Annotated in this window: 218 protein-coding genes and 2 pseudogenes (2 of these 220 cut by a window edge); 110 read left to right on the top strand and 110 right to left on the bottom strand. The window is 64.9% G+C overall.

All coding sequences use genetic code 11. The features are described 5' to 3' along the window. The 4 genes from ABL843_RS33295 to ABL843_RS33280 all read right to left on the bottom strand — a co-directional run. On the bottom strand, positions 1–762 hold the start of the coding sequence (locus ABL843_RS33295; protein ID WP_418120625.1) for an RHS repeat-associated core domain-containing protein. It extends 3675 nt beyond the left edge of the window; only the first 762 of its 4437 coding nucleotides appear in the window; it begins with the start codon at positions 760–762; its stop codon lies beyond the left edge, outside the window. A gap of 486 nt (positions 763–1248) precedes the next feature. Further along, positions 1249–2835, bottom strand: a complete 1587-nt coding sequence (locus tag ABL843_RS33290) for an ATP-binding protein (RefSeq protein ID WP_418120624.1) — start codon at positions 2833–2835, stop codon at positions 1249–1251. Between the two features lie 195 nt (positions 2836–3030). Beyond that, the gene (locus ABL843_RS33285; protein WP_418120623.1) at positions 3031–3429 is read right to left on the bottom strand and encodes a hypothetical protein; all 399 of its coding nucleotides are present in this window, start codon (positions 3427–3429) and stop codon (positions 3031–3033) included. A 47-nt stretch (positions 3430–3476) separates the two neighbouring features. Beyond that, positions 3477–3716, bottom strand: coding sequence for a hypothetical protein (locus ABL843_RS33280; RefSeq protein WP_418120622.1), 240 nt, complete (start codon positions 3714–3716; stop codon positions 3477–3479). A 97-nt stretch (positions 3717–3813) separates the two neighbouring features. Here ABL843_RS33280 and ABL843_RS33275 point away from each other — a divergent pair, with 97 nt between their 5' ends. Together ABL843_RS33275 and ABL843_RS33270 are read left to right on the top strand one after the other, a co-directional pair. Continuing rightward, on the top strand, positions 3814–4206 hold the full coding sequence (locus ABL843_RS33275) for a hypothetical protein (RefSeq protein WP_418120621.1): 393 nt from the start codon (positions 3814–3816) through the stop codon (positions 4204–4206). Continuing rightward, positions 4181–4411 (top strand): helix-turn-helix domain-containing protein, encoded by a 231-nt coding sequence (locus tag ABL843_RS33270; RefSeq protein ID WP_418120620.1) that lies wholly within the window; start codon positions 4181–4183, stop codon positions 4409–4411. Before ABL843_RS33275 ends, ABL843_RS33270 begins: the two co-directional genes overlap by 26 nt. Positions 4412–4483: 72 nt before the next feature. On the opposite strand, the gene ABL843_RS33265 is transcribed toward ABL843_RS33270, so the two are convergent. Both ABL843_RS33265 and ABL843_RS33260 read right to left on the bottom strand, forming a co-directional pair. Beyond that, positions 4484–4939, bottom strand: coding sequence for a macro domain-containing protein (locus tag ABL843_RS33265; protein WP_418120619.1), 456 nt, complete (start codon positions 4937–4939; stop codon positions 4484–4486). Positions 4940–5076: 137 nt separating this feature from the next. Next, positions 5077–6309 carry a hypothetical protein gene (locus tag ABL843_RS33260; protein ID WP_418120618.1) on the bottom strand — a complete coding sequence of 411 codons (1233 nt, stop codon included), beginning with the start codon at positions 6307–6309 and terminating at the stop codon, positions 5077–5079. Positions 6310–6642: 333 nt separating this feature from the next. Here ABL843_RS33260 and ABL843_RS33255 point away from each other — a divergent pair, with 333 nt between their 5' ends. The 6 genes from ABL843_RS33255 (at position 6643) to tnpC (ending at position 13623) form a co-directional block, all read left to right on the top strand. Beyond that, the gene (locus ABL843_RS33255) at positions 6643–6906 is read left to right on the top strand and encodes a hypothetical protein (protein ID WP_418120617.1); all 264 of its coding nucleotides are present in this window, start codon (positions 6643–6645) and stop codon (positions 6904–6906) included. Positions 6907–7956: 1050 nt separating this feature from the next. Continuing rightward, positions 7957–9636, top strand: a complete 1680-nt coding sequence (locus ABL843_RS33250) for a pentapeptide repeat-containing protein (protein WP_418120616.1) — start codon at positions 7957–7959, stop codon at positions 9634–9636. 145 nt (positions 9637–9781) lie between these two features. Beyond that, on the top strand, positions 9782–10942 hold the full coding sequence (locus ABL843_RS33245) for an IS30 family transposase (protein WP_418120615.1): 1161 nt from the start codon (positions 9782–9784) through the stop codon (positions 10940–10942). A 309-nt stretch (positions 10943–11251) separates the two neighbouring features. Continuing rightward, entirely contained in the window at positions 11252–11662 is a 411-nt protein-coding gene (locus tag ABL843_RS33240; RefSeq protein WP_418120614.1) for a transposase, read from the top strand. After that, entirely contained in the window at positions 11659–11991 is a 333-nt protein-coding gene (tnpB, locus tag ABL843_RS33235) for an IS66 family insertion sequence element accessory protein TnpB (RefSeq protein ID WP_418120613.1), read from the top strand. The genes ABL843_RS33240 and tnpB overlap by 4 nt, the downstream gene beginning before the upstream one ends. Positions 11992–12117: 126 nt before the next feature. Further along, positions 12118–13623, top strand: a complete 1506-nt coding sequence (tnpC, locus tag ABL843_RS33230; RefSeq protein ID WP_418120867.1) for an IS66 family transposase — start codon at positions 12118–12120, stop codon at positions 13621–13623. 371 nt (positions 13624–13994) lie between these two features. Here the strand turns inward: tnpC and ABL843_RS33225 are convergent. The 3 genes from ABL843_RS33225 to ABL843_RS33215 all read right to left on the bottom strand — a co-directional run bounded on the left by ABL843_RS33225 (position 13995) and on the right by ABL843_RS33215 (position 16237). Next, a protein-coding gene (locus ABL843_RS33225) for an IS3 family transposase (RefSeq protein ID WP_418116623.1) occupies positions 13995–15130 on the bottom strand; the annotation gives its coding sequence in 2 pieces (ribosomal slippage) (positions 13995–14869 and positions 14869–15130; 1137 coding nt in all). Between the two features lie 376 nt (positions 15131–15506). Beyond that, positions 15507–15659 (bottom strand): hypothetical protein, encoded by a 153-nt coding sequence (locus ABL843_RS33220; RefSeq protein WP_418120612.1) that lies wholly within the window; start codon positions 15657–15659, stop codon positions 15507–15509. 179 nt (positions 15660–15838) lie between these two features. Then, positions 15839–16237, bottom strand: coding sequence for a hypothetical protein (locus tag ABL843_RS33215; RefSeq protein WP_418120611.1), 399 nt, complete (start codon positions 16235–16237; stop codon positions 15839–15841). Positions 16238–17568: 1331 nt separating this feature from the next. Between ABL843_RS33215 and ABL843_RS33210 the strand changes: the two genes are divergently transcribed. From ABL843_RS33210 to ABL843_RS33195, 4 genes and pseudogenes are all read left to right on the top strand, one after another. After that, positions 17569–18006, top strand: coding sequence for a helix-turn-helix domain-containing protein (locus ABL843_RS33210; protein WP_418120610.1), 438 nt, complete (start codon positions 17569–17571; stop codon positions 18004–18006). A gap of 100 nt (positions 18007–18106) precedes the next feature. Then, positions 18107–18832 (top strand): annotated as a pseudogene (locus ABL843_RS33205) (CoA-binding protein); the annotation flags it as partial. A gap of 440 nt (positions 18833–19272) precedes the next feature. Beyond that, complete coding sequence (locus tag ABL843_RS33200) at positions 19273–20142, top strand: prephenate dehydratase (protein WP_418120609.1); 870 nt, start codon at positions 19273–19275, stop codon at positions 20140–20142. 214 nt (positions 20143–20356) lie between these two features. After that, the gene (locus ABL843_RS33195) at positions 20357–21523 is read left to right on the top strand and encodes an acyl-CoA dehydrogenase family protein (RefSeq protein ID WP_418120608.1); all 1167 of its coding nucleotides are present in this window, start codon (positions 20357–20359) and stop codon (positions 21521–21523) included. A gap of 63 nt (positions 21524–21586) precedes the next feature. Here ABL843_RS33195 and ABL843_RS33190 read toward each other — a convergent pair whose 3' ends face one another. Together ABL843_RS33190 and ABL843_RS33185 are read right to left on the bottom strand one after the other, a co-directional pair. Then, complete coding sequence (locus tag ABL843_RS33190) at positions 21587–22795, bottom strand: CaiB/BaiF CoA transferase family protein (protein WP_418120607.1); 1209 nt, start codon at positions 22793–22795, stop codon at positions 21587–21589. 20 nt (positions 22796–22815) lie between these two features. Then, positions 22816–23772 (bottom strand): Bug family tripartite tricarboxylate transporter substrate binding protein, encoded by a 957-nt coding sequence (locus tag ABL843_RS33185; RefSeq protein ID WP_418120606.1) that lies wholly within the window; start codon positions 23770–23772, stop codon positions 22816–22818. 138 nt (positions 23773–23910) lie between these two features. Between ABL843_RS33185 and ABL843_RS33180 the strand changes: the two genes are divergently transcribed. Further along, positions 23911–24792 (top strand): SMP-30/gluconolactonase/LRE family protein, encoded by an 882-nt coding sequence (locus ABL843_RS33180; RefSeq protein WP_418120605.1) that lies wholly within the window; start codon positions 23911–23913, stop codon positions 24790–24792. A gap of 18 nt (positions 24793–24810) precedes the next feature. On the opposite strand, the gene ABL843_RS33175 is transcribed toward ABL843_RS33180, so the two are convergent. Continuing rightward, positions 24811–25722, bottom strand: coding sequence for a LysR family transcriptional regulator (locus tag ABL843_RS33175; protein WP_418120604.1), 912 nt, complete (start codon positions 25720–25722; stop codon positions 24811–24813). Between the two features lie 102 nt (positions 25723–25824). On the opposite strand from ABL843_RS33175, the gene ABL843_RS33170 reads away from it, so the two are divergent. The 10 genes from ABL843_RS33170 to ABL843_RS33125 all read left to right on the top strand — a co-directional run bounded on the left by ABL843_RS33170 (position 25825) and on the right by ABL843_RS33125 (position 36229). Next, a complete protein-coding gene (locus tag ABL843_RS33170; RefSeq protein ID WP_418120603.1) occupies positions 25825–26916 on the top strand; it encodes an LLM class flavin-dependent oxidoreductase in 1092 nt (363 codons plus the stop codon). Between the two features lie 25 nt (positions 26917–26941). Then, positions 26942–27880 carry a flavin reductase gene (locus tag ABL843_RS33165; RefSeq protein WP_418120602.1) on the top strand — a complete coding sequence of 313 codons (939 nt, stop codon included), beginning with the start codon at positions 26942–26944 and terminating at the stop codon, positions 27878–27880. Between the two features lie 38 nt (positions 27881–27918). After that, entirely contained in the window at positions 27919–29079 is a 1161-nt protein-coding gene (locus tag ABL843_RS33160; RefSeq protein ID WP_418120601.1) for an acyl-CoA dehydrogenase family protein, read from the top strand. Positions 29080–29084: 5 nt separating this feature from the next. Continuing rightward, a complete protein-coding gene (locus ABL843_RS33155; protein WP_418120600.1) occupies positions 29085–30197 on the top strand; it encodes an acyl-CoA dehydrogenase family protein in 1113 nt (370 codons plus the stop codon). Next, on the top strand, positions 30194–30955 hold the full coding sequence (locus ABL843_RS33150) for an enoyl-CoA hydratase/isomerase family protein (protein ID WP_184642370.1): 762 nt from the start codon (positions 30194–30196) through the stop codon (positions 30953–30955). The genes ABL843_RS33155 and ABL843_RS33150 overlap by 4 nt, the downstream gene beginning before the upstream one ends. A 1-nt stretch (position 30956) precedes the next feature. After that, positions 30957–33089, top strand: a complete 2133-nt coding sequence (locus ABL843_RS33145; protein ID WP_418120599.1) for an acetate--CoA ligase family protein — start codon at positions 30957–30959, stop codon at positions 33087–33089. After that, positions 33086–33844 carry an SDR family NAD(P)-dependent oxidoreductase gene (locus ABL843_RS33140; RefSeq protein WP_418120598.1) on the top strand — a complete coding sequence of 253 codons (759 nt, stop codon included), beginning with the start codon at positions 33086–33088 and terminating at the stop codon, positions 33842–33844. Before ABL843_RS33145 ends, ABL843_RS33140 begins: the two co-directional genes overlap by 4 nt. Then, a complete protein-coding gene (locus tag ABL843_RS33135; protein ID WP_418120597.1) occupies positions 33841–34224 on the top strand; it encodes a VOC family protein in 384 nt (127 codons plus the stop codon). Before ABL843_RS33140 ends, ABL843_RS33135 begins: the two co-directional genes overlap by 4 nt. Next, positions 34221–34775: a nuclear transport factor 2 family protein gene (locus ABL843_RS33130; RefSeq protein WP_418120596.1), complete on the top strand. Its 555-nt coding sequence runs from the start codon at positions 34221–34223 to the stop codon at positions 34773–34775. Before ABL843_RS33135 ends, ABL843_RS33130 begins: the two co-directional genes overlap by 4 nt. Positions 34776–34873: 98 nt before the next feature. Continuing rightward, on the top strand, positions 34874–36229 hold the full coding sequence (locus ABL843_RS33125; RefSeq protein ID WP_418120595.1) for a M20 metallopeptidase family protein: 1356 nt from the start codon (positions 34874–34876) through the stop codon (positions 36227–36229). A 184-nt stretch (positions 36230–36413) separates the two neighbouring features. Here ABL843_RS33125 and pilQ read toward each other — a convergent pair whose 3' ends face one another. Then, positions 36414–38465, bottom strand: a complete 2052-nt coding sequence (gene pilQ / locus ABL843_RS33120) for a type IV pilus secretin PilQ (protein WP_418120866.1) — start codon at positions 38463–38465, stop codon at positions 36414–36416. Between the two features lie 264 nt (positions 38466–38729). Then, positions 38730–39359: a hypothetical protein gene (locus tag ABL843_RS33115; protein WP_418120594.1), complete on the bottom strand. Its 630-nt coding sequence runs from the start codon at positions 39357–39359 to the stop codon at positions 38730–38732. Positions 39360–40158: 799 nt separating this feature from the next. Between ABL843_RS33115 and ABL843_RS33110 the strand changes: the two genes are divergently transcribed. The 3 genes from ABL843_RS33110 to ABL843_RS33100 all read left to right on the top strand — a co-directional run bounded on the left by ABL843_RS33110 (position 40159) and on the right by ABL843_RS33100 (position 43901). Continuing rightward, on the top strand, positions 40159–41718 hold the full coding sequence (locus ABL843_RS33110; RefSeq protein ID WP_418120593.1) for an ArnT family glycosyltransferase: 1560 nt from the start codon (positions 40159–40161) through the stop codon (positions 41716–41718). A gap of 49 nt (positions 41719–41767) precedes the next feature. After that, a complete protein-coding gene (locus tag ABL843_RS33105; protein WP_418120592.1) occupies positions 41768–42790 on the top strand; it encodes a glycosyltransferase family 2 protein in 1023 nt (340 codons plus the stop codon). Positions 42791–43073: 283 nt separating this feature from the next. Further along, positions 43074–43901, top strand: a complete 828-nt coding sequence (locus tag ABL843_RS33100; RefSeq protein WP_418120591.1) for a ChbG/HpnK family deacetylase — start codon at positions 43074–43076, stop codon at positions 43899–43901. Between the two features lie 442 nt (positions 43902–44343). Here ABL843_RS33100 and ABL843_RS33095 read toward each other — a convergent pair whose 3' ends face one another. The 4 genes from ABL843_RS33095 to ABL843_RS33080 form a co-directional block, all read right to left on the bottom strand. After that, positions 44344–45768: an efflux transporter outer membrane subunit gene (locus ABL843_RS33095; protein ID WP_418120590.1), complete on the bottom strand. Its 1425-nt coding sequence runs from the start codon at positions 45766–45768 to the stop codon at positions 44344–44346. A 35-nt stretch (positions 45769–45803) separates the two neighbouring features. Continuing rightward, positions 45804–47753, bottom strand: a complete 1950-nt coding sequence (locus ABL843_RS33090) for a MacB family efflux pump subunit (protein WP_418120589.1) — start codon at positions 47751–47753, stop codon at positions 45804–45806. Between the two features lie 2 nt (positions 47754–47755). Continuing rightward, positions 47756–48943: an efflux RND transporter periplasmic adaptor subunit gene (locus ABL843_RS33085; RefSeq protein ID WP_418120588.1), complete on the bottom strand. Its 1188-nt coding sequence runs from the start codon at positions 48941–48943 to the stop codon at positions 47756–47758. Positions 48944–49287: 344 nt separating this feature from the next. Next, entirely contained in the window at positions 49288–50325 is a 1038-nt protein-coding gene (locus ABL843_RS33080; RefSeq protein ID WP_418120587.1) for a tyrosine-type recombinase/integrase, read from the bottom strand. 585 nt (positions 50326–50910) lie between these two features. On the opposite strand from ABL843_RS33080, the gene ABL843_RS33075 reads away from it, so the two are divergent. Continuing rightward, entirely contained in the window at positions 50911–51561 is a 651-nt protein-coding gene (locus tag ABL843_RS33075; protein WP_418120586.1) for a YkgJ family cysteine cluster protein, read from the top strand. Between the two features lie 123 nt (positions 51562–51684). Here the strand turns inward: ABL843_RS33075 and norR are convergent, their stop codons facing one another. After that, complete coding sequence (norR, locus tag ABL843_RS33070) at positions 51685–53289, bottom strand: nitric oxide reductase transcriptional regulator NorR (protein WP_418120585.1); 1605 nt, start codon at positions 53287–53289, stop codon at positions 51685–51687. 132 nt (positions 53290–53421) lie between these two features. On the opposite strand from norR, the gene hmpA reads away from it, so the two are divergent. Beyond that, on the top strand, positions 53422–54606 hold the full coding sequence (hmpA, locus tag ABL843_RS33065) for an NO-inducible flavohemoprotein (protein WP_418120584.1): 1185 nt from the start codon (positions 53422–53424) through the stop codon (positions 54604–54606). Between the two features lie 31 nt (positions 54607–54637). Here the strand turns inward: hmpA and ABL843_RS33060 are convergent, their stop codons facing one another. The 3 genes from ABL843_RS33060 to ABL843_RS33050 all read right to left on the bottom strand — a co-directional run bounded on the left by ABL843_RS33060 (position 54638) and on the right by ABL843_RS33050 (position 57318). Continuing rightward, complete coding sequence (locus ABL843_RS33060) at positions 54638–55132, bottom strand: hypothetical protein (protein WP_418120583.1); 495 nt, start codon at positions 55130–55132, stop codon at positions 54638–54640. A 297-nt stretch (positions 55133–55429) separates the two neighbouring features. Further along, the gene (locus ABL843_RS33055) at positions 55430–56575 is read right to left on the bottom strand and encodes an ATP-binding protein (RefSeq protein WP_418120582.1); all 1146 of its coding nucleotides are present in this window, start codon (positions 56573–56575) and stop codon (positions 55430–55432) included. 53 nt (positions 56576–56628) lie between these two features. Next, complete coding sequence (locus tag ABL843_RS33050) at positions 56629–57318, bottom strand: response regulator (RefSeq protein WP_369662653.1); 690 nt, start codon at positions 57316–57318, stop codon at positions 56629–56631. Positions 57319–57445: 127 nt separating this feature from the next. Between ABL843_RS33050 and ABL843_RS33045 the strand changes: the two genes are divergently transcribed. Both ABL843_RS33045 and ABL843_RS33040 read left to right on the top strand, forming a co-directional pair. Continuing rightward, positions 57446–57646 carry a hypothetical protein gene (locus ABL843_RS33045; protein ID WP_369662652.1) on the top strand — a complete coding sequence of 67 codons (201 nt, stop codon included), beginning with the start codon at positions 57446–57448 and terminating at the stop codon, positions 57644–57646. Between the two features lie 164 nt (positions 57647–57810). After that, positions 57811–58950, top strand: a complete 1140-nt coding sequence (locus ABL843_RS33040) for an ABC transporter substrate-binding protein (RefSeq protein WP_418120581.1) — start codon at positions 57811–57813, stop codon at positions 58948–58950. A 46-nt stretch (positions 58951–58996) separates the two neighbouring features. On the opposite strand, the gene ABL843_RS33035 is transcribed toward ABL843_RS33040, so the two are convergent. After that, positions 58997–59413 carry a MarR family winged helix-turn-helix transcriptional regulator gene (locus tag ABL843_RS33035; protein WP_418120580.1) on the bottom strand — a complete coding sequence of 139 codons (417 nt, stop codon included), beginning with the start codon at positions 59411–59413 and terminating at the stop codon, positions 58997–58999. Between the two features lie 163 nt (positions 59414–59576). Between ABL843_RS33035 and ABL843_RS33030 the strand changes: the two genes are divergently transcribed. The 4 genes from ABL843_RS33030 to ABL843_RS33015 all read left to right on the top strand — a co-directional run bounded on the left by ABL843_RS33030 (position 59577) and on the right by ABL843_RS33015 (position 63474). Continuing rightward, entirely contained in the window at positions 59577–60911 is a 1335-nt protein-coding gene (locus tag ABL843_RS33030) for a S41 family peptidase (protein WP_418120579.1), read from the top strand. 260 nt (positions 60912–61171) lie between these two features. Continuing rightward, positions 61172–61492: a helix-turn-helix domain-containing protein gene (locus ABL843_RS33025; protein WP_418120578.1), complete on the top strand. Its 321-nt coding sequence runs from the start codon at positions 61172–61174 to the stop codon at positions 61490–61492. Continuing rightward, the gene (locus tag ABL843_RS33020) at positions 61479–62843 is read left to right on the top strand and encodes a HipA domain-containing protein (RefSeq protein ID WP_418120577.1); all 1365 of its coding nucleotides are present in this window, start codon (positions 61479–61481) and stop codon (positions 62841–62843) included. Before ABL843_RS33025 ends, ABL843_RS33020 begins: the two co-directional genes overlap by 14 nt. Before the next feature lie 124 nt (positions 62844–62967). Beyond that, the gene (locus tag ABL843_RS33015; protein ID WP_418120576.1) at positions 62968–63474 is read left to right on the top strand and encodes a helix-turn-helix domain-containing protein; all 507 of its coding nucleotides are present in this window, start codon (positions 62968–62970) and stop codon (positions 63472–63474) included. Positions 63475–63668: 194 nt separating this feature from the next. Here the strand turns inward: ABL843_RS33015 and ABL843_RS33010 are convergent, their stop codons facing one another. The 12 genes from ABL843_RS33010 to ABL843_RS32955 form a co-directional block, all read right to left on the bottom strand. After that, the gene (locus tag ABL843_RS33010) at positions 63669–63953 is read right to left on the bottom strand and encodes an autotransporter outer membrane beta-barrel domain-containing protein (protein ID WP_418120575.1); all 285 of its coding nucleotides are present in this window, start codon (positions 63951–63953) and stop codon (positions 63669–63671) included. A gap of 111 nt (positions 63954–64064) precedes the next feature. After that, complete coding sequence (locus tag ABL843_RS33005) at positions 64065–64517, bottom strand: DUF5990 family protein (protein WP_418120574.1); 453 nt, start codon at positions 64515–64517, stop codon at positions 64065–64067. A 240-nt stretch (positions 64518–64757) separates the two neighbouring features. Beyond that, positions 64758–65327 carry a hypothetical protein gene (locus ABL843_RS33000; RefSeq protein WP_418120573.1) on the bottom strand — a complete coding sequence of 190 codons (570 nt, stop codon included), beginning with the start codon at positions 65325–65327 and terminating at the stop codon, positions 64758–64760. A gap of 254 nt (positions 65328–65581) precedes the next feature. Next, complete coding sequence (locus ABL843_RS32995) at positions 65582–65740, bottom strand: DUF3309 family protein (protein ID WP_418120572.1); 159 nt, start codon at positions 65738–65740, stop codon at positions 65582–65584. Positions 65741–65816: 76 nt separating this feature from the next. Next, positions 65817–67106: an NRAMP family divalent metal transporter gene (locus ABL843_RS32990; protein ID WP_418120571.1), complete on the bottom strand. Its 1290-nt coding sequence runs from the start codon at positions 67104–67106 to the stop codon at positions 65817–65819. A 35-nt stretch (positions 67107–67141) separates the two neighbouring features. Next, positions 67142–67750, bottom strand: coding sequence for a Crp/Fnr family transcriptional regulator (locus ABL843_RS32985; protein ID WP_418120570.1), 609 nt, complete (start codon positions 67748–67750; stop codon positions 67142–67144). 205 nt (positions 67751–67955) lie between these two features. Beyond that, positions 67956–68672 (bottom strand): Crp/Fnr family transcriptional regulator, encoded by a 717-nt coding sequence (locus tag ABL843_RS32980; RefSeq protein WP_418120569.1) that lies wholly within the window; start codon positions 68670–68672, stop codon positions 67956–67958. A 142-nt stretch (positions 68673–68814) separates the two neighbouring features. Beyond that, on the bottom strand, positions 68815–69066 hold the full coding sequence (locus ABL843_RS32975; protein WP_418120568.1) for a hypothetical protein: 252 nt from the start codon (positions 69064–69066) through the stop codon (positions 68815–68817). A gap of 39 nt (positions 69067–69105) precedes the next feature. Next, positions 69106–70230 carry a sensor histidine kinase gene (locus tag ABL843_RS32970; RefSeq protein ID WP_418120567.1) on the bottom strand — a complete coding sequence of 375 codons (1125 nt, stop codon included), beginning with the start codon at positions 70228–70230 and terminating at the stop codon, positions 69106–69108. A 398-nt stretch (positions 70231–70628) separates the two neighbouring features. After that, on the bottom strand, positions 70629–71369 hold the full coding sequence (locus tag ABL843_RS32965; protein ID WP_418120566.1) for a LuxR C-terminal-related transcriptional regulator: 741 nt from the start codon (positions 71367–71369) through the stop codon (positions 70629–70631). A gap of 25 nt (positions 71370–71394) precedes the next feature. Continuing rightward, a protein-coding gene (locus ABL843_RS32960; protein ID WP_418116623.1) for an IS3 family transposase occupies positions 71395–72530 on the bottom strand; the annotation gives its coding sequence in 2 pieces (ribosomal slippage) (positions 71395–72269 and positions 72269–72530; 1137 coding nt in all). Between the two features lie 363 nt (positions 72531–72893). Next, on the bottom strand, positions 72894–73115 hold the full coding sequence (locus ABL843_RS32955) for a hypothetical protein (protein ID WP_418120565.1): 222 nt from the start codon (positions 73113–73115) through the stop codon (positions 72894–72896). A 501-nt stretch (positions 73116–73616) separates the two neighbouring features. Between ABL843_RS32955 and ABL843_RS32950 the strand changes: the two genes are divergently transcribed. The 5 genes from ABL843_RS32950 (at position 73617) to ABL843_RS32930 (ending at position 79119) form a co-directional block, all read left to right on the top strand. Then, on the top strand, positions 73617–74024 hold the full coding sequence (locus ABL843_RS32950) for a hypothetical protein (RefSeq protein WP_418120564.1): 408 nt from the start codon (positions 73617–73619) through the stop codon (positions 74022–74024). A 63-nt stretch (positions 74025–74087) separates the two neighbouring features. Then, positions 74088–75146, top strand: a complete 1059-nt coding sequence (locus tag ABL843_RS32945) for a glycosyltransferase family 4 protein (RefSeq protein ID WP_418120563.1) — start codon at positions 74088–74090, stop codon at positions 75144–75146. After that, a complete protein-coding gene (locus ABL843_RS32940) occupies positions 75143–77305 on the top strand; it encodes a glycogen debranching N-terminal domain-containing protein (RefSeq protein ID WP_418120562.1) in 2163 nt (720 codons plus the stop codon). The genes ABL843_RS32945 and ABL843_RS32940 overlap by 4 nt, the downstream gene beginning before the upstream one ends. Positions 77306–77484: 179 nt before the next feature. Further along, entirely contained in the window at positions 77485–77832 is a 348-nt protein-coding gene (locus ABL843_RS32935; RefSeq protein WP_418120561.1) for a hypothetical protein, read from the top strand. Between the two features lie 225 nt (positions 77833–78057). Continuing rightward, complete coding sequence (locus ABL843_RS32930) at positions 78058–79119, top strand: zinc-binding metallopeptidase family protein (protein ID WP_369662915.1); 1062 nt, start codon at positions 78058–78060, stop codon at positions 79117–79119. 148 nt (positions 79120–79267) lie between these two features. Here the strand turns inward: ABL843_RS32930 and ABL843_RS32925 are convergent, their stop codons facing one another. After that, positions 79268–79486, bottom strand: a complete 219-nt coding sequence (locus ABL843_RS32925) for a TetR/AcrR family transcriptional regulator C-terminal domain-containing protein (protein WP_369662637.1) — start codon at positions 79484–79486, stop codon at positions 79268–79270. 93 nt (positions 79487–79579) lie between these two features. On the opposite strand from ABL843_RS32925, the gene ABL843_RS32920 reads away from it, so the two are divergent. Then, positions 79580–79717: a hypothetical protein gene (locus ABL843_RS32920; protein ID WP_369662636.1), complete on the top strand. Its 138-nt coding sequence runs from the start codon at positions 79580–79582 to the stop codon at positions 79715–79717. A gap of 956 nt (positions 79718–80673) precedes the next feature. Here the strand turns inward: ABL843_RS32920 and ABL843_RS32915 are convergent. Then, on the bottom strand, positions 80674–82377 hold the full coding sequence (locus tag ABL843_RS32915) for a phage integrase family protein (protein WP_418120560.1): 1704 nt from the start codon (positions 82375–82377) through the stop codon (positions 80674–80676). A 238-nt stretch (positions 82378–82615) separates the two neighbouring features. Here ABL843_RS32915 and ABL843_RS32910 point away from each other — a divergent pair, with 238 nt between their 5' ends. The 3 genes from ABL843_RS32910 to ABL843_RS32900 all read left to right on the top strand — a co-directional run bounded on the left by ABL843_RS32910 (position 82616) and on the right by ABL843_RS32900 (position 87705). Then, positions 82616–84325 (top strand): tannase/feruloyl esterase family alpha/beta hydrolase, encoded by a 1710-nt coding sequence (locus ABL843_RS32910; protein ID WP_418120559.1) that lies wholly within the window; start codon positions 82616–82618, stop codon positions 84323–84325. Between the two features lie 382 nt (positions 84326–84707). Next, the gene (gene pabB, locus ABL843_RS32905) at positions 84708–86849 is read left to right on the top strand and encodes an aminodeoxychorismate synthase component I (protein WP_418120558.1); all 2142 of its coding nucleotides are present in this window, start codon (positions 84708–84710) and stop codon (positions 86847–86849) included. A 31-nt stretch (positions 86850–86880) separates the two neighbouring features. Then, a complete protein-coding gene (locus tag ABL843_RS32900) occupies positions 86881–87705 on the top strand; it encodes a DMT family transporter (RefSeq protein WP_418120557.1) in 825 nt (274 codons plus the stop codon). A gap of 79 nt (positions 87706–87784) precedes the next feature. On the opposite strand, the gene ABL843_RS32895 is transcribed toward ABL843_RS32900, so the two are convergent. Next, positions 87785–88357, bottom strand: a complete 573-nt coding sequence (locus ABL843_RS32895) for a helix-turn-helix domain-containing protein (protein ID WP_369662914.1) — start codon at positions 88355–88357, stop codon at positions 87785–87787. 477 nt (positions 88358–88834) lie between these two features. On the opposite strand from ABL843_RS32895, the gene ABL843_RS32890 reads away from it, so the two are divergent. Further along, positions 88835–89419: an acyl-homoserine-lactone synthase gene (locus ABL843_RS32890; RefSeq protein WP_369662631.1), complete on the top strand. Its 585-nt coding sequence runs from the start codon at positions 88835–88837 to the stop codon at positions 89417–89419. A 51-nt stretch (positions 89420–89470) separates the two neighbouring features. Here the strand turns inward: ABL843_RS32890 and ABL843_RS32885 are convergent, their stop codons facing one another. Then, a complete protein-coding gene (locus ABL843_RS32885; protein ID WP_369662630.1) occupies positions 89471–90223 on the bottom strand; it encodes an autoinducer binding domain-containing protein in 753 nt (250 codons plus the stop codon). Between the two features lie 261 nt (positions 90224–90484). Here ABL843_RS32885 and ABL843_RS32880 point away from each other — a divergent pair, with 261 nt between their 5' ends. Continuing rightward, on the top strand, positions 90485–91420 hold the full coding sequence (locus tag ABL843_RS32880; RefSeq protein ID WP_369662629.1) for a GlxA family transcriptional regulator: 936 nt from the start codon (positions 90485–90487) through the stop codon (positions 91418–91420). A 31-nt stretch (positions 91421–91451) separates the two neighbouring features. On the opposite strand, the gene ABL843_RS32875 is transcribed toward ABL843_RS32880, so the two are convergent. Together ABL843_RS32875 and ABL843_RS32870 are read right to left on the bottom strand one after the other, a co-directional pair. Then, complete coding sequence (locus ABL843_RS32875; protein ID WP_418120556.1) at positions 91452–92366, bottom strand: ParB/RepB/Spo0J family partition protein; 915 nt, start codon at positions 92364–92366, stop codon at positions 91452–91454. Next, entirely contained in the window at positions 92356–93162 is an 807-nt protein-coding gene (locus ABL843_RS32870) for a ParA family protein (protein WP_418120555.1), read from the bottom strand. Before ABL843_RS32870 ends, ABL843_RS32875 begins: the two co-directional genes overlap by 11 nt. 157 nt (positions 93163–93319) lie before the next feature. Between ABL843_RS32870 and ABL843_RS32865 the strand changes: the two genes are divergently transcribed. The 16 genes from ABL843_RS32865 (at position 93320) to ABL843_RS32790 (ending at position 109187) form a co-directional block, all read left to right on the top strand. Then, positions 93320–93865, top strand: coding sequence for a hypothetical protein (locus ABL843_RS32865; protein ID WP_418120554.1), 546 nt, complete (start codon positions 93320–93322; stop codon positions 93863–93865). Further along, positions 93862–94239 (top strand): TrbC/VirB2 family protein, encoded by a 378-nt coding sequence (locus tag ABL843_RS32860; RefSeq protein ID WP_418120553.1) that lies wholly within the window; start codon positions 93862–93864, stop codon positions 94237–94239. The genes ABL843_RS32865 and ABL843_RS32860 overlap by 4 nt, the downstream gene beginning before the upstream one ends. A gap of 11 nt (positions 94240–94250) precedes the next feature. Further along, positions 94251–94613 (top strand): type IV secretion system protein VirB3, encoded by a 363-nt coding sequence (locus tag ABL843_RS32855; RefSeq protein WP_418120552.1) that lies wholly within the window; start codon positions 94251–94253, stop codon positions 94611–94613. Between the two features lie 23 nt (positions 94614–94636). Beyond that, the gene (locus ABL843_RS32850; RefSeq protein ID WP_418120551.1) at positions 94637–97144 is read left to right on the top strand and encodes a VirB4 family type IV secretion/conjugal transfer ATPase; all 2508 of its coding nucleotides are present in this window, start codon (positions 94637–94639) and stop codon (positions 97142–97144) included. Positions 97145–97217: 73 nt separating this feature from the next. Beyond that, a complete protein-coding gene (locus ABL843_RS32845; RefSeq protein ID WP_418120550.1) occupies positions 97218–97874 on the top strand; it encodes a type IV secretion system protein in 657 nt (218 codons plus the stop codon). A 271-nt stretch (positions 97875–98145) separates the two neighbouring features. After that, positions 98146–99198 (top strand): type IV secretion system protein, encoded by a 1053-nt coding sequence (locus ABL843_RS32840; RefSeq protein WP_418120549.1) that lies wholly within the window; start codon positions 98146–98148, stop codon positions 99196–99198. Positions 99199–99351: 153 nt separating this feature from the next. Continuing rightward, the gene (locus ABL843_RS32835; RefSeq protein WP_418120548.1) at positions 99352–100074 is read left to right on the top strand and encodes a virB8 family protein; all 723 of its coding nucleotides are present in this window, start codon (positions 99352–99354) and stop codon (positions 100072–100074) included. Continuing rightward, complete coding sequence (locus tag ABL843_RS32830; protein ID WP_418120547.1) at positions 100071–100898, top strand: TrbG/VirB9 family P-type conjugative transfer protein; 828 nt, start codon at positions 100071–100073, stop codon at positions 100896–100898. Before ABL843_RS32835 ends, ABL843_RS32830 begins: the two co-directional genes overlap by 4 nt. Continuing rightward, positions 100895–102220: a type IV secretion system protein VirB10 gene (gene virB10, locus ABL843_RS32825; protein WP_418120546.1), complete on the top strand. Its 1326-nt coding sequence runs from the start codon at positions 100895–100897 to the stop codon at positions 102218–102220. Before ABL843_RS32830 ends, virB10 begins: the two co-directional genes overlap by 4 nt. Further along, a complete protein-coding gene (gene virB11 / locus ABL843_RS32820; protein ID WP_369662617.1) occupies positions 102189–103337 on the top strand; it encodes a P-type DNA transfer ATPase VirB11 in 1149 nt (382 codons plus the stop codon). Before virB10 ends, virB11 begins: the two co-directional genes overlap by 32 nt. Further along, positions 103303–105207 (top strand): type IV secretory system conjugative DNA transfer family protein, encoded by a 1905-nt coding sequence (locus tag ABL843_RS32815; RefSeq protein ID WP_369662616.1) that lies wholly within the window; start codon positions 103303–103305, stop codon positions 105205–105207. The genes virB11 and ABL843_RS32815 overlap by 35 nt, the downstream gene beginning before the upstream one ends. Before the next feature lie 46 nt (positions 105208–105253). Beyond that, the gene (locus tag ABL843_RS32810) at positions 105254–106366 is read left to right on the top strand and encodes an LPD7 domain-containing protein (RefSeq protein ID WP_369662615.1); all 1113 of its coding nucleotides are present in this window, start codon (positions 105254–105256) and stop codon (positions 106364–106366) included. After that, complete coding sequence (locus tag ABL843_RS32805; RefSeq protein ID WP_418120545.1) at positions 106353–106739, top strand: phospholipase D-like domain-containing protein; 387 nt, start codon at positions 106353–106355, stop codon at positions 106737–106739. The genes ABL843_RS32810 and ABL843_RS32805 overlap by 14 nt, the downstream gene beginning before the upstream one ends. A 142-nt stretch (positions 106740–106881) precedes the next feature. After that, positions 106882–107481: a TraX family protein gene (locus ABL843_RS32800; protein ID WP_369662614.1), complete on the top strand. Its 600-nt coding sequence runs from the start codon at positions 106882–106884 to the stop codon at positions 107479–107481. 252 nt (positions 107482–107733) lie between these two features. Beyond that, positions 107734–108345 carry a type IV toxin-antitoxin system AbiEi family antitoxin domain-containing protein gene (locus ABL843_RS32795; RefSeq protein ID WP_369662613.1) on the top strand — a complete coding sequence of 204 codons (612 nt, stop codon included), beginning with the start codon at positions 107734–107736 and terminating at the stop codon, positions 108343–108345. Continuing rightward, positions 108342–109187, top strand: coding sequence for a nucleotidyl transferase AbiEii/AbiGii toxin family protein (locus ABL843_RS32790; protein ID WP_369662612.1), 846 nt, complete (start codon positions 108342–108344; stop codon positions 109185–109187). Before ABL843_RS32795 ends, ABL843_RS32790 begins: the two co-directional genes overlap by 4 nt. A 113-nt stretch (positions 109188–109300) precedes the next feature. On the opposite strand, the pseudogene ABL843_RS32785 reads toward ABL843_RS32790, so the two are convergent. The 4 genes and pseudogenes from ABL843_RS32785 to ABL843_RS32770 form a co-directional block, all read right to left on the bottom strand. After that, positions 109301–109675 (bottom strand): annotated as a pseudogene (locus tag ABL843_RS32785) (LysR substrate-binding domain-containing protein); the annotation flags it as partial. Between the two features lie 85 nt (positions 109676–109760). Continuing rightward, a complete protein-coding gene (locus tag ABL843_RS32780; RefSeq protein ID WP_369662611.1) occupies positions 109761–110867 on the bottom strand; it encodes a relaxase/mobilization nuclease domain-containing protein in 1107 nt (368 codons plus the stop codon). After that, positions 110860–111441: a hypothetical protein gene (locus ABL843_RS32775; protein ID WP_369662610.1), complete on the bottom strand. Its 582-nt coding sequence runs from the start codon at positions 111439–111441 to the stop codon at positions 110860–110862. The genes ABL843_RS32780 and ABL843_RS32775 overlap by 8 nt, the downstream gene beginning before the upstream one ends. A gap of 409 nt (positions 111442–111850) precedes the next feature. Further along, positions 111851–112153: a LysR substrate-binding domain-containing protein gene (locus ABL843_RS32770; RefSeq protein ID WP_369662609.1), complete on the bottom strand. Its 303-nt coding sequence runs from the start codon at positions 112151–112153 to the stop codon at positions 111851–111853. Positions 112154–112675: 522 nt separating this feature from the next. Between ABL843_RS32770 and ABL843_RS32765 the strand changes: the two genes are divergently transcribed. The 3 genes from ABL843_RS32765 to ABL843_RS32755 all read left to right on the top strand — a co-directional run bounded on the left by ABL843_RS32765 (position 112676) and on the right by ABL843_RS32755 (position 114079). Beyond that, positions 112676–112987, top strand: coding sequence for a type II toxin-antitoxin system Phd/YefM family antitoxin (locus tag ABL843_RS32765; protein ID WP_369662608.1), 312 nt, complete (start codon positions 112676–112678; stop codon positions 112985–112987). 185 nt (positions 112988–113172) lie between these two features. Then, positions 113173–113391, top strand: coding sequence for a hypothetical protein (locus ABL843_RS32760; protein WP_369662607.1), 219 nt, complete (start codon positions 113173–113175; stop codon positions 113389–113391). A gap of 313 nt (positions 113392–113704) precedes the next feature. Then, entirely contained in the window at positions 113705–114079 is a 375-nt protein-coding gene (locus ABL843_RS32755) for a helix-turn-helix domain-containing protein (protein WP_369662606.1), read from the top strand. On the opposite strand, the gene ABL843_RS32750 is transcribed toward ABL843_RS32755, so the two are convergent. Both ABL843_RS32750 and ABL843_RS32745 read right to left on the bottom strand, forming a co-directional pair. Next, on the bottom strand, positions 114058–114684 hold the full coding sequence (locus tag ABL843_RS32750) for a type IV toxin-antitoxin system AbiEi family antitoxin domain-containing protein (protein ID WP_369662605.1): 627 nt from the start codon (positions 114682–114684) through the stop codon (positions 114058–114060). The genes ABL843_RS32755 and ABL843_RS32750 overlap by 22 nt on opposite strands. 396 nt (positions 114685–115080) lie before the next feature. Beyond that, on the bottom strand, positions 115081–115917 hold the full coding sequence (locus ABL843_RS32745) for a DUF932 domain-containing protein (RefSeq protein WP_369662604.1): 837 nt from the start codon (positions 115915–115917) through the stop codon (positions 115081–115083). A gap of 239 nt (positions 115918–116156) precedes the next feature. Here ABL843_RS32745 and ABL843_RS32740 point away from each other — a divergent pair, with 239 nt between their 5' ends. Further along, complete coding sequence (locus ABL843_RS32740) at positions 116157–116672, top strand: DUF6283 family protein (protein WP_369662603.1); 516 nt, start codon at positions 116157–116159, stop codon at positions 116670–116672. Positions 116673–116872: 200 nt separating this feature from the next. Here the strand turns inward: ABL843_RS32740 and ABL843_RS32735 are convergent, their stop codons facing one another. From ABL843_RS32735 to ABL843_RS32700, 8 genes are all read right to left on the bottom strand, one after another. Next, positions 116873–117265, bottom strand: a complete 393-nt coding sequence (locus ABL843_RS32735; RefSeq protein ID WP_369662602.1) for a hypothetical protein — start codon at positions 117263–117265, stop codon at positions 116873–116875. Beyond that, complete coding sequence (locus ABL843_RS32730; protein WP_369662601.1) at positions 117262–117555, bottom strand: type II toxin-antitoxin system Phd/YefM family antitoxin; 294 nt, start codon at positions 117553–117555, stop codon at positions 117262–117264. The genes ABL843_RS32735 and ABL843_RS32730 overlap by 4 nt, the downstream gene beginning before the upstream one ends. Before the next feature lie 260 nt (positions 117556–117815). Next, entirely contained in the window at positions 117816–118094 is a 279-nt protein-coding gene (locus ABL843_RS32725; RefSeq protein WP_369662600.1) for a type II toxin-antitoxin system RelB/DinJ family antitoxin, read from the bottom strand. A 173-nt stretch (positions 118095–118267) separates the two neighbouring features. Next, positions 118268–118627 (bottom strand): DUF2958 domain-containing protein, encoded by a 360-nt coding sequence (locus tag ABL843_RS32720; protein WP_369662599.1) that lies wholly within the window; start codon positions 118625–118627, stop codon positions 118268–118270. A 738-nt stretch (positions 118628–119365) separates the two neighbouring features. After that, entirely contained in the window at positions 119366–120265 is a 900-nt protein-coding gene (locus tag ABL843_RS32715) for an ArdC family protein (protein ID WP_418120858.1), read from the bottom strand. Positions 120266–120929: 664 nt separating this feature from the next. Then, positions 120930–121325: an ATPase gene (locus tag ABL843_RS32710; protein ID WP_369662597.1), complete on the bottom strand. Its 396-nt coding sequence runs from the start codon at positions 121323–121325 to the stop codon at positions 120930–120932. A 308-nt stretch (positions 121326–121633) separates the two neighbouring features. Further along, a complete protein-coding gene (radC, locus tag ABL843_RS32705) occupies positions 121634–122260 on the bottom strand; it encodes a RadC family protein (RefSeq protein WP_369662596.1) in 627 nt (208 codons plus the stop codon). Between the two features lie 660 nt (positions 122261–122920). After that, positions 122921–123859: a type IV toxin-antitoxin system AbiEi family antitoxin domain-containing protein gene (locus tag ABL843_RS32700; protein WP_418120857.1), complete on the bottom strand. Its 939-nt coding sequence runs from the start codon at positions 123857–123859 to the stop codon at positions 122921–122923. A 291-nt stretch (positions 123860–124150) separates the two neighbouring features. Here ABL843_RS32700 and ABL843_RS32695 point away from each other — a divergent pair, with 291 nt between their 5' ends. The 3 genes from ABL843_RS32695 (at position 124151) to ABL843_RS32685 (ending at position 126471) form a co-directional block, all read left to right on the top strand. Beyond that, on the top strand, positions 124151–125290 hold the full coding sequence (locus ABL843_RS32695; RefSeq protein WP_369662594.1) for a hypothetical protein: 1140 nt from the start codon (positions 124151–124153) through the stop codon (positions 125288–125290). After that, positions 125287–126108, top strand: a complete 822-nt coding sequence (locus ABL843_RS32690) for a GSU2403 family nucleotidyltransferase fold protein (protein WP_418120856.1) — start codon at positions 125287–125289, stop codon at positions 126106–126108. Before ABL843_RS32695 ends, ABL843_RS32690 begins: the two co-directional genes overlap by 4 nt. Before the next feature lie 126 nt (positions 126109–126234). Beyond that, positions 126235–126471, top strand: coding sequence for a hypothetical protein (locus ABL843_RS32685; protein ID WP_418120855.1), 237 nt, complete (start codon positions 126235–126237; stop codon positions 126469–126471). A 25-nt stretch (positions 126472–126496) separates the two neighbouring features. Here ABL843_RS32685 and ABL843_RS32680 read toward each other — a convergent pair whose 3' ends face one another. Both ABL843_RS32680 and ABL843_RS32675 read right to left on the bottom strand, forming a co-directional pair. Beyond that, positions 126497–127513 (bottom strand): TRAP transporter substrate-binding protein, encoded by a 1017-nt coding sequence (locus ABL843_RS32680; RefSeq protein ID WP_369662591.1) that lies wholly within the window; start codon positions 127511–127513, stop codon positions 126497–126499. Between the two features lie 26 nt (positions 127514–127539). Further along, a complete protein-coding gene (locus ABL843_RS32675) occupies positions 127540–128322 on the bottom strand; it encodes an IclR family transcriptional regulator (protein ID WP_418120854.1) in 783 nt (260 codons plus the stop codon). A 150-nt stretch (positions 128323–128472) separates the two neighbouring features. On the opposite strand from ABL843_RS32675, the gene ABL843_RS32670 reads away from it, so the two are divergent. The 5 genes from ABL843_RS32670 to ABL843_RS32650 all read left to right on the top strand — a co-directional run bounded on the left by ABL843_RS32670 (position 128473) and on the right by ABL843_RS32650 (position 133227). Then, positions 128473–129474, top strand: a complete 1002-nt coding sequence (locus ABL843_RS32670) for a TRAP transporter substrate-binding protein (RefSeq protein WP_418120853.1) — start codon at positions 128473–128475, stop codon at positions 129472–129474. A 20-nt stretch (positions 129475–129494) separates the two neighbouring features. Continuing rightward, complete coding sequence (locus tag ABL843_RS32665) at positions 129495–129950, top strand: type II 3-dehydroquinate dehydratase (RefSeq protein WP_184642287.1); 456 nt, start codon at positions 129495–129497, stop codon at positions 129948–129950. After that, positions 129947–130510: a TRAP transporter small permease gene (locus ABL843_RS32660; RefSeq protein ID WP_418120852.1), complete on the top strand. Its 564-nt coding sequence runs from the start codon at positions 129947–129949 to the stop codon at positions 130508–130510. Before ABL843_RS32665 ends, ABL843_RS32660 begins: the two co-directional genes overlap by 4 nt. Then, positions 130507–131787 carry a TRAP transporter large permease gene (locus ABL843_RS32655; protein ID WP_418120851.1) on the top strand — a complete coding sequence of 427 codons (1281 nt, stop codon included), beginning with the start codon at positions 130507–130509 and terminating at the stop codon, positions 131785–131787. Before ABL843_RS32660 ends, ABL843_RS32655 begins: the two co-directional genes overlap by 4 nt. Positions 131788–131856: 69 nt before the next feature. Beyond that, positions 131857–133227, top strand: coding sequence for an ELWxxDGT repeat protein (locus ABL843_RS32650; RefSeq protein WP_418120850.1), 1371 nt, complete (start codon positions 131857–131859; stop codon positions 133225–133227). Here ABL843_RS32650 and ABL843_RS32645 read toward each other — a convergent pair. From ABL843_RS32645 to ABL843_RS32605, 9 genes are all read right to left on the bottom strand, one after another. After that, positions 133208–134191, bottom strand: a complete 984-nt coding sequence (locus tag ABL843_RS32645) for an alpha/beta fold hydrolase (protein WP_418120849.1) — start codon at positions 134189–134191, stop codon at positions 133208–133210. The genes ABL843_RS32650 and ABL843_RS32645 overlap by 20 nt on opposite strands. A gap of 12 nt (positions 134192–134203) precedes the next feature. After that, positions 134204–135388, bottom strand: a complete 1185-nt coding sequence (gene pqqE, locus ABL843_RS32640; RefSeq protein WP_418120848.1) for a pyrroloquinoline quinone biosynthesis protein PqqE — start codon at positions 135386–135388, stop codon at positions 134204–134206. Continuing rightward, positions 135366–135635 (bottom strand): pyrroloquinoline quinone biosynthesis peptide chaperone PqqD, encoded by a 270-nt coding sequence (pqqD, locus tag ABL843_RS32635; protein ID WP_184642283.1) that lies wholly within the window; start codon positions 135633–135635, stop codon positions 135366–135368. The genes pqqE and pqqD overlap by 23 nt, the downstream gene beginning before the upstream one ends. Further along, positions 135632–136366, bottom strand: a complete 735-nt coding sequence (pqqC, locus tag ABL843_RS32630; RefSeq protein WP_418120865.1) for a pyrroloquinoline-quinone synthase PqqC — start codon at positions 136364–136366, stop codon at positions 135632–135634. Before pqqC ends, pqqD begins: the two co-directional genes overlap by 4 nt. A gap of 36 nt (positions 136367–136402) precedes the next feature. After that, complete coding sequence (gene pqqB, locus ABL843_RS32625; RefSeq protein WP_418120847.1) at positions 136403–137323, bottom strand: pyrroloquinoline quinone biosynthesis protein PqqB; 921 nt, start codon at positions 137321–137323, stop codon at positions 136403–136405. A 54-nt stretch (positions 137324–137377) separates the two neighbouring features. Then, complete coding sequence (gene pqqA / locus ABL843_RS32620; RefSeq protein ID WP_080898329.1) at positions 137378–137452, bottom strand: pyrroloquinoline quinone precursor peptide PqqA; 75 nt, start codon at positions 137450–137452, stop codon at positions 137378–137380. 39 nt (positions 137453–137491) lie between these two features. Then, positions 137492–139714, bottom strand: coding sequence for a PQQ-binding-like beta-propeller repeat protein (locus tag ABL843_RS32615; protein ID WP_418120846.1), 2223 nt, complete (start codon positions 139712–139714; stop codon positions 137492–137494). A 106-nt stretch (positions 139715–139820) separates the two neighbouring features. Continuing rightward, positions 139821–140882 (bottom strand): ThuA domain-containing protein, encoded by a 1062-nt coding sequence (locus ABL843_RS32610; protein WP_418120845.1) that lies wholly within the window; start codon positions 140880–140882, stop codon positions 139821–139823. An 847-nt stretch (positions 140883–141729) separates the two neighbouring features. Further along, the gene (locus tag ABL843_RS32605) at positions 141730–142821 is read right to left on the bottom strand and encodes an acyltransferase family protein (RefSeq protein WP_418120844.1); all 1092 of its coding nucleotides are present in this window, start codon (positions 142819–142821) and stop codon (positions 141730–141732) included. An 86-nt stretch (positions 142822–142907) separates the two neighbouring features. Between ABL843_RS32605 and ABL843_RS32600 the strand changes: the two genes are divergently transcribed. Continuing rightward, entirely contained in the window at positions 142908–144782 is a 1875-nt protein-coding gene (locus tag ABL843_RS32600) for a CocE/NonD family hydrolase (protein ID WP_418120843.1), read from the top strand. A gap of 2 nt (positions 144783–144784) precedes the next feature. Here ABL843_RS32600 and ABL843_RS32595 read toward each other — a convergent pair whose 3' ends face one another. After that, the gene (locus ABL843_RS32595; protein WP_418120842.1) at positions 144785–145672 is read right to left on the bottom strand and encodes a LysR family transcriptional regulator; all 888 of its coding nucleotides are present in this window, start codon (positions 145670–145672) and stop codon (positions 144785–144787) included. A 97-nt stretch (positions 145673–145769) separates the two neighbouring features. Here ABL843_RS32595 and ABL843_RS32590 point away from each other — a divergent pair, with 97 nt between their 5' ends. Beyond that, positions 145770–146519, top strand: a complete 750-nt coding sequence (locus ABL843_RS32590) for an SDR family NAD(P)-dependent oxidoreductase (protein WP_418120841.1) — start codon at positions 145770–145772, stop codon at positions 146517–146519. 7 nt (positions 146520–146526) lie between these two features. Here ABL843_RS32590 and ABL843_RS32585 read toward each other — a convergent pair whose 3' ends face one another. The 12 genes from ABL843_RS32585 to ABL843_RS32530 form a co-directional block, all read right to left on the bottom strand. Next, positions 146527–149277: an ATP-binding protein gene (locus ABL843_RS32585; protein ID WP_418120840.1), complete on the bottom strand. Its 2751-nt coding sequence runs from the start codon at positions 149275–149277 to the stop codon at positions 146527–146529. After that, a complete protein-coding gene (locus tag ABL843_RS32580; RefSeq protein ID WP_418120839.1) occupies positions 149270–149896 on the bottom strand; it encodes a LuxR C-terminal-related transcriptional regulator in 627 nt (208 codons plus the stop codon). Before ABL843_RS32580 ends, ABL843_RS32585 begins: the two co-directional genes overlap by 8 nt. A 32-nt stretch (positions 149897–149928) precedes the next feature. After that, entirely contained in the window at positions 149929–150558 is a 630-nt protein-coding gene (locus tag ABL843_RS32575; RefSeq protein ID WP_418120838.1) for a DNA-binding response regulator, read from the bottom strand. Between the two features lie 95 nt (positions 150559–150653). Beyond that, the gene (locus tag ABL843_RS32570) at positions 150654–151148 is read right to left on the bottom strand and encodes an Ohr family peroxiredoxin (RefSeq protein WP_418120837.1); all 495 of its coding nucleotides are present in this window, start codon (positions 151146–151148) and stop codon (positions 150654–150656) included. A gap of 50 nt (positions 151149–151198) precedes the next feature. Continuing rightward, on the bottom strand, positions 151199–151570 hold the full coding sequence (locus tag ABL843_RS32565) for a c-type cytochrome (RefSeq protein WP_369658960.1): 372 nt from the start codon (positions 151568–151570) through the stop codon (positions 151199–151201). A 10-nt stretch (positions 151571–151580) separates the two neighbouring features. Then, positions 151581–152156, bottom strand: coding sequence for a YceI family protein (locus ABL843_RS32560; protein WP_418120836.1), 576 nt, complete (start codon positions 152154–152156; stop codon positions 151581–151583). A gap of 178 nt (positions 152157–152334) precedes the next feature. Beyond that, a complete protein-coding gene (locus ABL843_RS32555; protein WP_418120835.1) occupies positions 152335–153090 on the bottom strand; it encodes an SDR family oxidoreductase in 756 nt (251 codons plus the stop codon). A gap of 23 nt (positions 153091–153113) precedes the next feature. Next, positions 153114–153593 (bottom strand): carboxymuconolactone decarboxylase family protein, encoded by a 480-nt coding sequence (locus ABL843_RS32550; RefSeq protein ID WP_145760058.1) that lies wholly within the window; start codon positions 153591–153593, stop codon positions 153114–153116. A gap of 177 nt (positions 153594–153770) precedes the next feature. Further along, the gene (locus tag ABL843_RS32545; RefSeq protein ID WP_418120834.1) at positions 153771–154784 is read right to left on the bottom strand and encodes a bestrophin family protein; all 1014 of its coding nucleotides are present in this window, start codon (positions 154782–154784) and stop codon (positions 153771–153773) included. Between the two features lie 102 nt (positions 154785–154886). Continuing rightward, positions 154887–155486 carry a peroxiredoxin-like family protein gene (locus tag ABL843_RS32540; RefSeq protein ID WP_418120833.1) on the bottom strand — a complete coding sequence of 200 codons (600 nt, stop codon included), beginning with the start codon at positions 155484–155486 and terminating at the stop codon, positions 154887–154889. Further along, the gene (locus ABL843_RS32535) at positions 155483–155689 is read right to left on the bottom strand and encodes a hypothetical protein (protein WP_418120832.1); all 207 of its coding nucleotides are present in this window, start codon (positions 155687–155689) and stop codon (positions 155483–155485) included. The genes ABL843_RS32540 and ABL843_RS32535 overlap by 4 nt, the downstream gene beginning before the upstream one ends. Positions 155690–155861: 172 nt before the next feature. Beyond that, the gene (locus tag ABL843_RS32530; protein ID WP_418120831.1) at positions 155862–156680 is read right to left on the bottom strand and encodes an alpha/beta fold hydrolase; all 819 of its coding nucleotides are present in this window, start codon (positions 156678–156680) and stop codon (positions 155862–155864) included. A gap of 105 nt (positions 156681–156785) precedes the next feature. Between ABL843_RS32530 and ABL843_RS32525 the strand changes: the two genes are divergently transcribed. Beyond that, positions 156786–156908: a hypothetical protein gene (locus tag ABL843_RS32525; RefSeq protein ID WP_369658967.1), complete on the top strand. Its 123-nt coding sequence runs from the start codon at positions 156786–156788 to the stop codon at positions 156906–156908. A 365-nt stretch (positions 156909–157273) separates the two neighbouring features. On the opposite strand, the gene ABL843_RS32520 is transcribed toward ABL843_RS32525, so the two are convergent. The 8 genes from ABL843_RS32520 to ABL843_RS32485 form a co-directional block, all read right to left on the bottom strand. Then, a complete protein-coding gene (locus tag ABL843_RS32520) occupies positions 157274–157537 on the bottom strand; it encodes a ubiquitin carboxyl-terminal hydrolase 14 (RefSeq protein ID WP_369658968.1) in 264 nt (87 codons plus the stop codon). A gap of 329 nt (positions 157538–157866) precedes the next feature. Then, positions 157867–158391: an Ohr family peroxiredoxin gene (locus ABL843_RS32515; RefSeq protein WP_369658969.1), complete on the bottom strand. Its 525-nt coding sequence runs from the start codon at positions 158389–158391 to the stop codon at positions 157867–157869. Further along, positions 158388–158828, bottom strand: a complete 441-nt coding sequence (locus tag ABL843_RS32510) for a carboxymuconolactone decarboxylase family protein (RefSeq protein ID WP_369658970.1) — start codon at positions 158826–158828, stop codon at positions 158388–158390. Before ABL843_RS32510 ends, ABL843_RS32515 begins: the two co-directional genes overlap by 4 nt. A 6-nt stretch (positions 158829–158834) precedes the next feature. Next, positions 158835–160028, bottom strand: coding sequence for an alpha/beta fold hydrolase (locus tag ABL843_RS32505; protein WP_418120830.1), 1194 nt, complete (start codon positions 160026–160028; stop codon positions 158835–158837). Between the two features lie 11 nt (positions 160029–160039). Further along, positions 160040–160426, bottom strand: coding sequence for an OsmC family protein (locus ABL843_RS32500; RefSeq protein ID WP_418120829.1), 387 nt, complete (start codon positions 160424–160426; stop codon positions 160040–160042). Positions 160427–160453: 27 nt separating this feature from the next. Continuing rightward, a complete protein-coding gene (wrbA, locus tag ABL843_RS32495) occupies positions 160454–161056 on the bottom strand; it encodes an NAD(P)H:quinone oxidoreductase (protein ID WP_418120828.1) in 603 nt (200 codons plus the stop codon). Between the two features lie 130 nt (positions 161057–161186). Continuing rightward, the gene (locus ABL843_RS32490; RefSeq protein ID WP_369658974.1) at positions 161187–161555 is read right to left on the bottom strand and encodes a hypothetical protein; all 369 of its coding nucleotides are present in this window, start codon (positions 161553–161555) and stop codon (positions 161187–161189) included. A 50-nt stretch (positions 161556–161605) separates the two neighbouring features. After that, on the bottom strand, positions 161606–162385 hold the full coding sequence (locus ABL843_RS32485) for a sensor histidine kinase (RefSeq protein WP_369658975.1): 780 nt from the start codon (positions 162383–162385) through the stop codon (positions 161606–161608). A gap of 558 nt (positions 162386–162943) precedes the next feature. Here ABL843_RS32485 and ABL843_RS32480 point away from each other — a divergent pair. From ABL843_RS32480 to ABL843_RS32455, 6 genes are all read left to right on the top strand, one after another. Then, positions 162944–164884 (top strand): ATP-binding protein, encoded by a 1941-nt coding sequence (locus ABL843_RS32480; protein WP_418120827.1) that lies wholly within the window; start codon positions 162944–162946, stop codon positions 164882–164884. Positions 164885–165052: 168 nt separating this feature from the next. After that, positions 165053–165946, top strand: coding sequence for an RNA polymerase sigma-70 factor (locus tag ABL843_RS32475; protein ID WP_418120826.1), 894 nt, complete (start codon positions 165053–165055; stop codon positions 165944–165946). A 157-nt stretch (positions 165947–166103) separates the two neighbouring features. Next, the gene (locus tag ABL843_RS32470) at positions 166104–167108 is read left to right on the top strand and encodes a LysR family transcriptional regulator (RefSeq protein WP_418120825.1); all 1005 of its coding nucleotides are present in this window, start codon (positions 166104–166106) and stop codon (positions 167106–167108) included. Positions 167109–167285: 177 nt separating this feature from the next. After that, positions 167286–168245, top strand: coding sequence for an alpha/beta fold hydrolase (locus tag ABL843_RS32465; protein WP_418120824.1), 960 nt, complete (start codon positions 167286–167288; stop codon positions 168243–168245). A 24-nt stretch (positions 168246–168269) separates the two neighbouring features. Next, the gene (locus ABL843_RS32460) at positions 168270–169133 is read left to right on the top strand and encodes a hypothetical protein (RefSeq protein ID WP_369658979.1); all 864 of its coding nucleotides are present in this window, start codon (positions 168270–168272) and stop codon (positions 169131–169133) included. A 7-nt stretch (positions 169134–169140) separates the two neighbouring features. Further along, positions 169141–169854: a dienelactone hydrolase family protein gene (locus tag ABL843_RS32455; RefSeq protein ID WP_369658980.1), complete on the top strand. Its 714-nt coding sequence runs from the start codon at positions 169141–169143 to the stop codon at positions 169852–169854. 110 nt (positions 169855–169964) lie between these two features. Here ABL843_RS32455 and ABL843_RS32450 read toward each other — a convergent pair whose 3' ends face one another. Then, a complete protein-coding gene (locus ABL843_RS32450; RefSeq protein ID WP_369658981.1) occupies positions 169965–170423 on the bottom strand; it encodes a carboxymuconolactone decarboxylase family protein in 459 nt (152 codons plus the stop codon). A gap of 231 nt (positions 170424–170654) precedes the next feature. Here ABL843_RS32450 and ABL843_RS32445 point away from each other — a divergent pair, with 231 nt between their 5' ends. The 13 genes from ABL843_RS32445 (at position 170655) to ABL843_RS32385 (ending at position 183278) form a co-directional block, all read left to right on the top strand. Next, the gene (locus tag ABL843_RS32445) at positions 170655–171278 is read left to right on the top strand and encodes a glutathione S-transferase family protein (protein WP_369658982.1); all 624 of its coding nucleotides are present in this window, start codon (positions 170655–170657) and stop codon (positions 171276–171278) included. Between the two features lie 164 nt (positions 171279–171442). Further along, positions 171443–172492, top strand: a complete 1050-nt coding sequence (locus ABL843_RS32440) for a glutathione S-transferase family protein (RefSeq protein WP_418120823.1) — start codon at positions 171443–171445, stop codon at positions 172490–172492. Between the two features lie 142 nt (positions 172493–172634). After that, entirely contained in the window at positions 172635–174029 is a 1395-nt protein-coding gene (locus tag ABL843_RS32435; RefSeq protein ID WP_418120822.1) for an amidase, read from the top strand. 28 nt (positions 174030–174057) lie between these two features. After that, positions 174058–174954 carry a tryptophan 2,3-dioxygenase gene (locus tag ABL843_RS32430; RefSeq protein WP_369658985.1) on the top strand — a complete coding sequence of 299 codons (897 nt, stop codon included), beginning with the start codon at positions 174058–174060 and terminating at the stop codon, positions 174952–174954. A gap of 160 nt (positions 174955–175114) precedes the next feature. Continuing rightward, entirely contained in the window at positions 175115–175798 is a 684-nt protein-coding gene (locus ABL843_RS32425; RefSeq protein WP_369662465.1) for a nitroreductase, read from the top strand. A gap of 64 nt (positions 175799–175862) precedes the next feature. Then, the gene (locus ABL843_RS32420) at positions 175863–176813 is read left to right on the top strand and encodes a ring-cleaving dioxygenase (RefSeq protein ID WP_418120821.1); all 951 of its coding nucleotides are present in this window, start codon (positions 175863–175865) and stop codon (positions 176811–176813) included. A gap of 93 nt (positions 176814–176906) precedes the next feature. Beyond that, the gene (gene wrbA / locus ABL843_RS32415; protein WP_418120820.1) at positions 176907–177536 is read left to right on the top strand and encodes an NAD(P)H:quinone oxidoreductase; all 630 of its coding nucleotides are present in this window, start codon (positions 176907–176909) and stop codon (positions 177534–177536) included. A gap of 135 nt (positions 177537–177671) precedes the next feature. Then, entirely contained in the window at positions 177672–178595 is a 924-nt protein-coding gene (locus ABL843_RS32410) for a LysR substrate-binding domain-containing protein (RefSeq protein ID WP_369658988.1), read from the top strand. A gap of 120 nt (positions 178596–178715) precedes the next feature. After that, a complete protein-coding gene (locus ABL843_RS32405) occupies positions 178716–179846 on the top strand; it encodes an iron-containing alcohol dehydrogenase (RefSeq protein ID WP_418120819.1) in 1131 nt (376 codons plus the stop codon). A 116-nt stretch (positions 179847–179962) separates the two neighbouring features. Further along, entirely contained in the window at positions 179963–181198 is a 1236-nt protein-coding gene (locus ABL843_RS32400) for a hypothetical protein (protein WP_418120818.1), read from the top strand. Between the two features lie 30 nt (positions 181199–181228). Next, positions 181229–182035, top strand: coding sequence for a hypothetical protein (locus ABL843_RS32395; protein WP_418120817.1), 807 nt, complete (start codon positions 181229–181231; stop codon positions 182033–182035). A gap of 312 nt (positions 182036–182347) precedes the next feature. Next, positions 182348–182713: an acyloxyacyl hydrolase gene (locus tag ABL843_RS32390; RefSeq protein ID WP_418120816.1), complete on the top strand. Its 366-nt coding sequence runs from the start codon at positions 182348–182350 to the stop codon at positions 182711–182713. A 157-nt stretch (positions 182714–182870) separates the two neighbouring features. Then, entirely contained in the window at positions 182871–183278 is a 408-nt protein-coding gene (locus tag ABL843_RS32385; RefSeq protein WP_418120815.1) for a cupin domain-containing protein, read from the top strand. A gap of 14 nt (positions 183279–183292) precedes the next feature. Here the strand turns inward: ABL843_RS32385 and ABL843_RS32380 are convergent, their stop codons facing one another. Then, complete coding sequence (locus ABL843_RS32380) at positions 183293–184102, bottom strand: AraC family transcriptional regulator (RefSeq protein WP_418120814.1); 810 nt, start codon at positions 184100–184102, stop codon at positions 183293–183295. A gap of 96 nt (positions 184103–184198) precedes the next feature. Between ABL843_RS32380 and ABL843_RS32375 the strand changes: the two genes are divergently transcribed. Further along, the gene (locus tag ABL843_RS32375; RefSeq protein ID WP_418120813.1) at positions 184199–185392 is read left to right on the top strand and encodes an MFS transporter; all 1194 of its coding nucleotides are present in this window, start codon (positions 184199–184201) and stop codon (positions 185390–185392) included. 16 nt (positions 185393–185408) lie between these two features. On the opposite strand, the gene ABL843_RS32370 is transcribed toward ABL843_RS32375, so the two are convergent. Both ABL843_RS32370 and ABL843_RS32365 read right to left on the bottom strand, forming a co-directional pair. Further along, on the bottom strand, positions 185409–187172 hold the full coding sequence (locus ABL843_RS32370; RefSeq protein ID WP_418120812.1) for a GMC family oxidoreductase: 1764 nt from the start codon (positions 187170–187172) through the stop codon (positions 185409–185411). 11 nt (positions 187173–187183) lie between these two features. Next, positions 187184–187930, bottom strand: coding sequence for a gluconate 2-dehydrogenase subunit 3 family protein (locus ABL843_RS32365; protein ID WP_418120811.1), 747 nt, complete (start codon positions 187928–187930; stop codon positions 187184–187186). A gap of 330 nt (positions 187931–188260) precedes the next feature. Between ABL843_RS32365 and ABL843_RS32360 the strand changes: the two genes are divergently transcribed. Then, entirely contained in the window at positions 188261–188596 is a 336-nt protein-coding gene (locus ABL843_RS32360) for a hypothetical protein (RefSeq protein ID WP_369658997.1), read from the top strand. Here the strand turns inward: ABL843_RS32360 and ABL843_RS32355 are convergent. Continuing rightward, complete coding sequence (locus tag ABL843_RS32355; RefSeq protein ID WP_418120810.1) at positions 188505–191363, bottom strand: ATP-binding protein; 2859 nt, start codon at positions 191361–191363, stop codon at positions 188505–188507. The two genes, ABL843_RS32360 and ABL843_RS32355, sit on opposite strands and share 92 nt — an antisense overlap. Positions 191364–191605: 242 nt before the next feature. On the opposite strand from ABL843_RS32355, the gene ABL843_RS32350 reads away from it, so the two are divergent. After that, positions 191606–193093 (top strand): catalase, encoded by a 1488-nt coding sequence (locus tag ABL843_RS32350; RefSeq protein WP_418120809.1) that lies wholly within the window; start codon positions 191606–191608, stop codon positions 193091–193093. Between the two features lie 203 nt (positions 193094–193296). After that, entirely contained in the window at positions 193297–194214 is a 918-nt protein-coding gene (locus ABL843_RS32345) for an MBL fold metallo-hydrolase (RefSeq protein ID WP_418120808.1), read from the top strand. Between the two features lie 129 nt (positions 194215–194343). Here the strand turns inward: ABL843_RS32345 and ABL843_RS32340 are convergent, their stop codons facing one another. The 4 genes from ABL843_RS32340 to ABL843_RS32325 all read right to left on the bottom strand — a co-directional run bounded on the left by ABL843_RS32340 (position 194344) and on the right by ABL843_RS32325 (position 198427). Next, on the bottom strand, positions 194344–194559 hold the full coding sequence (locus tag ABL843_RS32340) for a hypothetical protein (RefSeq protein WP_418120807.1): 216 nt from the start codon (positions 194557–194559) through the stop codon (positions 194344–194346). A gap of 400 nt (positions 194560–194959) precedes the next feature. Beyond that, positions 194960–196840 carry a RecQ family ATP-dependent DNA helicase gene (locus ABL843_RS32335; RefSeq protein ID WP_418120806.1) on the bottom strand — a complete coding sequence of 627 codons (1881 nt, stop codon included), beginning with the start codon at positions 196838–196840 and terminating at the stop codon, positions 194960–194962. Then, complete coding sequence (locus tag ABL843_RS32330) at positions 196840–197307, bottom strand: hypothetical protein (RefSeq protein WP_418120805.1); 468 nt, start codon at positions 197305–197307, stop codon at positions 196840–196842. Before ABL843_RS32330 ends, ABL843_RS32335 begins: the two co-directional genes overlap by 1 nt. Positions 197308–197560: 253 nt before the next feature. Further along, positions 197561–198427, bottom strand: a complete 867-nt coding sequence (locus ABL843_RS32325; protein WP_369662573.1) for a LysR substrate-binding domain-containing protein — start codon at positions 198425–198427, stop codon at positions 197561–197563. Positions 198428–198710: 283 nt separating this feature from the next. Between ABL843_RS32325 and psrA (ABL843_RS32320) the strand changes: the two genes are divergently transcribed. From psrA (ABL843_RS32320) to ABL843_RS32305, 4 genes are all read left to right on the top strand, one after another. Beyond that, positions 198711–199805, top strand: a complete 1095-nt coding sequence (gene psrA, locus ABL843_RS32320; RefSeq protein WP_369662572.1) for an iron-containing alcohol dehydrogenase PsrA — start codon at positions 198711–198713, stop codon at positions 199803–199805. A 79-nt stretch (positions 199806–199884) separates the two neighbouring features. Then, a complete protein-coding gene (locus ABL843_RS32315; protein WP_418120804.1) occupies positions 199885–201198 on the top strand; it encodes an MFS transporter in 1314 nt (437 codons plus the stop codon). A 149-nt stretch (positions 201199–201347) separates the two neighbouring features. After that, positions 201348–201554, top strand: a complete 207-nt coding sequence (locus tag ABL843_RS32310; protein ID WP_369662570.1) for a hypothetical protein — start codon at positions 201348–201350, stop codon at positions 201552–201554. A gap of 242 nt (positions 201555–201796) precedes the next feature. After that, positions 201797–203230, top strand: a complete 1434-nt coding sequence (locus ABL843_RS32305) for a PAN domain-containing protein (RefSeq protein WP_418120803.1) — start codon at positions 201797–201799, stop codon at positions 203228–203230. An 85-nt stretch (positions 203231–203315) separates the two neighbouring features. Here ABL843_RS32305 and psrA (ABL843_RS32300) read toward each other — a convergent pair whose 3' ends face one another. From psrA (ABL843_RS32300) to phnD, 4 genes are all read right to left on the bottom strand, one after another. After that, a complete protein-coding gene (gene psrA, locus ABL843_RS32300) occupies positions 203316–204404 on the bottom strand; it encodes an iron-containing alcohol dehydrogenase PsrA (protein ID WP_418120802.1) in 1089 nt (362 codons plus the stop codon). 82 nt (positions 204405–204486) lie between these two features. After that, a complete protein-coding gene (gene phnE / locus ABL843_RS32295) occupies positions 204487–205314 on the bottom strand; it encodes a phosphonate ABC transporter, permease protein PhnE (RefSeq protein WP_418120801.1) in 828 nt (275 codons plus the stop codon). A 2-nt stretch (positions 205315–205316) separates the two neighbouring features. Continuing rightward, the gene (phnC, locus tag ABL843_RS32290; protein ID WP_418120800.1) at positions 205317–206111 is read right to left on the bottom strand and encodes a phosphonate ABC transporter ATP-binding protein; all 795 of its coding nucleotides are present in this window, start codon (positions 206109–206111) and stop codon (positions 205317–205319) included. After that, on the bottom strand, positions 206108–206980 hold the full coding sequence (phnD, locus tag ABL843_RS32285; protein ID WP_369662567.1) for a phosphonate ABC transporter substrate-binding protein: 873 nt from the start codon (positions 206978–206980) through the stop codon (positions 206108–206110). The genes phnC and phnD overlap by 4 nt, the downstream gene beginning before the upstream one ends. 111 nt (positions 206981–207091) lie before the next feature. Between phnD and ABL843_RS32280 the strand changes: the two genes are divergently transcribed. Then, positions 207092–208021, top strand: coding sequence for a LysR substrate-binding domain-containing protein (locus tag ABL843_RS32280; protein WP_418120864.1), 930 nt, complete (start codon positions 207092–207094; stop codon positions 208019–208021). A gap of 182 nt (positions 208022–208203) precedes the next feature. Here the strand turns inward: ABL843_RS32280 and ABL843_RS32275 are convergent, their stop codons facing one another. From ABL843_RS32275 to ABL843_RS32255, 5 genes are read right to left on the bottom strand one after another with little or no spacing between them, the layout of a single operon-like run. Further along, positions 208204–209592 (bottom strand): FAD-dependent oxidoreductase, encoded by a 1389-nt coding sequence (locus ABL843_RS32275; RefSeq protein WP_418120799.1) that lies wholly within the window; start codon positions 209590–209592, stop codon positions 208204–208206. A gap of 9 nt (positions 209593–209601) precedes the next feature. Beyond that, the gene (locus ABL843_RS32270) at positions 209602–210174 is read right to left on the bottom strand and encodes a phosphonate degradation HD-domain oxygenase (RefSeq protein WP_418120798.1); all 573 of its coding nucleotides are present in this window, start codon (positions 210172–210174) and stop codon (positions 209602–209604) included. A gap of 6 nt (positions 210175–210180) precedes the next feature. Next, on the bottom strand, positions 210181–211629 hold the full coding sequence (gene phnY, locus ABL843_RS32265) for a phosphonoacetaldehyde dehydrogenase (protein WP_418120797.1): 1449 nt from the start codon (positions 211627–211629) through the stop codon (positions 210181–210183). 27 nt (positions 211630–211656) lie between these two features. Then, positions 211657–212883 carry a phosphonoacetate hydrolase gene (phnA, locus tag ABL843_RS32260; protein WP_418120796.1) on the bottom strand — a complete coding sequence of 409 codons (1227 nt, stop codon included), beginning with the start codon at positions 212881–212883 and terminating at the stop codon, positions 211657–211659. A gap of 1 nt (position 212884) precedes the next feature. Next, positions 212885–213613 carry a phosphonate utilization associated transcriptional regulator gene (locus ABL843_RS32255; RefSeq protein WP_418120795.1) on the bottom strand — a complete coding sequence of 243 codons (729 nt, stop codon included), beginning with the start codon at positions 213611–213613 and terminating at the stop codon, positions 212885–212887. A 163-nt stretch (positions 213614–213776) separates the two neighbouring features. Between ABL843_RS32255 and ABL843_RS32250 the strand changes: the two genes are divergently transcribed. From ABL843_RS32250 to ABL843_RS32235, 4 genes are all read left to right on the top strand, one after another. Beyond that, entirely contained in the window at positions 213777–214814 is a 1038-nt protein-coding gene (locus tag ABL843_RS32250) for a putative 2-aminoethylphosphonate ABC transporter substrate-binding protein (protein ID WP_418120794.1), read from the top strand. A 191-nt stretch (positions 214815–215005) separates the two neighbouring features. Next, on the top strand, positions 215006–216148 hold the full coding sequence (locus tag ABL843_RS32245; RefSeq protein WP_369662561.1) for a putative 2-aminoethylphosphonate ABC transporter ATP-binding protein: 1143 nt from the start codon (positions 215006–215008) through the stop codon (positions 216146–216148). Next, a complete protein-coding gene (locus ABL843_RS32240) occupies positions 216145–217878 on the top strand; it encodes a putative 2-aminoethylphosphonate ABC transporter permease subunit (RefSeq protein ID WP_369662560.1) in 1734 nt (577 codons plus the stop codon). Before ABL843_RS32245 ends, ABL843_RS32240 begins: the two co-directional genes overlap by 4 nt. 61 nt (positions 217879–217939) lie before the next feature. Further along, complete coding sequence (locus ABL843_RS32235) at positions 217940–219067, top strand: 2-aminoethylphosphonate--pyruvate transaminase (RefSeq protein ID WP_369662559.1); 1128 nt, start codon at positions 217940–217942, stop codon at positions 219065–219067. Between the two features lie 439 nt (positions 219068–219506). On the opposite strand, the gene ABL843_RS32230 is transcribed toward ABL843_RS32235, so the two are convergent. Genes ABL843_RS32230 through ABL843_RS32220 form a run of 3 tightly spaced genes read right to left on the bottom strand, consistent with a single transcriptional unit; the run spans position 219507 to position 221821 of the window. After that, entirely contained in the window at positions 219507–220376 is an 870-nt protein-coding gene (locus tag ABL843_RS32230; RefSeq protein ID WP_418120793.1) for a nucleotidyl transferase AbiEii/AbiGii toxin family protein, read from the bottom strand. Beyond that, positions 220364–221446: a type IV toxin-antitoxin system AbiEi family antitoxin gene (locus ABL843_RS32225; protein ID WP_369662558.1), complete on the bottom strand. Its 1083-nt coding sequence runs from the start codon at positions 221444–221446 to the stop codon at positions 220364–220366. Before ABL843_RS32225 ends, ABL843_RS32230 begins: the two co-directional genes overlap by 13 nt. Before the next feature lie 51 nt (positions 221447–221497). Then, positions 221498–221821, bottom strand: a complete 324-nt coding sequence (locus ABL843_RS32220; protein WP_369662557.1) for a hypothetical protein — start codon at positions 221819–221821, stop codon at positions 221498–221500. 51 nt (positions 221822–221872) lie between these two features. Between ABL843_RS32220 and ABL843_RS32215 the strand changes: the two genes are divergently transcribed. Both ABL843_RS32215 and ABL843_RS32210 read left to right on the top strand, forming a co-directional pair. Then, positions 221873–222142 (top strand): type II toxin-antitoxin system prevent-host-death family antitoxin, encoded by a 270-nt coding sequence (locus ABL843_RS32215; protein ID WP_369662556.1) that lies wholly within the window; start codon positions 221873–221875, stop codon positions 222140–222142. A gap of 7 nt (positions 222143–222149) precedes the next feature. Beyond that, the gene (locus ABL843_RS32210) at positions 222150–222467 is read left to right on the top strand and encodes a CcdB family protein (protein WP_184642815.1); all 318 of its coding nucleotides are present in this window, start codon (positions 222150–222152) and stop codon (positions 222465–222467) included. A 216-nt stretch (positions 222468–222683) separates the two neighbouring features. Here the strand turns inward: ABL843_RS32210 and ABL843_RS32205 are convergent, their stop codons facing one another. Further along, entirely contained in the window at positions 222684–223013 is a 330-nt protein-coding gene (locus ABL843_RS32205; protein ID WP_418120792.1) for a hypothetical protein, read from the bottom strand. A gap of 433 nt (positions 223014–223446) precedes the next feature. Next, positions 223447–223576: the 3' end of a hypothetical protein gene (locus ABL843_RS32200; RefSeq protein WP_369662554.1), read on the bottom strand. It continues 137 nt past the right edge of the window; only the last 130 of its 267 coding nucleotides appear in the window; its start codon lies beyond the right edge, outside the window; the stop codon is at positions 223447–223449.

The raw sequence follows: 223576 nt of genomic DNA, 5'->3' as shown, positions 1-223576 counted from the left end.
ATCGACATAGAGCCAGCCCGTACTGGTCTGAGTGAGCGCGCCGAGTTCGTCCGCATCGGCCGTGATGGTGGAGCCGCTGCGCGCAAACGGAGACTCACGGCCATTGGCATGCAGCAGCACCACCTCGGCGGTGCTGATCCTCAGGCGCATGGCGTAGGAATAGCGCCAGTAGCCGTCGGCGCTGTTGAAGATGCGCGAGAACTTCAGCGGATAGTGCGCAGAGGCGCTGCGGTAGTCCTCTTCTTCCTGCACCTTGTTGCCCATCGCGAAGTTGATGGGGTTGCCGGTGCATGACTGCGGACCGTTGCGCTCGGTGCCATCGCCCTTGTTCTTGCGGGGGATGACGTCGGAGGTGTCGTAGTACACCGTCATGTAGTCCGACGCACTGCATCCGCCGACACTGCCCGAGACGGCCAGGTAGTTCGGACCCGGGCGCAGCGTGACGGGAACACCGCGTCCCTCGAGGAACGAGACGACCGCGGTGAACGAGCCCGAGTAGTTGAAGAACGGCGATCCGTTGAGGGTGGCGGTCACCGTGCCGGCGTCACCGGTGTTGGCATCGCCGCCGCCGGTGCCGTACACCGTGATGTTGGGTGAGGTGACCTTCGCACCCTTGCTCGGCGATGTGAAGTTCAGCGAGCAGGCGGCTTGGACGCCGGCAGAGATGCCCAGCAGCGTGAGTGCCATGGCGCCCTGCAGGGCGAGTCGCTTCATCAGGCGATAGCTGGAGCAGCCATGCCCGGTGGTTGCGTCGGAATGCATGTGTGACCCTCGTTCGTTCTTTTGCCTCGGATGCATTGCATTAAAAGCAATGCTCGGAATGAGCGTAACGACATGTTCGAAGAAGCAATCCAATGGCCTTTTCTGGTTTCTGTGATTGCTCATCGAAAGGATTACTTTGATGGCGCGAGAGTCCCGGCCAGGACTTGGAGGTCGCATTCCGCGGGACGGTGGGTATCGCTTCGCGCGACTCCCGCACAGACTTCACCTGGGCTTCGATCACATCGAGCACACTGCATTCCGACAGCGGTTCGGCGGTGGTAGAGGCCAGGGAGAAGAATGCTTGGGGGAATCGCCTCGATGCCGGCCGCTGTCGCTTTTTCGGGTTCGAGACGGCCTTGAGCAACAGCGGTATCAGGTGACAAAACTGCCTCGACGAACGCGTCGAGATCACATGGCCTTGATGATCACCGTATGCCCGCTGCGGCAAGCGCTCGCACTCTTGTGCATCAGGCCCATACCTCGACCTCAGGCATCGGTGGCCGGCGAGAGTTCGGCCAGGGTGTGCAGCAGCGTCTGCGCACGCACGGGCTTGAACAGCACAGGCACGCCTGAGGCGCGCACACGTTGCAGGCGCTCAGGAGAGGTTTCGCCTGTAACGATCAGCAATTGAGCCGCGGGCGCAAAACGTTCGCGCAGCCGTTGTCCTACATCCAGGCCATCTTCTCCAGCCAGTCGATAGTCACACATGAGCAGGACGACAGGATCCCGTGCCCGGCGCCGTACGAGCGCAGCGCGAGCCTCGGCCTCGCTGGCCACCGCTTCCACCACGATGCCGTGCGCACCGAGCAGTTGCACTACACCGTTGCGTACTTCGGCTTCGTCATCAACCAGCAGCACCCCACCGTGCAGTACTGGCGCCGAACGCAATTCCGGTGGCGTTTCCAGCTTCGGCGGCTCGCTAGCCCCCGCGGGCTCCGCTCGTTGCAGTACCAATCGAAAAAAAGTACCGCGTCCTAGACGTGAATGCACGTGCACTGTGTGTCCTAGCAGCCTCGCCAACCGCTGCACGATCGAAAGTCCGATGCCCAGCCCGCGCGCACGGTCGCGCCCCGGATTGTCGATCTGATAGAACTCCTCGAAGATGTGTTGGAACTGCTGGGACGCAATGCCGATGCCCGTGTCGCGCACCTCCAGCCAGACCTGCTCACCACGTGGGCGCGCGATGATCGTGACGCCGCCTTGTCTGGTGTACTTCAGCGCGTTGTCCAGCAAGTTCGATAGCATTCGGTACAGCAGACTGGGGTCGCTGTGTACCCACAGGCTGCTGGCGCGCACGCGCAGCTGCAGGGACTTTTGCTCCGCCTGGGGCAGGAATACCTGGTTGAGAGAAAGCAGCAGGGTGTCAAGTTGCACGGCGTGCGGCGATGCACTGACCGCGCCGGCATCCAGGCGTGATACATCGAGCATGGCGTCGAGCGAGGCACCCAAAGCGTCGACTGCGCGCATCAACCGCTCGGCGTTGCGGCCTTCCGGGTGATCGCGAAGGGTGCGTTCCATCGCAGCACTGAACAGAGCGATGGCATGCATCGGCTGGCGCAGGTCGTGGCTGGCGGTGGCAAGGAAGCGCGTCTTCTCGGCACTGGCCTGTTCAATGACGGCGATCCGCTGGTCGAGTGCCTCTGCATTGCCGCGACTGAAAAAGAAGTACGAGATGGCCACTGTCGCGATGAGCGAGACGCAGATCAGCGAAGTGAACCGTATTGGGGACGATGACCACAGGTTCCAGATGGATTTCTCGCCAAGGTACACATCGCCGATTGCATATCCGACGACAAAGCCCACACCGCTGCCTACAAGCACCAGCGCACAGATTCGCCAACGGTGCGTCCAGAACTTGCTGTCGCGTCGTGCAAGCAGCGACCAGACACCACTGATAAACGCAAAGCTCGTCCACCCGATCGCCAGCGAATAGACGAGTTGCGCCGTCCATGCACCTCGACCACTGAGCGCGAGAGCCGTCGCGATCAGGCAACAGAATGCCGTCACAGTCACCGTGTCGCGAGCCTGGCGCAGAAGGTCAGAGCGAAGCGGGGAAGCATTCAATGAAATCATGACTTCAGTGGTCCTTCGTTGAGATGCAGGGCTCCGGCGATGAGCCAGATGCTGGACGTTACGACGACTCCAAATCCCTTCTTCTCTCACGTCCGCCGCTTGGCGCCGCGCCCCCTCATTGCGATAGATCGGGCTTCTTCGAACTGACGGAGCGGTTCTTCGATGTCTGTAGCCACCCGTGGCATTTGGGCGGCCCTACGGAATTTCACCCTTGACGGGGCATGGATAGCGTTGGCGCATGTGCAGACGAAATGCCTTGTCCATCGACATCGAGCGCTGCTCGGGCGGCAGGCGCAGCAGAAAGGGAATCAGCGTATCGGTGGTCATCTTCACGCCACCGACCGGGCAGCTGTCGAGCGTCTTGCCCGCATTCTTGGCGCTCTCGTAGTCCACCCGATAGGACTCACCGATACGGGTCAAGCCGTGAAGGGCCGAGACATAGTCCGGGTCTTGCTCCGCACGCACGGGCCCGATCCTGCTCAGCACCTCCATGCTGCGCAGGAAGTCCGCTACCGTCAGGGTCGCGCTCTTGTCCGGCGCGATGGCCTGCGGTAGGTCCCGCGAAGCAGCAAGAACTGGTGTGGTTGCGAGCACAGAGCCAAGAAGCGCCGATCCGAGAAAGGGCCGAAGCAAGACCCGCCTCACGATTGCGAGCCTCGCCAGAACCGCCACCACCGGCGCTGCGTTGCCGCACGCAGATCGAGCGGGCGCAGGTCCAGGATGTCGTAGTTCGTGCTGGGGCCACCGTAGCGCCGGCGCATCTCCCTTTCCAGCTCGTGCGCGATACCGCGCGCGTGGAGCTCACCTTGCAGCGCTCTCCTGCGCCATTGATTCGCCTGAGCCTCCAGTTCCTCGTCGGACAACATCTCCTTCATGGTCATGCGAGTGATTGTGCCGTGTTCGGTGCGCCGTTTTCGACAGCAGTGACGACCGTCTCTCGATCGACTCTGGCAGCAATCCTTGACAGAGAATCCGCTCATGAGCATCAAACATCAATTTGCCGCAGCCATCTTCGCCGCAGCCGCCTTCGCGACCTCGACGGCGGCGAACGCGATCAATCCTGGAGACGAGGTCGTGGTGGGCGTCGGGACGTATGACGATAGCTGCGAATCGTGGATCGCCGCGAGAGTCGCGCCGCAAGGCCATGCGCACAAGGCCGATCAATACCTGATCACCAGCTGGGTACAAGGCTACCTGTCAGGTGCGAACATGGAAAGCATGTTCATTGACCTGAAGAAGGCGACAGCGTTGCCATCGGTGGCCGGGATTTCAGCTTGGCTGGACAAGACGTGCCAGAGCGAACCTCATATCCCGATCGTCTTGCTCATGGACAAATTGCTGAAGGATGTTCGGAGCGCTGCTGTACGGTGACTTGTGCCGCTGGAGCCTTATGGCGCACCGCTCGAAGCTCGGCCTGTCCGCAGCAAGCTATGGACAGCTGCTGGGTGTCTCCGGGCAGACGATCTACCACTGGGAAGAACAAGGCAAGGCTCGCCCGCGATCGGCGCAACTCGAAAGCCTTGCAGCGGTGCGAGGTCTTGGTGCGCGTGAGATTCCGGAGCGCCTCGCTGCATAGAGCTGCTTTTCCGCATTTTCTGGCCATCGCTTTGGGGAGGTGGTTCCGACTCAACCGCGAGTGTTCGGGGATTTACGCGCTGAACTCGACGTATGTGTGGTCCTCACCAGCCAGTTCCTCATCGAGGATGGGGTGAATGATCTCCCAGTCACCGCCGGCCAGGCCAGCTCCGATCTTCGGGTAGCCGATCCGCTTCCCAGAAAAACGGGACTTCACCGCACGCATGACCTTGCGGATCGCGTCGTAGTCAGCTTTGATGCCGGCTCCCCGCCAGTGGAACTGGGTGTATGCATTGACGACGTGGAAAGACCTCGGTCCACGGATGATCTCCGCTTCGGAAAACGTTCCGAGCTTCTTCTCGTCACCTTTCACGGTCAGGCAATCCGCCGCGTAGGCCTCCGGGAACTGTTGCTTGATCGAAAGGGCAATGCCCTTGCCCATCTGGCATTGGCAATTGCACCCGTGAATGATGACGTCGAATTCCCCATTCAGGGCAAGCTGCAGCAGATCTCCGGTAACGGTTCTCATGGGGTATCGGTGTTCTCTGGGATTCGGAAGAATATTGTTCACCAAGCCAGCACGATATCGATGAACAGGTCACTCACCAAGAGAGGACATCGGTGATCGCACCCAAGGCGCTGGTGGCTGCGCGGCAATCATGGTGATCATTGGAGTTGAACGGTCTCCACAGTCGTAGCCAGATCGCGCAGTTGTTGCAGGCAGGCGCCCTCTGGGTAGCCCAGGACTTTCCATCGAGGTACGATCAGCGGCAGCCGTTCGAGCAGATGGCCCGCATGCTGCATGAGGTCAGCCCATCGGACAATGATTGGTGTCGCGCCCTCGGCTTCGAGCAGAAACACGAGGTCGGCCTCCGGCAGCCAGGTGTCCAGGCCCTTGGGCAGCACGGCGAAGCTGACCAGCGAGCCGTCGAAGCCTCGCTGGAGCAGGTTGTGCTTGGCGACGAAGACGTCGATGCCCGCCTGCTCATGGGCCTTGATCAAGGCCTCCTGCTGGTCGTTGTAATCGACCGCCTTCTCTTCGCGCTGCAATGTCGCCAGCAGCGCCCCGGCCTGCCCAGGCGGCGTCCACAGCGCCCACGCCTTGTCGTGCAGCCTGAACATGTCGGCGCTGAGCGGGCGCGACTGCTCGCGCAGCACCCGGCGCGCCGTGGTGATCATCTGCTCAAGCGCGGCAACATCGCTAGCGCCGCAAACCAACAGCGAGGTGCGATTGGGAACCATGGCGACTGGATCGCCACTCAATGGCAATTGCCAGGCGAGTTCGGGCAGGAAGATGCGGCTGGCATCGTAGAAATCTCGGTAGTTGGAGACGTAGAGTCCGGGGCTGAACTCAAAGAAGGTCGGTGCCGCCTTGTGACGCAAGTTGTCCGTCGCGATCTCAAAAGCCTGCTCGAAGCCAATACCCCAGCGCTCCAGATCACCGGGGGCCACCTGCGCGATGGCATGGTCGCTGTCGATGGCGACGGCCGCACCCAGGGTAGGAGAGAAAGGAGTCCACACCATGGTGTCTTCGAGCTTTTTCGAGAGATCACCGCGCTCAATTCGCGCCAGGTCGACGCCTCCGAGGCGGCGCAGGATCGGCAGCAACCGCGGCTGGATCTCGTCAACGGTTGCGGGTTTATCCCCGCCGGTACTTGCGACCGCGAGGGCGAAACGCGTGATCTCCTCTTTTCGCTTCGCAGGCAATGCCTGGCAACAGTCGGTGTAGAGGTTGTTCAGATAGATCACGCCGCCATCAGCACGGCGAATCAGGAACTTATCGAGATCGAGGACGAGCTGCTCGCCAGGAAGCAGTTTCTGGAGCTCCTGCAGGAGCAGCTTGGCGACCTGTTCGTTGCCAGGTTTGCGGTCGAAAAGGCCGCGAATGAATGACAGCATGTCCCCTCCTGCGAGCAGTATAGGCAGCGGCTGTGAAACGCAGGAATGTCTTGTCGAACCATCATCACTCTTTCGAACGAGCGATAGGCGGTGATAGGCTCCTGGCTCAAACTCAAGAGCAGGGAGCGGCTCGGCTCAGTGCCATTCATCTTCTTATGCGACCAACGGAAAATTGATCCACCTATGGAACGTGGATCATTTGAAGAGCAGGACACCTGAATGATTCCGAGCTACTACGTTTACCGCTGAAGCCAACATCTGAGATGCTTGCATCGAGACTGCCAGGCGACCGGCCAATGTCGGCCAGAGTCAGACATACACACCCTGAGTCCAATGAATACCGTCTTTATCGTTCAGCACGTCCACCTGCTTATGCCGCAGGAAGAGGAGGACGTAAAACTGATCGGAGTCTATAGGTCGCTCCAAAGCGCACATGCGGCCGTTAAGCGGATGGCGAGTGCCCCCGGATTCCGAGATCATCCCAACGTCGTCGATCCATCCTATGCCGGCGTAGGCACAGACCAAGGTTTCCACATCAGCGAGTACCGCCTTGATAAGGACAACTGGACCTCAGGCTATGTGACTCAGATCAATTGAGCCATCAGGGGCCAACAACCATTCATTTTTTGCCGGCACGATTCGGCCAAGTGCAGTCGTTGGCCATGAACGCCCCTCTTCCCGTCTAGCTCATGAGTGATATCAGCCGCGTCTATCAAGCTCTTCTGCGTGCATCTGAGCCTCCTCCATCCGATAGAACGCACTCGGTGGAAGTGACTTTAGTAGACACGTCTTCCACTTTCGTCCCCATCGGCTTTGTGCGCGTCGGGCACGAAAAGTTTTCATCCGAGAGTGAAGCCAACCACTATTGGGAGTCCTGTATTCGGGACGATACTTTCATTGAGCCATTGCAGGGAAGGATTGAGCCTACCGATCCGTCCCGATGGCCCGAAATTCTCAACGTCATCCGAAAAGACTTGAAGCGCGTGGGACGCCTGAATGCAGTCACTTTTCCGGAGCAAATTGATGCATGCTTCTCCGTCGAGAATGCTTGCGATTCGTGCACAGGACATGTGCTTCTCATAACTTCCGCGGCGAGCATCCTTTATGTTCATTGGCACAGAGAGTCCTAACAGGATTTGCCCTCGATGCAGAGTGAAATCGGGAGAGGTTCCTTGTTTTGAGTAGCTGCATGAAAGGGAACTCAGCGACAGGTATGGCCCTTTCGCGAAGGCAGGGGCCATCGGCTACAGTCGGCCAGTTGAAGTCATTCGCACGCTATTGACCGGATGACCGCTATGGCGGCAACGCTAATGTCAGCGGTTCAAGAACCGGCAACTCCGGGCTTTACGGAGCGTGTGCACACCGCGGGCCGGGCGGCAACAATGCGGCCACGACCATTCTGGCGACGTTAGCGTCCATCACATGCGAAACCTCCGAGCCATTTACGTTGCGCTGCTCGCAATGCTGGCGCTTCTGCCTCTTCAGGTGCTCGCTTGTAGCTGCTGGCATCCAGACCCGGACGAGTACCTTTCTTCCGCGAGGCTTGTGTTCAAGGGCAGGGTCCTCAGCGTGGACGCTGGCGATGCGGCTCAACGAGCGCTCCCGGCGGGTGCCGCCGGGGTATCCATCCGTGGTCCTCAGTCCAGCATGCAAGCGAGATTCCACATCGAAAAGCTTTGGAAGGGCTCTGCGCCTGACGAGGTTGACGTCTCATACGTTGAGAGCGACGGCGCCAACTGTGGCTGGAGCTTCAAGGTGGGCCAAGAGGTCACCGTCTTTGCGAGCAGTTCGGTGTCCGGTGTCTATAGCACCAGCATGTGCATGATGATCCCATTCGCCTCTTACACGAGGCAGGGCGACACGCGCTATACGGACGCGCTGACGGCATATCGCGCGAGACTGGATGGTCTGGATCAGCGACTTCTCAAGAATCCCGTCGATCGCGAGGCACTGGCAGAGAGGGCGCAGCTATTCGTTCGGTATAGGGACTTCGCGGATGCCGATGAGGCCTTCGGCAAACTCATGGCAATCGTCCCTCGCGACGTGTCGGCGATCGTGGGCCGGGCCAATGCGCGCTACCAGAATGAGCAGTTCGAGGGGGCGCTGGCTGACTTCGATCTCGCACTCTCGCTCAAGCCGGGCGATGCGCAGGCGCAGCGTGGTCGCACGCTGACTCTGGTCAAGATGGGCAAGCCGCAGCAACTGGGCTCGAAGGATAGGGACTTCACGGGTTTTGATAGCGGCTACGCAAAGCGCTACTCCTTTGCCGGGTTGGATTTGCGAGGCGCGTCCTTCAAGGGGGCCAAACTCAACAGCGTCGACTTCACCGGCGCCGATTTGCGCGGCGCCGATTTCAGCGATGCCAATTTTCACACCGTCAACTTCAACGACGCCAAATTGGAGCGCGCAAAGTTCGACGGCTTGAAAGGCTCCTACAAATCTACTTTCAGAGGTGCGACAGCACAATTGGCGAGCTTCAGGAAAGCAAACCTCTTTCACGTGAGTTTCGAGGACGCCGTGCTCGTCAAGGCCGACTTCGAGGGCGCCAAGCTTGAGAGCACATCCATGAGGGGTGCTGCAATTCGAGGGGCCAACTTCAAGGGAGCGTCGATGCTTCTTTCCGACCTCACAGAAGTGAATTTCCACGGCGAAGACCTGTCTGGAGTCGACCTACGCAGCGCGAAGCTGAACGGCGCGGCGCTGCGGCGGGTATCGCTCAGGAGCGCTCAAGTAGGCTTCTATCCAATGTCTGAAATCGGAGACTGGCGGGGAGTGGACCTCTCGACGGCGGATCTGACGAACGTCAAGTGGAGCGCGATCATGATCGATTGCCGCACGAAGTTTCCATCACACCTCAAGGTCGAGACACTCCCCTTGCTGCCGCTGTGGCACGATTGCGACGGTGAGCCGCCCGTGACGGCTTTGCCGGCGGGCTATGAGCGCCAGCGTGGGCCGAGGCTGCAAAGCGTGGACGCGAAGGGCTCGCAGCTCGCAAAGCGGGATTTATCTGGATTTGGCTTCTGGAGGACCAACCTCGACGGAAGCGATCTTCGAGGTGCAAACCTTACGAACGCCGACATCCAGGGTGGCACTTACGGTGGCACCCGATTCGATGGAGCAATCCTGAAGAATGCTCTGGTGATCGGCGTCGACTTCAAGGGCGCCTCCCTTGCCGGAGCTGATCTCAGCGGTGCCCGTCTTGACCGCGCCGATATGAGTCAGGCAAACCTTGAGGGTGTCATTGTTCGGGACACCTGCTTCTTGGCAAATACGAAGTGGCCCGATGGCTTCGATGCCATCGGTGCTGGCGCGAAGCTCTGCAAGTAGGCTCGGTTGTCCTTGACGTGCAGGCTGTCGAGCGAATGTCTCAGAACGTCTTCTTACCATCGTTGGCGAACGACTCAAATGGGCGGCGGATTCAACCGGTCGATGCAACACACTAAAAACTGCGTGAGCAGAAGGAGTGTTGCAGATGAAGTACCGGACGCGAACTTACTACACGGATGCCCAGAAGGCATTGATGTGGGAGCGATGGAAGCAAGGCTGGACGCTCCATCAGATTGCCCAGTTGTTCAATCGATCTCACACTTCAGTGCAGGGAATTCTGTCCCGAACTGGCGGCTTTCGGCCCCCGGCACGTAGCCGCTGCGCCACGGTGCTGACGCTGGCCGAGCAGGAAGAGATCTCGCGCGCTGTGATGGCCGGCTTCTCGATCCGTTCAATTGTTGCTCTGCTGGGGCGCGCGCCTTCAACAATCTGCCGGGAGATCAAGCGCAATGGTGGGCGCTCGGACTACCGGGCCGCTGAAGCAGACGGCGCCGCCTGGGTCCGTGCGTTGCGTCCCAAGCAATGCAAGCTGGTCGAGAACAAAGCGTTGGCGCGTGTCGTGACAAACAAGCTTCGCGCCCTGTGGTCACCCGAACAGATCGCCGGATGGCTCAAGCATACTTATCCGTGCGACCAGAGCCACCACGTGTCACACGAGACCATCTACCGCAGCCTCTTCATTCAAGCGCGTGGCGCCTTGAAGAAGGAACTACTGCAGCATCTACGACGGACACGCGGCATGCGTCGATCCCGGCATCACACGCAGAAGACGGATATCCATGGGCAGATCGTTGGCGCCGTCTCGATTAGCGAGCGGCCCGCATCGGTAGAGAATCGCGCAGTGCCAGGTCACTGGGAGGGAGATCTGGTCTTCGGTAGCAGCAACAGCCAGATCGCCACCCTGGTTGAGCGGCAGATGCGGTACGTCATGCTCGTGAAGGTAGACGGCAAGGACACCGAAACGGTCGTCAACGCCCTGATCAAGAATGCTCGAAAACTCCCTCAAGAGCTCTACAAATCGCTGACGTGGGATAGAGGAAAAGAGATGGCTGGCCACAAGCGCTTCACGCTCGCCACCGACATTCAGGTCTACTTCTGTGATCCACGAAGCCCATGGCAACGCGGCAGCAACGAGAACACGAACGGCTTGCTCAGGCAGTACCTGCCAAAGGGCATCGACATCTCGACCTACTCACAAGCCAAGCTCAACGCGTTGGCGAGACAATTGAACGAGAGGCCGAGAAAGACCCTTGGCTTCCACACGCCGGCTGAGATGTTCAGCCAGACCGTTGCATCGACCGGTTGAATCCGCCGCCCGAAGCAGACGGTCGCGACGCTCCAAGGCAGACATAACCCCGCCTGTTCAAACGTAGCTACTAAGCCGCTAACCGCCTAGTCAGGCCGCTCCCGCAGCATTGCTAAAAACGACGTGAACGTGCTGGCGACGCACACGTACTCGGACGACACGTGGGGACACCGGTAGAAGATGCCGGGCCGCTCCTGAGCAAGCGAGAGATACACGAATCCGCCGGACAAATGTAAGCGTCCCGTGAACCCATCTTGAATCGGCGTTAGGAGCAAAGGATGCTCGTGTCCACTAAGACTGGGTGGACACGTGAACACTATCTCTCCTCAACACACAGGCGATCGGCGGCGCCGCCGCCTGCACAGCGACGAGTTCAAGGCCAACGCCGTTGCGTTGGCTGCGCAACCCGGTATGTCGATGGCGGCGATGGCGATGTCTCTCGGTATCAATGCGAACCTGTTGCGTCGCTGGGTGCGTGACGCGGAGATTCAGCCGCGTAGGCCCGAGCCAATTGATGTACCGAAGGCATTGCCTGGTGCCACCCCAAGCCCGTCAGTCAGCGGATTCGTGCCTGTGCAGTTGCCCGCGCCGGCTGAGGCGCCTGCGCCTGCCGGAGACATCCGCATGGAGGTGCGCCGCGGCGCAGTGCACGTCGTGGTGACCTGGCCAGCCGCGCTGGCCAGCGAGTGCGGTGGCTGGCTGCGAGATCTGCTGCGGTGATCAAGGTCGAGGCCGTCTGGTTGGCCGTCGAGCCGCTGGACATGCGATCGGGCACCGAAGCTGCGCTGGCGCGGGTCGTGCACGTCTTCGGCGCCGCCAGACCGCACCACGCCTATCTGTTCGCCAACCGCCGCGCCAACCGGATGAAGGTGCTGGTGCACGACGGCATCGGGATCTGGCTGGCAGCCAGACGGCTGCATCAGGGCAAGTTCCTCTGGCCTCATGACGCCGCTCCCACGCTCAGCCTGAGTCGTTCCCAGTTCGACGCCCTGGTGCTGGGCCTGCCGTGGCAGCGCGTCGGCGAGGCCGGCGTGATCCGCGTGATCTAGCGCAATTGCCGAAGTTGCTGATGCTCTCCCGGGTGTCCTGGGGCATCATCACCTTCCGTGAGCGACACGGCCACCAACCTCGACCACCTGGACGCGCAGCAACTGCGTGAACTGGTGCAGTCGCTCATGGGCCGAGTGGAGGCCGGTGAACTGGAGATCGATCGGCGCGACCGCGAGATCGCGTTCAAGCAGGCCACCATCGACAAGCTCACGCACGAGATGGCCGTGCTCAAGCGGTTGAAGTTCGCCTCGAAGTCGGAATCCTTCTCCACTGAGCAGAGGAGTCTGCTGGAGGACACTCTCGACGCGGACCTTGCGGCGATGGAGCTGGAGTTGGAGCAGCTCGCACCGGCCAAGGCTGCACCCCATGGCAAGCAGCAGCCCAAGCGCCAGGTGCTTCCTTCACATCTACCGCGTCGCGAGATCCACCACGAGCCTCGCAACGTAGCCTGCGTGTGTGGCTGCGTGCTCAAACGCATCGGTGAGGACGTCGCCGAGAAGCTCGACTACCAGCCCGGCGTGTTCACGGTGGAGCGCCACGTCCGCGGCAAATGGGTGTGTGCCCGATGCGAGACACTGATCCAGGCGCCGGTGGTGCCCCACATCATCGACAAGGGCATCCCGACAGCCGGGCTGCTCGCGCAGGTGCTGGTGGCGAAGTACCTTGATCACCTGCCGCTGTACAGGCAGGAAGCCATCTTCGGCCGAGCGGGCCTCGCGATCCCTCGCTCGACGCTGGCCGCTTGGGTGGGCCAGTGCGGCGTTCACCTGCAGCCGCTGGTGGATGCGCTCAGGAGCGAGATGCTTCGCAGTCAGGTGCTCCATGCGGACGAGACCCCCGTGGCCATGCTCAAGCCTGGCCACGGCAAGACGCACCGGGCGTACCTCTGGAGCTACTGCACGACGGCCTACGACGCACTGCCCGCAGTGGTGTTCGACTTCGCCGACAGCCGCGGCGGGCAGCACGCCCGGGCCTTCCTTGGGCTTGGCGGCGAGAACGGCTGGCGCGGCACCCTGGTGTGCGATGACTTCTCGGGCTACAAGGCCTGCTTCGAGCTCGGTGTCACCGAGGCCGGCTGCTTGGCGCACGCCAGGCGTAAGTTCCATGAGCTGTGGGTCAACCACGGCAGCCCGATCGGCGAGCAGGCCTTGAAGTTCTTCGGCGAGCTCTACGAGGTTGAACGGGTCGTGGCCGAGCTGGGACCAGAAGACCGCCGGCGCGTGCGCCAGGAACATTCACGGAAGGTGGCCGATGCGCTGCACCAATGGCTCACCGCGCAGCGGCAGAAGGTGCCCGAGGGCTCGGCGACCGCCAAGGCCATCGACTACAGCCTGAAGCGCTGGCTGGCGCTCACACGCTACATCGACGATGCGAATCTGCCGGCCGACAACAACCGAGTGGAGAACCAGATCCGGCCGATTGCGCTTGGAAGACAGAACTGGCTGTTCGCCGGCAGCTTGCGCGCCGGCCGGCGCGCTGCGGCCGTCATGAGCCTGGTGCACTCGGCGCGTCTGAACGGCCATGAGCCGCATGCATACCTGAAGGATGTCCTTGAGCGGCTGCCTACACACCCGGCCAGCCACATTGCAGAGCTGCTGCCGCATCGCTGGTTGCCAACCACGGTTTCCTGATCCACGCCGTCGTCAAGGCGGGTTCACCGTGCGCTTACGGACAAATCCCAGCCAACGATGAGCATTTTCGCGACGTCATCCCAACTCGCGTTATTCGCATCGTTCTCGAGTATTTCCTCCGCCGTGTGCATTCCGTCCACGATACCGAGCCGGCCGAAGGAAGTGCCGGTCGGCAAAGGGAACTCGTAGCTGTCGTGACCTGCCCCCTCTTGCCATGCCATTCATAACGAGGAAGTCCGGGGTTGCAAGATTAATTGATCTCGGTGGTGTTTGAGCTGGGCCGAGCTGCATCGCCAGCGCGCTGGCGATGCAGCTCTGACCTGCCCCCTCTTGCCATGCCATTCATAACGAGGAAGTCCGGGGTTGCAAGATTAATTGATCTCGGTGGTGTTTGAGCTGGGCCGAGCTGCATCGCCAGCGCGCTGGCGATGCAGCTCGGCGAACTTGGCTGGCGGCATGCGATTGCAACTGCTGTGCGGCCTGACCTCGTTGTAGTCCTGCCGCCAGGCGGTGATGGCCGACCTGGCCTGCACCAGCGTCTCGAACCACTGCTCGTTCAGGCACTCGTCCCTGAATTTGCCGTTGAAGCTCTCGATGTAGCCGTTCTGCATGGGTCGCCCGGGCTCGATAAGGATGTGGCGGATGCCATGGGTCTGGGCCCAACCCATGAAGGCGCGACTGGTGAACTCGGGGCCGTTGTCCGTGCGCACGGCCAGCGGATAGCCTCTGAAGACCGCCGCCTGGTCCAGCAGCCGCGTCACGTACTGCCCAGAGATGCCCCAGTCCACCGAGATGCTCACGCACTCGCGGCTGAAGTCGTCGGCCACCGTCAGGCACTTGATGCGCCGCCCGGTGCTCAGGCTGTCGCTGACGAAGTCCATGCTCCAGACCTCATTGACCGTCCTGGCCAGTTGCAGCGGCACGCGCTCGCTGACGGGCCGCTTGGCCTTCTTGCGCTTGCGCACGGCCAGGTTGGCCGCGCTGTAGAGCCGGTAGACCTTCTTGTGGTTCACGCCGGGGAAATGCGGGCGCAGCATGTCGTGGATGCGCCGATAGCCGAAGCGCCGGCGCACATGCGCGATCTCGACGATCTTGCTGCTGAGCTCCTGGGTCATGGCATCGATCTCAGGTGGGTTGCGCCAACTGTCGCGTGAGAGCCCCACAAGCCTGCACGCCCGTCGCTCGCTCAGATCGCATTGCTCGATCATGGTGGCGATGGCGGCACGCTTGGCCTGTGGGGCTAACGCTTTACCCCGAAGGCGGTGTTCAGCGCGTGGATGTCCAGGTGGGCTTCGGCCAACAGCTTTTTGAGCTTGTTGTTCTCCGCCTCCAGTTCACGCAGTCGCCTCGCATCGGGCACCTCCATGCCACCGTACTTGGCTCGCCACTTGTAGAAGGTGGCGTCGCTGAAGCCGCCCTTGCGGCACAGCTCCTTGATCGGCAGGCCGGCCTCGGCCTGCTTGATGAAACCGATGATCTGCTCCTCGGTGTATCTGCTCTTTCTCATGTCCGTCATTCTCCAAGTTGACGGACTTCGCTGCCATTACGCTGGTACGGCCGGGAGGGGGCAGGTCACCAGTGGTAGAGGCATCCTAGTTCAGGTTACCAGCGCTCTTGGCGATGTAGTCGACCGACATGAATGGTTCCGCGAGAAACGAAATTTGGTGAAAGGCGCATTTGCACCAGGATTCTTCCGTACTGAGTGACATCCAGTTTCGCCTGAGCTGGCTCCGTATCGCGCAGCACAAATGAGATGCCAACCACCTGCTTGTCGAAGACCGCTCTTGAGGTCATGGCAGCACTCCCCCCAAAGGATCGCATTTGGCCGACTGTGGCCGGTCGCACTGCCGTCGCGAAGAGGCCCCCAAAAGACGTTGGGCTGATCATCCAGCGCCCCGGCGGAGCGACACTTGGCCACCGATGCTCTCAAGGGAATGACACATCCCACTCGCATGGCTGTCATCAGCAAGAAACACCTCAAAGATTTCCCGGTCGGCGATTTTCTTCGACACGTTCTTCGCTTCTGCGCGGGACATGGGAGTGCTTAACTGTAGTGACCGCATGAACAGTCTTTCCACGTAGCCTCCCATGCCCGGAAACCATGCAGTGGGTTCGTCTCAGCCCGTGACCATCAACGTGCATGATTTTGAACGTATCCGCTTGGAAGTGGTCATTTGAAAGTCTGGTTGTGGCCGACTGTAGCCGGCCTGCGCGACTACAAGTCTCCTGCATCCTCTTCGAGTGCCCACTCCTTCATGTCCGGGACTACGCACTGGGCCACAAAGTCGAACACATCAGGATACGTCGCGACAACGATGTTCCAGGTTCTCGGGGAGTCCGTTGAGCCGTTGCTAAATACAGGGTGAAAGTACACAACCTTGTCGGTAGGCGCCCCGTTCTCAAGCTCCAATCCCGCAAAATCTTCGCGATCTTGACGTCGCGCGAACACAAAAACTTCGCCACGTTGGAGGTCTTCGCGGCGAAATGCGTTGGCAGCGAATTCCATCTCATCCGCATCTTGAATGAAATGCCACGGCGTGAAGTGAGTCAGATCGAGAGAAAGGAACCAACGAAGCGCGTTTGGCCAAGCAGATTCAATTTTTGAGCGTTCCATCGAGAGTCAACTTGCCTTGATTGTGGTGACTGACCGGTCTTGGCCGTGGGCGGCTATCGGCAGCTACATTCAGTAGGCCCATCGCGGGAGCCTGTCGTAGTCTTGGGATACACCGGCACCATCTGACCTTGCTTTGCTCGCGCCGCGCAATAGGTCTGACATTGCTCCTCTAAGCGCGAGCCAAGCCAGCCAACGCCATACGTGATCAGCACGCCCGCCACGCCAAAGACCACGCTAACGCCAAGCGCGATCCGTCCAGGCGAAATCGGGCGCTTCATTTGGACAAGGCTCATTTTGGCCGACGAGGTGAATGTCTGGTCGTGGCCGCACCCTGGCGTAGCGGTTGCATGGTACGGCGCCCGATGCAGTCCCCGGCATTGGTCGTAGGGCCTACTCGCTAGTGCAGGTCGGCGCCGGGGCCATTCCGTGCCGGTGCGCCCCAGCCATTGAGCCACGGTCGTGGACCGTGCTCATGCCCGTCGCACCTCAACCGACTCTGACACACCGTCGACGTGAAGCATGTACCGACCACCCTCCTGAACAACCTTTGCTTGGGGCATGTATGCGTAGTGATACAGGTACTTGTACTCAGCCTGAATCCACTTCTTTGGGGCTCCGCTAAAGAACTCGAAAACGGTGTCTCGGTTCTTGTAGCCGGTAAAGCTGCCTCTCAATTGACCTTCAATAATGACCATGTTGAAGTCCAAAGTGACGTCGGGTCCATTGTCAGCGAATTCTGGGCTTAGAGAGGCTGGCAATGCGCGCAGAGCCGATTCCGGCAGGACTGCGCCCCAACCCGACGTTTGACGAGCCCTATCAAGGGTCTACTTTGCGACAATCGCCGTAATAACAACAGCTCCGCTAACGTCGGGCAAAGCTCAAGAAATCACTATGGTCAACCGGTCAAGAATTGAAAAACGAAAGCCCAAGCCTGGCTCTGTGGATGTGAACGGTTTCGTCATTCCAAGATACATCGTTCACGGGGGGCCGGATGTTGCCCGGGCCAAGGGGCTCGACTTAAGCCAATGCCAATACATCGAGGACCCAGTTACCTCTGAGGAGCACCGCAGGAATCGCGAAGCAATGTTCGCGCGGTGGGAACAGGCCGGCGCCGAGCACATCTATCCATAGCCGCATGCTCACCTTGGACAGCCTCGGCCAATGACCACCCATGGCCGAATGTAGCCTCTCTCGGTTTGTCATGAGTACGTCACCCCCAACCTACTGGTCGTACTGCATTGATGCCCAGAAACCTATCATTTTTCAGAGGTTCTCCGACCCCCTGCCATCAATCGGCGCCATATACCTCTCCCAGAAGGCACAATGCGGCCATGCCAAATATCACATCAGCCCTGAAGGAAGAGATCGCACGCGTAGCCCGCAAGGAGGTGCGCGTGGAGATCGAAACGTTGAAGAAGCAAAGCGTTCAACACCGCAGCGCAATTGCGGCCCTTAGGCGTGAAATCGCTGCTTTGCAAAAAGCAGTGCGGCAACTGTCCAAGCTCGATTCGCGCAAGATGTCGACGGCCGAAGCGACGCCGTCCGACGAAGGCGGTCCACGTCGACGTTTCAGCGCGTCGCGTGTAGCGGCGCACCGCGCCAAACTGGGCTTGTCCGCCGCCGATTACGGGACGCTCGTCGGTGTCTCGGGTCAGACGATCTACCACTGGGAGCAAGGCAAAGCTCGCCCCCGGGCTGCCCAGCTCGAAAACCTCGCTGCCGTGCGAAGCCTTGGCCGTCCGGAAATTGCCGAGCGACTAGGCCACTAGCGCGACCGCGCGCATGGGTGATGGTGCAGAAGCCGCAACTGAGCCTTTCTTCCTGCTGGTTGAGGCGCGGCCTCAGTCTCGCTGAACTCGTTGACTCGCCGATCCGGTGACGCGGGTCATCGCGCAGACATCGAAGCGATCCGGCGTCCCGAGAAATTCCGGGCTGCTGCGCTCAGGGTGGCGATGGCAGGCAAGCCCGCCGTTGCCTTCAAGGTCGGGTGCTCAGAGGCGGGCGCTAAGGTGGCCGTCTCGCACGCCGGTGCGATGGCCGGCACGGACCGCATGTACGACGACCTGTTCCGCCAGACAGGTGTGATCCGCGCCCCGGCTTTTGGCGACCTTCTGGACTTCTCGGCCGCGCTCGCAACAAGGCGCGTTCTGCGGGGCCGGCGGATCGCCATCTTCACGTCGACGGCGGGGACGCGGGCACGCTTGTGTCCGACAGCCTGGGGATCCGAGGCCCCGGCGCCGACGAGCTCGCGGCAGTCGTGCTGCGCGCCTCGCAAAGCGGCGACCATACCTCGCTCGATCGCAATCCGATCGACGTTACCCTGGCGGGCGTGCGGCCCGATTTGCTGCGTGGGGTGATCCGGGCACTCCTGACAAGCGCAACCTACGATGTCCTGGTCATCGTAGGTTCGTCAGGCGTCAGTCGGCCCAAACTGATGGCCGGCGCGATCGAAGACTGCCTGCGGCTGTCCCACAAGCCGGTCTTGGCCTATTTTTGGCCTATGTCAGCTCGCATGCGCCTGAGGCCGCAACTCTGCTCAGGCAGCTTGGCGTGCCAGCCCTCGTTGCAGCGGAGAGCTGTACGGCCGCCATGGCCCTTGCTCGATGGGGTTCGCGGCCAGCCCAAGGCCGATGCAGGGGCAGGTCGACGCGATCGCCGCCTTCTCGCGCATGGCCGCGCAATGGGGTGACGACTGATCAAGGCCGAGATCAATTCGATCTTCGTGTTGGCGCAAGGGCAAGGGGGTTGCGCGGTGGATGGAGGCGCCGCGTTGCGCTGAGAAGCCCCGGGAGTGGCTATGCAGAACTGGAAGACAAAGGTCCGGATGCTCCGGTGCGCGTGCCGTGCTGGTACGGCCTGCCATTGCATGTCACGCAACAGCGGCATGCCGCCCCGGTCGGGGTGTGGGCATACGCGAGGGTCCTTGGATTGCACACGACGAAGGTGTTGCGGCAGCCCCTTGACATGCGAAACACTTTCACAGCCCGAGCACATCAACGAACCACGTTGCATCCGCCAACTTTCTGTCTGCCGCCATGCTGAAGTTCAGAGCCATCAATGCTATTGCCTGCGTTCTGGCGCTCTCTGGAAATCCCCTGGGCCTTGCCGTTGCCGGCTCCATCGGCTACCTGGGGCCGGCAGGGAGCTGGACGCACCAGGCTTGCCTGGACCTGTTCGGCGCCAGGGATCTCGTACCGTTGTCACGCGACGAGTTGTTCAGGGCCTATGCCGACGGAAAGATCGAGCGCGCCTGCGTCCCCGCCACGACCTCCGCGGTTGGCGCGACGCCTTACCTCGACGCGGTGATCGACTTGCCCGACGTGCGCATCGTCGCCGAGTACCCGAAGATGCTTGGATACAGCCTGTTGGCCAAGCCGGGGACGAAGCGAGGAGACATCGTGGCGGTCCATGCGCATCCGGTGGCCTTCGAAGAGGTGCGGCCGTGGCTCGAGCGGGAGATGCCCCGCGTGCGTCGCATCGACGCAGCCAGCGCGGGCGCGGCCGCACAGGCGGTCGCGCGCAGCGTGACGCCCGATGCGGCGTCGTTCGGGCCGAAGGTCGGGGCAGACATCTATCCACTCGTGTCGCTGGTCGACGGCATCGAGGAAGGCCCGTACAACGTCACCCGCTGGTGGGTGCTCGGCCGGCAGATGCCGGCGCCCACCGGCGACGACAAGACATCCTTGCTGGTCGCTGTCTCGGATGCCACCCTGTCGAGCACCTTGGCCGAGTTCGGCGCGGCAGGCGTGCGGATCCTGACGATCTACGAGCGCCCGAGCAAGAAGACATTGGACACGCATCGCTATCTGGTGGAAGTCGAAGGACATGCCAAGCAGGGAGCCTTGGCCGCCTTTCTGAAGGAGCATCGCGAACTGCGCGTCCTCGGCTCCTATCCGCGCCGATGATTTGATCCTGTGCTCGCAGCTTTGATGGAGCGCCACAACGCGAGCGGTCCCGTGGGAAACCCGAGGGTCGAAGTCCGACCAGCGACCATCCGCCGCATCCGCCGCATCCGCCGCATCCGCCGCATCCGCAGCCGGTGCAAACCGCACGGAATACAAAGCACCTTTGCACGCCCTGGGCGGAGCGCCTCGTGTCTTCCCACCTAGACTGGCCGCGATGATCCGAGACCCTTCCTCCTTCCCGCAGACCCTGGCCGACCTGCGGCGCCATGTGCGCGAATGCCTGATCCCGCGCGAGGCCGAGGTCGAGCGCGACGACGAGGTGCCCGCCGACCTGGTCGAGGACATGGCCGCCCGGGGCTTTTTCGGCTGGTCCATCCCCGAAGCCTGGGGCGGCGCCGGGATGAGCACCGAGGAACTGGTGCTGGCGGCCATGGAACTGTCGCAGGCTTCGGTGGCTTTTCGTGCGCGCGTCGGCACCAACACCGGCATCGGCTCGGAAGCGCTGGTGGCCGACGGGACGCCGCAGCAGAAGGAGCGCTTCCTGCCGCGGCTGGCGCGCGGCGAACTGACCGGCGCCTTCGCACTGACCGAGCCGCAGGCCGGCTCCGACGCCACCGCCTTGCAGACCCGGGCGGTGCGCGACGGCGACCATTACGTCCTGGACGGCACCAAGTGCTTCATCACCAACGCGCCCATCGCCGGCCTGTTCACCGTGATGGCGCGCACCGATCCCGCCGACCCCACCGCGCGCGGCATCAGCGCCTTCCTGGTCAAGCGCGGCACGCCGGGGCTGTCCACCGGCGAGCCCTACCGCAAGATGGGGCAGTCCGGCTCGCCGGTGTCGGAAGTGCACCTGCGGAACTGCCGCGTGCCGGCCGACAACCTCATCGGCGGACGCGAGGGCATGGGCTTCAAGACCGCGATGAAGGTGCTGAACAAGCAGCGCATCCATCTGGCGGCGCTGTGCACCGGCCCGGCCATCCGCATGCTGGACGAAGCCGTCGCATGGACCTGCCAGCGGCGCCAGTTCGGTCAGCCGGTGGCCGGCTTCCAGCTGGTGCAGGCGCTGATCGCCGATTGCCAGACCGAGATCCAGGCCGCCCGCGCGCTGATTCTGCAGACCGCCCGCCAGCGCGACGACGGCGAGGACGTGGCGATGCAGGCTTCGATTTGCAAGTACTTCGCCTCCGAGATGTGCGGACGCGTCGCCGATCGCTGCGTGCAGATGCTGGGCGGCACGGGGTTCATCCAGGGCCATGCGATCGAGCGCTTCTACCGGGACGTCCGGTTGTTCCGCCTCTACGAGGGCACCAGCCAGATCCACCAGCTCAACATCGCCAAGCGCACCATCGCCGCGGCGGGCTACCGGCTGGACGACTGAGGCGGGTATCGCAAGCCTGCGTTCGTTCGCGTGTGCCGGTGCGCGGGACGATGCGGTACCGCGCTACCGGATGACGTGCTTCTCGCCGAGGGCCTGCAGCCGTTCCTGCGGCAGCCCGAGCAGCTCGCCCAGCACCTCGGCCGTGTGCTCGCCCAGGTGCGGCGGCGGGTGGCGCACGCCCGTGCGCGTGCCATCGATGACATAGGGCGGTGCATGCACGGCCTGCGGGCCGGCCTCGGCATCCTCGAAGCGGTGCCATACCTGCGCCTGCTGCGTGCGCTGCGACTGCAGTGCTTCGTACAGCCCCAGCACCTCGCCGCAGGGAATGCCCGCGCGGTCCATGCGTTCGATGAGCTCGGCCCGCGTGTGCTGCCGGATCTGCGCCAGCAGGATGGGCAGCAGCTCGCCGCGGTTCTTCGAGCGCTCGGTGTTCTTCTCGAAGCGCGGATTGCGCGCAAGCTCGGGGCAGAAGATGACTTCCTCGCAGAACTTGCGGAACTGGCTGTTGTTGCCCACCGCGATCACCACCGGTCCGTCCGCGGCGTCGAACACGCCGTAGGGGACGATCGAGGGATGCGAGTTGCCGAACTTGGCGGGATCGCCCTTGTTCAGCCAGGCGGTCAGGCCATAGTAGGAGGTGATCATCATCCCGCTGTCGTACAGCGACATCTGGACATGGCGTCCCTCGCCGGTGCGCGTGCGCGCGTACAGCACGGCCAGGATTGCCTGCGCTGCGTACATGCCGGTGAACATGTCGACCGCGGCGACGCCGAACTTCAGCGGCCCCTGAGCTTCCTCGCCGTTCATCGCCATCAGCCCGGTCTCGCCCTGGACCACGAGGTCGTAGCCGGGGCGGGCCTTCTCGGGCCCGAGCACCGGATAGCCGGAGATCGAGCAGTACACGATACCGGGGTTGAGCTTCTTCAGGTCCTCGTAGCCCAGGCCCATCTTCTGCGCACCGCCGTACTTGAAGTTCTGGATCACCACGTCGCAGCGCGTGGCCAGATCGCGCACGAGGTCGCGGCCTTCCTCGGCCTGCAGGTCCACGCAGATGGAGCGCTTGTTGCGGTTGCAGCTGTTGAAGTAGGAGGTGTTGTGGCTGCCGATGCGAACGCCCCAGTCCCGCGTGTCGTCGCCGCGCTCGGGATGCTCCACCTTGATGACCTCGGCGCCGAGGTCCGCCAGCGCCATCGCGCACAACGGCCCTGCCATGACCCGGGACAGGTCCAGGACGCGAACACCGGACAGGGGCAGCGGGTTGGGATGGTTCATGCGCGGGGCCGGGCCTTCTTTCATTGCGACTGCTTGGGCAGGTTCAGGCTTTGCAGCACCGGCAGCCAGCGGTCCGACTCGGCCTTGATGAACCTGTCGAGGTCCTCGGGGCTACCGCCGCGCGGCTCCATGCCGATGGCGCGGGCCCGCGCCACGAAGTCGGGATCGGCGATCACTTGGTTGACGGCCTTGTTGAGGCGCTCGATCGCGGGCTTGGGGGTGCCGGCCGGCACCGACAGCGAATACCACAGCGTGGCTTCCATGTCGAAGCCCTGCTCCTTGAAGGTCGGCGCGTCGGGCACTTGCGGCAGTCGCCGCGAATCCATCACGCCCAGCACGCGCAGCTTGCCTGCCTTGACGTAGGGCAGCGCCCCGGTGATGGATGTGCCGTGGACATCGATCTGGCTGCCGAGCAACGCCTGCAGGGCCGGCGCGTCACCGTTGAACGGGATGTGGGTGGTGCTGAAACCCTGGGCCTTCTCGAAGGCGATCGGTGCCAGGTTGGTGAGGATCGCCGCGCCCGGCGAGGCCCGGTTGATCTTGCCCGGATGCTGCTTGGCGTAGGCGACCATCTCCTTGATGTTCTTGTACGGCAAGTCGGTGCGTCCCACGATGATGGCCGGCTGGTAGGCGATCTGCGTGACCGGCGCGAAATCCTTCGCCGCGTCGTAGGGCAATTTATCGTAGAGCACGCTGTTGTTCGCCAGCGTGCCCAGAGAGGACACGAGCACGGTCTGCCCATCGGGCTTCGCGCGGGCGACGTGGTCGGCCGCGAGGATGCCGCTGGCGCCGGGCTTGTTCTCGATGATGACGTTCAGCCCGTGCTTGTTCAGCTCCTGCGCGAGGATGCGGCAGTACTGGTCGGTGCCGCCGCCGGCGGCGAACGGCACGACGATGCGTGTGACCTGCTGCGCGAAGGCGCTGCCGAGGGCGCACGCGCCGATCACCAGCCCGACGATGGTGTTGCGAAAGCTCACGTTGTCTCCTTGTTCTGATCCGGAATCGGATTCGCGAATCAGTCTAGATGTCCGCCGCCGGGGCGGTGCTGCAGGGAGTGAAAAGATGCTTTGCACGCCGCGTCGCGACCGGCTGCGACCGGTCGGCACACTGCATCCATGGACGCACGGATTCGCCGGATCGGAAAAACCAGGGACCGGCTTGGAGAAAGCCCCTGCTGGGATGCCGATGCACAGGCCGTATGCTGGATCGACGCGCTGGCAGGCATTCTCTGGCGCCTGCGTCCGCAGTCCGGCGTGCTCGAGCAGCACAGCCTCCCGGCGCCCGTGGGGGCCATCGCGCCATGCCGCGGTGACGCCGTCGTGGTCGCGCTGCGCAACAGCTTCGCCGTCTACGACTTCGCCACGCGCGCACTGGAGATCCTGGCGCACATCACGGTGGATCATCCCCGCGTGCGCTTCAACGACGGCAAGTGCGATCCGGCCGGCAACTTCATTGCCGGGACGATGCACATGGAGCGCCAACCCGGCGAGGCTGTCCTGGGCGGGCTGTACCGGCTGCGACCCGACGCCCGGGTGGAGCAACTGGCCGACGACATCGGCTTCGCCAACGGCCCCTGCTTCAGTCCCGACGGCCACACGCTCTATCTGGCCGACAGCCTGGAGCGCACGATCTGGGCCTACGACTACGACCCGTGCGGGCCGCTGCGCCACAAGCGCAAGTTCGTGGACACCGGACGCTTCGAGTCCGGACCGGACGGCGCGACGGTGGACGCGCGGGGCTTCGTGTGGACGGTGCTGACCCGCGCAGGCCAACTCGCGCGCTTTGCACCGGACGGCGAGCTCGAGCGCCTCGTGGCCCTGCCTGCGACCTACCCGACCAGCCTGTGCTTCGGGGGCGCGCGCCTCGACCGGATCTACCTGACGTCGATTTCGCGCAGCGCCCGCCTCGAAGGCCCGAAGCCGCACGACGGCGGGCTGTTCGTGATCGAAGGCCTGCCCGCGTCAGGACGCCTGCCGCATCGCTTCGCCCGCGGCTAGAGACCCGGCCGGCAGGCTCTAGCGCTGATCCTCGTCCTTCAGCGCTTCGGCCACGAAATCGACGAAGGCGCGGACTTTCAGCGGCAGGGTGCGGTTCTGGCGGAAGACGGCGAAGATGCCGTTGGAGTACGCCCGCACCGCGAAGCGGTAGTCCGGCAGCAGCCGCACCAGCGTGCCCGAGCGCAGATCGCCGCGCACCGTGGCCTCCGACAGCAGCGCGATGCCCATGCCCCCGATGGCCGCCAGCCGCAGCAGTTCGCCGTTGTTGGCGCTGAGCACGCCCTGGATGGCCAACTCCTGCTGCTCGCCGGCCTCGTCGATGTACTTCCAGATGGTGGCCTCGCGCTCGCGCTTGTAGGTCAGGCAGCGCACCTGCGGCAAGTCGGTGGGGTGCTTGATGCGCGAGTAGGTCTTCACGAAGGCGGGGCTGGCCACCAGCACCTCGTCGCTGGACAGCAGCCGCTTGATCACGAAGCCGGAGTCGTTCGACTCGCCGGTGCGGATGTCGATGTCGAAGTCGTGCTCCACGAGGTTGACCGGATGCTCCGACAGCTCGACTTCCACGTGGATGTCCGGGTAGAGCTGGGCGAAGCGCGGCAGCAGCGGCGCCACCACCCGCAGCCCGATGTGGGTGCGCGAATGCACCCGCAACCGACCTTCGGGCCGCTGGCGGGCGTCGCGTGCGGCCTGCTCCGCCTCCGCCATGGACTCGAGCACGACCTCGGCGCGTTCCAGGAAGGCCTGTCCCGCCTCGGTCATGCGGAGGTTGCGGCTGGTGCGGTCCACCAGCTGCACGCCCAGCTCCTCCTCGAGCGCACTGATGCGCCGCGAAATGGTCGCAGGCGACAGGCTCAGGCTGCGCGCCGCGGCCGAGAGGCTGCCCTTCCTCTGGGTGGTGACGAAGATGCGCAGCGAATCGAGGGCCTTCATTTCAAAAGATGCAAACAAGCTGTGCGCACGTTGGCGATCCGCAGGCGGCTCCCGTTCCTACGATTCGTGCACATAGGCACCAACCACACAGGAGCACCGGCAATGGATTTCGGAATCTTCATTCTGATGCAGCAGCGAAACAAGCACAAAACCTCCCACCAGATCCTGCGCGACGCCGTGGAGCAGACGCGCCTGGCGGACGAGCTGGGGTTCGGCGCGGCATGGTTCGCGGAGCATCATTTCAGCAACTACGGCATGTGCTCGTCGCCGCTGACCATGATCGCGCACTGCGCCGCAGCCACCCGCAGGATCCGGCTGGGTACCGGCATTGTCGTCGCACCGCTGTACACGCCCGCGCGGCTGATCGCCGACGTGGCCATGGTGGACCAATTGTCCAACGGCCGCCTCAACCTGGGCATCGGCTCGGGCTACCAGCACTTCGAGTTCGAGCGCTTCGGCGTCTCGCTGGAGTCGGCCAAGGCCCGCACCTTCGAGATGCTCGACATGCTCGAGCTGGGCCTGAAGCAGCCCAAGTTCAGCTACGAGGGCGAGTACTACCGCCAGCCCATGAGCGCGATCAGCCAGCGCGCGGTCCAGCAGCCGATGCCGCCGATGTGGATCACCAGCGTGGACCCGGCCTTCGTCTCGCGCGCGGTGAAGTCGGACCACCACGTGTTCGTCTCCGGCGGCGACGGTGGCGTGGAGAAGATGCATGCCCATCGCGTGCTGATCGACAAGGTGGCGAGAGCCGAAGGCAAGGATCCGGCCGGCGTGAAGGTGGGCCTGCTGCGCGCGGCCTATGCCAGCAATGACAAGGCCGAGGTCGACGCCTACCTGGACTGCGCCCGCTACCAGCGCCGCGTGGCCTTGAGCCTGAAGCGCCGCACCGCGCAGATCGCCGACGACTACCAGGTCGAAGAGGGCATCGTCGAGGGCGAGCCCACGCTCGAGGAGATGCGCGCGCTGCTGCCCGTGGGCAGCATCGACACCGTGATCGAACGCGTGGTCAGCGAGATCCGCGCCCTGAAGCCGGTGCACTACTGCTTCCAGACGCAGATGGGCGATTTCGACCATCCCACCATGCTGCGCCAGCTGCAGACCTGGTCGAAGGTGATCATTCCTGCGGTGCAGCAGGAGATCGCCAACGACCCGCCGCACGCCAGCGCAGCCGAGCGCGAGGTCGCTGCCGCCTGAGGCGCCGCAGCGAAGGAGAACGCCCATGTCCGAGGTCGCCGAAGAACGCACCCGCCCCGTTGTCGAACCCGCGCTGTTTCGCCAGCTGCTGGGCTGCTTTCCGACCGGCGTGGCGGTCATCACGACGCGCACGCCCGACGGACGGCCCGCGGGGCTGACCTGCAACTCGTTCAGCTCGGTGTCGCTCGAGCCGCCGCTGGTGCTGTTCAGCCTGCGAAACGCCAGCCGGCTGCGCGACACCTTCCTGGGGGCCGAGAGCTTCGCCATCAACATCCTGGCCGAGCGCCAGGACGCGCTGTCGGGACGTTTCGCCTCCAGCAAGATCGAGGACAAGTTCAAAGGCGTGGGCTGGCAGCCTGGCTTGCTGGGCATGCCGCTGATCGACGATTGCCTGGCGAGCTTCGAGTGCAGCGTGTTCGCCCGCCACGAGGCGGGCGATCACACCGTCTTCATCGGCGAGGTGCGGCACATGGCGGCCGGCGGTGGCGACCATGCGCTGGTCTTCTACAAGGGCGCCTACATGATGCTGGCCGAGTCGCTGCGCAAGCTGGTGGTGCAAGGCCAGCTGGGCGACGCGGACGTCGACGAGGCCTACCGCACGCTCTACGGCACCTTGCTGCGCCTGGCCTGCGAGCGTGCCGACGATGCCGAACTGGCAGCAGTGGAGGACGCCGTGGACGCCATCGAGGCCCACCCCGGCGACGCCTCGCGCCAGGACCGCATCGAATCGGCCAGCCGCTTCTTCCGCGCCATTGCCGCCGCCGGCCATAACCAGGCGCTGATGCTGATGGCACAGACCATGACCGGCGTGCTGCGCGAGCGCATGACGCACGTGCTGCCGGTGCGCGCGCGCCCGGACCTTTATCCCCTGCGCCGCAACGTCGCGCGCGGCCTGCGCCGGCGCGATGCCGACGCCGCCGTCGCGGCGCTCGACGAGCTGATTGCCCAGCTGCGCAAGGGCTGAAAAACCCCCATCGAATCGAATCCCTGGAGACAACGAGAATGTCCATCGACTACGCCGGCTTTCGGCGCGAACTGGAGGAGTTCGCCCGCAAGTCCTGCCCTTCCGAGATCCGTGCCGTCGTCGCCGCGGGCCAGAAGATCACCAAGCGCGAATACCAGGCGTGGCAGAAGATCCTCAACGCCCAGGGCTGGGGCGCGCCGAGCTGGCCCGCCGAGGTCGGCGGCACCGGCTGGGACATCCGCCAGCGCCTGATCTTCGAGGAGGTGATGGCCGACAACGACTGCCCGCCGCTGTACCACCATGGCCTGGGTCACATCGGGCCGGTCATCATCCGCTTCGGCACGCCTGAGCAGAAGGCGCGCTTTCTCCCGCGCATCCTGGACGGCTCCGACTGGTGGTGCCAGGGCTATTCCGAGCCCGGCTCGGGCTCGGACCTGGCTTCGCTTTCCACCAGTGCGCGCCTGGATGGGGGCGAGTGGGTCATCAATGGCCAGAAGATCTGGACCTCGCATGCGCACGAGGCCAGCATGATCTACATGCTGGTGCGCACCTCCAGGGAGGCGAAGAAACAGGAAGGCATCTCGCTGATCCTGGTGCCGATGGATGCGCCGGGCGTCACCGTGCGCCCGATCCGCACCATCGACGGATGGCACCACCTCAACGAGGTCTTCTTCGAAGAGGTGCGCGTGCGCGCCGACAACCTGGTCGGCGAGGTGGGCAAGGGCTGGACCTGCGCGAAGTACCTGCTGGAGCGCGAGCGCCTGCCGCCGGCCAATGTGGCCCGTCTGGAGCTGCTGCGTCGCCAGGTGGTGCGGCTGGTCGAGGAGGCCGCAACGGCCGCGCACGGGCGACGCGATTTCAGCGGCCTGCACCACAAGCTGCTGCTGTGCGAAGCCGAAGCAAAGGGCGCGCGCGTGATGATGGCGCAGGCGACCGACGATCTGATCCACCAGCGTGCGCTGGGCGTGCAGCCGTCCGCGATCAAGATGACGTGCGCCGATGTCGCCCAGCGGCTGACCACGATCGCGCTCGATGCCGTCGGGCCCGAGGCCGCGCATCGCTTCCTCGCCGATGCGGATCCCGAGGTGCCCGCCGCCACCTGGATCCAGAACTACATGTTCACACGCGCCCGCACGATCGCCGGCGGCACTTCCGAAGTGCAGCGCAACGTGATCGCCAACGAACTTCTGGGAGCCTGACAAGCATGTCCACCTCTTTCCCGTCCCTCTTTCCGGGCATGCTGCTCGACGCGGCGAGCCGCTATGCGCAGGACCACGCCGCCGTGCCGGAACTGCCCGGCGACCCGGTGCGCGAGCTGGGCTGGACCGCCACCCTGGTGCCCGAGGAAGCCGGCGGCGTGGGCGGCAGCCTGGCCGACCTGGCATCGATCGTCGAAGGACTCGCCACGCATGGCATGCACCTTCCGGTGGTCGAGACCTGCGCGGTCGTGCCTCTGCTGCTGCAGGCGGCCGCGCCCGAGGTCGGAAACCGTTGGCTCGGGGCCGTGGCCGAGGGCGCCGCGCAGCTCGCGCCGCTGATCGCCCTGTCCGCCATGCCTGAGGAAATGGCGCTGCGGGCGCGTCACCTCGACATCGGCTACGAGCTGAATGGCTTCGTGCAGGGTGTCGATGTCTCGCTGCCCGCGACGCATTGGCTTGTTCCAGCCGAGGTGGATGGCGAGGCGGCGATCTTCCTCGTCGACGCCGAGCGCGTCGGTGTGCCCGTGGCGCGCTACCGCACGATGGAAGGCCGACGCGGTGCCGACTTCGCACTCGCCCGGCTCACCGTGCCGCAGAGCAGCTGCATCGCGCGCGGCGGCCAGGCCCGCAATGCACTGGCTGCCGCCAGCGATGCCGCGCTGCTGCTCACTGCCGTCGACACGGTGGCAGCGCTTGCCGCACTGACCCAGCAGACGCTCGGCCACCTCAAGGAGCGGCGGCAGTTCGGTGTGGCGCTTTCCACTTTCCAGGTGCTGCGCCACCGCGTGGCCGACATGTACGTGAAGTACCTCGGCGCCAAGGGGCTGACGATCCACTGCTTCCATGCGCACGAACAGAAGGTCTGCGACCTGCGCCGGAGCCTGCGACTGGCCAAGGTGTCGCTCGCCGAGACGGCGCGCGGCTGCGCCGAAGCCGCGATCCAGATGCATGGCGGCATGGGCCTGAGCGAAGAGGTGCTCGCCACGCGCCTCGCGCAGCGCCTGATCGCCTCCGAGTTCCGCTACGGCGACCGCCTCTTGCATGCCGCCCACCTGAAGGCATCGCAGGGCGATGCCGGTCCCTTATCCCTTTCCAACCTCGCCAGGAGTGCGCAATGAGCGTCAGCCTTGAAGTTTCCGAATACGTCGCCGTCGTCCGCCTGGACAAGCCGCCGGTCAATGCGCTCGATCGCGAGACGCGTCGCGGCCTCATCGAAGCCTTCGACGAAATCTCCGAGCGCACCGACATCCGGGTTGCGATCCTCACCGGGACCGGCAAGCACTTCTGCGCCGGTGCCGACCTCAAGGACCGGCCTGACCCTGGCAAGGCCGGCGACTTCCTCGGCCACAACCGCCTGACGCGCGAGACCGGCAATGCGATCCGCGAGTGCGCCAAGCCGGTGATCGCTGCCATCAACGGTCCGGCGCTCGGCGCCGGCTTCGGGCTCATGGCCGCCTGCGACATCTTCCTGGCCAGCGAGGACGCGACCTTCGCCATGCCGGAGATCAACGTGGGCCTGGCCGGCGGCGTCTCGATGCTGCGCACCATGTTCGGCCGTTCCTTCACACGCCGCCTGTTCTTCACCGGCATGCGCGCGTCGGCAGCAGAGCTGTATCGCCGCGGCGTGCTCGACGAGGTGGTGCCGGCCGACCAGCTGATGCCGGTGGCCTTGCAGCTCGCGCAGGAGATCGCGGCGAAGGCGCCGCTGGCCATGGCCTATGCCAAGCAGGCGGCCAACATGATGGATCTGATGCCGCAGCGCGATGGCTACCGCTTCGAGCAGAACTTCACCATGGCGCTGTCGAAGACCGAGGATGCGCAGGAAGCGCGCCGCGCCTTCCTCGAGAAGCGCTCGCCGGTCTACAAGGGGCGTTGAGATGCAGGCGCTGGTGGAAGTGGGACGCGGCCTCGAGGCGCTGTTCAGTCCGCGCTCGATCGCGATACTCGGTGCCTCTGACGATGTCACCAAGATCGGCGGACGGCCGCTGCAGTTTCTGCGCAAGTACGGCTATGCGGGCCGGATCTACCCCGTCAATCGCAAGGCCGGCGTCGTGCAGACGCTGCAGGCTCATGCGAGCGTCGCCGACCTGCCGGAGGCGCCCGAGCTCGCCGTGATCGCCGTGCCGCCGGAGGGTGTGCTCGACGCCGTGGAGGACTGCGCCGGGCGCGGCGTGCGCGCGGCGGTGGTGCTCTCCGCCGGCTTCTCCGAGATGGGCGAGGAGGGCGGCAGGCTGCAGGCCCGGATCGCACAGGTGGCCAGGCGCAGCGGGATGCGCATCGTTGGGCCGAACTGCCTCGGCGCGATCGGCGTGCCGGACAGGAGCATCGCGACCTTTTCGGTGGCGCTGGAAGAGACCTTCCCCGCGGCGGGCCCGGTGGGCATCGTCTCCCAGAGCGGCAATCTCGGCAGCTACACGCTGCGCCTCGCATCCGAGCGGGGCCTTGGCATCAGCCGGATGCTGACCACCGGCAACGAGTGCGATGTCGACATCGCCGATGCGATCGCCTCGCTGGCAACCGATCCGGGCACCTCGGTCATCCTTTGCTGCATGGAGACCTGCCGCGATGGCGCCAGGCTGCACAAAGCCATGGCGATGGCCCGCAAGGCCGGCAAGCCGCTGGTGGTCCTGAAGGTGGGGGTGTCCGAAGCGGGCAGTGCCGCCGCCGCTTCTCACACGGGTGCGCTCGCCGGCTCGGACGCCGTGTTCGACGTGGTGCTGCGCAATGGCGGCGCGATCCGCGTGCCGAGCATCGAACAGCTCCTGGAGGTGGGCCATGCGCTCGCCGTACTCGGGCCGGATCGCTTGCCCCGTGGCAACAAGGTGGCGGTGCTCACGGCCTCTGGTGGTTTCGGCGTGCTGCTGGCGGATGCCGCCAGTGCGCACGGCCTGGCGCTGCCCAGGCTGGCTGCGCCGACCCGGGAGCGGATCCTGCAGGTGGTGCCCTTCGCGTCGCCTGCGAACCCCGTGGACATGACGGCGCAGGTGTCCAGCCGCCCGGAGGTGTTGGCCAAGGTGCTGGCCGCCGTGGCCGAGGACGACAGTTGCGATGCGCTGGTGCTCCAGTCGGCCAATGCCTTCCATGTACCTCGGCTGCGAGAAGTGTTCCTGACGGCCCTCGCGCAGGTGCGCAAGGAACACCCGTCGCGCCTGATCGTCCTGTGCGCACGCGCGCCGCAGGAGGTGCGCACGCAGCTCAATGCGATGGGTTTCCCGGTGGTGGAGGGCATCGATGCGGCCTGCGCGACGCTCGCGGCACTGGTGCACTTCGGTGCGCGCGCCGAACCGGCCTCCGCGGGCGCGGCCATCGAGCGGGAAACCCTGCCTGCGGAGGCCTTCGCGACGGAAGCCAGCGCCAAGGCAGCGCTCGCCCGTGCCGGGCTGCCGGTGCTTCAGGAGGCCGTCGTGGCCAGCCGCGACGAGGCACTGGCCGCCGCGCGCGACATCGGCTTTCCGCTGGTGCTCAAGATCGTCTCGCCCGACATCGCGCACAAGACCGAGGTCGGTGGCGTGGTGGTGGATGTGCGCTCCGAAGGTCAGCTGATCGAGGCTTACGAGAGCCTGCTCGCCCGCGTGGCGCACAAGGCGCCCCAGGCTCGCGTCACCGGCGTGCTGGTGGCGCAGATGGCGCAAGGCGGCGTCGAGCTGATCCTCGGGACCCGGAAGGATCCGGTGTTCGGCCCGATGGTCATGGTGGGACTGGGCGGCATCTTTGCCGAGGTCCTCAAGGACGTGGCGCTGCAGAGCGCGCCGGTCGACGAGGCGCAGGCCACGGCGATGCTGCGTTCGCTCAAGGCATTCCCGCTGCTCGACGGTGCGCGCGGTCGGCCGAAGGCCGACGTGCAGGCCGCCGCACGTGCCGTTGCAGCGCTGTCGTGCTTTGCCGCGCGGCATGCCGGCGAAGTGGCCGAGATCGACATCAATCCGCTGGTGGTGCTGGAGGCGGGACAGGGCGCCTTCGCGCTCGATGCGCTGCTCATTCCCGAACAGGCAGAGAAAGGCAAGCAATGAATGCATCCCTCGAAGGCCGCGTGGCCTTCATCAGCGGTGCCGGCCATGGCATCGGCCGGGCCACCGCGCTGGCGATGGCCCGGCTGGGCGCCACCGTCGGCGTCAACGATCTCAAGCAGGAGTTCGTCGAGGAGGCCTGCGCACAGATCCGTGCGCTCGGCGGCAAGGCCATTGCGCTGCCGCGCGACGTGTCCAGCCGCGAGGGCATGCGCGAGGCCGTCATGCAACTGGCGCGCGAGGCGGGGCGACTCGACATCATGGTCAACAATGCCGCCTGGGTGCGCTACCAGCCCTTGGCCGAGATCACGCCCGAGGTCATGGACCGGATGGTGGAAATCGGCTTCAAGTCGGTGATCTGGGGCATCCAGGCCGCGGCCGAGGCAATGGATGCCGAGCGCGGGGGGACCATCGTCAATGTGGCGTCCATCGCGGGCTTCAAGTCACCGATGCGCTCGGTGGTCTACAGCGGCATCAAGGCGGGGGTGCTGGGCATCACGCGCGCGGCGGCCGCCGACCTCGGCGGGCGCAACATCCGGGTGAACGCGGTTGCGCCGGGTGCAGTACCCACCGAGGGCACGGCCAAGCACCGCAATGCGGAGCTCGATGCCAGGCGCATCGCGCGCACGCCGCTGCAGCGCCTGGGCACGGTGGAGGAGATCGCCGATGCCATCTGCTTCCTGGCGGGCGATGCGGCGCGTTTCCTCAACGCGGAAGTGCTGCGCCTGGACGGCGGCGCCTCGGAGACCTCGCTATGAGCGCCGCACAGCCAGCGGCCCCGCGACGACTGCAGAACGTCTATGTCGCCGCGAAGCGGCCGCGGCAACTGCACGCCTTCTACGCATCGGCGCTCGGCCTGCCTTTGAAGTTCAACGACGGGGACCGCTGGTTCCAGTATGGCGTGGGCAACACCAACGTTTCGCTGGCCTGCCTCGAGGAGGCGGCACCCGCGGCCTCTGGCCTGGTGATGGTGTTCGAGGTCGACGATTTCGACGGTGCGCAGGAGCGGATCGCCGACGCGGGCGGCGAGGTGCTCGGCATGCGCGACATGGGCGACCACGGCATGGTGCTGTCGTTGCGCGACCCCGAGGGCAACATCGTGCAGTTGTTCCGGCGGTCACCGCCTGGCGCCACATGAGTGGCCAGGCATCGTTGCAGGCACTGCTGGATCGCGAAGCGATCCGGGACTGCCTGTACCGCTACTGCCGCGGCATCGACCGCTGCGACGAGGCCGCCCTGCGCTCGGCCTATTGGGAGGATGCAACCGACTGCCACGGCGCCTGGAACGGCAGCGCCGAGGGTTTCATCGCCCAGGCCCTGGGCAAGCTGCGCCAGGGCGGGCGACGCGTCCACCAGATCACGAACGTGCTGATCGAGTTGCATGGCGACACGGCCGCGGTGGAGAGCAGTTTCTTCGCGTTGCAGTCCACGGCCGCGCTGCCGCAACAGCAGACCTTTCTTTGCGGGCGCTATGTCGACCGCTTCGAGCGCCGGGAAGGGCAGTGGCGTGTGGTTGCGCGCACCGTGGTCTACGACTGGATCGAGGAGCGCGCGCGGCCCGAGCTTGCGCAGGACGACGCGGCCCTGTTCGGGCCGCGGCAGCCGAATGGACGCGCGGCGCCGGACGACCTGGTCTATCGATTGCTAGAGGACATTCGCCGCGACGAATCCGCTGCGTCGCGCTGGTGACTCTGCAAGGCGCTCGACGCGAGGCAGAGCTGCCGGGCAATAGAGTGCGACAACGCACGCTTCATTCAACTCCTTTTTCCGCAACTCTTGCGATCACCATGAACCTTCGACGCCATCTTTGCGCTTTCCTTCTCGGAGCCTCTTTCATCGGGGCGCACGCGCAGGGTGCCGCGCCCGCCACGGCGGCCTCTCTGCTCTCGCAGGCTCTGGCCCTGTCCGATGGCGCGCAGCCTCAGGTGGTCGAATGGCGCCGACACATCCACCAAAACCCCGAACTGGCCTACCAGGAGGTCGGCACCGCGAAGTACATCGCCCAGGCCCTGGCCGGCATGCCAGGTCTGGAGGTGCGCACCGGCATCGCCGGCACGGGCATCAAGGCCGTGCTTCGCGGTGGACGGCCCGGCCCCGTGGTGGCGCTGCGCGCGGACATGGATGCCTTGCCCGTGGAAGAGCGCAACGACCTGGCCTTCAAGTCCGTGGCCAAGGCCGACTGGCTCGGCAAGCCGGTCGCGGTCTCGCACGTCTGCGGACATGACGCGCACATCGCCATGCTGCTGGGGGCGGCCAAGGTGCTGTCCTCGCTGCGCGAGCAACTGGCGGGCACGGTGGTCTTCATCTTCCAGCCGGCCGAGGAGATCGGCCCGGGCCTGGGCAAGTCCAGCGGCGCCATGGCCATGGTGCGCGAGGGCGTGCTCGACAACCCCAAGGTCGACGTGGTGCTCGGCCAGCACATCAGCAACCAGGCGCCTTCCGGCGCGATCCGCTACAGGCCGGGCCCGATGCTCGCGAGCATCGACGTGTTCCGGATCCTGTTCAAGGGCACGGGCGGCCATGGCGCGGCACCGTGGGTCTCCAACACGCCCATGCTGGCTGCGGCCGAGACCGTGCTGGGCCTGCAGAACATCGTCAGCCATCGGCTCAACCCGACCATTGACGGCGGGCCGACGATCGTGACCACCGGCATGCTGCAAAGCGGGAATCGCTTCAACGTGCTTCCCGAGACGGCCGAGATTGCCGGTACGATCCGCGCGCTCTCGACGACGAACCAGAAGATCGCCCAGGAGGAGATCCGCCGCCGGGCCACGGGTATCGCGGCGAGCTACGGGGTGCAGGCGGAGGTGACGATCGACAGCGGAGACGGTTACGAGGTGCTGGTCAACGACCGCGACGCCACGCTTTCGATGGTGGGGGCCTTCGATGCTGCCGCTGGCGGTGCCGCGAAGGTGAGCCAGATGCCTGCTTCCATGGGCTCGGAAGACTTCGGTGCCTTTGGTTCGACCGGAGTGCCCGTCGTGTTCTGGATGCTGAATGCTTCGCCGCTGGGCGACAAGGACGCACCGGTGAATCACTCGCCGCTGTTTCAGATCGACGAATCCGCCATGCGCGTGGGTGTTCGCGCACTGACCGCGACGACACTGTCCCAACTGGCCAGTGCGCGATTCCAGGGGCGCTGAGCGCTTGGTGCCGGCGCCTGGCATCGGGATGGTTCGCTGCGCCTTCAATCTTCGTGGCTCTCCTCCACGACCCGCTTCAGGATCGGGAGCGTCACGCGCCAGTAGAACGCGACGCGTCAGCACAGACCACTCCACGCGGGACAGGTCCCAACAGGGAGCGTTCGCCATCAAGCCTTGACGCAGGTCATCCCATCATCTTGGGGGTGATAAACACCAGCATCTCGAGCTTGTTCAAGGTGCGTGTGCGCTTGCGAAACAGTGCGCCCAAATAGGGGACCTCGCCCAATACCGGCACGCGCGACTCGTCGTTGATCTCGGTCACCTCGAAGATGCCGCCGATGACGACGGTGCCACCGTTTTCGACCAGTACGTCGGTCTTTACGTGCTTGGTATTGATCGCCGGACCGGCAGATGTATTCACTCCGCGCGCGTCCTTGCTCACGTCCAGTGCGAGGATGATGTTGCCCTCGGGAGTGATCTGCGGTGTCACTTCCAACTTCAGCACGGCCTTGCGAAACGAGACGGAGGTGGCGCCGCTGGATGTGGCCTGCTGGTACGGGATCTGTTCGCCTTGCTCGATCAAGGCCTTGGTCTGGTCGGCGGTGACCACGCGAGGGCTGGATACGAGCTTGCCCCTGCCTTCGGCCTCAAGTGCCGAGATTTCCAGGTTCAACATGCGCGTGTAGCCTGCGCTGAACAGGGAGACCGCAAACACCCCCGGGGCACTCCCCCTACCGGCACTCCCGGCTGGCAGATTCACGAAGTTGCGGTCGGTGTAAGGCGCAAAGGCGCGACTGCTGCCTGCAGGAGTGGTGCCGATAGAGCTGTTCCCCTCGACAATTCCACCGCCCAGCCTGGCACCCAATGACTTGCCGAAGGTATCCGACGCCTCGACGATCTTCGCCTCGATCAGCACCTGCCGCACCGGCACGTCGAGCTTGCGAATGAGTTCGCTCACCTCGGTCAGGCGTGCGGGGGTGTCGGTGACAAAAAGTTGGTTGGTGCGGGCCTCGGACATCGCGCTGCCGCGCGCGCTCAACAGCCGCGTGGCCGAGCTGCCGCCACTGCCGGAAGTGCCGGAAGTGCCGCCGCCACCCCTGAGGTTCTGTACGACCGTCGCGGCCTTCGCGTAGTTGAGCTGGAACGACTGCGTCCGCAGTGTCGTCACGTTCTCCAGCAAGGCCTGGGCCTCGAGGTCGGACTTTTCCCTGGCGTTGATCTCCTCGAGGGGCGCGATCCAGAGAACGCTGCCGTTCTTGCGCATGCCCAGGTTCTTGGCCTGCAGGATGACATCCAGCGCCTGGTCCCACGGCACGTCCTTGAGCCGCAGGGTGAGGGTGCCGGAGACGGTATCCGAGGTCACCACGTTGAAGCCGGTGAAGTCCGCGATCACCTGCAGCAGCGCCCGCATGTCGACGTTCTGGAAGTTGAGTGTGAGTTTCTCGCCCGCATAGCCCGCGCCGGACGTGAGCTTGCCCGGATCGGCCTTGCGCGGACGCACCTCGATGACGAATTGCTCGTCCGTCTGGTAGGCGCTCTGCTCCCAGTCGCCGTGTGCGCCGATGGAGAGGCGGACCCGGTCTGCCAGTTGCTGCGGTTGCACTGTGTCGACGGTGGTCCCGAAGTCCGACACGTCCAGGCGGCGTCGCAATCCCTCGGGCAGCGACGCCCGCATGAAATCGGCCACCAGCGTCGCGCCCTGGCGGCGCACATCCACCCCCATCTGGCGGCTGCCCATGGTCACGATGATGCGGCCGGCGCCGTCCTCGCCACGCCGAAAGTCGAGCTCCTGCAGCGGTGTGATGCTGCGGACACGGTTCTCTGCAAAATCGCCATATGGCGGCGTGCGCGGCGGCTGGCCCGTGCTTGATTGCAGCGAGACCAGCAGCGATCGCCCCTGGATCTCGGCCTGGTAGGTGGCCGCATGTCGCAGGCTCAGCACCACGCGGGTGCGCTCTTCCACCTGGACCACATTGGCAGCGCGAAGATGCCCCAGATTGAAGGCGATGGCCGATCGCCCCACGGCGCTGGTGATCCCAGGGAAGTCGAGCGCGATGCGCGCGGGGGATTGCACCACGAAACCTGCGGGCAGCGCGGCGAGGGGGTGGGTGAAGTCGATGCGCACCAAGTCCACGTCGGCACGGGTCGAGCCGGTGATGGATTCGATGGCGTTGGGCGGTGTCGATGGCACCCGCGGCCCTTCCACCTGGGCCTGCGCGCTGGTCTGTGTCGCCATCGACAGCAACACCGTGGACACGGCGCCAACCCATCGGCGCAGATAAGGGCGCAGATAGGGACGCAGGTGCAGGGCGCTGGGCAGGCGCGCGCGTGGCTTCATGATTTTCCCTCTCTCCGTTGATGATCTGCGGCGCCGGAGCCATCTCAATCCGTTGAGGCCGTGCAGATCCGCGCGATGGTCTTGCTTGTTCGTGGAGAAACTCTTCACTGAATGTCCAGTTACTGTGAAGATGACGCGCTGCACCGCAGCGAATCACTGGCGTCACGGACGGTAGTGATAGGAGAACAGCAGGCCTGCGGTCCCGAGGGCCGATACCTGGAGGCTGTTTCGGGAGTCGAGCCTGTAGCCGATGGCAGGCACCACCAGGGGTGACCATCCGTTGCGGTTGAACGGCACCTTGTCCTTGTGCTCTCCGACATAGCCGTACATGACGCCGGCTGTCAGCTTGAGGTAGAGCCTCGGTTGACCGAACAGCCCACTCCACTGGTAGCCGCCATAGGCATAGGCGGAAGGTTGGCCGAACGAGTTGCTGAACACGCCCGCGCCCACCAGCCAGTTTTCGGTCTGATACCGCTCCACACCGATGAGGTATACGTTGCGGTGTTCATTGCTGCGGCGGAAATGATGGGCATAGGGCGAGAACATCCACTCCCATTTCATCTCGTTCGAGGCCAGCGGCCGTGCGGCGATGTCCTGTGCAGCAACCGCCGATGCACCGGCCAGCCAGCAGCATGCGGCAGCGAGCACAGCCAGCACGTAGCGGCGAGCAGCGTGCCCCGAGAGGTCTTCTGCGCCTTGCAGGCAATCGCACCGATGCGTGGGGCACCCGAGGTGTGATCCACCGGAGCGAGGCTCGCGCGTGCGGGCGTCGCGCTCAACGAGACGCGTCATCACGCAGTCCGCGCCGCAGGCGACTGCCGATCGATGCATACCAGCATCAGGCGTTGCGCCGTGGCGAAGTCTTCGCATGCCCAGATCAGGGCTGTTCGACAGGCGATGGCTGCGCCCCGCAGGCGCATCAGCTGCGCGCTCCATCCGGTGGACGGGCCAGGCGAAATCTCCCCTGGTGGGTGAAGGTGTGCCTCACGAGGGAGGAGAACGGATTCGGTTTTCTTCATCAATTGACGACGTGCAGGGCTGGAAAAAAGGAGGCGGGAGTGCATGCCTCGGAATGGGCGAGCGAACCGGCCAGTTGGATTTGCGTGGACTCGAACGGGCCGCGCGCTCGAGGGTGAACGCATGCAGCACCCTCGGGGCGGTCATCGCTGAGGCGAGAGAGAGAGAGAGAAGCTGCTGCATCGAGAACCTATCAAGCCAGCGGCCTGACGACGATTCTTGTGAAAACCCGTGGAGAACGGGCTTGCGCTTGATCCAGATCTGATGGAGATGCTGAAGGCCCGCTCTTCCTCAACGGGGCGCCACCCAGGACGGCCGCGCCATCGCTGATGGCTGCGATATGCAGGGAGCCGAGCAACCACGCACATATCGATCTGCGCCGAAGGCAGGGATTCGTACGTCGCTTGATTGAATGTTGATGGAAATTGCAGCACTTCTGAACGATGGCGAACGAGCATGGCGCCTTCGTCCACCCATGAAGCTCCTTCCAGCTTGCGCGCCCCGAATGCATTCCCCGCCTGCAGACACCGCTTCAACTCCATCCCTGTCAGAAGCTGCGGATCCCTCGGTCCCGGTGTCTCGCATCGGCGCGGCGCGTCCCGACGGCGCCCACCTGGCAGCCGTCCTGCGCCATGCGATGGCGGCGTGCTCGCCTCGCCCCGACGGCGTCTGGCTCACCTTGTTGCTGGTCCTGTTTGCCGCCGTCTGGCTGCCGCATCTGGCTCATTCGAGCCTCGTGCCACCCACGGACAACATCGAGCAGCTCACCTGGGTACGCAGTCTCGAATGGGGCTACTACAAACACCCGCCGCTGCCCACCTGGGTGCTTTGGCTGCCGGTGCAGGCCCTGGGGCTATCGGGCGCCACCACCTATGTTCTGGGCGCGATGTTCGCGCTGGCAGCCATGGGCGTGCTCTGGCGGTTCCTTGCGGCTCTGCGGGGACCCGTGCACGCGACCATCGCTGTCCTCGCGGCACTTTGCATCACTTACTACAACGGGCGCCTCTATTACTACAACCACGAAGTGGTGCTGATGCCCTTTGCGGTCGCCAGCGCCGCGTTCACCTGGAAGGCGTTTTGTACACGGCAATCGCGCTGGTGGCTTGCCCTGGGTGTGTGCCTGGGTCTGGGCGCCCTTGCCAAGTACCACATCGCGGTGATGGCCTTGGCAATCATCGTGTTCTGGGGCTGGCAGCGTGGTTGGCGAGACACGAGCCATCGGCGTGGCTTGCTGCTGGCGATGGTGACCGCCCTGGCATTGGTGTCTCCGCATCTGTACTGGCTTTGGTACAACGACCTGGGGCCCATCCGCTATGCCATGGAGTCGTCGCTGGGGCTCGACCTGCAGGGCGCGAGTCGATGGAGCGGCAGCGCACGCTGGTTGGTGGATCAGCTTCTGAACCGCGCGCTTCCCGCATGGCTCTTTCTGCTGCTGGCGCTGTGGGCGTTCGAGCGCGCAGCGCGGCCGGATCCCGCGCACCAACCCACGGCTGTGGTGGTCGATGCAGGCATGAGCCGATGCCTGCTGCTGTGCTTCGGCGCCACGCCGCTGGTCTTCACCTGTGCGCTGGGGCTCTTCGTCGGCGCGGACCTCCAACTGCATTGGGGCGCGCCGTTCCTTCTGCTGGTCGTCCCGGCGGCCATGGAACTGGGCCGCTGGAGGCGGTTGTGGTCCGCCATCTCGCTGAGGTCCGCCCTCAAGGCCTTTGGCCTGGTTCAGTTGCTGCTGCTGCTTTGGGGGCAAATGATCTCCGCCAATGGAGAGGTGCGATGGCAGCGGCATCATTGGCGCAACTTCGACGCGCAGGGGCTGGCTGACGCGGTAGCGCCAGCGGCTCGCATCGAACTCGGAGGTCCGATCCGCGTGGTGGCGGGGCCGCCGGCCGAAGCCGGTGCGCTGGCATTGCGACTTCCCGAGCAACCCTTGGTCCTGATCCACGGTCGCTTCGACATCAGTCCATGGGTGGACAAGAAATTGGCCGAGGAATGCGGCGTTCTGGAACTCAGCAGGGCTGCAGCTCCGGACGTCGGCTATCGCGCGGTGGGGGACAACTTTCCGGGCTTGCACTGGCGCGTGATCGCGCCGGCTTCCATCTCGGCACGGTGCACTGGACAGCCCAATGTCACCCATTGATTCACGCGCGGTGCGCCCGAGAAAGCGCGACACGGGAGCCTCCGACACCATGTCCCCGACCCTCATGCCGCGCGCGTGCGCCGGCAACCTTGCGCAGGACTCGCTTGCCGAGCGGACTTCCAGAGCCCGCGTGGCCTTTCTCAGTTGCGTCATTCCCTGCCGCAACGAAGCGAGGAATCTTGCGTTGCTCTTGCCGCAACTCGTGGTCGTGCTCTCGAGCCTCGCTCGCGAGTGGGAGATCGTCGTCGTCGACGACGGAAGCACGGATGCCACCGCTGAGGTGGCGCTGCGCTGGCGGGACCATGGCGTTCGGTCGCTGGAACTCTCCCGCAACTTCGGCAAGGAAGCTGCACTGAGCGCCGGGCTGGACGTGGCGCGGGGAGATCTCGTTGTCCTGATGGACGGTGACGGCCAGCATCCGCCCGAGTTGATTCCCGACATGGTCGCGCGCTGGGCTCAGGGGGCCGACATGGTCTGCATGGTGCGCACCGACCGGAAGACCGAAAGCTGGATGAAGCGCTTTGGCACCCGCCTGTTCTATGGCCTCATCGACCGGGACCGGCGCTATCGGGTTCCGGCGGGCGCGGGCGACTTTCGTCTGCTGGACCGCCAGGTGGTTGAAGCCTTGCGTGCGCTTCCCGAGCGCAGTCGGTTCATGAAGGGTCTGTTCGCCTGGGTCGGCTTCCGCGTGGAACAGATCGTCTATGTTCCGCCGCCCCGACCTCATGGGCGCAGCCACTACAGCTTGCGCGCACTGTGCAGCCTGTCCTTGACCGGCATCACCATGTTCACCAGCTGGCCGTTGCGTGCCGCGAGCGTGGTGGGAGGCGCGCTTGCACTTGTCTCGTTCGGCTACGGCGTTGGATTGGCCGTGTCGTACATGCTCTGGGGCAACGAAGTATCGGGCTGGACCACGATCGTTGTTGCCATGCTGCTGCTGGCCGGCGTGCAACTGATCTCGCTCGGCGTGATCGGCGAGTACCTGGCGCGGGTGTTCGATGAAGTGAAGGGACGGCCTCTCTATCTCGTCAAGCGATCCCGTGAAGCCGCCTCGACGGAGCGCCAGCCATGAGGATGCCCGTGCTGAAGCCGAGCCGGCTCTGCATCCCTGGACCCGGGGCGACCTCGGTGCGCCAGTACGTCACCCGCGCCCAGCAGAGGCCAGGCGCTCGACCTGCCTCACTGCCGCCGCAGGGTCGGCAACAGGTCTTGATCAGAAAGGTTGCCGGATGAGCCACCAAGCTGCACGCAACGGTCCGTCGGCATCCAGTGGCCTGTCCGGGCCTGCCGCTGCAAGGCCGCCCTCCGTCGACGATGGGTTGTCCCGCCCCGAGCAACGAAGCATTGCTGTTTGCGTGGACGACTTCGGCCTGAACCAAGGTGTCAACGCGGCGGCATTGCAGTTGGCCGAGATGCGGCGCGTGAGCGCTTTGAGCGCCATGACGCAGGCGCCGGACTGGGAGGAGGGCGCCGCGCGTGCGCGCTACCTCGACGTCCACCACGTCGACATCGGCCTGCATTTCAATTTGACCCTGCCGTTCAATGGCGCGCCAGCGCTGGGGTCGGTGCGAACGCTCATCGCGGCCGCCCATCTGCGGCTGCTGCCTCTGCGGCGCATACGCGAAGCCTTGCTGGATCAGCTCGATGCCTTCGAGGAGGAAATGTTCCGCGCACCGGCCCACCTCGACAGTCACGAGCACGTGCACCACTTGCCGGAAATACGCGACATCGTGCTCGATGTACTGATGCGACGCTACGGAAGTTCCCTGCCGTGGGTGCGTGTGAGTGCCGCGCCGACCTCGTCTCTGATGGATTCGATGCGGCGTCCCGACGGCCGCAAGGCGTGGCTTATCGATCGCCTGGTGGGGGCGGAGGATTTCCGCCGCCGTGCGCGCTCGCTCGGCTTCCTCGCGAATCGCCGCCTGCTTGGCGTCTACGACTTCAAGGCCACCGAGAGTGGATACGGTTCGCTGTTGCGGCATTGGCTCAGGCACGCCCGAAACGGTGACCTTCTGATGTGTCATCCGGGCACGCCAAGAATGGGTGACCTCATTCGCCACGGACGCGGCGTCGAATTCATGGTGTGGGCTGATCCTGGCTTGCCCGACTTGCTGCGGACTGTGGGTGTCCGCGTCGCGCCGATGTCAGGCCTTGGCGCAACGCTGGCCGAGCGAATGCCCTGAGTGCCGATGATTGAAGGCATCTCCAGGATGGCGACAGCTACCCGCTCGAAGCGCATTGCTGCCTCATTGCCGCGCCGCGCTTCACGAGCCGCCTTGCCCTTGATCGACGGTGCCGCTTGCCGCCATGGGCCATTTCGCGCCGCCGCGTAGAACCCGCCGTGAGAACGGCATAGCGCGTCGGCTCGGTCCGTCGGGGGTCTTCGCGCGAGGCAAGACCGCGATCGGGCGTTGGAAGGCGAAATGCTCTGGCTGGCTGCGCCGAAAAGCCGAGACGCTCCTGCTGCTCGCCACGCTCGGGGCCGTCGCCCTGTGGCTTGTCTTCTGGTTCGGGCCATGAACACGTGCATGCGAAGACTTCGGGTAGGGTGGAGCAGTCGCACGGAATTGGGCTCAGGCTCCGAGGGGCACATGGGAAGGGCCGAGGTTGCAAGCGAGAGGTTCTTCAGGGCGATCGCGTCACGCGATTCAGGCCCCCGTCACTCGGCATTTCCCCGATTTGGTCCATGGGAGGAACGGCGCCGCCCAGCACCTGATTCAGCGTCATATGGTTCTGCAGCAAGGCCAGGCGAATCGACGCATGAGCCACTTCTGCCACGCGCCTGCGCTCCTGCGCATCGAGCCAGGCGCGCAGGGCAACCTGCCCCTTGCGATATCGAACTTCGTAGAGCATCTCGCTCTCGGTTGCTTCGTCCCGGGCGCGCCGGCGTGCGAGCGCCTGCAGTGACAGTTGCGTGCGCGCTGAAAGCGCCCGCTCGACTTCTGCGAGCGCCGCGTAGAGCGATTTCCTGAAACTCAGGATCGCTTCCTCATGGCGTGTCCGGGCGACGGCATTGCTCAGTTGCATCCCGCGCAGGTTGAGGAAGGGCAGCGCCATCTCGGAACCCAAGGTGGCGACCGGATTGCGCAGCACCTCCAGCAGCGACGCGCTGGAAGTTCCCAGGCTGCCCGTGAGCGAGAACGTCGGATAAAAGCGCGCGGCTGTGGCATCGCGGCTGGCCAGCGAGGCGCGCAGGCGGAGCTCGGCTGCGCGCAGGTCGGGGCGCCGTCCGAGCAACTCTGCGGGGAGGCCTGCACCGACAGGCGCGGGCATTGCGTCTGGCAAATGCAGGGGTTCCGGACCGGGCGGCAGCGACCCGTCGAACAAGACCATCAGCGCCTGACGCAGTTCGTTGCTTGTCTGTACGAGCTGGCTCAGCAGGGCTTGCTGCTCAGCCACCGATTGCTCGACTTCGCGCAGTTCGAGGCGGGAGACCGAGCCTGCCCGGTACTGCGCGTCGATCAGCTCGCGTGTGCGATGGCTGTACGCCAGGCTCTGCATTGCGGACGCGATGCGCTCGTTGGCAAATCCGATTTGCCAGTACAGGTTCGCGACTGCCGAGACGAGGGACAGGGCGATCGCCTCGCGATCCTGCGCGCTGGCCCGTGCCTCGAAGCTGGCCGCATCCCGCTGCGCACCGAGGCGATCGAACAGATCGATCTCCCAGCGCACGCCGATCTGGGCATTGACGGTCTCGTTGGTGCGTCGGTTCTCTCCCGACAAAGCGCGGCTTGCGCTGCTCGAAAGGGCCCCATCCCACACCGGCCGCAGGGCATTGCCGGCCAGTTGCGCTTCCAGCGAGGCGCGGCGCGCCCGGAAGCCTGCGATTGCCAGGTCGGGATTGCGCAGGAGCGCCAGATCGATCCATCCGTTGAGTTGCGGGTCGTCGAATGAGCGCCACCACGCCTCATTGCGCGGGACACCGGCGGCGATATCCGAGTGTTCGAAGTGCGCCGGCAGGGGCACGGCCGGTTGCTGGTAGGGCGTGCGGGCGAGGGCCGCGCAACCTGCAAGGACCAGCAAGACGCTCACCGCCGCCGCGGCAGTCATGGTCCTCTTGGCGTGACACGGGATGGGAAAACGCATCAGTCCCTCGCCAGCGCTTGGACCGGATCCAGCCGGGCCGCATTGCGCGCCGGCAGGAAACCAAAGGTGATCCCGATCAGGGAGGAGCAGGCGACAGCCAGCACGATGGATGCGACGGAGAAGGACATCTGGAGGCCGAGCCCCATCAGGTCGGCCGCCAGGCCCAGGCCCAACGCAATCAGCACGCCCAGGACGCCGCCGATGAGGCATACCAGCATCGCCTCGATCAGGAACTGCTGAAGGATGTCGGATTGACGGGCACCGATCGCCATGCGCACGCCGATTTCCTGAGTGCGCTCGGTCACGGACACCAGCATGATGTTCATCACGCCGATGCCACCCACGAGCAACGCGATCATGGCGATGCCTGAGATCAACACCGTGAGCGTGGTGCTGGTGCGGGTGACGGCCTGTCGGATCTGGTCGGAGCTGAAGATGAAGAAGTCCTTTCGGCCGTGTCGCTCGCTCAGCATCGCGGTCACTGCCTGCTGCACGGCCTGGCTGGAGACGGCGTCGCGCACGCGCAGGCTGATGCTGTCGAGATGGGATTGTCCGGACAGGCGCGTTGCCACCGCCGCATAGGGTACGTAGAAGGTCGGGGTGGAAGTGTTGGCGCTGCTTTGCACAGGCTGGAGCACTCCGATGATTTCGACCGGCATGTTGCCCAGCAGCACGATCTCGCCGATGGCCCGGGTCGCGGACTTGAACAGGGTCGTGGCCGCTTTCGGATCGATCACGGCGACCTGGCCGTGACGTTCGACGTCGAGGGCATCGAAGAAGCGGCCCGATGCAAGCTTCAGCCCACGCACGCGGAAATGCCCGGCACCCACGCCAGTGACCTGGCCGGCGACCGCGAGCTCGCGATAAAGCGCGGTGACGTTGATCGAGAGGTTCGGCGTGGCACTGTCCACGTAGGGCTGATCGGCAAGTGCCTCTGCATCGGCGGCGACCAGCGTCTCGATGGCCGCGGCATGGGTGTCGCCAAAATCCTTGCCGGGGAAGACATCGAGTGTGTTGGTCCCCAGCTCGCGGACCTGCGCCATCACCTGCGCCTGCGCGCCCCGGCCGAGCGCGACCACCGAGACGACCGCTGCGATGCCGATGATGATGCTGAGCATGGTGAGGAAGGTGCGCAGCCGGTGCGCGTTCATCGCCCGAAGGACCATACGGAACGCCTGAGCGAAACGATCCGCGCCCGCTCGCATCAAGGCCGCGGCGGGCGAGGGCGAAGCCAGCCCCGGGGGCTTCACTGCGGTGCGGGCTGCCGTTTGCCGGTCGGCGACGATGACACCATCGCTGATCTCGATCACCCGTGCGGCATGAGACGCGACCGACATGTCGTGGGTGACAAGGATGATCGTGTGGCCGTCGGCGTGCAATTCCTGCAGGATGCGCATGACCTCTTCGCCACTGGCGCTGTCGAGTGCGCCCGTCGGTTCATCGGCCAGGATGACCGCGCCCCCGTTCATCAGCGCGCGTGCAATGGAAACGCGCTGCTGCTGGCCGCCCGAGAGCTGGCCTGGGCGGTGGTTCATGCGCTCCTGCAGCCCGAGGCGCGTGAGCAGCGACCGCGCGCGTGCCTGCCGCGCCGAGGCGGCCAGCCCGGTGTAGATCGCCGGCAGCTCGACGTTCGCTGCGGCGCAGAGATCCGTGAGCAGCTGATAGCGCTGGAAGATGAAGCCGAAGTGCTCGCGCCGAAGGGCGGCCAGCTCGTCGGGGCCCAGCTCCCCTGTTTCCGTGCCGGCGACCCTGTAGCTGCCTGCCGTGGGTCGATCGAGGCAGCCGAGGATGTTCATCAGGGTCGATTTGCCCGACCCGGACGCGCCGACGATGGCCACCATCTCTCCCGCGTCGATCTTCAGGTCGATGTCCTTCAGGATCACCACGGTGCCGTCCCCGGAAGGAAATTCCCGGCGCAGCGCGCGCAACTCCAACAGCGGCTGGTCCATGCTCAGAACCCCAGCAGCCCTGGGCCACCCGGCGCCGTGGTGGGCACCGTCTCGCCGATCAGCACGGCGTCGCCGGATTGGAGGCCGGACAGGACCTGTGCAGTCGCGTTGGTCCGCACGCCAATGCGCACCTGGCGCACCGAGACCCGTCCCCGCGGGTCGACCACGCGCACCGTATAGGCGTCATGCGCATCGCGCTCGCCCAGCGCGGCGGTGGGAACCAGCAGCGTCTGCCTGAGATGGGAGATCAGCACGGAGACCTGCGCGGTCATGGAGGGGCGCAGCTGGCCCTTCGGATTAGGGACGTCGAAGACGGCGTTGTAGTAGATCGCGCGCGAGGAGGTCGGCGTGCCCGATGAGCCCCCTGCGCCGCCCACCTCGTTCACGATGGACGTGGGCGCGATCTCGATCCGCTCGATCTGCGCGACGTACTTGTCCCGCTTGTCACCCAGGGTGGTGAAGGTTACCTGCTGGCCACGCTCGACCTTCTGTACGTCGGCTTCTGCGATTTCGGCGCGCACCGTCATGACGTCCAGCTTGGCGAGCATGACGATCGTGGGCGTTGTCTGAAAGGAATTGAGCGTCTGGCCCTGCTTGGTGACGATGGCCACGACGACGCCGTCCATTGGGGCCAGGATGCGGGTGTATCCAAGGTTGATGCGTGCGGTCTCGATCTGGGTGTGCGCCTGTTCGATCTGGGCCTCCAGCGAGCGGGCCTCGGCGCGTGCGGTTTCCAATGCTGCCTTGGCGGCCTCCTGGTCGGACCTGGCCGTGGCTTCTGCCGCGAGCAAGGCCTCCTGGCGCTCGAAGGCGAGTTCAGCCTGCGCCAGGGCCGCGCGCCTTGCGGCCAGCTGCGCCTGCAGCGAGGTCGCTGCGGCCTGCGCGTTGCGCATCGAGATCCGCTGCGGCTGGTCGTCAACCTCTGCGATGAGATCGCCGGTCTTCACCGGCTGTCCCAGCGCCACATGCAGTCGCTTGACCTGCCCGGAGACCTGAGCGCCGACGGCGACCAGTTCCTTGGGATGCAACCGGCCTACGGCCAGTACCGTCTGCTCCAAATCACCGATGGTCACGCTCGCCGTGGCCAGCTCGGGGCCCGAGTTCGGCTGCGCAACGCCTATCCAGATTCCCGTGACCGCCGCTGCGAGGAGCAGGCCGAGCAGCGCATATCGTCGAAACACCAACCTCATTCATCCCCTTCTGAAACCGATCGAATCCTTGCTCCGCGCATATCACCGACGAGAGGTGAATGTTGCGCGGACCTGTTCAGAATCCTTGGGGTCTTCATGGAGAACGTGTCGAGACGGCATCGCACGCGGCGACGAGGCAGGTCCGGCATGCGCGAAGCCGTGCCTCCATTTCCGCACTGCCGTCCGGTGTCGGCACTGCCTTGAACCATGCAGCGGCGTCGAAGTGAAGTGCGCAGAAGTAGCGCACCCAGGCGGGGGCCGTGGCGCAGGCTTGGTTCAGAGGAGTTGGCAACTTCGCTGCGCGAGGCACCGAGGGTGAGCCCCTCGGTACAGTTGCTTGCCAATCACACGACGTCGATCACGCCCGGCAGCACGCGTTCGTAGCGCTTCATCTTCGCGGGCTCGATGCCGAGCCATCCCGCAATCTGCTCTGGCGACGTCCCTCGTCGCAACTGCCTAAGAGCGAACGTGTGTCGCAAGCGGAAGGACCCTCCTTCGCGTGAGTCGGCCCCGGCTTCCTCGAGCACTCGCTTCGCGCATTCGTACTGTGAGGGCTTTTGCCATTGTTTACCGGTGCGCGTGGAAGGGAACAGAAAGGGCCCTGCGATGCCAGTTTCGGCGCGCACGCTCAGCCAGTGCTGCAGCAACTCCGCGGCCCATGGCGCCACGGGCGTTTCGCGTGGTGGCGAATTGCCATTTCCGGGTACCTGGAGCTTCCACGGCCGTTCCCGCACGCGACCGCCTTGTGAGACGGGCGAGTCCAGCGTCAGGGCACGAACATCGCCGGGCGTGAGGCCGGCGCCGAGCTGCAAGGCCACCGAGGCGCGATTGCGCACTTCCTGCCAGGTCAGCGGCATTTGGGCATTGCGGGATTTTCCGGGCCGTGGCCGTGCGGTCGAGAGAAACGCAATGAGCTGCCGGGCTTCGCTCACTGAGAGGTAGTCAGGCAGGGGATCGGCATGTGCAGCGTCGGCATAGCGAACCTCAGGATTGGCCGCAATCCAGTCCGCCGCCGCCGAGTTGGTCATGGTGTCCGTTCGGGATGCATGGTGGCGCAGCACCCGGTCGATCAGCCGCATCAGCCGCAACGCGTAGCGCGGCGTCAAGGACAAATCGGAGGTCTTGCGTCCGAACCGGGCCGCTTGGAAGGCCTGCAGGTCAGCCAGTTCAAGGGTCGACAAGGTCACCGCAGGCGATTGCCCGAGACACCAGGTCGCGAACGCCTCCCACATGTCTTCGTAGACCGATACCGAGCCCTCGCGACGCAGCAATCCCGAGCCGCGCTGGTCGCCAAGCCAAGCTTCGAAGGCTTCGCGAAAAGCGCTCACATGGCCTGAAGCGGGCGACTCATCGAAAAGGGGCAATGTCGAATCGGATGCCATTGGCAAAGAAAACATACTAACGGCACGGATTATGACTTGGAGGCGGATGTTTTGTATGTTCCTCTGGCAGGAAACTGTTTGCCGTTAGTCTATTTATTGGGCTACGGAAACCTTGTCCGCGGCAAGATCGTCGTAAATCAGGTTTCCTCCTCGCGGTCCTCCCGCAAGAGCTGGACGCCGAGCGCCTCTAGGGCAGCATGTCTTCTGCACGGTTGGACGCCTTATACGCGCCAGCGGCCTGCAGATGCGAGGACGAGCCGTCGACCCAGGCCCTTCGGCCGCTTCGTCTTACGTCTGCGGCCGCTCATGCGTCGCGCGCGATGCGTCGAGAAACCGCCCGCCGCATGGACAGCGCAGAGGCATGCCGTCTTGGCTTCAGCGCGGTCGACAAAGCACCCAGACTTGAATGCTGGAGGACCGATTGGAAGATCGGCCCGTTGCCTCGGTCACGGCAGGAATCCAGCGACTGCGCCTGCGACAGTGCTCAGCGACGGGACTTCTGAGGCTTTCAGCGCTGAACGGGGGCAAGCAACTCCGACGCAGGTGGTAGGCTAGTCGATCAACAACTTGCGTCGGATCGAATTCATGAGTTTGGCGGCGGGCGCTGCAGCAGTGGACTTGGCCCAGCGGCAGCGTGACCGCCTGCCATTGGCCATGCAGCGTGCACAGGAGAAGCTTGCCGGTCTTGCGCCCTCCGGGGAGGCCACGCCTTTGCTGAAGGCCTCCCAAAAAGCAAGGACGGTGGCACAGCGGGTGATCTGGCTGCAGCGAGCTGCATCGGCCTGGGCTCGACCGATGGAGGCACTCTCAGCTTGCCGAGCAGGGTGCAGTCATTGTTGCCAGATCCCGGTGACGATCTCTCTGATCGAGGCCCGTCTGCTGGGTCGCGCCAGCGGCAGGGCGCCGAGCGTGCCAAGACGCAGCCTGCGCGTCGCAGATCACGCGCAGGCCGAAAACCTGTCCGAGATGGAACGGCAGTTGCAAACGGGTCCGCTGACGCCTTGCCCGTTTCTTCGTGCAGACCGTTGCACCGTCTACGAGGCTCGCCCGGTGGCATGCCGCACCTTGCTCAACCTGGATGACGACGATCTGCTGTGCCGGCATTCGGGCGGAGGGAGCTCCCAGGTTCCCTATGCCGACGCCACAAAGCTCAAGGCCTTTGCACTGATGGCGCAGGCTGACACGCAATACGCGGATATCCGGGACTTCTTTCCAAGCATGCGGGATGGACTCTAGCCCTCTCCACGGTGCGTGCTTGGGAGGAAGAAACAGACAGGCAAAGCTCGGGATGCGCAGCTGGAATCGGCACCCGGCCCCTTTTGCAACGCCCGGCTTGCTGAACGCAGGCGCGCGGGGCCTTCACAGGTTCGCGCCGGACTGATTGCGGGCGTCCGCATCATCGGCTTGCAGCAGGCCGAGTTTGCGCAGTGTCCGGTGGAAGTTGCTGCGGTCCATCCCAGCTTCGCGCGCGGCGTTGGCCAGGTGACCCTGATGCCGCGTCAACACCTCATCGAGCCAGGCTCGCTGGAACGCCAGCGTGGCTTCACGCAATGTGCTGCGCACCGCAACCGGAGGGACCTGGCCCTCTGCCGGTAAGGACACGGCCTTCCCCCTCAGGTCAGCCGGAGCGCCAACTGCGGAACTCTCCAACGCCAGGTGGCGTGGTTCGATGGCCGTCCAGCGTGCCCCGCGGGGCTGCTCCCTGACGGCCCGCAGTGATGCGCGACTGATCACATGCTCAAGCTCGCGCACGTTGCCTGGCCAGACGTGCGCCAACAAAGCAGACTTCGACGCCGGCGAGAGCCGTAGATTGCGCGCGCCCAAGCGATGCTGGTTTTCCTCGAGGAAGCCGCCGGCGAGCGCGAGCACATCGCGTCCCCGTTCGCGCAGCGGCGCGACGACCAGCGGATAGACCGAAAGCCGGTGGTAGAGATCCGCGCGAAACCGCCCCTGCGCGATCGCCGCGGGCAAGTCACGGTTGGTGGCCGCAATCACGCGGACGTCGACCTTCAATGTGCGATCGCTCCCAGGGCGCTGCACTTCGCCGCTTTGCAGCACGCGCAGCAGCTTGGCCTGCACGCTCAGCGGCAATTCTCCGACCTCGTCCAGAAAGAGCGTGCCACCGTCCGCGATCTCGAACTTGCCATCGCGGTCGTGCATGGCGCCCGTGAACGCGCCGCGCTTGTGGCCGAAGAGCTCGCTGTCCGCCAGCGCCTCGGGCAGTGCCGCACAGTTGACCTGCACGAGCGGCTGCTCGCTGCGACGCGAGCGCGCGTGCAGGCGTTGCGCCACCAGGTCCTTGCCCACGCCCGTCTCGCCCAGCAGCAGCACCGTCAGGTCAGACACGGCGACCGTCTCGATCTCGCTGTAAAGCTGCTTCATGGCCGCGCTGCTGCCCAGCAATTCGCGCGGTGCGCCGCGCCCGGCGCGCAGCGCGTGAGCCACGGCCTGCTCGCGCGCGGCGCGAGCTTCCATCTCGCGGATCGTCTGGACGGCCTCCACGCCCGCTTCGACGAGTGCCACGAGTGCCTCGACCTGGGCCGGGCTCACGGCGTCGAATGTGTGCGGCTCGAGGGCATCGAGTGTCAGCAAGCCCCACGGGATGCCGCGCAGGCGCAGCGGCGCGCCCATGCAGTCGTGCACAGGCAGGATGCCTGGCTGCCCCGCAATCAGGCCATCGTAGGGGTCCGGCAAACCGCAGTCATGGGCGAACCGCAGGCCTCGCGAACTGTCGAGCAGACGCGCAAAACGCGGGTGGGCAGCCACCGGGAACTGGCGTCCGAGTGTCTCCTCGCTCAAGCCGTCCACGGCCATCGGCCGAAGAACATCGCCTTCGAGTTGCAAGAGGGCGGCCGCATCGCATTGAACGAGTCCGCGCGCCGCGGCCAGAAGCGATCGGTATCTGCTCACTTCAGCCGCCGAATGCGGAAGGTCATGGGTCAAACTGACATCATTTGTGGTCATAAATACAACTGTTTGAAGTTGTCAATTTGACCATTGCAAAAAAATCACCAATGGCGACAGGGACTTGGCTCATGGTTGTCGCTGGCACAGATCGTGAGATGTCGACACCGCCAACATCAATTCGGAAAAGCCATGAACCCGCAAACCATCGCCATCGTCAAGTCCACCGTGCCCGCGCTTCAGGTGCACGGCGAGGCCATTACCCGCCACTTCTACCGCCTCATGCTCGAGGGGCATCCTCAGCTGAAGGCATTCTTCAACGAAGCCCACCAAGCGGCCGGCAGCCAGGCTCGGGCGCTGGCAGGTGCGGTCGTCGCTTATGGAGCACACATCGACCGTCTGGAAGCCATTGGCGATGCGCTGCCGCGCATCATCCAGAAGCATGCGGCACTCGGCGTGCTGCCCGAGCACTACCCCATCGTCGGCAGCTACCTGCTGCGTGCCATCAAGGATGTGTTGGGCGCCGCCGCCACCGATGAAGTCATTGCCGCCTGGGGCGAGGCCTACGGCGCACTGGCCGACCTGCTGATTGCCGCTGAGGAAAAGGTCTACAGCACCAACGCAGCACAACCCGGAGGCTGGCGCGGGACGCGCGAGTTTCGCGTCGCGCGTCGCGAGGATGAAAGCGATGTCATCACGTCGTTCTACCTGGAGCCCACCGACGGCGGCGCGCTGCTCGCCTTCTCGCCTGGCCAGTACATCACGCTCGTGCTGGACATCCACGGCCAGCCGGTGCGACGCAACTATTCGCTGTCCGACGCGCCAGGCAAGCCGTGGTACCGCATCAGCGTCAAGAAGGAGGAGGGGGGCCGGGCTTCAAACTGGCTGCACAGCACTGCGACCGTCGGCGCGCGACTGCAGGTCCAGGCACCGTGCGGCGACTTCGTGCTGCAGCCCGCAGGAGAACAAACCCGTCCGCTGGTGCTGGTCACCGGGGGCGTGGGCATCACGCCGGCGATGAGCATGCTGGAATCCATGGCGCACACGGGTCGCCCGGTGCATTTCGTGCATGCGGCCCGTCACGGCGGCGCCCACGCCTTCCGCGCACGCGTGGATGCTCTGGCTGCGACGCATGCGAACGTAAAGCCGCTGTACGTCTACGACACGCCGCGCGCCGCCGACCGGCCACATGCAATCGGCTTCGTGAACCGAGAACTTCTGGCCCGGCTACTGCCATCCGACCGCGACGTGGACCTGTATTTTCTCGGACCCCAACCCTTCATGAAGGCCGTTTATGCCGACGGGCTGGCGCTTGGCATACCGAAGCAGCAGTTGCGCTATGAGTTCTTCGGCCCGCTGGAAACGCTCGAGTCCTAGAACACATGCGAGGCTCACGCATCGCCACCCGTCAGGTGGCCCGCGACGGCCGCAGGACGATCCGCAGCGCTCTCGACAGGGCGCTGCCGCCGGAAAGGAAGAACGTTTCAGGAGATCTGGCTGTCAGCGGGGAGGGCGGCCGTCGGAACAAGGTCACTGGATCTCGAGCGACTGGGACCAGAGCTTGCGGAGAAAAGGATTCCAGGGCTCTGTTGAAAACGCTGGTCGAATGCGGACCGACGGTGGACTCGATCATCGCGGACCTGCCGCAGTCCGCGCTCGAGACCCAGACCGTGTCGGGCTCGACAAGCACCACCTTGGCATCGCAATCGCTGTGCTGGGCGACGCGCACATCAGGGAAGCTGCGCTTGATCACACTCGCCTCCCTGCGCGCGCTGGCAGTCGCGATGATGGAGATCTTGGGCGGTCGCTTGCCCAGGATCCGCGACACGTGGTCCGGGCTGAGCAGCCTGCCGGTCACGATGTAAATGGAACCGGTGACGCGCGCGATCTGGGACAGTCGCACTCCCCAACTGCAAGTGCCCATTGAGATCCTCGCGTCGCCGCAGGAAAAAGCAAACCCGCTGCCGTCGTCAAGAAAAACTTCTTCAACTCGCCGCTGAAGAATTCAGCTCGCAAGGAAACCCTCACCTTCGACCATGGCTATGCCGAATCGCTTTCACCGGTCAGCGCACGGTGCAAATCGCACACCGAGCCGAGGTCTTGAGCACGGGCGGGCGGAGTCCCCCCGGCACGCGAGATTGCGCTGGAAGCGGTGCTGCAAGAAACCACGCGCCTCCTGTTCACACCTGCGACCGCATCGCTAGGCCACCAACGTGCCTGAATCCATCGCCGCTCCCGTGTACGGCAAACAGATGCGCACTTCTGCGCCGCCACCGGCGCGCGCTGAAGCACTCGCGTGGCCGCCATGGGCCCTGCAGATCGCTTGCACGACCGACAGGCCCAGGCCGGTTCCGCCGGCGTGCCGCGAGCGAGACTGCTCGCTGCGCCAGAAGCGCTCGAAGAAGCGCGAGAAGTCCTTGTCATCGGATGAAACACCCGTGCCCCGGTCGCGAACGATCAGTTCAACGCCCAGGTCTCGCTCCACAAGGTCAATCTCCACGATGCCACCGTCACCTGCGTAGCGCACCGCGTTGTCGATGAGGGCCGACAGAGCCTGACCGAGCCGCGTCCTGTCCGCGCGCACGGTCTGCCCGACATCGACATGGTTGACGGCCCGCACGCCGCGTGCCTGCAAGGCGGGGCTGGCCCAGTGGATTCTTTCATCGACGAATTGCCGCGCGGCGAACTCGCTGATCTGCAGATGCAGTCGGCCACCTTGCGCGAGCGAAAGAACCTGCAGGTCACCGATGATGCGCTGGATCTGCTCCAGCTGATCCAGAACCGTGGCGATCTGGCCCTCTTCGTACGGGAACACCCGATCCAGAATGCCCTGCAGTCGTCCCATCGCCGCAGTCAAGGGCGTACGAAGTTCATGCGCGATGGCCGCACTCGAATCGTGGAGCTCCCTGTCGTACGCCTCCAAGCGCTGCGCCATCTTGTTGAAGTGCATCGCGAGGCGCTGGAGTTCAGCAGGCGCCGCTTCGAGCACCGGTGCCCGGGCCGAGAAGCGTCCCGTCGCCACCGACTCTGCGGCCGCGACCACATGCGAGACCGGTCGAACGATGCGGCGCGCCAGAATCAGGCCGAACGCCACCACAAAGGGAACGATGGCCAGGCTCAACAGCGCCTGCACGATCAGATCCTCGGTATCGGACGGCGGCGCGAAAAGCTCACCGTACATGGCATAGATTTCCTGCAACCGCTTTGCGTTCTTTTCCGGCTCGATCTCAAGACGCCGCATCTCTGCGGCCACACCGGGTGGCAGTTTGGACTCAGCCTTTGCTTCCAGGTAGTTGTAGCGCCCCCACATCCCGGCTTGCACCGCTGCGGTCGCAGCAATGGCCAAGACGACCATCCGCCAAGTGAGCCACGCCCAAAGTGATCGACGCGAGCGCATCGCTACGAACCGCCCAGGCGATAGCCGACGCCTCGCACAGCGAGGGGGATGCCCGTGACACCGCGCTCCTCCAGCTTGCGCCGCAGGTTGTGCATGTGCGTGTCAACCACCCGTTCGAGCGCATCGCTTTCAGGCAGACAGGCTTGCAGCAGCTCGAACCGAGTGAAGGCCTTGCGCGGATGCCGCATCATGGTCGACAGCAGCTTGAATTCGGTGATCGTCAATTCAAGCGGATTGGCATCACCGTCGACATGCACCGTCACGGCATCGAGATCGAGCTCGAGCGCTCCATGAGAAAGCCGGGACTTCGCAGCGAACGACGCAGCACGCGAACGCCGAAGGACGACCTGCACGCGTGCGACGACCTCCTTCGGATTGAAGGGTTTGACCACATAGTCGTCCGCACCGTAGCGCAGCGCGCCGAGCTTTTCGGCCTCGTCATTGATGGCCGTCACCATGATGACCGGGACATCGCTCGCGCGGCGCATGGCGGCCAGGACCTCACTGCCACTCAGTCGCGGCAACATGTAGTCCAGCAGCACCAGCGCCGGCTGCCACTGCCCGAACATCCGCAGCGCCTCCTCACCATCACGGCTGTGCGCCGTTTGGAACCCTTCACGCTGCAGGTAGGCAGAAAGCACCTCGGCAATCTGCGGGTCGTCTTCAACAATCAGGATACGTTCGTCGGCCATAGAGCAGTCAATGTGCGCCGCCGGCGGAGTGACGTCTTCTTCTGCAGGGCAGGAGACGTTCGCGGCGGGGTGCGCATTATCTGGCGCCGACGAGAGATTTCGATCTCATAAACACCGCCTTTATGTCATGGAATTCGCATCGCGCTGCGGTCATCTTCACATTGCAGCAGCCTTGATCAAATCTTGGCAATTCGTGGCGCAATCCTCCATGTTGGAACACCAGAATGCTGGAGCACATGCCGAGATTCGCAATATCGTGCGCCCGCAGTCCAAGCTCGAGCCAGCCGAGTTCGCGTTCATCGACCCGCGAAGTAGTCAAAGCTGGTGAAGGAGCGTGGCATCAGGATCGAGCAGTAGCTCTCCGGAGTCGTGGCTGCACCGATGGCTCGGCCATACAGTTCGGTCAGCGCAGCCATCCGTGCTTTCCCTCGGATTACGTATCAAAACGTTGCATATATTGGGCGCGCTTTAAAACAAAAGGAGAAGCCGACCATGTATCAACAGGTACTCACACGCTGGCTCGCAGGCATGGCGATCGCCACGGGGGCAATGGGCAACGCGTCGGCCCTGGAGGTTCTGGTCGCGCAGGTGGCGCCGATGCGCGGCCTCGAGGCCAAGCAGGGGCAGGGCTATGCGGCCGGCATGCGCCTGGCTTTCGATGCTGCGAACCGCAAGGGCGGCGTGAACGGCCACACCTTCGCGCTCGCGACGGAGGACGACGGCAGCCGGCCCGAATCCACCGTCGAGCAGACCCGCAAGCTGCTCACCGAGAAGCGGCCGATGGTGCTGGCCGGCTACTTCGGCAGCCAGAATCTGCGCGAGCTGCTGGCCACGCGGCTGCTGGAGCAGCAGCGCATCGCGCTGGTGGGCTACCGCACCACCGACATCGCACCCGCGCATGCGCAGCTCTTCAACGTGCGCGCCGACATCCCGAGCGAGCTTGCCAAGCTCACCACCCAGCTGTCGACGGTGGGCATCACCAAGCTGGGGCTGCTCTACGAAGCCGGCCCCGGAAGCGACGCCATCGTCGCGGCGGCCGACCAGGCGGCGGCGCAGGCCAAGGTCCGCTTCGTGACGCGCGCTCCCTACACGGGCAGCAACCGGGGCGCGAACACATCCATCTCCGAAGCGGTGCAGGTGTTCACCAAGGCCGCGCCGCAGGCCATCATCCTGGTCGCCAATGGCGCACCGACCGCAGCCTTCATCGAGGCCTACCGGATCAGCGGCGGCGCGGCGCAGCTCTTCGCGTATTCGGGCGCGGACATCGAGCAGTTGTCGCAGCGCCTGGGCGAGGACCACTTGAGGGGCGTGGTCATCTCCCAGGTCACGCCGAACCCCTACAAGAGCACCAGCCGGCTCGAGCGCGAGTTCACGGAGGCGTTCAACCAGCAGAAGCTCAAGGAGCCGAAGAGCTACCTGATGATGGAGGGCTACATCGCCGGCCGCGTGATCGTGGAGGCCGTGCAGCGCCAGGGCCGCACGCCCACGCGCGAGGGCACTATCGCCGCGCTGAACGGGATGACCGACTACGACCTCGGCGACTACGTCATCGGCTTCGGCGGCGGCGGGCGCAACGGCTCGAAGTTCGTAGAGCTTTCGATCGTGAACGGCAGCGGCAAGGTTCAGCAGTGACCGGAACCCGGCGCTTCTCCCGCTGAACGGAGCGGCGCCTTTTTAGCTATTCACGGGTCTTTCCGACAAGCGCCACGACCTCCGTGAGATCGGCAATCTGCCCCTGGTGCAGAAGCGCGAGCTTTTCCAGCTTCCTGCGCCCGGCTGCCAGCAGATGAACCTCGACCTGGCGCCGATCCGTGGTGCCGGGCTTGCGCTTGACCAAGCCCGCCTCCTCGCCGCGCGAGACGAGCGCCACCACTCCGTGAAGCTGGGCCTGCAGCCGTTCAGCGATCTCGCTCACCGTTGCCCACTCGCGACCCGGGAAGATCTGTGCGCGGAGCATCAACTGGTACTGAAGCACTGTCGTGTCGCGCCCGATTCGGCGGGCCTGCTGCTCGCCGCGCTCACCCTGCTGCTGATCGTGCTGCTGCCGTCCATACGCTCCAAGCGCGAGGAGGCTTTCGTCGAGGGCGGGTAACACCGGCGGCGTCCCTTCGGACATCCACTCGCAGGGATTCGCACGCTCCCCGGGGGTATGGGATCATCTGCGCGATCAAACGCATCCTCGGTTGGGGAAACACGGATTGCGCAGATGAACACTGCATACTCTGCTGCCTTCAGCACGGACAACCGATCTCGACAAGATGAAGGTGAATGCAATGGGAGCATCAACCCACTTCGCAGGCGTGCAACGGAAGTGGCGAAATTTCTGGCTGATGAGCGTGGCCATCCTTTCGGCTTCCGCGGGATCGACACTCTGCGCATCCACACATGAAGATGCCTATCAGCGTGTGCTGGCTTCGCGCTCGTGGCGGACGTTCTCCCAGCAGGTCTCGAAGAACTATGTCAGGCCGATCAAGGCGGGGGAGCTTGAGGCGAAGTGCAAGGCCTCCATCTCTGGTCTATCCAGTCAGGACCACACAAGCCTGATTGAGCGTTGCATCCGTGCAGCTCTCAAAGGACTGGATTCAACCTCTGCTTACCTCAACGCGGCTGAATGGCGAGCGCAGCGAGGAGATGCACCGGGCAAATCGGCGGGCATCGGCCTCGAGATGCGGGCACATTCCGGCGACGATGGCCTTATCGAGATCGTCTCACCCATCAAGGGAGCGCCTGGAGAAAAGGCCGGACTGAGGGCAGGGGACTTGATCGTATCGATCGACGGCATGTCGACCAGTTCTCTTTCCCTGGCCCAGTCGGTCAATGCATTGCGAGGCGAGGTGGGCACGCGAACGACACTGCAGGTGCGCAGGTCGGGAACGAACGAGCCGCTCCAGTTCACGGTGACCCGCGAGCCGATCAAGGCAGCTACCGTCAGATCGGCAAAACTGCTCTCTGCGGGCGTCGGTTATTTTCGGCTGCTTCAATTTCAGGATCGCACACGCAACGAAGTGCTTGCCGACGTTGCGAGACTGGAGGCAGACAACGCTGGCCCCTTGCAAAGCCTTGTGCTTGACCTGCGCGATTCTCCTGGCGGACTCCTGAATGCCACGGTGGGCCTTACCGCGCTATTCGTCCAGCCTGGCTCCGTGATCGTTCGGGTGTCCGGGCAGCATGCTGGCGCGAGCCGGGTCTATCGAGCCGTAGCCGGCGACTATGCAAGCGTTACTTCGGTGCAGGCTGATGAGCCAACGCGCCCATCGCTGCTGTCACTGCGACTGGTTGTCCTGGTCAACGCCAAGACGGGTGCCGGTGCCGAGGCGTTGGCCAAGGCATTGCAGGAATTGCGCAAGGCCACGGTGCTAGGACAACCGAGCGCAGGTCTGGCTTCGATTGAAACGATTCTGCCCCTCGACTTCGGTACGGCGCTGAAACTCACCACAGGAGCCATGTCTTCGCCCAAGGGGACGTCATGGCAGGGGCGCGGCGTCGAGCCCGATGTGCTGTTGAATGCCGGTGCGCGCGAAAAGGGAGAGTTTGGAAGCATTCCTGCAGACGCAAATCTCATGGCCGCAATTGCTCGGCTGAGGAGCCCTTGAGCATGGCCCGCTGGCTGTAGCACGCCTCGGCCTCTGGTAAGGGCAACGGCCGTGCTTCCCCTTCAGCCGCCACCTTGACCACACCAACTGGATCATGCGCCTTCTCTTGGCATTTCGGAGAAGTAGAAATTTTTTCGAAATTCTCATTCTCATGAAAGAGTTTCGGTATTTCGGAAAATCTTTGCATTCGCCGCATGCGACCTCTAAAATTTCGGATTTTCAGAAACTCTTTAGCACAGCAAGTTGCTGGAATTCCGAAAATGGTCGAGAAAAATCAACTGCTTCCGAAAGGCATTCGCCACATCCATAAGCCGCCGGTGCTCGTTGGCGCTGCTCACGCGCTGGGTCCCTATGTGAGGACGGCGCGCAAAGACCAAGACTTGCGCATCGACGATGCTGCAAGCCTCTTCGGGGTGTCTGTGGACACGTTGTCACGTCTGGAGAATGGGGTAGGGGCCGTCCGCTTGGACAAGCTACTTGCCGTGCTCGATGGTTTGGGCTTGGGCTTGCTTGTGGGCACAAAAGGCGAACTTGCGAACATGCTGCGACGCATGGAGGCACTGCACGATGAACACGCCTGAAACGGTGGTGCACCGCCTGCAGGTCAGCCACGGCAACGAAATGTGCGTGGGTGAACTGACCTTTACGCCACGACTGGACAAGTGGACCTTCGCGTACGACGACACCTGGATAGAGAAAAGGGCTTTCCAGCTTTCACCGGCCATCCCGTGGCAAGCGCCGGAAGGCGGGTATGACTCGAATGCCATACGGCGCTTCATCGTCAATCTTTTCCCCGAGGGAGCGCCGTTGCACGCAGTCATCGAACAACTGCATGTCGCCCCCAGCAACGCTTTCGCTCTCTTGCGCAGCATGGGAGGGGAGACCACGGGTGCACTCGAATTCCATGCTGCAGAACAACAACCGAGTGAGCGTGCGAAAAGCCGAGTTCTGCCGCGCGCAGAACTCAATGCGCGAATACTCAACGCGACAGAAGGTGGACTGACAATCTGGGATGGCAAGCTGCGCATGTCCATTGCAGGCTACCAAGACAAACTTGCAGTCTTCGCGGCACACGACCCAGGCTTGGACCCCGGCGCGGCAATGTGGCTGGCGGAACCGCCACTGGCTTCCACTTACATCCTGAAGCCACAGCCTCAGACAGACCGAACGCCTCACTTGGTCGCCAACGAACACTACTGCATGAGTTTGGCGGCCAGCTATACCAGTACGGTAGCACGCGTATCCATCATGCGGCTTCCGACGCCGGTACTGGTGATTGAGCGCTTCGACCGGCTCCGCACCGCCAAGGAAAACCAAATCGAGGTTCGTAAGCTGCACATCATTGACGCATGCCAAGCCTGCGACATGCCGGTCGACGCGAAGTACGAACGCACCCTTGGCAATGCCGGCGATTTGGCAATGTTCCGCGACGGCATGAGCTTGCCAAAGCTTTTCGCCACCGAAAGACTGACGCACCACCCGGCAAGAACGAGGTTGGACATGCTGCGCTGGGTGCTTTTTCAACTGGTCATCGGCAACGCCGATGCTCACGGCAAGAACTTCTCATTTTTTGTTCGGGGTGAGCTACTTGATCCCGCTCCTTGGTACGACCTCGTCAGCGTGGAGCAGTACTCCATGCTCGACCATACCTACGCAATGGCTGTCGGCGACGCATTCACTTGGGATGAAGTCACACCGTTCAACTTGGCGTACTTCGCTCATCAGTGCCGCATTGATACTGCGCTCTTGCGGCGAGAGGCCGCGCGGCTCGAGCGCACGATGTCGAAGGCAAGATCGGTGCTTGACAAACAGCCTTACACAGAAGAGGAGCGGGACTTCTTGCTGCCGCTGTGCGAAATGGTGCAAGCGCGCAGTCAAGCCTTGGTGGAGCGAACCAAGGCCGCGGGGACCTTCACTGCCGAACACTTCTAAGTTTCTCTGCAAGCCGCGCCTTCGATGACGCAAGGCTGTGCACAGTGCCTTCTTGCTAGTGTCCTGTCTCGCTAATTCGTAGGCATAAGAACAGCTTCGGGTCGGGCAGCCCTGGAGGTGTCTGATGCCCAATGCCCATACCCGTGGATCCAACATTGAGCTCCGAGAGTGGGCGTGCCGAACTGACATCAATGACGCGGTCGCGCTCGCTGCTCGCAGCGCTATCGCTGCGCGCGCATCGTGCTGGGATGCGAAGATGCTGGCACGGCGAGCACCGAAATCGCCAAGCGGCTGGGGCTTTGACCGCAATACGGTCAACAATTGGCGCGGGCGCTATGCGCGGGATCGGATCACGGGTCTGCACGACGAGCTGCGCCCCGGACGCCCGCGCACCGTGGACGATGAGCGCGTTGCGGAACTGATCAACAAGACGTTGCACACCAAGCCTGCGAATGGGGCGACGCACTGGAGTACGCGCGGTCTTGCCTCGGAAACTGGCATCAGCAAGAGCACGGTGGCTCGTTACCTCAACGCCTTTCAGCTTCATGGTCTTCCAGACCAAGGCTCATCTGTCGGCCAAGACCCGCGCGCTGGTCGAGTTCCTGCAGGACAGCTTTACAGCGCACCGTGAAGGCATCGACGCCGACGATTCATCGTGGTGATACCGCACCCGTCATAGGGACGCAGGGCGCTCACTCAACAGGCGGCCGCTGTCACCACACCGGCTCCGGCAGAAAACCGGTGGCGGTCATCATCCGCCGGAATCCCGGCCTCGCAGGTGCCGTCAGAACGTCCCGCTGAGATTGGCCTTCAAACCGTGATCATTCAGCCCGCCCCCGAACTGCCCCGAATAGGCTGCTCCCAACTTGAGGTTGGTCGCAGCCGCGTTTCCACGCCTGCCTCCAGCACCGCCACGTTCTTCGCCAACGGCACACCCGAGATCGTGAACGGCACGCTGCCCGCAAACGCATGCGTGCTGGTGGGAGTGGTGTCGCCAAGGGCACGGCGCCAACCCAGCATACCGCGCAGGCGGATGTTGTAACCCAGCTGTGTGCTCGCACGCACCCCCAGCGCGGAGAAGGTGGACTCGACACTGCCAGCCATGTCCATCGGCGATGGGCTTGGCTGAGCCACTTCCTTTGCTGGCGGCCTACGACCCGCTTGAGCCGACGTTGTTGAGCTGGTCAAGACCACGAACGGCGCAGCAAGGCGACCATCCGCTCAGGCCGGCCGCGTCACCATTTGCCAGAAAATCTGCGGAGGCCGAACAGTGGCGCACACCGGCCCCCCGTCCTTCATGGTTCCGTGGATGCGAGCCTCGATCGCCGCATCCGGCCTGCCCGCCGCGCTTTCCACAAGCTCGATCGGGATACCCGCCAACTTGATCTTCGCCCTTCGTTCCCATGGCGTTCCCATCTGGCCTGCGTAGAAGCCGGCGTTCAAGTACACGAACCGGTCTGCGGGCGTGCCTTGTGCAAAAGGGCCCTGGAAGTTAGGGGATCCATCAGCGAGTAAAGGTCCAAGCGTCAGGGTGATCGCGAACGACGCGAAGTCTTTCGTCACCAAGAAGGGCTTCACTAAGTCATCGCGACCGCGCTGCACGGCGAAGTCCACGCCGGGCGGAGGCGACTGCAAAGTGAGAATGAGTTGAAGGTGTCCCCTTTGAGCCTGCATGGGCTGCAGTTTAGAGGCAGGGCTAGTAATGCAGATACGGACCGGATCATGAAATTTATCCAATTTATATTATGTTAAATAATATTGCTAATTAGCCCGCTGGGAGAGCGGGACTCGCGGTGGTTCAGTTCTACTTCGGCGCGGACACTCCGGGTAGCCAAAATCCCTCATGAGATGCATCTCTGGTCCATCCGGTAATCGGTGTTCCGTCAGGGCAACAGCTCCTCGGAGTCGAACCATTCAGCCGATAGCTCGGCCTTGCACTCCCGCAAAATCGAATGCAGGTAGCCAGAGGCTGACGCTCGTCCCGCGTCCCGGCGCCGAATCAACACGCAGCCAGCCCCCGGATTGGGCGGCAAAATCGTGAAGCTTCGATAGTCCCCCGCTTGGGACCGGGGCCCTGCCGCTTGTCGCGGGGAGTTGCGCACCGTCCACGTGCAACTCGCAGGGAAAGGCTATTTCGCCTGCCCTCGTCATCGCCTCGAGCACAAGGAAGTGCCCGTTTTCCCCGTTGGCCGGCGCTACCACCCGAAACACCATGCGACCGATGGGCGGCGCATCTGCGCGCGCTTGCAGTACCAGCCGCAGCAACGCCTCCTCGAGTGCGTCGGGGTCGACCCACCAGGGCGGACATTCCGAATCGACATGCAAGACCACCGTTAGCCGACGATCAAAGGCATGCCAGAGCAGATCGGCAAACGAGCAGAGGAAAGGCAACACCTCGACGCGCACGAGCGCAAGCACCGGTAGACCTGCCTTCGCATCGGCAAGCGCCAAGCGCAACAACGCATCGGAGACAGTTTCGTACATGGAGAACCACTTCGGTAAAGCTCTGCAAAAGCCTTCATCGGACCCCCACCCGCTGGCGCTTAGCGGACTTATGAGCTGCTGTTGCGAATGTTGCTTCGTCTTCGGGAAGAAAACATGGGGCGTCGCCGGACGGGGTTGTGTAAGGAAATCCGGGCGCCTCACAACATTTAGCCTGGACTTGCGCTGCATCAATAGCCGCGCGTTCATCGGCACTCAGCAGCAATTCTGCGAATGGTAGTGCTGTTGGTGCTGTGCTACATGCGTCCCGTCAGCAGCAGAACGATCACCACCAGCACGATGATGCCGAGAATGCCGCTCGGACCGTAGCCCCAACTGCGACTGTGCGGCCACGACGGAAATGCCCCAATCAGAACCAGGATCAGGATGATCAAAAGAATGGTGCCTATACTCACGAAAAGCTCCTTGGTTTCTGCACTGCCCCAAGTTATCAAGGCGGCCTATTCCGGTCTGTTCCATACCGCACATACGTCATCGAAGCCGTAGCAAGGTCGCCAGCATTGCCACCACGGCAATCCCCATCATTGCCGTAGCCAGCCAACCCAGGAGCGTCAGCTTCTTCGAGATGGTGAATTGCCCCATGACCCCGGTCCGAGTGGCCATCAGCATGATCACGACCATGATCGGCACGGAGACGACGCCATTGATGACTGCGCTCCAGTACAGCGCCTTGATGGGATCGATCGCGGTAAAGCCCAGAGCCACCCCCAGCAGCGTCGAGATGGCGATGATTCCGTAGAAGCGCTTGGCCCTCATGGGCGCGCGCTCAAGGCTGTTCTTCCATTTGAATGCGCCCGCCATGGCATAGGCGGACGACCCGGCCAGGACCGGGATCGCGAGCAGCCCGGTGCCGATGATGCCGGCGCTGAACAGCATGAACGCAAACTCGCCAGCAATGGGGCGCAGCGCCTGGGCTGCTTGTGCCGAGGTTTGGATCTCGGTGACGCCGTGCAGGTGGAGGGTGACGGCCGTGGTCAGGATGATGAAGAACGCCACCAGATTCGAGAACCCCATGCCGATGCAGGTATCGCTCCTGATGCGCCGAAGGTGTGGCTGCGCTTGCTCGGGCGCTTCGATCAGCGGTCGGGCCAGCGGGTCTGCAAGCTGGTCTTCGACCTCCTGGGACGCCTGCCAGAAGAACAGATAGGGACTGATGGTGGTGCCGAATACGGCCACCACGGTGGTGATGTAATCCGTGCTCCAGGACCCGCTGGGCACCAGCGTGCTGACAATGACCTGCCGCCAGGGGATGTGCACGACGAATGCCGTTGCCACGTACGCCAGCAACCCCAGGGTGAGCCATTTGAGAATGCGCACATAGCGGCGGTAGGGGATGAAGACCTGCAGCAGCAGCGAGACGACTCCGAAGGCGACGGCATACAGTTGCGCCGTACCGCCGACGATCAGCTTCCGCGCCTCGCCCATGGAGGAAACATCGGCGGCTATATTGACCGTGTTGGCGATCAGCAAAAGACCGACCACTGCGTACAGTAGCCACGCCGGGTAGTGGCGACGGATGTTGGTGGCCAGTCCATGGCCGCTCACCCGCCCTATCCTCGCGCTTGCCATCTGGATGCCGACCATCAGCGGGTATGTCAGCAGTACTGTCCACAGCGTGCCGAACCCGAACTGCGCGCCTGCTTGCGAGTAGGTGGCGATGCCGCTCGGATCGTCGTCGGCCGCGCCCGTGATGAGTCCCGGGCCAAGCTTACTGAGCCAGGATTTTTCAACGCTGTGGACACGGGTTGGAGAGTCAAGCATGGCGTCGAGCTTTCCACGTCGTCTGATGGTCGGTGTCAGCGCAACGTGTCGATGTAGGCCTTCTGCTCGGCTGCATAGCAGCCACATGCGGCTACTTCCAGCCCGCGACGGTCGAGTACTTGGAGGTCGCCACGGTGGTACGCAATCAGCCCGCTGTGCTGCAAGGCGTTGGCAGCTACGGTGATGCCCACGCGTCGCACGCCGAGCATGTAGGCCAGGAATTCATGCGTCACGCGAAAGCTGTCGGCGTGGGCGCGATCCTGGCTCATCAGAAGCCACCGGGCCAGACGTGGGCCGATCTGATGGAAGCGAAGGCATCCGGCTGAAATTGTCAGTTGGGCCATCAGCACGTAGAGATAGCGGTTCAGCACGCGTTGCAGCGTCGGGCTGCGCTTGAGTTCCTTTCGGAAGGCTCCAGCGTCGATGCGCCACGCCATCCCCGAGCCCTGCACCACCGCACGCAGGGGCGCCATGCCCACGCCCAGCACCAGTTGCACGCCCAACATGCCCTCGTGCCCGACCATGCCGACTTCGAGTTCGGGACTGCCGTCAGTCAAGGTCAGCAGCGAGATGAAGCCTTCGGTGGGGAAATAGGCATAGCGCGTGCGCTCTCCGGGCGTGCAGAGCACGTCGGCCCAGATCAAGGGAGCAGGTTCGCAGAGAGCGAGGAAGCGCCGCCGGTCCCTCGCGGGAAGCCGTTGGATCAGATGGTTCTCTACGGTGGTCAATCTCACCCTCTGCTATGTTGGCAGTCCGAACGAGTCTGCAATGAGCGCCGGGATTTCACCGTTCGATGGCGCACACAGTGCGCCGGCGTCCGCGGACGCCGGTCATCACTGCCCGCAGCACCTACAACGCGTTCCTGTCCGGCAGAAGCCGGTCGTATTCCTTCTTGACCACCGCGTAGCACTCGCAGGTGCGTTGCTCCAGGCCCCGGCGATTCAGCACCGAAATCCGACCGCGGGCGTAGCGGATCAGCCCGGCCCGCTGCAGCTTGAGCGCCCCCTCGGTCACGCCTTCGCGGCGTACACCGAGCATGTTGGCGATCAGCTCCTGTGTCATCACGAGCTCGCTTCCTTCCAGCCGGTCCAGGCTCAGCAGCAGCCAACGGCAGAGCTGTTGATCCAGAGAATGGTGTCGGTTGCACACCGCCGTCTGTGCCATCTGCGTAATCAGCGCCTGGGTGTAGCGCAGCAGCAGGTGGAGGATGGGAGGGCGCGTGAATTCTTCCTTGATGACCTGTGCCCGCAGCCGGAAGCCCTGCCCCGCGCTCTGCACGACGGCGCGGCTCGGCGTGGATTCGCCACCCATGAACAGCGAGATGCCGACGATGCCCTCGTTGCCAGCCACAGCGATTTCGGCCGATGCACCGTTCTCCATCACGTACAGCAACGAGACGATGGCACTGGTTGGAAAGTAGACGTGGCTCAGTGCGATGCCCGATTCGTACAGCACCTGACCCAGCGGCATTTCCACCGCTTCGAGTTGCGGCCGCCAGCGTTCCCATTCGGCCTCGGGCAGAGACGCCAGCAGTTTGTTTCTTCTCGGGTCGATCGCAACGGACATCGCGTGCTCCAGACGAGCTCTGGAGATTGTTCGGGATCCGAGTTCAGGCGCAGAGCCCCCTTCAGTATAGGTAGCGGTGGCATTTCTTGTGCGCTATCGCACAAATCAGCTTCTCGCGAACGCCCCAGCCGTTCAACCCAAATCACGGTGCCAGGATCGCTGTTTTCTTCCGCGAGCAGGATTTCTCGCTGGCGATGGCCAACGCGCCTTCGCGGGTGATCGCGTGAACATGCACTGCTTCCGTCGCGAATGCTCTCGACCTGAATTGCGTTTCAAGAGTCGCTTCGATCATGCCGCTGGCAACCAGGCGTTTTGCCGCAGCCACATCCGCCGACAGCGTGAGCCACCGGGGCTGCGCCATGCGTTCGAGCCGCATCAGCAATTGAATGTCCATGGCGAGTCTTTTGGGAACAGGGAACGGCGCAGGCGCCGGTCATGGGAGAGCGTGGCGTGGCAGGCAGATCGTGAAGATGCAACCGGTGCCCGGCACATCCCGAACGGTCAGGGTACCGAAGTCCGCCTCCACGCTCTGTCGGGCGATGGAAAGCCCCAGGCCCAGGCCCGACCGGTCGTGGCTGTGTTGACTGAAGGGGGCGAACATCCTGGCGGCGACTCCCTGTGGCAACCCTCCGCAGTGATCTTCCACCTCGATCAGGACGTGCTGGTCGGACTCGCGGATCCTCAAGGCGACATCGGTGCATGGGTGCGTGAACTTGAACGCGTTCTGCAGGAGGTTCCCCAATGCGGCGAGCAGCAACTCGCGATTTCCCTGGATGGCCAGGATCGGGGTGACGGGCGTCACCTCGAAGGCGCAGCCTGCAGCGCCTGCGACGAGTTGGGCCGCGGCTTCGGCTTCCTTGATGAACGCGGCGAGGGAGAACGTCTGCCGCTGTTCTGACGCGGTATTGCGGACCTCGGCGAGCGCCCGGCCGATCAGCTCGCCCATTGCAGACAGGCTGCGCTTCAGCACGGTCCCGGTCGCACCGCCCACGGTCATGTTGCCGAGTTCGAGGGCGTGGATCGCAAGGGTTGCTGTTCCGAGGGCGTTTCGCAGCTCGTGCACCAGGAAACCGAAACGCTCTGCCGCGTCCAGGCTTTGCTGGCGGGCGATCTGCGTGTCGCGCTGGCAGCTGAATTCGGTTACCGCATCGGCAATGGCGTTGTCCAGGCAGCGGTTCAGCGTCCGAAATTCTCCGATGGAGAACGGCACGTCGCGTTCGAAGGCGAGGTCCGTGATCGCCTGGCAAAGGTCGCCATAGTCGTGAACGACCTGGTCGACCGTGTACCCCAGTTGCAGCAGTTCCTTTCCATGGGCTGTGGCGGTCACCCCGATCTCCGACAGGGTTGGTGAATCGCCGCCGGAGGGACCTGAGATCCTCATGCTGTCCGCAGGTTTGTCGTCCTCCTCGGCCGCAAGGGTCCTGATCAGTTGCTCGAGGAACATCGGGATGCCGTTTGCCAGCTGCTGTTCGGTGGCGGCGCGCCGTGGTCTGCGTGCAACCTTCGATTTGCACCTTGAAACCAGCTCTTCCCGGTTGTTGGTGAGAAAGTTGCGCATGTTCCGAGACCTCGATGGCTTTCGCCGGGTTCATCGATGAATGTCGCCCGACTTGCTTCTCGGGCGTACCAGTCCATCTTTACCTGCGCGAGAAAGTTTCATCTGTGCGGCATCGAACATAGTCCGATCTGACGACGCGCCCCAGGAGCACAGGCCATGTCCGGGACTAGGAGCGCGAACGAAGAGACGATGAGCACCCGACGGAGAAATTGACCACTGCGGTCTTTTCTGCGTTTCATTCACTCCAAGGGAGTCGTCACGGAGTACACACTGCCATCACTGCTGCTTGCCATTGAGCGCGCCCCAAGCTTGCTCAAAGCAGCAATGGAAAGCTCCTGGATTCAAGGCCCCGAGGACTGGCTCGCGATCGATCGCCTTTGAGGAAGGTGGCAGCCTCTCTATAGAAGGCCTTTGTCCGTCGCGTAACTCACAGCCTGCGCGCGCGTGTGGACCTGCAGCTTGCGGTAGATGCTTTTTATGTGGACGTTGACAGTTTGCGGGCTGATCCTGAGCTGTTTGGCGATAGCGGCGCCGACGTTCCCGAGCGCTACAAGCCGCAGCACATCCAGTTCTCGTTCGGTCAATATTGCCCGGTCAGTCGGTGACTGAATGGGAGTGCCATTGGCGCGCGAGCGGTTCAGGTGTCCGAGCAACCTGCGGGCCAGGGTCGGAGTGACGGCGGCTCCGCCGTTGACCACGTGCAAGACAGCCTGTGCGTAGCTCTGCAGCCACGCGGCCTGGACCAGGTAGCCAGAGGCTCCGAGCTCAAACGCATGCAGGGCCTGAGCCTCGTCAAGGTGCGCTGAAATGGCGATGACTTCGGGCGCACTGCGATGCTTCCTGGCCTCTTCAATCAGTTCGAAACCGCTGCCGTCCACGAGACAAACGTCCACCATCAACACCTCGAATTCGTGGCGCATCAACAAGCGTCGCCCTTCGCGCAAGGTGTTCGCCTGGTTTTCGAGCTGGATGCGACGATCGTCAAGCAACTCCTGCGCGATCACGTGTCGGATCGAGGGATTCGGAGCCACCAGCAGAACCCGTATCGGCTTGGCGTGTTGCCCGGCCAGAAAGTGCGGCCACTGAACTGCGGTCGCACTTTGCGGGGCTGACCTGCCCCCTCTTGCCATGCCATTCATAACGAGGAAGTCCGGGGTTGCAAGATTAATTGATCTCGGTGGTGTTTGAGCTGGGCCGAGCTGCATCGCCAGCGCGCTGGCGATGCAGCTCGGCGAACTTGGCTGGCGGCATGCGATTGCAACTGCTGTGCGGCCTGACCTCGTTGTAGTCCTGCCGCCAGGCGGTGATGGCCGACCTGGCCTGCACCAGCGTCTCGAACCACTGCTCGTTCAGGCACTCGTCCCTGAATTTGCCGTTGAAGCTCTCGATGTAGCCGTTCTGCATGGGTCGCCCGGGCTCGATAAGGATGTGGCGGATGCCATGGGTCTGGGCCCAACCCATGAAGGCGCGACTGGTGAACTCGGGGCCGTTGTCCGTGCGCACGGCCAGCGGATAGCCTCTGAAGACCGCCGCCTGGTCCAGCAGCCGCGTCACGTACTGCCCAGAGATGCCCCAGTCCACCGAGATGCTCACGCACTCGCGGCTGAAGTCGTCGGCCACCGTCAGGCACTTGATGCGCCGCCCGGTGCTCAGGCTGTCGCTGACGAAGTCCATGCTCCAGACCTCATTGACCGTCCTGGCCAGTTGCAGCGGCACGCGCTCGCTGACGGGCCGCTTGGCCTTCTTGCGCTTGCGCACGGCCAGGTTGGCCGCGCTGTAGAGCCGGTAGACCTTCTTGTGGTTCACGCCGGGGAAATGCGGGCGCAGCATGTCGTGGATGCGCCGATAGCCGAAGCGCCGGCGCACATGCGCGATCTCGACGATCTTGCTGCTGAGCTCCTGGGTCATGGCATCGATCTCAGGTGGGTTGCGCCAACTGTCGCGTGAGAGCCCCACAAGCCTGCACGCCCGTCGCTCGCTCAGATCGCATTGCTCGATCATGGTGGCGATGGCGGCACGCTTGGCCTGTGGGGCTAACGCTTTACCCCGAAGGCGGTGTTCAGCGCGTGGATGTCCAGGTGGGCTTCGGCCAACAGCTTTTTGAGCTTGTTGTTCTCCGCCTCCAGTTCACGCAGTCGCCTCGCATCGGGCACCTCCATGCCACCGTACTTGGCTCGCCACTTGTAGAAGGTGGCGTCGCTGAAGCCGCCCTTGCGGCACAGCTCCTTGATCGGCAGGCCGGCCTCGGCCTGCTTGATGAAACCGATGATCTGCTCCTCGGTGTATCTGCTCTTTCTCATGTCCGTCATTCTCCAAGTTGACGGACTTCGCTGCCATTACGCTGGTACGGCCGGGAGGGGGCAGGTCAGGGCCGGCTCCTCAAATTGCCCGCGACCGGAGTAGTTTCGCGTCAGGCCGTCCTCACTCACTACCGAGCTATCGTTTTCTCTCTCCATTTGCAGCTCCCTTTGTGATCGTCGGTATTGCTTGGGCTGTGGAAGTTGGGGCGAAGCGCAGCTGGTCTATCGCATGTGGCCAAGCTCAGTACGCCGAGCAGCGCAAGGGTCAGTGGTGAATGGTTCATGGAGAATCCTTTGAAGGCCTCCTCAGACTAGGCACATTCCGGGCATGAAACGGTTCGCCAGCGAACATAGGCGCATTGGCTAGGTGGGGACGTGCCCGACGCCGGTGGAAAACCAGCGAAAGATCTTGGCCGGATTCTTCCAATCGCTCGTGTACCGAATGAACAGAAAGCCGGACGCCGCATTGCCGATCGCGTCGACGGGAATGCCGGCGGCCTGCAACGCTGCCTCTTCTTCTTCAACACTCGTGTCGAGCGGCAGCTTCAGAGTGATGGTCGCGCTATGAATGACTTGCCTTGCCATTGATTTTCTTCCCTTGAGTGCGCTGGCACGTTAGAAACGTCGAGAAAATCGGTCTGTGCGTTGCCGTACACAAGGCACGCTAACTTCCTTGAGAGCAGGTCCAAAGTAAACACGGACAATGGCTCGACCTGAGGTCAAAGTGCCCCGCTCAAGGCGGGCACCGAAATCTGACAGCATTGCGCAGGTCCATGCGCGCCACGCAACAACCAACAATCGGATCGCATTGGCACCACAAAAGATAGGTCAAAGCAATGCTAGGTGATTGGTGGCTATAGGCGGATGATGATCTGCCGCATGCCATTCGGTATGCCACCCGAAGGAGACAGCAATGTCTCGCCAACACCATCGCCGGCGATCTTCCCGTGAAGGCTTCCATGCCTTCCCTCTGCTCCAGCTGAAAGGTCCGCAAGCGGTAGTTCGGCCACAGTGAGCGGGGCACGCAACCCGCTGCGTGCCTCGGCGTTCTCCGCTGGTGCGGACGGCTATCTTTTTGGAGGTCACATGACCTTGTTCACCTATCTCATGCTTGCACTGCTGATCGCGGCATGCAGCATTCCTCTGCTGGACGTCATCGCGAGCTGGTACTACCTGCGATTCACACAGGGCGTGCCCGCATTCGGTCTGACCTTCCTATGCGGTCGTTCTGCCACTGACAATAGTTCGCCCGAGGCCATTCAGGCCGAAGACTCGCTCCTCGACGAAGGTCGCCGTTCCAACTTCGTGCCTCACAAGCCGAGAGTCGATCCGGCCAGTGAACCCGCGGCTGCGGCTACTCGGATGAAGGAGCTGGCAATCGGCTTCGACGGCCACCAGTACACCTTCGAGAGCTATCGCTACGATCGGTTCTCCGACGCGATCGACTATGCCGAGCTGATCCGCTCGCGCAGGGCGATGGTGAGCCAAGCCTGAAACGCATGGGCCTACGATGTTCTTGATCCTCATGCTCGAAAGCGCGGACACAGGAGTGACGGCATGAGGATCGCACAGGTAGCCCCGCTGTTTGAGGCAGTGCCGCCCAAGCTGTACGGCGGCACTGAGCGGGTCGTAGCGCATCTCACCGACGCATTGGTTGACCAGGGACACGAAGTCACGCTGTTCGCCGCAGGTGGGACCCAGACCAAGGCCCGCCTGGTAGCGACACGTGCCCAACCGCTGCGGCTGGATAGCGGGCGCCTTAACTCGGACCTGGCGAGCCACCTCGCGATGATCCATGAGGTGCGGCAGCGGGCCGATGCGTTCGACGTCATTCACTTTCACGTAGACCTGATCCACTTTCCCTTCTTTGAGGGCATGCCGGAACGTACGCTCACGACGCTGCATGGTCGGCTCGACATTGACGATCTGCGCGACGTCTATGCGCGCTGGCCCTTGTACCCGCTGGTATCCATTTCCCGTAGCCAGCGCGCCCCGCTGCCAGATGCCAACTGGTATGCCACGGTGCAGCACGGCATGCTGCCCGACCAATACCGGTTCAGCCCGCAGGCACAGGACGGCTACCTCGCCTTTCTCGGGCGGATCTCGCCGGAGAAGCGGCCCGATCGGGCGATCGAGATAGCGAAGGCCACCGGCGTGTCCCTGAAGATCGCGGCCAAGGTGGACGCCGCTGACCGCATCTACTTCGACACCTGCATCCGACCGATGCTGGATCATCCACTGATCGAGTTCGTGGGCGAGATCGGCGACGCTCAGAAGAGTGCCTTTCTTGGCGGCGCGCGAGCCCTCCTGTTTCCGATCGACTGGCCCGAGCCCTTCGGGCTCGTCATGATCGAGGCGATGGCATGCGGCACGCCGGTCATCGCCTGGCGCTGCGGTTCCGTTCCGGAGGTCGTGCAGCACGGCATTTCGGGCCTCATCGTCGACGACATCGCCGGGGCCGTGAAGGCGGTGCACAGCATCGGTGGCCTGTCTCGCGCGCGTGTGCGTCGGGCGTTCGACGAGCGCTTCACCGCGCAGGCAATGGCCAAGCGTTACGCCCACCTCTACTGGCAATTGGCGCATGCCCGTCGTCTGCACGAGAGCGAGGTGGCATGACCCCACCTCCTCCCGAGTGTACTCAACCCCCTCGGTCCACCACTGCGGACACCTCGGTGCCGCGCACGCCAGACCACCTCTTCGTTCTCAAGGACGGCGACAGCTTTGTGGTGGCCGACACCTATGGTGACATCGCGGGCTCGGGCGATGGCTTCTTTCAGGACGATACGCGGCTGCTGTCGTGCTTCCACCTCCTGCTGGAGGGCGCACGACCGACCCTGCTGTCCAGCGACGTGAGCCGTGACAACGTCTTCTTCACCGCGCACCTCACCAATCGACCGCTGCCTCCTCTCGGCGGCGATTCATTGCCTCAAGGCGTGGTGCACATCGAGCGGCGGCGCCTCCTTTGGGACGGTCTGCTGCGCGAGCGCATCACACTCAGCAACTACAGCACGATGGTCACGCGGCTGCAGCTCGGCCTGGTCTATGGTGCGGATTTCAGCGACACCTTCGAGGTACGCGGAGAGTGTCGTCCGCAGCGGGGGGAGTTTCTCGCGCCTCGAGTGCAAGGCGCGAGCATCGAACTGAGCTACCGGGGGTTGGACGGCCTCACGCGGCGCACTCGGCTGGCTTTCTCGATCCAGCCCACCACCATCGACGAGCGACGCTGCCACTTCGATCTCGTCCTGGGTGGCCGGGAGGATATCGCGCTGTACGTGGACATCGGCCCAGCCGCGTCGGCCCCGGCGCGGGCGCAGTTCAGGGCTGCGGGCGCGGCCGCCCGGCGCAGCATGCGCATCCGCCAGCGCGGCGGTGCGCGGATACGGACCTCGTCCCGACAGTTCCAAGCCTGGCTGGACCGCTCAGGTGCCGACCTCGCGCTGCTGACCACGGCATTGCCGACGGGCCCCTACCCTTACGCAGGCATCCCTTGGTTTTCCACCCCCTTCGGTCGCGATGCCATCATCACCGCGCTGCAAACGCTGTGGCTCAAGCCATTGCTGGCGCGTGGCGTGTTGGCGTACCTCGCCAGCCACCAGGCGCAGGAAACCTCGGCATTCCACGATGCAGAGCCCGGCAAGATCATGCACGAGCTGCGCAAAGGGGAAATGACCGCCATGGGCGAGCTGCCCTTCGGGCGCTACTACGGCGGCGTGGACACGACGCCCCTGTTTGTTACACTGGCCGCGGCGTATGCGCGGCGCACCGCCGACCGTTCTTTCATCGCGGGACTATGGCCCGCGCTGGTGGCGGCGACGGGCTGGATCCAGCGCAACGCCAGCCGTCACGGCGGGTTCCTGTCCTACGCGCGTGCCCAGGCATCCGGCTTGGCCAACCAAGGCTGGAAGGACAGCCACGACGCGATCTTCCACGAAGACGGGCGCACACCCGAAGGCCCCATCGCTCTGGTCGAGGTGCAAGGCTATGCGGTCGCCGCGCTCAAGGGCATGGCGATGCTGGCGAAGTGGCTCGGCAACGACGCGGAAGCCGTACCGTACGCGGAAGCCGCCGAAGCCTGGGCCGAACGGGTGGAATCGCGCTTCTGGCAGGAGGACATGCAGTTCTACGCGCTCGCGCTGGATGGGGCTGGTGCACCCTGCCGTGTCTATACCTCCAATGCAGGCCACCTGCTGTACACCGGGCTGCCCAGCGAGGCGCGCGGGCGCGCCGTGGCACGGCGGCTGCTGGCCTCCGGGCTCGAGTCGGGCTGGGGATTGCGCACGCTGTCATCCAAGGCCATCCGATACAACCCCATGTCGTACCACAACGGCTCAGTCTGGCCGCATGACGTGGCCTTGTGTGCTGCCGGCATGGCGCGTTACGGTGAGCGAGACAGTACGGCGCGGCTGACGAGCGAGATGTTCGAATGCGCCAGCCAGGTCGGCATGCGCCTGCCCGAGTTGTTCTGTGGTTTCGAAAGGGCACGCGGCGAAGCGCCCGTGTCCTATCCGGTGGCTTGCCTGCCGCAGGCTTGGGCCGCCGGCTCGGTGTTCATGCTGCTGCAAGGTTGTCTGGGCATCGACATCGATGCCTTGCACGGTCGCATCGTGGTGGCTCAACCGGTGTTTCCCAGCGAGATCGATGAGTTCGTGCTGCGTGACTTGTGGCTGCCCCAGGGGACGGCGGACCTGCGCCTGCATCGCAGAGGCGGCACGGTGCAGGCGGTGGCCTCACGGCGATTGGGGGCGGATAGCCTGCAGATCGATCTTCGCCTGTGATGCACGCCGGCTGCCACCGCGAACGTGCCTTCGCGAGCTCCAGGAGCTCAGCGGTTTTTGAGGTGTGACACGGCGAGCTCCAGGCCCAGATCAATGGCGTCTTGCAGCCCATGGGCCCGATGGGTGGTCGGGCAATCCGTCAAGCGATCAGCACGCCCCTGGTTGTCGTGAATAAGTACATGAAACAGCCACTCGTCCGTATCGATGCTGTAGCCGGCGACAACTTCTATGCGGACTCCTTGGTATGTGCCCTGAATGACATGGCGTGGTCCGGTTTCGACCTGTATGAGATTTTGTATTTGTTCCATCGCCGATCCGTTCGCGAAAGCTTGATTTCATGCATGATGGACCTGCGAGGACACCAGCGCAACGGCACTGGCACCATGGGTGCTGATGGAAAGAGCCGAACGGATTTCTGCACCTTGTCCAACCTGCAGCGCCCAACCGCAGCAGACCGGATGGCACCGGATCCCACATCAACGCGATCCAATTTCTCTGACGTCATCAAGGTTGGGAGCGCAGAATGATTCGCGCGCAAGTACCGAAGATCGAAATCCCCCGCTCCTGGTCGAGGAAGATCCTTTCAGGGGATGAATCACCGCGCAAGCAGGCCGCACAGCCGGGACGACCGCGTCCTCGGCAACCTCGGAACGGAACCCCACTGTGAATCGAAACATGGAAGCCGACGCGCATCAGGAAGCGTCGTTGAAAAGCACGCTCGATGCCGATACCAGGGTGCCCACGTGAAGCAGATGATCTGCTCGGAGTGCGGCAATCGCGTGTTCTTCGAAAACCTCCGCTGCGAAGTTTGCAGCTCGTTCCTTGGCTACGCTCCGGACGCGCAGCGCATGCTTGCTTTCGAGATTTCGGATGAGGATTCATGGCGCCGCCTGGGCTCGGAAGGTCCCGCATACAGGCCTTGCGCCAATCGCAAGGCGAATGGATGCAACTGGATGGCGCGCTCTCTCACCGACCATGGCCTTTGTTTGTCGTGCCGAACAACCCAGACGATTCCTGCGCTGACCAAGTCGGAAAACCATGGCTACTGGGCGGCACTCGAACAGGCCAAGCGCCGGCTCTTCTACACGCTCATCGAACTCGGGCTGCCGACACCCAACAAGCACGAAGACCCCGTCAATGGCTTGTCGTTCGAGTTTCTCGAGCAGATGAACCCGCAGCAGCAGGTGCTCACTGGACATGACGAAGGCGTCATCACGCTCAACATTGCCGAGGCGGACGATGCCTGCCGCGAGCACATCCGCCTTTCGATGCACGAGCCCAGCCGCACGCTGCTGGGTCACTTTCGCCACGAGATTGGCCACTACTACTGGGATCGGCTGGTGCGCGACACGCCATGGGTCACGGAGTACCGATCGCTCTTCGGAGACGAGCGCGCGGACTATGACTCGGCATTGAACACCCACTATGCATGGCCGGCCCTCGATTGGCCTCAAAACTTCATCAGCGCATACGCGAGTTCGCATCCGTGGGAAGACTGGGCGGAGACCTGGGCGCATTACCTGCACCTGGTGGATGGCCTGGAAACAGCCGCCTCATGGGGCACACACCTGGAGTTGCCCTCGCCGTCCGGTCCGGCCTTGAAGGTGCGTCCACTTGACCTGAATGCCGAATCGATCCGCGAGCTCATCGTCCTACAATGGCTGCCGGTCTCACAATTCATCAACGCGATGGACCGAAGCCTCGGCGCGCACGACAGCTACCCATTCATCATTGTCCCGCCGGTGATCGAGAAGCTTGACTTCATCCATCGCGTGGTGCGAGCCGGAAGCGCGGGCCGTGTACCACCGAGTTGAATCCACGAAGTCCACGTCGCCAGCGGTACGGAGGCTGGGAGGTCGTTGGGGCTTTCGGACGGATCGACATCGTCGTCAACAACGCCTTTGATCTATCAATCCCCTTCTCCTCCGTTCTTGATCTGTGAGTGGAACAGTTGCAGTGCAACTACGCGCCGTAGGCCGCCATGAAGACCCGAACAGCCTCTCGCAGAAGAGCCTTGTTTTCCTGGGTGTCCGGCATTTCGAGCTTCAGCAGTCCGCGGATGTGCCCGGAGCCCAGGAACATCGACAGGAACAAGTCCGCTGCCTGAAGCGGGTTGCGTACCTTCAGCGTGCCCGCCGAGTTGGCAAGACGCAGGTATGCAGCCAGCTCGGCTGGGCACACGCTCCGGCCCCTCCTTGTATAACGTGCGGCAGACTTCCGGCTGAGTCCCCGCAACGCTATAAACAACGTGCGCCAGACTTCTGGCGAAAACTCGTGCAGGCGCTCGAAGGGATGAACGAGTCCTATGTTGACAACCTGGAAACGCGCATCCATGCGCTGGAAATCGAAGTCGCCCGGCTGGGCGCGCTGGAAAGAAGATGCAGCAATTTTTCGACGCCCGATTCCACCTAGCGGGGGTAAAGGTGTCGGGCCCGAGGGCTTGCATCAGCCCGAGACAAGCGTGCTGGGCGGCTCCGACCAGACTCGCTGTCGCGACCATTTTTCGTGCCGCCTTGGCGGTGACGACGATCGGATCGCACAAGGCACTCACTCCGCGTGTTCGCGCACGTACGTTCGAAGACCCTCGATGTTCAGCACGTTGATGCCGCCGTAGTGAATGTGAAGCAGGCCCCGCCTCCTCCAGCTCGTGCAGGGCACGGTGGCCGCGACCACGCTCGATGCGACGCCAGACCTGCGCTCCTTCTTCGGACAAGGCGGCAAGATGATCCTTGCCCATGAAACGAACGATTGGGCGATCAGCTACAAGGGTTTCGGTCAAGTATTTCAACGACGTCGCGACCGCCGTGGGCGGCACATCCACGCGCGATGCTTCGATGGAATTCTTCCTCCAGCCCGGCGTTCAACATTGCGCTGGGGGCGGGAGCTACAGCTGCCAGAGTTCTTGAGAGGTCCGGCGACTTGGAGCCGCCCGAAGGTCATATCGCAAGGGCTACCCGCCCATCGGAAAACCGCCAGTCCACCGGGCGACTTCCTCAATTCGGCCGCTCTCAAGTGACTACAGAGAGGCGTGCGATCTACTCTCGCCGCCTCACAACCATTCGCTGGCCTGTTCCGAAAGCAATACCTGCAAGGGTGGATCGAAGCCAGGATCGATCATTTCGGGGTAGCAGCGACGGTAGCCTCGTCGTCCGCAGGATGCTTCGCCCGGGTGACCGTGAGAAGGACGTCGGGCGGACTGGGGCATGGCACACCTTGCGAACAGATTTTGCGAAACCGAGATTCTGCGAACAATTTGTGCAAGCGAAATAGCCAAGAGTGTGCATTCCAGACAGCCCCTCGACCGTTATAAATCAATGACTTGCCGCCGGTTTGTAACGTACGCATTTGTACAAATCAACGGCAGCAACCTACGCCGCGCTGGAGGAGCGAGCCGGAAAAGCCTCTCCCATTTGCCGCGCCCTCTTGACCTCGTCTGTATGCAGGTACACCGAGGTGGTCGCTACCGAGGCGTGCCGCAAGTTGTCTCGCACGGTCACCAGTTCGGCGCCACGTGCCAAGGCATGGGTTGCATGGGTATGCCGCATCCAGTGTGGGGTTGCGCGTCTGAGCTTGTCTGCAGTGGACGCATTCACCTTTTCCAGCGCGTGTGCGGCGTGAAGGAAAAAGCGGCGCATCACGGACCACAGGCGCGATGCACCGATACCGGTTTCGTCCTCGGCCAGGCCAGGTATCAGGGCGGTCTTGGGGCTCCAGTGCGCCGGGGACACCGGCAAACTCCGCTGCGCCAAATACTGGTCAAGCGCACCACGGGCCAGCAGCGGCAAGGCGACCCTGCCGTACTTGAGGCCTTTGCCTACAACTCTCAGCCAAACATCGCCCTGAGCATCGTGCTCGATGTCGCCCAGTCGAGCGTCGGCCATTTCACTGGGTCGAAGGCCTGTCGCGTACCAGAAATCCAGCACGAAGCGCAGTCGCTGGGCCCCCTCCCTGCTCCAACCACCGATCCATTCGATGCCGTCGGCCGTGGTGCGGATCAGTGTCCAGTCGTGTTCTGTGAATACTCGGGATCCATCGAATGCACCGCTGCGCCCCGCACCCTTGACCTTCACGCCGGCGAAGGGATTGGCCAGCGCGTAGCGCTGCTCGATCAACCAGCGGTACAACGCCCCGATCACGGACAGTGCATATGCGATCGAACGCGGCGCCAGGGCGCCCTGGAAGGGCCTCCACTCGGAGGAGGTGCGTGGTCGTGCCGGACCGACCCATCGATCCTGCGGAGATGGTCGACGCAAGAAGGCGCGGTATGCGATGGCATCTTCCGTCGTCAATGACGACAGCGCCTTGCCACGCTCGAAGATGGCCCACAGCATGAGCCGCTCGGCCTCCTTTCGATAGGCTCGCTGCGTGGCTGCGGATTCCTGCAGAGAAAGCCAAGCCTGGACGGCCTGGTAGTCGTCTTGCGCCGACAGCGTGCAGGTGGCCTGCGGGGCCCTGAAGGTACCCCTGGAGCCATCGACCTCCTGCGGCACAATCAAGTGCTCCCAAGGCGAAATCTCGGTCCTGGGCGTGACCACCAACGCCCTCGCCCGCTCGGTCAGGACAGGGTTCGCAGCAAAGAACTCCTCGATCTGGCGTGCGCTGCGCGCCCCCAGTCCGGGCACGGTGGCCCACCACCTGCGCCGGCGCGGCACCCGGACCGTCAGATCTGCCAGCGTCCGAATGCCGCAATCTTGCAGAGCACGCGCTGCGCGCACCGGCAGCCAGCGATCGACAGCATCGGTCACCACGGGGACGGGCACGCACAATTGCTGCAGCTTTTCGATCGCGTCTTGCACTGCCCGGGCGCGCCCCTCCCGCTCCGCTGCGGGATGAGTGATCAGCAAGGCCAGGTCGTCACGGTGCCGCCGCCGCGCGTACTGCGCCAGTTGGCGCCGGATTCCTCCCAGCATGGCGCGGGACGATTGGCCCGTCGCCCTGCTCTGTCCGAGGTACTGGGCCACCGCGACCCGGGCCGACAGGCCGGCATACCACGCACGCAGCGCAGCCAACTGCGACCGGGTCGGGAACTCGCTGCTTTCTGCGCCGCTTCCACACGGTGTGGTCGTTTTCATCCCCGCCAGTTTAGCCAAGGAATGTGGCTATCGTGATAAGAATACTTATCTGCATAGCATTGATTTAGAACGCGTTGAGCCATGCCTGGCAGGCCCGGTGCCGCGTTCAAATGGCGTTCCGGGCCGCTGCACACGGCAGCCTTGCGAACACGCCTGGTCAGTGTGGACCACCGCATGTCTGTGTACATTGGTGCTGTGACCACGACGGCTGGTTGAATTCAAGGAATCTGGAGACACCATGAATCAGCTCAATATCCGGGCACTCTTGCGTGCCGGCTTCGCGCTGCTTGCATTGACCCTGTCGGCGTGTGGCTCGGCGCCGACCGCCGACAAGCTCGCAGGCTCCTGCGCCGACCTTGCCCGCCATGCCATCGCACCGGGCGCGATGGCTTTGCCCAGCGGCAAGGCCTTGATCACGTCGGCTGTTCTTGTTCCAGCCTCGGCCGCGACCGTTGGCGGCGGCGCGTTCACGCCTGCGCTTCCGCAGTTCTGCAAGGTCAGCGGAACGATTGCGTCGCGCGACCCCGCAGCCCAGGCGATCAATTTCCAATTGAACCTGCCGACGACTTGGAACGGCAAGGCCGTCCAGTACGGGGGCGGAGGCTTCAATGGCGTGCTGATCACGGGCTTGACGCCTCTGCGAGATGCGGCGCCGGACGACGCTCTCCCGATCGCGCGAGGCTATGCGACCTTCGGCCAGGACTCCGGCCACCAATCCTCGGCATTCCCCGCTGGCGAGCCCGGCGCCTTTGCAATGAACGACGAGATGCTTGAGAACTTCGCCTTCGCCTCGTACAAGAAGGTGAAGGATGTGGCCGTGGACGTCATGGGCGCGTACTACGCGCGTGCACCGCAGCGCATGTACTACTTCGGTGGCTCCGAAGGGGGGCGTGAAGGGCTGACCATGGCACAGCGGTTTCCGGCCGACTACGACGGCATCGTCAGCGTCGTTCCCGTGATCAACTGGACCGGCCTTTTCCACGCCTTCGTTCGAAACCAGGTCCCGCAACAGAAGGACTGGCTGCAGGCCGGGAAGGTGGCGCTCATCGCCAAGGCCACCTCCGAGGCTTGCGATGCGCTCGACGGGCTGGCGGACGGCGTCGTGAACAACTACATGGGCTGCCAAGCCCGGGTGGACTTGCAGCCCCTGCGCTGCCCTGACGGCAACGATGCGGGCACGCACTGCCTGTCCGACGCCGAGCTGCGCCTGATGCGAGCCGTCCACTCCCCCTACGTATTTCCCTTCACCATCGCCAACGGCCTCACGACCTATCCCCAATGGCTCTACGGCCACGAGGACAGCCTCGATGGCCCCTCCGCCGTCAGCATGGTGCGCTGGGTGACCGGCTCCGCGGCCCCCGCGGTGCCTCCGGACGCCGCACGCAACTCCACGCAGTGGATCTATGGGAGCAGTTGGATTCGTTATGGGATCGCGCGCGACAAGAACTACGACGTGCGCCACTACCGGCCCGAGGACTTTCGCGAGCGGGTGCAGGCGACCTCGGCGCTGATGGACTCCACGAACCCGGACCTCTCGGCTTTCTTCGCTCGCGGCGGCAAGCTGATCCTTCGAGAGAATGCGGGGGATCGCGCGCAGAGTGCGCTCATGGGCATCCAGTATCACGATGCCCTCGTGGCGCGCATGGGCGCCGCGGCAACTGAACGGTCGGTGCGGCTTTACGTCTCGCCCGGGTCGACGCATTCCGGCAACTCGCGCGCGGTCGCGGGTGGACCGGCTGTACCGACGATGGTGGACCTGCTGGGTCCGTTGGACCGGTGGGTGAGCGCCGGCGACGCACCCCCGAATGCGCTGGTGCAGGTCGTGAAGGCGTCCCTTCCGCCGTTTGCAATGCAAGCCTCGCGCCCCATGTGCCGCTATCCCGGCTACCCGCACTACATCGGCGGTGACCGTGCACAGACGTCCAGCTACGAGTGCCGGCATCCCTGAACAGCAGCAAGGAGGTTCGAACTTATAGGAACCCAGACGGCCGCATTCGCCGAGCTTCGCGCGGTGGGCAGTCCGCCGGCCCTGTCGAAGGGACTGGACTGGCTCTCGAAGCTGGTCGGCGGCCATGGACGCGATCAGGCTCACCGGCAAGGTGAGCACGATGGCGGGCGCGCTTCCCGGAACGCCCGGCGAATGGACCGCCCCTCGTGTGCCTCCGGGCATCGCGGCCGCGAGATTCGTGATTCTGCGCTGTCGCGGCCACGCCTTTCCTGCGCGCGTGCTTCGCACATGGTCTTCTCTGGGGCAACTGACACATTGCGCAGTGTCTATCCACCTCCGGTTCGTCAACGATGCAAGTGCGGCCACGCATCCAGGAGCCCCCATGCGCACCCTCTTGATCGACAACCACGACTCGTTCACCTACAACCTGTATCAGTACCTGGCAGCCTGCAACGCCGAGCCGCCCGTCGTCGTTCGTAACGATGAAATGAGTTGGGACGAGATCGAGCGCATGCCGTTCGACAACATCGTGATCTCGCCAGGCCCCGGGCGTCCGCAGCGCCCCGCAGATCTGGGCATTTCGGCGGATGCGCTACGGCGCTCCCGCAAGCCCGTCCTCGGCGTCTGCCTGGGCCACCAGGCCATCGCCCACCATTGCGGAGCGCTCGTCGATCTGGCCGTACGGCCCATGCACGGGCGCCTGGACCGCATCTCGCACACCCAGCGCGACCTCTTTCTCGGCATCCCCGACCGCTTCGAGGCCGTGCGCTACCACTCGCTCGCGGTCACGCAACTGCCAGCCTCCCTGGAGCCGCTCGCCTGGACGTCTGACGGAACCCTGATGGCGCTGCGCCATGTCTCGCGCCCCTGGTGGGGCGTGCAGTTCCATCCGGAGTCGATCTGCACGGAGTTCGGCGCAAGGCTGCTGCGCAATTTCAGGGAATTGACGCAGGAATGGCATGCGCAAGCGTCGTGGCGCGAGGCCCAGGATCGCCTCGGACCGTCGCTGCGGCTCGAGGGGCCACAGGCGCTCACACTCCACGCAGAATGCCTGGACACTGCGGTCGATGCCGAAACCGTCTTCGCGGCCGCATTCGCCCGCAGCGACAGCGCTTTCTGGTTGGACAGCAGCCTTGCGGAGGTCGGGAGGGCACGTTTTTCCTTCATGGGTGATGCGAGTGGCCCTCGCGCCCTGGAACTGACCTACCGCACGGCGCCGCGCGAGCTGCTGGTACGCCGCGGCGACATCGGCCAGGTACGCGCAGAAAGCATCTTCGACTACCTGCGCGACCACATTCCCGGCCAGCAACCCGCCGGTCCGCGCCTGCCTTTCGACTTCGCCGGCGGTTTCGTCGGGTATTTCGGCTACGAGCTCAAGCGGGAGCTGGATGGCGCTCTGATGCACGACGCCGACACGCCAGACGCGATGTGGATCCTTGCCGACCGCTTCCTTGCCTTCGACCATGCCGAGCAGCAGGTCTGGATCGCCTGTCTGGACGACCCCGCCCTGGGCGACAAAAACCGACGCTGGATGCAAGCCATGCGCGAATGCATCGAGAGCCCTCAACCCCCGACCGGCGGCGCAAGCGCGGATGCGGCCCGCGATCTGCACTCGCTGCAATGGCGCATGGACCTGAGCGCCTACCGCGATCTCATTCTTCGTTGCCAGCACGAGATCCTGCAGGGCGAGACCTACGAGGTCTGTCTCACGAACCAATTGGTCGGCGAGGGGCGCATCGACCCCTTCAATGTCTACCGGGCTCTGCGCAAGCACAACCCTGCCCCTTATGCGGCCTACCTGCGCATGGGAGGGCATGCCGTACTGTGCGCCTCCCCCGAGCTCTTCCTGCATGTATCGGCCGATCGGTCCGTGGAATCCAAGCCCATCAAGGGCACCGCGGCTCGCGGCGCCACTTCGGCCGAAGACCTGGAGATCGCCGAGGCGATGGCCGCCGACGAGAAGACGCGCGCGGAGAACCTCATGATCGTCGACCTCCTGCGAAACGACCTCAACCGGGTGTGCGAAATCGACAGCGTCCACGTGCCCAGCCTGTTCGCGGTGGAAACCTACGCGACGGTGCACCAACTGGTCAGCACCATCCGCGGCCGGCTGCGTCCGGACCTCGGGGCCGTGGACTGCGTGCGCGCAACCTTCCCGGGAGGTTCGATGACCGGTGCCCCCAAGGTGCGCACGATGAAGATCCTGGATGAACTCGAGGGCGCATCGCGCGGCATCTACTCGGGCAGCATCGGCTATCTGTCGCTCAACGGCGCAGCCCAGCTCAACATCGTGATCCGCACCCTCGTGGCTGCCAACGGCCGGATTTCCATCGGCGCCGGTGGTGCCATCGTTGCGATGTCCGACCCGGATGCCGAAGTCGAGGAGATCGTCCTGAAGGCACAGTCCCTCTGGGACGTGCTCAAGCGCTGCGGGGCACCGCTCGGGCCGAGGCCGGGAACGACGGCCCAGACGGTGCCCATGCAAGACCCGCCGTCGCCCCCGTCCTCTGCCCGCAATGGCTAGCGCATCTGCCAACCGTCGGGGGATCGCCCTCATGCTGGTGGCAATGGGCTGCTATGTGCTCAACGACGTTTTCGTCAAACTGTCTGCGCAGCAGCTGCCTCCTGGCCAGGTCCTCGCCGTGCGTGGCTTCTTCGCCAGCCTCTTCGCCGTGGCCCTTGCGTGGGGAGCGCGCACCCGTTGGCGGACAGCGTTGTGCCCGCTCGTCGAGGCGCGCTGCGGGCTCGAGATCACGACCGCGCTCACCTCCGTGCTTGCCCTGTCGCTGGCGCCTCTTGCCACGGTCAGCACGCTCATGATGACTGCGCCGCTCATGATTGCGGTCACTGCCATGGCTTTGCATTGGGAGCCCTGGAAGAGCAGCCGGCTTGTCGCAGCCGCCGTTGGCTTCGTGGGGGTCTTGCTGGTGATCCAGCCGTCCGCGCGGGCCGATGTCGCAGGAAGCGGCCACGCGTGCGCCGTGCTGTGTGCCGCCTCGCTGGCCGCGCGCGACCTGGTGACGCGTCGAATCCCGGGTGCGATCCCCTCGGTGGTCATCACGGCCGCGGCCACGCTCGCCGTGTGCCTGGCCGGTGTGTTCCTGGGCCTCACCGAGCACTGGAAGGCGCTTGCACGGCATGAGATCACCGCCCTGGCTGCCGCCGCCAGCTGCGCAACGCTCGGCAGCTATGCACTGGTCGCCGCCTGCCGCGATGTCGATCTGTCCGTTGTGACGCCCTTTCGCTACAGTTTCATCGTCTGGGCCTTGCTGCTGGGCTACGTGATCTGGGCAGACGTGCCGGCCCCCTCTGCAGCACTCGGGCTCATCCTGATCATCGCGGCAGGGGCCTTCACCATCCGGTCGACGCGTCGATCATGAGCACATGATCAACCAGGGCGCCGCTTGGAGGCCACCACGCGCGGGCGATCGACGCCAGTGGCCGGCCAGTCCGCTGCGCTCAATCGCGCAACGAGAAGACAGCGCACAGGCAGACGACCGGCCCCTCGGCGATGACATCAACCCCGTGCGGTGCCCCAGCCTCGAAAAGCAGCGAATCTCCAGGTCCGACCCCCACCACCTTCGTGCCATAGCGATAGCTCAACCGCCCCGAGAGCACGTAGAGGAACTTGAGCCCTGGGTGCTGCGACGCTGTATCGGACCGTGCGCCTTGCGCCAGGTGCATCAGACAGGGCTCGATGGCTAGCTCTCGGGACTGCAGCCGCCCGAGCAGCTCATAGTCATAGCCTTCCATCGCGTCGGCGCAGTCCACGCGCAAGCCCTTGCCGGCCGGAACGTGGCTGAAGTCGGCCCTGCCGGAACCCTCGGAAAAAAAGCGGGAGACAGCCACCCCCAGTCCGCTGGCGATGCGCTCCAGTGTCTCCACCGAGGGGGAGACCAGGCCACGTTCGACGCGCGACAGCATGGAGGCCGAGAGGCCGGTGTGCTGCGCGAGTTGCCCGCCCGACACACCGGACGCGATGCGAAGCGCCTTGATCTGCGCTCCGATGCGCGAAGCGCAGAGACTTCGCACCGGCGTCGCTGGCGCGCGCGGCGCCGTGACCGATGCGGGGAGCCTGAGCCGTCGGACCGAAGGAAACGGGGATGCGATCTGCTTGTGCGCCACGTGCTCAGCCCCTTGCCGTGCCGCGCAGCGCCGCCACCGCCGTGCGCGCGGCGGTATCTGCCGCGCGACCAGGGCGTCGCCGATGACTGACGCGACAGAAGCGGAAAGGAGGCACGGCCAGGCTCGATAGAAAGGAAAAGGAAAGAGTCTTCCCGGGACCGCTCCCTAGATCAACCATTGCGCACGGCGTCATTCCGCCAACAGCTCTTGAGATGGCCAACCAGCTGCTGTCTGCGATCCGTCCGATTGGCTTGCATCGTATGCAAGAAGCTCGGACACCTCGAAGGGGCGAAATACCCGTCGCCGCCCCTGTCAACTCTGTCAGTGTCCTCGCGCTTTTCATCAAGCTGTAATCCGGCCTCGTTCGTCGAGAGGAGACAGGCCATGGAGTTCATCGCAGGAACCGTCGATTCATTCTCCGCAGGGCTTTTGTTCGACATGGCGCGCTATCGACACCAGGTCTTCGTCGAGAAGCTGGGCTGGCAGCTGCACACGCGTGCGCGGTTCGAGCTGGACGAGTTCGATCGGAAGGACACCATCTACCTGATCGCGCGCAATCCGAAGGGCGAGATCGTCGGGACCAGCCGGCTGCTGCCAACGCATCGGCCCTACCTGCTGGCCTCCGTGTTTCCCCAGTTGCTTGGCGACATCCCGGCCCCCTGCTCGCCGCAGATCTGGGAGCTGTCGCGATTCGCCGTGGTCGACGGCACACATTTCGGAGGCAACGAGGTTCCCGGCGAGCCTTCGCTTGCGCTGGACATGCTGGGCGTGGCGATGCAGGTGGTTGCCGGCGAGGGCGGACAGCGACTGGTCAGCGTCTCGCCCATGGGCATCGAGCGCATCCTTCGCCGGGCTGGCCTGTACGTGCACCGGATGGCGCCGCCGATGCTGGTGGAGGGCCAGTACCTGTTCGCCTGCTTCATCGACGTGGACGGCGCGTGGCGCCCGCACCGCATTTCCTCGAGCTAGGCAGCATCCATACCAGAGGCGCCATCCCACGTCCCGATCAATGACCTTCGCTCAGTTCAAGAGCCCGAGGCGCGCGGAGAGCGCCACGGCCGAGTTCTTGTTGTTGGCGTGCAGCCTGGCGATGGCGTTGCGCAGGTGATAGTTGACCGTCGACTTCGACATGCCCAGGATGACGGCGATCTCCGCGCTCGTCTTGCCGTCGGCCGTCCAGCGCAACACCTCCAGCTGCCGCCTTGTGAGCGGCTCGATTCCAGCGAGGGGACTGCCACCCAGATGATCCATGAGCGCATGGTGAGCGGTGTTCACCAGCCATTGGAGCCACGGGTCCTTGGCGCGCATCTCGGCGGCCGTGAGCGGCTCGCTCGAACGCGCCAGCGACAGCATGCCGATGCGCGCGTCGGGTTCAAAGACGGACTGTGCCCAACCGATGCAAAGACCGAAAGAGCGGGCCTCGTCCCACATCTGCGGCGTTCTGCGGAAAACCTGATCGCTCCAGATCACGGGTGCCGCGCTGCGCACCCCATGGGCGATCGTGGGATCGATCTGCAGATAGCCCGCTTCCAGATACCGATGGTTCCAGCGCGCGTCGTAGGTGCTGAGCATCCGGGTCTTGGGTCGGGTGAATGGCAGGAAGGTGCGCAAACCGTAGGCACATTGCTCGAAGCCCAGGTGTCTCGCCGCCGCGCTGACCTGCTCGAGCACCTGGGACGGCTCGCTTGCTTCAATCAAATGACCAAGAACCTCTTGTGTCCAGTCGTTCATCAGATGCTCTTCCCACCTCGCCGTCACCTCCAGCTCGGCCATTGGCACATGGGTACTCTCCCACGGGCCATGAGGATGACGGGCAGACAGTCTAGAAGCGCCGCACGCTCCTGAAGCGGCAAATGACCACCATTTCTGCCAATCTGGCGGACTCTGACTTCACCAAGCGATGAGGTTCAGCGTGGGTTCAGGAAGATGGTTCGAACTGCGACTCTGTTCCCAACATGAAAACAATGGTCTCACGCAATGCACAAGGTATGGCTCCTGCTGCTGCCTGGATTTCCTCTCGTCGACGTCAGTAGCATGCTGGCGGTCTTCGAAGCGGCCAATGCCGCGCACGAACGTGAAGACCGCGAAAGCGCTTACGAGGTGCATCTGGCCTCCGTCTCGGGAGGTCCCGTCCTCAGCTCCAGTGGCGTGCCGCTGTCCACGAATGCTTTGCCGCCCCAGCTCGTGGGTCGCGCGAACACGCTCGTCGTGACCCGCAGGCCGGGGCTTTTTCCGGCTACCAGCGAGGCAGCGAATGCGTTGCGCCTGAATGCCTGGCTCATGAGCAGCCGAGGGCACCTGGTGCGCTGTGTCGTCCTGGAAACCGGATCCCCATCGCCACCCGGGCCGGATGTTGGCGTTGCGCCACGGCAAAGGGCCCCTGTGGTGCGGGCTTCATTGCAGGTGCGCGAAAGGGCGGCTTCTTTCACCGAGCGCATCGCCACACACGGGTGGCCGAGCATCGAGCCGGGTCAGGGGCTGGACCTGGCCCTGTCATGGATCGAAGAAGACTGGGGAGAAGCCTTCGCGAACACGCTCGCTTCGAACCTGCCCTATCCGCGCAGCCAACGCTACGGCGCGAAGCGCTATCGCAGTCCGTTGATCGAGCAACCCTCGGACGACGCCCGGCTCACCGCACTGCATCAGTGGATCGCGATGCATCTGCGCGAGGACCTCAGCATTCAGCGGCTGGCCAAGCAGATCCACATGTCCACGCGCTCATTCGCGCGCTTTTATGTGCGCGCGACTGGGCTCACGCCGGGATGCGGCGTCCAGCAGATCCGTCTCGATTTCGCCTGCCGACTGATCGAAACGAGCACACGCCCTCTGAAGGCCATCGCCGCGCAATGCGGCTATGGGTCCCAGGAAGTGATGCGCAGGGCCTTTGTGCGCGGCCTGAAAATGACGCCCCGTGAATACCGGCGCCTTCACGCCGTTTCGACAACAACGAGCGCCCTACAGTCCTCGTAGCCGGCAGCAGCGAGACAGGACGGCCACGTCGCTATTCCTCCGTCGCCCAGCACACCGGCCGCAGATCCGCCAGGGGAAGCAGGCTGTGCTGGCCATCACCGAAGCGAACCTCGCCAACGTTGCCATCTTGGGCCTTGAGGCGCAGGGCTCCACGTCGCCCATCGTGCTCTACCACCAAGACCGTGTGGCCACCGCTGACCACCTTGGTTGCCGCGCGCATGTCCACCGACGCTGTCGTCGACCCAGGGGAACTTCTTGGCGCTGGAGGCGGAAGCCCAGCAGCCATCGCTTCAAGGACGGCCCGACTGATCGGCTCACCTTCCGCCAGAAGTGCTTGAACCGCCTCCGGCCGGTCGCGCGCGACCCCGACCAACCGATACAGCAACCGCACATCCCCACCGATACGTCCTTCCTGCACCGCTCGGCGCAGGTCCTGCGGTGCCTCGCAGAGCTTTGCAACCTCGGTGATGAAAGAGCGCGGCTTGCCCAGCCGGCGTGCGATCTCTGCGCGCGAATGCCCTTCCCTCTCCCGCTCCATGATGAAAGTGGACAGATCGAACGGCGACATGTCCTCGCGATGCAGGTTCTCGGATGCCTGGGCGAACGGATCGACGCGCTCGTCTAAGAAAGCGGGAATGACGCTCAGGCCGGCACGGCGTGCGGCACGCACCCTGCGCTCCCCTCGATTGACGATGTACCAGCTCGCCTGCCCCGGATGCGATCGAAGAGATACCGGCTCCAGCACGCCGTGCAGTCGAATCGACTCGGCAAGCTCCGCAAGCCCCTCATCCCGCACGGCACGACGCGGTTGGGCAGGATCAAACTCGATGCTGTCAAGCATCACCTGCAGCGGCGCGCCCGCCGCGGTGTGGACGGCAGCCGCCTGCGCCAGCAGGTCGGTCGCCCTGAACTGGCACAGCGCACTCAGATCCAGGCTACCGCCCACATTCACCTCCCGTCCCCGCCCGCACGACTTCGCCATCCCCCTCGACGCGCTGCTGCAGCAACTCGAACGCCTGCATCACCTCGGTGCTCGCCGCGCGGGCCGCGCTCTTCGGCAACTGCCACACCGGGAGCCCCTCGGCCAGCGATTCCGGAATCGCCGACCGGATCGAGATACGAGCAGGAATGACGAACTCGCGGAAGTTCAAGGCCAGCTCCTGCATCGCAGATTTCTGCCGCAGCGAGTGGGGGTTGAAGCGGTTCAGCACGATGCCAGCCAGCCGCAGCCGCGGGTTGTAGCGCTGCCTGACGCCGAAGATCGTCTTGAGCATGTCAGTGACACCGTCGATGCTGTATTCCTCCAGCTCGATCGGACAGACTGCGGCTGTCGCAGCGATCAGTGCCGCACTCATGCGCAAACCGAGCGCCGGCGGTGTGTCGATCACGACCGTGTCGAAGTCCCGCGCCAAGCAGATCACTTGCCTGCGGAATGCGGGAATCACCACCTCCGGCTTCGCGAGTTCGACATCGGCCAGTTGCTTGCCGCCTGCCACCGTCGCGATCGCGATGGCTTGCCCGCTGGGCATCTCGACCGAGGTCTCTTTCTCCCCGAACAAAGCGATCGCCCCGGTGCCGGTTGCGAACCGGCGCAGTGACTTCGAGCTGTTGGCCTGCGCATCGAGATCGATCAGGCACACGGATTGACGACGGATCTCGGCCAGCCAGTATGTGTACAGAACGGCCAGTGTCGACTTGCCGACACCGCCCTTCTGATTGCCGAAGACGACCACATGGCCCATGGCTTGTTCCTCGCGACTCGTGCCCGCGCTGGGGTCGATCGCGCGAATCTAGCGTCCAGAATCGTTGCACCGCCACTGATAAAAGAGACAGTCGACACGCGCTCAGTCACGGGTAGACAGTGCGGCCATGCGCGCAAGGAATGCTCACTGCATCGGCATGACACTGGAAGGCGGACGAGCCGCCTGCCTCTTGCTGAGCGCCTGCGCGGGACAGGCTGCCTTCGCAAGCGACCTGTCCGCGCAGTCCCGACCCGCCTCGGCGCAAGCGATCGCTGCGGCCGGACAGGGAACTCGCGACCAGGAACGCATCGACATTCTTCGCCAGGAGCTGAAGAAATCAGGGGAGCAGCTTGAAAGCCTCGCCCGCCGCAGGGCAGAGCGCCTGGCCTTGTCCGACATGCAGGCCGTCCGCGAGGCCGACGAACAGCATGCCCGTCTGCTCGGTGACATCGCAGCCCTCAAGCGAGAGACAGCCTCGGCACTCCGCGATGCCGGGCGTGCGTTGCCGACGAAACCCATTGTCGCCCCAGGCAGGCATCGCGCGATCGCGGGCTGGACCGAAGCACCACGCCCCTGGTGGGATGTCTACGGCAATGGCCAAGGCAGCAAGCGCCCTGTGATGCCCGCTGAGGCCGCCGCGCCGGAGCAGGACGCCCGAATCGTTCCTGTTATTTCCCTGCCATCCGCCGGAGCAACGCCATGACCGCCTACCTGATCCACAGGGCGAAACCCCTCACCTGGTCCGGGAGCACCGCCGCGCCGGAATGCCCAAGCCCCATGCATGAAAGGGATCGCCGTCCTGGCCGCGCCGCGCTGCTCGTGGTTGCGGTGCTCGCAGCGAGTCTCCCTGCGATCGCCTTCGGAGGCAGCCCCTTCGCCACCGGCGCGAACGCCACGCAGCAGCAACTGGTGGCGATCCTGACGCCGCTGGCAGCGGTCGCCGTGATGGTTTCCGGGGCGATGGCCTGGTTCGGACGCCTGAGCTGGTGGTGGATGGTCGCGGTGGTGATCGGCACCGTGCTGGTTTTCGGGGGGCCGCAGATCGTGTCCTGGATCCGGGGCCTGTTCGGGGTCTGAGGAGATCGACCATGAGCCGCAGCCAAGGCATCGTCGCTGATCCGCTGTTCGTGGGGATGACACGACCCCCGATGGTCTGCGGTGTGACCTACGCGGCCATGATGTTCAACCTCGTCGTCACGACGGAATCCTTCATCGTGACAACGAATCTTGCCTGGCTCCTGGCCTTCGTGCCGATCCACGGGATGCTCTACCTGGTGTGCCTGTACGAGCCCAGGTTCTTCGATCTGCTGCACCTGTGGGGGCGCACGCGCCTGCCGTCGATGCTGGTTGGCAACCTGCGGTTCTGGCGCGCCAATTCCTACAGCCCGCTGGGAGTGGATCTTCCTGACCACCGCGGCCGCCGGCGCTCAAGCTGTGCCGACGTCGTCTAGGCGCCCAGTCCAGGGTGTACGCCATGCCACTGCTCTCCCGATCCGAGAAGACCCTGCGCCGCGAGGTCCGAGCGGCAGCCATGATTCCGCTCGTGACCCATGTGGACGAGCATGTGGCCCGGACAAGTGCAGGCGACTATGTCCAGACCTTTCGGCTGGCCGGCGCCTCCTTCGAGAGCGCGGACGACGAGGACATCAACAACTGGCACGAACGGCTCAACGTCCTGCTGCGCAACATCGCTTCACCCAACCTGGCGCTGTGGACCCACGTGGTCCGGCGCCGCGAGATGACCTACCGGCAGAGCCGGACGGTGCCCGGTTTCGCCCGCGAGGTGGAACAGCGCTACCGCCAGAAGATGGCCCGCGAGCGGCTCATGGTCAACGAGCTGTACCTGTCACTGGTCTTCCGGCCGCAACCCACGCACATCGGCAACGCTGCGCTGCGCGTTCTCAGGCGCACGGATCCGGCAGGCGCACGAATGGAATTAGACGATGCCCTCGATGCCTGCGGCAAGCTGCGCCAGGAACTGCTTGCAGCCCTGGAGCGCTATGACCCCGAGGTACTGGGCATCTACCGGTTGCCGGAGAAAGACGCGCTTTTTTCCTCACTGCTGGAGTTCCACGGCCTGTTGGTCAACGGGGAGTGGCAGCGCATGCCCTTGCCTCGCGCTGCACTGAATGAAGTCCTGGCCACCACCCGCCCCTTCTTCGGCAACGAGGCCATGGAGTATCGCCTGGACACGCGCACCCGCATCGGCGCTTTCCTGGGAATCAAGGAATATCCGACGCCCACCGCGCCCGGGATGTTGAGCGCCCTGCTGACAGCCCCTTTCCCGTTCGTCCTGACCCAGAGTTTCACCTTCCTCGCCAAGGGCACCGCCACCGACATGATGAGCCGGCAGCACCACCGCATGGCGGCCGCGGGGGATTTGGCGGTCTCGCAGGCCGAAGAACTCGAGGATGCACTCGACGACCTGATGAGCAACCGGTTCGTGGTGGGCGACCACCATTTCAGCCTCCATGTGCTGTCCGACAGCGACGACACCCTCGGCGAATCAGCACAGACCCACAGGCTGAAGCAGCTCAACGACAGCGTGGCGCGGGCCCGTTACCTGCTCGGCGACACCGGCATGGTGGTAGCCAGGGAGGATCTGGCGCTGGAGGCGGCCTTCTGGGCCCAATTGCCGGGAAATTTCACCTACCGCAGCCGCAAGGCTCCCATCACCAGCCGCAACTTCGCGGCCATGTCGCCCTTCCACAATTTCCCCACCGGCCGCGCGACAGGCAACTACTGGGGCGACGCGCTGACCGTGTTCATGACCAGGGCCGGCTCTCCCTACTATTTCTCGCTGCACACCAGCGATCCGCGCAGTCCGGAAGGCGGCAGCCGGCGGGACGTCGGGCACATCACGGCCCTGGGGCCGGTCGGCTCCGGCCGAACCACCCTGCTGGGCTTTTGCATGGTCGCCATCTGCAACCGCCTCGATGCCACCCAGATCATCTTCGACAAGGACGAAGGACTGCATATCCTCGTACGGGCGCTCGGCGGCCAGTATCTGCCGCTGAAGAACGGCACGCCCACCGACTGCAATCCGCTTCAGCTGGACGACACCGTCCCCGACAACCTCGAGTTCATGCGGCACTGGCTCAGGCGCCTTGTCATGCGCTCACCGCATGATCCCCTGACGGTGCGCCAGGAGGACGACCTCGAGCAGGCCCTGCGCGGGACTCTCGAGCTTGCCAGGCCCTTCAGACGGCTGTCCCGGCTCGCGGCCTTCCTCGACATCACGGACCCGGAAGGCGTGCACGCGCGCCTTCGCAAGTGGTGTGCCTCGGAGCGCGGGGACTACGCCTGGGTCTTCGACAACGACCGCGACGAGGTGGCGTCCCTGCTGGCTCGTCACGCCCTGATCGGCTTCGACGTGACCGATTTCCTCGACAACGAGACAGTCCGGGCACCACTGACCATGTACCTCTTCCATCTGGTCCATCACATGGTGGACGGTCGTCCCCTGGTGTGCTGGATGGACGAGTTCGCCAAGCTCCTCGGCGACCCGGCCTTCGCGCAGTTCGCCAAGAACGGGCTGGAGACCTGGCGCAAGAAGAACGCGAACATCGCCACCTTCACCCAGAGCACCAGCCACGTGCTCGGGTCCAGCATCGCCCGGACCATTGTCGAGCAGACGCCGACCAAGATCCTGTTTCCCAACCCGGATGCCGACTACGACGAATACACCCGTGGTTTCAACCTGACGGACCGCGAGTTCGCGCTCATCAAGCAGGAGCTCGAGCCCGGCTCACGCCAGTTCCTGATCAAGCAGAACCATGCGAGCGTGGTCGCGCAGCTCGATCTGCGAGGCTTCGACGAAGCCTTGCACGTCATCTCCGGGCGCACCGGCAACGTCCGTCTCATGCGCGAGCTCATCGAAAGGCACGGCCCCCATCCCGATCAATGGCTGCCTCCTTTCCGCGCGGCCCTGGCCGGCAACCCTGCAAGTTCAACCCCGCCCCGGGAGGTCTCCCATGCGTAGGCGTCTTCTCCTTGCTCTTCTTTTTGCCGCAACAGCATTCATGGCATCTCCGGGGGCGAAAGCCGGCATCCCGGTGATCGACGTCACGGCCGTTGCCAACCTGATGCAGCAGATCATGTACTGGCAGCAGCAGATCTCCTCCATGCAGAAGCAGTACGACCAATTGAAGGCCTCGAGGGATCAATTGGCCCAGACCCATGGCGCCATGACGGGCACACGAGGCATGGAACAGCTGCTACCGATCCCGGAGCTCGCACGCAACTACCTGCCGCCCAGCTACGGCGAGCTGATGAGCACACTCAACGGCTCGACGACCGGCTATGCCGGACTGGCGAACCACGTGCAATCGATCATGAGAGCGAACAGCGTCCTCTCCGGAACGCAGATGAACGCGCTCAGCCCCGAACTGCGCCAGATCGTCGAGCAAGGTCGACAGTCCGCAGCCCTGCTCAACGGGATGACCCAAAGCGCGTATCAAAACACCAGCCAGCGCTTCTCGGCACTGCAGCAACTGATCAATCGCATCGCCACCGCGCAGGACCCCAAGGCCATCCAGGATCTTCAGGCGCGGATCCAGGCCGAACAAAGCATGCTTACCAATGAGCAGACGAAGCTGCAGAGCCTCTATCAGGTCGCTCAATCGGAAGAGCTCATGCGCAAACAGCGCATCCGGGAGCAGTCCGCCTCGGACATCGGCTCCACGAGGTCTCTTTCCACCGTCACCTACTAGTGCTGCAGGGCCGATCCATGCGGAAACCAAACTCACTCCTCGTTGCGATCATCGTGGCTACAACGGCAGGAATCGGGGCGCATCAATTCGGTCAACATCGGTCTGCGGAGACGGCACCGCCAGCACACGCAGGGCCAGCCATTTCCCGAGCGCCATCATCGAAACCGTTTGATGGCGACCTGATCAGACGAAAGCCAGAAGGAATCAGCAACACGCGCGAGCTGAAGCCGGTCCTCGTACCGGCGGCTGTTGCTCAGTAGCGAGATTGATCATGGGCTTCTTTGCTCAATTCTTCTCGTGGCTCGACGGCCAGCTTGCTAACTACGTTGGTTTGCACTCGACGCGGGTCGCGTCCGCCATCGAGCCTGCGGCCGTGACGCTTGCGACCATCTACGTGATGATCTGGGGCTGCCTCAGCCTCGCCGGGCGAATCCAGGAGCCCATCTGGGAGGGCGTCAAACGCATCCTCACCATCGCAATCGTTCTGGGCGTAGGCCTTCGCTTGTGGACCTACAACCAGGTCATCACGGATACGTTCTATCGCGCGCCTGAGCAGCTGGCGGCATCTGCCATCGGGGCGCCAACCGTCGTGAATGTGATTGATCAGGTCTGGCTTGACGGAACGTCAGTTGCCGAGCAGCTTCTCAATAAAGGGAGTGTGTTTGATCGCGACTTCGCGTTCTACATCGCAGGCTTCCTGGTCTATCTGCTGGTCGGCCTGACTGTGGTCGTCACGGCATTCATGCTCGGTCTCTCGAAGGTGGCCATTGCGATCCTGCTCGCCCTGGGTCCGATCTTCATTGTCCTGCTCTTCTTTGACGCCACCCGGCGATTCTTCGAATCCTGGACCGCTCAGTTGGCGAACTACGCGCTCGTCGGCGTGCTCACGATACTTGCAGCTGCGCTGCTTCTCAACATTGTGAAAGCCTACGCGGCCAGTGCCGCGGCAGCAGGTGCCGGAATCACCATCGCAGCCAGTGCGCGAGTCTGCATCGCCTCAGCGTTGGTCTTCCTGGTGATGCGCCAAGTCATGCCGATCGCGGCCGGGCTTGCGAGCGGTGTCGCGCTGAGTACCTACGGGGTCATCAGCGGCGCGCTTCAATGGGGGCTCGGCAGCACGAAGCGAACCAGCAACGAATTCGGCCGCGGCGTACTCGACGGCCTGCGGCGAGAACCGGGCGGACGATGGGATTCACTGCGCCGCCTGGCGGGGAATCGCGCCGGCGCTGGCATCGCTTCCATCGGTCAGATCGGAGCATCGCGCCGCGGCGGAACTGTTGTTCCCAGGGAGCGAGTCATGCCGGGCTCACTTCGCAGTCGCTAGCCGTGGAGCACGCAATGAAGCCCTCCATCGCATTTGTCCTGTTGACCGTGCTCCTGACAGCATGTGGCACCCACCCACCCCGGCCGCCGCAATGCGAAGGCCCGCTCACGCCGATCAACGCGCCCGTCGGTGCGCTTCGCTCGGGAGCCGCCAATGTCCCATGACACCGCGCCGCGGGCCTACCTGCTCGAGGCCCAGAGCTGGGAACTGGATCGCGCGCGTCGAGCAGAACGCTCTATCAGAGTCGCCTGGATCGTTGCCGCCGTGGCGGCTGTCACCGCAGTCCTCGCGGTCGTTGCCGTCGGAGGCCTCACGCCCTTGAAGCAACCCGTCCCCGTCCTGATCCGAGTCGACAGCAGCAGCGGGATCGTCGACATCGTTCCGACCTACGAAGGAACGGCCGACATCGAGCCGTTGGTGACCCGCAACCTCCTGCAGAACTATGTGCTCGCGCGCGAGCGCTACTTCTACGGCACCGCGGAGGCGGACTACGAACTGGTCGCTTCCCAGAACTCGCCGCGACTGAACCAGGAATGGGCGAACCTGTGGGCCGTCGACAACCCGGTCTCACCACTGAACGTCTACAAGGATGGGACCTCCATTCGCACGCAAGTTCGCTCGATCACCTTCCTGAAGCTGGACAGCGGCAAGGACCGCCTGGCGCAGGTACGCTTCACCCGCCTCATGCGGCCGGGCGGCACGGGGGAAGAGCAGTCCAGTCACTGGGTTTCCACGATCGAGTTCGCCTATGTCCGTCCGTCGAAGGACAACAAGACGCGCTCGCTCAATCCATTGGGCTTCCGTGTCGTGGAGTACCGACGCGAGCCCGAGGTCACCGCAACGGACGTGGCATCCGGCAGGCAGGATGGACGATGACGCCCCAAGGCGCACAGCGCGCGATCGGCTTTGCGGTGAGCCTGGTGTTCGCCGCGCCCTTCGTCACGGCTGCCACCGTACCTCCGGCCGGAAAGGTCGACGCACGGGTGCGGGTGGTCGCCTACAACGCCAACGATGTCGTCACGCTGCAGGGCTACGTCGGCTACCAGATCCATCTGCAGTTCGCTGAGGGCGAGGAGTTCGTGAACCTGGGCTCGGGCGACAACGGCGCCTTCGACGTCGGCACCGAGCGCAATCACTTCTTCATCAAGCCCAAGGAGTCGCACGCCTCCACCAACTTCACCGTGCTGACCAACCGTCGGGTTTACCACTTCGACTATGCCGTCTCCACGACAGCGCCCGCCGGCGCGGCCATCAGACGGATGATCTATTCGGTGCGCTATGTCTATCCGGAGGACGAAGCACGCGCGGCGGCGGATCGGGAACGTCGCCGTGCCGAGGCCCGCTTGGAACGGGAGACGGCCGACCGGCCACGCAACACGGACTACTGGTTTTGCGGCAGCGATTCGCTCAGGCCTGTGAGCGTCTATGACGACGGCGTGCACACCCGGCTGCGTTTCCAGGCGCGCTCGGAATTCCCGGCGCTCTTCGTTCAGAACGACGACGGATCCGAATCGCTGCTGAACTTCCATGTCGAAGAAGACGAGGTCGTCGTCCACCGCGTCGCGCGTCGCCTGGTGGCGCGCCGGGGCATGCTGGTCGGCTGCATCGTCAATCGATCCTTCGCCGGCGGTGGCGCACGCGCGCCGAATCACACCACCGCCCCCAGCGTACAGCGTGTCATCACGGGAGACGGTCCATGACCGATCCAGAACGCTTCCCCCACAACGCCCGGATCGAGCCTTCGAAGGAATCCGCAGTGCCCGATGTCGACCCGGACACCGGGGAGATCCTGTCATCACGACGTGCCCCGAGTTCACAGCGCGAGCCTTCTTCTTCAACCCAAGGAAATGCGGCGATCCCGGGCGAGCGCACCATCCCCTCGGTCAATCGCGAGCGCTCCATCCAGTCCCGGGTCAGCGGATCCCTGGCGCTGACCACGATCATCCTTCTGGGGGCCGGATTCCTTTTCTGGTACTACAGCACGCAGTACGCCAAGACACGGGATGCCGAAGAGACCGCGAAAAAGGCGAGCGCGGCCCGCGCTGACGGAGAGATGAAAGTGCCGCCGCTGGGCCGCTTGGCCCTTCCCGGGGCGCCGCCGGGCCCGGCGCCGGTGACCGTCGACCCGCCCGCACCACCCTCGGCAACACCTCCCAACGCGGGACCACCACCAAAGACGCCCGAGCAGATCGCTCTGGAGCGCCAATTGGGCCTCCCTGTGCTGCGACGCGCCCAGTCGCTATCGCAAGCAGCAGCCCTGACATCTCAGGCATCGGCAGAGCCGGCGATGGCGTCCAGTGGCGTTCCGGGGATGGCGCAGTTGATCGGGGCGTTGCAGGCGCCCCAGGCCGTCTCGGCAGCGCCCGGGAGCGGTGGCCTCGCCACCAGCCTTCGCTCCACCTCCACCCCGTCGGTTGCAGCCCAGATGCATCCCACGCGGCGAATGCTGCTGCCCAAGGGGGCTTTCATCGATTGCACCCTGGAAACAGCCATCGACTCGACCCACGAAGGCATGACCACCTGCATCGGCAGCAGCGACATCTACGGTGCAGACGGGAAGGTCGTCCTGCTGGAGCGCGGCACGAAGTACGTCGGCGAGCAGCGTGGCGTTCCGCGCCAGGGACAGGGCCGCGTCTTTGTCGTGTGGAACGAAGCCCGCACGCCTGCTGGCGTGGTGGTTCAGTTGGCCTCACCTGGCACGGATGAGCTGGGACGCAACGGCCTCCCGGGATTCGTCGACACCCATTTCTGGGATCGTTTCGGTGCTGCGATCCTGATCTCGGTGATCGACGGCACGATGCAGGCGATCACCGCCCACCAGCAGCGCGGTCCCCGTCTCGGCAGCGGCGTGGTGCTGGCGCCTCAGGGCAACCGGGACGTCATCACGGAGGTGCTGCGCAACACCAACGCGATCCCGCCCACGGTCATCAAGAACCAGGGCGAGCGGATCCAGATTCTGGTCGCCCGCGACGTGGACTTCAGGAGCGTCTATGCGCTTCGAGCGGCCCCCACCACACCTTGACCGGGAGTGCGGCGACGCCGCACAAAACGGGCACGCGACGCGTGATTCCGCGCCGACCGCGGCATCCGCGGAGACGCCCTCCTCCCTCGCCCTCTTCCTGGGCCCGCTCGACCGTCTCCTTGGCGATCCCGAAGTCACCGAGATCTGCATCAACGAGCCCGGTGTGGCCTTCGTGGAACGGCAATCGGGCTGGACCCGCGAGGCACTGCCGTTCGCCAGCTTCGACTGGTGCATGGCCATCGCCAAACTTGTGGCCAACTTCACCAGGCAGCGTGTCTCGGCGAACGAGCCCCTGTTGTCTGCAACCCTGCCAGGTGGCGAGCGAATCCAGGTCGTGCTGCCGCCCGCAACGCTGGAGCGGACAGTTTCGATCACTGTGCGCCGTCCGTCCAACGCCCTCTGGACGCTCGAAGACCTGGAGGGCATGCATATCTTCGCGCCGACACGCTGCATTCCCGCGACGCTGGAGAGGCAATCGGACGCCACAGCCCGATCTGTCGAAGACAGGGAGCTGGCGGCCCTTCTCGCGCGCATGCAGTTCGCATCGTTCCTGCGCCGCGCCGTCCAGCTGCGCAAGAACATCCTCCTGTCCGGTGCAACCGGGTCCGGCAAGACGACCGTCAGCAAGGCACTGATTCTCGAGGTGCCTGCCGAGGACCGCCTCATCACCATCGAGGATGTCAAGGAGCTTTCGCTGCGCAACCAGCCGAACCATGTGAGGCTCTTCTATTCGCAGGGCGCCCAGGGGCAGGCCGAAGTCACGCCCGGCCAGTTGCTGGCCAGCGCAAAGCGACAGCGACCCGACCGGGTGTTCGTGTCCGAGTTGCGTACGGGCGAGGAGGTCTACGACTACCTGGTGTCGGTGAACACCGGCCACCCGGGCTCCATCACCAGCGTGCACGCGGACAGCGCCGAACTGGCCTTCGTGGCGCTGGCGCAGCTCATGAAGCGCAGCCAGGCGGGCCATGGCATGAGCACCCGCGAGGGCGTAGAGCTGGCGCAGATGAGCGTGGACATCGTCGTGCAATGCGCGAGAGACCGGCAGGACGGCCGGCAGCGGCGCATCGTGCGGGAGATCTGGTATGACCCTGGCACCAAGCTCCGAGCGTTGGCCTAGCCCGTTCAGGATTGCGGTCGCGCTGCTGGTTGCGGCGGCGGTCGGCCTGTATGTCTCGGCCCATGTCTTTCTGATGGCTTTGGGACTGCCGACACAGGAAGCCTCGTTGCTCACGATTCACCGCTACTGGAGGGCCCACGGCGAGCGGCCTGATGTGCGGCGTACGCTGATCATGGCGCTGGCTGGCTCTCAGGCACTGGCGCTGGGCCTGGTGGGCGTGGCGATGTGCCCCAAGCGCCGGCCCTTGCACGGGAATGCGCGCTTCGCCACCCGGCGCGAGATCGGACAGGCGGGCCTTCTCAAGGAGAACGGCATCATTCTCGGGCGCCTGGGGCATCGCTACCTGGTCCTGCCCGGCCAGCAGGGCGTCGAACTCGAGGCGCCACCGCGCAGCGGCAAAGGCGTCGGCGTCGTCATTCCCAACCTGCTGAACTGGCCCGGCTCCGCCATCGTGAGCGACATCAAAGGCGAGAATTTCATGCGCACGGCGGGTTTTCGAGCCGCGCACGGCCAGCAGGTGCATCTGTTCGACCCCCTGTCGGAACGCGAGTGCTCGGCGCGCTGGAATCCACTCGGCTATGTGTCCGAATCGCCCTACCGCTGCATCGATGACTTGCAGCGCATCGGGACGATGCTTTTTCCCGACCCGTTGGCCGGCGACCCGTTCTGGACCTCGTCGGCCCGCTCCTTGTTCCTGGGCATCGCCCTCTATCTCTTCGAGACCGAGGGCGCGACTCGGACCCTGGGCGAGGTGCTGCGCCAAGGGATGGCCAGCGATGCCGAGGGCTTCCAGAAGCACTGGAAGCGCGTGATCGAGGCATGCGAGCGTGCCGGCTACCCCTTGTCGCAGGAGGCGGTGCGAAGCCTCTACGACGTCATCGACCTGGCACCAACCACAGCATCCAGCATCCGCAAGACCTTCACCAGCCGTCTGGACCTGTGGCTCAACCCGATGATCGATGCCGCGACCTCGGCCAACGACTTCGATCTGCGGGATCTGCGCAAGCGAGCGATTTCGATCTACGTGCAGATCAATCCCGACAACATGGCCCGGCTGCAGCCTCTGCTCAATCTCTTCTTTCAGCAGGCCATCGGCTTGCAGACACGGGAACTCCCCGAGGCCAACCCAGAGCTTCGTCTGCAGCTCTTGCTGATGCTCGATGAGTTCCCCGCCCTCGGTCGCATTCCCGTCATCGCCGAATCCACGGCTTTCCTGCCCGGCTACAACGTGCGCACCGTCGTCATCGTGCAGTCCGGCTCGCAGCTGATCGAGAAATACGGCAGCGAGGGCGCGAAGTCGATCCGCAAGATGCTGGCCGCGCGCATCGTGTTCCCGCCCAAGGAATACGAGGATGCGGAAGCGATCTCGCGCGAACTGGGAACATGTACCGTTCGCCAGAAGACAGTGAGCAAGCCGATGTGGGGCGGCACGCACGGTCCAGGCAGGGCGTCGACGGTCAGCATCAGCGAACAGGCACGTCGTCTGCTCCTGCCCCAGGAGGTCAAGGAGTTGGGACCGGATCGGATGATCCTGTTCTACGAAGGCCTGCGCCCGGTGCTCGCGCGCCGCATCTTCTATTTCCGCGACAGGTTCTTTGCCGCGCGCGAGCTGCCGCCGCCATCGGTCCCGAAGCTGGACGTGGGCCAACACGGCCAGCTCGCCACACCCGCCTGCGCGGCCACGGCCGATGCCGAACAGGGAACAACCGACAGGCGTGTCCAACCCTTTACCAGCCACACAACAGGTGGCGACCTGAATCTGGACGACTTCTCCTTCGACTTCGGAGATGTGGTGATCCCCGCCGAGCAGCTCAGCGACGGGGAACTCCGGCGCCACGCCGACGAGTTCATGGCGCGAATCCTGGACTGACGGACAACCCACGCTCGCATGGCTGCACCCGCCTGGAAAAACTTCTATGCCCAGAGATCCCTCCCCCGAAAAGTCCCGGACGGACATCGAGGACACCGTCTCACAAGGCTTCGCCGGTGAAGCCCAGGGTGACAAGCCTGCTGCGAGCCACGGCCGCCCCAGAGTGCCCGATGCCGTCGAGCGTCTCTACCTGCATATCGGCGATCGCTACTTCTTCCCCGACCGCACCCTGGCCTTCATCGACGACGGCGATCGCATCCGCGTGTGGACCGAGAACCGCGCCGTGCTGCAGGGGGTCGTGGCGATTGCCCAAGCGCGCGGCTGGCAGGAGCTCTGGATCAGGGGCACGGAGTCCTTCCGGCAAGGCATGTGGCGCGAAGCCACCCTGCGCGGCATCGAGGTCCAGGGCTACACGCCAACCGCTGCCGAAGTACTCCAGGTCCAACGTGCTCTGAAGAGCTCACAGCCCCCGCAGGAGACCGAACGAAAGCCAACGCCGCAGGCCGCTACAACGCACGAAAATGGCGCCTCTTCAAGGCAACAGATCCAGGGCATCCTGCTGGCAGCCGCGCCGGCGCCGTACCGGTTCGATCCGAGCGAGCGGATGTCCTTCTACGTGCAGCTTCGTACGGAAGACGGCGACCGCACCATCTGGGGATCCGACCTCGAACGCGCCCTTGCTGAATCGGTTTCGCAACCGCACATGGGCGACCAGGTTGTGCTCACGCAGCAAGGCACCCATCCGGTCGACGTTCGCGTGGCGACCCGCAACACGGAAGGCGAAACGATCGGCGAGCAGAAGATCGTCGTGCAACGTACCCGGTGGCGTATTGAAACGCCGGATCACATCCAGGCGATGGAACGGTTCATCCACCAAGTGCGCACCGGAGAGCTTCAGCCCGACGCGGCGGCGCCCGAACAACCGGAACTACGCACGGCGGCCCAATGCCTCAGGCTGGCCGAGCAATACGCCGACCGCCTGACCACAGATCAGGCTGGACAGCAGCGACTGATGCAGCTGATCCGCGAGCGGATGGCAGATGCATTGGCACAGGGTCGCTTCATTCACCTTCCGGAGCGACGTCCTCGTCATGCGGCGCAACATGTCCGCCTGCATCCGACGCGCGATCGCGAGGAGCCGGACCATGAGCGTGTCTAGGCTCCGCGCGAGCGTGCCACTGAAATTCGCGGCCATCGTCGCAAGCTTCACCTGTGTCGCGCCCTCAACGGGGCTTGCGCAACTCGCAACACCTACCCCGTCCCTCACACAGACCGTGCCCTACACGGCAGCCTTCACTTCCGGCTCGGCCTTGCCACTCGTTCTGGACACCATACGAAACGCCCGCTCGACACTCCTGGTTGCGGATGGAACCCTCGTGCAGACCGGCAGTTTCAACTACACATCCTCGGCCGCACTACGCAACGCCGAAAATGTGCTGGTCGTGCGCAACGCACCGGCACTCGCCGCACAGTACGGCGCCGAATGGCAAAAGCTGTGGGACGAAGGCATCGACCTGCGCCCTGGGTACTGACACGTGCCAGCGTCCCCAGCCTGCTCTCTCCATGGCACGAAACCCAGCAGCGCGCGCCCGAACGAACCTTCCGGCGGCAATATCCCCTTGGTCGATCTCGGCCGGCTCTCTCGAAGCACTCAAGTGGATAGGCCTCGCGCTCATGACAGGCGACCACATCAACAAGTACCTGCTGCATGGAGCGATCCCGGCGCTCTATGCACTCGGACGCATGGCGATGCCGCTCTTCGGCTTCGTGCTCATGGCCCATCTGGCGCACGCCACCTCTCTGGCGATCGGCGTGCATGTGCGTACCATGAAACGACTGGCGGTCTTTGCGTTGCTGGCCACACCGCCCTTCGTTCAACTGGTGGGCTGGTGGCCCTTGAATATCCTGGCCACACTCCTGCTGGCAGTGCTGATCGTCTGGCTGCTCGAACGTGGCGGACGGCTCTGCCGATGCACCGCAGCGATCGTCTTTCTCTTCGGCGGCTCGATGGTCGAGTTCTGGTGGCCAGCACTGCTTTACTGTCTAGGCGCCTGGGCCTTCGCGCGCAGCCCGGGACGTCTTCGGCTTGTGCTGTGGATTCTGGCGACAGCCTCGCTCGTCATCATCAATGGCAACTTCGCGGCCTTGGCCGCGTTACCTCTGATCTGGGGGGCGGGTCAGATCGACATTTCGATCCCACGCAGCCGATGGATCTTCTATGTTCTTTATCCATTGCACCTCCTGCTGATCGCGATCGTGCAACGATGGATGTGAAATTTCCTGGGGACGGGGCTGGGGCTGGTTCAAAAAGACCTCCGCACGCGCGCCAACACTCACTTTTCCCAAGCTGTCCTGATTCCTTGGTACACCGTTGTGTATACCCAGACCAGTAGCGGCGATTCGATTCCGGTTTGGAACCTGATCGCCGTCCGAAATTGACCCACTTTGCCCGATTGAATGCGGCGGCAGCGTTGCATTTGTACGTCTTTTATTGACAAGTAACTAACAAATGCAACAAACTCCAGCATGGCATCTGCTGAGACTCTCGAACAAGCCGTCCTCGCGCTGGCCAAGCAGCGGCCGCTGCTGCGCGCGCGCGATCTGGCTGAACACAGCCTCCCAACGATAACGCTCACCAGACTGGTCGCCGCAGGCCGGCTCGAACGAATCGCCCGAGGCGTCTACAGCCTGCCCGGGCGCACACTCAGCGAGCACCGCTCTCTTGCAGAAGCATCCCTTCGCGTGCCGCAGGGCGTTGTCTGCCTGCTGTCGGCGCTGCGCGTCCATGGGATCGGGACGCAAGCGCCGTTTGAAGTGTGGATCGCAATCCCGCCCAACTCACCAACCCCCAAGCTCGACCAGCCTGCGCTGCGCGCCATCCGCATGTCTGGCACTGCACTGTCCGAGGGCATCGAACCCATGCAGATCGATGGCGTCAGCGTCCCGGTCTTCAATGCTGCCAAGACCATTGCCGACTGCTTCAAGTTTCGCAACAAGATCGGCTTGGACGTGGCGCTGGAAGCGTTGCGCGAGGGATGGGCACAGCGCAAGGTGACAGTCGATGCGCTTTGGCACTACGCCACGATCGACCGCGTGTCCAATGTGATGCGCCCCTACCTTGAAAGCGTCATCACATGAGCCGCAACATCGCAGCTTCGGTCCGCGCCCGCTTGAAGCAACATGCGGATGCCAAGAAGCAGGACTTCAACCTGACGCTCACCCGCTATGGCCTTGAGCGCCTGCTTTACCGGCTGTCTATCTCGCCCCATGCTTCCAACTACCTGCTCAAGGGAGCATTGCTGTTTTCGCTCTGGTACGACCAGCCGCATCGGCCCACCCGCGATGCCGATCTATTGGGGTTCGGTCCAGACGACGTCGAATCAGCGGTGAAGGCCTTCCATGAGATCTGCCAGATCGCAGTGGAGGATGGGATGGTCTTCGATGCAGGCTCGGTGCAAGGGACCGTCATCCGCAAGGAAGCCGGCTACGGCGGCGTGCGGGTCGATCTGCGAGCGACGCTCGACGGCGCGCGCATCACCCTGCAGGTGGACATCGGCTTCGGCGATGCAGTGACTCCCGCGCCGGAGGCCGTCAGCTACCCCGTGCTGCTCGATGACTTGCCTGCCCCACAGTTGCGCAGCTATCCCAAGTACACCGTCGTGGCCGAGAAGTTCCATGCTGTCTGCCTGCTGGGCATGGCCAATACCCGGATGAAGGACTACTTTGACCTCTGGGTACTGATGACCGAAGACACGCTGGACCCCGCCGAGTTACGCCGCGCCATTTCGGCAACCTTCGAACGCCGGAAATTCGCCATGGTCAGTGAACTTCCTAGTGGATTGAGCGACAACTTCTCTGGCGATGCGACCAAACAAACGCAGTGGACAGCATTCTTGAAGAAGAACCGGCTGGAAGCCATGGATCTGACGAACGTCGTGAAACGGCTGCGGGAAGAATTCCAGAAACTCGGCATCTTCTGATGCTGCCGCCAGGAGGCAAAGCCTCCGCTTGTCCGAAATTTGTACCCATGTTTCGGACATTTCAAGCCACAGCTCTATCCACTTCACGCCGATGGATCAGATGCGGAGTCAGCTCAGCGCTTGGATGGACTTGGGTTCGCAAACCGCAGTGTCTTGACCACCAGCGTGAACGCGGGTGAAGGCTGGCGCCTGCTGGGGCACTACAAATGGTAGCCCTCGAACTTCGGACACCAATCCTCCAGCACGCGCAAGAGCTGGCCTGACTGCATGTACGGCATCAGCTCATCTTCCGGCAGCAGCACAATGCCCAATCCGACCAGCGCCGCGTCGATCTGGAGCTGTGTGGTGTTGAAGATCAAGGGGTCGTCCACGCGCACATTGACTTGGCGCCCGCGGCGCTCGAAGTCTCAGACATACAGTCCGCCCGAGCTTTGCATGCGTTGGTTGATGCACTGGTGCGCCATGAGATCCTGCGGCACCTTCGGTATCGCGTAGATTTCCATGTCCCCTGCTGTCACTCGCAGAGCTACGGCACTGCGCAAAGCTTCATCGGCCGCTGCAGGAGTGTCAGGGTTACCGAACAGGCGCCCCAGGTGACTTGGCATCCGTACGCTCTTGCACTCGGTTTCTCTCCGCCTCCCCCCAGCGCTCGGCCATGCGCTGCGCATCGGTCCGCACAGAGGGCATGCGCTCGACAAAGCGCTCGACCTGAACCGCCAGTCCGGATTCACCCTGCCGTCGCAGGACCTCGGCGGTCTCGCGCCAGTTTGCCAAGACCTGCTGGCGGGTACCCTGCATCACGTCCTGACCAGCATTCAAGGCGCCTCGCCTCGTCCGAAGAACATGGAGCACGCCATCCAACTTGGCACGCATGAAGGTCGAGGTCTTCGGCGGCCGCTGCCCTGCCCGCTCGCCCGTCGGCAGTTGCCCGAACGCACGAAGTGCACGTAGCCGATGATGGATGGCGTCCTTCTGGGGCTTGCGGATCTGCCCGCGCACCTGCCGCGGCGTCGCATTGGCCGCCACGCCCTGCTCGCGCATCAGCACGGCGAACTGCTCGCGCCACTGGCGCAGCGTGTCCTTGCGGATGTACAGGCGCTTGCCAGGCTCGAACTCGTGCTCGCACTTGACCACCAGATGCACATGCGGATGCGCCTGGTCGGTGTGCAGCACCATGGCGTACCGGTACTGCAGCGCGAAGTTCTCGCGCGCGAAGATGCGTGCCGCCGCCAGCACCTTCTCTGGAGGCGTGCCCGCCGGCATCGACAAGACGATGTTGTGGGCGAGCTTCGCGCGGGTGTCGTTCTGGCCGGGCTCCGGCCTTGGCTTGTGCTGGCCTCTGCAGAGGTCCAGTTGCCAGTCGAGCGTGATCTCCCCGGCTGCGCTTCGCCCCTGACGCGGCAGCCCTTCGTCGGTCTCGATGGGCAGCTTGCCGTGGCGTCCGATGTAGTCCAGATGCGCCTTGACGCCGCCGGCATCGCGACCGCCGCCGGAGACCTTCACCATCACCTCGGGGGCGCGGCCCACCGTGCGCTGGATCTGCGCAATCTCACCGGCGCCGAAGCGCAGGGTGCCGCCGGGTCCGCGCCGGCCGTAGCTCACGATGTCCAGCGCCATGTCGCGCGAGGCACCGTTCGGCCCGCCACGGCTTCTGCCCATGCGCACGGTCTGCTTAGGCATGGCCTGCCTCGCGATCGCTCTCCCAGCTCATGAGGTTCCAGCGCACGACGGCAGCGGTGGCCTCGCGCGCAGCTTCGACCTCCCGCCGAATCGATTCGAGCGCATCACCCGGTTCCAAATCCATTTTTTGAGCCAAAGTGTTCGGCATGCCGAACACTTTGAGCTGCCGCCCGAGCGCCGCCAGCTGAGCGCAGACTGCCTTTATCTGGCCCAGTTCGTTCGGCGGCATCACGGTCGAACCGCGAACATGGTTGTGGATCAACATGACCAGGTAGCTGCCCGTCTTCATCCCACGGGCCTCGGCGCGCTGTGTCGCCAGCGCTCGATCGCCGGGGCGAAGCCGCAGTGTGATGCGATCCCTGGCGGCGGCATCGGCGGTCGCATCACGCGAGCCCCGCCGTCCGCTCATGTTGCTCGTGCCTGCGCCGTGGGCGGTCAGCACATCGTCGATCAGCTTGGCCAGCAAGCTGGATTCGCTCAGTTGGTGGTGCGAGGCCAGCGCTGCGAAGCTCGCCCGCATACCGAGTGGCACTCGGGTACTGATCACGCTGCTTGATTGAGGGATCTGGGCCATCGCAACACCATCGCTGTAGACAATGTCTGACGGCAGTCTATCCTGCGATCATCGCCGCACAAGAACCCGACTGTTGGCCGCCAGTCTTTTTTCGCTTTCAGTCCAAGCTCGCACCGGATGCCCGATACGAGGAGCGACTGCGTCCCTTGGTCTATGACGAGCCTGCACCTTCATTCGAGACATCCTTCGAGCTTTTTGAAGCGGTCGCCGAGGACTTTCTTCGGCCTGGGAGGATGTTCGATAAACAAGTCGGATCGCCCGCGCGTTATTGCCTTTCTCGATGAATCAAGAGTCCTGCAGGTCCTTGCTCCTCCCCCGCCCCCCGAACGTCAGACCCGAACCACACCCTGGCGGCCCTACAGTTGCCCTCGCCCAGACAGCAGGCTCGGTCCGCTCCTACCTTTGCCTGCTAAGCACCTCCCGCAGGTGATCCAGAAAGGCGCGACAATGGCCCGGCACCGTGCGTGCTGCCGTCGTCTGGATCTCGAAATGGCGCTCGGTCGCGCAGCGGCACGGCCACCAGGTCGCCCGCCTCGAGCCGTCTGTACGGCGCCGCCTCGCCGCTGAGCGCGATGCCCTCGCTGCCGACCACGTACGAGATCATGGCGTCGAGCCGGTTGCTCAGGAAAGCCGGCTCGCAAGCCAGACCCTGACGGCTGCAACTGATGTCGAACAGCTGCCGCAGCGTCGAGTACGCGCCCGGCAACGCCATCGGATAGCTGATGAGCTGTGCCCCTTAGCACCCTGGGCATGCAGGCCGCCCCGGCCCAGGGCAGCTTCCCCACCCGGGCGATCACCCTCGTGATCCCATTCCCCGGGCGGCGGAGGCGACGTCCAGGCGAGGCTGCTGGCCCAGAAGCTGGGGCAAAGCGTGATCGTCGACAACCGCCCGGCCGCCGGCACCGCTTGCCTTGCGGGGTGTTCGGCATGCCGAACATCTCGCGGAAGGCGAAAGGTGAAAAGACGCAGACGGCTCCGCCCCCTGACCTCCCGTCGAGCAGCGTGGCTGTCGCGAGCACGCGCAGCAGTACAGATAGCCCGCGCAAGCCCTCTAGCCTGACAGTGCAATGCCGCAACAAGTCCACGCTTTCCAAGCAGACCGCCTCGCGGGCCAGAGACTGTGCGCAGCGGAAACATTGCCCAAGAAACGAATGCTCCATCCACTCCCCAAGAGCAGGACTTCTTCTTGATGAGCAAAATAGTGAGCAATTTCAGGCTCACAGGAGAACATCTCATGGCCATTGCGGTGCGCGACATCGTCCCTTTCTCTACGGCTCGAACGCATTTGTCTGATCTTGTGCTGGAAGTTCAGAATGGCGCGGAAAAGATCATCACAAAAAACGGTGAACCCGCAGTGGCGGTGATCGATGCCAAGCGGCTTGATCACTACCACCGGCTGGAGCGCGCGCGCATTCATTTGCTCTTGCTGGAAGAAGTAGACCAGGGTTTGGCGGATGTCGAGGCTGGGCGCACCGTTGACGCCACGGCGGGCATCAACGCCTTGAAGCGGGCGCGCAAGGCGGCCGGCGGGCGTGCTGCCGGCTGAGATGCAGCACACAGGCGAGGACCAGTCGCTGACGGCCGTGCTGTACACGGCCAACTTTGCGGTCAATCTTGAGAATATCGAAGCGTACTGGTCGGAGAACGGTTTGGCCGAAGGCTACGGCCGCCTCCCGGACGTACTGAGGTATTGAGCGAAGTCGTTGTTCCCAATCTGAGCGACATCCAGCCATGGGGCGCCTGTTTTTCGAAAGAGTTATCGGCTCGGTTGAAGCTGAACGAATCGTCAAGCGCATTGCGTCTCGACTGACCGGCCTGGCACGAAATGCCCAGATTCGAGAATACGTGATGGACGAGTACTTGGTTCTTTACGTTCACGTCCCTGCCAAGGCCAAGCAAGCAAGCGCTGTGCATTTATGCGATCAGGCATCAGAAGCAGCTCGGCTTTGACCTGCTTACAGGACGATGATCGAAAAAAGCAGCGCTTCTCGTGCCTTGCCCGAAGGAAGACCCGCCTGCAATCTGTTCACCTGCACGCAGGCACGCCGCAATGCGGCCTGACCTTACTCCCTAATGCCTTGCCTCGGTAAGGCTGCGTCTTTCGCTGCCGGATCGCCAGCCGCTCAGTCTGCGGCGTCCTATCGGCGGTCAGAGGAGGCATGCGCCGAGCCCTCGCCGCAGTTGCGGCGCGACCAACGGAGCAATTCGGCCCCAGACTTGATGAGAAGATGCCTTGCGTTGCGGACCGATTCAGGAACCCCAAATGCCCTCTCCTCCCCCCGTCCTCATTGCCGAGGCGAACCACCACCTCGCCGCCTTGGGCCAACGGCTTCACGCACATCGCAAGGCGATGAAGATCAGCGCCCAGGCGATCGCACAAGCCGCGAACATCTCGCGTGTGACGCTGCTCAGGATCGAGCGCGGCGTGCCCTCGGTCACGATGGGGGCCTACATGAACGCGCTGGAAGCGCTGGGGCTTTCGATCGACCTGCACACACGGGCGCTGCCACCCACTTCCCCACCTGACCCGTTTCCGGAAAGGATCCAAACCGATGAGATCGCCAACGGCCCGAGGCTCGCGCAGACAATGCGCAGGTCCACGGCAGGACGCGCTGCTCAGCCGATCACCGTCAGGTAGGGATGCATCACGCGGGCAACCCGGCAGATCTTGGCGTAGTGCCAGAGCTCGGCCACGGAGGCCTTCTGCTGGGTGCGCACCTCCCGCAAGGCTTCCAGCGCCACCTCCAGGCCGACCCTGTTGCGGTGCTTGAAGCAGTCCGCCACCGTCTTGGCCACAGCATGGACGCGCAGCGGGACATGGCCCCGTTCGATCGTCTCGATGCCGGCCACATAGGCATCGCCGAAGGCCCGGACGATCTGCAACTGCAAGTGATCGACCCGGGGCACATGGCTGCCACTGGGCATCGCGATCCAGACATCGCGCGGCGGCTGTGTGGTCAGTCCATGGAGATGCAGTGCGCTGAGCAGGCAGAAGACCGCCCGCGGGATCCTGGTCGCGACGGCCGCGAGGCGCGCGTGCTCGGCATCGTCGCCCACAGACAGGCGATGCGGGTACCGGCCGAGTCCGGCATCCGCGAGGGCGGCCCAGGACGCCCCGATGGCATGGCCATCGTCCGAACGCAGGATCCCCTCGCGGGTGGGTAGATCGAGGGTGCACCGGCCGCGGATGTCCCGCCGGACGACCCGGGCAGCAGGGGCCATGTCGTTGTCAGTTGCGAGCATGGGACGCAGGCAGGCATGAGCCCGCGCCGATGGCGAGACACGCCGGCGCGTGCGCACCGGGGCCCGGGCCACGCGCTCGCTCATCCAGGATGCCTGCATGGCGCGCACTGCCGGCCCATGCCGGCGCGTTCGGATGTGCACTCATCTGCGCGGGCGAGAGAAGCCGCCAGGTTTTTTCCAGGGTACTGATGTCCATGCTCCTGAGGATGTGAAAGAAGGAAGCCACGAGGTCCGCGCTGCGCCCCGAGGGCGATCGCTGCACGGCGCTCGAAAGATTCCACCACCCTTGCATCAAGAAATGAACCAGAGGCCTCGGCGCCTGCTGTCCGCCGGGGCCGAGACGCAAAAAGGAGAAGGAAAAAGAAAAGGCCGGAGCCGAGGCCCCGGCCTGCCACGTCAGCGGCCGATGCGCGCGAGCGCGAGACGCCACAGGCCCGCATTCAGCCGCACGGTCTCACGGATGGCGCGGATGCCGCGCGTGTGCATGGCGCGTCCTGCGGCCGTACGGCCGCACACGCCGCCGCGCAAGGCGTGCTCCTGGATCGCGTTGAAGGTCCGCCAGACGTCGTCACCGACGTCGGCCAGGCGCCGCCGCTCGAGCCACTGCGCCGGCTGCACCGGCGGCTCGCCCCGGTCCGGATAGCGCAGCGCCAGCGCCTCGCGCGCGAAGTCCAGTTGCTGCGCGCCCGAAAGCACGGTACCGCGCATCGCCTCGACCGCCTCACCCACCCGGACGAACTCGCCGGCAATGCGCTGCGCGGCCTCCACCACCTGGGCCACTACGTTGCCGCGATGGCTCACATGCACCAGCCCGAAGTCGCCGATCGCCGTGAGCAGCCCGTTGGTGCACACCGGACGGAACAGTCCGGCGCGCAACTCGTAGGCGCTGCGCCCGTCGTGCGAGTTGATCAGCACGATCTCGCCGAGCACGTCCTCCAGCGACAGCGACTGCACGACAGGCTGGAAACGCAGCATGTGCAGCGCATGGCCTGCGCGGTCCTCACCACCACGGCGCGATCGCGTCTGCACGGCCCAGGTCGGTACGAAGCCGGCCTGCGCGAGCGCGGCGACGACGTCGCGCGTGCTGATGAAGACGTACCTTCGCCCGGTGCAGGCCGCTGCCTGCTCGGCGAAGACCGCAGGCGCGCTGCGCGCGAGTTCCTGTGGCGACAGGGAGGCCTTCGCGGCAAATGCGAAAGAAGAAGAGGACGGGTCTGAACGAAAGACAGTCATGATGAGGAACTCCTGAAGTGACACAGGCGGGATGGCCTGCGTCGCTCCTGGCTCACGCGGCAGCGCAGCGCTCAAGGTCGCCGCAGGCGCGCGGCACGCGCCGAGCGCGCACCGCAGGTGAGCGCGCAGGGCCTTGAACGCGAGAACCGCGTGACACCCTGGGCGCACACAGGCAAGCCAAGCCCGCCCCGCCTGTCCCTTCTTCTCATTGCGTTCCCTCCCCGCCCCGGCACCCCACGATGTCGCCCTGCACCCACTCAGGAACAATGCCCGGCATGCGCGTCCCGAAGCCACCTCGCCAGCCCTGTCCCACGTGTCCGTGGCGCCTTGACCAGGACGCGCGCAGCATCCCGAATTTCAGCCTGGGCCTGGCGGAGGCGCTGGCAGCTACCTGCCCGGATGTGCGCAACATGGGGCCCGACCATGGAGCGGCCATGTTCGCCTGCCACCAGTCCAGGCCCGGCGCCGAAGTGCATTGCGCCGGATGGCTGGCGACCGTGGGGCATAGGCACCCAGCCGTGCGGCTGAGCGTCATGCGCGACCGGCTGGACCCCGTCCACCTGCAGCCCGGCGCGGACTGGCCAGCCTTGCACGGAAACTATGGCGAGGTGCTCGATGAGCTGCGCGCTACTGCCGCCGAGAACGCGCAGGACAGCGGCGTCGGTGCTCGACCACCGCGCAAGGTTTGCCCGTTGGCCCAGGATGCTCCGGCAGGCACGCCTGCGCCGCGCGAGCCGGGAGTCAAGAGAGCCTGAGCGAAACCAGCGGTGCCGGCGTCCCGGGCTCTCGACAGACTCCTCATGCCTCCTGAGGCCGGGGCATGCCGTCAACTGCGGCTGGATGCGCGACGTGGGCGCACGATTCACAGCCCCTTCGAGCGCATTGCCTGCACCGCGGATAGCTACAAGCTCTGCAAGAACCCACTGCTCTCAGGGGGCAGCTGTCCCACCCCGGGTCAGTTGGATGGCCTGGGCAATCCGTAACCGAGTTGTCGCTCATGCCGCATTGAAAGCAATACGACCTCGCGCTCGGAATGCGCATAGAGCACCACGTGACGAGCTAGCACCAATTCCCGCAACTCAGGCAGCCCCAGGGCTCGTGCACTTTGCCTTGCCTGTTGAGCTTGAAACTGCCCCCAGTCCGACTTGGCGTCAAGAAACCGGGCAGGTCGTCCGCTTGTGGGGGCGAACGACAGGAGTGCCCGCGCCTTGACCACTTCGGCCTGCAACTTCTTGAAGCGCAACGACGCAGAAGCAGCGTCCTGCTTCTCCATGAAGTCGCGCGCAGCTTGCAAACAAGTCAGAAAGTTCGGAACCGCTCGAACCTTTGCGTTGACGGGAATGCTCACGGTGCCGGTGGAATGCCGAGCGCCCGGTCCAGGTCCTCGTCAGACACAAACTGCCCCGCCGAGGCTTGCTGCAAGCCCGCGATGGCGTCTTCGGCCAACACAAGATTGGCGTGTTCCGACTCAAGGGCATGGTAATAGTCCAGCCTGCGTGCATCGACCAGCGCAACATAGCTCGCGCCGTTCTTGGTCAGCACTTTTTCCGAGCCGTTGCCGACCACGTCTTCAGCCAGTTCCGTCAGCCGGGCGCGCGCTTCACTGATGGGAACGATATCTGAAGCTCTCAAGGACATATTGCAGTATCCGTTAAGGTTTTCGTTAATCAGTCTAACAGACGGACCTTCGGCCTGCAACCACAGAGATGTTCAGCAGCCTCAAATCGCTCGGGCTGAACTGCCGAACCCCGGACGTCCCTTCCGGGAACCGCAGCAGCACCAGCATTTGCGCGGGCGGCGCGATCATCCACCGAGATCGCGGCGTGGGGATTGCCTTTCTCGATGAAATCGAGAATGCGCTCCGATCCTCCGTCGCCAACGGCGACCACTCCACGGCCTCACGCGCCGCGGCGCGGCGCGGCGCCCGGCGAAATACGACTCGACTTCTTCATGAGGTACGCCCGGGGCGGATCGTCCAGAGCCTCCTGCACCTTGGCCCGGGACCAGGCATCGCGCGCAGCGACATCCACAGTCAAGCCTGCCGGCAGCGCGCCCTCCTTGGCCACGCGCGTCGGAACGATCCTCATCACATCGGAGACGCTCAGGCCGATGTTGTCGAGTCTCTCGGTGGCCCGCTCCTTGACCTCCGGAGTCCGAACCCGTGCGCTTACGACCATGAAGAGGCCCCCGTCTATGCAGAATGAATGAGAACACTCTCATTCGATTGAATGGCAACCACAAAGCGACGGGTTGCGACGCCTTTGCCCAGACAGCGCGAGTAACGCACCTGCGCACGCGCCAAGTGACCGCCAGTCGTGCTGGCGGCCAAGCTCAACGAGCGGCAGCCCTTTCAGACCTGGATCCGCCCCGCGCTGCGGGCCTCCCTCGCATAGACGCTCAGGCGCCGGTCGGCGCGGAAATGCAGGTCCTGCTCGATCGGCAGATTCAGCATCCCGCGCAGTTGGGACAGCTCGGCGAGGCTCACGCAGCCCAGCTCCGGAAAGCCCATCCCGAGGTCGCACAGGCCGAAGGCGATGTCGGGTGCATCGGGATCGATCCCGCCCAGCAGCCAGGTGGCACCGGCATCGGGCGTGAACAGCTTGACCACGGGCAACGGATCGAAGTCCCACCGCACCTGTGACTGCCGGCCGTTGGCCAGCAGCTGGTCGAACTGTGCATCGGTGAGAAAGGGAAAACTGGAAGCAGCCATGGCGTTCTCCTTGAACGGTTGCGGGCGGGATGGCCCGGCACCGTCACCGGCACGCCGCAGCGCAGCAGTCAAGGTTCGAAGACGGCCGAGAGGCCGCGAGCGCGCCAGCGGCGCGCGCAGACCTTGACGGCGAGAACGGTGTGCCACGCTGAAGGAGCCAGCTAGCCAGCCACTCACTCACATCACGGCCTCTTTCTTCTTTCTCCCTGCTGCCGCCTTCCCCGCTTTCTCAGCTTCGGCGCGCCCCGGGGATCGCTCGTTCGCACACGCCGGGCCGTCGGTGTCGCTGAGCCCGCCGCCAACCCGGACCGCCTCGCACCCCGTAGCCCGTGGCGGCGGCTTGTCGACGGCGGGCCAGCGCGCAGACGCCGATTCCATCCGGCCTGCAACGCGCCGGCATTTCTCGCACCGGTCGTGCGAGAAATCGCACACGCGCAAGACTGGCGCGCCGCCCGGCGATCGGTAGCCGTCTCGGCCAGAGCCGAAGGTTTGCGACGCACGCGCGCCATGGACGCGCGTGACGGCCGGCCTCCGGGCTGGAGGTCCAGCACGGAGCGAAGCGGCCGGCGGCCTGCGCCCGCGCGGCATCCAGCGAGATGCCCGATGTCCTCGCGCCGTCGCACAGGACGATAAGGAAGCTCGAGCATCGCCGAACGAAGTCACCAAGATCCTGAGCGCCTTGGGCGCAGGATCCATCGGCTGAAGATCGGCAAGCTCGGTCGCCTGAAGGCGATCGTGTCACGAGAGTGGCGCGAGCACCGGCATCTCCCGCTCCATGATGAAATCGAAGGCCTCGCCGGCAAAGCGCATGGCCGTGAAGATCGCACTGCGGTCATGGCGCAGCACCTCCAACCAGTCCGCGAGATGGTCCGCATGGCCTTCGACGACGGCACCAACAAGCGCGCAATGCCCCATCAGCAAGACCGCACCGAGTTCGGCCACGAGCGCCTCGAACGCGCCGGCGGCGTCCCCGAAGCGCGCGCTGAACTCGCGATGCAACCGCCGCGGATGTCCGCTCCAGTGCACCAGCTCGTGCAACAGCGTCGCCCCATAGTTCTCTCCGCTCGCGAATCGCCTCGGCCACGGCAATCGGATCTCGTCGAACTCCGGCACATACGCTGCGCGATCGAACCCATGGCGAATCGTTGCGTTGCAGCCACCGACCAGACGCAATACCCTTTCCATCGCGCTCTGCCCGGCGGCCGAGGGGCCTGCGGCAGCGGCTGCCGGCGGATCGAGGCGCTTCGCCGGCAGCCCGTCAACCTGCGCGACATTGAACAACCAGAATGGCCGGCATTGCAGGAGCCCGTCCTGTAACTCGGTGTGCGGGTCTGCATTGCCGTGGCCGCCCACCCGCTCGAACTGCGCGCACAGCACGCCGCGCTCGCTCTTGCGCACCTGGGCGCCCAGAGCCTTGGCCTGCCTGTAGGTCAGCCACAGCGGCACCTCGTAACCCTGCACGATCGCCGCGTCCCACAGCAGCAGCGCATTCACGCCCCGGTAGGACCACCCGGTGCCAGCATTGCGCGGCGCCCCGCGCGTCGCAGCCTGGACCCAGCGCGCACGACACACGTGTTCGCCCTGCGCCAGCATCGCCATGATCCGGTCCGTGATCACGCGCCGGACATCCATGTCCATGCCCACGCGCTTGCCCGAACGCCGCCAGGCGCACCCCTCATTCGATTCACCTGCCGTGGGAGAGTCCTCGGGGGGCACGGGGGGAACGCCCAAGGTCTTCGGATCCTGCACCACGGCCGGAGCGGGCACGGCGCAACGAGAAGAGCGAGAAGTGCGAGAAGACGTGGCCATGGCGAAGCCTTTCTGCGGCGCATGCCGCGATGGTGGAAGGAATCTGCTGTCGGAGCCGCCTCGACGCAAAGCCGGCAAGGGGCCAGCGAGACGGTCCGGGGCCCGCCCGCAGGCCGCAGCCGAGCGTCGCGAGGACCGGGCGAGGACGGGGGCGGCGCCTTCACCCTGGAGCAGAGAGCGACCCGCGCCATGCGTCGATCCAGAGGCGGAACGACCGCAGACCGACCACCGACAGCGGCCATTCGCCACAGCCACAGCCACAGCCACAGCCACGGCCAACGAGACCACACGCCATACGCATCGAGCGCCTCGATGCGCCGGCTGACGCACGCGCGCGCATGCCGGGACTTCAGCAGGTCGTAGCGGACAACCGCGCCCGTCGCCCCGGAGTCGACGTCCCGCCATGCGCCGCCGGAACGAGACACGGCAGGCAGGAAAGAAAGTGCGCCGCTTCGCAGTCGCGAAACGGCGCACCGAGGACCTCAACGGATCCTCAGTCCTCCTCGGGCCCGACCATCGCCTGCAGCTGCTCGATCACGCCCGGCTCCACGAAGACGCAGGGCACGTCGGCCGCCAGCGCAACGTGGGTCACCCTGGCGAGGGCTTCGCGCTTCAGGTGCGCCAGCCGCCCCGTGCGCCAAGCCTGTTCGGGCCGCATGTGGTCCTGGTCCGCCGGCACACCGCTGCGCTCGGGGTCGCATTCGATAAGTGCGACGAAGCCCGCGTCAAAGAGCCGGCGATGCTCGCCGCACAGGCCCCAGCCCGTCACCGTGTGACGCTGCATGCTCTGGCGCAGGCGCCTGTCGAGCAGGATGCCGCCGGTATCGAAGTTCAGGCCGCATACCAGGCAGAGGTGCTGTTCCAGCGAAACGTGTGATTTCTCGTCCATGACGATCTCCGGTTGTCCGGGCGAAATTGCCCGCGGCCGGAACCCGCACGGCGCAGCGCAGCAGTCAGGGGTCGACGACGGCCGCCAGGCCGCCAGCGCCGCAGCGCGGCGCGCAGCCCTTGACGGCGAGAACGCCGTGCAACGCTGAAGGCCACAGCAAGACCGCTCTCCCCTTCCTGCTCCTTCCCCCGCTTCCATCTCTCGGCTTCCATCTCTCCGCATCCTCACAGCGCAGGACGGACATATGCAGCGCATGAGCCGCCCGGACCGGATCGCTTCAGGGGCGCCCAAGCGCCCCCGCGGCCGCCTCAGAGCAGGCCGCGCTCGGCCATCGAGGCCACCCGGTTCGCGCCCACCACGATGTGGTCGAGCACCCGCACGTCGATCAGCGCGAGCGCCGACTTCAGCGCCTGCGTCACGGCCAGGTCCTCCTGCGACGGCTCTACCGCGCCCGACGGATGGTTGTGCGCGAGGATCACGGCCGAGGCGTTGTGGTGGAGCGCGCGCTTGAGCAATTCGCGCGGATAGACCTCGGTCTGCGTCACGGTCCCGCGAAACAGGTCCTCGAACGCCAGCAGCGTATGGCGCGCATCGAGGAACAGCACCGCGAAGCTCTCGTGCGCCTGCCCCGCGAAGTGCAGCTTGAGGTAGTCGGAAACCGCGTACAGCGACCGGAACGCCTCGCCGGGGCGCAGTTCCTCGGCCAGCAGCTCCCGCGCCAGGCGCAGCCCGCACAGCAGCTGCGCGCATCCCGGCAGCGACGAGTCTCGCGCGAAGCACACCAGCCGGTGCAGCGAGCGGCCCTGCGCCGCGTACAGCCCCTCGGTATCGGCGCCGAGGAACGGACGCAGCGCATCGAGCACCTGGAGCTCGCGCGCCGTGAAAACGGAAGGCATGGAAGAAGAGGAGAAGGAAGAGAAAGAGGAAGCGTTCATGACGAACTCCTGTGGGTGACACAGGCGGGATTGCCTGCGAGACCCCGCCACCCCGTCGCAGCGCAGCGCTCAGGACCGCCGCAGGCGCGCGGCACGCGCCGAGCACGCACCCACGGTGCGCGCGCAGGGCCTTGAACGCGAGAACGAGGGGGTAGCCTCAGGGCTCACAGGCAAGCCCTCCCCCCGAACTCCACCGGGGCCATGGAGTTCCCCGCGTGCGATTCCAATTACCGCTGCGCGGCGAGCGCCCTCAACGTACCGCGCATAGGCAGCGGCACGTCACCAGGGCCGACTCTGGAAGCCCTCGAGCGCAGCGTCCTCAGCATCGCATCGCAGCAGACCACCCCGGTTGGAATCGATAGCGCTCCCGAGCTCCGCCGACACAGGCGCAGTTGCTGCAAGCGCTGACGAAGCTTGAGCAACATCTGCTGGAGGGGCGCGTCCCGAAGCCGACGGCGAAACCACAAGGTGGCCGAGGCAGCCGGTCGACACGCTGCAAGCCTCACCGCACCGTGATATCGATCTGGTTGTCACCTTGCCGCCCTCCTCTGCGTCGGAAGGACTGGCAGCGTCTGAGCGGTTCCCTCAGCGGAAAACCGCCGGGAGGTACGACACCGGCCCCGGATGGACGACTTCGATGTCGCGGCGCCGTCGCATCGACTAGAAGCCCTCTGGAACGTGCAGACGCCAACGTGGAACGTACGAAGTACGTCCCATTCGATGGGCCAGATAGAAGTCCCGCTCCATCGGCAAGTGCGCGAACAGGTTGACGAGCGTTGACTTGTACCCTGCCCGCTCCAGGTAGTAACCGATGGCCTGGTGATAGGGGTAGCCCAGTGAAAGCCGCTTGAGCATGGCCGCCATCGCGTCGACCGACAAGCTGCCCCGGGCGCTCTCGAAGGCCTTGGCGACCTCGCTGACACCACCCGCATAGAACGGCCGCACCACGATGTCGATCAAGGTCCGCTCCAGCGTGGAATAGCGCAGACAAAGGGGCTGCGCCGCGCCCCAGGAGACGGCGCCCGACAAGATCCCCAGTTCTTGCTGAGAAGCACCTTCAAGGAACACCAGACGCATTTCCTGCGCTTTGAGCTCAATCTCGTTTTGCGAAACCCGCGGAGGCTGGGCAAATGCTCGATCGATGGCGTCCTGATCGTACGGCCCTGGCTGCGCAGCCCCGTCGTTCTTGGGCTCGGCTCGTTCACGAGTGAGGTAGACGGTCTTGGGGATCTGCTCGGTGAGCCCATGAATGCGCACAGCAGTGGAGTGGCTGTAGTAGCTGCGCTCGACCAGTCCGAGCAGGGTCTCGAGCACGGGAACCTCGCCCCAGGTGTAGCCAGAGATTGCCCGGTTCGGAAAGCCAAATCGCACTTCGCGCAGCTGCGTTTGCTCCGTCAGGAATCGGAGAAACGCGTCCAGGGACATGCTCCGGGCGAGCCGCCAAAACGCACGGTTTCTGTTGAAGATCTCACCGACCGCCTGAGCGCGAAGCACGCGTGGCCCCTGCGCAAAACTCTTCACGATGTCTGGCTTGGCGATTTCTATGCGGGAAACCATCACAAAAATGCCAAGTTGGGCGGCATATATGCCGCCCAACATATCACACCTCAAACTTCAATACAGGCAAAAACCCTTTAAATTCAACGGCTTAGCATTGGATTGGCCTTGACACCTCCACGGATTCATGGCAGCCTCGCTGCCGTATATATACGGCAGCGAGGCAGTGCCCCGAGGGAACACGAAGAGCGACTGGACTCCGAGCGATGCAGCCCTGACCCTGACGCGTCAGGACTTGGGCACCTTTCGAAGCCTTTACCATGGCCGTGGTTGACACCATGGCCGTGTTATATAAAATGGCCGTGTTAGATTTGCACTCCTTCTCTTCGCCTGATGCCCGCCTCCATTCCACCGAACAAGCGAGTGGCTCTTGCCGAGCAGTACGTTGCCGACTTGTTCCGGTCCAACGATTGGTCCGTGGAGGTGCCGCCTGACGCCCCGTCCAACGCAGACTTGATCATCCAGCGTGGCGTGCACCGGTTCGCCGTCGAGGTCAAAGCGCTTTCCGAAAACCGTCCGGACCGCGTGCTACCGCTGCTCTCGATGGCGATTCTTCAAGCCCGGGCCGCGGCAGAGCAGTCTGGCAATGCCCTCCCCCTCGCGATCATCCATGTGCCAGATGCGCCCCCGTCCCTGGTGAGACATGTGGACTCCTTTGCCCAGAGATTCGCGAAAGGTGTCCCCATCGGCCTTATCTCGGGACACGGCGAACGCTATTTCAGTGACGCAGCGCTCCAAGAGTTGAACCGATTGCCGGAAGAACCCAGGCGTTCCGTCACCAATCATCCGCCGCAGACCATCAATCTGTTCTCGGACCTCAACCAGTGGATGTTGAAACTTCTCTTGGCATCAGAACTGCCCGCCGGTCTGATGAGCGCTCCGCGCAAGAAACTCCGAAACGGCTCCGACCTGGCTGAAGCCGCGCAGGTGTCCGCCATGAGTGCCTCCCGATTCCTGCAGCAACTGCGCAGCGAGGGATACCTGAGCGGTTCGTCTTCCTACCTGAAACTCGTCCGCCGCGAAGAGCTGTTTCGCCGCTGGGGCGCCGCCACGATGCGCGCATGTCCGGAAATGCCATGCCGCTTTCTTCTGCGGGCCCCTGTCCCACAGCAAATCCGAGAACTGCTGGGCAAGCATCGGGAAGACGCTTGTCTGGGGCTTTTCGCCGCTGCCGATGCACTGGATATCGGGCACGTCAGCGGCGTGCCTGCGTATATCTATGTCCACAAGTTGCCCCAAGTGGGCTCATCGGGCTGGCCAGGGGTGATGGCCTATCCAACCGAGCGCCCGGACCTGATCTTGCGACAAGCGCCTTTTCCGCAGTCGACGTTCAGAGGCGCCATCGATCAGGACGGAGTCATGGTGACTGACGTCATCCAGATATGGCTGGACGTCATGAACCATCCGACACGGGGCGCTGAACAAGCCACCCTGATCTACGAGAAATTTCTCTTGCCGATGGTCGACGCATGAAGCAGATGAATGACCTGGAAGCTTTTGCAAGGCTGATCCAAGCACTGGCGCCCTGGCGCCAACAATTGATCTTCATCGGAGGATGGGGCCATCGCCTGCACAGGCTGGACCCCAGGGCCAACCAGCCGGATCATCAACCCGTGTTCACTCGCGACACGGACCTCGCCTTTGCCAACAAGGAGCCTATCGAGGGCGATATCAAGCAAGCGCTGATGCAGCACGGATTCCAGGAGGAGTTGAGCGGCGATCATCGACCTCCGGCGGCGCACTACACGCTTGGCGACGAGGCGCGCGGCTTCTATGCCGAGTTCCTCACGCCTCTCGCAGGAAGCGGCTACAAACGAAGCGGGGAAGCCGACGCGACGATGACGAAGGCAGGCATTTCCGCTCAGAAGATCCGACACCTCGACATTCTGTTGCTCGATCCCTGGGTCATTGGCTTGGGACATCAGGAAGGCGTTCCCCTGCCAGGGCGCATGGATGTTCAGGTGGCCAATCCGCTGTGCTTCATGGTTCAGAAGTTCCTGATCCAGCATCATCGCCCCCCAAGCAAAAAAGCCCAAGATATTCTGTACATCTACGACACGATCGAGCTCTTCGGCGCGCTGCTGGATGACTTCAATGCGCACTGGCATGCACGTGTCGCACCCGCGCTCGGACAAAAGTTGGCCGATGATGTGCAAAGGCTCAGCGTGCAGACATTCGACGAGGTCAATGACCTGGTTCGCGCAGCCGCGCTCATTCCTGTGGATCGCAATCTGCCTGCGGAACAGATCCAAGCAACGTGCAGGTATGCCCTCGAGCGCATGTTGCGCTAGCAACTGCCCCCGTGTGAGGTGGTCAAGTGGTACCAGCCCATCACGGCTGCGTCGCCCCCCCGACCTCAGGAGCCGCGTACTCAAAGCACTGATCTGGCCAAGGATGTCCCCTCCCTGACCTCCAGGATGAAGCTGCTGCTGCGCAGGAAGGGCACGCCATACGACAAGCTGCAGATCGAGGATTCCAAGTGGATCGGCGAAGACTTGCTGGAGTTCATGCAGCAGCATTCGGTCCTGAGCAACCGGCCGATCAAGAGGCCGCGAGCGCAACGCCGGCGCGCGCGGGCCTTGACGGCGAGAGGCGACCGGCTCCATCCACGCCCACCTGCAGATGAAGCAATCGCAGGAAGCAATATCAACTGAAATCACGCATCGGCTGTCGCGCCGGCTACTTGCGCACCTTCGCGATTTCCGCCATCAACTCCTTGACGGTGGCCTCGCCCACGGACGCCGAGTACTTGTCGATCACCGGCTTGACCTTGGCGCGCAACCTGGCCATCTCCTCGGGCGGCAATTCCGACACGGTCATGCCTGCCGTCTTCAACGCATCGAGCGCGCTGTCGGCCGCGCCACGCGAGGCCTGGCGCTGGAACAGCGTCGCCTCGGCCGAGGCTTCGGCAAGGATCTTCTTCTCCTCGGCGCTCATGCCATCCCATGTTTTCTTGCTGACCAGCAGCGCCTGCGGGTTGTAGATGTGCCGGGTCTGGGTGATGTGCTTTTGCACCTCGGCGAACTTGGACGACAGGATGGTGGTGTTCGGATTCTCCTGGCCGTCGACCGCCTTCTGCTCAAGCGCGGAATACAGCTCCGGGAACGGCAGCGGCGTGGCGTTGGCGCCCAGTGCAGCGAACATGTCGATGTAGATCGGCGACTGGATCACGCGGATCTTCAGGCCCGCGATGTCGTCCGCCTTGGTGATCGGCCGCTTGCTGTTGGTGACGTTGCGAAACCCCAGGTCCCAATAGCCCAGGCCATGCAGGCCCTTGTCCTCCAGCTTGGCCATCAGCTTCTGGCCGAAGGGGCCATCGGTGACCGCATCGGCTTCCTTGCCGCTGTTGAACAGGAACGGGAAGTCGTAGGCCGCGAACTCCTTCACCTGCGCCGAGAGGATGCCCGCGTTCAGCACCGTGAGTTCGACCGTGCCGCCCTGCAGCGCCGACACGGTCTGCAGGTCGCCGCCGAGCACGCCCCCCGCGAACAGCTTGACGGCGATCTTGCCGCCCGACTTGGCGGCCACCAGATCAGCGAACTTCTGCGCGCCCTGTGCCTGCGGATGGCCGGTCTGGTTCTGGAACGCGAACTTGAGCGTGCGCTCCTTGACCTGTGCGAGCGCCCCTGGCGCGGCAAGGACAGCCGTGGCGGCCACCGCGGCCAGGAACAGCTTGCGAATCGGATCCTTCTTCATGGCGGTTGTCTCCTCGTTGGGGTTGGTCAGGCTCTCTTCTTGAACAGCGCCGAGGCGCCACTGGCGCGTGCGACTTCCTCGGCCGTGCCGAGCAGCGCCGGCCCCAGCGCCTCCATCCGATGCGGCGTCAGCCTGACGGCCGGTCCCGCGATGGTGACCACGCCGATCACCGCGCCGTGGACGGAGAAGACCGGGGCGGCCATGGCGGTCATTCCCGGCGCGAAGACCTCGTTGATCATGCTGAAGCCGCGCTGGCGGGCCGCCTTCACGTAGGCCATCACGGCCTTGAGCGTGGTGGGCGCCTTCGGGCCGAAGTCCTCCGGCTTGCCCAGCCCCTTCTTGGCCACCAGGGCCATCGCATCGTCCTCGCTCATCGTCGAGAGCCAGGCATGCCCCGCGGCGCTGCACGACAGCATCACCGACAGGCCCATGTCCGGGTCATAGCGCAGCCCGTGCGTGGCCCCTTGCGCCTTGGCCACGAAAGTCAGGTCTTCGCCGTCGACCACCGCCAGGCGCACCAGTTCGCCCGAGGCGGCGGCGAGCTGGTCCAGCAGCGGCTGGGCCACGTCCACGATGCCCGAATTGCTCAGGAACGACAGGCCGACGGAAACGAGCTTGATGGTCAGCACATAGTGGCCATCGATCAGGTTCTGCCGTACGTAGCCACACCGAATCAGCTCCGTGAGCAGTCGGTGCGATGCGCTCAGGGGGATCTTCAATTCACTGGCCACCGTGGACAGTGCAACACCCTGCGGGTGTTCCGCCAGATATTCCAACACTTTGAAGCTGCGTCCCAGCATCTCGCTCATTTGATGTCTCCCGGTTCAATCGCGACCAGCCGCCTGTCTCGACGGCATCACTCTATCAGATCGCGGGAAGGGATTTCCATAATGGAAAGATTTTCCGGAAAACCCAGAATCGCCGCAGTCAGTCCTTCTGCCTTCCTCTGGAGACCTTCCGTGAAACTTCTACGTACGCTTGCCGTCGCCGGCCTGTGCATCGGCCTTGTCGCCCCGACCTGGGCCCAACAGGAACGAGTGATCCGCTTCGGCCACCTCAACAATGCCGACCATCCGGTGAGCTTCGGCGTGAAGCGCTTCGCCGAACTGCTCGCGGCCAAGAGCGGCGGCAAGATGAAGGTGCAGGAGTTCCCGGCCTCCCAGCTCGGCAACGAAATGCAGCAGCAGTCCGCCCTGCAAGGCGGCGTCCAGCAGATGTCGGCGCCGGCCACCACGTCGCTCGCGGGCATCGTCAAGGAGTTCGGCCTGGTCGACTTCCCCTTTTCCGTCAGCAGCTTCGCCCAGGCCGACGCCCTGCTCGACGGTCCGCTGGGCCAGGCACTCATCGCCAAGCTGCCCGACAAAGGCCTCGTGGCCCTCGGCTACTGGGACCTGGGGTTTCGCAACGTCACCAACAGCAAGCGTCCCATCGGCAGGCCCGAGGACCTCGAAGGCCTGAAGATCCGCGTCATTCCCAACCCCGTGTTCCTGGAGACCTTCAAGGCCTTCAAGGCCAACCCCGTGCCGATGCCGTTCGCGGAACTCTACGGCGCGCTCGAAGCCAAGGCGGTCGACGGCCAGGAGAATCCGTATTCGGTGATCCTGTCGAACAAGTTCTTCGAGGTACAGAAGTTCGTCAGCGCGACCAATCACGTGTACGCCGCCAACATCGTGCTCGTGAGCAAGAAGTTCTGGGACTCGCTGTCCGCCGCCGAGCAGAAGATGATGCACGAGGCCGCCGACGAGGCGCGCGGCTACCAGCGCCAGGTCAGCCGGGCGGCGGCCCAGAAGGCCGTGGGCGAGTTGCAGGCCAAGGGCGCCCAGTTCAACGAGGTGAGCGCGGCCGAGCAGGTGCGCATGCGCGAGATCGCCAAGCCCGCGATCGACAAGTTCGCGGCCCAGTACGACCCCGCCATCGTCAAGCTCTACAACGACGAGCTCGCCCGCATCCGCAAACAATGACTGCTGCACGCCCCACCTCCATGAAGATCCTCGTCCTCCACGGCCCCAACCTGAACCTGTTCGGACGCCGCGAACCCCACATCTATGGCAAGACCACGCTCGCCGAGATCGATGCGCGGCTGCAGGCGCTGGCTGGCGAACTCGGCGTGACGCTGGAGACCCTCCAGTCGAACCATGAAGGCGACCTGATCGACTTCCTTCACGCGCACATCGACGACGCGCAGGGCGCGCTGGTCAACCCCGCCGGGCTCACGCAGCACGGCGTGCCGCTGCACGACGCGATCAAGGCCATGCCCTTCCCGACCATCGAGGTGCACATGTCCAACATCGCCGCGCGCGAAACCTGGCGCGCCCACTCGATCATCTCGCCGGCGGTCAAGGGCACCATCCAGGGCCTGGGGCCCCAGTCGTACCTGGCCGCCCTGCGCGCGCTGGTGGAGATGCACAGGCAGACCGAAGCGCGGGCCGCCGCATGAGCCGCTGGATCGAGCGGTGCTGCCGCGGCATCGAGGCGCTGATCGCGGCCGCGCTCGCGGTGATGGTCGTGCTCGTCTTCGGCAACGTCGTGCTGCGCTACGGCTTCAACTCGGGCATCACGGTGTCCGAAGAAGTGTCTCGCTGGCTCTTCATCTGGATGACCTTCCTGGGCGCCGTGGTCGCCCTGAAGGAGCACGGGCACCTGGGCGTGGACATGGTGGTGCAGAAGTTGCCGCCCCTGGGCAAGAAGGTCTGCCTGGCCGTCGGACATGTCGTCATGCTCTACATCGTCTGGCTGCTGTTCCAGGGCAGCGTCGCGCAGGCGCGCATCAACTGGGACGTGACCGCGCCCGTCACCGGCGCGTCGATGGCCATCGTCTATGCCTCGGGCGCGGTCTTCTCGGTGCTCGCCGGCCTGATCCTGGCGCTCGACCTGCTGCGCCTGCTCACCGGGCGCATCGCCGAGAGCGACCTCGTGATGGTCCAGGAGTCGGAGGAAGCCGTGCAGCTGCAGCAGATCCTCGGCGCGAAGGACGATGCGCAGGGAGCGCGCCGATGACCATCCTCGTCTTCGTGGGCACCCTGCTGCTGGCCATGGCGATGGGCATTCCCATCGCGTTCTCGCTGCTCGCCAGCGGCGTGGCGCTGATGTGGCACCTCGACCTGTTCGATGCGCAGATCCTTGCGCAGAACGTGATCGGCGGCGCCGACAGCTTCCCATTGCTGGCCGTCCCCTTCTTCATGCTCGCCGGCGAGATCATGAACGTCGGCGGCCTGTCCAAGCGCATCGTCGACTTCGCGCTCGCGCTGGTGGGCCATGTGAAGGGGGGCCTGGGCTACGTGACCATCATGGCCGGCTGCCTGCTGTCGGCGCTCTCCGGCTCGGCCGTGGCCGACGCCGCCGCGCTGACCGCCCTGCTGCTGCCGATGATGGTGAGCGCGGGGCACGACAAGGCACGCGCGGGCGGCCTCATCGCGGCCACCGGCGTGATCGGCCCGGTGATCCCCCCGAGCATCGGCCTCGTGATCTTCGGCGTGGCGGCCAACGTGTCGATCTCCAAGCTGTTCCTCGCGGCGATCGTGCCCGGCCTGCTCATCGGCGGTGCCCTGTGGATCACCTGGGCATGGCTGGTGCGGCGCGAGAAGATCGTGCCGCCGCCGCGCAAATCCTCGGCCGAGATCGTTTCGACCTTCCGCAAGGCGCTGTGGGCGCTCATGCTGCCCGTGATCATCCTCGTGGGCCTGCGCATGGGCGTGTTCACGCCGACCGAAGCGGCCGTGGTGGCCGCCGTCTACGCGCTGTTCGTGTCGACGGTGGTGTACCGGGAAATCACGTGGAAGGATCTCTACGGCATCTTCGTGAGCGCGGCCAAGACCAGCGCCATCGTGATGTTCCTGATCGCCGCGGCCATGGTGAGCGCCTGGCTCATCACGGTGGCCGACCTGCCGTCGAAGGTCGTGGGCCTGCTGCAGCCCTTCATGGGCAATCCGGTCCTGCTGATGGCGGCGATCATGGTGCTCGTCATGGTCGTGGGCACGGCGATGGACATGACGCCGACCATCCTGATCCTCACGCCGGTGCTGATGCCGATCGTCAAGGCCGCGGGGATCGATCCGGTGTACTTCGGGGTGCTGTTCATCATCAACAACTCGATCGGACTGGTCACCCCGCCGGTGGGCACGGTGCTGAACGTGGTGGCCGGCGTCGGCAAGATCTCGATGGACGACGTCACGCGCGGCGTGGTGCCTTTCATGATTGCCGAGTTCGCGATCCTGTTCGCGATGGTCGCATTCCCGCAACTGGTCATCGCGCCCGCGCGATGGTTCGGAGGCTAGGCGGTGGCGATCTGCGCTTTTTCCGGCCTGCGGCGGCGCGGCCGCATCTTGCTATGCATGCTCGCGTTCATGACGCAGTTGCCCGCAGCCGCGCAGGATCCCGAGCGCGAGGTGCTGCCCGAGCAGCGCCAGCCGCTGGCTTTCGTTTCGCCCACGGGGCTGACGCCGCTGCGCGGAAAAATGATCTTCAGCGCCTTCCATCCCGAAAGCGGGCAGGAGCTCTGGGTCACCGACGGCAGCCGCGCGGGCACCGCGATGCTCAAGGACATCCGCCCGGGCTTCCGGGGCGCCTTCCCCGCCGGCCAGACGGCGTTCAAGGGCCATGTCTACACCGCCGCCACCGATGGCGTGCACGGGATCGAGCTCTGGCGCACCGACGGCACCGCCGCGGGCACCGCCCTGGTGATCGACCTCCAGCCGGGCGAGGAAAGCGCGCTGCCGAGCGAGCTGACGGTGTTTCGCGATGCGCTGTACTTCGTGGCCAACGACGGGCGTTCGGGATTCCAGTTGTGGAAGACGGCGGGCAGCGCGCCCACCACGGTGCGCGTGTCCTCGATCGAAGCCGGCCCGCGCGCACTGGCACGCCAGCTCACGGTGGCCGGCCAACGCCTGTTCTTCACCGCGACCACGCGCGAGCACGGCCACGAACTCTGGGTCAGCGAAGGCACCCCCGAGAGCACGCGCCTGGTGAAGGACATCCGGCCCGGCCCCGAGGACGCGGGCATCCAGAACCTGACGGCGGTGGGCGACGAACTCTATTTCACCGCCCACGACGCCGTGCACGGGACCGAGCTGTGGAAGAGCGACGGCACGGCACGCGGCACACACATGGTGAAAGACCTGCGGCCCGGTCCCGGGCCCTCCCGCCCGACGCACCTGACGGCCCTCCGCCGCGCCCTGTACTTCGCCGCCGACGACGGCGCGCACGGCCTCGAGCTCTGGAAGACCGACGGCACCGAGGGCGGGACCACACTGGTGAAGGACATCCGCCCGGGACCCTCCGGCGCCATTTCCAGCCCGATCACGGCCATGGGCGGCCGGCTCTACTTCGCCGCGACCGACGGCGCCTCGGGCGCGGAACTCTGGCGCAGCGACGGGACGGCCGCAGGGACCGCCCTGGTCAAGGACATCGCGCCGGGCGCGCAGAACGGATCGCCCGCGCGCCTCTCGGTCGTCGGCTCCCGCCTCTGGTTCTCCGCCAACGGCGGCAGCGCCAGCGGCGTCGAGCCGTGGACCAGCGACGGTACGCGAGCGGGCACCCGCGCCGTGGCAGACATCGCGCCGGGGGCGCGACATTCCATGCCGCAGGGTTTCCGCCGCCTGGGCAACTCGGTGCTCTTCGTTGCAGACGATGGCAACGGCAACGAACGGCTGTGGACGCACCGCAAGGACGGCCAGCTGGTCCTGTTCGGCGATCCGCTCAGCCAGCGCCTGCGCTGATCCGCAGGCCGGGCGTGGGTTCTGCGGCGCCGCTGAAGGCCTGCGTGACCGCATAGTCGTGCAACGCCCGCGACATGGCTGCGGCGATGGCCGGGTGCGTGGGGTCGTGGCCGGCGCCCGCCGCCCACCGCAGGATGGCGCGCCCCTGCAAGGCATGCGCGAGCGCCCGGGCCCCCTGCGGCGGGCACAGGCGGTCCTGCGTGCCATGCACGATCAGCGTGGGGACCGTGGGCAATGCGACGCAGCGCTCCAGGAGCGCGGGCGCGCGCAGCCAGCACCCGTGCCTCAGGTAGTGAGCCTGCACGCGGTAGCGCGCCACCAGCCGCTGCAGCGTCGCGTCGTCGGGCTGCGGCGCGGGCCTTCCCGTGGCCATGCGTTGTTCCCACCCGAACCAGAGCGCGGCGATCCGGCACTGGCGCTGCGGCGTTCCGTGCGCGAGGACCTGCGCGATCACCTCGGTGATCGGGCATTGCCGCTGCCACGCCTCGTTCCACAACGCGCGCCATTCGGGGTCACCGTGGCGTACCGCCTGCGCGAAGAAACCGTGGATGTCGCCGCCGCGCGCCAGGAACACGTTCCTCAGCAGCAGGCCCGCCACGACGCCGGGCTGGTCCAGCGCATGGGCCAATGCGAGCGTGGCGCCCCAGGAGCCGCCCACCACGAGCCAGCGCTCGATGCGCAGGTGATCGCGCAGGCGCCGCAGGTCGTCCAGCAGATCGGCGAGCGTGTTGGCCGTGATCGTGCCTGCCGGCGTGCTGCGACCCGATCCTCGCTGGTCGGGACAGATGATGCGGTAGCGCCGCGCATCGAAGTCGCGCCGCAACACCGGCGAGCCGCCCGAGCCCGGTCCGCCGTGGAGCACGAGCGCCGGCAGGCCCGCCGGATCGCCATGCTCCTCGACATGCATGACATGTCCGCCGTCCAGCGGCAGCCGGTGAACGATCGGACGAGGACCCTGCGTCACACGCGGGTCCGCTCAGCCCTGCGCCCGTGCATTGGCGTCCGTGCGAAAGACCAGCTCGCCCGACCGCCTGGCGCCCGGCACGAAACGGATCGGCGTACCGCCGTTGTCGCGCACGTCCGCCGCGGCCGCGGCCGCGACCATGGCCTCGACCTGCGCGTGGCGCGGACTCTTCGGGCAGACCGGGTCGGTGGCAGCCGCATCGCCGGTCAGCAGAAAGGCCTGGCAGCGGCAGCCGCCATGGTCCTTGTCCCGGTCGTCGCAGCTTGCGCAGGTGCTGCTCATCCAGCCAGTGCCGCGGTAGGCACCGAAGGCCGGACTGTCGTGCCAGATGCTGGGAATGGCGTGCTCGCGAACGTTGGGGAATTCCAGCCCGGGCAGCATTCGCGCACTGTGGCACGGCAGAGCCACGCCGTCGGGCGCCACCACCAGGAACACGCTGCCCCAGCCGGCCATGCAGGGCTTGGGCTTTCCCTCGGCATAGTCGGGCACCACCCAGAGGATCTTCATGCGTCCCTCCAGGCGCGGCCGGTGCGCCTCGACCACCGCTTCGGCGCCCGCCAGCGCCGAGCGGGAAGGCATCAGCATCTCGCGGTTGCGCCATGCCCAGCCGTAGTACTGCACGTTGGCCAGCTCCAGGAAATCCGCCGCCATGGACTCGGCCATCTCGATGATGCGCTCGACATGCGGCAGGTTGTAGCGGTGCATCACGCAGTTCAGCACCATCGGATAGCCCAGGTCCTTGATCGTGCGGGCCACGCGCTGCTTCAGGTCGAAGGTGCGCGTGGAGCTCAGGAAGTCGTTCAGCTCGCGGCTGGAGTCCTGGAACGACAGCTGGATGTGATCGAGGCCGGCCTTCTTCAGCGCCTGGGCGCGCCGCGGCACGAGGCCCACGCCCGAGGTGATCAGGTTGGTGTAGAAGCCGAGCTGGTGCGCCGCCGCGACGAGCTCCTCGAGGTCCTCGCGCACCAGCGGCTCGCCACCCGAGAACCCGAGCTGGACGGCCCCCATGGCGCGCGCCTCGCGGAACACGCGGATCCATTCACCCGTGTCGAGTTCGTTGCCGTAGCGCGTGTAGTCCACGGGGTTCGAACAGAAGGCGCAGTGCAGCGGGCAGCGATAGGTCAGCTCCGCGAGCAGCCACAGCGGCGGTTTCACAGCGGCCGCACGGGCGCGCTCAGCGGATCCAGTGGCGTCCACGGGCCTGCTCCAGGAACTCGAGCACGTCGGCACGCAGATCGGGTTCGCCGAAGGTGCTTTCCAGGTCGGCCACGAGCGCCGCGACCGAGGTCTTGCCGTCGCAGCGCTTCAGGATCTCCGCCGCCGGCTGGTTCAGCCTGATCATGCCCTCGGGGAACAGCAGCACATGGCACTGCTGCGCCTCTTCCCATTGCATCCTGTACATCGTGCCGAGTGCCGGCTGCGCGCTGTCGGTCCATGCGCTCATGGCTGCTGCTCTTTCGCAAGGTCGTCGGGATAGGCCTTCTCGATCGCGTCGAGCATGGCCCAGAGGATGTCGAGCTTGAAGCCCAGGATCTGCAGGGCACGGGCCTGTCGTTCGCGCGTGGTGCACCACTGCATCGCCACCTCCAGGCCGTGCTCGACATCGCGGTCGGCCAGCGGGATGCGGCTGCGGAAATAGTCCAGGCCCGAGGTGTCGATCCACGGATAGTGCGTGGGCCAGCCCGCGAGCCGGTCCTTGTGGATGCGCGGCGCGAACATCTCCGTCAGCGAGGAGATCACGGCCTCCTGCCAGGGTGCCGTGCGCGCGAAGTTGACGTACGCATCCACGGCGAAGCGCACGCCCGGCAGCACGAGCGCGTGCGACTCCAGCACATCGCGGCGCAGGCCGGTCGCGAGGCCCAGGCGGGTCCATATCTCGATGCCACCGGCATGGGCGCCTTCGTGGTCGCCGTGCCCGTCGTGGTCGAGCATCCTCACCACCCAGCGCCTGCGCGTCGCGCGATCGTCGCAGTTGGAGAGGATCGCCGCGTCCTTCACGGGAATGCGGCACTGGTAGTAGAACCGGTTCGCCACCCAGCCCCGGACCTGGAAGGGGTGCAGTTCGCCGGCGTTGAGCCGCCGGTTGAACGGATGATGGCTGTGGTAGCGCGACTCCATCGCGCGCAGCTGCGACTCGAAGACCTGCGGCGGCCAGGGCTCCTGTTGCATCTGCATCTGCTGCTGTTGTTGTTGTTGCTGGTGCGTCACGCGTCAGATCTCCAGTTCCATGCCGTCGAAGGCCACCTCGATGCCGCGGCGCACGAGCTCGGCGCGTTCCGGCCCGTCTTCGTCGAGGATCGGGTTGCTGTTGTTGATGTGGATGAGCACTTTCCTGCGCGCGGCGCAGGCGTCCAGCGCCCTCAGCATGCCCGGGCCGTGCGGTCCGTCGCACTGCGGCAGGTGGCCCATGTCGGCGGCGTGCTTCTTGCCGAGGCCCGCCGCGACCATCTCGTCCTCGCTCCAGAAGGTGCCGTCGACCAGCACGGTGTCGCAGCCGTCGAGGCTCCGGCGCTCGGCCTCGCCCACGCGTGCGAGGCCTGGTGCATAAAACAGGCGCCTGCCGCTGGCCGGGTCTTCGATCATCACGGCCGCGTTGTCGCTTCGCGCCTCGGCCTGCCGGCGCGGCGAATAAGGGGGCGCCTTGCCGGGAACCGGCACCGCCTGCAGGCGCAGGCCGGCAATCTCGTGCCACGCACCACCGCCGGGTTCGAGCGGCATCGGGTGCCAGCGCACGCCGCTGTAGCTTTCGAGCGCCTTCAACAGCGGCAGGCTGCCGGTGAGGTCCTCATGGGACTCGGGCGTGCAGTAGAGCTGCAGCCGCGATCCCTCGCGCAGGCTCAGAAGCCCCGCGACATGGTCGATCTGCGAATCCATCAGCACCACGGCCTCGATCGGGGAGTCGCGCAGGCCATGGCGAGGCCACAGCGCCGGCGAGGCGCGCAGCTGTGCGCCGATATCGGGCGACGCGTTCAGCAGCACCCAGCGTTCGCCGTCGGCCGACACGGCAATCGAACTCTGCGTGCGAGCAAGGGCCCGGATCCGCCCGGTTCGCTGGCCGGCGCACAGGCGGCAGTTGCAATTCCATTGAGGGAAGCCACCGCCCGCTCCCGAACCAAGAACCAGAATCTTCATGGGCACAAGAAAAAGACGGCACCGGCGCGAAGCCGGTGCCGTCGGGGGCCGCGCTCAGCGCGCGGAGATGTACATCGTGATCTCGAAGCCGAAACGCAGCTCTTCGAACTCAGGCTTGCACCATTTCATCGCATTGCTCCTTCAGTGGTTGAGGGTTGGGAAACGGAATCAGTACACGACGATCTTGCCCGTCGGGCGCGGGCTATGGCAGTCGTTGTAGAAGTATTCGCCCGGCATGTCAAAGGTGTGGGTCGCGGACTGGCCCGGAGCCAGCCTGAAATCGAACCGGCCTTCGAAGAACTGCGTGGCGCAGTGCGTGTTCGCATTGGTCCCCGGATTGGTGAAGGTCACGGTGGTGTTTGCCGGCACGCGCATGAAGGTCGGCGTCATGGCATTCACGGCCGTCGATTCGGTGGTACCCGGCTCGTTCGCGGCGGTCTGCACGCGCGCCAGGAACACCGTGTTCGGGGTCGGCAATGCCGCGCCCTCCACCGCCGAGCCCGACACCGGCCGGCGCACGACGGGTGGCACCGGCGTGGGCGCGGGAGCGACGGAGCCGCCGACCTTGAAGGCCCACAGACGGTCGCCGCGCGGTGCCGAATCGCCGTACGGGATGCCCGTGCCGCCCGAGAACACCGCGATGTACTGCTCGCCATCGATCTCGTAGGAGACCGGGCTGGCACTGATCGCAGCACCGGTCTGGAAGCGCCACAGCTCGCTGCCGTCCTGCGCATCCAGGGCCAGCAGGTTGCCGTCGGGCTGTCCGATGAACAGCAAGTCGGAGGCCGTGCTCAGGATGCCGTTGCCGTGCGCCAGCGAATACGGCATCTGCTTCTTCCACTTCACGAGGTTGGTGCTCGGATCGACCGCCACGACCGCACCGGTCATGTAGGTGCCCGGCGGACGCAGGCCGTTGCTCGATTCGGTGAGCGAGTGCGCCGCCGACACGTAGCCCATGCCCGTGTAGACCAGGCCCGTGCGCTGGCTGAAGGACTGGTGGTTCCAGTTGGCGCCGCCGCCGTGTCCCGGAATGGAGAGGATCGGCACGTCCCAGTGCGCGTCGTAGAGGCAGCCCTTCACGTAGTTCGGGACCGCGCGGTTGGGATCGCCGGGGATCGCCGTGCCCAGCGGCTGGTCCACGATGCAGGTCTCGGTCCAGGCGCCCTGGCGCGGGAAGGGCTGGGTCGGCCAGCTGGCCTGGCGGGGGTCCTGCTTCACGGGCACCTCGTCGATGCCCAGCGGCGCGCTGCCGTCCTTGCGGTCGAGGATGTAGTACATGCCCGTCTTGCTGCCGTAGATCACAACCTTGCGGTCTTTCCCGTCGATCTTGACGTCGGCGAGCACGGGAGACATCACGTTGTCCATGTCCCAGATGTCGTGGTGCACGGACTGGAAGTGCCACTTGTACTCGCCGGTCTTGATGTCCAGCGCGACGATCGAATTGGCGAAGAGATTCAGGCCCGGGCGCGTGGAGCCGTTCTGCGACGAACCGCCGCGCACGTTGCCGAAGGTCCAGTAGACCAGGCCCAGTTCGGGATCCACCGCGGGATGGATCCACGGGGTCGCACCGGTGCGTTCCGACTCGGCGGCGCCGCCCCAGGTGTCGTAGCCGATCTCGCCTGCGCGCGGCACGCCCCAGAACGAGGTCAGCACCTTGCCCGTCAACGCATCGGCGGAGAACGCCGCACCGCGGTTGCCGTCGTTGGTGCCGAGGTAGAGCCGCTTGTCGTGATAGACGAGCGCCACTTTCTGCAGCGCGCCCTGGTAGTCGGGGTCGGTGCTGGCGCTCGGGTACTGCTTGATCCAGGCGATGGCGCCTGTGTCCGTCCTGAGCGCCACCAGGCGGTTGCCGGTGGCGACGGTGAACACCAGGCCCAGGTCTTTCGCGACCGCCACCCCGCGGCGGGTGATGGCACCGTAGGGCGTGGTCCATTTCCATTTGGTGAGGCCGGTCTTGCCGTCCACCGCGATCACGTTGCCCAGCGCGGACTCGATGTAGAGCACGCCGTCGACCACCACCGTCGTGCTCTGGTTGGTGCCGGTGGTCATGCCGCCCTCGATCTGATTGACCCAGGCGCCGCCCAGCTGGCCGACGAGGCCCTTGTTGATCTTGCGCAGGCTGGAGTAGTTTTGGTTGCCCAGGTTGCCGCCCACCTTGGGGAAGTCCTTGTCGCCGGCCGTGCAGCACTCGGACAGGTTGGCCGCGGGCGCGGCGGCCGCCGGCGGCGATGCCGGTGGCGGCGCGCTCGATGCTGGCGGTGGCGCGGGGGCTGGGCTGATGGGCAGCACCGGCGCGCCGCCGCCGCTCGAACCGCCGCAGGCGCCGAGCAACAAGGGGGATGCGAGCACGCCGCAGGAAGCCAGCAGCGTGACCAATGATCTTTGTTTCATGGATGTCTCTACCTGGTGAAGTTGGGAAACGGATGTGCGCGAGGCCGCACGCACCGCAGGCAGGCCGCGGTGCGCGAAGCTGGCCTGGCAGCCAATTGCTCGATCGTTATTCGGTGCAGAAGGGCGTGAGGCCCATGGTCGACTTGACGCCCTGGACCACGAGCTTCTGGAACTCGATGGCCCCCACGCCCGACAGGTCCGCAGTGAACGAGTGGGCGTTGTGCCCGAGGGTCGTGAGCCACGCGCGGCCACCGTCGTAGTACTGGCACCAGGCGACCGGATGGAAGTCCGCATGGCCCGGATGCGGCGCCGCGGTCAGCGGCTTCAGCGTCGAGGTGTCGACCTTGGCCAGGAACTTCACCTTCGTGGGGAAGGGCATGAGGTTGTACCACTCGTCCTGGAAGGAAAAACGCTTGGTCACATCCTTCGTCGACGGGTCGTCCGAGACGATCTCGACATCACCGGCACGGTTCGGCCCATGGTTGTAGAAGTTCGCGTTGCCGAGCAGGCCTTCGTAGTAGGGCCAGTTGTATTCCGCACCGAACGCGTTGTGCAGGCCGACGAAGCCGCCGCCGCGGCGCATGTAGTTGCGCAGTGCGGTGCGCGCGGCGTCCTGGCTCGTGCTGACCGCGCCGTTCCACAGCGTGTCACGGTTCGAGCTCGCGAAGATGATCGCCTTGTAGTTGTTGATGCGGCTGCTGAGGACCGCCACGTCTTCGGTCCAGTCGACCATGATGCCTTCGGCCGACAGCATGCGCACCAAGCCGGCCTGCATCACGTTGTCCGGGTTCATCACCGGGTTCAGGCCAGCGCCCATCGGCGTGCCCAGCACGGCATGACGCGGCCCCGCGGTGCGCGAATAGACCAGCACCCGGTCCGGCGTCGAAGCAAAGGCGCCCCAGTCGTTGTAGCACTTGGGATTCGTTCCCCTGCAGACGTTGTAGTAGGTGTCGAAGCTGTCGTCGGGGGCTTCGGCCACCGGGTCCGTGGGCTGGACCGGTGTTTCTCCCGCGGGCTCGGTCGGGTTGCTCGGTGCTGTCGGCGACACGGGAAGTGCCGTGAGCGGCACCCCTCCCCCGCCTCCGCTTCCTCCTCCGCATGCAGTCACGGCCAGCGTCACGGCCGCCGCCAAGGCGAGCCGGAGAGTCAATGATTTGGCAAGTTCCAAGGGAGTCTCCTCGTTCTGATCGATGGCGCAGAGTGCGAACGCTCTGCCGATGCCGGCCGGCCGTGTCCGCTGCGGCGGGGCTGACCCGAAGCGATCATAAGAAATTTACGGAAAATATTTCCATAATGGAAATCCCTTCCTATTTCAGACGGATGAAGTCACTCCCCGCTTTGAACAAGTTGTGAGCGCCGGCCGGAAGCTGAGCGGTCTTGCGAGTGGTCGCAGTGAGCCTCTACGACTGAACCGCCGGGCAAATCAGAACTGAGACGCGTAGCCGGCAGCCCAGAAGCACCAGTACATCGACGCCGAGAGCTTGTTCGATGAGTTGCGCCGTGTGCGCAAGGAGGCGACGCAGACGCACGGCGGAATGATCCGGCGTGCGATCAACGGCCGGACGTACCTGGCTCGGACCGGTCCCCAGGGAGCCACACGTCCCTTGGCGCATTCATGAAAACTTCACCCAAGCGCAAGGTCAGGTCGGTCAACGGCTCGCGGCAATCGGGCCGCATTCGACGAACAGCGACGACTCAACCGGGCGTTGCGTGTTCGGCACCTGCTCAACGATGCCGGATGCCCGACTCAGCACGCCTACATCGAGAGCTTCCGGCAAGTTCGGGAAAGAGTGCTTGAAGCACTGGGCGCATCCCGCCGGCCAGCTTCGCTGCCCTGCATCGCCAGCGCGCTGGCGATGCAGGGCAAACACCGGAGATCAAGTAGTTTCCACAACCTTGGACTCGCCAACTCAGCATCGGCACGTCTAAAGAGGGCAGGTCATGACATCGCGATCGGTCACATCGATGCACTCATCAGTTCCCATCTTGGGGACATGCGAATCAAAAAAGGGCTTCTACGAAAGTCGAAACGATTCGCTCCGGCTGGCTCGCCACTTCCGAAGGGGCACATCAACTGCGTGAAAGCAGATCGCAGCCAAGGTGACGGACAACGACAAAGTCACGCTCAGCTTGAGCCACGGAGACGTTGACTTGGCAAATAGCGAGACGATGGGAAAGTGCCAAAGGTAGATCCCGTAGGACAGTCTGCCGATGTAGACCAACGGTGGCCAGCAAAGCAATCGGCTGCTCGCGTTCGCGGCCGCATGGCAGATCAGCACGAAGGCGGCGAGCTCCGCCAAGGTAATGCGCAGTGTCACCGCTTCGACCTGATCCGAGATCGGTAGCGACGGCAGTGCGACATCCAACGCGAGTGCGCCAAGGGCAACCGCCAACGACCATCTTGAGACCCTGAACTGAGTCAGGGCTGCGATCGCACCAAGCACGATGCCGCTTGTCCGCGTATCGAAGCTGAAATAGGCCTGCTTCCATCCCCACGCCCACGCAACGCCATAGCGCCACGCCGTGATCACCGCGAATGCAGCCAGCAGCCAGATGACGGGACGTCGTGTCCGCAGGAGCAGCGGCAGCAGAAGTGGCCAGAGCAGGTAGAACTTCTCCTCGACCCCGAGCGACCACGTATGCCCCACGGTGTTCGTCGGATTCCAGAAGGCCAGCGCGTAGTCGTAGATGTAGAACGCGGCGAGCGTGGCGGCGAGCCACTGGGTATCCGAAGGCCAGAGGAAGGGAGCCAGCGCCAGGTAGGCGGCCAGCAGGATCAGCAGGGTCGGATAGAGCCTGATGGCGCGGCGCACATAGAAGCGGGCGACCTCGATGGCACCGCTTCGGTACTCCGCCGCCAGCAAGGAGGTGATGAGGAACCCGGACAGCACGAAGAACACGTCCAGCCCCACGAACCCACCCCGGCCCCCCGGTATCCCGCAATGGAACAGGACGACGGCGAGCACTGAAATGGCGCGGACACCGTCGAGCGCAGGGTTGTATTGCATGAAGGGATGGAGGGCGCCCGCAGCCGCAGATCGAAAGCGCGGAATTATCACGCGCACGCGCCAGCCCTTCTCGTACTCGGGATCTCCGCGACGGTCCATGCCCTCCTGGCGGAAAGCGATACGCTTCGGGCGCGCCTGGATAGAGAAGCGCCACCCGAGAAAACGACATCCCGACAAGACAGGACATGAAGAGAGTCATCACAGCCGCACTGGCGCTGGCGGCCGCCATGGTCGCGCCGCTGACACACGGCCAGGAGCCCCAGCTGGATCCCGACACAGGCTTGCCCGCATCACGCCCCTTCGCCTTCCCCGACCTGGGGGGCGTTTCGCCGTTCTGGTCCGCCCGCCACACCGGTTACATCACGACCTCGGACGGCACACGGCTGCGCTACAGCGTTCTCCTACCGAAGGGAAGCGGCAGGTTTCCGGTGATCCTGACCCTCAATGGCTACGACGCCGGCTCCATCGGCGGCGCGCCCTACCTCAGGCACAAGACATCCATGTCCGTCGAGCTCGACAAGCGGCTCGTGGAAGCAGGCTACGCAGTGATGGGGGTCAACGCGGCGGGCACGGGCTGCTCGAACGGCAGACTCGAATACATCCGCCCGCAGCTGGGCCTGCACGGCGCGCAAGCCGTCGAGTTCGCCGCGGCGCAGCCATGGTCCGACGGCCGCGTGGGCATGGTCGGTTCGTCGTACAGCGGCTCGTCTCAGGTCGCGACGGCGCAGAACCGGCCGCCGCATCTGCGAGCCATCGTCCCCGGCATGGTGCTGACGGACTACCGCGACGCCATCGCGCCGGGCGGCGTGCCGGCGCCGGGGTTCCTGACGCCCTTTCGAGTGCTCTTCCGTGCTTTCTGGAGCGAACTCGTCGCCGAGGTCGCCAAGGAAGAAGGCGACGCCGATTGCCTCAAGCAGGTCGAGCAGAACCTCGAGGCCGAAGAAACGAACTCGGGCATGCATCTCTCCGTGGCACACCCCCTGCGCGACGAATACATGAAAACCCTCGACCTGGCGCGCCATGCGGATCGCATAGACGTCCCCGTCCTTTCACTGGAAGCCTTCCAGGACCAGGCCATCACGCCGCGCAGCAGCCACTACCAGAGCAAGCTGAACCCTGAAAGGCTGTGGCTCTTCCAGACGAACGGCCCGCACGACATGTACCTTGCCAAGGCTTTCCAGGAGACGGCCATCCGCTTTCTGGACCGCTTCGTCAAAGGACAGGACAACGGCTTCGAGCGCGACACACCCCGCACCACGGTGTGGATGGAGGCATCCCGCACCGGTGACAGCGTGCTGGAGCGACGCTCTTCACCCAAGCCGCGCTGGCTCGTACGCAAGGGGCCAATCAAGCCAGCCGACCTGTCGATCAAGGAATTCCACCTGGGCGCCGGCAATGTTCTTTCCGAAACGCTTACCTCCGGCGCCGCCGACGTGTTCGACTACCCTGGCACCGGCGTCGTCGTCAACGACGTCGCCGGCACCACCTTCTGGGGCCCGCTGCCGGGCGACTGGAAGAAGGCCAGCGTGGCCTACACCTCGCCGGCCCTCGAGCAGGACATGATGGTCTACGGCCCCGGCAGCGCCGACCTCTGGATCATGGCCAACGCCGGGGACGCAGACATCCAGGTGACGGTCACCGAACTGCGACCCGACGGCCAGGAAACCTACGTCCAGCGCGGCTGGCTGCGGCTGTCCAACCGTGCCCTCGATACCGCGCGGTCGACGCCGCTGCTGCCGATCCATCTCGAGGATCCGGGGCAACTGATGCCACTGCTGCCCGGTCGCCCGGTCTTCGCGCGCGTCGAGATCAACAAGATGGGCCACTATTTCCGCAAGGGTTCCAGGCTGCGCATCTGGATCGACACGCCGGCCCAGACGGGCGGCCTCGTGTTCGACACCTTCACGCAGCAGCAGCGGGTGTACGTACTGCACAACGCACGATACGACTCTGTGGTGCGCCTGGGCATCCTTGCGGATGTCGAAGGCCCGCCGACCTACCCGGAGTGCGGCCAGACGCTGCTGCAGCCCTGCCGCCGCGACCCGCTGGCCGGCCCCTGAGCTCAGGACAGTCGCGCGATTTCCGAGGCGACGAACTCGATGAAAAGGCGCACGCGCGCCGGCGCCTGCCGGCCGAACGCGTGCAAGGCGGAAATGGACACGGGCGGCAGCGGCCGGCGCGGCAGCAGGGGGACCAACCGGCCCGCTTCGATGTCGTCCTGCACGAACAGGCGCAGGACCTGTGCGACACCGAGGTCGCCCAGCGCCGCGATGCGCAGCGCTACGCTGTTGTCGGCATCGAACACGCTGTCTGTGTGCAGCACCGTGCCGTCGGCGAATCGGATGGGAAACGCCTTGCCGCCCAGCATGTAGCGCACATGTGCGTGCTCGCGCAGCGCCTCGACCGAGTCCGGCATGCCCCGGCGGGCGATGTAGCCAGGCGAAGCGACGAGCACGAGCGGCATCTCGGCAAGACGGCGCACAGTCAGCTCGGAATCCGCGATCCGGCCGGCCCGAATGGCGATGTCGTAGCCCTCGCGGATTAGGTCGACCTGCCGATCGGCCAGGCTCAGTTCCAACTTGACGCCCAGGTGCCGGGGCAAGAATCTCTCGACCACCGGCCCAAGAAACATGCGCCCGAGATCTCCAGGGGCGGTGACGCGCAGCAATCCCCGAGCGCCGCTGACAGGCTTCACCACATCGCTCGCCTCATCGAGCGCGCGCAGCAGGGGGGCAATCCGCTCGTAGTAGGCGCTGCCCTCCTGGGTCAGCGACAGCACGCGCGTCGAGCGCTGAAAGAGGCGCACGCCGAAATATTGCTCCAGGCGCGCTACGCCCTTGGAAACCGCCGACGGTGAGGTGCCAAGGACTCGTGCGGCCGCGCTGAACGAGCCGGCCTCCACCGTACTTGCAAAGGCGACCAGGCCGGGTGCGTGATCGAGGGGTTTCATTGCGGACTCCTGGGCACAAGTGTTTCCATTTCTACCCACTACTTCATTGGCAGGGGGAACCTAGATGGAAGTCTTCTGCATCAACCAAGGAAACTTCATGCAAAGACTCTCCGGCAAGGTCGCCCTCATCACCGGTGGCAACAGCGGCATCGGCCTCGCGACAGCCCAGGCCTTCGCGGCCGAAGGCGCTCGCGTCGCCATCGTGGGAAGGCGCCAGGACGCCGTCGATGCCGCGCTGGCACATCTCGGACCGGATGCGATGGGCTTCGTCGGCGACGTCGCCGATCTCTCGATGCACGAACGGCTGATAGAGGCCGTCAAGAACCGCTTCGGTGCCATCGACATCTACATGGCGAACGCGGGCACGGCCATCCTCGAGCCCTCCGCGGCCGTCACAGTGGACAACTTCGACCTGCAGTTCGCGATCAACACGCGCGCGGTGTTCTTTGGCGTGACCCGCGCATTGCCACTCATGCGCGACAAGGGGTCGATCATTCTCACGAGCTCGATCGCCGGCACCAAGGTCATGGACAACCATGCGGTGTATGCAGGCAGCAAGGCGGCCGTCGAAGCCTTCGCGCGCAGTTGGGCACTGGAACTCAAGGCGCGCGGCATCCGGGTGAATGTGCTGAGCCCCGGGCCGGTCGATACGCCCATCCTGGCGAAGCTCGGCATCTCCGACGACGTGCGCCCGGCGTTCGACAAGGAGATGGCCGCCGCGATCCCGTTGGGCCGCATGGGTCGGCCCGACGAACTCGCGAAAGCGGCACTCTTCCTGGCCAGTGACGACAGCATGTACGTCACCGGCGTCAACCTGAAGGTCGACGGCGGCATATCGCTGACCTGAGACCAGCTCAGGCAGAAACGTTGCCGCGCTCATCTCCCATGCGGGCCAGATCGCGCGCGGCACGCAGTTCCCAGACATGGGAGCCTTGCGCGCGAGCAAGCTCCAGGGCCTGCCGGCAAAGCGACTCCGCCATGCCGGCATTTCCCTGCAGTGCTTCACGCCGGGCCATGGCCCGATACACCTCGGCCGCGCTCCACTGCCCTCCTCCGCGCATCGCACGCGCCAGCAGATCGTCGTCCACCCATGCCGGGCAGAAGGTCACGAGCATCTCCCGGCGTGGCATGTCCATGCCGAGGGCCTTGCCGGCCACCTGCTCGATGTAGGCCTTGCGCTCCTCGGCGGCATCGAATTCCTCGAGCCTGAGTGCGTCGTCGTAGCACGATGCCCATTCGTGCCAGTAGTCGAGCCCCTTCGAGCGGGTCTCGCGCAGCATCGCATCGACCCATGCGCGCGCCGTCGTCCGCTCACCGGCCCAGATCGCCACGGGACAGATCCAGAACAGCGCGACGCACAGCGACATCGCGTGACCCAGTGCCTCGGCCTCCTCCACACAGCGCCGGGCGGTGCTCATCGCCGACTGCATGTCGCCCTGGATCCACAGTGTCCTGGCCAGGATGGCCATGGCCGTGATGCGCGCATCTGGCTGGAAGGTATTGCCCTGGTTGTGCCGGATGGCAGCATCGACGTCCATCGCGGCTTCGGCGTGCGTCTGCGCTTCTGCCAAGGCACCGCAAAAGAAGCTTGCGAGCGCGAGCATGCGATGCGACAGGTTGCGCGTCACCTCGCTCTCCGACTGGAGCGCATAGGCCCTCAGTGCCTCGGCATGCTGCAACGCAGAGGGATAGTCGCCGCGCGTGACATTGAGCGCGCACAAGCCCCAGCGTGCCTGGAATTCGAGGGTTCTCACCTTGAACTCCAGCGCGGCATCCAGGGCGCGCTCGCAGGCCTGCGTCATGTCCGCCACGCTGCCGCCGGTGTGCCACAGCGCGTTGTAGAGCGCCAGTTGAAGCCAACCGGCAGCCAGGTGGTCAGGTCGCGGCAGCGTCTGCACATAGGTCAATACCGCCCGGACCCGGTCGCGGTACTCGCCGACCTCCGACAGGCGGAACCACAGCGGCGCCGAGCCGATGGTCAACGCCCCTGCGATGTCCGGATCCTCGTCCTGGGCCACGCAGGCGTCCAAGGCCGCGCGGACATCGTCCAGCAACGTGCCGTAGCACTGCACCCACTCCCGGGCATCGAGCGAGGCCAGGTCGGCCGTGGCGCTGCCCATCAGGTCGAGCATCACCCGCGCGTGCCGCCTTGACACCAGTTTCTGCTCTCCCGCGCGCAGCATGAGTGCCTGGGCATAGCTCCGGGTGGTGTCGAGCAGCCGATAGGGGCGGTGCACTCCTTTCTCCTCGTCGTAGACCACGAGGGACTTGCTGGCCAGCGAGATCAATGCATCCGAAGCCACGTCGGGATCCAGATCGCTCGCCACGACGCTGAGCGCGGCCTCGGCATCGAAGTGCGCACGGAAGATCGACAGCCTGCGAAACAGCATCAGCTCGGGCGCGCCGAGGAGGCCCACGCTCCAGTCGAGCGTCGCCGCGAGCGTGCGCTGCCGTGGCAGCACGGCCCGCCGGATCGTCGAATGAAGACGCATGTGATCGTCGAGCCTCAGCGCGAGATCGCTGGCTGACTGCGCGCCAAGACGTGCCGCCACCAGTTCGATGGCGAGCGGGATGCCGTCGACCTGCTGGCAGATGCGTGCGAGCGGGGCCGCGCTCGCATCGTCGAATGCATCGGTGCCCGCCGCACGGGCGCGCTCGACGAGCAATTGCACCGCCGGTGAGTCCAAGGCGCTGGCCAGCGAGACGGAAGCACCCTCGTGAACCGCCAGAGGCAGGAGCCTGGACACATGCTCACCCTCGATGCGCAAGACCTCGCGGCTGGTCGCGAAGATGCGCAGGTCCGGCAATGCCGCGAGGAACCTGTGGAGCAACGGCGCCAGCGTCTCGATGACGTGCTCGCAGTTGTCGACCAAAAGCAGGGCTTGCGTGCCTTCCAGGCGCTGGATGATGGCCTGAGCGACGTCCGGCACGTCGCCGCGCACCCCCAGGGCGCGCGCGACCGTACTCAGCACGTGGTCCTGCGAAGTCAATGGCGCCAGATCTATGAAGCAGACGCTCCCACCGTGAACCTCCCTGTATCGCTCCGCGACACGCACCGCAACGCTGGTCTTGCCCACGCCACCCGCCCCAACCAGGGTGACCAGTCGGCTCTCGGACAGCATGGAAAGAAGCCGCGCCATCTCGACGTCGCGCCCTATCAGCTTGGAGAAGCGCACGGGCAACGCCGCCAATACGGCTGCATCTTCCGCGATGGGGGCAGAAGCATCCGCGAGTGCGACGACCTCGGACGGGCCGAATTCACGACGGACCCTGCCCAGGAAGATATAGCCGCGAAGCGGGATATTGGAAATCCACTCGACACAGCCATTCCCGTCGTCGGGCTCGCCCAGCGCCTTGCGCAGGATAGACATGTGCACGCGGACACTGGCTTCCTCGACCACGACGTCAGGCCACACCGCCGCAAGCAGTTCGTCCTTTCCGACGACCTCCCCCGCTCGCTTCAGCAGCTCGAGCAGGAGGCCGAAGGCCCTGGAGCCCAAGCGGATCGGCAGTCCATGGCGTTCAAGCCGCCTTTGCGCCTCCCACAGCGAGAACGATCCGAAGCGCCAGACGCGCGAGCCGGCTTCGCCCGATGCGTCAGGCACGAACCAATCCACGTTGCGTGGCCTGGATCGCCACCTGCGCACGCGAACGGACGTGCAGCTTCTCGCATATCCGGGCGACGTGCGCCTTCACGGTGTTGGCCGAGATGTCGAGCTTGCGCGCGATGCCCTTGTTGCAATCGCCCTTGACGAGGAAGCGCAGCACATCCTCTTCCCGGGCGGTCAGCCAGGTGCGAGGGGGGCAGCTGTCGAACAGGGCCGCCGCGCGGTTGCAGAGATAGTGCGAGCCGCCTCGCGCCACATGGCGGATGGCGTCCACCAGTTCGAGCGGATCGGCGCTCTGGAGCAGATAGCCACGCACGCCGCTGTGCATGGCTTGCGCGATCTCGCCCTCCTTGTCCTGGCGTGTCATCACCACGACGCGGGGTCGAGGAAGATCCCGCAGCGAAGCATCTGCACCGTTGACAGTCTCCGGCGAGGCCGCCAGCAATCCCATTGCACTGCCGTAGTCCGTCACGACCACGTCGGCGCAGCCCCGGTGAATGTCCGAAGCGGCTTGCACGTCGAAGTCCGGCTCCCGGTCGAGGAGCGCGACCAGGCCTGCCATGACAAGCGGGTCCGCATGCCGGACCCGGACAGAGATGATGGAGTTTTGTGTCATGGCGGAGAAACTCGGAGACTTTGGAAAGGTGTTCAGGCTGACAACGGCGCATCGGCGAGAGGGTGCCGGGCATCCAGCAGCCCGCGGCGGATCGCTTCGGTGATCGCGCCCGTGCGCGTCTGCTCGCCGAGCTTGGCCAGGATCGTCTTCACGTGCGTCTTGACCGTGCCCTCGCTGATACCGAGCAGCCGCCCGATGTTCTTGTTGCCCAGGCCGCACGCCATGTGCTGCAGCACTTCGAACTCGCGGGCAGTCGGGACGGACTGGACCAGCGTGTCCAGCACCCGGTCCGCCGCCGACCGCGACAGATAGCGGCGCCCGCCGGCCACACAACGCACCGCATCCGCGAGTTCGTTGGCCGAGCAGTCTTGCAGAAGGTAGCCACGCACGCCGGCGTCGACGGCGCGGCGGATCTGCCACCCACGGTCCTGCTCGCTGACGATGAGAAGCGATGCCACCTTGGCTGCGCCGCGGCGCGGTGCCGCAGCCCGAAGCATTCCGGTCGAATAGTCCGTGACCACCACGTCGACCTCGCCGAGGCTCTCGGGTTGGACGGTGAAATCGGTGCTGGAGCGCAGCAGCGCGGCGATGCCCGTAGCGACGTACGGGTCGTGATGTGCGATCGACACGTTGATCCTGAGGGCATGGGCCGGTGCGGTCATGGGCTCGGTCCTTCTTGAAACCATGGATGGAGTCTGGGCAAAGGGCGTTCCGTACGCCAGTTAAAGCCTGTCAAACCTTGTTAAGGCCGGCACGGCTATGCGGCGAGCGCCACGATGCTGGTCATTCCGTTTCGAGCCAGCTTCGCGTAGGGGCAGAACCGCTCGGTATGGCGCACCAACTCTTCGGCAAGGCTCTTCTCGACACCCGGCAGGTGGATGGCGACGTCGGCCGTGAGCATGAAAAGGCCGTCCATGGGATCGCGCCCGAATGCCACCGACACCTCGACCCGGGCGTCCACGAGAGGGATGCCCTTGCGAGTCGCCAGCAAGTTGAGCGCGCCATGGAAGCATGCTGCATAGGCTGCGGCGAACAACTGCTCCGGATTGCTCCCTCCTCCTCCGCCGCCGAGTTCGACGGGAAGCCGCAGCGCTATATCGAGGCATCCATCGTTCGAGCGAGCAACGCCCGAGGCGCGTCCGTGTGCTGCCTCGCCCCCGCTCACGGTGACCTTGGTCGAATAAAGGGGTTGGAACTCCGGTCCCCGGTACCTGTTCAGGAGGGAGACCGGGGGAGGTTGCAGCTTGGTCATGGTCGAGGTTGCACGAAAGGACGCGGCGCGCCGAGCACCGCGCCTGCGGACTATTTCAGCGAAGCCAGGTAGGCGATGAGATCGGCGCGCTGCCTGGCATCCGCCAGCCCGGCATAGGGCATGACGTTGCCCGGCACGGCACCCTGCGGGTTCGCGATGTAGGCGTCGAGCGTCTTCGCATCCCACGGATAGCCCGCACCCTTCATGGCGCGACTGAAACGAAAGCCCGGCGCGCTGCCGGCCTGACGCCCGATCACGCCCTGCAGGCTGGGACCGACGCCATGGCTTCCGTCGATCGAGTGGCAAGCCGCGCACTGAGCGTAGGCCTGCTTTCCCGCAGCCACGTCCTGCGCGCTCGCGTCGAAGGCGACCAGCAGAATCCACAGGAAGCCGAAGAGCGGAATGATTCGACGCATATTCATTGCCCGCCCCTCAAGGCGTCTCCAGTTCGAAAGCGGCGCCGATGATCAGTCCGACCTCTTCGCCGATCTGAGGCAGTGCAGCCATCACGCCGAAATCGCCGCGGCGAAGCCTGCCGCGGATATCGAAGCCGATCGTGTAAACCTGTTTTGTCGGATTGACGCCTGCGCCGACGAAGCTCGCATCCAGCACGATCTCGCGTGTCACGCCGTGCAATGACAGGTTGCCGGCCACCTGGAAGCTCCGGGCCGCCAGCGAGACCGGCGACGTCGACGTGAAGGTCATGGCCGGAAAGCGCTCGGCGTCGAGCCAGTCGCGACTGCGCAGTTCTTCGTCGAGCACGCGGCTCGAGGTCAAGACATTGGCGACGGGCACCGACACCGTCAGCGCTCCCGCGCCGGGTTGCGGCGATGCGAGGTCGAGCACGCCCGAAGGACTCAGGAACTCGCCGTAGTAGGTGGAGATGCCGAAGTGCGACACGCTGAAAAGCACGCGTGTGTGCACCGGGTCCAGCCGGTAGTGGCCGCGGCGTACCGCACTCAGTTCCTGCGGCACGGTCGTTGTGGGGGAAGTGACGGTATCGGTCATGTCTCTGGATGGAGCCGGGTGACGGTTTGCTGGCCGGAGCTCACGACCTCCGCCGCGAACGCCGAGGGGCAAGACTGCGCACACGTCAGGGGACGCCTGTCGTGTGTGCCTGCCTCGACGGCCTGTCGCGGCGGAGGCGCTCGCATCGAGGGAGCCCCGGCAGCGCTGCGGCGACGCGTCAGCGCGGCGCCTTGGGCAGTGCGAACCAAGCATCGAAGTCCAGCGCACCGATGCGCGGATTCGGCCCCGGCACCAGGGTGTCGTCCTTCAGCTCGGCGCCGAAGTAGCGCGCATGCGCGTCGGGCACCACGGTGCGCTTGTCGTTGGTGGCCTTGAGGTAGCGCGCCACCAGATCCGACAGGCGAACGCGCTCGGGACCCGCGATCTCGACCACGCCGTTGCGCGGCTGGCCCAGGGTGTAGTCGGCCACCGCCGCCGCCACGTCGTCCGACGCGATGGGCTGAACGAAGGCCGGCGACAGGTGCACGGAGTCGCCGTCGGCGCCCGACTGCGCGATCGAGCCCAGGAACTCGAAGAACTGCGTCGAATGGACGATGGTGTACGGAATGCCGGAATCGCGGATGAGCGCCTCCTGCGCGATCTTGGCGCGGAAGTAGCCGCTCTCGCTCAGGCGGTCGGTACCGACCACCGACAGTGCCACATGGTGCTTGACCCCGGCCTTGGATTCGGCCGCCAGCAGGTTGCGCCCCGAGATCTGGAAGAACTCGAGCACGGCCTTGTCCTCGAACGACGGCGAGTTCGCCACGTCCAGCACCACCTGCGTGCCCGCCATGGCGGCATCCAGGCCTTCACCGGTGATGGTGTTCACACCCGACGCGGGCGAAGCCGCGACGACTTCATGTCCAGCCTCGCGCAGCTTGTTGACGACTTTAGAGCCGATGAGGCCAGAGCCGCCGATCACGACGATTTTCATGGGGTACTCCTAGTGCGATGGGTTCAGGAAAGCTTGGCCTTGTCCAGGCCGAAGACCTTGTCGGAAGAGCCGGGCACCGTCTTGAGGGCGATGTTCAGGCGGCTCCACGCGTTGGTGGACATCACCAGGAACGTGAGGTCGGAAATTTCTTTTTCCGACAGCTGCGTGCGCACGCGCTCGTAGATCTCGTCGGGCACGCCTTGCTCGGACAGCTTCGTCAGCGCCTCGGTCCAGGCCAGCGCTGCGCGCTCGCGCGGGATGAACAGCGTCGAATCACGCCATGCGGCCAGGTGCAACAGGCGCAGTTCGCGCTCGCCCTGGATCTTGGCCTGCTTGACATGCATGTCCAGGCAGAAGGTGCAGCCGTTGAGCTGCGAGGTGCGGATCGCGACCAGGTTGCGGATCGGCTCTTCGATCGAGCCTTCCTTGATGGCGTTGAGGAACTCGACGAACTTCTTGAAAATCTCGGGGGACTTCTCAGCGTACTTGATGCGTTGGGTCATGGTTGGGTCCTTGAAGAATCGGCGGATGCCTGGGCTCAGGGCGACTGAGCCACCGTTCACGAGGGTTCGCAAAAGGGAGACTTGATGCTAGGTTTCGTCGCGCCCGGCCGGTAGCCATGCAAGGGGCCTCACTGTGTTGACCGATGCGCACCAATGCGCACCGGTAGGCGCGAGGTCTCAAAGAATGATTTCGTGGACCGGTACCGGCAGCACGGGCAGATCGGTCTCGCCGATGAACTCCTTCATCTCGCGCTCGATGGTCCTGGCGATGAGCGTGATGGGTACGTCATTGGCGCTTCCCTCGAACGGGTTTTCGGTGCTTTCGCCCACCTGTTCGAGCGATGTGTACATCCACGAGATCGTGGCGCTGAAAGGAATCACGAGCCACACCATGCAACCCTGCATCAGGCCACTGATGCCATCGTTGAGCTTGTCGAACTCTTTCAAGAGCCCGAATGGCAGGAGAACACAGAACGCCCACACGAAAAGCGTATTGATGATCGCGTACTGTCGCGGGTAGGGATAGTTCTTCAGGCGCTCCGCGCGCCCCTGCTGGTCGATGAACTCCTTCTGCAGTTTGTTCAGTTCGATGTACGTGGTCAGAGACAGGTCGCCCTGATCGTGAAGCCGCCTCAATGCCCGGCTTTGCAGCCAGAGCACCTGCGTCGCCTTGAGGCTGAGCTTGACCTCATGGATCTGCGCATGCTCGGAGTTCGAAAGATGTCTGCGCAGCTCGTCGTCGATGGGTGTCTCGCGCTCAGGGATCCGATAGATATCGCGGTACTCGACGTTCGACGCCTTCTCCATCGTCTCCCACGGCCTGGCACTGCGCAGCTCGTAGCGCAGGCAGGTCAGCCATGCGACGTGGCGATCGATGAGCTCGCGCGCCTCGATGGGGTTGCGCACGAAGCCGCCGACGCTCGCGCCCCAGAACCGGCTGCTGTTGAGGATCGAAGTCCAGAGGTGCTGGGCCTCGACCGTGCGGTTGTAGGTCTGCACGTTCTTGAAGCCGACGATGAAAGAGGTCGCGGTGCCCAGCAAGCCCACCACGGTCAGGGGAATGGTGAGCCACCGCAGCCCGAGCACCTGGTAGAGCAGCACGGGCACGGTGCCGACGGCCAGCAGCAGATAGATCTGTCGCCGCGTCCAGGCGATGAACTCGGAAACTTTGTAGGTCTTGCCCAGGTGCATGGTGAGCTTTCGGAGATGCGAAAGAGCGAGCGGCCGCCCGTTCGGCGGATGCGCGCTCGCTCTGGTTGGATTTCTGAGGGTGGGCGGCAGCCCGTGCGGCCGTCAGGGCCGCTGTCGCAGGACCTCGATTGCGGCAACGACCTCGCGCGGACGCGTGCGTTCACGCACGTCTTCCTCGATCGAGGCAAAACAGATCTCGCCAGTTCTGTCGATCACATAGGTGGCGGGAACCGGCAGCACCCACTGCCCGTTGCCGTTCAGCACGGGGATGTCGGTGCCGACGCTGCCGTAGTAGTCCACCACGTCGGGATGCAGCGTGTAGGCAAGCCCGAAGCCGTTGGCAGCCTCGAGGGCGCAGTCGCTCAGCACGGTAAACCCGAGTCCGTTGTCCTGGGCCGTGCGCATCGAGTGCTCGGGCAGCTGCGGCGAGATGGCCAGCAAGGTCGCGTCGAGCCGGGTCAAGGCGTCGGTGTACTGTCGCCATTCGCGAAGCTGGAGGTTGCAGTAGGTACACCATCCGCCCCGGTAGAAAACGACGACCAGCGGGCCGCGCCGCCAGACATCCGAGAGACGCACAGGCTTGCCCGAGGCATCCGGCAGCGTCACGTCGGGTGCCCGGGTTCCGATGCGCAGAGCCCGGGCCGCGATGCCGGTGGCGTCGAACACGGCATCGGCTTCGCTGAGCGTGTCCTCGCGGCTCATTGCGGGCGCTCCAGTGCCGAACGGGGGCCCGCGGCACGATGTGCGGCAATGGCGACATCACCGGAAGTGTCCTGCAATGCCTCGTAGGCAGCGAGGGCGGAGCCGGCGACGACCGCCGTAGTCAGTACCGCGATGCCCACGGCGTCTTGCAGGCGGCGCGACAGGCCGCCGATGTCAGGGAGAGAACGTCGCAATGGGTTCATGAAAATCTCCAGGGCGGTAGAGCGTCGTCACCAGCGCTCATGCGCCTTTCAACGAGGCCGACCAAGCGTAGTGCTCGCCAAGGCGTGCCGGTAGGCCGGCACAGGGGACCACGGTGTTGCACGACGGGCAACAATGACTTGTGCGATGCCCTGCCCGTGCGTCGCGGCGGTATCAGGGCTGCTGTGCATCCGATCCGGCGGCTTCGACGATCAGGCGGGTCACCGGGCCCGGCCTGGAGATCATGACCACGTGCGACGCCCCCTTGACCACGACGGTCTTCATCGACTTCGCGCGCTCGGCCATGAAGGACAGCGCAGCCGGAGGAATGTTCTTGTCCCTGTCGCCGTAGATGAACCAGGACGGCACGTTCTTCCATGCGGCGGCGGGTGCCGGTTCGGCCAGCGCCGACTGCGTGATCGGACGCTGCGACACGGCCATGAGATGCGTCGTGTTCGGCGCCACGTCGGCGGCGAACTGGCTGCCGAACTTGTCCTGCAGGATGTAGAGATCCTTGTTGCCGTCGGGCAGCGCGACCGGCGGTGCCAGCGCGGGCCCCAGCGTGCTGCCAGGGAACTTGCCAGACAGGTCCGCCGCGGACTCTCCGACCTCAGGCGCGAACGCGGCCACGAAAACCAGCGCCTTGACGTTGGGTTTTCCCTGCGCAGCGGCGGAGATCACTGAGCCGCCGTAGGAATGACCGACCAGAACGACAGGTCCTTTCACGGAGTCGACGACTGCGCCGACATAGTCCGCATCGCGTTTCACGCCCCGCAGCGGATTCGCGACGGCGATCACATGGAAGCTGCGCGCCCGCAGATCGCGCGCCACGTCGTTCCAGCTCGCGGACTCGGCGAAGGCGCCGTGCACCAGCACGATGGTGGGCCGTTCCGGCGACGCGGCGGCATTCGCGGTGCTGGCGGGTGCCGCCAGGTGGATTGCCGCAATGCAGGCGATCGCGAAAGCGCGAGCGAGGGTGAAGAGTCGAGTCATGGTTTTTCCTTCGAAGATGAGTTGCTCGGTGAGTGGACGGGTCGCCCTGGGAAAATCTGTTGAGTGGCGGGGTCGTACCCGGCGCGCCTGGAGTCCGCGGTGCAGATGTCCGGCACCAGCACGGGACTTGCTACCGCTCCCGTGGCGAACTTCAACTCCGCGCTGGCTGCTTCGCCACTGGCCACGGCCGCGGCGCCCGCCATCGTCAGCAGGCAAACGGCCATGTAGCCCCAACGCCAGGCGAAGTCCATCGGGCCTTCCGGCGCAGTGCGCGCAGCAGGCTGCGACGTACACGGCATCGCGTCGAGCCGTGTCCTCTGCCCGTTGCGTGGCGCGCGTGCACGACGCGCGGCGCGCGGCACGGGAGACGAAGCCAAAGTGGAAATACGCAGCACCATGTGATTTCCCAGAGGGCACCAAGCCCTGACCCCAGGACGGCTGGAGCGCCGGTCCGCGAACATCGCGGGACGATCTGGATGCTAGGTTTCGGTCTCTTCGGGCGGTAGCCTTGCGAGAGGTACTTCCATGTTGCATGCGGGGCATCAATTCGACACGACGGGCACGCGAACGGCAGGTGCGCGCGAGGCTACGAATCAGCCCCGGACGTGGACCTCATCCACGTAGCACCAGCGCCAGTCCTCGCCGGGTTCGATCGACTGGACCAGAGGATGGCCCGTCATGTGGAAATGCTGCGTGGCGTGTTTGTGTTCTGACGAGTCGCAACAGCCGACGTGTCCGCATGTGAGGCACATGCGCAGATGCACCCAGCGACCGCCGATGCGCAGGCAGTCTTCGCATCCTTGGCTGGAAGGGGTGACGGAGTGGATCTGGTCGAGGTGCGTACAGGTCGTGGTCATGCGGTGGTCCTTGAAAGGCGCCCTCCACCCGTCGCGTCGCCGTGTTGCTGATCGGATTTACGCGGGAGTTCCCGCGCCGACGTGAGTTCGTCCCGTGCACGAACGGATGGAAAGTGCACGCCTCATTACAGCCGCCTCGGCAATCTGACACCCGTCATCTTCGTTGCGACGGGCGGAAGGCAAATCGTCAGGCCGCGTGACTCGCGGCCCATGAAGAAAATCGTAGTTTTGAACGCTGCGCCCCGGTAGGCATGTGGTGCGGACGACGGTGTTGCCCTCGATTCACCAATGCGCGCGGCACTGCCCGGCGCAAGGCCATCGAACCGGACTCAGACAAAGCGGATCGTCGAGCGCATGCCTACGCGCGACATCTTCATGTAGGGGCAGATGCGCTCGGCTTGCGCGACAAGTTCGGCGGCTTCGCGGGTGTCCATCTGCGGCAGGCTCACCTCGAGCTCGGCGGTGATGAGGAAGAGTCCGTCGACCGGATCGCGCCCGAACGAAACCGTGGCCGCGATATCGATGTGCGGCGGAAGACGCGTGCGCATGGACGCCGCGGCTATCGCCATGGCACCGTGGAAGCATGCCGCGAAACCCGCTGCGAACAGCTGCTGTGAATTGGTTCCGCCACCGTCGCCGCCCAGCTCCGTCGGCTGCCGAAGAACCAGGTCGAGGTTGCCATCGTCGGATACGGCTCTCCCAGACACGCGCGCATGCCGGGCCTCTCCGCCGGAAACGGCAACGGTCGTGGTGTAGAGCGGAAGGATCTCGTCGCCGGTGTAGGGCACCAGGAACCCGGGATGCCCGCCGGGATGGCCTTCTGCGTCGCCAGGCTCGTCGGCGAGCACGATCATTGCAACGGCCCTCGCGTCGGCGCGCAGGCCCTCCGGCTACGGGCGTTCTCCAGTGCGATGGCCAGGCTGAGCGCCACGAGTTCGTTGTGCTCAAAAACGGCAGCCACCTGCAGGCATCGCGCCCGCCCCACGCCGTCTTCGCCAGCCGTGACCAAGGCCTCGGCCCAGGAGAGCGCGGCCTTCTCGCGCGGCGTGAGACCTGTCCCGGCATCGAACCAGTCCGAGACCAGCATGAGCTTCCTGACCGGGTAGCCCGCACCAAGCAATGCCAGGAAATGAGCATCCGTTCGCACGTCGTTGCAATTGAGCTGCGACACCCTGAGGTGCGCAAGGTCGACGAGCGTCTGGGAAAGCCTCGACGCCGCGATGCAGCGGTTGACGATTTCTGCAACGCGCTCGTGGGCTTCGCCACGCATGGCAAGTGTCTTCACCTTCATCACAACTCAGGACTGCCGGTCGAAAGCGATGGCGTCGAAGCCCGAGCCCTGCTCGAGCGTGCGATGGACCGGACACTTCTGCGCGACCTCCAGCAAATGGGCGCGCTGTTCGTCGTCCAAGGCGCCCTCGATGGCAACCTCACGACTGAAGAAATCCGGGGGCGAGCGGTCCTTGTCGCGACGATGGTTCACTGCCGTGCGGATGCGGGTCACCGGCCATCCCCTGCCATCGGCGTAATGGCGCAGCGTCATCGTGGTGCATGCGGCAAGCGCCGACGACAGCAGGTCATAGGGCGTCGGCCCGGAGCCGAGCCCGCCGGCGGTCTCGGGCTCGTCGGCCAGCCAGCGGGAGCCACCTGAGCGCAGCGCCAGCTGGAACTTGCCCAAGCCGGTCTCCTCGGCCACGGCATCGGCCGGCTCGGCTGGTGAAACGGCCGGCTCCGGCAGATAGCGCAGGGCCCAGGCAGCTATGAGGCTTGCCGCATATTCGGCATCCTCGCGTCTGGACAGCAGATGGTCCGCATCGCCGAGCGATACGTAGCTCTTCGGGTGCCGGGCCGCAAGGAAGATGTGCGTCGCGTTCTCGATGTCGACTGTCAGGTCGCGCGGCGCGTGCAGCACCAGCAACGCCCGGCGAAGCGCACCGATGCGCGCGCCCTGGTCATGCCCTCGCAGGTCATCGACGAAGGCCTTGCTCACAGACATCGGTCGCCCAACGACCTTCAGGAGCGCTGCCGGCTCGCCATCCAGTCGCGCCAGTCCCTCGGGGTCGAGCAGGTGCAGCACATGCCCGACATCGAACGGTGCGGCGATCGTCGCCACGGCGCGCGCACTGTCGACGCTGCCCGCCGCCGCGAGAACGGCCGCGCCGCCCAGGCTGTGTCCGATCAGCAGGTCGGGCGGCATGCCCGAGTCCTTCATCGCTTCGGCGGCCGAAACCAGGTCCTGCACGTTGAGGCTGAAACTCGAATCCGCAAAACTGCCTTCGCTGTCGCCGAGGCCAGTGAAGTCGAAGCGCAGCACGCCGATACCGGCGCTGGCCAGAGCGCGGGCCACGCGCACCGCGGCCAGGTTCTTCTTGCCACAGGTGAAGCAGTGCGCGAAGAGCGCCCAGCCGCGCTGGATGCCTTCCGGCATCTCCAGCGTGCCCGACAGGCGCTGGCCCTCGCGGTTGAGGAAATCGAATGAGCGGGTTGGCATGGTGTCTTCCTTCAGGCCACGGTCGTACGAATCCGCACACCCGACTTCAGCGTCAGCGTGACCGGCGTGCGCTCGGCGATCTCGGCCAGTCTCGCTTTCTGCGCCTCGTCCAACCCAACCATGTGCAGCGACCGCTCCACAGCCATGGCATCGCCATCGCGCGACAGATGCAGCTTCACCTCCACGGATTCGAGCGGCCATTTCTTGAGGTTGGCATACATGCGCAGCGTGATCGCTGTGCATGCACCCAGGGCCGCGATCAGCAGGTCATAGGGCGCGGGGCCGGTGTCTGCGCCGCCCAGGGCGGATGGCTCATCCGCGACGAGCCTGTGGCGGCTGCCCACCTCTATCTGCGTGCGGTAGCCATCGCGACCGATTGCTGCAATGCCATGCGTCATCAGCGAACCTCGTTCTCGAACGGCGTGTCAGGCTGCGAGGCGATTGGCCAGACGCGCCACGTGCGTGCCCTGGAAGCGCGCGATGGAAAGCTCGTTGGCGGACGGCATGCGCTGGCCATCGGCTCCGGCGAGCGTGCCCGCGCCGTAAGGTGAGCCTCCGGTGATCTCGGCCATGTTCGTCAGCCCCGTGCACGAGTACGGCACGCCGACGACCAGCATGCCGTGGTGCAGCAGCGCCGTATGGAACGACGCGATGGTGGTCTCATGGCCGCCGTGTTGCGTGGCTGTCGACGTGAACACGCCGCCGAACTTTCCGATGAGTGCGCCCGTGGCCCAGAGGCCGCCGGTCTGGTCAAGGAAGGTTCGCATCTGGCCCGCCATGCCGCCGAAACGCGTGGGCGTACCGAACAGGATCGCGTCGTAGCCCGGAAGCTCCGCCACCGTGGCGATTTCAGCGTCCTGTTCGACCTTGGCGCCCGCCTGGCGCAATGCCTCGGCGGACATCGTCTCCGGCACACGCTTGACGGTGGCTTCGCTGCCGGGAACCGAGCGCACGCCTTCGGCGACCGCTTTCGCCATCTGCTCGAGATGGCCATACATGCTGTAGTAAAGAACGAGGATCTTGCTCACGATGAGGGACTTGAAAGAAGGATGGGATACGGCAATGGCGCCGGGAGAATCGTAGAAAGGCAGGCCGATGGGCACTAGGCGTTTGCCAATGACTACGGTGTTGACGCCTTCGCACCAATCGAGGTGCGGTTCAGTCCTGCAGCAACGTCGCGTCGCGCCAGCACAGCAAGGACAGCACTACGCCCTCGCCGTCGATCTCGAATTCGTCCGGCAGCGGGCCGTCGATCCATTCGAGTTGCACGGCACCTGCCAGTTGCTGCCGAAGCTCTTGCTCCCAACCCGGACCGCGTGCCATCCACGTCAGATTCGCATCGTCCCCGTCGGGTGATGGCGCAAGCATCACCACGACACGCATCGCCGGCGAGCCTTCGCCCCCTGCGGGCTGGATGGCCCAGAGGCGCTGGATGGCAGCGTTGGCGTCATACCAGCTCGAAAGGACAGTGGACGAAGGCACGTCCTGACGACGTGCATCGAGAGAAGGGTCGAGGGATATTTTCATGAAATGCAATCAATCAAGCGCCGGGGCGCGGGTCGGGATTTCGGGGTTGATCAGGAATGGGAGCGGCGATGAAGAGGAATCCACACGTTGAATTCGGCGCCATGGCCGACGCCCGCCGACGTCGCCTTGACGAAGCCGCCATGCGCGACCGCCAAGCCGTGAACCAGTGCGAGGCCGATGCCGAAACCGCCATGAGAACCATCGGCGGCGGCACCACCCTGGCTGAACAGGCCGAAGACGTGTGGCAGGAATTCGGGCGCGATGCCGCAGCCGCGGTCCTCCACACAGATGCGGGCGAAACCGTCCTCCGAGCGAAGACGCACGACGATCTCGGCCCCTTCGGGCGAGAACTTCATAGCGTTGTCCAGCAGGTTGCCGACGATCTGCTCGAGCCGTACCGCGTCGGCGTGGCAACGGATCGGATCGCCGGCCTGCACCTCCGTGCGGATACGGCCACCGCGCCAGCTGGCGTCCAGCGCAGCAGCTAGGCGTGGCACCAACTCGCCCAGGTCCACCTCCGCGCAATGCAGTGCGAGCTTGCCGGTACGCACCCGTGAGAAATCGAGCAAGTCATTGATGATCCGGGTCTGGCTCTCGATGGCGCGCTGGATCGATTCGGCGATACCGCGGATGTGCCCCGACACGGTCGACGCGGGCAATCGTTGCAGGAGCCCCGCGTTCATCTGGATGATGTTCAGGGGCTGCTTGAGTTCGTGCGACACCACGGCCAGGGCCCGGTCCCGGGTCGCGCAGCGCAAGTGCAGGGCCGCGCGAGGATCGAGGATCGCTGCCGAGGCGCCTTGGTGATCGGGTTTGGACAGGGCACTCATGTTCGCTGCGGAGGTTCGAGGAAGCAGGCAGCGGCAAGCGGGTGCACGCTGGGCATGGAAGAAGGAGTCATGGGTCATCCGTTCGGAAGTCGACTGAAGGCGTTGCGAGCGGCGCGATCGTAGGAGCCCACCGCCGCCGCTGGAAGGCATGTGTCGCGGCCCACGGTGTTGTCGGGCAGACACCAATGCCGATCCACCACGAACACGGGGTCGGCATCGTTAGCCGTTTCTGGATGCATCGTCCGACACAGGGCCGATCGAACATGGCCCGGTCAGACCTACGATGACCAGCCGGATCGCTCCGGCGAAGCAGCCACGCAAGGGCCGGGAAAAAAACCTGTCACAAAACACCCGGCTCGAACGTCTTTGGTATGGAGACGCAAACGCGTGTCCGGCCGGCATGCGGCCCTGCAGCAACCTGACCTGGACCGGGAGAAGTGGCAGCGGCCTTCTGGACGGACCCGATTTGCCGATCAAGACCCCTACCGAATTGACCATGAGCGCTCGCCAAGCCATCGCACGCGGCCTTGCCCGCCACCCTTGCTGACGGAGATCCGCATGTCATCATTGCCCGCCAGCCCGCCACAGGCGACCGCCGAAGTCCTATGGCGCTTCGGTCCCTTCGTCGTGTACGAAACACAGCGCCGGCTCGAACGTGCCGGCGAGGCCGTTCGGCTGGGCTTCCGCTCCTTCGAGCTGCTGCTCCAGTTGGTCAAGCACGCCGGCAAGGTGCTCGGCAAGGATGAGCTGCTCGCTACCGTCTGGGCTGGCGTGGTTGTCGAGGATGCCAGTGTTCGCGTGCAGATGTCCATGCTTCGCAAGGCCCTGGGCCGACCGGGCGCCGGCGACGACTGCGTCGAATGGATCTCGAACGTTCCGCTGCAGGGCTATCGGCTCAACGGCAAGGTCCTGCGCGAATGCAGCGACACCACCCGCCCCGGAACGCTCTCGATGGCGATCGCGGCGTCCTTTGCATCCCGGTCCGCCGCCCCCGCGTTCACGAAGCTGCCGACGCGGCTGACCCGACTGATCGGCCGGGAAGCCGACCTGAAGCGCCTGCTGACGGCCATGGACACCAGCCGCATCGTCACCCTCGCGGGCCTTGGCGGCATAGGCAAGACGCGTCTCGCCATCCGCGCTGCGGAATGCCATCAGGCCCGAACGGGCATGCAGATCGGCTTCGTCGACCTTTCGCCCCTGATCGGTGAGGACCACGTGGCGGGAGCCTTGGCGCGGGCGCTGGGTGTGCCGTCCGACGCACCCGACACCATGCGTGCAATTCACCGGCAGCTCGAAGGGCGCGACGTGCTGCTGCTGATCGACAACTGCGAGCACGTGGTGGACGCACTCGCGCCCCTGATCGCCGGACTGCTCGCTGAGCTGCCCACGCTGCGCATCCTCGCTACGAGCCGGGAGGCTTTCCGCATGGAAGGCGAACGCGTGCTGCGACTGGCGCCGCTCGTCGTGCCCGAGACGGACCGGTTGACGTTGGCCCAGGCAATGCGTTCTGCGGCAGTCGAATTGCTGGTGGAGCGGGCGCAGGCCGCCGGCGCTCGCCAGTTCGGCGATTCGGACGGCGGGCTTCTTGCGCGGATTGCACGGCAGGTCGATGGCATCCCGCTGGCCATCGAACTGGTGGCGGCCAGGCTGGGCGTGCAATCGATCAACGACCTCGCATCGCGGCTGAACGACCACATGCGGCTGTACTCCGCTGGCAACGCGACCGTGCTCGCACGGCATCGAACGCTTGCCGCGGCTCTCGACTGGAGCATCGCGCTGCTGAACCCGCAGGAGCTCAGGCTCTTTCGCTTCCTGTCAGTCTTTCGAGGCCGGTTCGACCTGAATTCTGTGCTGAGCCTCGCCGAGAGCGACATGGACACCGAATCCGCCTTCGATGCCTTGATCTCGCTGGCCAACAAGTCGCTGGTCTCCTTCGACAACAGCGATGCGATTGCGCCCTATCGCCTGCTCGGTACGACGAGGAGCTACGCGGCCAATCTGCTCTCACGGACCGGCGAATCCCCCGCACTGGGGCGACGCCACGCCGAGCTCATGCGCAGCCTCATGGACGAGGCCACGGCGCAGCTGTCCAGGCTCGACATCGACGCGTGGACCGAGCGATACGCCCATCATCTGGACGACGTGCGGGCCGCCCTCGACGTCTGGCTTGCGCAGCCCGGCGGCACCGAGGCCGACGTGACGACCGACACGGAAGTCGGCGTGGCGCTTGCCGTCGCCTCCGCCCCGCTGTGGTTGCAGGCTTCGCAGGCCGAGGAGTATCGAGACCGTGTGCTCACCACCATCGACCGCGTCGAGCGGCTGCCAGGTGTCGATGCGAAGACGATCGCCGGGCTGCGCTTCGCGCTGACCGCTCGCCGCACTTTGCGCGCCGAGCCACGCAGCGAGCGCCTCGACATGGACAGCGAGGCGAAGGCGCTCTACTTGAGCGCCGCTCGCCCCGCGTCGGCCTCCGCCTCGAACCACCCCCCCCAAAAGTAGCAGAAGAAGCTCTCGCCAACACAGGCTGCCGCATCGGCACCGGGCTCCTACGCTTGCAGCATCTGTGGAATCGCTACGAAGTGACAAGCAGGCCGTCACAGGCGCAGGGTTCGGCACGTCTTCTGTGGCACGGGGGCTTCCCCGCAAGAACCAACCAGACACAAGGTCATGAACGACACAGAAGGCACCAACGAGATCAGCAACGTCTTCGACAGCCTGCGGCCACGGCTGCATGGCATCGCCTACCGGATGCTCGGTTCGACCGAGGAAGCCGAAGACGTTGTGCAGGACGCCTGGCTGCGCAGGCGTCAGGCGAACGGTGCCATCGACAACGAGGAAGCGTGGCTGGTGTCGACCGTCACCCATCTGGCGATCGACCGGCTGCGCAGCGCGAAGGTGGAGCGCGAGCACTACATTGGCATGTGGCTTCCCGAACCGGTGATGTCCGACAACTCGCCCTCGCCGGAGCAGATGCTGGAGAAGGCGGAGAACATCTCGATCGCCTTTCTCACCGTGCTGGAGCGGCTCTCGCCGGAGAGTCGCGCGGCATTCCTGATGCGCGAGGTCTTCGGCGCCAGCTACGGCGACATTGCCCACATCCTGGGCAAGACCGAAGCCGCCAGCCGCCAGCTCGTGCACCGGGCGAAGCTCCAGATCCTCGAGAAGCGCAAGCGTTTCCGAGTCGCGCCGGAGGAGCACATCCGCCTGCTGAGGGAATTTTCCGAGGCGGCGCAGCGCGGGGACTTCGCCGCGTTGCGCTCCCTGCTGTCGGACGACGCCGAGTTCATCAGCGACGGGGGCGGCAGAGTGCCGAGCTTCGACGCTCCGCTGAGGGGCCGCGACCGCATCGCGCAGCTCTATTTCGCGACCGGCAGGCGGTACGGCGACAAGGTGCGCATGCGGATCGCACCGATCAACGGCGAATGGGGGTTCCTGCGCTTCATCGACGGCGTGCTCGAGTCCGTGCAATCGGTGGAGACCGACGGCGCGGGAATCACCCGGATCCAGGCCCAGAGAAACCCGGAAAAACTGGCCGCTCTGGCTTCGTTGCTGAAGTTCTAAAGGCACGCCCGCCCTCCCGAGCAGCTCGAGAGGTGATACACGGACCGTTCATAACAAACATTGACAGGCATTAACTGGTCCTTGTTTGCCGTCACGCGCAGAGTGCTCGTTGTGAGAAGGCTTTCCCCACGGCCTTCATGCCACCGAGATGCTGCAAATGACGAATTCCTCCCTGCCCTGCCCCACTTCCATTCCCCTCACGCCGCGCGCGGATCCGCTGGCTTCGAGCTTCGCGACCAGCTATGCGGGTGTCGTGGCCTTCATCGCCGTCGTGACCGAAGGCAGCTTTGCCCGCGCAGCGGACCGGCTGGGCATCGGGCGTTCTGCGGTGAGCCGCAGCGTGCAGAAGCTGGAGGACCAGCTCAATGTCAGGCTCTTCACCCGGACCACGCGGAGCACCTCGCTGACGCGGGAAGGCGATCTCTTCTATGCCAACTGCCACACCGGTGTGGACCGTATCGTGCAGGCCGTCGAAGAGATGCGCGACCTGCGCGAGGGCCCGCCTCGCGGGCACCTGCGCATCACCTCGGCCGTCGGCTTCGGCCGCCGCGTGGTCGCCCCGTTGCTCGGCGATTTCTGCGCCGCGTATCCAGAGGTGTCGATCGACCTGCTGCTCAACGACAAGCCGACCGACTTCACATCGGACCGCGTGGACATCGCATTCCGCAACGGCCGCATGGAAGACGCACAGATCATCGCCAAGCAGATCATCCCCATGCAACTGCTGGTCTGCGCCTCGCCGGACTACCGGGATGCGCATGGCCTGCCGACCTCACTGGACGAGTTGATGGCCCACCAGTGCATCAACTTTCGTACGGCCTCGGGTCGCGTCTCCGAGTGGGAGTTCAAGGCGGACGGAGTGCTCCGCAGGTTCGCGCCGGCGTCGAAGCTCACCTACAACGATGCAGACCTCGTTCTTCAGGCCGTGCTCGATGGACACGGCATCGCGCAGATGGCGGGATACCTGATCTGCGAGCCGCTGCGCAAGGGCTCGCTGGTGACCTGCCTGACGCAGCACGTCCCGGACGATCACGGACACTACATCTGCTACCTGAGCCGGCAGCATCTTCCCTCACGCATGCGCGTCTTCATCGACTTCATGACGACACGCATCCGCGCGGCGGACCTCCAATGCCTCACGGACCTCGACGCACCGGCCTGAGCGTGCACCGCCGTCTCCGGACGCGTATTGGTGCGCGCCCAGCAACAGCGTGCGTCCCTTCGCGAATCTACCGCCGCGCGAATGCCGAACCTACGATGACTTCCGTCTCACGGCACCCGCGCGACACAGGTGCGCCGTGTTCGTAATCCAGATCTCCACCCCGTCTCAAAGGAAATCATGACCACACCTCAGAACCCCTCGCGCAGAAACCTGATCGCATCCAGTGCGGCCGTTGCCACCGGCACGCTCGCGATAGGTGTGCACGGCGCCGCCGCGGGCGCCCCCAGTTCGGGCAACCGCGGCCCGAGGATGAGCAGCGACACCGTCACGATGAAGGACGGCACGCGCATCTACTACAAGGACTGGGGCAGCGGCCCGGTGGTCACGTTCTCGCATGGCTGGCCCCTCAATGCCGACGCGTGGGACGGGCAGATGCACTTCCTGGCACGCAACGGCTTTCGCGTCATCGCGCATGACCGCCGCGGCCACGGCCGCTCTACGCAATCGTCGTCGGGCAATGATATGAACGGCTACGCCGACGATCTGGCCGAAGTGTTCAACGCGCTCGACCTGAAGAACGTCTCGATGGTCGGCCACTCCACCGGTGGCGGTGAGGTGGCCCGCTACATTGGCCGCCACGGTTCGAAGCGCGTGGCCAAAGCGGTGCTCATCGGTGCGGTACCGCCGGTCATGGTGAAGTCGGCGTCGAATCCGGAGGGCCTTCCGATCGAGGTCTTTGACGGGATTCGCGCGGGCGTCGCAGGCGACCGCTCGCAGTACTACAAGGACCTGGCCGTGGCTTTCTACGGCGCCAACCGCAGCGGCGCCAAGGTGTCGCAGGGTGTGCTCGACCAGTTCTGGCTCTGGAGCATGCAAAGCGGCCAGAAGAACGCCTACGAGTGCGTGAAGGCCTTCTCGGAAACCGACTTCACCGAGGATCTGAAGAAGTTCGACATCCCCACCCTGATCATGCACGGCGAGGACGACCAGATCGTTCCCGTGCACGACTCCGCCAGGAAGTCCGCAAAGCTCATCAAGGGGGTCAGGGAAATCTACTACCCCGGTGCACCGCACGGACTCACCGCGACGATGCAGGACAAGGTCAACGCGGACCTTCTTGCCTTCCTGCGCAGCTGAACACTGTCATCCAACCCCTTCGCCATGCTGAACCTCCTACTACAGACCACGATTGAAGAGCAGCCCGATGACTGGGACATCTCACGCTTCAGCCGACTGGCTTCATTCCTCGCCGGACTGAGAGACAAAGACGGAGGCCTTGCCTTCCGGGTGACCGCCCGCAACCGCACCCAACGCGGCACGCCGGACCCGGTGCTGTCGACCCTGGACGGATCGGACGTGGACCAACTCTGGCTTTTTGCGGTAGACGGGGGCGACGGGTTGACCGACGCAGACTGCATGGGAATCAGCCGGTTTCGCCGCCTTGGTGGCGCGCTCATGGTGACCCGGGACCACATGGACGTGGGAAGCTCCATCTGCAATCTGGGCGGCATCGGGGCCGCCCACTACTTCCACAGCCACAATCGAGAACCCGACGAGAGCCGGCACTGCGTCGACGACACCTACGCCACGAACATCTCCTGGCCCAACTACCACTCGGGCGCCAACGGCGATTTCCAGCGTGTTCGCTCGGTCGGCAGCATTCATCCCGTCATGCGCGACCGGCAGTCCTCGACCGGCGTCATCCAATACCTTCCCTCGCACCCGCACGAAGGGGTGGTCGGAGTGCCGGCGGATGATTCGACGGGTCGGGTGGTCGTCGAAGGACAGAGCCTCGTCTCGGGCCGACGCTTCAACATCGCCGTGGCGTTCGAGCGCTCGGAACATGGCGGTCGTGCCATCGCGCAGTCGACCTTCCATCATTTCGCCGACTACAACTGGGATCCCGCCTGCGGCTGCCCGACCTTCGTGGCCGAATCGCCCGGGGACGGCATGGCACAGTTCCCCGAGGCATTGCGCTCGACCAAGCAGTACGCCAGCAACCTCGCCTTCTGGCTCAGCGCCTGAGCCGGTCATGCAAGACACACTCCGCATCACCACCGGCGAGGGTTCCTTCTCGGCGTATGTCGCCCGTCCCGCAAGCGCGGGCACAGGCGCAACCGCGCCGGCCATCGTCGTGATCCATGAAGTCTTCGGCGTCAATGCCGACATGCGGCAGTCGTGCGACGAACTCGCCGCGCAGGGCTACCTGGCGATCTGTCCCGACCTGTTCTGGCGCATCGAGCCGGGCATCGACATGACCGATCGCACGGAAGCCGAGCTGGCGAAAGCCATGGCGCTTTACAACGCCTTCGACCTCGACGCCGGCGTGCGCGACATTGGCGCCGCCATCGCAACCGCCCGCGCGCTGGCTGAGTCGAACCACCGGGTCGGTCTCGTCGGCTACTGCCTCGGCGGCCTCATGAGCTACCTGACCACTGCTCACGCAGCCGCTGATGCCGCGGTGGCCTACTACCCCGGCAACGCCGACAAGCACCTCGAGGAGGCAGGCGGCATCGGCAGCCCGCTGATGGTGCATCTCGCGGAAGAAGACGAGTACATCCCACCCGACGCACGCAGGCAGATAGTCGCAGCCCTGGGAAAGAGTCCGCAGGTGCAGCTCCACAGCTACCCGGGATGCCGTCACGCCTTCGCGCGACACCGCGGCACCGCTTATGACGCGCGGGCTGCAGGCCTCGCGAACGGCAGGACCCAGGCGTTCCTGGCCCAACACCTGAAGAGCGGCTGAGATTCACAGCGCACGGCGCTACGTGGCTGCTATGGCCCTGGTCCTCTCCCACTTCTTTTCCTTCATAAAAAGCCGCCGGCGTGTCGTGCACACGCCGGCGGCTTTTTCGCTTATTCGAGCGGCTGTGTCGACGGAGGAGTGCGCATGCCGACAGCCATGCGGTTCCACGCATTGATCACGGCGATCGTCCAGCTCAACTCGACGATCTCCTGGTCGCTGAACTGCTTCTTGAGCGCTTCGAAGGCCGTGTCCTGGTCACCGTGCTGGTCGGCAAGGCGCGTCAGTTCCTCGGCCCAGGCCAGCGCCGCGCGCTCGCGCTCGTTGTAGAAGCTGGTCTCGCGCCAGGTCGACAGGCTGTTCAGGCGCTGCCAGGTCTCGCCGTGCTTGCGCAGGTCGCGCGCGTGCATGTCGAGGCAGAAGGCGCAGCCGTTGATCTGGGAGACGCGCGTCTGCACGAGTTCCATGAGCGAATGACCGAGCGAGGACTTCGCGATCGAGACGTTGACGCCCGCCATCGCCTGATAGGACTTGGCAGAGATCTCGGTCCAGGGTAGTCGGGGTTGGTTCATATTGGATATTCCTTTTGGGACGGACAATGAAAACGGGGCGCCTTGATGAGTGGCAAGCCCTTTGCTTGGCAGACGGACACATGCAGTGCGTCGTCTGGAAACACATTAAGGATTCGCTACCGCTCGCACTTCAGCCGTTGGTATGGCAACCGCCTCCCCCTTTTGCAGGGGCTGCACATTGGAGGGAGAATCGAGTGCAATTCATCGTGCGCCCATCCGTTGGAGTCCACCATGCTGCGTCTCTATGACAGTCGCCTGTCCGGCAACTCATGGAAGGTCCGCATCCTCCTGAGCCAGCTTGGACTGCCCTACGAGCGTGTCACGCTCGACATCCGTAAAGGCGAAACGCGCGATCCTTCGTTTCGGCGGATCAGCCGTTTTGCTCGAGTGCCCGTGCTCTTGCTGGAGGATGGCCGCCCCATCGTGGAATCAGGCGCCATCCTGGTGCATCTCGCCAACGGCACGCCCTATCTGCCAGATGATCCACACCTGCGAACGGAAGTGATGAGCTGGCTCTTCTTCGAGCAGGCCGATCTTCAGAAAAGTATTGCTACAGCACGCGTGCTCCACTTGCACGGACTCGCGAACGACCGGATGCAGGACATCGTGCGCTATCACGCCGATGGATACCCCGCACTGGAGAAATTGGACGAATGGCTTCTCGATCACACCTGGCTTGCTGGTGACAGCTACACCATCGCCGACCTCGCGGCTTCGGCCTATGTGTCGCTCGCCGAGCAAGGAGGCTACGCGATGGCGCGCTTTTCCGGCATCGAAGCATGGGTGGCACGCGTGCAGGCTCAGCCTGGATGGGTACCTCTTCTCCACGGGGAGAACACCTCGTCCAGCGCCTGAGCGCCGCCATCGTTCGGATTTCAGGGACCGAGCGTGCAAGCTTTGCCGCCTTCTCACCTCTGACCAAGCTGCCTACGATTTGATTGCCTTCAACGCGCTGTTGAACGCAACCCCACCGATCGATAGTTGCTGCGCCTGCCTCGCAGGCCGCCAAGAGGACCGTGATGACGAACACCGAACCGCTGATGGAAATGGCCGCCGCCGCACGCGCTGCCGTGCTCGACCCGAACCGAATCACCGTCGTGGGCGGCAGCCCGGATCCACGGTTCGAACTGTTCCATGCGGCAAGCTCCCTGTGCTCGCAGAAGGTCCGCACGGTACTCAACGAAAAGGCGCTTTCCTACCGTTCCAACGACATGCGCATCCTGGGTTCGATGGAGCCCACCGGACTGGTGCCGGCCGAGCATTACAGCCCCGCCTACATCCGACTGCGGCTGATCGCTGCAAGGGAGTTGGGGCGCGGTTTCGTCTCCGGGTATAGCGGGCGCACCTCCGTGGAGACGGAAGGCTTCGATCCCTGCGTCGTGCCGCTGCTGCTCGACCATCAGGAAGGCCGGGTGGTCGCCGATTCGCAGCGCATCTGCTGCTACCTCGATGCTGTGGACCGCCAACCGGTGCAACTGATTCCCGATGAGCCCGCTTCGCGCGAGGAGGTGATGCGCCAGGTCGGCATCGTCGACCGGATTCCCAACGGGGCGCTGCTCTACGGTTTCCATCCCGACGCCGACCTCCGGCCCGAAGCGCTCAAGACCTCGATGCGAACGGTCTATCACTACAAGGTCATCGCGCTCGAGCGGCTGATCGCCGATAACGCCGGCGATCTCGAGCTGGTGGCCGCCTATCGCGCCAAGATCACTAAGGAAATCGGCGGCAAGCAGGTGTGTCACGATCCGGAGTTCCAGCGTGCCGCGCGCCATCGCGTCAGCCAGTTGCTGGAGAACCTCGAGCTCGACCTGGGCAAGGCCTCTTTCGGCTGCATCAACGGCCACCCCTTCTCGCTCGCGGACGTACTGTGGGGCGTCAACCTCGTACGCATCAACTACCTGGGACTGTCCTCGCTGTGGGACGCCCTGCCCGGCGTCGCTCGCTACTTCGAGGTGCTTTGCAAGCGGCGCTCGCTGTGCGAGGAAGCGATCGGGGCCTCGATCGCCTCGATGCCGCACTCGCGCTTCATGGATTCCGTGGCCAGTTGCCTGGCTGAAGCCACGGCCTGAGCTTCACGGCGGCGCACGCCTCGCCCCCGCCGCGTCCGCTGCATTTCCCGCCTCATCGATCGTCACGTCTTTCATGACGGAGACGGACACGCACGCCTTGCAAACCGTTGGACCACTCATTCCGCCTGTGCCCCTGACTGCCATGACGAACAAGAGCGATCACCGTCCTGTAGGCGCCATCCCCCGCGCCCCTGGCCTTCGCCGCGCGTTGCAGGCGCTGGCCGAGCGGCACATCACGGTGTCGGGCCTGGTCGACCAGGCGCTGGACGCGGCGGAGTCTTCCAAGCGCATCCTTCGTGCATTCGCCTCCATCGACGAGGAGGGGGCCCTGCGGGCCGCGCGGGAGAGCGAGCGGCGCTACGCGGAAGGACGCACGCGCCCCCTCGAAGGGCTGATCATTGGCGTCAAGGACCTGATCGACACACAGGGCCTCGAAACCAGCTACGGCTCGGCGGCCTGGCGAGGCCACGTTCCCACAGCCGATGCGGAGTTGGTGGCTTCGCTTCGCGAGCGCGGCGCGATCGTTCTCGGCAAGACCACCACGCACGAGTTCGCGTGGGGGGTCACCACATCCAGCAAGGTTTTCGGCGATACCTTGAATCCGCTGGACCTGACGCGCATTCCCGGCGGATCCAGCGGTGGCGCTGCCGCGGCCATCGCCTACGGTGCCGTGGCGGCGGGACTGGGCACCGACACCGGTGGATCGGTGCGGATTCCGGCGGCGCTTTGCGGCGTCGCAGGCTTCAAGCCCACGTACGGCCTGCTCCCGACGCAAGGGATATTTCCGCTGGCCCCCTCGCTGGACCACCCAGGACTTCTGGGCGAGACGGTCGACGACATCGCCATCCTGGCCGGCGCCTTCTCCATCGATGCGCTCGCAGACCGGGGCTTCACCCGAGCCCGCCTCGGCGTGCTTCGCGAGGTGCCGCCCGTGCCGGCGAGCGCTGAAGTGGCATCGGCCTTCGATGCAGCCGTCGCGACACTCGGCGAGCTCTTCGCCTGCGCGAATGTCGAAGCCGAAGGGCTATTTGACGGCACCTACGAAGCCTTCGCGCACATCGTGCTGACCGAAGGCGGTGCCGGACACTTCAGGCATAACGATGCGGACCGGATTGCCGCGCACTACAGCCGCGAAACCACGGAGCGCCTCGAGCGGGCCAAGGCGATGACGCTCGGCGAATATGCAGCGGCGCAGCAGACCCGAAGGGACTTCACAGCCAGGCTGCACCGAGCCATGGCTCGCGTCGATTTCCTCGTACTACCGACATGCCCCTGCACCGCGCCGGCCCTGCATGAAAGCGTGATTCGCATCGGCGCGTGGACCGGCACCGTGCGCGAGGCGCTGATGGCCTACACCGCGCCTTTCAACGTCGCGGGGTTTCCGGCCATCTCGATACCCCTCGCACCGCGCGACGGCCAACTGCCTTCCGCATTGCAGGTCGTCGCCAGGCCGGGCCATGACGGCGCGCTCCTGCGGGTGGCGCGGCAGATGGAACAGCGGCTTCGCACCCAAGCCCCCGCATCCCCGATGCGCTGACAGATCCCCACGGAAACAGGAGCACAAGATGAGCAACCCCACGCAATCCACGGACCGACCCACGCCGGGCGCCACGCCCGTCGGGCAGACACCCTACAGCGCATGGATACAGACCGACACGCTGCATTCGCTGCATCGCACTGTCAGCGACCATCCCGGCGAGCATGCGTGGATCACCCACGTACAGGTGTCGGAGCTCTACTGGATGCTCATCATCAAGGAGATGCAATCGGCGCAGCGCTTCCTGCGCGCCGACGATCTGCCGCAGGCCTACAGGACACTGCAACGCATCTCGGCCCACCATGCACCACTGGACGCGATCTGGCGCTCGATCGACTGGATGACGCCCAACGACCTGCTGGCCATACTTTCACGCGCCGTCGGCACCTATGGCCAGGACACGGCCCTGCAAGGCTGGACTTACCGGCAGATGGTCTATCTGTTCGGCATCAAGCAGGCCGTGCACCTGCAGCACTTCGAGCCGCAGCCGCAGCGCCTGGCGCAGCTGCGCCAGGCGCTGGCCGAGCCCAGCCTCTACGACGACGTGCTTGCCTACTTGCAGCGGCGCGGAATGAACGTGCCCCGCGCGTTGCTCGAACGCGATGTGAGCGAACCCTATGCCCCGAGCAAGGAAGTCGAGCAGGTGTGGCGCGACATCTACGCGGCGCCGGACAAGCACTCCGAGCTTCAGCAACTCGGCGAAGTGCTGGCCGACATCGCGCAGGGTTTCTGCAACTGGAAGTTCAGGCACCTGATGGCCACGCGCCGCACCTTCGGTGCGCGGCCGGCCTACTTCGGCACCGAAGGCGTCGCGTGGCTCATGCCCACGCTCGAGGAGATTCCGTTCCCCGAGCTCTGGTCGTCGCGCACTTTCATCGGCGATCCGCCACCCGTGTGTCCGCACATGGCCGGACAACGCCGCTGAAAGCGTTCGCGGGCTCCCGGTCGTTCGCGATTCCGGGACCCAATGTGCAAGCAATGGGGTCTTCCCGGGCAGCCGGGGCGTACCTACGATTTCCAACCATCCACCGCGAAAGCGAGAAAGACGAGCCATGTCAGCCAACCTCTTGATGGAGCCCACGCCCATGCACACGACGCCGTTCATCGACGACCTGATCCGGGAGCGGCGCAGCAAGCGCGGCTTCGTGGACCGCGCCGTTCCGCTCGATGTGGTGAAGGACATTCTCTCGGTGGCCAAGTACGCGCCGAGCTCGAGCAATACCCAGCCCTGGCGTTGCTACGTCGTGACCGGCGAGGCCCGCGAGCGCGTCACCCAGGCCGCCGTGGCGGAGTTCCGCGCCAACCACGACAAGCTGGCGCCGGAGTACCCGTTCTTCCCGCAGCCCCTGCACGAACCCTATTCGACGCGTTTCAACACCTTCCGCGGCCAGCTCGGCGACGCGCAGGGCGTGCACCGCAGCGACAAGGTCGGGCGCATGCGCGACGTGGAGCGCCAGTTCCTCTTCTTCGACGCACCGGTGGGCATCATCTTCACCATGGACCGGCGCCTGGAGTGGGCCAGCTTCCTGTGCTACGGCTGCTTCCTGCAGAACGTCATGCTGGCTGCCAAGGGACGCGGCCTAGACACCTGCCCGCAGCAGATCTGGTCGCTGCAGCACCACGTGCTGCGCGCCGAGCTAGGCATTCCCGCCGACGAAATGGTGATCGCCGGCATGTCGATGGGCTGGGCCGACAACGACCTGCCCGAGAACCGCATGACCCTGCAGAAGCACGAGGTCGAGAGTTTCGCGTCATTCATCGAGCAGTGACGAGCCCCCTGCCGCCACCGCGGCAGTCCCATTCATCCGCATCCAACAAGAGAGGATTCATCCCATGTCGATCATCAAAGGCTTCCACCATCTGACGGCCTGCGTCAGCGGCGCTCAGGAAGACGTGGACTTCTACGTCAAGCTGCTAGGCCAGAGCCTGGTCAAGAAAACGGTGCTGCTGGACGGCGAAGACCCCGTCTACCACCTCTACTACGGCAACGCCCAGGGCGATGCCGGCACGCTGGTGACCTCGTTCCCCTTCCGGCAGAAGGGCGTGAAAGGCCGTCGCGGCTCGGGTCAGATCAAGGTGATCAACTACTCGGTGCCGGCAGGCTCGCTTCACTTCTGGCGCGATCGCTTTCGCGCCCACGGCGTGACCTTCGATGCCGACGTGGTCGAGCGCTTCGGCGAGCAGCGACAGCGCTTCCAGCACCCGTGCGGCATCGAGTTCGACCTGGTGGCATCCGACCGCGACACACGCCCGCCCTGCACGGCCGAGGACATCCCCGCCCAGTACGCGATCCGCGGCGTGCACAGCATCACGCTGTCGCTGCGCGAGGTGGCCGAATCGATCATCTTCATGCAGGACGCCCTGGCGTTTCGCTATGCCGGCGAGTCGGGCCCGCACCACCGCTTCGAGACCGCCGATGGAACACCCGGCACGATCGTCGAATTCCTGCACGAGCCGGACCGGCTGCAGGGCTCGTCGATCTACGGCGAGGGCACCATCCACCACGTCGCCTTCGCGGTGGACAACGTGGAGCAGCAGATGCAGATCAAGGAAAAGCTGATGTCGATGGGTCACATCGACACGTCCGAGTCGGTCAACCGCAACTACTTCCGCTCGATGTATTTCAAGATGCCCGGCGGCGTGATGTTCGAGGCCGCCACCACCGACATCGGCTTCGCGATCGACGAGGAGCCCGGCCATTTCGGTTCGGAGTTCCAGCTTCCTCCATGGCTGCGCGCCCGCAGGGACGAACTGCTGGGCCGCCTGGAACCCATCACGGTCTGAACGCCGCACCGCCTTCTCCGACGCCACCCGCAGCAGCAGCTCCGGGGAAGCGCTCGCCCTATTTCTTCTTGTCACTCGCCCATTGGCCAAGCCATGTCCAAACCCAAAGTCCTCATTGCCTTCTATTCGCGCAACAGCTCCACCGAACGCCTTGCCAACGCCATCGCGCAGGGCGCGGCAGCTGAAGGGGCCGAAGTGCGCCTGCGCCGCGCCCGGGAGTTCGTCGCTCCGGAGATCATGCGCGATGTGCCCGAGTGGTCCGAGCGCGCCGGCGCGATGAACGCGAAGTACGAGGCGCCGACCGAAGCCGACGCCAACTGGGCAGATGCCATCGTCTTCGGCACGCCGACGCGCTTTGGCTCCATTGCATCGGAGCTCAAGGCCTACATCGATTCCCTGGGCGGCCTCTGGTTCCAGGGCAAGCTCAACGGAAAGGTCGGCTCGGTGTTCGGCTCGACCTCGTCCAGGCACGGTGGCAACGAGGCGACGCTGCTCTCTCTGTACGGCCCCATGGCGCACCTCGGGCTCATCATCGTCCCGCTCGGATACGCCGACCCGGCGATGTTCGCCGCGGGCACGCCCTACGGCGCGACGCACGTCTCCCACAAGGACTCGGTGATGCCCGCGGCCGAAGAGCTCGCGGTGGCCGCCTACCAGGGGCGTCGCGTGGCGCTCACCGCACGGGCGCTGCGCCTGCCGAAAGCCGTTGCCGAAGCGGCCTGACGGAATCGGGAAGCGGGCCGCAGGAGTGTTGATGGCACCCGTTGCGCGGATTGCCCCTGGCGCTATGCTCGGGTCGTACGGCCGCCTCGCGCGGCGTCCCACCGCCCGCTTTCCAGCGCTCTTTGCAGGCCGCCGATGTTGGATCTGAAGGATGTCTTCTACTTCGTGCAGGTCGTCGACCGTGGCGGCTTCACGGCCGCCGGCACGGCGCTGCGCCTTCCGAAGTCGACATTGAGCCATCGCGTCCAGGAACTCGAAAGCTACCTGGGCGTGCGGCTTCTCAACAGGACCTCGCGCCAGTTCGGCATGACCGACATCGGCAAGGAGTTCTACGAGTACGCCGTGGCGATGCTGCACAGCTCCGAGGTCGCCGAAGAGGCCGTACGCCAGCGCCTGACCGAACCCAGCGGCGTGATCCGCCTGACTACGGCGGTGGAGATCGCGCAGTTCGCGCTGCGCGAGATTCTTCCTGTCTTTCTCAACCAGTATCCGAAGGTGCGCGTGATCGAGATCGCGACCGACCGGTACGTGGACATTGTGGGCGAAGGCTTCGACCTGGCAATTCGCGGCCATACAGCTCCATTGCAGAACTCCACGCTGGTACAACGTGCGCTCGCGGACGTACCGTGGTACCTGTTCGCGAGTCCAGCCTATCTCAAGAAGAATGGCGTTCCCGAAAGCCCGGCCGATCTTGCGCAGCACGCAACCGTGGCGATGGTGCGCAACGGCCCGCTCCAATGGCAGTTGCAGGGGCCGCACCGCGAGGAGATCGTGATGCCCATCGATCCGCGCTTTCAGAGCAACAACATGGTCGCGCTCAAGGAAGCCGCGTGCGCCAGCCTGGGCATCGCGGCGCTACCGGGCTATATCTGTCGCTCGGAACTGCGCTCCGGCGCCCTTCAGCAGCTGCTGCCCGACTGGTCGGCGGCGGATGCGCGCATTTCAGCACTCATTCCCTTTCGCACCGGGCTGCTGCCCGCGGTTCGTTCGCTGGTGGATTTCCTGGCGGTGGAGATCCCGGTCATCACGGCCTTCGATCACCCATCGCGCTTCGCCTGAACCCCTGCGACGTCGCGCGCCGTCGTCCACGCGCATGGACGCTGCGTCTGGCAAACAGCGGCTTGTGACCTGGAGGTGGCCGGCCTATCTTGTCGGTCCGACATACAACGCGCGACCGACATGAATCACTTGAACTGCTTGCCGCAAGAAGGCATCTACTGGGGCCAACACATCCTGCAGAGCGTCGTCGCACGACTCGGCGACCATGGCATCCATCGACCCATCACGTTCACGGTGGCGCCCCTGGAAGGCCTCTACCGCAGCTGTGTCCAACCGAACCTGAAGGAGCAGGCGGGCAGCTTCACGGAACTGCCCGCGCACGTGCCCGACGTGGCGGTGCAGGAAGGCCTCGACGCCTGCCTGCAAGCAGGCGCCGCATCGATCGTCGCACTCGGCGGCGGATCGGTGCTCGACGCGGCCAAGGCGGTATCGCATCTGCACCACGAGAAGACCGGGCATTACTTGCCCATCGCCGCCCTGCCCACCACGCTGTCGGGCTCCGAGTTCTCGCACTACTTCGGCATCACCGAGACGGACGGCCCGCAGAAATTCAAGCGCAGCTATGCGGTGCGCGAGACGGTGCCCAAGGTGGTCGTGATCGATCCGGTGCTCGTGTCCGACACCCCGCGCGCGCTGCTGCTCGCATCGGCCGTCAAGGGCATGGACCATGCGGTGGAGGGCATGCGCAAGGTCACGAAGGAGCATCCCCACGCGATCATGGCGGCCAGCGGGCTGGCGCGGTTTCTCCGCGTCCTGCAGAAATGGCCACAGGCCGTGGAAACACGCGCGGCGCTCGAGCAAGGGCTGGTGACGGCCGACGATCTGCTGCAGTTGCAGCTCGCGGCATGGCAGTGCTACTTCTCGCCGGCCTCGGTCATCTACGGCCTCAGCCACCGCATCGGCCACATCCTGGGCGGCACCTTCGGCCTGCCGCACAGCGTGACCTCTTGCATCACGCTGGCACCAGTGATCCGTGCGTGCGCGGATTTCTACGGAGACAAGCTCGGCGTCTTCGCCGCGACGCCCTCCAGTACTTCGCAGAATGCAGATGTGGCTGCCCATCTGGCCGACCAGATCTCGCAGGTGGTGAAGTTGCTCGGCCTGCCCAACCGCATCAGCGCGTTCGACCTCGATCCGGCCAAGCTTCCCGAGGTCGCCCGGCTGCTGAAGAAAAACTATCCCAACGAAGTGGCCGATCTCGGCGACAACGCGAGCGTCAAGCTCGACGAACTGCTCCAGAGTCTGTGGTGAATCGACGGCGGCATTGGTGCCTTGCGGACAACGCCGTGGTCCCTTGCCCATGCCTACCGCCGAGACGCGGGCGTTCCTAGCATCGATGGGGTTCATCCCTCTTCTAGGAGCCCTCCATGCGTCTCAGCACCATCACCGCCGTCCTCGTCTGCGGCCTTTGCACGGCTCTCGGCGCCGCAGCGGCGGACGTGAAGTCCATCTCCCGCCTTGCCGCGGGTCCCGGCAACACCCTGTTCATCGCCGACTGGAAAGCCGCCCGCGTCCACGCGATCTCGTTGCCAGCGGCGCAGCAGCAGCCCGCGGGCTCCGCATTCAACATCCTCGACCTCGAGTCGCTGCTCTCCGCCCAGGTCGGCGGCGCCAAGGTCACGGTGGAGGACATGGTCGTGCGGCCCGGCACCGCGCAGGTGTACGTCGCCGTAAGCTACGGCAGCGCGAAGACGCCGGCGCTCATCATGGTCACCAGCGACAAGAAGGCGCACCGCATCGACCTGAAGGCAGCGGCCTCGACCTCCGTCGCCTTGCGCGATGCCCCCACCACGGACTACAGCTTCTGGAGGGAAACGCCGGAGCGCAGCTTCACCGTCACCGACATGAAGTGGCGCGACGGCGAGCTCTTCGTGGCCGGCCTTTCGAACCAGGACTTCGCCTCGACGCTGCGCCGGATCAGATACCCGTTCGATTCGAAGCAGTCGATCACCTCGGTGGAGATCTACCACGCGGGCCACAACCTGATCGAGACGCGCGCCCCCATTCGCGCGATGAGCTTCGCAAGCTGGGGCGGCAAGCCGTACCTGGTCGCCGCCTACACCTGCACCCCGCTGGTGACGATCCCGCTCGACGATCTCAAGGACGGCGCGCACATCCGTGGCAAGACCGTCGCCGAGCTCGGCTATGGCAACACGCCGGCCGACATGATTTCCTACTCGCGCACCGAACAGGGCAAGACCGAGGACTTCCTGCTGCTGGCGAACTTCGACCGTGTGTCGAACATCATCCCCGTGTCGCAGCTGGAGGCGACGGGTTCGCGGCCCGGCATCGAAAAGCAGGTGCCCTTCGGGCAGCTCGCGGGCGTCGAGGTGATGCAGGCGCCCCTGGCCGGCACGCTGCGGCTGGACAACCTCGACGAGAAATCGTTCGTCGTGGTACGTCGTCGGCTCGAGAAGGACGCGCTGCAGCTCGTCTCCATCGGCAAGGAGCTGAGCTTCCGGCTGACCGACCACGTCTCGGAATACGCCTTCGCGGAGTACAGCTTCAAGGGCAACGACTTCCAGTTGCAGAACATCAAGCCTCGGCAGGACATGCTGCTGAGGGACGAAGGCTTCCCGGACCTGATCAAGGCATCGGAGTAAGCGGTGCCTCTTCGTCGATTGTGCGGCGCCATGGCGCTCGCCGCGGCACTGCACGTCTCGCACGCCGCTTCCCTCGCGCCACCAGCTGCAGCCGCACCATCTCCGGCGGCCGCGCAGGTGGTGCGCGTGCAGCCGTCCGCGAGCCAGGTGCCGGCCAATCTGCTGCGTCTTTCCATCGAGTTTTCCACACGGATCGAAGGCCCGGTGCTCCCGAGGATCGCGCTGCTGCGTCCTGATGGGAAGCCCCTTGCGCAACCCTTTCTCGAGCAGGAACTCTGGTCCCCCAGCGGCCGGATTCTGACGGTGCTGCTGCATCCAGGGCGCGTCAAGACCGGGCTGAACGCGCGCGAGGCCCTGGGACCGATCCTGGTTGACGGCGACGAAGTGACATTGACGCTCGATGGCCGCCCCATCCAGCACTGGCGCGTCGGCCCCGCGGACACGAACGGTCCCGTGGCTTCGGCGTGGCGCCTGTCGCCGGTTCGCGCCGCGTCGAGGCAGCCGCTCGTCGTGATCTTGGACGACCCCATCGACGGCCGGGACACCGATTACCTCGCGGTCGCTGACTGGCGCGGCCGACGCGTGAACGGCCACGCGCTGTTGAAAGACGGCGAGAGTACCTGGACATTCACCCCGCACACGCCTTGGCGCGTGGGCGAGTACAGGCTCGTCGCGCGCGGCACCCTTGAGGATTCGGCCGGCAATCGCCTGAACGGGCGCTTCGAGACGCCCGCCGACGCGCCAGCAACCGCAGCGGCCGACGCCGCGCTGGCGTTCACCGTGGCTCCCGAGCCCTCATCGACCGGTACGCACAGGCACGCCGTGCGCCTGCCCTGACTCTCTGAACCTCTGATGCCTTCGACGACACGGTGATGCGTGCCGTTCGATACCGCCGTAGCACAAATACAAATGTTCGATCCAACTCTCCGTGTGGCCCTCCGGGGGTCTCAGCTCCGTCTCAAGCGCCATGCCGCGGCAGCGGCCCTGCTCGGCCTCGGTGCATGCCTCCCACTGGCGGCTAGCGCCGAAACCTCATTGCTCCAACCCTCTTCTTTCTTCACGCAATTCGGCTCTGCGCACAGCACCCGCGCCCTGACGGCAGGGCTTACCTGGGACATGCCTTATCGGTGGCAACTCGGCACCGGAGAAGTGAGCAGCTATCTCGAAGCCTCGTACTCGTACTGGAACGTCCAATCGCGGGACCGAGCCGGGCTCTCGCAGCTGTCGCAGTTCGCGCTGGTGCCCGCGCTGCGCTACCGGCCAGACGACGGTGCCTCCCCGTGGTTCGTCGAGGCGGGTGTCGGCTTGACGGCGACCTCATCCGTCTATCGAACGAGGCAGAAAAGTTTCTCGACCAGCTTCAACTTCGGAACGCACCTGGCAGTGGGCCGCAGCTTCGGCGAGCGCGGCCAGCACGAAATCTCGTTGCGGCTGGAGCACTTCTCGAACGCCGGCATCAAGCATCCGAACCCTGGAGAGAACTTCATCCAAGTCCGCTACGCGCGGCGCTTCTAGCGCGTCGCACTACCTCAAAGGGATAGACCGGCCTGCCCCGTCGAGGGCATGGCCTCCCGGCGCTCACCGGGCAAAGTGAGCCTTCAGGAAGATCGACGCTTCGCGTCGATCGTTTGCAACCCGGCCCGACATGACGGGCCATCGAAAGGAAGAACCAATGTCTTTGATCAGGAAAACCGGAAGCCGAATCCTGCTGGCGTGCAGCGTCTTGCTCGCACAGCACGCAATGGCCGCGCCTGCGGCCATCGTGACGCCGCTGCTGACACACGACCTGCCCAACATTCCCGGCAAGGAAGTGCTGATGATCAGCGTCGAGTACCCCCCGGGCGCGGTCGATCCCGTCCACAAGCACGATGCGCACGCGTTCGTGTACGTGCTAGAGGGATCGATCGTCATGGGCGTCAAGGGCGGCAAGGAAGTCACTCTCACCAAGGGCCAGACCTTCTACGAGGGGCCGAACGACATCCACACCGTCGGGCGCAACGCGAGCAGCACGCAGCCGGCCCGATTCACTGTGACACTGATCAAGGACAAGGGCGTCGACTTCTTCATTCCGGTGAGGTAAGCAGTGGGGCAAGCTCACCGGCCGTGCGCAAGGCGCTGTTCGGCGAGGTAGCGCGCCGGCGGCTTGCCCATCGCCTTCTTGAACATCGCGATGAACGCACCCACAGAGTCGTAGCCCAGGTCGACGGCCACCTGCTGCACCGACTGCCCCGAAGACAGCCACTGCAACGCCACGATCAGCTGCAGCCGCTGGCGCCATCGGCCGAAGGACATGCCCGTCTCGTGCCGGACCAGCCGTGCGAAGGTGCGCTCGCTCATCGCAAGGCGCGATGCCCACTGCGTGGCGGTGGCGCGGTCGGCGGGGTCGGCCATCAACCCCGTGACGAGCCTGCGCAGGCGCGGCTCGTCGGACACCGGCAAGTGCATCGGCTCCGCGGGCATGCGCACGAGCTGGTCGAGCACCACGGCATGCAGGCGCCCGATCTCGCCGTCAGGCACATCGCCCCCGGGCCGCGTGGCCAGATGGAGGATGAGTTCTCGCAGCAGGGGCGAGATGCCCACTGCGCAGCAGTCCCGCGGCATGTCTGCGGCGTCACTCGCCACGAACAGAAAGCACACATCCGCATCGGTCGTCACGCGGTTTCCATGTGGCACGTTGCCTGGAATCCAGAGCCCGCCGTGGACGGGCGCCATCCACATCGCGCCAGGTACCTCGCAGGTCATGGCGCCACGCAGCACCATCACCAACTGCCCCTGCGCATGCGTGTGAGTCGCGAGCGCTTCGGCGCGTCCATGGGTACGGATCCGCCAAGCCGCCACGTCGGCATCCATCTTGTCGAACTCGAAGTTCCAGGGGCCTGTTCGGTGGGGACTCACGTTTTTCATTTTGACCGGATTCGCGAATTTTCTGTCGGTCGGCCGTCATCTCGAGAAGGGCGCCGTCGCTAGATTCAAAAGCAACACAGCATCACTTCCAACACCATGCATTCCTCGACATCACAGGTGCACTCCTCGCAACATTCTGCGCTGCTGCTCATCGGCATCCTGTGCACCGCCGCGAGCCTGCGCGCACCGATCACCGCGCTGGGCCCGCTGCTCGAACCTGTCCGCGCGAGCTTCGCGCTCAGCGCCTCCGCGGCCGGCCTGCTGACCACGCTGCCGCTGTTCGCGTTCGCCGTGGTCTCGCCCTTCGCGGCCGGCGTTGCGCATCGCTTCGGCCTGGAGCGCGTGCTGTTCGCGGCTGTTGTCCTGCTGATCGCCGGCATTGCCGTGCGGTCGGCGGGTACCACGCCCGCGCTGTACGCTGGCACCTGCGTCATCGGCAGCGCCATCGCCGTCGCCAACGTGCTGCTGCCCAGCCTGCTGAAGCGCGACTTTCCCACGCACGTGGCCAGGCTCACGGCCTGCTATGCGCTGGCGATGATCACCGCCGCCGGCCTGGCGTCCGCCGTCGCCGTCCCGCTGGACCAGGCGCTCGGTGCCGGATGGCAGGCCTCGCTGGGCAGCGTCGCTGTGCTTCCGCTGGCCGCCGCCATCTTGTGGCTTCCACAACTGCGTCTTCGCACGACCTCGGCGCCCGGCCTCGCGACGGAGGCACCGGGTGCGTCGGTATGGAAAGCTCCGCTGGCTTGGCAGGTCGCCGCCTACCTCGGGCTGACCTGCTTCATCCATTTCGCCGCCATCGCGTGGCTGCCGTCGATCCTTCAGGAGGTCGGAGATTCGAGTGCACGTGCAGGCGCGCTGCACGGATGGATGCAGCTGGCCGGCGCCATTCCCGCGCTGCTGCTGATGCCGCTGCTGCAGCGCATGCCCGACCAGCGCTGGATCTCCTTCGCATCCCCGGCGTTGAGCGCCATCGGCCTTGTCGGCCTGCTCGCGATGCCTGCGCTGGCACCTCTCTGGGTCTTCGCGTTCGGCATGGGAATGGGCGCCGCACTGATCCTGAGCCTCGCCTTCGTAGGGCTGCGTGCAACCAACCAGAAGATCGCGGCTTCGCTCTCGGGCATGTCGCAATGTATCGGCTACCTGCTCGCGGCTGTCGGTCCGACATTCATCGGTTTTCTTCACGAGTCCTCGGGGAGCTGGACCACGCCGCTCGTGGTCTGTACGGTGCTTTGCATCGCGATGTGCGCGCTGGGTCTCTCGGTAGGCCGGGCCAGGCATATCGGGGCCTGAGCCACGCGGCCGCCGCTCACAACATCCGCGGCTGGCGGGCATAGCGCACGAGGTCGTCGCCCAGGCGCAGCGCCAGCGCCGCGAGCGGCCCTGTGGGGTTGTAGCCGGCGTTGTGCGCGTAGACCGAAGCGCCGACCACGAAGAGGTTCTGCGCATCCCAGTGCTGCAGCCGGGGAGACACCACGCTCGTTGCGGGATCGACGCCCATGATGGTCCCACCGGTGGTGTGCGTGGTCTGGTACTGCCTCGCGTCGAAGTCGCCGCGCCGTGGTTGGGGCGCGCCGACGATGGTGGCGCCCATGGCGCGCGCGATGCCCGCAGCCTTGCCTGTCACGTACTCGCTCATCCGGTGGTCGTTGTCGTGGAAATTGAAGGTCATTCGCAGCAAGGGCTGGCCGTAGGCGTCGCGGTAGACCGGATCGAGGTCGAGGTAGTTCTCGCGGTGCGGGTAGTTGCTTCCGTGCACGGCCACGTTGAAGGCGTGCGCGTACCAGTCCGCGTTGGCCTGCTTCCAGGCGGTGCCCCAGCGCGGCGTTCCGGCCGGCAGAAGACGCGAATTGATCGGGCGGCCATTGGTCACGTTCGCGTAGATGTAGCCGCCACCGAAGAAGCCCAGGCCGGTGTGGTCGAAGTTGTCGCCATTGAACTCATCCACCACCATCTGCGAAGCGCCCGTGGCCATGAAGGGGTTGATCCAGCGGTCCTTGAAGAAAACGGGCACGGAAGACATCACCTGGTAGCAGAAGTTCTTGCCCACCGCGCCCTTGCCGGTCTTCGGGTCGTAGGGCTTGCCGATGCCGCTCGCGAGGAGCAGCCTGGTGTTCGTCATCGTGAAGCCGGAGAGCACGACGACGTCGGCCGGCTGTTCATACTCCTGCGCCGTCTCGAGGTCGATGAACCGCACGCCGGTCACGCGCCTGGCGGTGCGGTCGTAGTCGATGCCGGTCACCTGTGCGTGCAGCCGAATCTCGAAGTCTCGGTGCTTCTGCAGCATTGGATAGAGCAATACCGCAGGGCTGGCCTTGGCGTTGGCCTCGCAGAAGAAGCGCTCGCAATGGCCGCAGTACTGGCACGGCGCCAGGTTCACTCCATCCGGATTGGTGTAGGCACGCGGCGAGTTGGCCGCGGGCAGCGGAAAAGGCTTGTAGCCCAGACTCTGCGCGGCGGCCTGGAAGATCCTGCCCGACTCCAGGATCTCCAGCGGCGGCTGCGGAAAGCCCCGCTGGCGCGGTGCCTCGAAAGGATTGCCGCCATCGACGAGCTGTCCGCCGATGTTGCCCGCCTGCCCCGCGATGCCGAAGAGGCGCTCGAAGAGGTCGTGATAGGGCTCCATCTCCGCGTAGCTGACACCCCAGTCCTGGACCGTCATCTCGCGGGGTATGGCCGCCTTGCCATAACGGCTCTCGAGGTGGGTGCGCAGCGCGGGGTCGTATTCCGCCCAGCGCCAGGTCTGCCCGTTCCAGTGGTTGGCCGCGCCGCCCATGCCGTCCCCGGGGAGGAAGGCCTCCATGCGGCGGATAGGCAGGGCCTGCTCGCTGGCTGCGTGGCGCAGCGTGTAAGTCTCAGTGGCCCAGTTCTGCACCAGGCCATTGCGTACGCCCCAGCGCAACTCGTCGCGCTGGTTGGGCAAGGTCGCGGCGGCACTGCCGGCGAGATCGCCGCCGCGTTCGAGCACGAGCACGTCGATGCCGGTGTTCATCAGTTGCCGCGCGGCAAGGCCCGCGGTGAGGCCGCCGCCGACGAAAACGACGGTGCGCCTGGGTAGCTTCTTGAGTGTCATGGCATCCGCCTTCAGCTGAAGTCCTCGATCGACTGCGGCGCCGCTGCGCCTGGATAGGGCCGGCCGCGATACTCCACGACATTGCGTGCGTGCAAGGCCGGCAGCCCCGGGTAGCCGACTGCGCGCCAGAAAACCTTGTCGCGGTTGCCGCCGTAGAGCGGGTCCGCGAAACAGGCCTGCACGAACAGCGGATAGAAGCAGTTGTCGAACCACTCGCCGAGCGCGAAACGTTCGTCGTCCCACCGGCCGGCCGCGACGTCCTGGAGCAGCCCGTCGAGCTCGGTGGGGGTGAGTTGTTCGATGGCCTTGCCCATGCGCCGACGGATCTCCCGGTTCAATGCGGCGACGCCGGCCTTGAACTGCTCCTCCGGCGTCAATGGCGACTGCGAGCCGTGCTGCGGCTTGCCGGGTCGCCACGGGCCTTGCCGGTAGAGCCGGTCGCCGCGCCCCCAGGCACCGGCCAACTGTCGGTCGATGTAGATGTGTAGGCCGCAATCGACGCCGTTCGGCGTGAGCGAGTCGGCTGGACACATCATGTTGACCAGGGCCTCGACACAGGCTGCCTCCCGGGGCCCTAGCGACAGGTAGCCTGACTCGCGGGACTTTTCAGCGTCGCGGGCTGCGGCGTCTTGCGCCGGAGCAGGTGGAGTGCCGGCGCCGCCAAGCAGCATGGGCGCCGCAAGCGCCGCGCCGGACGCGCCGCCGAGCCGGCGCAGGAAAAGACGCCGCGCGGGCGGCTCTCGGTCATCGATGGGCATGAGATTCTTTCTTGAAGGAGGACGCGGCCGAGTGCGCGCAATGCAGGCAGCCATCGCCAACTTTCGGCTCTGACCTGCGGTACTGCTGGGCGCTCATGCTATGGAGCCGGAGCGTCGACCGGTAGGCCGGTTTCGGGAACCAGCGGGTTGCGCAGCCAGCATCAATGGCACGCGGGCAGGTTCGCGCTCACCAGGGTGTTCGCGCCCTCACAGTTGCCTGGCTGGAAACACCGCGATGCGGCAGAGCAGCCTTCCGCACCATGCATCGCCTGCCTAGCATCGACTCCCACGTGTCACGACATTCCGCAACATCGATCACGGGGTGAGCACATGCATCCATCGATCCTCGAGCAGGAAGCCCGCCAGGACGGCGGCGGTGTCGTCTCCGAACATCGTTCGTTCGGATTCCGGCCGGCCTTCCGCAACACGGAAACGGGTCGTGTCTACGCCGCGCGCTTTGCCGACGGCCGGCTCGCGCCAGTCCACACGATCGACGGCCTGCCCGACGAGGTGGTCGTCGCGCGGTCGGTCACCGGCAAGGCGCTGTCGTTGAAGACGTCGGTGCAGTCCGGGTTCACCCGGAACGGCCGCTTCTACGACCACGACCAGGCTGCGGCCTATCTGGCGCGTCGCCTGGCCGACTCGGGCTTTCGGGCATGGGCATAGGGCGACCGTCCGTACCGTCGCGCCCTCGCTCTGCCTGCTGCTCGGGGTTCAGGCCGGCCCGCATGCTGGCCAGGCTGCGCGCGGCGCGCAATTCCCAGCCCTTCGCGCCCTGCTGCCTGGCCGTCTCGATGGCGCGCAGGTAGAAGCCCTCGGCTTCGTCCGTCATGCCACGGCGCTCGCTGCGCCAGCCCGCGGCGCGCCAGACCTCCGCGGCGCACCACAGGCCCTCGCCTTGCGCGAGCCGCTCGATCAACTGGTCGTCGAACCAATCGGGGCAGAACGTCACGAGCATTTCCCTGCGCGGTGCGTCATAGGTGGCGAACCTTGCAGACACTTCCTGCACGAGCGGATGCCGATCGCCGGTCGTCGCGAGTTGCAGTCCCTGCTGGAACCATTCGGCGTACCGGAGCCAGCCCAGCAACCCGCGGCGCTGCGCCTCCTCCATCATCAATGCGACCCAGCGGCGAGCCAGCTCCGTCTCGCCAGACCAAAGCGCGACAGGACAGGCGCCGTACAGCGCGGAGCACACCGAGAGGGAATTGGCCAGCGACTCGGCCCTGGAAACGGCGGCTTGGGCAACCTCGAGCGCGTTGGCTGTATCGCCTTGCACCCACAATGTGCGGCACAGCACCGCCATTGCCGCCACGCTCGCATCCGGTCCGAGCATGTTGGCATGCGTGCGCCCGGCGCCGGCGGAGATGGCGATCGACGCCTCGCTGTGCTGTCGGGACACATCGAACTTGCCGCAGAAATGATTGGCCATCGCGCTCACGCGGTGGGAAAGGATGAGCGCCGCCGGGTCCTCCCCCGACTGGGCAAGCGCGAGAACAGGCTGCGAGTGCCGCAGAGCCGCGGCGTACTCCCCGCGAAACATGTCGTGCGTGCAGCGGCCCCAGCGTGCGCGCAGCTCCAGCACCGGCATCTTGAGCGCCAGCGCACCCGCCAGCGCCTGATCACAGACGGCATTCAGGTCGTCGTTCGAGCCCCGGGTGTTCAGCAGTGCCGTGATCAAGGCGGTTCTCAACCAGGTAGCACTCTCCAGATCGGGCTCGGGTTGCTGCTCCACCAGCGTGAGCGCCGCAGCGACCCTGTCGCGGTATTCGGCCACCTGCGAGAGGTGGAACCACAGGGGCATCGACGCGATGACCAGCGCCGCGCCCAACCCGGCGTCGGGCTGCCGCACCAGGCAGACCTCCAACGCGAAGCGAACGTCGTCGAGGCTGTACGCGTAGCGCTCGCCCCAGGCCTGCTCGGCCAGTTGCGCCAGTTCCGCCGTGGCGGTCTTCATCACGTCGAGCATGTACGACGCATGACGCCGAAGCATGGCCGCGTGCTCGTCGCTGCCCTCGAGCAGTGCGCTCGCGTAGCTGCGCGTGGTGTCCAGCAGGCGATAGGGCGAGACGCTGTCGCTGGTGTCGAAGAAGATCAGCGACTTGTTGGTCAGCGAGATCAGCGCGTCGAACGCGACATCGCCATCCATGTCGGCGTTGACGCCGAGTGCCGCGGCCACGTCGAAGCGCCCCCGGAACACCGACAGCCGGCGGAAGAACCGCAGTTCCGTCTCGTCAAGCAGCGCGATGCTCCAGTCGAGCGCGGCGGCCAGCGTGCGGTGGCGCGCCGAGACGGCCCGATTGGCGATGGCATACAGCCGCATGTGATCGTCCAGCGTGCGCGCCAGATCGCCGACCGACTGCACTCCAAGGCGGGCAGCCACCAGTTCGATGGCCAGCGGGATGCCATCGACCTGCCGCGAGATCCGGGCCAGCAGAGGGGCATGCGCTTCATTGAACATGCCTGCGCCCGCGGCCTTGGCGCGCTCGACCAGCAGCCGGACCGACGACCACTTCAAGGCCTTGGCGAGAGGCACGGTTTCCGCATCAGGAACCGCCAGCGGCGGCAGTCGCACGACGTACTCGGCCGTCACGCGGATCGACTCGCGGCTGGTCGCCAGGATGCGCAGTTCTGGCAAGGCGATCAGCAGCTCGTTGATCAGTGGCGCAAGCACGTCGATGACGTGCTCGCAGTTGTCGATCAGCAAGAGCACCTTCTGTCCGGCGAGGCACTGGACGATGGCCTGCAAGGTGTCGGGCATGTCGGCGGCGGCCCCCACCGATCGCGCCAGAGTGCCTGGCACGTGGTCCTGCGAAATCAATGACGAAAGATCGGCAAACGCCGTCGGCGCAGCGCGCTGCAGCTGATAACGCTCCGCAGCATGGATCGCGACGCTGGTTTTTCCGATGCCTCCCGTGCCGACGATGGTGACCAATCGGTTGGCCTCGAGCGCTGAGAGGATGCTCTGCACATCGGCTTCACGACCGACCAGTTCGGTCAACCGGGCCGGCGGTTTGGCAAAAGAAGAAGGAGCCGGGAAAGGCGGCGGCGCTTCAACGGCATCGAGCGACTCGCGATGCACCCTGGCGTTGAATCGATAGCCCCGCTGGGGCACGTTGGAGATCCACTCCTCGCAACCGTCTCCTTCGCCCGGCCGCCCCAGCGACTTTCGAAGCATCGACATGTGAACGCGCACGCTGGACTCCTCGACCACCACGCCCGCCCAGACCGCCGAGAGCAGCTCATCCTTGCCAATGAATTCGCCGGGCCGCTTGATGAGCTGAAGCAGCAGGTCGAAAGCGCGGGGGCCGAGCCGCACCGATTCACCCGAGCGCTCGAGCCGGCGCTGCATTTCCTTGAGGATGAAGGGGCCGAAACGCCAGCGAACCTCCGCCAGATCAGTCCGTTCGGGCGACTCAGCGGCGCGTTCTTGCATGGGTGGTTCGCGGTGCGACGGAGGGATTCGAGCGGCTCATCTGCTGCCTTCATGGTAGACGAAAACATTCACTGGACGAACCGTCCTGGAGATGCAGGGCGAGTGCCCTCCGCCTAGCTCATCAGAGGTTTAGACGCACCCTCCCATCGTGTGCCGCGACCTCTACCCAACGGCAGATGCAGGCACGCGCGGAAGATTCTTAGAGTGGAAAGACAGTGAACACCAACGACAAGAGTCTTTCCATGAACACCCCACCCGAGCAGTCGAACAAGACTCCTCTGACCACCGCCTTCGGCGCGCCCGTGGCCGACAACCAGAACAGCCTGTCGGCCGGACCGCGCGGCCCGCTGCTCATGCAGGATGTCTGGCTCATCGAGAAGCTCGCCATCCTGAACCGCGAGGTCATTCCCGAGCGTCGCATGCATGCCAAGGGCTCGGGCGCATTCGGCACCTTCACCGTCACGCACGACATCACCCGGTACACCCGCGCCAGGCTCTTCGGCGCCGTCGGCAAGAAAACAGAGATGTTCGCGCGCTTCACCACCGTGGCCGGCGAACGCGGCGCGGCCGATGCCGAACGCGACATCCGCGGCTTCGCGCTCAAGTTCTATACCGAGGAAGGCAACTGGGACCTGGTGGGCAACAACACGCCCGTGTTCTTTCTGCGCGATCCGCGCAAGTTTCCCGACCTCAACAAGGCCGTGAAGCGCGACCCGCGCACGAACATGCGCAGCGCCACCAACAACTGGGACTTCTGGACGCTGCTGCCCGAAGCACTTCATCAGGTCACCATCGTGATGAGCGACCGCGGCATTCCGGCGAGCTACCGCCACATGCACGGCTTCGGCTCGCACACCTACAGCTTCGTCAACGCGCGCGACGAGCGTTTCTGGGTCAAGTTCCACTTCAAGACGCAGCAGGGCATCAGGAACCTCACCGATGCCGAGGCCGCGAGCCTCGTGGGTGCGGACCGCGAGAGCCACCAGCGCGATCTTTTCGATGCGATCGCACGCGGGGACTTCCCCCGATGGACGCTGTACATCCAGATCATGCCCGAGGCCGATGCCGAAAGCGTGCCGTACCACCCCTTCGATCTCACCAAGGTCTGGCCGAAGAAGGATTACCCCCTGGTGGAGGTGGGCATCATGGAGCTCAATCGCAATCCGGAGAACTTCTTCGCCGACGTGGAGCAAAGCGCCTTCGCGCCCAACAACCTCGTCCCGGGCATCGGGGTGTCCCCTGACAAGATGCTGCAGGCGCGCCTGTTTGCCTATTCCGACGCGCAGCGCTACCGGCTGGGCGTGAACCACCACCAGATCCCGGTGAACGCCGCGCGATGCCCCGTGCACAGCAATCATCGGGACGGCGCGATACGCGTCGACGGCAACTACGCCGGCCTGCCCCACTACGAGCCCAACAGCTTCGGCCAGTGGCAGGAACAGCCCGGCTATCGCGAGCCTCCCCTCAGGCTGCGCGGCGATGCCGACTTCTGGAACTTTCGCGAAGACGACGCCGACTACTTCAAGCAGCCCGGTGACCTGTTCCGTCTGATGACGCCTTCGCAGCAATTGGTGCTGTTCGAGAACACCGCAAGGGCCATGGGTGATGCACCGGAGTTCATCAAGCGCAGGCACGTCGACAACTGCGCCAGAGCGGATGCGGCCTACGGCGCGGGCGTTGCGAACGCGCTGGGACTGGCTACGCGTTCGGCGCAAGAATCCGCAACCTGAGGATGACATGTTTGGTGCGTTTCAGTCACCACCGTGTGCCCTTGTGCATGCCTACCGCCTCGGTCCTGTCCTGCCTACTCTTGGCGACATGCGGCCTCGTGTCGTGATCCGCGCCCGACAACCCCACTGTTGAACGGCACGTCCTGCCAGCCCCGGGCTGGCTCGGCTCGAGTGATCGAGCTACCTCTTTTGGAGATTCCGCCATGTTTTCCCTAGATGAAACCCAGCAATCGGGTACCAAGAAGTTGGAAGAGCTTGTGCCGTCCCGCTATGCCTTGAAAGTCGGCGAGATCGATGCGCTGGTGGTCAGCGACGGCGTGCTGCCGCTGCCTACTTCGACGATGGCCACCAATGCAGCCCCCGCCGATCTTGCGAATTGGCTCAGCGACATGTTCATGCCACCCGACAAGTACGACTGGCCGCTGAACGTGATGGTGGCCCGCAGCGGCGACCAGACCATCCTCATCGACGCTGGTCTGGGCGGTCAGTTCTCGGGCTTCCCGCGTGCCGGTCAGTTCCCCCAGCGACTCGAAGCCGCCGGCATCGCGCTCGAGTCCGTCACCGATGTGATCCTGACTCACATGCACATGGACCACGTGGGCGGGCTGCTGGTTCCGGGCGTCAAGGAGCGCCTGCGCCCGGACGTGCGCATTCATGTCTCCGCGGCCGAGGTCAAGTTCTGGACCTCGCCCGACTTCACTCGCACCGTCATGCCGAACCCGGTGCCCGAGGTGCTGCGGTCGACTGCCAAGAGCTTCTACGAGGAATACCGCGACAAGCTGCAGACCTTCGAGGACACGCGTGAAGTTGCGCCGGGTGTCATCGTTCGCCACACCGGCGGCCACACTCCTGGGCACAGCGTGGTCGACCTGGTGTCAGGCGGTGAACGGCTGACTTTCGCCGGCGACGCCGTGTTTCCGGTCGGATTCGATCACCCCGACTGGCAAAACGGTTTCGAGCACGACCCCGAGGAGGCTGCTCGCGTCCGTATGCGCCTTTTCCAGGAACTGGCGCAAACCGGCGGGCTACTGGTCGCCGCCCACCTGCCGTTCCCCTCGCTGGGCCACGTCGCGGTTGATGGCGAGGCGTTTCGCTGGGTACCGATCATCTGGGACTATTGACGCTCCCACAGCATCCAAAGGAATGTGACCCATCGATTCATCGCTCTCCTGCGACGAGTTGATGTATGCGCCCGCCTGCGGCGGGTGATGTCATGCGCATTCGACGTGGCTTGGCGTGGGCCCCCTTCGTCACCGGCCCTCGCGTAATCGATTGAGCTCCGCGCGCCCCAGCGCGGTGATGTGCAAGATCACGCCGGGGCGATCGGCGATGCCCCCGGGCTCAGGAAGGTTTGCCTCGATCAGCTTGGCCGCAACCAACACGGCTGCGCACTCGATGTCGGCCTGGTCGTGGATGGCCAACGGCAAAGAAGCCTCCTCGATGCGTCGAAGGAAGTCCATCGGCATTGCAACTCCTCAACAGTTTGTTTGTGGCGGGAACATAGGGGTTGAGCCTTGCGCCTTCAAGGGTTGGATTGATCGGCTGTTCGGCGCATGCCCTCCACCTGCAACTGCATCGCGCCCTGCCGGTTCACCACAATCAAACGAATACAAACGTTCTGCAATTCGTCCACGAGCAATCAATCTCTCCCCTCCCTCCTCGCTCCACGGCTGCCCGCTTGGCCCGCTTCGGCGGGTCTTCTTTTTGCCGCGGGTTTTCCTCGTTGTTCTGCTGGCCAGGGTTCTGTGGCGGCGGGCAAGGCTCACGCCGTCCCAGGAGACAGCGTCCCGAGGCCCCACCTGAGCTCAGTGTTGCCATGCTTTCGAGCCCACGATCCGAGGCGACCTATCGCTCAGGTCGAGCCGCTCAGCCGGGCTGACTCCATCTTGCAGAGGCACTCAAGCCGGCATGCTTACTTTTGGCCAGGGCGCGCGCCGACGCACGGCTGGCCAAGAGGCCACCAGTCTCGATCTCGGAATCGGAGCTCGCCGACTTTCGCGGCATGCGACGACGGGTGACGTAGTCCGGATGGATGCAGCGCTGGGTGCCATCCTCGAAAGCCACCGTGACGGATCCCTCCGTCGAGGCGACGACGACGCCCGCACCAAAACGCCTGACCTGGACCGGATCGCTTTCGGCGAAAAGCACCGGTTTGCGTGCGCGCGCCTTCGCCTGAGGGCTCGCAGCAGCGGCCGCAGCCGCCGTTGTCGACGGCGTGCCCACGAGGATCGGCTGCGCCAGCGTGGCCTCATGGGCTGCAATACGATGGCAGTTGTCGCATGTGCCGCAGCGCTTCGCCTCGGCGGAGGGGTCCAGTTCGGCCAGCAGCAGTTGCCAGCGGCACTGCCCCGTCTGCGCGTACGACAGCATGCGCTCGAGCGTCTGCCGGTCCTGCAGCCGGCGCTCCTTGTAGGCGTCGAGCATCGTGCTCAGATCGACGCGCGAGGCGGCCTTCTGTCGAAGTGCCATCTCTCCTCGCCGGCCGATGCGCAGCAACTTTGCCTGCCGCAGCAAGGCCACAGCGGCCTGCATTTTGCTGCGAGGGCGATCCAGTGCATCGAGGAGGCTGGATGAGGTCCAGCCTTCGTCCACAGGCGGCGTGGCGAGCAACTGGCGATAGACCGCATCGAGGTCCTCGAGCTGGGGATACTTTCCAGCCAGAAAGAACTGCTGGATCACCCGGTCCTTAGGCTGGAAGAGCAGCACACAGCGTGCGCGCTGCCCATCGCGGCCGGCACGCCCCGCTTCCTGGTAGTAGGCGTGAAGACTCGACGGCATCTGGCAGTGAACGATGAAGCGAATGTCGGGCTTGTCGATGCCCATGCCGAACGCGTTGGTCGCCACCATCACCCGCGCCGCGCCGCTCATGAAACGCTCTTGTGCTTCTCCGCGCTCGCGCGTTCCCAATTTGCCGTGATAGATCGCGACCGACTCGTTCCGCGCGCGCAGAAGCTCGAAGGCCTGCTCGGCGGCCTTCACCGTGGCGGCATAGACGATGCCGCTGCCGGCTTCCTGCTGCACCAGTTCCACGACGCGCCGCTGGCGATCCTCCTCCTGCTGCATCTGCTCCACCGCGAAGTGCAGGTTGGCGCGATAGGCGCCCGTCTCGACCAATCCCCCGCGCGGGATCGCGAGGTGTTTCATCACGTCGGCGGCGACCTCCGACCCGGCCGTTGCGGTGAGCGCCAGCACGGTGGGAGTGCCCAGCGCCCGGATGGCAGGGCCGATGTCGAGGAAGGCCGGCCGAAAGTCATGGCCCCATTGCGAGATGCAGTGCGCCTCGTCCACCGCCACCAGGGCCACAGGATGGGCCGCGAGCTGCTCCAGGAAGGCGTGATCGGCGAGCCGCTCGGGTGTGGTCAGCACGATGCGCGCGCTGCCATCGCTCAGTGCCGTTTCGGCCGCAGCGAGCTCGTCCGCGGAAAGGGCGCTGTTGACCTGGATCGCCTGGATCCCCAAGGCTCTGAGCCTGTCGCACTGGTCCTTCATTAGCGCGATCAGCGGGGAGATCACCACCGTGCGTCCCTCGAGCAGCAGCGCCGGCAACTGGTAGCACAGCGACTTTCCCGCGCCCGTGGGCATCACGGCGAGGGTGGACCGCCCTTGCATGACCCGCTCGATGACTTCGGCCTGGCCGGCGCGCAGCCGGGTGTGCCCGAACACGCGGCGCAAGGTGCGGTTCAGCGGGTTGGACGATGGCCACTGTCTGGTGGCTCTGGTGGCGGCAGGGGCGCGGGTGGAAGGCATCAGCGCTGCTGGCGACCTTCGCCTTCGCCCTCTCGGCCCTCCCCGCCCTCTTCCTCTTCGCCTTCTCCATCGGCTGCGACTTCGTCGGCCAGGTCCTGCGCGCTGAGTGCCTCCGGGTCGTCCACCGAGCTCTCCGCCTCGGCCGCGGCATCCGGGAGGACACCTACGCGGTCCGGGAGTATGTCGGCATTGGTGGGGGTTTCGACCCCGCCTTCGGCCGCCGCGCGGTTGTCGCCCGATGCGTCGCTGCCGCTGTCGCTGGAGTCACTCGGCCCGAGGCTCTCCGCATCGGTGCCCTTCGGTGTGACGGGCGCGTGCTCGCCGCCGAGGATGCTACTGGTTGCCATGATCTCTTTGCCTCGATAGGAAGATGCGCCAAGACTGCGCGCCGCCGGACGCCGAGGAAGTAGGAGATTTGCGCGTTCCGGCCGCTTCTGATTTCGGTCGAGACGCAGCAGGTCATGCATCTATCGTGAGGTTGAGCAGTGCCGTGGCCGGGACCACACCATTGCTGAACGGCCACAGCCAATGCGTGACGCCCAGTCCAGAGGGTTGGACACGGCGCCGGTCGGCACCCCCGCCGGATTGACGCCGGTGCCCAGCGACAGCATCACGATGTCCGATATGGCACTCGCATAGCCTTGGTAGATCTCCTGAGCGTCGCGGCTTCCCGACGAGCGACACCCCGGGTGCTTCCAGCATGCGATGCGGTAGGACTTGTCAGCGAAGAGCGACGTCGAAGAGGGCCTTGATCAGCGGTCTCTGACTGCGCACCTCGAGGCAACACAGCGAGTAATTGATCGACAGTTGCTCGTCATCAACCACCACTGCAGCCAAGCCGGGCAAGGGAATGAACTCCACTTGGGTGACGAAACTCACGCCCATGCCATTGGCAACCGCATGCAGGATGGCTTCGCGGCTGTTGATCTCCATGATGCAGTCGAGCGGCACATTGGCCTGCTCGCATGCACGCTCCACCCGGTGTCTTGTCTTCGAGCCGGGTTCACGCAAGATCAGCGCCTCACCCTGGATGTCGCCGGTGGCGATGCTGGTTCGCTTCGCCCATGGATGGGCCTGCGGCACGACTGCGACGATGCGCTCGCTGCGGTAGTGCACGATGTGCAGCCCCTCGACGCCCGGAGGTTCAGCAACGATGCCCACATCGATGTCGAAGTCTTGCAAGCCCTGCAGCGTCGACTTCTCCGAGCCAATAGAAACCGTAAGTTCGATCGATGGATACGCCTGTCGAAAGGTGCGCGCAAGCTCCAGCGCGATAGGCGGCGACACCGCGCCGACGCGGACCAGCCCCGCCTTGAGCTTATGCACGCTCTGGAGAAACTGGAGCGCCTCTTCCTCCTGACCGAACAGTCCCTGCGTGATCGCATAGAGCCGCTCACCTGCGGCAGTGAGTTTCACGCCTCGCCCACCACGCAGGAAGAGCTCGACATTGAAGCGCGTCTCGAGCGCCTTGACCTGATCAGTGACGGTGGGCTGCCCGATGTGCAAGTACTGCGCCGCTGCAGTGAACCCTCCCGTCTTGGCGACGGCGTGGAAGCAACGGATCGATTTGTAGTACTGGTGAAACATGTCAAGGCTGTCCGCGGAACAAATGCGAGGGATGCCAGCGAGACTCTCACACGCGATCGCGCAGTGCATGCGCGCTTACCCGTGTTTTCCCTATGCAACGCCCATCACGTCGCGTCGTCAGGGTCTTCACTTCGAGGCGCGCTCGGCGATCCATCGGTTTTGGACCAGGCGCGCACCGCAAATGCGATTGGACGACGCACCGCCTCGCCCAGACACTGCGCCCAATGCCAATACGCGAAGTCGCGCGGCGCTGATGAATACATCCCACACGGAGACCATTTCGATGCCCCACACTTATCACAACCCCGTTTCGATCCATAGTGGCCGAGGCAGCCTCGAGCGGCTGCCAGCAATTCTCCACGGCCGTCGGGTCGTGCTCGTCACTTTTCCAGAGGCCCGCGGCCTCGGTCTCATCGCGCGACTTGAGGGACTGCTGAAAGACAGCCTGGTCGGCGTTGTCGAAGACGTGCGTCCCAACCCCGACGTCGAGCAACTCGAGGCCCTGTACAACAAATTCTGGAGCGAAGGCGCCTCGTGCGACGCGATCGTCGCAGTGGGAGGAGGCAGCGCCATCGACACGGCGAAGGCGCTGATGGTCGGCACGGCGGGCGGGAAATTCCATGAGCTCGTGGGCCTGCTTGCCACGGGCCAGCCCTTCACTCCGACAAGCGTCAAACCGCTGATCGCCGTGCCCACCACCGCCGGCACCGGCAGCGAAGTGACTCCCTGGGCAACGATCTGGGACGCCGGCAACCAGAAGAAGTACTCGCTGCACCTGGACATGACCTGGCCTGAGGCTGCCATCGTCGATCCCGAGCTCATGACCACGGTCCCGGCGGGAACTACGGTGTCGACGGGGCTCGATGCGCTTTCGCACGCACTGGAGTCGATCTGGAACGTGAATGCCAATCCGGTTTCCGACACTTTTGCCGTTTCGGCGATACAGGACATCTTCACCTGCCTGCCAGCGCTGCTGAGGGACCTGGGCAATCTCGACCTGCGCGAGCACATGGCGCTGGCCGCGCTCAAGGCCGGCATGGCCTTCTCCAACACAAAGACGGCGCTCGCACATTCCATCTCGTACGAGATGACGCTGCGCCACGGCTTGCCACACGGCATCGCTTGCTCTTTCACGCTGCCGATCGTGCTCGAGAAGGCCTGGGCCAAGTCGGCAGACCGCGACCTTACGCTGCAGCGCGTGTTCGGGCCCGACCTCTCGGCCGCAAAGCAGCGCTTGCGAGACTTCCTCAACGGCCTGGGCGTCAAGACCGAATTCTCCGACTACGGCGTTGCAGACGCCGAGGCGGCAGCCATGATTGCGCGCGCCATGGAGGGCGCGCGCGGAAAGAACTTCATCGGCGCGCCGATGGCCGCCTAGCCATCCAAGCTTTCCCAACCAGACATGTCGGCAAAGAACCGGCACCGGGGAATCAGTCGGTAAATCAACGGAGACAAAAATGCAGATAGCCAACCAGACCTTGACGGCAGGCACCTACGTATCGCCGCTCGATAACTCGTTTCGCAAGGCGCAGTGGCGAATGCTGCTCGCGGCCATGTTCTGCTACTTCTTCTTCTACACAGGACGGCAGACCTTCGGCTTCGCGATCCCGGGCATCCAGAAGGAGTTCGGGCTTTCGAAAGAGGTGCTGGGCTGGGCCTCGACCTCGTTGCTGTGGTGCTATGCCATCGGCCAGGCCATCAACGGCAACCTGGGCGACAAATTCGGCGGACGTCGCGTGATGACGGCAGGCGCCATCCTCTCGTGCGCGGCCAACTGGATCGTCAGCTTCGCGGTGGGCTTCAAGAGCCTGGCCGTTCCCTGGGGCATCAACGGCTATTTCCAGGCCCTGGGCTGGGCGCCGGGCAGCCGGCTGCTGTCGAACTGGTGGGGCGCGAGCGAGCGCGGCAAGGTCTACGGTTTCTACGTGTTTGCCGCCGGTTGCGCTTCGGTGCTGTCTTTCGTGACCTCGATCATCGTCATCAACGTGCTGCACCTCGAATGGCGATGGATCTTCCGACTGCCGGTGCTGCTGATGCTGGTCGGCGGCATCGCCTTCTACCTGATTGCCCGTGAGCGTCCGGAAGATCTGGGTTTCAAGTCACCCGACACCGGCGCAGCCGACAACACCCCTCAAAAGCCCCCGGGCGGGCTGACCAACAGCGGGCCCGCGGAAAATTCATGGTCACGCTACAAGGCCGTGCTCAGCAACCCCAGGCTGATGATCGCCGCATTGGCCATCGGCTTCCAGAACGCCGCACGGTATGGCCTCATCGTCTGGGTGCCGGTGCACTTCCTCGGCAAGGACTGGGCCAAGGCCGCCGACGGGATGATGGATCCCGCCTGGATCTCGGTGGCGCTGCCGGTGGGCATGGCCTTCGGTGCGCTCACCAACGGCTGGATTTCCGACAAGGTGTTCGGCTCCACGCGTTACAAGGCCATCGTGCTCTACATGCTGCTGGGTGCCGTTGCCTCGATGGGCATGTATCTCGTACCCACCAGCATCCTCGGGCTGGGGCTGCTCTTCCTGGCGGGCTTCTTCGTCTATGGACCAGCATCGTCGTTCTGGGCACTGTGCCCCGACCTGGTGGGCGCCCAGCGCGCCGGCACGGCAACCGGCGTCATGAACTTCTTCTCATATCTGCTGGCCGGCCTGGGCGAACCGTTGATCGGCCGGATGCTGGACCATTCGGGCAACACGTCGGTGGTGTTCCCCATCGTCGCGGCAAGTTGCCTCATCAGCGCCTTCATTGCGGTGTTCATCCGTCGTTGACGGCAACTGCACAGTGGCGCTTCTGCGTGCCCTGCCGCGCGGCGGCACGACACTGGCGCATGACGCTTGCGCGTTCGAGGTCCACAAGATGCTCGCGCAATCTCGACGCCACATGGACTCTCCAAGCAACCAACCACCGAGGATCTGCAATGACTTCATCAGCGACCAAGTCGGCAGCGGTGGCCTGCGTGGCCGCGGTCCCGATCCTCGCTCCAAGCGGCAGCGAAAACACGGTCTCGGATTCAAGGAATGAACGCGAACTTGGCATGGCCGGGGAACGTCTGCATCAAGACCTGGCCTTCGAAGTCGCCGCCAAGTGGATCCGCAGATACCACCGGCAGCTTTCGGGCGAGTGACCACGGCGACGCGTTCGCAATCTGCGCTCACGTGTTGGCATCGATGCTCTTGAACTACGCAAGCACGGGTCGTCTCACGCGACACATGCGGGCAACCCTGCAGTGCCACAACGTGAGTGTTCCGCCAGCGCGCAGCGTCGCAGTCCCCAACCACTTGAACACGACTTCGAGCACATGGATCGCGCCGAGCAGGCTGCCATTGAAACGACGACATCCTTCACCACACCATCAGGAAACATCACATGAAAGCATTGGTTCGCGCCGGACTGACGTGTCTGTTGATTGCGCTCACCGCCCCTGCGAGTGCCGCGACGCTCGATGCATTCGAGCAGTCGCCAAATGCTGCGATCTCGGGTTACAACGTCGAAAATCTCACTCAGGTTACACCTGAAACGTGCGCCACGGCCTGTCTCGGCGCGCCACGCGCCGCATGGTGCGTGTCCTTCGATTTCGACAAGGTCAACATGAGTTGCGACCTCAGCGACAAGCGCGCGGTCGACATAGGCGGCCTGAAGACGGACTACCCCAACAATCCCTATGACCACTACAGCCTCAAGCCCGACCCGCTGAAGCCTTTCATGCGCACGCCCGACGCAGCGATCAGCGGTCACAACACCGAGAGCCTGCAAGCCGTGACGCCCGGCGATTGCGCCAACGCGTGCACCGACGCGAGCCGCTCCGGATGGTGCAAATCCTTCGACTACTACAAGTCCCAGCAGCGCTGCGACCTCAGTGACAAGCGCGCCAGTGATGTGGGTGGACTGAAGAACGACTATCCCGGCAACCCCTACGACCACTACTCGCTGATTGCCGGCGAGGGTATTCCCAACCCGGTGCCGGGCAACAAACACGTCATGCTGATCGGCATCGACGGCCTGCGCGGCGACGCGATCCAGTGCCAGGGCTGCGTGCAGACGCCCGCGATGTCGGCACTGATCGCAGGGGGTGCTTTCCATGGCAATTTGCTGGCGGGCGGCACCAAGCAGGCGACGGTGAGCGGACCCGGCTGGTCCTCGGTGTTCACCGGCTTTTGGGCCGACAAGCACGGCGTGACCTCGAACGACACGAACCTGAAGGTGCTCAAGACCCACGTGTTCGATCAGATCAAGCAGACCTGGCCGACGGCGACGACGGCGGTCGTGGGCGACTGGTTCAACATCACCCACAACCTGCGCCCCGCGAAAGCGGACTTCGTGGTCGCCAATGCGGCGAAGAACTCCCAGGAGGCCACCGATGTGGTCAAGGGATGGCTGGGCTGGAAGAACCCGCCTACAGCCATCTTTTACTACCTCCACAACGTTGACATCCACGCGCCGAGCTATGACCCGTTCAATGCCTACTACCAGGGCAAGATCGCCGGGGAGGACCAGCAAATCGCGCAGGTGCTTGCCGCACTCACTGCACGGGCGAACTACGCCAACGAGGAATGGCTGATCGTGGTGACTTCGGACCACGGCGGCACAGGCAGCGGCCATGGCGGGCAGACGGCGGCGGAGCGAAGCACCTTGCTCATCCTGAACAACAACTATCTCAACCCGCTGAAGGCCAGCTACTGTCAAGGCAATCTGAGTGCGACCGCGAAGTTGCAGGTAGATGGCGCGACGCCGCACATTCTGGACTTTCTGGGATTGCCCAATGGCTCCGAAGGACAGAAGCATTCGGCTTGCGGAAACTGACTGAAGACGCGCGCATTGGTATGTGCGGCGAAGGGGGCGGCACAAAACCAGTCCAAGGTAGAGGAAGAAAGAACCAAGGACCGGCTCAGCCGGCGGCGATGAAATTGCGCCCGCGCGGCCCTTGCAGCGCCTGGTCGACCCGCGCCGACCAATCGGCTTCCGCGATGCCGTAGTCTGACGGGCGTGTGCTCACGCCCAGCGCATGCAGGAAGTCCGTCAGCGCGGCAACGGCGGCGGCCGGGCTGGGTGCGTCGAAGACGGCCATCAGTTGCGCGTCCACCGCCGCGTCGCGCCCCAGCGCCAGCGCCATCACGCGCGGCAGGCTGAACGAGCAGGCGATGCCGTGCGCGGTGCCGGTCGCCAGCGTGATGTCGTAGGACAGCGAATGGGCCAGCGCGGTGCGCGTGTTGGAGAAGGCCAGGCCAGCCTGCAGCGCCGCGGTGGCCATGGCCTCGCGCAGGCTGACTTGCCCGGGCTCGCGCATCAGCGCCGGCAGGGTGCGGACGATGGCACGCGCGGCATCGACGGCCAAGCTGGCCGAGATCGGGTTGCGATGCACGTTCCACAGCGCCTCGAAGGCATGCGACAGCGCGTCCAGCCCGCTGGCCAGCGTGGCTGCGGGCGGCAGGCTGCCCATCAGCGAGGCGTCGACGATGGCCGCCTCCGGCCAGGTGCAGTCCAGGTGCAGCGAGAGCTTGCGCGCGCCCGCCTGGTCCCACACCGTGGCCCACGGCGTCACCTCGCTGCCGGTGCCGGCGGTGGTGGGCAGCGCGATCAGGCGGCGATGGCCGTCGACGGCCAGCCCCTGCGGGTCACCTTCCATGGCGCGCACGAGCTCGTGGAAGTGGCCGCTGCGGGTGCGCACCAGCATGGCCTTGGCGCAGTCGATGGTGCTGCCGCCGCCCAGCGCGACCACGCACTCGGCCTGCGCGCTTGGCGCCCACAGGCGCTCGTACATCGGCGCCAGCCAGTCCACATCGGGGTTGGGGCGCACGTCGGTCTCGAGCGCTACCAGGCACTCGCCTAGCAGCGCACGCACGCGCGGCAGCAGGCCCACCTGCTGTGCTTCGGGGAAGGCGATGAGGATGGCGCGGCGCGCGCCGAGCAGCGCGGGCAGGTGCCGCAGCGCGTCGGTGCCCGAACGGATGACGACGGGGTTGTGGTAGCTCCACATGGGAATTCGCAAGTAGTGAGAAAACAGGAACGCGGCCGGGCCCCGCGCAGCACGGCTGCGCGGGGCGCGGAATGCAGGCCGCTCAGTGGCGGCCGCTGCTCTGAATGCGGTGGCGCAGCTGGCTCGACACCAGGTCGGCCACGATGACCATCGCCATGATCACGAGGATGCAGGTGGCGGTCTCTTGGTAGCGGAACAGCTTGAGGCTGCCGACCAGCTCGAAGCCCAGCCCGCCCGCGCCGACCATGCCCAAAACGGTGGCCGAGCGCAGGTTGACCTCGAAGCGGTACAGCAGCACGGCGATCCACGCCGTCAGCACCTGCGGCAGCACGCCGAACACCACCACCTGCAGTGGCCGCGCGCCGGTGGCGCGCAGCGCTTCGAGCGGGCCCTGGTCGATCTCCTCGATCGCCTCAGCGAAGAACTTGCCCAGCATGCCCGCCCCGTGCACGGCCAGCGCCAGCACGCCCGGGAAGGGGCCGAGGCCGACGGCCGACACGAACACTAGCGCGAGGATCAGTTCGTTGATGCTGCGCACCACGTTCAGCAGTTGGCGCGTGCCCTGGTAGACCCAGCGGTTGGACTGCAGGTTGCGCGCCGCCAGGAAGGACAGCAGCACCGCCGCCGGCACCGCCAGCAAGGTGCCCCACACGGCGATCTGGATCGTCTCCAGCGCCGGAGCCACCAGGCGGCCCAGAATGGCGGTGTCGGGCGGCATGGTGCGGCCGATGAAGTCGGCGATCTGCGGCAGGCCGGCTGCCAGCTCGCGCCAGCTCAGCTGCGCGCCGGCCGCGCTCCAGTCGAGCACCCAGACCAGCGCGAGCGTGCCCAGCGCCATCGTGATCCAGCCGCGGGTGTCGCGCGGCTCGGGGCCGGTCCAGCGCCAGCGGGTATCGGTAGAGGCTTGCATGTTCAGCCCTCCAGGCCGGCGGCCAGCATGATGGGGGCGCCCGGCGCGGGCGCGGGTTGGGCGGGCTCGGCCGAGGGCGCGTAGATGCGCTCGATGTCGGCTTCGGTGAGCGTGTCCGGGCGGCCGTCGAAGACCACACGCCCGTGCGCGAGGCCGACGATGCGATCGCCGAACTCGCGCGCGTAGTCGACCTGGTGCAGGTTGCACACCACCGTGATGCCCAGCTCGCGCGCGGCGCTGCGCAGGTCCTCAAGCACCGCGCGGGCGGTGTGCGGGTCGAGGCTGGCGACCGGCTCGTCGGCCAGGATCACGGCCGGCTGCTGGGCCAGCGCGCGGGCGATGCCCACGCGCTGCATCTGGCCGCCGGAGAGCGCGTCGGTGCGCTCGTTCGCCTTGTGGGCCAGGCCCACGCGCGCCAGGCAGGCGTGCGCCAGCGCGATGTCCTGGCGGCGGAACAGTTGCAGGCAGGAGCCGAGCACCGATACCGAGCCCAGCCGCCCGGTGAGCACGTTCTTCAGCGCCGTCAGCCGCGGCACCACGTGGTGGTGCTGGAAGATCATTGCCACCTTGCGGCGCAGCGCACGCGGGTCGCGGCAGCGCATCGCGTCAATGCCGTCGATGCGCAACTCGCCGCCGTCAGCGATTGCCAGCCGGTTCATGCAGCGCAGCAGCGTGGACTTGCCCGCGCCCGACTGCCCCAGCACCACCACGAACTCGCCGCGGGCGGCCTGGAAGTCGACGCCGCGCAGCACCGGGTTGCCGCCGTAGCGCTTGGTCAGCTGGCGAATGTCGATCACTTCATGCTCCGCAGGTCCAGCTTGAGCGTCTTGGCGGTGTCGCGGATCACGTTGTAGGCCGCGTCATTGGTCGGCTGGAAGCCGTTCAGCACGCCTTGGTCGCCCCACGGCAGGTCCTTGATGTTGGCCAGGGCCTTGGCGACCTTCTCCTTCAGGGCCGGGTCCAGGTCCTTGCGCCACACCATCGGCGATTCGGGGATCGGCTGCGAGGACCAGACCACGCGCAGGTCCTCCTGCTTGACCTGGCCCTTGGCGATGGCCGACGCGAGGATGCGGTCGGCGACCGCCGCCGCATCCACCTTCTTGTTGGCCACGGCGAGGATGCTGGCGTCGTGGGAGCCCGAGAAGATCACGCGGCTGAAGTGCGTCTCGGGGTTGAAGCCGCCCTGCAGCAGCCCGGCCTTCGGGAACAGGTGGCCCGAGGTGGAGGTCGGGTCGACGAAGGCGAAGGTCTTGCCCCTGAGGTCGGCGGGTGCGGTCGAGCCGCTGTCGCTGCGCGCGATGATCACGCTCTTGTACGAGCTCTGACCGGTCTTCTTGGTCACGGCCACGGCGAAGGCCTCGACGTCCGCCACCGAGCTGGCGAGCACGTAGGAGAACGGGCCGAGGTAGGCGACATCCAGCTTCTTGGCGCGCAGCGCCTCGATCACGCCGTTGTAGTCGGTGGCGACGAAGGGCTTGACCGGCATGCCCAGCTGCTTCTGCAGGCTGTCGATCACCTGACGGCTGCCTTCGATCATCGCCTGCGAATCCTCGGCCGGAATCAGGCCGATGGTTAGCGTCTGCTGGGCCAGCGCGGGCCAGGCCAGCAGGGGCAGCACCAGGGCGAACAGGGCGCGGCGCAGGGGAGAAAAGTGCGAGGGTCTCATGGAGGTGGGGGCTGTGAGGAAGACGACACCCGAGAGACTAGAAAGCCAAGATGACGCAGAGATATCAAATCGATCATGAATTTGTCATCGCAATATCGTAAAAATCTATGGATGTCGGCCGTCCAACTTCGCGCCTTCCTCGCCGTGGCCCAGAACGGCAGCTTCAGCGCCGCGGCGCGCTTCCTGAAAGTCAGTCAACCCACGCTCACCACGCAGGTGCAGGCGCTGGAGCGACGGCACGGTGTGCAGCTGTTCTACCGCCGCGGCCACGGGGTCGCGCTGACGGACGTGGGCGAGCGGCTGCTGCCGTTGGCGCGCCAGCTCGGCGCGCTGGAGGTCGAGGCCTACAACCTGCTGCACGACAACGGGGAGCTCAACGCCGGACACCTCAAGCTGGGCGCGGTCGGCCCCTTCCATGTGATCGAGATGGTGGACGCCTATCGCAAGCGCTACCCCCGCATCGATGTCTCCATTCGAATGGGGAACTCGACAAGCGTGTTTCGCGATCTGGAGGACTACACCGTCGATCTCGGTGTGCTCGCCCGCTTCCACGAGGCGCCTGGCTTCTCGGCCATGCCGTATGCACGGCACGCCGTGGTGCTGTGCGTCAACACCGAACATCCGTTCGCCAGGCGCCAGGCAGTCGCACTCGAGGAACTGCACCGGCAGCCGCTGCTGCAGCGGGAGAGCGGCTCGAGCACCCGCAGGGCGATGGAACAAGCCATGAAGGCCGCAAACGTGGTGCCCAAATTGGCGATGGAAATCGGCAGCCGCGAGGCACTACGCGAAGCCGCGATCCGGGGAATGGGCATCTGCACGGTCTCCGAGGCCGAGTTCATCCCCCACGAGCAATTGCACATGGTGCGCATCGCGGGCGACCCCGCCTGGACAGAAACCTATCTCTATTGCCTCGAGGAACGACGCCAGAGCCCACTGCTCGATTCGTTCATCGATATCGTTTCGATTCTTTCACCGTCACGGCCTTGTAGGCCGGTTGCCAATGGCACCCAAGGGCACAAGCACGCTGCCTGCGGAGACTGAGAGAAGAAAGTGTGCGCCTAAAAATGCATCGGGGCGCATCCTGCGCGTTCGACCTTGCTGCTCCGGGGGAATCGCCTGATGATGACGTTTCATCGATCCCCCTCCCCTTCCTTCGGGGATTCCCGGATTGCCGGTTCCGTACCTCCGTCTCGCGGTTCCGGCTAGGCTTGAACGTCGGACGTTCAGGCCTTGTCCGCCTTGCCTGCAGCGTTGGCCAGTTTGCTGAGCAGGCGATCGACCAGCCACGGCGAGCGGTCCTCGTCCTCGGCCCGCTCCTTGCGGCGGATTGCGTTGCGCACTGCGATCGAGCCGAGGTAGCGCATCGGCTCCGGCGGAAAGTGACCGAGCGGCCCCTTCGTGATCGGGCTTCGCGTCCAGACGTTGTCCTGGTCAAGCACCAGCGACGAGAGGATCTGGCCGCCCATGTAGGTCGGCCCGACGCCGTTGCCTGAATAGCCAAAGCCGTAGTAAATATGCGGCGCGCCGTCGAGCTTGCCGAAGAAGGGAAAACCCGTCACCGAGCGGTCGGACGGCCCGTTCCAACTCGCGGTGATCGGCGTGTCGCGCAATGCCGGGAAGAACGAATGCAGGGCCTGCGTGAGCTCGCCCTCGTAAGGCGAGCGCTCGTCGAACACCTTGGCCATGCGACCGCCCCAGGCGAAGGTGTTGCCTCCCTTGCCCAGCATGATGCGGCCGTCGACTGTGCTGCGGTAGTAGTACACGAAGGTGCGCGAGTCGAGCACCGACACGCCGTCGGTCAGCCCGATCTGCTGCAGCAGATCGGGGCAGCGCTCGGTGATGATCATGTCGCTCGACACGATGGCGATGGTCCGCTCGAACTGCGGGAAGCGGCTGGCCATCCACGCGTTCATCGCCAACACCAGTTTCTTCGCGCGCACGCGCCCGGTGGGCGTGTGCACCAGCACGGGCTGTTCGGTGCTGAAGTCGAGCATCGGCGTGCGCTCGTGGATGCGGATGCCCATGGCCAGCGCCACGCGCCGCAGCCCGCGCACCAGCTTGCCCGGATGCACGGTGGCGGCGATCGGCGAGTACACGCCGGCCAGGTTGCGCGCCGAGCCCGAGCGCCGCGCCACCTCGTCGGGCGAAAGCGCGTGGTACGAGTGGATGCCGCGCGCCTCCAGCGCCTGCATCATCGGATCGAGCGTGCCGATTTGTGCCTGCGAGGTCGCGGTGTAGAGCGTGCCGTCGCGCCGCAGCTCGGCGTCGATGTTGTGCGCCGCGCAGAAGTCGGCGATGTGCCCCACCGCCGCTTCCGACGCCTTCACGAGGCGCACCGCCTCGTCTTCGCCGAACAGCCGCTGCAGGGTCAAAAACTTGGCCGACCAGGTGAGCAGGCAACCGCCGTTGCGCCCGCTGGCGCCGGCGCCACACAGGTCGCTTTCGAGAATGACGATGTCAAGCGACGGCGCCTGCAGCTTGGCCTGGATGGCCGTCCACAGGCCGGTGAAGCCGCCGCCGACGATGCAGACGTCAGCGCTCGTTTCGCCTTGCAGCGCCGGGGCCAGATCGCCATCGTTGAAGAGCGCTTGTTCGATCCAGAAGGGGCGCATCCGTGTGCCTTAAGCGGTGGCGAGGGCTTGCCTGTGTTCGGCGGAACTGATCTCGAGGTGGCGCACGAAGTGCGCGAGGCCGGGCATGTGGGCATCGGCCAGCTTGGCCGTGTCGTCCCACTGCCGCAGGCGTACCGCGTCCATCGCATACGGCAAGACCTCGAAGGCTTTCGCCTGGGCCTCGTCGAACACGCCGCCCTGCAGTTGCAGGCTGCGCTTCGAATCGGCCGACAGCGCCTCCAGGTAGCCGGGCACGCGCGCGCATAGGAAGCGCTTGGCGTCCACGTGCAGCCGGATCGGCTCCAGCGTGGCCGGGCCGAACAGCGCGCGAAGAAACGGCAGGCAGCGGTACTGGTGCAGGTCGTCCAGGCCCTGCCGGGTCGGCGTGCCGCCGAAGTCGTGCAGCAGGTGGCCCAGGTCGTGCAGCAATGCCGCGGCGATCAGCGCGCTGCCCGCTCCCTCCTGCTCGGCGAGATGAGCCGACTGCAGCGCATGCTCAAGTTGCGTGACCGGCTCGCCGTCGTACTGCGCGCCGCCCTTGGTTTCGAACAGGCCGACGATGTCGGGAATGCTCAGGCTCATCGTTGTCTACCAGGGCAGCGAATAGGTCTTGGTGTTGGTGAAGCTCTTCATCGCCTCGAGCACGCCTTCCTTGTAGCCCAGGCCCGAGTCCTTGATGCCCCCGAAGGGCGTGAGCTCCAGCCGGTAGCCCGGCACCTCGCGCACGTTGACGCTGCCCACGTTCAGCTCGCGGATGAAGCGCGTGATGTAGTCCATGCGGTTGGTGCACACCGCCGACGACAGGCCGTAGGCCGTGCCGTTGGAGATGCGGATCGCCTCCTCGATGTTCCTGAAGCGGATCACCGGCGACACCGGCCCGAAGGTCTCGTGCCTGGCCACCGTCATCTGCGGGTCCACATGGTCGAGCACCGTCGGCGAGTACAGCGCACCGCGGCGCTCGTTGCCGTAGAGCAGCTGCGCACCGGCCTTGATGGCCTCGTTGACCACCGCCTCGAACTGGATCGCCGCGGCCTCATCGATCACCGTGCCCATGTCCGTGGCCGGGTCCATCGGATCGCCGTACTTCAAGGCCTTCGTCTTGGCCACCAGCAGCTCGACGAACCGGTCGGCCACCGACTCGTGCACCAGCATGCGCTTGATGGCCGTGCAGCGCTGGCCCGAGTTCTTGTACGACCCGCTGGCCGCCAGCGTCGCGGCTTCCTCGACGTCGGCGTCCTCCATCACGATGATCGGGTCGTTGCCGCCCAGCTCCAGGACCTGGCGCTTGTACACCGCCTTGCCCGCGATGTACTTGCCGATGGCCACGCCGCCGGTGAAGGTGACCAAGTCGACGTCGGCGCTGGTGAGCATCTCGTCGGCGATCTCCTTCGGGTCGCCGGTGACCACCGACAGCATCTGCGGCGGCAGGCCCGCCTCGTACAGGATGTCGGCCAGGATGAAGGCCGTCAGCGGCGTCTTCTCGCTGGGCTTGAGCACCATGCGGTTGTTGGTGGCAATGGAGGGAGCCACCTTGTGGATCACTTGGTTCAGCGGATGGTTGAACGGCGTGATGGCGGTGATGGCGCCCTGCAGCGGCTCGCGCAGCGTGTAGACCTTGCGGCTCTTGCCGTGGTGGGTGAGGTCGCAGGAGAACACCTGGCCGTCGTCCACCAGGGCCTGGTTGGCCGCGAACAGCAGCACGTCGGAGGCGCGGCCCACTTCGTACAAGGAGTCCTTGCGGCACAGGCCCGACTCCATGGTGATGACGCGCGAGATCTCGTCCAGGCGCGAGGCGATGATCTCGCCGGCGCGCATCAGGATCTTGTAGCGCTCGTAGCGCGTGAGCGTGGGCTTGTAGTCGCTCGCGATCTTGTAGGCCACCCGCACGTCCTCCAGCGTGGCCTTGGGCACGGTGGCGATGACTTCGCCGGTGTAGGGGTAGGTGACCTCGATGGTGCGGTCGCGGTGCACGCGCTCGCCGGCAATGCGCAGGGCCTCGCGGTGGACGGTGCCTGGCTTCAGGATGGCTTGGCTCATGGGGAAGTGCTCCGGAAGTCGTTGTCGTTACTGGGCGCGGTTCAGCGCGATGTCCAGCGCATCGAAGTTGCGCAGCCGGCGACCGGCGGCAATGCCGGTGACCGGGCGGTTGCAGATCAGCGGCACGCGCTGCTCCGAGACGCCGCCGTGCGAGCGCAGCGGCACTTCCAGCGCCGAGAGGTCGTGGCGGCTGGCCGAGGTGCCGATGACGGTGCTCTGCTCGCTGACCACCACGATGTCGCCGATGCGATCGGGCGGCAGCTCGAAGCGTTCGGCGGCGTCCTTGCGCGAGAGCACCAGTTCCATGCCGGGGATGCCCTTGATGCGCTCGATCCAGCCGGGCACGCTGGCTTCAGCGGGCGCGTACACGGTGGCGAAGGAGCCGAGCGCGCCGTGGTGCACCACGTAGGGGTCGGTGATCGGCAGGATGACCCGTGCCTCGTCTTGGCCGTACCAGCCGTCGAGCACGTCCTGCAGGTAGATGACCTTGGGCGCGCCGGCTGCGTCGTGCTTGTCGTTCATGCCGTGGTCGGCGGTGACGACGATGGTGGCGCCCAGGGCGTCGAGCTGCGCGAGGTAGCCGTCCATCATGGCGTAGAAGGCGTTGGCGGCGGGGCTGCCGGGGGCGGCCTTGTGCTGCACGTAGTCGGTGGTCGACAGGTACATGAGGTCGGGGCGGCGCGACTCCATGAGCTTGACGCCGGCGGCGAAGACGAACTCCGACAGTTCGGCGCTGTACACCGAGGGCACGGGCATGCCGACCATGTCGAGCACGTTGTCGATGCCGTTCTCCTCCATCGTCACCTGGTCGGACTTCTCCGACGAGAAGCAGATGCCCTTCATGCGGTGGCCCAGCAGCTTGCGCAGCTTGTCCTTGGCGGTGACGACGGCGACCTTGGCGCCCGCGTCCGCGAAGGCGGCCAGCACGGTGCCCGCGCGCAGGTACTTGGGGTCGTTCATCATGACTTCCTGGCCGAGCTCGCGGTCGAAGAAGTAGTTGCCGCAGATGCCGTGCACGGCCGGGGGCACGCCGGTCACGATCGACAGGTTGTTCGGGTTGGTGAACGAGGGCACCACGCAGTCGGCCAGCAGGTCGGCGCCGGACTTCCTCATGCGGTCGAAGTACGGGGCCACGCCGGCGGCGATCGCCGCGTCGAGGTACGCGGGCTCGCAGCCGTCAACGCACACGACCACGACCGGGCGCGACATCCAGCGGTAGCTGCGGGCGTTGACTTCGAGTGTCTCCTGTGTCATTTCAGACTTCCTTTTGGGGTGGGTTGTTCGGGGCTTCAATGGGAGCGGAATCGACGCGGCCGAAGGCCTTGTGCATCCGTGCGCGGCTGTCGGCGACGTGCTTGCGCAGCGCCTGCCCAGCGATGTCGGGATTGCCGCTGGCAATGGCATCGACGATCACGCGGTGCTCGTCGGCCGAGACCCGCAGGCCGCCGCCGCTGTCGAGCGCGCGCATTCTGAAAAGGTGCAGTTCCTTTACCAGGCGCTTGTAGGTTTCGGTGAGCTTCTTGCTGCCGGCGGTGTCGAGCAGGATTTCGTGGAACTGCAGATTGAGCTGCGCGTATTGCTCCACGTCCTGCGCCTGGGCTGCCGAACGCATCGCGTCGAGCATGGCGCGCAGGCGCTCGATGGCGTCGGGCTTGATGGCAACCGCCACGCGCCGGCCGATGACTTCTTCCAGCGCCTCGCGCAGTTCGTAGATTTCGTCGGCTTCCTCGAACGCGATCTCGCGCACGAAGACGCCGCGGTTCTTTTCGTTGCGCACGAGGCCGGCCTCTTCCAGCGCCCGCAGCGCTTCCCGGATGGGGCCGCGGCTGGTGTTGAAGCGCTGCGAAAGCTCGCTCTCGTTGATGCGGCTACCGACGGGAAGCTCGCCCGTCATGATCAAACGCTCGATTTCTTCCTGCATCAGCATCGGCAGCGAGCTGGACTGGAGGAATGCGAGGGCGGCGGAGTGATTGCTGGTGACCATGGGGCGTATTTTCCCGATGAATTGAAAACTGTCAACAATTTTTTATTGACAGTCTCCAATCAGCAATCTACATTGCAAACACCGAACGGCGTTGGCCACCCTCGCGACGGCGCCAGCCCTCACCCTCTTCAAGTGACAGCCAGCCTCTCAGGAGAAACGACAGATGACGATGAAACAAAGCACGCGCCGTCTCACGGCCGCCCTGTGTGTTGCAGCCCTCGGCCTCATGTCCGGCGGTGCGCGGGCGCAGAAGATGCCGCTCCTGGTCTATACGGCGCTCGAAACCGACGCCATGAAGCTCTACAAGGACGCCTTCGAAAAAGCCAACCCCGACATCGAGGTGAAGTGGGTGCGCGACTCCACCGGCATCGTCACCGCCAAGCTGCTGGCCGAAAAAGCCAACCCGCAGGCCGATGTGGTGGCCGGCTTGGCCGCCAGCAGCCTGGCACTGCTGCAGCAGGAGGGCATGCTGCTTCCTTACGAGCCCAAGGGTTTCAAGGACCTGAACCCCGCGTACTCCGACGCGGCGCGCCCGCCTGCCTGGGTTGGCATGGACGTGTGGGCCGCCACCATCTGCTTCAACCACGTCGAGGCGAAGAAGCTCGGCCTGCCCAAGCCCGAGAGCTGGAAGGACCTGACCAAGCCCGTCTACAAGGGCACGATCTCGATGCCGCACCCGGCCTCCAGCGGCACGGGCTATCTCGATGTGTCGTCGTGGCTGCAGAACATGGGCGATGCCGAAGGCTGGAAGTACATGGACGCGCTGCACCAGAACATCGCGCAGTACGTGCACTCCGGCTCCAAGCCCTGCAAGCAGGCGGGCGCGGGCGAGTTCCCCATCGGCATCTCCTTCGAGTTCCGCGCGCACCAGGTGAAGAAGTCGGGCGCCCCGGTTGACCTGATCTTTCCGAAGGAAGGCCTGGGCTGGGACATCGAGGCCACCAGCCTCATGAAGACCAGCACGAAGCTGGAGCAGGGCAAGCGCTTCGCCGACTGGATGGCGAGCAAGGAGGCCAACCAGATCAGCGCGCGCTGGTGGGCCGTGGTCGCCTACCCGGGCGTGGTCTCGAAACTCGAAGGCATTCCCGACAACTACGAGAAGCTGCTGGCCAAGAATGACCTGAACTGGGCGGCCAAGAACCGCGAACGCATCCTCGCCGAGTGGAGCAAGCGCTACGAAGGCAAGGCGGAGCCCAAATAAGAGCTCGCCCCCCGGGGCTGCGCGCACCCCGCGTCGCTCTGCCCCCTACCCGGGACGACGCCAGCGGCCCGGCGAAGCCGGTTCCGCAGCGTCCCCGCGAAGCAGACACCTTGTGAATTGATGGCCGCGCCGGCCTTTTTCCAACCCGCGACGCCAAGTGCAGCGGCGCCTACTTCCAACGAGTGCGAAAAATGGACATGACCGACACCCGCTTCATCGCCAGCCAGTTGCCCGCCGCCGCACCGCCCGCGGCGCTCGAGATCATCGGCGTTCGCAAGGACTTCGAAGCCTTCAGCGCGCTGCGCGATGTGCACCTGCGCGTGAACCCGGGCGAGATGCTGTGCTTTCTGGGCCCCTCGGGCTGCGGCAAGACCACGCTGCTGCGCATCATCGCGGGCCTGGAAACCCAGACCTCCGGACAGATCCTGCAGAACGGCAAGGACGTCTCGTGGCTGTCCGCGGACAAGCGCGACTACGGCATCGTGTTCCAGTCGTATGCACTTTTCCCCAATCTCTCGATTGCCGAGAATGTCGGCTACGGCTTGGTCAACAGTCGCGCCAAGCGCGACCAGATCCATGCCCGGGTCGATGAATTGTTGAAGCTCGTCGGCCTTCCGACCTCCGGCCACAAGTACCCCAGCCAGCTCTCGGGCGGCCAGCAGCAACGCGTGGCGCTGGCCCGCGCGCTGGCCGCCCGCCCTGGCCTGCTTCTGCTGGACGAGCCGCTCTCAGCGCTCGACGCGCTGGAACGCATCCGGCTGCGCGGTGAGATCCGCCGGCTACAAAAGCAGGTCGGCATCACCACCATCATGGTTACACACGACCAGGAAGAGGCGCTGTCGATGGCTGACCGCATCGTGGTCATGAACCACGGCGTGATCGAGCAGGTCGGCACGCCGATGGAAGTGTACGAACAGCCGGCCACCCCTTTTGTGGCGGACTTCGTGGGCAAGGTCAACGTGCTTCGCTCGGTGGCGCTGGGCAACCACCGCTTCCGGGTGGGCGACATGGAGCTCGAATGCGACGCCTGCGATGGCGCTTTCGAACCCGGAGAGGCTGTCAACCTGTACCTTCGCCCGGAGGACCGCGCGGTCGAGCAACTGCGCGATGACACGCCCAACCGCCTGCAAGCGAAGGTGACGAAGGTCGAGTTCCTCGGCGGCCAGTGCATCGCCGAGGTGACCGCCGATGCGCTGCACGGGCAGGTGCTGGGTCTGCACTTCTCCCTCAACCAGTTGCACGACCTGGACATCCGCGAAGGCAACACCATCGACATCGCGCTGCGCGCCAACCGCATCCGCGCCTTTTCCGCCACACGCACGCCAAAGCCATGAACGCGCTGGCCCACCCTACTGCCATCAAGACCGCCTTCGCCGCACGACCTGCGCTGCGCTGGAGCCGCGACGAAACCATCGCGCGGGCCATCCTGTTCGTGGTGATGGCGATGCTGTTTGTCTTCCTGATCGCACCGCTCGCCACCATCCTCGCGCATGCGGTGCAGGACAAGGACGGGCGATTCATCGGTCTGGCCCACTTCATCACCTACTTTCAGACGCCGAGCCTGCTGCGCGCGGCCTGGAACTCAGTCTGGGTCTCGGCCGCGGTAGTGATGATCTCGGTACCGACGGCCTTCGTCTTCGCCTATGCGCTCACGCGCAGCCGCATGCCTGTGTCGCTGAAGGCGCTGTTCCGACTCATCGCGCTCATCCCGCTGCTCGCGCCCTCGCTCTTGTCGGCGATCTCGTTCGTACAGTGGTTCGGAAACCAGGGGGCTCTCAAATTCCTGCTGGGCGGCGCATCGATCTACGGTGCACCGGGAATCATCCTGGCCGAGGTTTACAACACCTTTCCGCATGCGCTGATGATCCTCGTCACTGCGCTGTCGCTGGCCGACGGTCGGCTGTACGAAGCCGCCACCGCGCTGCGCACGCGGCCACTGCGTCAGTTCATGACGATCACACTACCCTCGTGCAAGTACGGCCTTATCAGCGCGGCCACCGTCGTCTTCACCTATGTGGTGAGCGATTTCGGCGCGCCCAAGGTGATTGGCGGCAATTTCAATGTGCTCTCAGTGGATGTCTTCAAGCAGGTCGTAGGACAGCACAACTTCGCCATCGGCGCGGTAGTGGGCATGCTGCTGTTGCTTCCGTCGGTGGTCTCGTTCGTGATCGATTACGTGGTACGGCGCAAGCTGAAGGCGCAACTCACCGCCCGCTCGGTCCCCTACAGCCCCAAGCCTCGGAAGGTGGCCGATGCGCTGCTGACGCTCTTTTGCGCAGTGGTGTGCGGCCTGCTGCTGGCCACCATCGGCATGGCGGTCTATACCTCGCTGATTTCGCTCTGGCCCTACGACCTGTCATTCACGCTCAAGCACTACCACTTCGTGCTGTTGGAGAGCGAGATGGCAGCCGCCTACGGCAACAGCCTGCTCGTGGCGATTGTCACTGCCGTGGCCGGCTCGCTGATCGTCTTCATGGGCGCTTATCTGATCGAGAAGACGCGCAATCTGGGCCTCATGCGCCGCGGCATGCACCTGATGGCCGTGCTTTCGATGGCGGTGCCGGGTCTGGTACTCGGGCTGGGCTACGTGATGTTCTTCAACCATCCAGCCAACCCACTGAACTTTCTCTATCAGACGATGGCAATCCTGATCATCTCGATGGTGGTGCACTACTACACCTCGAGCCACCTGACGGCCGTGACGGCGCTCAAGCAGATCGACAATGAGTTCGAGGCCGTCTCGGCCTCTCTCAAGGTACCGTTTTTCAAGACCTTCCTGCGTGTGACGGTGCCCGTGTGCCTGCCAGCCATTCTCGACATAGGACGCTACTTCTTCGTGGTGTCGATGGCCAGCCTGTCATGCGCGATCTTTCTCTACACGCCGGAGACCATCCTCGCGTCGGTCGCGATCATGCACCTGGACGACGCTGGGGACATCGGCCCGGCAGCCGCACTCGCGAGCCTGATCGTCGTCACCTCGACGCTGGTGTGCATCGCCTACGCATTGCTCACGCGTGTGCTGCTGGCACGAACGCAGGCCTGGCGCAACCTCGGCCGCGGCTGAGCTATTCCCTTTTTTCTCCCGACCCTCCTTCTCACTTTTCTTCCACTGCCTTGGAGACACCATGAGTCAAGCCGCTCCCATCCTGCTCACGCCCGGCCCCTTGACCACTTCGGAGCGCACCCGCCAAGCGATGCTGCGCGACTGGGGATCGTGGGACGGCGACTTCAACCAGATCACCGCGCGCATCCGAAAGAACGTGCTGGACATCGTGCACGGCACCGGCACGCACGAGTGCGTACCATTGCAGGGCAGCGGCACCTTCTCCGTCGAGGCAGCCATCGGAACGATCGTTCCTCGAAGCGGCCATGTGCTGGTGCCTAGCAACGGCGCCTACTGCCAACGTCTGGCGAAAATCTGCAAGGTGCTCGGCCGCAAGCTCAGCACCATCGACTACACCGAAGACAAACAGATCTCGCCGGCAGACGTCGACCGCGCCCTGACGGCTGATCCAAGCATCACCCATGTCGCGGTGGTGCACTGCGAAACCGGCGCCGGCGTTCTCAACCCGCTGCACGAGATTGCCCTGGTCGTCGCCAGGCACGGCCGCGGCCTGATCATCGACGCCATGAGCTCCTTCGGCGCACTGGAAATCGACGCACGCAAGACGCCGTTCGACGCTGTGGTCGCCGCTTCAGGCAAATGCCTCGAAGGGGTGCCGGGCATGGGCTTTGTTGTGATCAAGCGCACAACGCTCGAGCAATGCGAAGGCAACTGCCACTCGCTGAGCATGGATCTTTACGACCAGTGGGTCTATATGGAGAAAACGACCCAGTGGCGCTTCACGCCGCCTACACACGTGGTCGCAGCGCTCGATGCGGCCATCACGCAATACATCGAGGAAGGCGGCCTGGCCGCGCGCGGCGCACGCTATGCGCGCAACTGCAAAACGCTCATCGAAGGCCTTGCTGCCCTAGGCCTCCGCAGCTTCCTCGACCCCGCCTTTCAAGCGCCGATCATCGTCACCTTCCACGCTCCCGACGATGTGAACTACGACTTCAAGACCTTCTATCAAGAGGTAAAGAAGCGCGGTTACATCCTCTATCCCGGCAAGCTCACGCAGGTGGAAACCTTCCGCGTGGGATGCATTGGGCACTTCGGCGAGGCAGGCATCCCGGGTGCGGTTGCAGCCATTGCGGAGACGCTGAAGACCATGGGAATTCAGCGTATCGAAGCATCCTTGCCTGCATGACCGCGAGGTGTTGCCACGCTTGCGGCTGAGCGGACAAGGAGATCCAAGTGGATATCGGCCCCCACTCAATGTCGCCACGTCGATCACTCCTGTGCTGCGGCTCTTTGCAGCAGGTTAGGGGTGTCACGTGGGTTCAGATTTGGATGGAGAACACATGGCCGACTGGGGCACTTCAGGGAGGAAATCAAAAGATGGCCCTTGATCTTCAATACCGCCCAACCGCAGGTAGACCCGGCACTGGCAAGCTTGGGCCTTGCGCTGTCGCCCGAAGACGAGCTGATGTCGCCCATCAAAGCCGGCCGGCCCATTCGTGTACGTACTGATTCGGTACAGGGTCAGAATCAGGCCGCATGAAGCCATTGGACTCCTCGCTCAGCGCGTCTGGATGCGTTCGACCACTGCGCATCGAAGTTGTTGAAAGACGCTTGCGCCACGGTACCTATCCTCTCAAACCCAGTGCGCGCAACCAGGCATCGACCTGACCGAAAGCATCCTGCTGCCACTGCTCGGGGCTGCGTTCACCGAGCACTTTCGTTTCCTCGACAAAGCGACGCACACAGGTCGGCCCAAAACCATCGACTGTGTCGAACTTGCCAGCAATGAATCCGTAGCCTGCGGCGCCGCTGGCATGTTCAAGCAGCGGCCGGCACTCCTCGGCCAGCACCTCCGGCCCTCCGGGATAGTTCCGGACACAGTAGTAGATGTCGTAGGCGTCTTTCTGCTTGTAGCGCCCCTCGATCGCATGCCCCTTCATGGCCAGAAGGGCCGGTATCGAACTAACTGCGATCTCGACGCGGTTCGTACCGCCGGCGGGCATCGATCCGGTGATCGCCACCAGTTGATAGAAGCGAAGGGCCAGATCAGCGCCGTCCGCTCGTTGCACCGCGAAGTCGCTGATCAACGGCGGCACGTTCTTGATGATCTCGGCATTGCGAGGCATCAGAAAGTCGACAACGATGTCGATCGGGGCACCGCCATCTTCAGTCGCGATCTGGCGCACGAGCTGAAAACGCCGAAGGTCATGACGCTGCTGGTAGCCGTGCCCCTGCAGAGCCTCGACCAGCGTGGCGTATTCGCCGTCACCCAAGGCCTCGGCATCTAGCCCGAGATCCACATCGAGCGTGCCGACGTGCGGCATGTCCTCATTGCCAAGCAGCAGCCACGGGACGGCACCGCCGACGATGGCGAACTTGCCCTTGAAACTTCCGAGGATCTGGCCGATTTCGAGCAACACCGTTTTGACGGCCGCCGTCGTGCGGTCGTCGTAGTCGGCGGCGGACTGTGGCTCGCCTGGGGTCACTTCTGCCATTTCAACCTTTCTTGTCGTAGATGATCGGCCGCCTCCCGCCCCCGCTCGCCGGCTGCTGCGAGATCCAGGTAGGTCTGGACGGGACTGGTGCAGGTGACGCCAGGTGCCGGCTCAACCGTATCGCGGAATACACCGAGGTCTTTGAGCAAGGTCACCGTCACGTTCTCGCCCTTCGAGGCGGAAGACAGCTTCAGGCCCGACCGCAGATGTTCCAGACCAGCATCGTCCGCATAGAAGTACTGCGTGCCGGTGCGGCCATACGGAGCAAGCCAGTGCGCCGCCGAGAAGGACGCCATTGCCAAAAGTCCCGTTGCATGCTGCGAACTCATCACTCGCCGCGCAGCCTCCTCGAACGAACTGCCGTGCAACGTCGTGTAGAAACTCATACGCCGGCCGACTGGCGGCTCGTAGGCGTCGCGCCATTCATCGAGAAGCGCGTCGGGCTCGGACAGGTACAGGCCTTCGCTGGAGACTTGCGCCCACTCGCGGTCCAACAAGCCAACGCGCACATTGCTCACATGCCCCAGACTGACCTCGGCGGCCTCTGCAAGCTCCGTAACGCGCCATGCACGCTGCGGATCCCGAAGCATCACGCGCAACACCTGGGCGGACTTCGGCTTGAAAAGCGACCTGAGTTCACGCCGCTCCACAGCAGGCTTGCTCGCAACCTGGCGCTCGATGAAAACGCTGTCGAAAGCCAACCTCGCGTTACCTTCCAGGTCAAGGTAGCCCACCTCGTGCTCGCGGCACAGCGCCTGGGCTTCAGGCGACAGGTAGGGTGCGATGAAGACGGGCACGGCATCCTTTGCTTGATTCATCACGTAGTCGCGCAGTTGCAGCAGCGCGAGGCGGACGTGGCGCGGCTGGCCACTGGACCTCACTTCGCAGACCAACGCCTGTCGCCTGCCGTACACCTCGAAGTGCGCCACGATATCGACCCCGTGATCGGGGCTCAGCGTTTCGTGCTCGATGTCCAGAAGCTGGATAGCTGGCACTTGTTCTAGGAGCAGGCGAAGGGCAGCAGCAGCCTGGCGCTCGACATGTTTCACCGAATCATCGATTTTCAGCATCCGCTGAAAATACCATTTTTGGTGAAATCATCAAGGGAATTTCATCAAAATTCAAGATTTCAGCAACCGCTGAAATGCAGCAAACTGGTGAAATTGCGACAAATCGAACGCATCGACGCCGGACCAGCTCCTCGAGCTAGTCAGGATCGATCGTGCGCCAGTGGTGGCCAGCCCCAGGTCCAGGTCGCAGCGCAGCTCGCCGCGATGCGCCTCGAGGAAGGCCCGCACCAGCTCGCCGGCCTCGCGCTCGAACCCCTCGACCTCGGCCAGCCGGCCCGTGCAGGGGATGACATTGGCTCCGAGGGAAATTCCAGGATTGCCAGCGATGAAGCAGCAACTCTTCGGTGCGTTGACTCCATGGGAATGCCAGGGCATTCCTGCTGAAGAATAGCTAAAATGGCTAATCACTCTCACCCGAGTCCAATCATGCAAGTCAGTGCCACCGATGCCAAGAACCGCTTCGGCTACTACCTGGGTCAAGCCGAGCGCGAGCCCGTGCAGGTCATGAAGAACGACCGCGTCGCAGTTGTGATGGTCTCGGCAGCCCGTTACGCCGAGCTCGAGGCAATCGAACGGACGAAGACGCTCGGCCAGCGCAAGCGCGAATTCAACGAAACCTATGCGGAGTGGATTGCAGCCCAGAACGAGCTTGTCGAGCGCGTGGGTGTTTTCGGCGAGGACTACCGTCCCTGGTGATTGCACGATGGCCCAGTTCGACGTCTATGCCAACCCGTCCAAGACCCAGCGCGGCGAGATTCCCTGGATGGTGGACATCCAGAGCGAGATCCTCGACAAGCTCCCGACCCGCCTCGTGATGCCGTTGGCGCTGCGTGCCCACATGCCGGCGGCGATGCCGCGGTCCCTCTGTCCGACCATCGGCTGGAACGGAGCGATGCTGGTGGCATTGCCCCATCTGGCTGCACCCTTTCGAGTCAAGGATCTGGGCTCTGTCCAGGGCAACCTGCGATCTCAAGCCAGCGACTTCGTGGCCGCGCTCGATGCAGTGATTAGCGGAATCTGAGTCGAGCCTTCGGCAGGGGGTGCGGACGAAAACTTGGACTGGTTTTCATGCCGCCCCCGCCGGGTCAGGATCCATGGAAATCAACACGGCGCTACGGCGCACCACTGCGACTACACAGCCCTCAAGGCCTGCTACGGGCACAATGGCAAGCCCGAGCTGAGCGGGACGCACTCACTCGCGAGAACGCCACAGGGCGAGGCGCCCGGATCGAACGGGTCAGGAGCAACTGGTTTCCTGGATGCCACAGAGGCGATCCACCCAGACGCGGAAACGACCCGACGGCAGGCCCGCGCGCGCAGCGGGTTCGACCTTCAGCGTGGCGCGATCCTGGGCGGGGAAGCGCTGATCCGCGAACTCGACTTGCGCCCATTCGCCCTCGCAGTCGCTCAGGCGGGCGGCTTCGATGAAGTTGTCGCCATCGAAGGTTTCGCCGTCGCCCACGCGCAGGTGGACCGCCGCGGCCCGGGCCGGTCGCGCGCGGCCCGCATCCGCCTGGGACTTCACGGTGAGCTTGCTGCCGCCGACCCATCCCCTGCCGCTGTACATCGGCCGCGCCGGACGGACGACCGGTGAGATCGGCGTTGTCCTTGGCGTTGCGAATCAGGAACCAGCCGTCGCGCACGCCGATGACCTCGACCTCGACGCGGACACCGTAGTTCATCGCAGGCTCGACGAAGGTCGGCGGGAGCCTGCCCAAGACCCTGGCCGCAGTGCTCGGCGCCTCGCGGACGTTGAGTCCGGCCGGGTCGGTCTCGGCGACGAAGGCACCGAAGCTGCAGGATCTGGCCGGTGTCACCGCCGGCGACTCCGGGCGTGAAGCACCGTCGGCGGGACCCGCGGCCTTCGCGCCGCTGGCGAGCGCGGCCAGACCGGCAGTGATGGCGATCAGGATCGCCCTGTGGAGGTGGAAATCAGCAGCCATCGGTAGCCATCGAAAGAATGTGGTGGAACGCCGGCCTCTTCTACACCTTCTACACCATCAGCCGGCCCTGCGACGTGCAACCAGCGGCACCAGACAGGCCACGGCAAGCAATACCGCCCATGTCGCCAGGTAGCACCAGTCCGCAGGCCCCGAATGGCCGACGGACTCCCAGCCCGTGGTGGCCTCC

This window comes from Variovorax sp. 350MFTsu5.1 (assembly GCF_048302515.1).
GTDB lineage: Bacteria > Pseudomonadota > Gammaproteobacteria > Burkholderiales > Burkholderiaceae_C > Variovorax > Variovorax guangxiensis.
This window is presented reverse-complemented; position numbering and strand designations above follow the sequence as displayed.

Excerpts from the sequence above, each read along its gene's own strand:
- ABL843_RS33290 (WP_418120624.1), bottom strand. The coding sequence starts at position 2,835 with ATGATTTCATTGAATGCTTCCCCGCTTCGCTCTGACCTTCTGCGCCAG.
- ABL843_RS33280 (WP_418120622.1), bottom strand. The coding sequence starts at position 3,716 with ATGACCATGAAGGAGATGTTGTCCGACGAGGAACTGGAGGCTCAGGCG.
- ABL843_RS33275 (WP_418120621.1), top strand. The coding sequence starts at position 3,814 with ATGAGCATCAAACATCAATTTGCCGCAGCCATCTTCGCCGCAGCCGCC.
- ABL843_RS33270 (WP_418120620.1), top strand. The coding sequence starts at position 4,181 with ATGTTCGGAGCGCTGCTGTACGGTGACTTGTGCCGCTGGAGCCTTATG.
- ABL843_RS33265 (WP_418120619.1), bottom strand. The coding sequence starts at position 4,939 with ATGAGAACCGTTACCGGAGATCTGCTGCAGCTTGCCCTGAATGGGGAA.
- ABL843_RS33260 (WP_418120618.1), bottom strand. The coding sequence starts at position 6,309 with ATGCTGTCATTCATTCGCGGCCTTTTCGACCGCAAACCTGGCAACGAA.
- ABL843_RS33255 (WP_418120617.1), top strand. The coding sequence starts at position 6,643 with ATGAATACCGTCTTTATCGTTCAGCACGTCCACCTGCTTATGCCGCAG.
- ABL843_RS33250 (WP_418120616.1), top strand. The coding sequence starts at position 7,957 with ATGCAAGCGAGATTCCACATCGAAAAGCTTTGGAAGGGCTCTGCGCCT.
- ABL843_RS33245 (WP_418120615.1), top strand. The coding sequence starts at position 9,782 with ATGAAGTACCGGACGCGAACTTACTACACGGATGCCCAGAAGGCATTG.
- tnpC (WP_418120867.1), top strand. The coding sequence starts at position 12,118 with ATGGGCCGAGTGGAGGCCGGTGAACTGGAGATCGATCGGCGCGACCGC.
- ABL843_RS33220 (WP_418120612.1), bottom strand. The coding sequence starts at position 15,659 with ATGTCCCGCGCAGAAGCGAAGAACGTGTCGAAGAAAATCGCCGACCGG.
- ABL843_RS33215 (WP_418120611.1), bottom strand. The coding sequence starts at position 16,237 with ATGGAACGCTCAAAAATTGAATCTGCTTGGCCAAACGCGCTTCGTTGG.
- ABL843_RS33210 (WP_418120610.1), top strand. The coding sequence starts at position 17,569 with ATGCCAAATATCACATCAGCCCTGAAGGAAGAGATCGCACGCGTAGCC.
- ABL843_RS33200 (WP_418120609.1), top strand. The coding sequence starts at position 19,273 with ATGCTGAAGTTCAGAGCCATCAATGCTATTGCCTGCGTTCTGGCGCTC.
- ABL843_RS33195 (WP_418120608.1), top strand. The coding sequence starts at position 20,357 with ATGATCCGAGACCCTTCCTCCTTCCCGCAGACCCTGGCCGACCTGCGG.
- ABL843_RS33190 (WP_418120607.1), bottom strand. The coding sequence starts at position 22,795 with ATGAACCATCCCAACCCGCTGCCCCTGTCCGGTGTTCGCGTCCTGGAC.
- ABL843_RS33180 (WP_418120605.1), top strand. The coding sequence starts at position 23,911 with ATGGACGCACGGATTCGCCGGATCGGAAAAACCAGGGACCGGCTTGGA.
- ABL843_RS33175 (WP_418120604.1), bottom strand. The coding sequence starts at position 25,722 with ATGAAGGCCCTCGATTCGCTGCGCATCTTCGTCACCACCCAGAGGAAG.
- ABL843_RS33170 (WP_418120603.1), top strand. The coding sequence starts at position 25,825 with ATGGATTTCGGAATCTTCATTCTGATGCAGCAGCGAAACAAGCACAAA.
- ABL843_RS33165 (WP_418120602.1), top strand. The coding sequence starts at position 26,942 with ATGTCCGAGGTCGCCGAAGAACGCACCCGCCCCGTTGTCGAACCCGCG.
- ABL843_RS33160 (WP_418120601.1), top strand. The coding sequence starts at position 27,919 with ATGTCCATCGACTACGCCGGCTTTCGGCGCGAACTGGAGGAGTTCGCC.
- ABL843_RS33155 (WP_418120600.1), top strand. The coding sequence starts at position 29,085 with ATGTCCACCTCTTTCCCGTCCCTCTTTCCGGGCATGCTGCTCGACGCG.
- ABL843_RS33150 (WP_184642370.1), top strand. The coding sequence starts at position 30,194 with ATGAGCGTCAGCCTTGAAGTTTCCGAATACGTCGCCGTCGTCCGCCTG.
- ABL843_RS33145 (WP_418120599.1), top strand. The coding sequence starts at position 30,957 with ATGCAGGCGCTGGTGGAAGTGGGACGCGGCCTCGAGGCGCTGTTCAGT.
- ABL843_RS33140 (WP_418120598.1), top strand. The coding sequence starts at position 33,086 with ATGAATGCATCCCTCGAAGGCCGCGTGGCCTTCATCAGCGGTGCCGGC.
- ABL843_RS33135 (WP_418120597.1), top strand. The coding sequence starts at position 33,841 with ATGAGCGCCGCACAGCCAGCGGCCCCGCGACGACTGCAGAACGTCTAT.
- ABL843_RS33130 (WP_418120596.1), top strand. The coding sequence starts at position 34,221 with ATGAGTGGCCAGGCATCGTTGCAGGCACTGCTGGATCGCGAAGCGATC.
- ABL843_RS33125 (WP_418120595.1), top strand. The coding sequence starts at position 34,874 with ATGAACCTTCGACGCCATCTTTGCGCTTTCCTTCTCGGAGCCTCTTTC.
- pilQ (WP_418120866.1), bottom strand. The coding sequence starts at position 38,465 with ATGGCGACACAGACCAGCGCGCAGGCCCAGGTGGAAGGGCCGCGGGTG.
- ABL843_RS33115 (WP_418120594.1), bottom strand. The coding sequence starts at position 39,359 with ATGACGCGTCTCGTTGAGCGCGACGCCCGCACGCGCGAGCCTCGCTCC.
- ABL843_RS33105 (WP_418120592.1), top strand. The coding sequence starts at position 41,768 with ATGTCCCCGACCCTCATGCCGCGCGCGTGCGCCGGCAACCTTGCGCAG.
- ABL843_RS33095 (WP_418120590.1), bottom strand. The coding sequence starts at position 45,768 with ATGACTGCCGCGGCGGCGGTGAGCGTCTTGCTGGTCCTTGCAGGTTGC.
- ABL843_RS33090 (WP_418120589.1), bottom strand. The coding sequence starts at position 47,753 with ATGGACCAGCCGCTGTTGGAGTTGCGCGCGCTGCGCCGGGAATTTCCT.
- ABL843_RS33085 (WP_418120588.1), bottom strand. The coding sequence starts at position 48,943 with ATGAGGTTGGTGTTTCGACGATATGCGCTGCTCGGCCTGCTCCTCGCA.
- ABL843_RS33080 (WP_418120587.1), bottom strand. The coding sequence starts at position 50,325 with ATGGCATCCGATTCGACATTGCCCCTTTTCGATGAGTCGCCCGCTTCA.
- ABL843_RS33075 (WP_418120586.1), top strand. The coding sequence starts at position 50,911 with ATGAGTTTGGCGGCGGGCGCTGCAGCAGTGGACTTGGCCCAGCGGCAG.
- norR (WP_418120585.1), bottom strand. The coding sequence starts at position 53,289 with ATGACCACAAATGATGTCAGTTTGACCCATGACCTTCCGCATTCGGCG.
- hmpA (WP_418120584.1), top strand. The coding sequence starts at position 53,422 with ATGAACCCGCAAACCATCGCCATCGTCAAGTCCACCGTGCCCGCGCTT.
- ABL843_RS33050 (WP_369662653.1), bottom strand. The coding sequence starts at position 57,318 with ATGGCCGACGAACGTATCCTGATTGTTGAAGACGACCCGCAGATTGCC.
- ABL843_RS33045 (WP_369662652.1), top strand. The coding sequence starts at position 57,446 with ATGGAATTCGCATCGCGCTGCGGTCATCTTCACATTGCAGCAGCCTTG.
- ABL843_RS33040 (WP_418120581.1), top strand. The coding sequence starts at position 57,811 with ATGTATCAACAGGTACTCACACGCTGGCTCGCAGGCATGGCGATCGCC.
- ABL843_RS33030 (WP_418120579.1), top strand. The coding sequence starts at position 59,577 with ATGAAGGTGAATGCAATGGGAGCATCAACCCACTTCGCAGGCGTGCAA.
- ABL843_RS33025 (WP_418120578.1), top strand. The coding sequence starts at position 61,172 with ATGGTCGAGAAAAATCAACTGCTTCCGAAAGGCATTCGCCACATCCAT.
- ABL843_RS33020 (WP_418120577.1), top strand. The coding sequence starts at position 61,479 with ATGAACACGCCTGAAACGGTGGTGCACCGCCTGCAGGTCAGCCACGGC.
- ABL843_RS33015 (WP_418120576.1), top strand. The coding sequence starts at position 62,968 with ATGCCCAATGCCCATACCCGTGGATCCAACATTGAGCTCCGAGAGTGG.
- ABL843_RS33010 (WP_418120575.1), bottom strand. The coding sequence starts at position 63,953 with ATGGACATGGCTGGCAGTGTCGAGTCCACCTTCTCCGCGCTGGGGGTG.
- ABL843_RS33005 (WP_418120574.1), bottom strand. The coding sequence starts at position 64,517 with ATGCAGGCTCAAAGGGGACACCTTCAACTCATTCTCACTTTGCAGTCG.
- ABL843_RS33000 (WP_418120573.1), bottom strand. The coding sequence starts at position 65,327 with ATGTACGAAACTGTCTCCGATGCGTTGTTGCGCTTGGCGCTTGCCGAT.
- ABL843_RS32990 (WP_418120571.1), bottom strand. The coding sequence starts at position 67,106 with ATGCTTGACTCTCCAACCCGTGTCCACAGCGTTGAAAAATCCTGGCTC.
- ABL843_RS32980 (WP_418120569.1), bottom strand. The coding sequence starts at position 68,672 with ATGTCCGTTGCGATCGACCCGAGAAGAAACAAACTGCTGGCGTCTCTG.
- ABL843_RS32975 (WP_418120568.1), bottom strand. The coding sequence starts at position 69,066 with ATGGACATTCAATTGCTGATGCGGCTCGAACGCATGGCGCAGCCCCGG.
- ABL843_RS32970 (WP_418120567.1), bottom strand. The coding sequence starts at position 70,230 with ATGCGCAACTTTCTCACCAACAACCGGGAAGAGCTGGTTTCAAGGTGC.
- ABL843_RS32965 (WP_418120566.1), bottom strand. The coding sequence starts at position 71,369 with ATGAATGGCATGGCAAGAGGGGGCAGGTCAGCCCCGCAAAGTGCGACC.
- ABL843_RS32955 (WP_418120565.1), bottom strand. The coding sequence starts at position 73,115 with ATGGCAAGGCAAGTCATTCATAGCGCGACCATCACTCTGAAGCTGCCG.
- ABL843_RS32950 (WP_418120564.1), top strand. The coding sequence starts at position 73,617 with ATGACCTTGTTCACCTATCTCATGCTTGCACTGCTGATCGCGGCATGC.
- ABL843_RS32945 (WP_418120563.1), top strand. The coding sequence starts at position 74,088 with ATGAGGATCGCACAGGTAGCCCCGCTGTTTGAGGCAGTGCCGCCCAAG.
- ABL843_RS32940 (WP_418120562.1), top strand. The coding sequence starts at position 75,143 with ATGACCCCACCTCCTCCCGAGTGTACTCAACCCCCTCGGTCCACCACT.
- ABL843_RS32935 (WP_418120561.1), top strand. The coding sequence starts at position 77,485 with ATGAAACAGCCACTCGTCCGTATCGATGCTGTAGCCGGCGACAACTTC.
- ABL843_RS32930 (WP_369662915.1), top strand. The coding sequence starts at position 78,058 with ATGATCTGCTCGGAGTGCGGCAATCGCGTGTTCTTCGAAAACCTCCGC.
- ABL843_RS32915 (WP_418120560.1), bottom strand. The coding sequence starts at position 82,377 with ATGAAAACGACCACACCGTGTGGAAGCGGCGCAGAAAGCAGCGAGTTC.
- ABL843_RS32910 (WP_418120559.1), top strand. The coding sequence starts at position 82,616 with ATGAATCAGCTCAATATCCGGGCACTCTTGCGTGCCGGCTTCGCGCTG.
- pabB (WP_418120558.1), top strand. The coding sequence starts at position 84,708 with ATGCGCACCCTCTTGATCGACAACCACGACTCGTTCACCTACAACCTG.
- ABL843_RS32900 (WP_418120557.1), top strand. The coding sequence starts at position 86,881 with ATGCTGGTGGCAATGGGCTGCTATGTGCTCAACGACGTTTTCGTCAAA.
- ABL843_RS32890 (WP_369662631.1), top strand. The coding sequence starts at position 88,835 with ATGGAGTTCATCGCAGGAACCGTCGATTCATTCTCCGCAGGGCTTTTG.
- ABL843_RS32885 (WP_369662630.1), bottom strand. The coding sequence starts at position 90,223 with ATGGCCGAGCTGGAGGTGACGGCGAGGTGGGAAGAGCATCTGATGAAC.
- ABL843_RS32880 (WP_369662629.1), top strand. The coding sequence starts at position 90,485 with ATGCTGGCGGTCTTCGAAGCGGCCAATGCCGCGCACGAACGTGAAGAC.
- ABL843_RS32870 (WP_418120555.1), bottom strand. The coding sequence starts at position 93,162 with ATGGGCCATGTGGTCGTCTTCGGCAATCAGAAGGGCGGTGTCGGCAAG.
- ABL843_RS32865 (WP_418120554.1), top strand. The coding sequence starts at position 93,320 with ATGACACTGGAAGGCGGACGAGCCGCCTGCCTCTTGCTGAGCGCCTGC.
- ABL843_RS32860 (WP_418120553.1), top strand. The coding sequence starts at position 93,862 with ATGACCGCCTACCTGATCCACAGGGCGAAACCCCTCACCTGGTCCGGG.
- ABL843_RS32855 (WP_418120552.1), top strand. The coding sequence starts at position 94,251 with ATGAGCCGCAGCCAAGGCATCGTCGCTGATCCGCTGTTCGTGGGGATG.
- ABL843_RS32850 (WP_418120551.1), top strand. The coding sequence starts at position 94,637 with ATGCCACTGCTCTCCCGATCCGAGAAGACCCTGCGCCGCGAGGTCCGA.
- ABL843_RS32840 (WP_418120549.1), top strand. The coding sequence starts at position 98,146 with ATGGGCTTCTTTGCTCAATTCTTCTCGTGGCTCGACGGCCAGCTTGCT.
- ABL843_RS32835 (WP_418120548.1), top strand. The coding sequence starts at position 99,352 with ATGTCCCATGACACCGCGCCGCGGGCCTACCTGCTCGAGGCCCAGAGC.
- ABL843_RS32830 (WP_418120547.1), top strand. The coding sequence starts at position 100,071 with ATGACGCCCCAAGGCGCACAGCGCGCGATCGGCTTTGCGGTGAGCCTG.
- virB10 (WP_418120546.1), top strand. The coding sequence starts at position 100,895 with ATGACCGATCCAGAACGCTTCCCCCACAACGCCCGGATCGAGCCTTCG.
- virB11 (WP_369662617.1), top strand. The coding sequence starts at position 102,189 with ATGCGCTTCGAGCGGCCCCCACCACACCTTGACCGGGAGTGCGGCGAC.
- ABL843_RS32815 (WP_369662616.1), top strand. The coding sequence starts at position 103,303 with ATGACCCTGGCACCAAGCTCCGAGCGTTGGCCTAGCCCGTTCAGGATT.
- ABL843_RS32810 (WP_369662615.1), top strand. The coding sequence starts at position 105,254 with ATGCCCAGAGATCCCTCCCCCGAAAAGTCCCGGACGGACATCGAGGAC.
- ABL843_RS32805 (WP_418120545.1), top strand. The coding sequence starts at position 106,353 with ATGAGCGTGTCTAGGCTCCGCGCGAGCGTGCCACTGAAATTCGCGGCC.
- ABL843_RS32800 (WP_369662614.1), top strand. The coding sequence starts at position 106,882 with ATGACAGGCGACCACATCAACAAGTACCTGCTGCATGGAGCGATCCCG.
- ABL843_RS32795 (WP_369662613.1), top strand. The coding sequence starts at position 107,734 with ATGGCATCTGCTGAGACTCTCGAACAAGCCGTCCTCGCGCTGGCCAAG.
- ABL843_RS32790 (WP_369662612.1), top strand. The coding sequence starts at position 108,342 with ATGAGCCGCAACATCGCAGCTTCGGTCCGCGCCCGCTTGAAGCAACAT.
- ABL843_RS32780 (WP_369662611.1), bottom strand. The coding sequence starts at position 110,867 with ATGCCTAAGCAGACCGTGCGCATGGGCAGAAGCCGTGGCGGGCCGAAC.
- ABL843_RS32775 (WP_369662610.1), bottom strand. The coding sequence starts at position 111,441 with ATGGCCCAGATCCCTCAATCAAGCAGCGTGATCAGTACCCGAGTGCCA.
- ABL843_RS32770 (WP_369662609.1), bottom strand. The coding sequence starts at position 112,153 with ATGGCGTTGCCGGGCGCGTACTCGACGCTGCGGCAGCTGTTCGACATC.
- ABL843_RS32765 (WP_369662608.1), top strand. The coding sequence starts at position 112,676 with ATGGCCATTGCGGTGCGCGACATCGTCCCTTTCTCTACGGCTCGAACG.
- ABL843_RS32760 (WP_369662607.1), top strand. The coding sequence starts at position 113,173 with ATGGGGCGCCTGTTTTTCGAAAGAGTTATCGGCTCGGTTGAAGCTGAA.
- ABL843_RS32755 (WP_369662606.1), top strand. The coding sequence starts at position 113,705 with ATGCCCTCTCCTCCCCCCGTCCTCATTGCCGAGGCGAACCACCACCTC.
- ABL843_RS32750 (WP_369662605.1), bottom strand. The coding sequence starts at position 114,684 with ATGCTCGCAACTGACAACGACATGGCCCCTGCTGCCCGGGTCGTCCGG.
- ABL843_RS32745 (WP_369662604.1), bottom strand. The coding sequence starts at position 115,917 with ATGACTGTCTTTCGTTCAGACCCGTCCTCTTCTTCTTTCGCATTTGCC.
- ABL843_RS32740 (WP_369662603.1), top strand. The coding sequence starts at position 116,157 with ATGTCGCCCTGCACCCACTCAGGAACAATGCCCGGCATGCGCGTCCCG.
- ABL843_RS32730 (WP_369662601.1), bottom strand. The coding sequence starts at position 117,555 with ATGTCCTTGAGAGCTTCAGATATCGTTCCCATCAGTGAAGCGCGCGCC.
- ABL843_RS32725 (WP_369662600.1), bottom strand. The coding sequence starts at position 118,094 with ATGGTCGTAAGCGCACGGGTTCGGACTCCGGAGGTCAAGGAGCGGGCC.
- ABL843_RS32720 (WP_369662599.1), bottom strand. The coding sequence starts at position 118,627 with ATGGCTGCTTCCAGTTTTCCCTTTCTCACCGATGCACAGTTCGACCAG.
- ABL843_RS32715 (WP_418120858.1), bottom strand. The coding sequence starts at position 120,265 with ATGGACATGGATGTCCGGCGCGTGATCACGGACCGGATCATGGCGATG.
- ABL843_RS32710 (WP_369662597.1), bottom strand. The coding sequence starts at position 121,325 with ATGGACGAGAAATCACACGTTTCGCTGGAACAGCACCTCTGCCTGGTA.
- radC (WP_369662596.1), bottom strand. The coding sequence starts at position 122,260 with ATGAACGCTTCCTCTTTCTCTTCCTTCTCCTCTTCTTCCATGCCTTCC.
- ABL843_RS32700 (WP_418120857.1), bottom strand. The coding sequence starts at position 123,859 with ATGTTGGGCGGCATATATGCCGCCCAACTTGGCATTTTTGTGATGGTT.
- ABL843_RS32695 (WP_369662594.1), top strand. The coding sequence starts at position 124,151 with ATGCCCGCCTCCATTCCACCGAACAAGCGAGTGGCTCTTGCCGAGCAG.
- ABL843_RS32690 (WP_418120856.1), top strand. The coding sequence starts at position 125,287 with ATGAAGCAGATGAATGACCTGGAAGCTTTTGCAAGGCTGATCCAAGCA.
- ABL843_RS32685 (WP_418120855.1), top strand. The coding sequence starts at position 126,235 with ATGAAGCTGCTGCTGCGCAGGAAGGGCACGCCATACGACAAGCTGCAG.
- ABL843_RS32680 (WP_369662591.1), bottom strand. The coding sequence starts at position 127,513 with ATGAAGAAGGATCCGATTCGCAAGCTGTTCCTGGCCGCGGTGGCCGCC.
- ABL843_RS32675 (WP_418120854.1), bottom strand. The coding sequence starts at position 128,322 with ATGAGCGAGATGCTGGGACGCAGCTTCAAAGTGTTGGAATATCTGGCG.
- ABL843_RS32665 (WP_184642287.1), top strand. The coding sequence starts at position 129,495 with ATGAAGATCCTCGTCCTCCACGGCCCCAACCTGAACCTGTTCGGACGC.
- ABL843_RS32660 (WP_418120852.1), top strand. The coding sequence starts at position 129,947 with ATGAGCCGCTGGATCGAGCGGTGCTGCCGCGGCATCGAGGCGCTGATC.
- ABL843_RS32655 (WP_418120851.1), top strand. The coding sequence starts at position 130,507 with ATGACCATCCTCGTCTTCGTGGGCACCCTGCTGCTGGCCATGGCGATG.
- ABL843_RS32650 (WP_418120850.1), top strand. The coding sequence starts at position 131,857 with ATGACGCAGTTGCCCGCAGCCGCGCAGGATCCCGAGCGCGAGGTGCTG.
- pqqD (WP_184642283.1), bottom strand. The coding sequence starts at position 135,635 with ATGAGCGCATGGACCGACAGCGCGCAGCCGGCACTCGGCACGATGTAC.
- pqqC (WP_418120865.1), bottom strand. The coding sequence starts at position 136,366 with ATGCAGATGCAACAGGAGCCCTGGCCGCCGCAGGTCTTCGAGTCGCAG.
- pqqB (WP_418120847.1), bottom strand. The coding sequence starts at position 137,323 with ATGAAGATTCTGGTTCTTGGTTCGGGAGCGGGCGGTGGCTTCCCTCAA.
- ABL843_RS32615 (WP_418120846.1), bottom strand. The coding sequence starts at position 139,714 with ATGAAACAAAGATCATTGGTCACGCTGCTGGCTTCCTGCGGCGTGCTC.
- ABL843_RS32605 (WP_418120844.1), bottom strand. The coding sequence starts at position 142,821 with ATGGACCGTCGCGGAGATCCCGAGTACGAGAAGGGCTGGCGCGTGCGC.
- ABL843_RS32600 (WP_418120843.1), top strand. The coding sequence starts at position 142,908 with ATGAAGAGAGTCATCACAGCCGCACTGGCGCTGGCGGCCGCCATGGTC.
- ABL843_RS32595 (WP_418120842.1), bottom strand. The coding sequence starts at position 145,672 with ATGAAACCCCTCGATCACGCACCCGGCCTGGTCGCCTTTGCAAGTACG.
- ABL843_RS32590 (WP_418120841.1), top strand. The coding sequence starts at position 145,770 with ATGCAAAGACTCTCCGGCAAGGTCGCCCTCATCACCGGTGGCAACAGC.
- ABL843_RS32580 (WP_418120839.1), bottom strand. The coding sequence starts at position 149,896 with ATGACACAAAACTCCATCATCTCTGTCCGGGTCCGGCATGCGGACCCG.
- ABL843_RS32575 (WP_418120838.1), bottom strand. The coding sequence starts at position 150,558 with ATGACCGCACCGGCCCATGCCCTCAGGATCAACGTGTCGATCGCACAT.
- ABL843_RS32570 (WP_418120837.1), bottom strand. The coding sequence starts at position 151,148 with ATGACCAAGCTGCAACCTCCCCCGGTCTCCCTCCTGAACAGGTACCGG.
- ABL843_RS32565 (WP_369658960.1), bottom strand. The coding sequence starts at position 151,570 with ATGAATATGCGTCGAATCATTCCGCTCTTCGGCTTCCTGTGGATTCTG.
- ABL843_RS32560 (WP_418120836.1), bottom strand. The coding sequence starts at position 152,156 with ATGACCGATACCGTCACTTCCCCCACAACGACCGTGCCGCAGGAACTG.
- ABL843_RS32555 (WP_418120835.1), bottom strand. The coding sequence starts at position 153,090 with ATGAAAATCGTCGTGATCGGCGGCTCTGGCCTCATCGGCTCTAAAGTC.
- ABL843_RS32550 (WP_145760058.1), bottom strand. The coding sequence starts at position 153,593 with ATGACCCAACGCATCAAGTACGCTGAGAAGTCCCCCGAGATTTTCAAG.
- ABL843_RS32545 (WP_418120834.1), bottom strand. The coding sequence starts at position 154,784 with ATGCACCTGGGCAAGACCTACAAAGTTTCCGAGTTCATCGCCTGGACG.
- ABL843_RS32540 (WP_418120833.1), bottom strand. The coding sequence starts at position 155,486 with ATGAGCCGCGAGGACACGCTCAGCGAAGCCGATGCCGTGTTCGACGCC.
- ABL843_RS32535 (WP_418120832.1), bottom strand. The coding sequence starts at position 155,689 with ATGAACCCATTGCGACGTTCTCTCCCTGACATCGGCGGCCTGTCGCGC.
- ABL843_RS32530 (WP_418120831.1), bottom strand. The coding sequence starts at position 156,680 with ATGACTCGACTCTTCACCCTCGCTCGCGCTTTCGCGATCGCCTGCATT.
- ABL843_RS32525 (WP_369658967.1), top strand. The coding sequence starts at position 156,786 with ATGTCCGGCACCAGCACGGGACTTGCTACCGCTCCCGTGGCGAACTTC.
- ABL843_RS32520 (WP_369658968.1), bottom strand. The coding sequence starts at position 157,537 with ATGACCACGACCTGTACGCACCTCGACCAGATCCACTCCGTCACCCCT.
- ABL843_RS32515 (WP_369658969.1), bottom strand. The coding sequence starts at position 158,391 with ATGATCGTGCTCGCCGACGAGCCTGGCGACGCAGAAGGCCATCCCGGC.
- ABL843_RS32510 (WP_369658970.1), bottom strand. The coding sequence starts at position 158,828 with ATGAAGGTGAAGACACTTGCCATGCGTGGCGAAGCCCACGAGCGCGTT.
- ABL843_RS32505 (WP_418120830.1), bottom strand. The coding sequence starts at position 160,028 with ATGCCAACCCGCTCATTCGATTTCCTCAACCGCGAGGGCCAGCGCCTG.
- ABL843_RS32500 (WP_418120829.1), bottom strand. The coding sequence starts at position 160,426 with ATGACGCATGGCATTGCAGCAATCGGTCGCGATGGCTACCGCACGCAG.
- ABL843_RS32490 (WP_369658974.1), bottom strand. The coding sequence starts at position 161,555 with ATGAAAATATCCCTCGACCCTTCTCTCGATGCACGTCGTCAGGACGTG.
- ABL843_RS32485 (WP_369658975.1), bottom strand. The coding sequence starts at position 162,385 with ATGAGTGCCCTGTCCAAACCCGATCACCAAGGCGCCTCGGCAGCGATC.
- ABL843_RS32480 (WP_418120827.1), top strand. The coding sequence starts at position 162,944 with ATGTCATCATTGCCCGCCAGCCCGCCACAGGCGACCGCCGAAGTCCTA.
- ABL843_RS32475 (WP_418120826.1), top strand. The coding sequence starts at position 165,053 with ATGAACGACACAGAAGGCACCAACGAGATCAGCAACGTCTTCGACAGC.
- ABL843_RS32470 (WP_418120825.1), top strand. The coding sequence starts at position 166,104 with ATGACGAATTCCTCCCTGCCCTGCCCCACTTCCATTCCCCTCACGCCG.
- ABL843_RS32465 (WP_418120824.1), top strand. The coding sequence starts at position 167,286 with ATGACCACACCTCAGAACCCCTCGCGCAGAAACCTGATCGCATCCAGT.
- ABL843_RS32460 (WP_369658979.1), top strand. The coding sequence starts at position 168,270 with ATGCTGAACCTCCTACTACAGACCACGATTGAAGAGCAGCCCGATGAC.
- ABL843_RS32455 (WP_369658980.1), top strand. The coding sequence starts at position 169,141 with ATGCAAGACACACTCCGCATCACCACCGGCGAGGGTTCCTTCTCGGCG.
- ABL843_RS32450 (WP_369658981.1), bottom strand. The coding sequence starts at position 170,423 with ATGAACCAACCCCGACTACCCTGGACCGAGATCTCTGCCAAGTCCTAT.
- ABL843_RS32445 (WP_369658982.1), top strand. The coding sequence starts at position 170,655 with ATGCTGCGTCTCTATGACAGTCGCCTGTCCGGCAACTCATGGAAGGTC.
- ABL843_RS32440 (WP_418120823.1), top strand. The coding sequence starts at position 171,443 with ATGACGAACACCGAACCGCTGATGGAAATGGCCGCCGCCGCACGCGCT.
- ABL843_RS32435 (WP_418120822.1), top strand. The coding sequence starts at position 172,635 with ATGACGAACAAGAGCGATCACCGTCCTGTAGGCGCCATCCCCCGCGCC.
- ABL843_RS32430 (WP_369658985.1), top strand. The coding sequence starts at position 174,058 with ATGAGCAACCCCACGCAATCCACGGACCGACCCACGCCGGGCGCCACG.
- ABL843_RS32425 (WP_369662465.1), top strand. The coding sequence starts at position 175,115 with ATGCACACGACGCCGTTCATCGACGACCTGATCCGGGAGCGGCGCAGC.
- ABL843_RS32420 (WP_418120821.1), top strand. The coding sequence starts at position 175,863 with ATGTCGATCATCAAAGGCTTCCACCATCTGACGGCCTGCGTCAGCGGC.
- wrbA (WP_418120820.1), top strand. The coding sequence starts at position 176,907 with ATGTCCAAACCCAAAGTCCTCATTGCCTTCTATTCGCGCAACAGCTCC.
- ABL843_RS32410 (WP_369658988.1), top strand. The coding sequence starts at position 177,672 with ATGTTGGATCTGAAGGATGTCTTCTACTTCGTGCAGGTCGTCGACCGT.
- ABL843_RS32405 (WP_418120819.1), top strand. The coding sequence starts at position 178,716 with ATGAATCACTTGAACTGCTTGCCGCAAGAAGGCATCTACTGGGGCCAA.
- ABL843_RS32400 (WP_418120818.1), top strand. The coding sequence starts at position 179,963 with ATGCGTCTCAGCACCATCACCGCCGTCCTCGTCTGCGGCCTTTGCACG.
- ABL843_RS32395 (WP_418120817.1), top strand. The coding sequence starts at position 181,229 with ATGGCGCTCGCCGCGGCACTGCACGTCTCGCACGCCGCTTCCCTCGCG.
- ABL843_RS32385 (WP_418120815.1), top strand. The coding sequence starts at position 182,871 with ATGTCTTTGATCAGGAAAACCGGAAGCCGAATCCTGCTGGCGTGCAGC.
- ABL843_RS32380 (WP_418120814.1), bottom strand. The coding sequence starts at position 184,102 with ATGAAAAACGTGAGTCCCCACCGAACAGGCCCCTGGAACTTCGAGTTC.
- ABL843_RS32375 (WP_418120813.1), top strand. The coding sequence starts at position 184,199 with ATGCATTCCTCGACATCACAGGTGCACTCCTCGCAACATTCTGCGCTG.
- ABL843_RS32370 (WP_418120812.1), bottom strand. The coding sequence starts at position 187,172 with ATGACACTCAAGAAGCTACCCAGGCGCACCGTCGTTTTCGTCGGCGGC.
- ABL843_RS32365 (WP_418120811.1), bottom strand. The coding sequence starts at position 187,930 with ATGCCCATCGATGACCGAGAGCCGCCCGCGCGGCGTCTTTTCCTGCGC.
- ABL843_RS32360 (WP_369658997.1), top strand. The coding sequence starts at position 188,261 with ATGCATCCATCGATCCTCGAGCAGGAAGCCCGCCAGGACGGCGGCGGT.
- ABL843_RS32355 (WP_418120810.1), bottom strand. The coding sequence starts at position 191,363 with ATGCAAGAACGCGCCGCTGAGTCGCCCGAACGGACTGATCTGGCGGAG.
- ABL843_RS32350 (WP_418120809.1), top strand. The coding sequence starts at position 191,606 with ATGAACACCCCACCCGAGCAGTCGAACAAGACTCCTCTGACCACCGCC.
- ABL843_RS32345 (WP_418120808.1), top strand. The coding sequence starts at position 193,297 with ATGTTTTCCCTAGATGAAACCCAGCAATCGGGTACCAAGAAGTTGGAA.
- ABL843_RS32340 (WP_418120807.1), bottom strand. The coding sequence starts at position 194,559 with ATGCCGATGGACTTCCTTCGACGCATCGAGGAGGCTTCTTTGCCGTTG.
- ABL843_RS32335 (WP_418120806.1), bottom strand. The coding sequence starts at position 196,840 with ATGCCTTCCACCCGCGCCCCTGCCGCCACCAGAGCCACCAGACAGTGG.
- ABL843_RS32330 (WP_418120805.1), bottom strand. The coding sequence starts at position 197,307 with ATGCATGACCTGCTGCGTCTCGACCGAAATCAGAAGCGGCCGGAACGC.
- ABL843_RS32325 (WP_369662573.1), bottom strand. The coding sequence starts at position 198,427 with ATGTTTCACCAGTACTACAAATCGATCCGTTGCTTCCACGCCGTCGCC.
- psrA (WP_369662572.1), top strand. The coding sequence starts at position 198,711 with ATGCCCCACACTTATCACAACCCCGTTTCGATCCATAGTGGCCGAGGC.
- ABL843_RS32315 (WP_418120804.1), top strand. The coding sequence starts at position 199,885 with ATGCAGATAGCCAACCAGACCTTGACGGCAGGCACCTACGTATCGCCG.
- ABL843_RS32310 (WP_369662570.1), top strand. The coding sequence starts at position 201,348 with ATGACTTCATCAGCGACCAAGTCGGCAGCGGTGGCCTGCGTGGCCGCG.
- ABL843_RS32305 (WP_418120803.1), top strand. The coding sequence starts at position 201,797 with ATGAAAGCATTGGTTCGCGCCGGACTGACGTGTCTGTTGATTGCGCTC.
- psrA (WP_418120802.1), bottom strand. The coding sequence starts at position 204,404 with ATGTGGAGCTACCACAACCCCGTCGTCATCCGTTCGGGCACCGACGCG.
- phnE (WP_418120801.1), bottom strand. The coding sequence starts at position 205,314 with ATGCAAGCCTCTACCGATACCCGCTGGCGCTGGACCGGCCCCGAGCCG.
- phnD (WP_369662567.1), bottom strand. The coding sequence starts at position 206,980 with ATGAGACCCTCGCACTTTTCTCCCCTGCGCCGCGCCCTGTTCGCCCTG.
- ABL843_RS32280 (WP_418120864.1), top strand. The coding sequence starts at position 207,092 with ATGTCGGCCGTCCAACTTCGCGCCTTCCTCGCCGTGGCCCAGAACGGC.
- ABL843_RS32275 (WP_418120799.1), bottom strand. The coding sequence starts at position 209,592 with ATGCGCCCCTTCTGGATCGAACAAGCGCTCTTCAACGATGGCGATCTG.
- ABL843_RS32270 (WP_418120798.1), bottom strand. The coding sequence starts at position 210,174 with ATGAGCCTGAGCATTCCCGACATCGTCGGCCTGTTCGAAACCAAGGGC.
- phnY (WP_418120797.1), bottom strand. The coding sequence starts at position 211,629 with ATGAGCCAAGCCATCCTGAAGCCAGGCACCGTCCACCGCGAGGCCCTG.
- phnA (WP_418120796.1), bottom strand. The coding sequence starts at position 212,883 with ATGACACAGGAGACACTCGAAGTCAACGCCCGCAGCTACCGCTGGATG.
- ABL843_RS32255 (WP_418120795.1), bottom strand. The coding sequence starts at position 213,613 with ATGGTCACCAGCAATCACTCCGCCGCCCTCGCATTCCTCCAGTCCAGC.
- ABL843_RS32250 (WP_418120794.1), top strand. The coding sequence starts at position 213,777 with ATGACGATGAAACAAAGCACGCGCCGTCTCACGGCCGCCCTGTGTGTT.
- ABL843_RS32245 (WP_369662561.1), top strand. The coding sequence starts at position 215,006 with ATGGACATGACCGACACCCGCTTCATCGCCAGCCAGTTGCCCGCCGCC.
- ABL843_RS32240 (WP_369662560.1), top strand. The coding sequence starts at position 216,145 with ATGAACGCGCTGGCCCACCCTACTGCCATCAAGACCGCCTTCGCCGCA.
- ABL843_RS32235 (WP_369662559.1), top strand. The coding sequence starts at position 217,940 with ATGAGTCAAGCCGCTCCCATCCTGCTCACGCCCGGCCCCTTGACCACT.
- ABL843_RS32230 (WP_418120793.1), bottom strand. The coding sequence starts at position 220,376 with ATGGCAGAAGTGACCCCAGGCGAGCCACAGTCCGCCGCCGACTACGAC.
- ABL843_RS32225 (WP_369662558.1), bottom strand. The coding sequence starts at position 221,446 with ATGCTGAAAATCGATGATTCGGTGAAACATGTCGAGCGCCAGGCTGCT.
- ABL843_RS32220 (WP_369662557.1), bottom strand. The coding sequence starts at position 221,821 with ATGCCCTGGCATTCCCATGGAGTCAACGCACCGAAGAGTTGCTGCTTC.
- ABL843_RS32215 (WP_369662556.1), top strand. The coding sequence starts at position 221,873 with ATGCAAGTCAGTGCCACCGATGCCAAGAACCGCTTCGGCTACTACCTG.
- ABL843_RS32210 (WP_184642815.1), top strand. The coding sequence starts at position 222,150 with ATGGCCCAGTTCGACGTCTATGCCAACCCGTCCAAGACCCAGCGCGGC.
- ABL843_RS32205 (WP_418120792.1), bottom strand. The coding sequence starts at position 223,013 with ATGTACAGCGGCAGGGGATGGGTCGGCGGCAGCAAGCTCACCGTGAAG.